Annotated in this window: 222 protein-coding genes, 7 tRNA genes, 3 pseudogenes and 3 riboswitches; of the genes and pseudogenes, 160 read left to right on the forward strand and 72 right to left on the reverse strand. The window is 43.8% G+C overall.

The window, feature by feature from the left end:
- Positions 1–241 (forward strand): annotated as a pseudogene (locus tag BUC05_RS21810) (transposase); the annotation flags it as partial.
- 129 nt (positions 242–370) lie between these two features.
- Here BUC05_RS21810 and BUC05_RS21815 read toward each other — a convergent pair.
- Together BUC05_RS21815 and BUC05_RS18275 are read right to left on the reverse strand one after the other, a co-directional pair.
- On the reverse strand, positions 371–955 hold the full coding sequence (locus BUC05_RS21815) for a non-oxidative hydroxyarylic acid decarboxylases subunit B (protein ID WP_035205166.1): 585 nt from the start codon (positions 953–955) through the stop codon (positions 371–373).
- A 217-nt stretch (positions 956–1,172) separates the two neighbouring features.
- Positions 1,173–1,763: a TetR/AcrR family transcriptional regulator gene (locus BUC05_RS18275; RefSeq protein WP_035205163.1), complete on the reverse strand. Its 591-nt coding sequence runs from the start codon at positions 1,761–1,763 to the stop codon at positions 1,173–1,175.
- A 423-nt stretch (positions 1,764–2,186) separates the two neighbouring features.
- On the opposite strand from BUC05_RS18275, the gene BUC05_RS18280 reads away from it, so the two are divergent.
- Positions 2,187–3,371 (forward strand): MFS transporter, encoded by a 1,185-nt coding sequence (locus BUC05_RS18280; protein WP_073305677.1) that lies wholly within the window; start codon positions 2,187–2,189, stop codon positions 3,369–3,371.
- Between the two features lie 273 nt (positions 3,372–3,644).
- Here BUC05_RS18280 and BUC05_RS18285 read toward each other — a convergent pair whose 3' ends face one another.
- Positions 3,645–4,607, reverse strand: coding sequence for an arsenic resistance protein (locus BUC05_RS18285; protein WP_073305680.1), 963 nt, complete (start codon positions 4,605–4,607; stop codon positions 3,645–3,647).
- A 277-nt stretch (positions 4,608–4,884) separates the two neighbouring features.
- On the opposite strand from BUC05_RS18285, the gene BUC05_RS18290 reads away from it, so the two are divergent.
- Both BUC05_RS18290 and BUC05_RS18295 read left to right on the forward strand, forming a co-directional pair.
- Positions 4,885–5,442, forward strand: a complete 558-nt coding sequence (locus BUC05_RS18290) for an STM3941 family protein (RefSeq protein ID WP_011245492.1) — start codon at positions 4,885–4,887, stop codon at positions 5,440–5,442.
- A gap of 77 nt (positions 5,443–5,519) precedes the next feature.
- The gene (locus BUC05_RS18295; protein ID WP_035205154.1) at positions 5,520–6,233 is read left to right on the forward strand and encodes an NAD-dependent deacylase; all 714 of its coding nucleotides are present in this window, start codon (positions 5,520–5,522) and stop codon (positions 6,231–6,233) included.
- 154 nt (positions 6,234–6,387) lie between these two features.
- Here BUC05_RS18295 and BUC05_RS18300 read toward each other — a convergent pair whose 3' ends face one another.
- The 4 genes from BUC05_RS18300 to BUC05_RS18315 are packed head-to-tail and all read right to left on the reverse strand — an operon-like array spanning position 6,388 to position 9,631.
- Positions 6,388–6,684 carry a PTS sugar transporter subunit IIB gene (locus BUC05_RS18300; protein ID WP_011245495.1) on the reverse strand — a complete coding sequence of 99 codons (297 nt, stop codon included), beginning with the start codon at positions 6,682–6,684 and terminating at the stop codon, positions 6,388–6,390.
- Between the two features lies 1 nt (position 6,685).
- Complete coding sequence (locus BUC05_RS18305) at positions 6,686–7,018, reverse strand: PTS sugar transporter subunit IIA (RefSeq protein ID WP_035205152.1); 333 nt, start codon at positions 7,016–7,018, stop codon at positions 6,686–6,688.
- Positions 6,993–8,306 carry a PTS cellobiose transporter subunit IIC gene (gene celB / locus BUC05_RS18310; protein ID WP_035205149.1) on the reverse strand — a complete coding sequence of 438 codons (1,314 nt, stop codon included), beginning with the start codon at positions 8,304–8,306 and terminating at the stop codon, positions 6,993–6,995. The genes BUC05_RS18305 and celB overlap by 26 nt, the downstream gene beginning before the upstream one ends.
- Positions 8,303–9,631, reverse strand: a complete 1,329-nt coding sequence (locus BUC05_RS18315) for a 6-phospho-beta-glucosidase (RefSeq protein WP_011245498.1) — start codon at positions 9,629–9,631, stop codon at positions 8,303–8,305. The genes celB and BUC05_RS18315 overlap by 4 nt, the downstream gene beginning before the upstream one ends.
- A 177-nt stretch (positions 9,632–9,808) precedes the next feature.
- Here BUC05_RS18315 and chbG point away from each other — a divergent pair, with 177 nt between their 5' ends.
- Entirely contained in the window at positions 9,809–10,540 is a 732-nt protein-coding gene (chbG, locus tag BUC05_RS18320) for a chitin disaccharide deacetylase (RefSeq protein WP_035205147.1), read from the forward strand.
- Here chbG and BUC05_RS18325 read toward each other — a convergent pair.
- Positions 10,537–11,283, reverse strand: a complete 747-nt coding sequence (locus tag BUC05_RS18325; RefSeq protein ID WP_035205556.1) for a GntR family transcriptional regulator — start codon at positions 11,281–11,283, stop codon at positions 10,537–10,539. The two genes, chbG and BUC05_RS18325, sit on opposite strands and share 4 nt — an antisense overlap.
- Before the next feature lie 316 nt (positions 11,284–11,599).
- Here BUC05_RS18325 and BUC05_RS18330 point away from each other — a divergent pair, with 316 nt between their 5' ends.
- From BUC05_RS18330 to BUC05_RS18370, 9 genes are all read left to right on the forward strand, one after another.
- Positions 11,600–13,396: a glycosyl hydrolase family 18 protein gene (locus BUC05_RS18330; RefSeq protein WP_035205145.1), complete on the forward strand. Its 1,797-nt coding sequence runs from the start codon at positions 11,600–11,602 to the stop codon at positions 13,394–13,396.
- Between the two features lie 276 nt (positions 13,397–13,672).
- Positions 13,673–14,065: a DUF5391 family protein gene (locus BUC05_RS18335; RefSeq protein ID WP_011245502.1), complete on the forward strand. Its 393-nt coding sequence runs from the start codon at positions 13,673–13,675 to the stop codon at positions 14,063–14,065.
- Between the two features lie 420 nt (positions 14,066–14,485).
- Positions 14,486–14,833, forward strand: coding sequence for a YxeA family protein (locus BUC05_RS18340; protein WP_035205141.1), 348 nt, complete (start codon positions 14,486–14,488; stop codon positions 14,831–14,833).
- Between the two features lie 458 nt (positions 14,834–15,291).
- Positions 15,292–16,518 (forward strand): MFS transporter, encoded by a 1,227-nt coding sequence (locus tag BUC05_RS18345; RefSeq protein ID WP_011245504.1) that lies wholly within the window; start codon positions 15,292–15,294, stop codon positions 16,516–16,518.
- Between the two features lie 129 nt (positions 16,519–16,647).
- Positions 16,648–17,718, forward strand: coding sequence for a dual-specificity RNA methyltransferase RlmN (gene rlmN, locus BUC05_RS18350; protein ID WP_011245505.1), 1,071 nt, complete (start codon positions 16,648–16,650; stop codon positions 17,716–17,718).
- A 208-nt stretch (positions 17,719–17,926) separates the two neighbouring features.
- On the forward strand, positions 17,927–19,210 hold the full coding sequence (kynU, locus tag BUC05_RS18355) for a kynureninase (protein ID WP_035205138.1): 1,284 nt from the start codon (positions 17,927–17,929) through the stop codon (positions 19,208–19,210).
- On the forward strand, positions 19,210–19,851 hold the full coding sequence (gene kynB, locus BUC05_RS18360) for an arylformamidase (RefSeq protein ID WP_082111874.1): 642 nt from the start codon (positions 19,210–19,212) through the stop codon (positions 19,849–19,851). The genes kynU and kynB overlap by 1 nt, the downstream gene beginning before the upstream one ends.
- Positions 19,852–19,871: 20 nt before the next feature.
- On the forward strand, positions 19,872–20,729 hold the full coding sequence (kynA, locus tag BUC05_RS18365) for a tryptophan 2,3-dioxygenase (protein ID WP_035205554.1): 858 nt from the start codon (positions 19,872–19,874) through the stop codon (positions 20,727–20,729).
- A 281-nt stretch (positions 20,730–21,010) separates the two neighbouring features.
- Positions 21,011–21,592, forward strand: a complete 582-nt coding sequence (locus BUC05_RS18370; protein WP_035205136.1) for a DUF4352 domain-containing protein — start codon at positions 21,011–21,013, stop codon at positions 21,590–21,592.
- Between the two features lie 79 nt (positions 21,593–21,671).
- On the opposite strand, the gene BUC05_RS18375 is transcribed toward BUC05_RS18370, so the two are convergent.
- The 4 genes from BUC05_RS18375 to BUC05_RS18390 are packed head-to-tail and all read right to left on the reverse strand — an operon-like array spanning position 21,672 to position 25,784.
- Positions 21,672–22,823 carry a GerAB/ArcD/ProY family transporter gene (locus BUC05_RS18375; protein WP_011245510.1) on the reverse strand — a complete coding sequence of 384 codons (1,152 nt, stop codon included), beginning with the start codon at positions 22,821–22,823 and terminating at the stop codon, positions 21,672–21,674.
- Positions 22,824–22,853: 30 nt separating this feature from the next.
- Entirely contained in the window at positions 22,854–23,057 is a 204-nt protein-coding gene (locus BUC05_RS18380; protein ID WP_035205133.1) for a hypothetical protein, read from the reverse strand.
- Positions 23,057–24,253, reverse strand: a complete 1,197-nt coding sequence (locus BUC05_RS18385) for a Ger(x)C family spore germination protein (protein ID WP_011245511.1) — start codon at positions 24,251–24,253, stop codon at positions 23,057–23,059. The genes BUC05_RS18380 and BUC05_RS18385 overlap by 1 nt, the downstream gene beginning before the upstream one ends.
- A 19-nt stretch (positions 24,254–24,272) precedes the next feature.
- Complete coding sequence (locus BUC05_RS18390; protein ID WP_050748934.1) at positions 24,273–25,784, reverse strand: spore germination protein; 1,512 nt, start codon at positions 25,782–25,784, stop codon at positions 24,273–24,275.
- A 321-nt stretch (positions 25,785–26,105) separates the two neighbouring features.
- Here BUC05_RS18390 and BUC05_RS18395 point away from each other — a divergent pair, with 321 nt between their 5' ends.
- The 6 genes from BUC05_RS18395 (at position 26,106) to BUC05_RS18420 (ending at position 34,711) form a co-directional block, all read left to right on the forward strand.
- Entirely contained in the window at positions 26,106–26,861 is a 756-nt protein-coding gene (locus tag BUC05_RS18395) for a DeoR/GlpR family DNA-binding transcription regulator (RefSeq protein WP_011245513.1), read from the forward strand.
- 18 nt (positions 26,862–26,879) lie between these two features.
- On the forward strand, positions 26,880–28,166 hold the full coding sequence (locus tag BUC05_RS18400; protein WP_011245514.1) for a four-carbon acid sugar kinase family protein: 1,287 nt from the start codon (positions 26,880–26,882) through the stop codon (positions 28,164–28,166).
- Between the two features lie 18 nt (positions 28,167–28,184).
- On the forward strand, positions 28,185–29,180 hold the full coding sequence (gene pdxA, locus BUC05_RS18405; protein ID WP_035205130.1) for a 4-hydroxythreonine-4-phosphate dehydrogenase PdxA: 996 nt from the start codon (positions 28,185–28,187) through the stop codon (positions 29,178–29,180).
- 72 nt (positions 29,181–29,252) lie between these two features.
- Positions 29,253–30,620, forward strand: a complete 1,368-nt coding sequence (locus tag BUC05_RS18410; protein ID WP_011245516.1) for a GntP family permease — start codon at positions 29,253–29,255, stop codon at positions 30,618–30,620.
- A gap of 801 nt (positions 30,621–31,421) precedes the next feature.
- On the forward strand, positions 31,422–33,731 hold the full coding sequence (locus BUC05_RS18415) for a glycoside hydrolase domain-containing protein (protein WP_073305682.1): 2,310 nt from the start codon (positions 31,422–31,424) through the stop codon (positions 33,729–33,731).
- Positions 33,732–34,324: 593 nt separating this feature from the next.
- Positions 34,325–34,711: a hypothetical protein gene (locus tag BUC05_RS18420; RefSeq protein ID WP_073305685.1), complete on the forward strand. Its 387-nt coding sequence runs from the start codon at positions 34,325–34,327 to the stop codon at positions 34,709–34,711.
- A gap of 256 nt (positions 34,712–34,967) precedes the next feature.
- Here the strand turns inward: BUC05_RS18420 and BUC05_RS18425 are convergent, their stop codons facing one another.
- From BUC05_RS18425 to BUC05_RS18435, 3 genes are read right to left on the reverse strand one after another with little or no spacing between them, the layout of a single operon-like run.
- The gene (locus BUC05_RS18425; RefSeq protein WP_011245517.1) at positions 34,968–35,798 is read right to left on the reverse strand and encodes a carbohydrate ABC transporter permease; all 831 of its coding nucleotides are present in this window, start codon (positions 35,796–35,798) and stop codon (positions 34,968–34,970) included.
- A 12-nt stretch (positions 35,799–35,810) separates the two neighbouring features.
- Positions 35,811–36,707: a carbohydrate ABC transporter permease gene (locus tag BUC05_RS18430; protein ID WP_035205551.1), complete on the reverse strand. Its 897-nt coding sequence runs from the start codon at positions 36,705–36,707 to the stop codon at positions 35,811–35,813.
- A 46-nt stretch (positions 36,708–36,753) separates the two neighbouring features.
- Positions 36,754–38,001 carry an ABC transporter substrate-binding protein gene (locus tag BUC05_RS18435; RefSeq protein ID WP_035205128.1) on the reverse strand — a complete coding sequence of 416 codons (1,248 nt, stop codon included), beginning with the start codon at positions 37,999–38,001 and terminating at the stop codon, positions 36,754–36,756.
- 256 nt (positions 38,002–38,257) lie between these two features.
- Between BUC05_RS18435 and BUC05_RS18440 the strand changes: the two genes are divergently transcribed.
- Entirely contained in the window at positions 38,258–38,461 is a 204-nt protein-coding gene (locus tag BUC05_RS18440) for a hypothetical protein (RefSeq protein WP_035205126.1), read from the forward strand.
- A gap of 167 nt (positions 38,462–38,628) precedes the next feature.
- Here BUC05_RS18440 and BUC05_RS18445 read toward each other — a convergent pair whose 3' ends face one another.
- The 3 genes from BUC05_RS18445 to BUC05_RS18455 all read right to left on the reverse strand — a co-directional run bounded on the left by BUC05_RS18445 (position 38,629) and on the right by BUC05_RS18455 (position 42,484).
- A complete protein-coding gene (locus tag BUC05_RS18445; RefSeq protein WP_011245520.1) occupies positions 38,629–39,954 on the reverse strand; it encodes a CitMHS family transporter in 1,326 nt (441 codons plus the stop codon).
- A gap of 163 nt (positions 39,955–40,117) precedes the next feature.
- The gene (locus tag BUC05_RS18450) at positions 40,118–40,840 is read right to left on the reverse strand and encodes a response regulator (protein WP_011245521.1); all 723 of its coding nucleotides are present in this window, start codon (positions 40,838–40,840) and stop codon (positions 40,118–40,120) included.
- A 51-nt stretch (positions 40,841–40,891) separates the two neighbouring features.
- Positions 40,892–42,484: an ATP-binding protein gene (locus BUC05_RS18455; protein ID WP_073305687.1), complete on the reverse strand. Its 1,593-nt coding sequence runs from the start codon at positions 42,482–42,484 to the stop codon at positions 40,892–40,894.
- 87 nt (positions 42,485–42,571) lie between these two features.
- Positions 42,572–42,680, forward strand: a riboswitch (TPP riboswitch).
- A 65-nt stretch (positions 42,681–42,745) separates the two neighbouring features.
- On the opposite strand from BUC05_RS18455, the gene BUC05_RS18460 reads away from it, so the two are divergent.
- Positions 42,746–44,023 carry an acetylornithine deacetylase gene (locus tag BUC05_RS18460; protein ID WP_035205122.1) on the forward strand — a complete coding sequence of 426 codons (1,278 nt, stop codon included), beginning with the start codon at positions 42,746–42,748 and terminating at the stop codon, positions 44,021–44,023.
- Positions 44,024–44,026: 3 nt separating this feature from the next.
- A complete protein-coding gene (tenA, locus tag BUC05_RS18465; protein ID WP_063608783.1) occupies positions 44,027–44,698 on the forward strand; it encodes a thiaminase II in 672 nt (223 codons plus the stop codon).
- A 200-nt stretch (positions 44,699–44,898) separates the two neighbouring features.
- On the opposite strand, the gene BUC05_RS18470 is transcribed toward tenA (BUC05_RS18465), so the two are convergent.
- On the reverse strand, positions 44,899–45,954 hold the full coding sequence (locus BUC05_RS18470; protein WP_035205119.1) for an acyltransferase family protein: 1,056 nt from the start codon (positions 45,952–45,954) through the stop codon (positions 44,899–44,901).
- Between the two features lie 313 nt (positions 45,955–46,267).
- Here BUC05_RS18470 and yhfZ point away from each other — a divergent pair, with 313 nt between their 5' ends.
- From yhfZ to BUC05_RS18510, 8 genes are read left to right on the forward strand one after another with little or no spacing between them, the layout of a single operon-like run.
- Positions 46,268–47,185: a GntR family transcriptional regulator YhfZ gene (yhfZ, locus tag BUC05_RS18475; RefSeq protein ID WP_063608784.1), complete on the forward strand. Its 918-nt coding sequence runs from the start codon at positions 46,268–46,270 to the stop codon at positions 47,183–47,185.
- A gap of 59 nt (positions 47,186–47,244) precedes the next feature.
- Positions 47,245–47,592: a PRD domain-containing protein gene (locus BUC05_RS18480; protein WP_011245527.1), complete on the forward strand. Its 348-nt coding sequence runs from the start codon at positions 47,245–47,247 to the stop codon at positions 47,590–47,592.
- Between the two features lie 51 nt (positions 47,593–47,643).
- A complete protein-coding gene (locus BUC05_RS18485) occupies positions 47,644–47,997 on the forward strand; it encodes a DUF2620 domain-containing protein (RefSeq protein WP_011245528.1) in 354 nt (117 codons plus the stop codon).
- A 25-nt stretch (positions 47,998–48,022) separates the two neighbouring features.
- On the forward strand, positions 48,023–49,318 hold the full coding sequence (locus BUC05_RS18490; protein ID WP_011245529.1) for a YhfT family protein: 1,296 nt from the start codon (positions 48,023–48,025) through the stop codon (positions 49,316–49,318).
- Between the two features lie 15 nt (positions 49,319–49,333).
- Positions 49,334–50,254, forward strand: coding sequence for a phosphotriesterase family protein (locus BUC05_RS18495; protein ID WP_011245530.1), 921 nt, complete (start codon positions 49,334–49,336; stop codon positions 50,252–50,254).
- Positions 50,251–51,357, forward strand: a complete 1,107-nt coding sequence (locus BUC05_RS18500) for an aminotransferase class V-fold PLP-dependent enzyme (RefSeq protein ID WP_073305691.1) — start codon at positions 50,251–50,253, stop codon at positions 51,355–51,357. Before BUC05_RS18495 ends, BUC05_RS18500 begins: the two co-directional genes overlap by 4 nt.
- Before the next feature lie 9 nt (positions 51,358–51,366).
- Positions 51,367–52,527 (forward strand): YhfX family PLP-dependent enzyme, encoded by a 1,161-nt coding sequence (locus BUC05_RS18505; protein WP_011245532.1) that lies wholly within the window; start codon positions 51,367–51,369, stop codon positions 52,525–52,527.
- 4 nt (positions 52,528–52,531) lie between these two features.
- Positions 52,532–53,725: a phosphopentomutase gene (locus tag BUC05_RS18510; RefSeq protein ID WP_073305693.1), complete on the forward strand. Its 1,194-nt coding sequence runs from the start codon at positions 52,532–52,534 to the stop codon at positions 53,723–53,725.
- Positions 53,726–53,888: 163 nt separating this feature from the next.
- Here the strand turns inward: BUC05_RS18510 and BUC05_RS21160 are convergent, their stop codons facing one another.
- From BUC05_RS21160 to BUC05_RS18525, 3 genes are all read right to left on the reverse strand, one after another.
- Complete coding sequence (locus tag BUC05_RS21160) at positions 53,889–55,835, reverse strand: DUF1266 domain-containing protein (protein WP_084140099.1); 1,947 nt, start codon at positions 55,833–55,835, stop codon at positions 53,889–53,891.
- Positions 55,832–57,535 carry a molecular chaperone HscC gene (locus BUC05_RS18520; protein ID WP_073305695.1) on the reverse strand — a complete coding sequence of 568 codons (1,704 nt, stop codon included), beginning with the start codon at positions 57,533–57,535 and terminating at the stop codon, positions 55,832–55,834. Before BUC05_RS18520 ends, BUC05_RS21160 begins: the two co-directional genes overlap by 4 nt.
- 135 nt (positions 57,536–57,670) lie before the next feature.
- Positions 57,671–58,444 (reverse strand): acetoin reductase, encoded by a 774-nt coding sequence (locus BUC05_RS18525; protein WP_011245536.1) that lies wholly within the window; start codon positions 58,442–58,444, stop codon positions 57,671–57,673.
- A 224-nt stretch (positions 58,445–58,668) separates the two neighbouring features.
- On the opposite strand from BUC05_RS18525, the gene BUC05_RS18530 reads away from it, so the two are divergent.
- Entirely contained in the window at positions 58,669–59,541 is an 873-nt protein-coding gene (locus BUC05_RS18530) for a YitT family protein (RefSeq protein WP_011245537.1), read from the forward strand.
- Positions 59,542–59,894: 353 nt separating this feature from the next.
- On the forward strand, positions 59,895–60,707 hold the full coding sequence (locus tag BUC05_RS18535; RefSeq protein WP_035205104.1) for an ABC transporter ATP-binding protein: 813 nt from the start codon (positions 59,895–59,897) through the stop codon (positions 60,705–60,707).
- A gap of 100 nt (positions 60,708–60,807) precedes the next feature.
- Here BUC05_RS18535 and BUC05_RS18540 read toward each other — a convergent pair whose 3' ends face one another.
- Positions 60,808–61,701 carry an AraC family transcriptional regulator gene (locus BUC05_RS18540; protein WP_011245539.1) on the reverse strand — a complete coding sequence of 298 codons (894 nt, stop codon included), beginning with the start codon at positions 61,699–61,701 and terminating at the stop codon, positions 60,808–60,810.
- Between the two features lie 210 nt (positions 61,702–61,911).
- On the opposite strand from BUC05_RS18540, the gene BUC05_RS18545 reads away from it, so the two are divergent.
- The 20 genes from BUC05_RS18545 to BUC05_RS18645 all read left to right on the forward strand — a co-directional run bounded on the left by BUC05_RS18545 (position 61,912) and on the right by BUC05_RS18645 (position 82,593).
- A complete protein-coding gene (locus tag BUC05_RS18545) occupies positions 61,912–63,189 on the forward strand; it encodes an ABC transporter substrate-binding protein (protein WP_011245540.1) in 1,278 nt (425 codons plus the stop codon).
- A gap of 58 nt (positions 63,190–63,247) precedes the next feature.
- Entirely contained in the window at positions 63,248–64,129 is an 882-nt protein-coding gene (locus tag BUC05_RS18550) for a carbohydrate ABC transporter permease (RefSeq protein ID WP_011245541.1), read from the forward strand.
- Complete coding sequence (locus tag BUC05_RS18555; protein WP_011245542.1) at positions 64,110–64,994, forward strand: carbohydrate ABC transporter permease; 885 nt, start codon at positions 64,110–64,112, stop codon at positions 64,992–64,994. The genes BUC05_RS18550 and BUC05_RS18555 overlap by 20 nt, the downstream gene beginning before the upstream one ends.
- 303 nt (positions 64,995–65,297) lie before the next feature.
- A complete protein-coding gene (locus tag BUC05_RS18560; RefSeq protein WP_011245543.1) occupies positions 65,298–65,591 on the forward strand; it encodes a WXG100 family type VII secretion target in 294 nt (97 codons plus the stop codon).
- Between the two features lie 74 nt (positions 65,592–65,665).
- Entirely contained in the window at positions 65,666–65,905 is a 240-nt protein-coding gene (locus BUC05_RS18565) for an ESX secretion system protein YukD (protein WP_011245544.1), read from the forward strand.
- Positions 65,906–65,931: 26 nt separating this feature from the next.
- Positions 65,932–67,242 carry a type VII secretion protein EssB gene (gene essB, locus BUC05_RS18570; protein WP_073305696.1) on the forward strand — a complete coding sequence of 437 codons (1,311 nt, stop codon included), beginning with the start codon at positions 65,932–65,934 and terminating at the stop codon, positions 67,240–67,242.
- Positions 67,243–67,265: 23 nt separating this feature from the next.
- Entirely contained in the window at positions 67,266–71,690 is a 4,425-nt protein-coding gene (gene essC, locus BUC05_RS18575) for a type VII secretion protein EssC (protein WP_035205101.1), read from the forward strand.
- A gap of 26 nt (positions 71,691–71,716) precedes the next feature.
- On the forward strand, positions 71,717–74,866 hold the full coding sequence (esaA, locus tag BUC05_RS18580) for a type VII secretion protein EsaA (RefSeq protein WP_051881248.1): 3,150 nt from the start codon (positions 71,717–71,719) through the stop codon (positions 74,864–74,866).
- A complete protein-coding gene (locus tag BUC05_RS18585) occupies positions 74,856–75,311 on the forward strand; it encodes a YueC family protein (protein WP_035205100.1) in 456 nt (151 codons plus the stop codon). The genes esaA and BUC05_RS18585 overlap by 11 nt, the downstream gene beginning before the upstream one ends.
- Before the next feature lie 60 nt (positions 75,312–75,371).
- On the forward strand, positions 75,372–75,668 hold the full coding sequence (locus tag BUC05_RS18590; RefSeq protein WP_035205099.1) for a hypothetical protein: 297 nt from the start codon (positions 75,372–75,374) through the stop codon (positions 75,666–75,668).
- Positions 75,669–75,677: 9 nt separating this feature from the next.
- A complete protein-coding gene (locus BUC05_RS18595; RefSeq protein WP_035205098.1) occupies positions 75,678–75,998 on the forward strand; it encodes a WXG100 family type VII secretion target in 321 nt (106 codons plus the stop codon).
- Between the two features lie 18 nt (positions 75,999–76,016).
- Complete coding sequence (locus tag BUC05_RS18600; RefSeq protein ID WP_035205097.1) at positions 76,017–76,529, forward strand: hypothetical protein; 513 nt, start codon at positions 76,017–76,019, stop codon at positions 76,527–76,529.
- A 24-nt stretch (positions 76,530–76,553) separates the two neighbouring features.
- Positions 76,554–78,110, forward strand: a complete 1,557-nt coding sequence (locus tag BUC05_RS18605) for a hypothetical protein (protein ID WP_073305697.1) — start codon at positions 76,554–76,556, stop codon at positions 78,108–78,110.
- A gap of 93 nt (positions 78,111–78,203) precedes the next feature.
- Complete coding sequence (locus BUC05_RS18610) at positions 78,204–78,737, forward strand: hypothetical protein (RefSeq protein WP_063608790.1); 534 nt, start codon at positions 78,204–78,206, stop codon at positions 78,735–78,737.
- Positions 78,738–79,031: 294 nt separating this feature from the next.
- Positions 79,032–79,346, forward strand: coding sequence for a hypothetical protein (locus BUC05_RS18615; protein ID WP_073305698.1), 315 nt, complete (start codon positions 79,032–79,034; stop codon positions 79,344–79,346).
- A gap of 49 nt (positions 79,347–79,395) precedes the next feature.
- Positions 79,396–79,920: an Asp23/Gls24 family envelope stress response protein gene (locus tag BUC05_RS18620; protein WP_073305699.1), complete on the forward strand. Its 525-nt coding sequence runs from the start codon at positions 79,396–79,398 to the stop codon at positions 79,918–79,920.
- Between the two features lie 101 nt (positions 79,921–80,021).
- Positions 80,022–80,336 (forward strand): hypothetical protein, encoded by a 315-nt coding sequence (locus BUC05_RS21655; protein WP_035205081.1) that lies wholly within the window; start codon positions 80,022–80,024, stop codon positions 80,334–80,336.
- A 152-nt stretch (positions 80,337–80,488) separates the two neighbouring features.
- The gene (locus tag BUC05_RS18630) at positions 80,489–80,998 is read left to right on the forward strand and encodes a hypothetical protein (RefSeq protein WP_073305700.1); all 510 of its coding nucleotides are present in this window, start codon (positions 80,489–80,491) and stop codon (positions 80,996–80,998) included.
- Between the two features lie 84 nt (positions 80,999–81,082).
- Positions 81,083–81,601, forward strand: a complete 519-nt coding sequence (locus tag BUC05_RS18635) for a hypothetical protein (RefSeq protein WP_142237592.1) — start codon at positions 81,083–81,085, stop codon at positions 81,599–81,601.
- A 545-nt stretch (positions 81,602–82,146) separates the two neighbouring features.
- Positions 82,147–82,593: a hypothetical protein gene (locus BUC05_RS18645; RefSeq protein WP_179289824.1), complete on the forward strand. Its 447-nt coding sequence runs from the start codon at positions 82,147–82,149 to the stop codon at positions 82,591–82,593.
- A 147-nt stretch (positions 82,594–82,740) separates the two neighbouring features.
- On the opposite strand, the gene BUC05_RS18650 is transcribed toward BUC05_RS18645, so the two are convergent.
- Both BUC05_RS18650 and BUC05_RS18660 read right to left on the reverse strand, forming a co-directional pair.
- A complete protein-coding gene (locus tag BUC05_RS18650; RefSeq protein WP_035205073.1) occupies positions 82,741–83,583 on the reverse strand; it encodes a glycoside hydrolase family 16 protein in 843 nt (280 codons plus the stop codon).
- A gap of 299 nt (positions 83,584–83,882) precedes the next feature.
- Positions 83,883–84,974 (reverse strand): AimR family lysis-lysogeny pheromone receptor, encoded by a 1,092-nt coding sequence (locus tag BUC05_RS18660; protein WP_011245559.1) that lies wholly within the window; start codon positions 84,972–84,974, stop codon positions 83,883–83,885.
- A 502-nt stretch (positions 84,975–85,476) separates the two neighbouring features.
- Between BUC05_RS18660 and BUC05_RS21575 the strand changes: the two genes are divergently transcribed.
- The 8 genes from BUC05_RS21575 (at position 85,477) to BUC05_RS18695 (ending at position 92,855) form a co-directional block, all read left to right on the forward strand.
- Positions 85,477–85,647 carry a hypothetical protein gene (locus BUC05_RS21575; RefSeq protein WP_156323110.1) on the forward strand — a complete coding sequence of 57 codons (171 nt, stop codon included), beginning with the start codon at positions 85,477–85,479 and terminating at the stop codon, positions 85,645–85,647.
- Positions 85,648–86,057: 410 nt separating this feature from the next.
- A complete protein-coding gene (locus BUC05_RS18665; protein WP_011245560.1) occupies positions 86,058–86,552 on the forward strand; it encodes a DUF4367 domain-containing protein in 495 nt (164 codons plus the stop codon).
- Between the two features lie 58 nt (positions 86,553–86,610).
- Positions 86,611–86,913, forward strand: coding sequence for a hypothetical protein (locus BUC05_RS18670; protein ID WP_011245561.1), 303 nt, complete (start codon positions 86,611–86,613; stop codon positions 86,911–86,913).
- 304 nt (positions 86,914–87,217) lie between these two features.
- Positions 87,218–87,937, forward strand: coding sequence for an ABC transporter ATP-binding protein (locus BUC05_RS18675; RefSeq protein WP_011245562.1), 720 nt, complete (start codon positions 87,218–87,220; stop codon positions 87,935–87,937).
- Positions 87,906–90,368, forward strand: coding sequence for an ABC transporter permease (locus tag BUC05_RS18680; protein ID WP_035205069.1), 2,463 nt, complete (start codon positions 87,906–87,908; stop codon positions 90,366–90,368). Before BUC05_RS18675 ends, BUC05_RS18680 begins: the two co-directional genes overlap by 32 nt.
- A 4-nt stretch (positions 90,369–90,372) precedes the next feature.
- Entirely contained in the window at positions 90,373–90,879 is a 507-nt protein-coding gene (locus BUC05_RS18685) for a PadR family transcriptional regulator (RefSeq protein WP_011245564.1), read from the forward strand.
- 550 nt (positions 90,880–91,429) lie between these two features.
- Entirely contained in the window at positions 91,430–91,894 is a 465-nt protein-coding gene (locus tag BUC05_RS18690) for a GNAT family N-acetyltransferase (protein WP_011245565.1), read from the forward strand.
- Positions 91,895–92,048: 154 nt separating this feature from the next.
- The gene (locus tag BUC05_RS18695) at positions 92,049–92,855 is read left to right on the forward strand and encodes a MurR/RpiR family transcriptional regulator (RefSeq protein ID WP_011245566.1); all 807 of its coding nucleotides are present in this window, start codon (positions 92,049–92,051) and stop codon (positions 92,853–92,855) included.
- Between the two features lie 66 nt (positions 92,856–92,921).
- On the opposite strand, the gene BUC05_RS18700 is transcribed toward BUC05_RS18695, so the two are convergent.
- On the reverse strand, positions 92,922–93,605 hold the full coding sequence (locus tag BUC05_RS18700; protein ID WP_011245567.1) for an N-acetylmannosamine-6-phosphate 2-epimerase: 684 nt from the start codon (positions 93,603–93,605) through the stop codon (positions 92,922–92,924).
- A 1-nt stretch (position 93,606) separates the two neighbouring features.
- On the reverse strand, positions 93,607–95,142 hold the full coding sequence (locus BUC05_RS18705) for a PTS transporter subunit EIIC (protein ID WP_035205066.1): 1,536 nt from the start codon (positions 95,140–95,142) through the stop codon (positions 93,607–93,609).
- 316 nt (positions 95,143–95,458) lie between these two features.
- Here BUC05_RS18705 and pepT point away from each other — a divergent pair, with 316 nt between their 5' ends.
- The 16 genes and pseudogenes from pepT to BUC05_RS18780 all read left to right on the forward strand — a co-directional run bounded on the left by pepT (position 95,459) and on the right by BUC05_RS18780 (position 115,077).
- Entirely contained in the window at positions 95,459–96,685 is a 1,227-nt protein-coding gene (pepT, locus tag BUC05_RS18710) for a peptidase T (RefSeq protein ID WP_011245569.1), read from the forward strand.
- 124 nt (positions 96,686–96,809) lie between these two features.
- Positions 96,810–96,928, forward strand: a pseudogene (locus BUC05_RS22110) (iron-sulfur cluster repair di-iron protein ScdA); the annotation flags it as partial.
- 255 nt (positions 96,929–97,183) lie between these two features.
- Positions 97,184–100,858, forward strand: coding sequence for a nitrate reductase subunit alpha (locus BUC05_RS18715; protein WP_011245570.1), 3,675 nt, complete (start codon positions 97,184–97,186; stop codon positions 100,856–100,858).
- Positions 100,848–102,383: a nitrate reductase subunit beta gene (narH, locus tag BUC05_RS18720; protein WP_011245571.1), complete on the forward strand. Its 1,536-nt coding sequence runs from the start codon at positions 100,848–100,850 to the stop codon at positions 102,381–102,383. Before BUC05_RS18715 ends, narH begins: the two co-directional genes overlap by 11 nt.
- Positions 102,376–102,945, forward strand: a complete 570-nt coding sequence (narJ, locus tag BUC05_RS18725) for a nitrate reductase molybdenum cofactor assembly chaperone (RefSeq protein WP_041823610.1) — start codon at positions 102,376–102,378, stop codon at positions 102,943–102,945. The genes narH and narJ overlap by 8 nt, the downstream gene beginning before the upstream one ends.
- A complete protein-coding gene (gene narI, locus BUC05_RS18730; protein ID WP_035205053.1) occupies positions 102,942–103,628 on the forward strand; it encodes a respiratory nitrate reductase subunit gamma in 687 nt (228 codons plus the stop codon). The genes narJ and narI overlap by 4 nt, the downstream gene beginning before the upstream one ends.
- Before the next feature lie 57 nt (positions 103,629–103,685).
- Positions 103,686–104,156: a GAF domain-containing protein gene (locus tag BUC05_RS18735; protein WP_095236874.1), complete on the forward strand. Its 471-nt coding sequence runs from the start codon at positions 103,686–103,688 to the stop codon at positions 104,154–104,156.
- Positions 104,153–105,232: a PAS domain-containing sensor histidine kinase gene (locus BUC05_RS18740; RefSeq protein ID WP_082369102.1), complete on the forward strand. Its 1,080-nt coding sequence runs from the start codon at positions 104,153–104,155 to the stop codon at positions 105,230–105,232. The genes BUC05_RS18735 and BUC05_RS18740 overlap by 4 nt, the downstream gene beginning before the upstream one ends.
- Entirely contained in the window at positions 105,229–105,876 is a 648-nt protein-coding gene (locus BUC05_RS18745; protein ID WP_011245576.1) for a response regulator transcription factor, read from the forward strand. The genes BUC05_RS18740 and BUC05_RS18745 overlap by 4 nt, the downstream gene beginning before the upstream one ends.
- 223 nt (positions 105,877–106,099) lie before the next feature.
- On the forward strand, positions 106,100–107,608 hold the full coding sequence (locus BUC05_RS18750; RefSeq protein ID WP_035205049.1) for a nitrate/nitrite transporter: 1,509 nt from the start codon (positions 106,100–106,102) through the stop codon (positions 107,606–107,608).
- Between the two features lie 63 nt (positions 107,609–107,671).
- Positions 107,672–108,406, forward strand: a complete 735-nt coding sequence (locus BUC05_RS18755; RefSeq protein WP_063608802.1) for a YwiC-like family protein — start codon at positions 107,672–107,674, stop codon at positions 108,404–108,406.
- 153 nt (positions 108,407–108,559) lie between these two features.
- Positions 108,560–110,233, forward strand: coding sequence for an extracellular solute-binding protein (locus tag BUC05_RS18760; RefSeq protein WP_011245579.1), 1,674 nt, complete (start codon positions 108,560–108,562; stop codon positions 110,231–110,233).
- A gap of 66 nt (positions 110,234–110,299) precedes the next feature.
- The gene (locus BUC05_RS18765) at positions 110,300–111,997 is read left to right on the forward strand and encodes a sensor histidine kinase (protein WP_011245580.1); all 1,698 of its coding nucleotides are present in this window, start codon (positions 110,300–110,302) and stop codon (positions 111,995–111,997) included.
- On the forward strand, positions 111,998–113,221 hold the full coding sequence (locus BUC05_RS18770; protein WP_011245581.1) for a response regulator transcription factor: 1,224 nt from the start codon (positions 111,998–112,000) through the stop codon (positions 113,219–113,221).
- A 79-nt stretch (positions 113,222–113,300) separates the two neighbouring features.
- Complete coding sequence (locus BUC05_RS18775; protein ID WP_095236888.1) at positions 113,301–114,185, forward strand: ABC transporter permease; 885 nt, start codon at positions 113,301–113,303, stop codon at positions 114,183–114,185.
- Between the two features lie 10 nt (positions 114,186–114,195).
- Positions 114,196–115,077, forward strand: a complete 882-nt coding sequence (locus tag BUC05_RS18780; protein ID WP_035205038.1) for a carbohydrate ABC transporter permease — start codon at positions 114,196–114,198, stop codon at positions 115,075–115,077.
- A gap of 26 nt (positions 115,078–115,103) precedes the next feature.
- Here BUC05_RS18780 and BUC05_RS18785 read toward each other — a convergent pair whose 3' ends face one another.
- Positions 115,104–115,352 carry a hypothetical protein gene (locus tag BUC05_RS18785; protein ID WP_011245584.1) on the reverse strand — a complete coding sequence of 83 codons (249 nt, stop codon included), beginning with the start codon at positions 115,350–115,352 and terminating at the stop codon, positions 115,104–115,106.
- Entirely contained in the window at positions 115,352–115,930 is a 579-nt protein-coding gene (locus BUC05_RS18790; protein WP_011245585.1) for a sigma-70 family RNA polymerase sigma factor, read from the reverse strand. Before BUC05_RS18790 ends, BUC05_RS18785 begins: the two co-directional genes overlap by 1 nt.
- Positions 115,931–116,156: 226 nt before the next feature.
- Here BUC05_RS18790 and BUC05_RS18795 point away from each other — a divergent pair, with 226 nt between their 5' ends.
- Positions 116,157–116,768: a DedA family protein gene (locus tag BUC05_RS18795; protein WP_011245586.1), complete on the forward strand. Its 612-nt coding sequence runs from the start codon at positions 116,157–116,159 to the stop codon at positions 116,766–116,768.
- Between the two features lie 39 nt (positions 116,769–116,807).
- Here BUC05_RS18795 and BUC05_RS18800 read toward each other — a convergent pair whose 3' ends face one another.
- Positions 116,808–118,109, reverse strand: coding sequence for an alpha-glucosidase/alpha-galactosidase (locus BUC05_RS18800; RefSeq protein ID WP_011245587.1), 1,302 nt, complete (start codon positions 118,107–118,109; stop codon positions 116,808–116,810).
- A 138-nt stretch (positions 118,110–118,247) separates the two neighbouring features.
- Here BUC05_RS18800 and BUC05_RS18805 point away from each other — a divergent pair, with 138 nt between their 5' ends.
- The 4 genes from BUC05_RS18805 (at position 118,248) to BUC05_RS18820 (ending at position 122,197) form a co-directional block, all read left to right on the forward strand.
- A complete protein-coding gene (locus tag BUC05_RS18805; RefSeq protein WP_035205029.1) occupies positions 118,248–119,132 on the forward strand; it encodes an AraC family transcriptional regulator in 885 nt (294 codons plus the stop codon).
- Between the two features lie 201 nt (positions 119,133–119,333).
- Positions 119,334–120,362 (forward strand): Delta(5) desaturase DesA, encoded by a 1,029-nt coding sequence (locus BUC05_RS18810; protein WP_011245589.1) that lies wholly within the window; start codon positions 119,334–119,336, stop codon positions 120,360–120,362.
- Between the two features lie 105 nt (positions 120,363–120,467).
- Positions 120,468–121,601: a sensor histidine kinase gene (locus BUC05_RS18815; protein WP_011245590.1), complete on the forward strand. Its 1,134-nt coding sequence runs from the start codon at positions 120,468–120,470 to the stop codon at positions 121,599–121,601.
- The gene (locus BUC05_RS18820; protein WP_011245591.1) at positions 121,598–122,197 is read left to right on the forward strand and encodes a response regulator transcription factor; all 600 of its coding nucleotides are present in this window, start codon (positions 121,598–121,600) and stop codon (positions 122,195–122,197) included. Before BUC05_RS18815 ends, BUC05_RS18820 begins: the two co-directional genes overlap by 4 nt.
- A 120-nt stretch (positions 122,198–122,317) precedes the next feature.
- Here BUC05_RS18820 and mgtE read toward each other — a convergent pair whose 3' ends face one another.
- Positions 122,318–123,685, reverse strand: coding sequence for a magnesium transporter (mgtE, locus tag BUC05_RS18825; RefSeq protein WP_011245592.1), 1,368 nt, complete (start codon positions 123,683–123,685; stop codon positions 122,318–122,320).
- Positions 123,686–123,897: 212 nt separating this feature from the next.
- A riboswitch (M-box (ykoK) riboswitch) is annotated at positions 123,898–124,062 on the reverse strand.
- 228 nt (positions 124,063–124,290) lie between these two features.
- Positions 124,291–124,755 (reverse strand): MarR family winged helix-turn-helix transcriptional regulator, encoded by a 465-nt coding sequence (locus BUC05_RS18835; RefSeq protein WP_151210669.1) that lies wholly within the window; start codon positions 124,753–124,755, stop codon positions 124,291–124,293.
- A 174-nt stretch (positions 124,756–124,929) separates the two neighbouring features.
- Here BUC05_RS18835 and BUC05_RS18840 point away from each other — a divergent pair, with 174 nt between their 5' ends.
- Positions 124,930–125,277 carry a hypothetical protein gene (locus BUC05_RS18840; protein WP_011245594.1) on the forward strand — a complete coding sequence of 116 codons (348 nt, stop codon included), beginning with the start codon at positions 124,930–124,932 and terminating at the stop codon, positions 125,275–125,277.
- Positions 125,278–125,312: 35 nt separating this feature from the next.
- On the opposite strand, the gene BUC05_RS18845 is transcribed toward BUC05_RS18840, so the two are convergent.
- The gene (locus tag BUC05_RS18845) at positions 125,313–125,819 is read right to left on the reverse strand and encodes a GNAT family N-acetyltransferase (protein WP_035205024.1); all 507 of its coding nucleotides are present in this window, start codon (positions 125,817–125,819) and stop codon (positions 125,313–125,315) included.
- Between the two features lie 337 nt (positions 125,820–126,156).
- Between BUC05_RS18845 and BUC05_RS18850 the strand changes: the two genes are divergently transcribed.
- Together BUC05_RS18850 and BUC05_RS18855 are read left to right on the forward strand one after the other, a co-directional pair.
- Complete coding sequence (locus tag BUC05_RS18850) at positions 126,157–127,437, forward strand: aspartate aminotransferase type Ic (RefSeq protein ID WP_035205022.1); 1,281 nt, start codon at positions 126,157–126,159, stop codon at positions 127,435–127,437.
- Entirely contained in the window at positions 127,434–127,889 is a 456-nt protein-coding gene (locus BUC05_RS18855) for a GNAT family N-acetyltransferase (protein ID WP_011245597.1), read from the forward strand. The genes BUC05_RS18850 and BUC05_RS18855 overlap by 4 nt, the downstream gene beginning before the upstream one ends.
- 67 nt (positions 127,890–127,956) lie before the next feature.
- Here BUC05_RS18855 and map read toward each other — a convergent pair whose 3' ends face one another.
- Positions 127,957–128,721 (reverse strand): type I methionyl aminopeptidase, encoded by a 765-nt coding sequence (gene map / locus BUC05_RS18860; RefSeq protein ID WP_035205020.1) that lies wholly within the window; start codon positions 128,719–128,721, stop codon positions 127,957–127,959.
- 344 nt (positions 128,722–129,065) lie between these two features.
- Here map and BUC05_RS18865 point away from each other — a divergent pair, with 344 nt between their 5' ends.
- On the forward strand, positions 129,066–129,518 hold the full coding sequence (locus BUC05_RS18865) for a flavin reductase family protein (RefSeq protein ID WP_011245599.1): 453 nt from the start codon (positions 129,066–129,068) through the stop codon (positions 129,516–129,518).
- Between the two features lie 155 nt (positions 129,519–129,673).
- Here BUC05_RS18865 and BUC05_RS18870 read toward each other — a convergent pair whose 3' ends face one another.
- From BUC05_RS18870 to BUC05_RS18885, 4 genes are all read right to left on the reverse strand, one after another.
- Positions 129,674–129,940 (reverse strand): hypothetical protein, encoded by a 267-nt coding sequence (locus BUC05_RS18870; protein ID WP_051881246.1) that lies wholly within the window; start codon positions 129,938–129,940, stop codon positions 129,674–129,676.
- 62 nt (positions 129,941–130,002) lie between these two features.
- Positions 130,003–131,157, reverse strand: coding sequence for a glycerate kinase family protein (locus tag BUC05_RS18875; protein WP_035205018.1), 1,155 nt, complete (start codon positions 131,155–131,157; stop codon positions 130,003–130,005).
- Between the two features lie 244 nt (positions 131,158–131,401).
- Complete coding sequence (locus BUC05_RS18880; RefSeq protein WP_051881245.1) at positions 131,402–132,493, reverse strand: CdaR family transcriptional regulator; 1,092 nt, start codon at positions 132,491–132,493, stop codon at positions 131,402–131,404.
- A 12-nt stretch (positions 132,494–132,505) separates the two neighbouring features.
- On the reverse strand, positions 132,506–133,576 hold the full coding sequence (locus BUC05_RS18885; RefSeq protein WP_035205016.1) for a DUF3900 domain-containing protein: 1,071 nt from the start codon (positions 133,574–133,576) through the stop codon (positions 132,506–132,508).
- Positions 133,577–133,777: 201 nt separating this feature from the next.
- Here BUC05_RS18885 and BUC05_RS18890 point away from each other — a divergent pair, with 201 nt between their 5' ends.
- From BUC05_RS18890 to BUC05_RS18920, 7 genes are all read left to right on the forward strand, one after another.
- Entirely contained in the window at positions 133,778–134,563 is a 786-nt protein-coding gene (locus tag BUC05_RS18890; protein WP_011245603.1) for a hypothetical protein, read from the forward strand.
- The gene (locus BUC05_RS18895; protein ID WP_208610219.1) at positions 134,560–135,189 is read left to right on the forward strand and encodes a peptidylprolyl isomerase; all 630 of its coding nucleotides are present in this window, start codon (positions 134,560–134,562) and stop codon (positions 135,187–135,189) included. The genes BUC05_RS18890 and BUC05_RS18895 overlap by 4 nt, the downstream gene beginning before the upstream one ends.
- Before the next feature lie 108 nt (positions 135,190–135,297).
- Positions 135,298–136,305 (forward strand): zinc-binding alcohol dehydrogenase family protein, encoded by a 1,008-nt coding sequence (locus BUC05_RS18900; protein WP_035205013.1) that lies wholly within the window; start codon positions 135,298–135,300, stop codon positions 136,303–136,305.
- A 110-nt stretch (positions 136,306–136,415) separates the two neighbouring features.
- On the forward strand, positions 136,416–137,228 hold the full coding sequence (locus tag BUC05_RS18905) for a histidinol-phosphatase (RefSeq protein WP_011245606.1): 813 nt from the start codon (positions 136,416–136,418) through the stop codon (positions 137,226–137,228).
- A gap of 385 nt (positions 137,229–137,613) precedes the next feature.
- Entirely contained in the window at positions 137,614–140,001 is a 2,388-nt protein-coding gene (locus BUC05_RS18910; RefSeq protein WP_073305719.1) for a S8 family serine peptidase, read from the forward strand.
- Positions 140,002–140,044: 43 nt separating this feature from the next.
- Positions 140,045–140,575 carry a signal peptidase I gene (locus BUC05_RS18915; protein ID WP_011245608.1) on the forward strand — a complete coding sequence of 177 codons (531 nt, stop codon included), beginning with the start codon at positions 140,045–140,047 and terminating at the stop codon, positions 140,573–140,575.
- On the forward strand, positions 140,575–141,276 hold the full coding sequence (locus BUC05_RS18920) for a TasA family protein (RefSeq protein ID WP_011245609.1): 702 nt from the start codon (positions 140,575–140,577) through the stop codon (positions 141,274–141,276). The genes BUC05_RS18915 and BUC05_RS18920 overlap by 1 nt, the downstream gene beginning before the upstream one ends.
- A 221-nt stretch (positions 141,277–141,497) precedes the next feature.
- On the opposite strand, the gene BUC05_RS18925 is transcribed toward BUC05_RS18920, so the two are convergent.
- Both BUC05_RS18925 and tenA (BUC05_RS18930) read right to left on the reverse strand, forming a co-directional pair.
- Complete coding sequence (locus BUC05_RS18925) at positions 141,498–142,028, reverse strand: DNA-3-methyladenine glycosylase I (RefSeq protein WP_035205008.1); 531 nt, start codon at positions 142,026–142,028, stop codon at positions 141,498–141,500.
- Between the two features lie 39 nt (positions 142,029–142,067).
- Positions 142,068–142,742, reverse strand: coding sequence for a thiaminase II (gene tenA / locus BUC05_RS18930; protein WP_011245611.1), 675 nt, complete (start codon positions 142,740–142,742; stop codon positions 142,068–142,070).
- Between the two features lie 73 nt (positions 142,743–142,815).
- Positions 142,816–142,915: riboswitch (TPP riboswitch) on the reverse strand.
- A 149-nt stretch (positions 142,916–143,064) separates the two neighbouring features.
- Here tenA (BUC05_RS18930) and BUC05_RS18935 point away from each other — a divergent pair.
- Entirely contained in the window at positions 143,065–144,090 is a 1,026-nt protein-coding gene (locus tag BUC05_RS18935; protein ID WP_035205005.1) for a PTS sugar transporter subunit IIC, read from the forward strand.
- 112 nt (positions 144,091–144,202) lie between these two features.
- Here BUC05_RS18935 and BUC05_RS18940 read toward each other — a convergent pair whose 3' ends face one another.
- Complete coding sequence (locus tag BUC05_RS18940) at positions 144,203–145,012, reverse strand: TerC family protein (RefSeq protein ID WP_035205003.1); 810 nt, start codon at positions 145,010–145,012, stop codon at positions 144,203–144,205.
- Positions 145,013–145,368: 356 nt separating this feature from the next.
- Here BUC05_RS18940 and BUC05_RS18945 point away from each other — a divergent pair, with 356 nt between their 5' ends.
- The gene (locus BUC05_RS18945) at positions 145,369–146,259 is read left to right on the forward strand and encodes an alpha/beta fold hydrolase (protein WP_073305721.1); all 891 of its coding nucleotides are present in this window, start codon (positions 145,369–145,371) and stop codon (positions 146,257–146,259) included.
- Positions 146,260–146,537: 278 nt separating this feature from the next.
- A complete protein-coding gene (gene hflX / locus BUC05_RS18950; protein ID WP_051881243.1) occupies positions 146,538–147,812 on the forward strand; it encodes a GTPase HflX in 1,275 nt (424 codons plus the stop codon).
- Between the two features lie 98 nt (positions 147,813–147,910).
- On the opposite strand, the gene BUC05_RS21580 is transcribed toward hflX, so the two are convergent.
- Complete coding sequence (locus tag BUC05_RS21580; RefSeq protein WP_156323109.1) at positions 147,911–148,054, reverse strand: hypothetical protein; 144 nt, start codon at positions 148,052–148,054, stop codon at positions 147,911–147,913.
- Positions 148,055–148,237: 183 nt separating this feature from the next.
- Between BUC05_RS21580 and BUC05_RS18955 the strand changes: the two genes are divergently transcribed.
- Positions 148,238–149,380: an alkaline protease gene (locus tag BUC05_RS18955; RefSeq protein WP_011245616.1), complete on the forward strand. Its 1,143-nt coding sequence runs from the start codon at positions 148,238–148,240 to the stop codon at positions 149,378–149,380.
- A gap of 137 nt (positions 149,381–149,517) precedes the next feature.
- Here BUC05_RS18955 and BUC05_RS18960 read toward each other — a convergent pair whose 3' ends face one another.
- From BUC05_RS18960 to BUC05_RS18970, 3 genes are all read right to left on the reverse strand, one after another.
- A complete protein-coding gene (locus tag BUC05_RS18960) occupies positions 149,518–150,777 on the reverse strand; it encodes a helix-turn-helix domain-containing protein (protein WP_053856811.1) in 1,260 nt (419 codons plus the stop codon).
- A gap of 166 nt (positions 150,778–150,943) precedes the next feature.
- On the reverse strand, positions 150,944–151,546 hold the full coding sequence (locus BUC05_RS18965; RefSeq protein ID WP_011245618.1) for a M15 family metallopeptidase: 603 nt from the start codon (positions 151,544–151,546) through the stop codon (positions 150,944–150,946).
- A gap of 117 nt (positions 151,547–151,663) precedes the next feature.
- Positions 151,664–153,004: an APC family permease gene (locus BUC05_RS18970; protein ID WP_035204995.1), complete on the reverse strand. Its 1,341-nt coding sequence runs from the start codon at positions 153,002–153,004 to the stop codon at positions 151,664–151,666.
- 157 nt (positions 153,005–153,161) lie between these two features.
- On the opposite strand from BUC05_RS18970, the gene BUC05_RS18975 reads away from it, so the two are divergent.
- The 3 genes from BUC05_RS18975 to ald all read left to right on the forward strand — a co-directional run bounded on the left by BUC05_RS18975 (position 153,162) and on the right by ald (position 156,551).
- Positions 153,162–153,989 carry a sulfurtransferase gene (locus tag BUC05_RS18975; RefSeq protein WP_084140101.1) on the forward strand — a complete coding sequence of 276 codons (828 nt, stop codon included), beginning with the start codon at positions 153,162–153,164 and terminating at the stop codon, positions 153,987–153,989.
- Positions 153,990–154,146: 157 nt separating this feature from the next.
- Positions 154,147–155,379 carry a PucR family transcriptional regulator gene (locus BUC05_RS18980; protein WP_073305725.1) on the forward strand — a complete coding sequence of 411 codons (1,233 nt, stop codon included), beginning with the start codon at positions 154,147–154,149 and terminating at the stop codon, positions 155,377–155,379.
- A 47-nt stretch (positions 155,380–155,426) separates the two neighbouring features.
- Positions 155,427–156,551, forward strand: coding sequence for an alanine dehydrogenase (gene ald / locus BUC05_RS18985; RefSeq protein ID WP_011245622.1), 1,125 nt, complete (start codon positions 155,427–155,429; stop codon positions 156,549–156,551).
- Positions 156,552–156,606: 55 nt separating this feature from the next.
- Here the strand turns inward: ald and BUC05_RS18990 are convergent, their stop codons facing one another.
- Both BUC05_RS18990 and rarD read right to left on the reverse strand, forming a co-directional pair.
- Entirely contained in the window at positions 156,607–157,671 is a 1,065-nt protein-coding gene (locus BUC05_RS18990) for a lactonase family protein (RefSeq protein WP_084140102.1), read from the reverse strand.
- A gap of 48 nt (positions 157,672–157,719) precedes the next feature.
- On the reverse strand, positions 157,720–158,628 hold the full coding sequence (rarD, locus tag BUC05_RS18995; protein WP_011245624.1) for an EamA family transporter RarD: 909 nt from the start codon (positions 158,626–158,628) through the stop codon (positions 157,720–157,722).
- Positions 158,629–158,783: 155 nt separating this feature from the next.
- On the opposite strand from rarD, the gene BUC05_RS19000 reads away from it, so the two are divergent.
- Genes BUC05_RS19000 through BUC05_RS19015 form a run of 4 tightly spaced genes read left to right on the forward strand, consistent with a single transcriptional unit; the run spans position 158,784 to position 161,736 of the window.
- A complete protein-coding gene (locus BUC05_RS19000; protein ID WP_011245625.1) occupies positions 158,784–159,509 on the forward strand; it encodes an amino acid ABC transporter ATP-binding protein in 726 nt (241 codons plus the stop codon).
- A 55-nt stretch (positions 159,510–159,564) separates the two neighbouring features.
- Positions 159,565–160,386, forward strand: coding sequence for a transporter substrate-binding domain-containing protein (locus tag BUC05_RS19005; RefSeq protein ID WP_011245626.1), 822 nt, complete (start codon positions 159,565–159,567; stop codon positions 160,384–160,386).
- 60 nt (positions 160,387–160,446) lie between these two features.
- Positions 160,447–161,082, forward strand: coding sequence for an amino acid ABC transporter permease (locus BUC05_RS19010; protein ID WP_011245627.1), 636 nt, complete (start codon positions 160,447–160,449; stop codon positions 161,080–161,082).
- Positions 161,083–161,736 (forward strand): amino acid ABC transporter permease, encoded by a 654-nt coding sequence (locus tag BUC05_RS19015; protein WP_011245628.1) that lies wholly within the window; start codon positions 161,083–161,085, stop codon positions 161,734–161,736.
- On the opposite strand, the gene BUC05_RS19020 is transcribed toward BUC05_RS19015, so the two are convergent.
- On the reverse strand, positions 161,733–162,602 hold the full coding sequence (locus BUC05_RS19020; protein WP_011245629.1) for a response regulator: 870 nt from the start codon (positions 162,600–162,602) through the stop codon (positions 161,733–161,735). The genes BUC05_RS19015 and BUC05_RS19020 overlap by 4 nt on opposite strands.
- Complete coding sequence (locus tag BUC05_RS19025; RefSeq protein WP_011245630.1) at positions 162,599–163,867, reverse strand: sensor histidine kinase; 1,269 nt, start codon at positions 163,865–163,867, stop codon at positions 162,599–162,601. The genes BUC05_RS19020 and BUC05_RS19025 overlap by 4 nt, the downstream gene beginning before the upstream one ends.
- Before the next feature lie 323 nt (positions 163,868–164,190).
- Here BUC05_RS19025 and BUC05_RS19030 point away from each other — a divergent pair, with 323 nt between their 5' ends.
- Genes BUC05_RS19030 through BUC05_RS19065 form a run of 8 tightly spaced genes read left to right on the forward strand, consistent with a single transcriptional unit; the run spans position 164,191 to position 172,456 of the window.
- Entirely contained in the window at positions 164,191–165,012 is an 822-nt protein-coding gene (locus BUC05_RS19030) for a M55 family metallopeptidase (RefSeq protein ID WP_011245631.1), read from the forward strand.
- Between the two features lie 15 nt (positions 165,013–165,027).
- Positions 165,028–165,951, forward strand: a complete 924-nt coding sequence (locus tag BUC05_RS19035; RefSeq protein WP_073305729.1) for an ABC transporter permease — start codon at positions 165,028–165,030, stop codon at positions 165,949–165,951.
- On the forward strand, positions 165,951–166,892 hold the full coding sequence (locus BUC05_RS19040; protein WP_011245633.1) for an ABC transporter permease: 942 nt from the start codon (positions 165,951–165,953) through the stop codon (positions 166,890–166,892). The genes BUC05_RS19035 and BUC05_RS19040 overlap by 1 nt, the downstream gene beginning before the upstream one ends.
- A gap of 3 nt (positions 166,893–166,895) precedes the next feature.
- Entirely contained in the window at positions 166,896–167,891 is a 996-nt protein-coding gene (locus BUC05_RS19045) for an ABC transporter ATP-binding protein (protein WP_035204991.1), read from the forward strand.
- Between the two features lie 13 nt (positions 167,892–167,904).
- Entirely contained in the window at positions 167,905–169,551 is a 1,647-nt protein-coding gene (locus tag BUC05_RS19050; protein WP_073305740.1) for a peptide ABC transporter substrate-binding protein, read from the forward strand.
- Positions 169,552–169,611: 60 nt separating this feature from the next.
- A complete protein-coding gene (locus tag BUC05_RS19055; protein WP_011245636.1) occupies positions 169,612–170,550 on the forward strand; it encodes a S66 peptidase family protein in 939 nt (312 codons plus the stop codon).
- The gene (locus BUC05_RS19060) at positions 170,547–171,452 is read left to right on the forward strand and encodes a C40 family peptidase (protein WP_051881242.1); all 906 of its coding nucleotides are present in this window, start codon (positions 170,547–170,549) and stop codon (positions 171,450–171,452) included. Before BUC05_RS19055 ends, BUC05_RS19060 begins: the two co-directional genes overlap by 4 nt.
- The gene (locus tag BUC05_RS19065; protein WP_073305741.1) at positions 171,452–172,456 is read left to right on the forward strand and encodes an ABC transporter ATP-binding protein; all 1,005 of its coding nucleotides are present in this window, start codon (positions 171,452–171,454) and stop codon (positions 172,454–172,456) included. The genes BUC05_RS19060 and BUC05_RS19065 overlap by 1 nt, the downstream gene beginning before the upstream one ends.
- A gap of 69 nt (positions 172,457–172,525) precedes the next feature.
- On the opposite strand, the gene BUC05_RS19070 is transcribed toward BUC05_RS19065, so the two are convergent.
- On the reverse strand, positions 172,526–172,867 hold the full coding sequence (locus BUC05_RS19070; protein ID WP_094978853.1) for a winged helix-turn-helix transcriptional regulator: 342 nt from the start codon (positions 172,865–172,867) through the stop codon (positions 172,526–172,528).
- Between the two features lie 195 nt (positions 172,868–173,062).
- Between BUC05_RS19070 and BUC05_RS19075 the strand changes: the two genes are divergently transcribed.
- Complete coding sequence (locus tag BUC05_RS19075) at positions 173,063–173,659, forward strand: nitroreductase family protein (protein ID WP_011245640.1); 597 nt, start codon at positions 173,063–173,065, stop codon at positions 173,657–173,659.
- A 65-nt stretch (positions 173,660–173,724) separates the two neighbouring features.
- On the opposite strand, the gene BUC05_RS19080 is transcribed toward BUC05_RS19075, so the two are convergent.
- On the reverse strand, positions 173,725–174,411 hold the full coding sequence (locus BUC05_RS19080) for a universal stress protein (RefSeq protein ID WP_011245641.1): 687 nt from the start codon (positions 174,409–174,411) through the stop codon (positions 173,725–173,727).
- A 626-nt stretch (positions 174,412–175,037) separates the two neighbouring features.
- Between BUC05_RS19080 and BUC05_RS19085 the strand changes: the two genes are divergently transcribed.
- The 7 genes from BUC05_RS19085 to BUC05_RS19115 are packed head-to-tail and all read left to right on the forward strand — an operon-like array spanning position 175,038 to position 180,864.
- On the forward strand, positions 175,038–177,455 hold the full coding sequence (locus BUC05_RS19085) for a Na+/H+ antiporter subunit A (RefSeq protein WP_073305743.1): 2,418 nt from the start codon (positions 175,038–175,040) through the stop codon (positions 177,453–177,455).
- On the forward strand, positions 177,442–177,864 hold the full coding sequence (locus tag BUC05_RS19090; RefSeq protein WP_035204980.1) for a Na(+)/H(+) antiporter subunit B: 423 nt from the start codon (positions 177,442–177,444) through the stop codon (positions 177,862–177,864). Before BUC05_RS19085 ends, BUC05_RS19090 begins: the two co-directional genes overlap by 14 nt.
- A 3-nt stretch (positions 177,865–177,867) precedes the next feature.
- The gene (locus tag BUC05_RS19095) at positions 177,868–178,212 is read left to right on the forward strand and encodes a Na(+)/H(+) antiporter subunit C (RefSeq protein ID WP_011245644.1); all 345 of its coding nucleotides are present in this window, start codon (positions 177,868–177,870) and stop codon (positions 178,210–178,212) included.
- Positions 178,205–179,692: a Na+/H+ antiporter subunit D gene (locus tag BUC05_RS19100; protein ID WP_035205533.1), complete on the forward strand. Its 1,488-nt coding sequence runs from the start codon at positions 178,205–178,207 to the stop codon at positions 179,690–179,692. Before BUC05_RS19095 ends, BUC05_RS19100 begins: the two co-directional genes overlap by 8 nt.
- 35 nt (positions 179,693–179,727) lie before the next feature.
- Entirely contained in the window at positions 179,728–180,210 is a 483-nt protein-coding gene (locus BUC05_RS19105) for a Na+/H+ antiporter subunit E (RefSeq protein ID WP_035205531.1), read from the forward strand.
- Positions 180,211–180,218: 8 nt separating this feature from the next.
- Positions 180,219–180,494, forward strand: coding sequence for a Na(+)/H(+) antiporter subunit F1 (locus tag BUC05_RS19110; RefSeq protein WP_372513881.1), 276 nt, complete (start codon positions 180,219–180,221; stop codon positions 180,492–180,494).
- Positions 180,472–180,864: a Na+/H+ antiporter subunit G gene (locus tag BUC05_RS19115; RefSeq protein ID WP_011245648.1), complete on the forward strand. Its 393-nt coding sequence runs from the start codon at positions 180,472–180,474 to the stop codon at positions 180,862–180,864. Before BUC05_RS19110 ends, BUC05_RS19115 begins: the two co-directional genes overlap by 23 nt.
- A gap of 224 nt (positions 180,865–181,088) precedes the next feature.
- Here BUC05_RS19115 and BUC05_RS19120 read toward each other — a convergent pair whose 3' ends face one another.
- On the reverse strand, positions 181,089–181,940 hold the full coding sequence (locus BUC05_RS19120) for a PRC-barrel domain-containing protein (protein WP_051881241.1): 852 nt from the start codon (positions 181,938–181,940) through the stop codon (positions 181,089–181,091).
- 174 nt (positions 181,941–182,114) lie between these two features.
- On the opposite strand from BUC05_RS19120, the gene BUC05_RS19125 reads away from it, so the two are divergent.
- The 3 genes from BUC05_RS19125 to BUC05_RS19135 are packed head-to-tail and all read left to right on the forward strand — an operon-like array spanning position 182,115 to position 184,890.
- Positions 182,115–183,083, forward strand: a complete 969-nt coding sequence (locus tag BUC05_RS19125; RefSeq protein WP_035204977.1) for a sugar phosphate isomerase/epimerase family protein — start codon at positions 182,115–182,117, stop codon at positions 183,081–183,083.
- Positions 183,084–183,097: 14 nt separating this feature from the next.
- Positions 183,098–184,135, forward strand: coding sequence for a Gfo/Idh/MocA family protein (locus BUC05_RS19130; RefSeq protein WP_073305745.1), 1,038 nt, complete (start codon positions 183,098–183,100; stop codon positions 184,133–184,135).
- 11 nt (positions 184,136–184,146) lie between these two features.
- Positions 184,147–184,890, forward strand: coding sequence for a sugar phosphate isomerase/epimerase family protein (locus tag BUC05_RS19135; RefSeq protein ID WP_035204971.1), 744 nt, complete (start codon positions 184,147–184,149; stop codon positions 184,888–184,890).
- A 42-nt stretch (positions 184,891–184,932) separates the two neighbouring features.
- Here BUC05_RS19135 and BUC05_RS19140 read toward each other — a convergent pair whose 3' ends face one another.
- The 3 genes from BUC05_RS19140 to BUC05_RS19150 form a co-directional block, all read right to left on the reverse strand.
- The gene (locus BUC05_RS19140) at positions 184,933–186,084 is read right to left on the reverse strand and encodes a DNA glycosylase AlkZ-like family protein (protein WP_011245653.1); all 1,152 of its coding nucleotides are present in this window, start codon (positions 186,082–186,084) and stop codon (positions 184,933–184,935) included.
- A 120-nt stretch (positions 186,085–186,204) separates the two neighbouring features.
- Positions 186,205–186,837 carry a YesL family protein gene (locus tag BUC05_RS19145; RefSeq protein WP_082111996.1) on the reverse strand — a complete coding sequence of 211 codons (633 nt, stop codon included), beginning with the start codon at positions 186,835–186,837 and terminating at the stop codon, positions 186,205–186,207.
- A gap of 92 nt (positions 186,838–186,929) precedes the next feature.
- A complete protein-coding gene (locus BUC05_RS19150) occupies positions 186,930–187,238 on the reverse strand; it encodes a hypothetical protein (RefSeq protein WP_011245655.1) in 309 nt (102 codons plus the stop codon).
- A 335-nt stretch (positions 187,239–187,573) separates the two neighbouring features.
- Here BUC05_RS19150 and BUC05_RS19155 point away from each other — a divergent pair, with 335 nt between their 5' ends.
- Together BUC05_RS19155 and BUC05_RS19160 are read left to right on the forward strand one after the other, a co-directional pair.
- Positions 187,574–188,326 (forward strand): M15 family metallopeptidase, encoded by a 753-nt coding sequence (locus BUC05_RS19155; RefSeq protein ID WP_011245656.1) that lies wholly within the window; start codon positions 187,574–187,576, stop codon positions 188,324–188,326.
- 192 nt (positions 188,327–188,518) lie between these two features.
- Positions 188,519–190,402: an LTA synthase family protein gene (locus BUC05_RS19160; protein ID WP_011245657.1), complete on the forward strand. Its 1,884-nt coding sequence runs from the start codon at positions 188,519–188,521 to the stop codon at positions 190,400–190,402.
- Positions 190,403–190,428: 26 nt separating this feature from the next.
- Here BUC05_RS19160 and BUC05_RS19165 read toward each other — a convergent pair whose 3' ends face one another.
- Positions 190,429–191,037 (reverse strand): YitT family protein, encoded by a 609-nt coding sequence (locus BUC05_RS19165; RefSeq protein ID WP_035204970.1) that lies wholly within the window; start codon positions 191,035–191,037, stop codon positions 190,429–190,431.
- Positions 191,038–191,143: 106 nt separating this feature from the next.
- Positions 191,144–191,905: a rhomboid family intramembrane serine protease gene (locus tag BUC05_RS19170; protein WP_011245659.1), complete on the reverse strand. Its 762-nt coding sequence runs from the start codon at positions 191,903–191,905 to the stop codon at positions 191,144–191,146.
- Positions 191,906–192,028: 123 nt separating this feature from the next.
- Here BUC05_RS19170 and acpS point away from each other — a divergent pair, with 123 nt between their 5' ends.
- The 14 genes from acpS (at position 192,029) to BUC05_RS19240 (ending at position 203,024) form a co-directional block, all read left to right on the forward strand.
- The gene (gene acpS, locus BUC05_RS19175; protein WP_011245660.1) at positions 192,029–192,382 is read left to right on the forward strand and encodes a holo-ACP synthase; all 354 of its coding nucleotides are present in this window, start codon (positions 192,029–192,031) and stop codon (positions 192,380–192,382) included.
- Between the two features lie 119 nt (positions 192,383–192,501).
- Entirely contained in the window at positions 192,502–193,524 is a 1,023-nt protein-coding gene (locus BUC05_RS19180; protein WP_011245661.1) for a LolA family protein, read from the forward strand.
- 145 nt (positions 193,525–193,669) lie between these two features.
- Complete coding sequence (gene alr / locus BUC05_RS19185) at positions 193,670–194,902, forward strand: alanine racemase (RefSeq protein ID WP_035204969.1); 1,233 nt, start codon at positions 193,670–193,672, stop codon at positions 194,900–194,902.
- A 142-nt stretch (positions 194,903–195,044) separates the two neighbouring features.
- Positions 195,045–195,245, forward strand: a complete 201-nt coding sequence (locus tag BUC05_RS19190; protein WP_050748939.1) for a hypothetical protein — start codon at positions 195,045–195,047, stop codon at positions 195,243–195,245.
- Between the two features lie 4 nt (positions 195,246–195,249).
- Positions 195,250–195,600, forward strand: coding sequence for a type II toxin-antitoxin system PemK/MazF family toxin (locus tag BUC05_RS19195; RefSeq protein WP_011245664.1), 351 nt, complete (start codon positions 195,250–195,252; stop codon positions 195,598–195,600).
- Between the two features lie 269 nt (positions 195,601–195,869).
- Positions 195,870–196,688 (forward strand): RsbT co-antagonist protein RsbRA, encoded by an 819-nt coding sequence (locus tag BUC05_RS19200; RefSeq protein ID WP_011245665.1) that lies wholly within the window; start codon positions 195,870–195,872, stop codon positions 196,686–196,688.
- Between the two features lie 17 nt (positions 196,689–196,705).
- Positions 196,706–197,062 carry an STAS domain-containing protein gene (locus BUC05_RS19205; protein ID WP_011245666.1) on the forward strand — a complete coding sequence of 119 codons (357 nt, stop codon included), beginning with the start codon at positions 196,706–196,708 and terminating at the stop codon, positions 197,060–197,062.
- A 2-nt stretch (positions 197,063–197,064) separates the two neighbouring features.
- Positions 197,065–197,496 carry an anti-sigma regulatory factor gene (locus tag BUC05_RS19210; protein WP_035204968.1) on the forward strand — a complete coding sequence of 144 codons (432 nt, stop codon included), beginning with the start codon at positions 197,065–197,067 and terminating at the stop codon, positions 197,494–197,496.
- Complete coding sequence (locus tag BUC05_RS19215) at positions 197,497–198,513, forward strand: PP2C family protein-serine/threonine phosphatase (RefSeq protein WP_011245668.1); 1,017 nt, start codon at positions 197,497–197,499, stop codon at positions 198,511–198,513.
- 64 nt (positions 198,514–198,577) lie between these two features.
- Complete coding sequence (locus BUC05_RS19220; protein WP_011245669.1) at positions 198,578–198,907, forward strand: STAS domain-containing protein; 330 nt, start codon at positions 198,578–198,580, stop codon at positions 198,905–198,907.
- Positions 198,907–199,389 (forward strand): anti-sigma B factor RsbW, encoded by a 483-nt coding sequence (rsbW, locus tag BUC05_RS19225; RefSeq protein WP_035204967.1) that lies wholly within the window; start codon positions 198,907–198,909, stop codon positions 199,387–199,389. Before BUC05_RS19220 ends, rsbW begins: the two co-directional genes overlap by 1 nt.
- Positions 199,349–200,134 carry an RNA polymerase sigma factor SigB gene (gene sigB, locus BUC05_RS19230; RefSeq protein WP_011245671.1) on the forward strand — a complete coding sequence of 262 codons (786 nt, stop codon included), beginning with the start codon at positions 199,349–199,351 and terminating at the stop codon, positions 200,132–200,134. The genes rsbW and sigB overlap by 41 nt, the downstream gene beginning before the upstream one ends.
- Before the next feature lies 1 nt (position 200,135).
- Positions 200,136–200,762: a SpoIIE family protein phosphatase gene (locus BUC05_RS19235; protein ID WP_011245672.1), complete on the forward strand. Its 627-nt coding sequence runs from the start codon at positions 200,136–200,138 to the stop codon at positions 200,760–200,762.
- 99 nt (positions 200,763–200,861) lie between these two features.
- Positions 200,862–203,024 (forward strand): Tex family protein, encoded by a 2,163-nt coding sequence (locus BUC05_RS19240; RefSeq protein ID WP_051881238.1) that lies wholly within the window; start codon positions 200,862–200,864, stop codon positions 203,022–203,024.
- A 27-nt stretch (positions 203,025–203,051) separates the two neighbouring features.
- Here BUC05_RS19240 and cmpA read toward each other — a convergent pair whose 3' ends face one another.
- Positions 203,052–203,195 carry a cortex morphogenetic protein CmpA gene (cmpA, locus tag BUC05_RS21325; protein ID WP_094423742.1) on the reverse strand — a complete coding sequence of 48 codons (144 nt, stop codon included), beginning with the start codon at positions 203,193–203,195 and terminating at the stop codon, positions 203,052–203,054.
- An 81-nt stretch (positions 203,196–203,276) separates the two neighbouring features.
- Here cmpA and BUC05_RS19245 point away from each other — a divergent pair, with 81 nt between their 5' ends.
- From BUC05_RS19245 to BUC05_RS19280, 8 genes are all read left to right on the forward strand, one after another.
- Positions 203,277–203,741 (forward strand): SprT family protein, encoded by a 465-nt coding sequence (locus BUC05_RS19245; RefSeq protein ID WP_011245675.1) that lies wholly within the window; start codon positions 203,277–203,279, stop codon positions 203,739–203,741.
- Positions 203,742–203,793: 52 nt separating this feature from the next.
- Positions 203,794–203,868: transfer RNA gene (locus tag BUC05_RS19250), tRNA-Asn, on the forward strand.
- A gap of 1 nt (position 203,869) precedes the next feature.
- Positions 203,870–203,957, forward strand: a tRNA-Ser gene (locus BUC05_RS19255).
- 7 nt (positions 203,958–203,964) lie between these two features.
- Positions 203,965–204,036, forward strand: a tRNA-Glu gene (locus BUC05_RS19260).
- 259 nt (positions 204,037–204,295) lie between these two features.
- Positions 204,296–204,371, forward strand: a tRNA-Val gene (locus BUC05_RS19265).
- A gap of 7 nt (positions 204,372–204,378) precedes the next feature.
- Positions 204,379–204,455, forward strand: a tRNA-Asp gene (locus tag BUC05_RS19270).
- A gap of 24 nt (positions 204,456–204,479) precedes the next feature.
- Positions 204,480–204,565: transfer RNA gene (locus tag BUC05_RS19275), tRNA-Leu, on the forward strand.
- 6 nt (positions 204,566–204,571) lie between these two features.
- Positions 204,572–204,656: transfer RNA gene (locus BUC05_RS19280), tRNA-Leu, on the forward strand.
- A gap of 125 nt (positions 204,657–204,781) precedes the next feature.
- On the opposite strand, the gene BUC05_RS19285 is transcribed toward BUC05_RS19280, so the two are convergent.
- A complete protein-coding gene (locus BUC05_RS19285; RefSeq protein ID WP_035204963.1) occupies positions 204,782–205,315 on the reverse strand; it encodes a TetR/AcrR family transcriptional regulator in 534 nt (177 codons plus the stop codon).
- A gap of 137 nt (positions 205,316–205,452) precedes the next feature.
- On the opposite strand from BUC05_RS19285, the gene BUC05_RS19290 reads away from it, so the two are divergent.
- The 3 genes from BUC05_RS19290 (at position 205,453) to BUC05_RS19300 (ending at position 209,835) form a co-directional block, all read left to right on the forward strand.
- Positions 205,453–207,654: an MMPL family transporter gene (locus tag BUC05_RS19290; protein WP_035204962.1), complete on the forward strand. Its 2,202-nt coding sequence runs from the start codon at positions 205,453–205,455 to the stop codon at positions 207,652–207,654.
- A gap of 504 nt (positions 207,655–208,158) precedes the next feature.
- On the forward strand, positions 208,159–208,710 hold the full coding sequence (locus BUC05_RS19295; RefSeq protein WP_035204960.1) for an SMI1/KNR4 family protein: 552 nt from the start codon (positions 208,159–208,161) through the stop codon (positions 208,708–208,710).
- 315 nt (positions 208,711–209,025) lie between these two features.
- A complete protein-coding gene (locus tag BUC05_RS19300) occupies positions 209,026–209,835 on the forward strand; it encodes a class I SAM-dependent methyltransferase (protein ID WP_051881237.1) in 810 nt (269 codons plus the stop codon).
- Positions 209,836–209,999: 164 nt separating this feature from the next.
- Here BUC05_RS19300 and BUC05_RS19305 read toward each other — a convergent pair whose 3' ends face one another.
- The 3 genes from BUC05_RS19305 to BUC05_RS19315 form a co-directional block, all read right to left on the reverse strand.
- Complete coding sequence (locus tag BUC05_RS19305; protein WP_011245680.1) at positions 210,000–210,512, reverse strand: cupin domain-containing protein; 513 nt, start codon at positions 210,510–210,512, stop codon at positions 210,000–210,002.
- A gap of 352 nt (positions 210,513–210,864) precedes the next feature.
- On the reverse strand, positions 210,865–211,656 hold the full coding sequence (locus BUC05_RS19310; RefSeq protein ID WP_035204958.1) for a TraX family protein: 792 nt from the start codon (positions 211,654–211,656) through the stop codon (positions 210,865–210,867).
- A 147-nt stretch (positions 211,657–211,803) separates the two neighbouring features.
- Positions 211,804–212,733 (reverse strand): Gfo/Idh/MocA family protein, encoded by a 930-nt coding sequence (locus BUC05_RS19315; RefSeq protein ID WP_035204956.1) that lies wholly within the window; start codon positions 212,731–212,733, stop codon positions 211,804–211,806.
- Positions 212,734–213,104: 371 nt separating this feature from the next.
- On the opposite strand from BUC05_RS19315, the gene cspC reads away from it, so the two are divergent.
- Positions 213,105–213,305 carry a cold shock protein CspC gene (gene cspC, locus BUC05_RS19320; protein WP_011245685.1) on the forward strand — a complete coding sequence of 67 codons (201 nt, stop codon included), beginning with the start codon at positions 213,105–213,107 and terminating at the stop codon, positions 213,303–213,305.
- Between the two features lie 158 nt (positions 213,306–213,463).
- Here cspC and BUC05_RS19325 read toward each other — a convergent pair whose 3' ends face one another.
- Positions 213,464–213,925: a CarD family transcriptional regulator gene (locus BUC05_RS19325; RefSeq protein ID WP_035204954.1), complete on the reverse strand. Its 462-nt coding sequence runs from the start codon at positions 213,923–213,925 to the stop codon at positions 213,464–213,466.
- A gap of 173 nt (positions 213,926–214,098) precedes the next feature.
- On the opposite strand from BUC05_RS19325, the pseudogene BUC05_RS21820 reads away from it, so the two are divergent.
- The 3 genes and pseudogenes from BUC05_RS21820 to BUC05_RS19340 form a co-directional block, all read left to right on the forward strand.
- A pseudogene (locus tag BUC05_RS21820) lies at positions 214,099–214,428 on the forward strand (ArsI/CadI family heavy metal resistance metalloenzyme); the annotation flags it as partial.
- A 151-nt stretch (positions 214,429–214,579) separates the two neighbouring features.
- On the forward strand, positions 214,580–214,921 hold the full coding sequence (locus BUC05_RS19335) for an ArsR/SmtB family transcription factor (protein ID WP_035204951.1): 342 nt from the start codon (positions 214,580–214,582) through the stop codon (positions 214,919–214,921).
- A gap of 15 nt (positions 214,922–214,936) precedes the next feature.
- Positions 214,937–216,235 (forward strand): arsenic transporter, encoded by a 1,299-nt coding sequence (locus tag BUC05_RS19340; protein WP_035204948.1) that lies wholly within the window; start codon positions 214,937–214,939, stop codon positions 216,233–216,235.
- A 272-nt stretch (positions 216,236–216,507) separates the two neighbouring features.
- On the opposite strand, the gene BUC05_RS19345 is transcribed toward BUC05_RS19340, so the two are convergent.
- Positions 216,508–216,732, reverse strand: coding sequence for a hypothetical protein (locus tag BUC05_RS19345; protein WP_142237595.1), 225 nt, complete (start codon positions 216,730–216,732; stop codon positions 216,508–216,510).
- A gap of 206 nt (positions 216,733–216,938) precedes the next feature.
- Here BUC05_RS19345 and BUC05_RS19350 point away from each other — a divergent pair, with 206 nt between their 5' ends.
- From BUC05_RS19350 to BUC05_RS19365, 4 genes are all read left to right on the forward strand, one after another.
- Positions 216,939–218,123 carry an oxalate decarboxylase family bicupin gene (locus BUC05_RS19350; protein ID WP_011245693.1) on the forward strand — a complete coding sequence of 395 codons (1,185 nt, stop codon included), beginning with the start codon at positions 216,939–216,941 and terminating at the stop codon, positions 218,121–218,123.
- Positions 218,124–218,377: 254 nt separating this feature from the next.
- Positions 218,378–219,238, forward strand: coding sequence for a VOC family protein (locus tag BUC05_RS19355; protein WP_035204946.1), 861 nt, complete (start codon positions 218,378–218,380; stop codon positions 219,236–219,238).
- A gap of 275 nt (positions 219,239–219,513) precedes the next feature.
- Positions 219,514–220,179 carry a GntR family transcriptional regulator gene (locus tag BUC05_RS19360; protein WP_073305749.1) on the forward strand — a complete coding sequence of 222 codons (666 nt, stop codon included), beginning with the start codon at positions 219,514–219,516 and terminating at the stop codon, positions 220,177–220,179.
- A gap of 220 nt (positions 220,180–220,399) precedes the next feature.
- Positions 220,400–221,455: a tartrate dehydrogenase gene (locus BUC05_RS19365; protein ID WP_073305751.1), complete on the forward strand. Its 1,056-nt coding sequence runs from the start codon at positions 220,400–220,402 to the stop codon at positions 221,453–221,455.
- 145 nt (positions 221,456–221,600) lie between these two features.
- Here BUC05_RS19365 and BUC05_RS19370 read toward each other — a convergent pair whose 3' ends face one another.
- On the reverse strand, positions 221,601–221,954 hold the full coding sequence (locus BUC05_RS19370) for a VOC family protein (RefSeq protein WP_073305753.1): 354 nt from the start codon (positions 221,952–221,954) through the stop codon (positions 221,601–221,603).
- 244 nt (positions 221,955–222,198) lie between these two features.
- On the opposite strand from BUC05_RS19370, the gene BUC05_RS19375 reads away from it, so the two are divergent.
- Both BUC05_RS19375 and BUC05_RS19380 read left to right on the forward strand, forming a co-directional pair.
- Complete coding sequence (locus tag BUC05_RS19375; RefSeq protein WP_073305755.1) at positions 222,199–223,242, forward strand: ArsR/SmtB family transcription factor; 1,044 nt, start codon at positions 222,199–222,201, stop codon at positions 223,240–223,242.
- Between the two features lie 15 nt (positions 223,243–223,257).
- The gene (locus BUC05_RS19380) at positions 223,258–224,487 is read left to right on the forward strand and encodes an MFS transporter (protein ID WP_011245699.1); all 1,230 of its coding nucleotides are present in this window, start codon (positions 223,258–223,260) and stop codon (positions 224,485–224,487) included.
- A 295-nt stretch (positions 224,488–224,782) separates the two neighbouring features.
- On the opposite strand, the gene BUC05_RS19385 is transcribed toward BUC05_RS19380, so the two are convergent.
- From BUC05_RS19385 to azlC, 7 genes are all read right to left on the reverse strand, one after another.
- On the reverse strand, positions 224,783–225,490 hold the full coding sequence (locus BUC05_RS19385) for an FAD-dependent oxidoreductase (protein WP_073305756.1): 708 nt from the start codon (positions 225,488–225,490) through the stop codon (positions 224,783–224,785).
- Positions 225,491–225,540: 50 nt separating this feature from the next.
- Positions 225,541–227,796, reverse strand: coding sequence for an ATP-binding cassette domain-containing protein (locus tag BUC05_RS19390; RefSeq protein ID WP_073305757.1), 2,256 nt, complete (start codon positions 227,794–227,796; stop codon positions 225,541–225,543).
- A gap of 112 nt (positions 227,797–227,908) precedes the next feature.
- Positions 227,909–228,307 carry an SRPBCC family protein gene (locus BUC05_RS19395; protein WP_035204938.1) on the reverse strand — a complete coding sequence of 133 codons (399 nt, stop codon included), beginning with the start codon at positions 228,305–228,307 and terminating at the stop codon, positions 227,909–227,911.
- A complete protein-coding gene (locus BUC05_RS19400) occupies positions 228,304–228,633 on the reverse strand; it encodes an ArsR/SmtB family transcription factor (RefSeq protein WP_011245703.1) in 330 nt (109 codons plus the stop codon). The genes BUC05_RS19395 and BUC05_RS19400 overlap by 4 nt, the downstream gene beginning before the upstream one ends.
- Positions 228,634–229,009: 376 nt before the next feature.
- Complete coding sequence (locus BUC05_RS19405; protein WP_035204935.1) at positions 229,010–229,378, reverse strand: iron chaperone; 369 nt, start codon at positions 229,376–229,378, stop codon at positions 229,010–229,012.
- A gap of 116 nt (positions 229,379–229,494) precedes the next feature.
- Positions 229,495–229,821 (reverse strand): branched-chain amino acid transporter permease, encoded by a 327-nt coding sequence (locus tag BUC05_RS19410; RefSeq protein WP_035204933.1) that lies wholly within the window; start codon positions 229,819–229,821, stop codon positions 229,495–229,497.
- Positions 229,818–230,534, reverse strand: a complete 717-nt coding sequence (gene azlC / locus BUC05_RS19415; RefSeq protein WP_035204932.1) for an azaleucine resistance protein AzlC — start codon at positions 230,532–230,534, stop codon at positions 229,818–229,820. Before azlC ends, BUC05_RS19410 begins: the two co-directional genes overlap by 4 nt.
- Positions 230,535–230,686 lie beyond the last annotated feature (152 nt).

The raw sequence follows: 230,686 nt of genomic DNA on the forward strand, positions 1-230,686 counted from the left end.
AAGGGGCCTCGCCAAATTCATTACAACCCTGTCTACGAGGAGCTCAAAGCCAAAGAAGCGGCCAAACTACATAGTGAAAGAGGAGCCACACTCTACGCGCAAAGAAAAACGGACGTCGAGAGTGTATTTGGGCATGCCAAACAAAATCTCGGGTTTCGACGATTCCACCTTCGCGGGTTGGAAAAGGTGACGGTGGAGCTTGGTTGGCTGGGGTTGGCCCTCAATCTGAAGAAAATGGCGGGCCTTGCCCGCCATCATTCACCGAAATACCGATCCATCCAAATAAAGGGGAGTCGAGATCAAGTCAGATCTCGACTCCCCTTCTTCATTTTAAAGGCTTTTGGGACAACCTCTTTTACATGTAGTTCACCTAAAAACCAGGATCGCGGCGCTCTGCTTTTAATCCTTGCCAGCGTTTTGCTTCAGGCAAGTGTATGCCAAATTGGTCAAGAGCGCGGTAAACGATATGGTCAACAAGATCATCAATCGTTTGCGGCTGGTTATAAAAAGCAGGCATTGGCGGGACGATATGAGCCCCCATTCGCGACAAAGCCAGCATGTTTTCTAAATGTATATCATTAAGTGGCGTTTCCCGTGTCATTAATAATAGCGGTTTTCGTTCTTTTAACATCACATCAGCGGCCCGTGTAACCAGGTTGTCTGCGAGGCCTGTCCGAATTGAAGCGAGCGTCTTCATGCTGCACGGGGCGATCATCATGCCATCGACTTGAAAAGAGCCGCTTGAAACCGCTGCGCCTAAATCTTTAGGCGAATACGTATAATCGGCAAGCCGTTCAACATCTTTTACGGTAAAAGACGTCTCGGCTTGGATCGTAGCAGCAGCCCATGGCGACATCACCAAATGGGACTCCACTTCTGTTTTTTGTAGTTGCTGGAGCAAACGTATGCCAAAAATGGCCCCTGTAGCCCCTGTCATTCCTATAATCAGTTTCATTCAGACCACTCCGCTTCATCATTCTCTCATGCAAGTATATGTGTGTTCTTCGTTTCTATTTCAGTATGATCGATTTTAGCTAAACAAGAAAGAGGTAGCAGCCAATCTATCATACTATACCTGTGTTTATAAATCATATGGTGGGCACGATCACTTCGCGTGGGAGTGGGTCTTTTTTGTATGCATCTTGTTTCTTCCACAGCAATAGCGACAGGACCTATTCCAGCAGTGCTTTGGCTCCATTCATTACTAAGGGCATACTTTGTTTAACGAATGATTCCGCACTTATTTGACGCCCCTCCTTGTTCCAAACGTAAGCCAATCCATACATCCCCCAACTTAACATAATAGAAGCTGTATTGATTAAGAATTGCGCGTTTGAACTTGATAGCATCTTGTCTTTGTCTATAAAGGAAAGAAGTATCGTTTGGATTTTTTCCTTTATTTGAGTTTCAAATACAGCTCCGAGCGATGCATTCCTTCTTTTGCACATAGCGCTTAGATCCTTGTGAAAATCGCATACACCCAGAAAGATGCTCTGGATGGTTTCTTCATTTAATACTTCGTGACCGCAAATTCTACGATTTATGATTGTCATAAATGATTCCATTAGTCTAGCCTCAAGAATTTCGAATTTATCTATGAAGTGCGCATAAAACGTTGCTCTGTTAACAGTAGCCCGCTCTGCTATATCTTTAACGGTGATCGATTCAAAATCTTTTTCTTGAATTAATGAAGCAAAAGCGTCTTGAAGAAGTCGCCGTGTACGTATCACACGAGGATCAGCTTCATTCTTTTTAGTTGTCATTGTTAAAATCTCCCCCAATAAAACGACATTATAGAAAGGGTGTTGTTTATACAACGGTTCATGGCTATTGATGATTGCTCACCATCTGGGTGGAATTATAACATATGAATACAACGAATGTTGTTCAAACAACAAATGTTGTATAGATACGAATTCAGAATACTTCTTTTCCAAAAGGAGGAGGGAAACATGTTGGTTTCACAAACAAGAGATTGAGGCTTCGGCTGTCATTGTGGTACTGGAAGATTGGAGAGTCATAACGTGCTAGTATCGGTGCCACTCATGCTTGTTGCCGCGCAAAAGGCGGCGAAGTCCGGTCATCCGACGATGAGGCCGGCAGTCGATGATGCACCTTTCTTTAACAAAATGTTTAAGGGGTAATTTGGAAAAATGGTTATTTAAAATACATCGGGAGAGTGAATGATGAAGAGCGCATGGAAAGTTTACGTTCTAGCCTTGATTAGCTTTTTAGTTGGAACATCCAATTACGTCATTTCTGGGATATTAGACCGGATCGCAGAGACGTTAGGAATAAGCGTTGCGACAGCAGGCCAGCTTATTACGGTTTATTCCCTGGCCTATGCGGTCGTTACACCTATATTGATGGCGCTGACGGCCAAGATGGACCGGCGCAAGCTCCTTCTTTATTCGCTAGGTCTCTTTATTGCCGCAAATTTGCTGACATATATATTTTCCGGCTTCGGTCTTTTCATTGCCGCGAGAATCATTACGGCAATAGGCGCCGGGGTAGTCACCGTTAACGCGCTCAGCATCGCCGCCAAAATCGCTCCGTCCGGCAAGCAGGCCAGCGCCATCGCTAACGTTACTATGGGCATTACCGCATCGCTCATCATCGGCGTCCCGCTCGGCAGAATGGTAGCCTCGGCTTTTGGCTGGAAAGCGATATTTTTGGTCATCGCAATTGTCGGGGCCATCTCCATGCTTGTCATAGCTGCAGTTTTTCCACGTATGAAGGGCGACAAACCTGTTCCACTAATCAACCAATTTGCTTTGTTAAAAAAACCTCAGGTTCTGGTAGCTTTAGCGATTACGTTCTTCTGGTTGGGAGGATATTCCCTCGCCTATACTTACATCACCCCTTTTCTGCTAGAGGTGACTCATATAAATGAATCATTGATAAGTGCAGCTCTGTTTGTGTTCGGCATTGCCAGTTTAATTGGTTCAAAAGTCGGTGGCTACAGTACGGATAAACGTGGCATCAAATTCACGCTTATTTCAGGGATGGTGCTTCACGTCATTTCGTTGCTTTTGCTAGCCTTAGTCGGGCAATCGGTCATCGCCGTATTTGCCATTTTGATCCTCTGGTCTTTTGCCGCCTGGTCATCCGCACCTGCGCAGCAATTTAACCTGGTCTCGCTTGTTCCTGAATCCTCAGGAGTAATGTTGAGCTTGAACAGTTCCATGATGCAGCTTTCCATGGCTGTTGGCGCAGGAATGGGTGGGCTGATCGTTAACCGTATTTCTTTGGCATCCATTACTTGGTTCGGGGTACTCGGCGTACTTATCGCCATCATTGCCGTGTTTGTTTTGTTCAGCACGGGGCTACGGTATTCGGCGGCGCAGTCAGCGGATAAAAAACTGCAGTGATGCATATATGTTTTCCGTTGGACCGATATTTCTTGGCGACATGGGACGGATTGGTATATTGGTCAACGGCACATAGTGTTTTTGGTCGAAAAGGCGCTGCAAACTGGTTAACGCTTGTCGAACTAGAATCAATGCCAACCAAATAAAAAACAAGGCCTATCGATCTCGTAAAAAGTCGGTAGGCTTTGTAACGTGGAAAAAGCAGCAGGCATGAAACGCTGCATGCTAGCAGGGGGACGAACTCATCTTAGAATGCTGCCATAAGAGCTACGCTTAGATGAAAACATGGGTCCGCTTCTTTATATACAACAACGCATAGGCTACGAGCGCAAGGATCGGCAACTCAAGCAAAGGGCCAATGACGAGGGCAAGGGCAATGAAAGGTTCACCAGGAAAAGCGGAAACGACTACAGCTAGAGCAAGTGGCGAATTGCGGGCCAGAACAGTGAGCTGTAGGCTAGCTGTGTCCTTATAAGAGAATGAAAGCCATTTTCCAGTTGCTAGGGCTATGCAAAAGTTAATGATAAAGAAAAGAAAAATCGGCAGCAGCAAGCTTAATAAGTGCGAAGCGTGCTGAAATAGACTCTGGCTTTGAGAAGCAAACAATGCCATAACCGCCAATGCCAGAAAGAGCAGCTGGGCGGAAGAAAAGAACGGAGCAAGTTTTTGTTCTAAAAATCGTTTTCGTTTTTTTAATACTCCCCTTGTCCCATAAGCCAATGCAAACGGAATCACCAAAACGCCCATTGCGCCTTGGGCAGCTGACTGAAGGGAAGGCAGCTCTGTAGTTCCGCCAAAAAGTAGCAAATAGAGCGGCAAAAGCAGCAACTGCAAAAGCAAGTTAACAGGCAATAACGAAGCAGCTAGCGGAACATTTCCTTTGGCCATAGCTGTAAAAACGAGGTACCAGTCCGTGCAAGGTGTGACCAACAATAAAATAAAACCGAGCCATAAAGCTGGATGATCGTTGAGAAAGACGGCTCCAAGCCCCCAAGCGAGAAGTGGCGTCCAGACAAAATTAAGAAGGAGGCTTGCCCAAAAAAAGCGCTTATGTTGGAAGGACTGCTTTATTTGTTTTAACGGAATGTTTAAAAAAAGACCATATAACATTAACAGTAAGAACGGAAGAATAAGCATTTCTGCGCTTTGGGCAATAGGGGCGATCTGGCCGAGGCAGACGCCAACAATGACCGCAATAAACAAAATGCCAGTCTGGTATTTTTCCAATCGATCCACTTAACGTGTGCTCCTTTTATACGCGTTGTTCGCTGTCATCTTATCATCAAACGTTCGCTCAGTCTATGGTGAGGGGGGCGACGAGTCCTATGGGGGAGAAGGAAAGGGAAACATGCCCCTTTCGTTAAAAACTATACAATTGAAGCTCTTCCATGTTGGCAAACAATGGGATAAAATAAAAATGGCCGAATCGCTACCTTGACGGGTCAAGAAATGAAGCGTTGGCCAACATTGCTCGTTCGAGCGATTGATCTTTCAAAAAAGGGAGAAGTGGAGTATGTCTAAGAAAGTAATAGTCGAAGAGAATCAAGTCATTATTTATCCGAATCCGGTTAAATTGGCCTTATTATGTACACTTGCCTTTCTGCTTACGGCATTGACGGCTGTTTTGGCGATGAACCAGGAAAGTTTGGTACAAGGAAGCGCGGGAATCTTTGAGACGCTTTTTCCGATTGTCGCGCCTGTAGCCATTGTCTTTTTTGGTCTTTGCTTTATCTATCTTTTATACCGTGTATTGAAGCCAAAGCCTTCGTTGCACATTAACCAAGAAGGGATTATAGACAATGCATCAGCGGCCGGGGCAGGGCTTATTCGCTGGGAGGAAGTAGATCGGTACTTCATTTACTCTGTATTAGGGCAACATTTTCTCGGTATTGTTCCGAAAGACATAGATCGTGTGTTAGCCAAACAAAAAGGGTTTAAACAAATGGCGATGCGTATGAATCAAGGATTTGAAGCGCCAATCAACATTCCAGCCCAAGGAATTTCGGTTCCTTTAGATCAAGTGATTACATACATGGAGCAATTCATGGAAAAACAAAAAGCCAGTGTTTGACCAACAATCTTTGGTCTGAATAAAAGGGTAGGACAACCTATGGAGACGATGAACATTCTCAGTATGGAGGTGGTCACTTGTTCACAACATCGTTACGCCAAGCGCAGAGAATTGTCGTCTTCACCGGAGCAGGTATGAGTACAGAAAGCGGTGTCCCTGATTTTCGCTCGAGCCGAGGTTTGTGGAAAGGGAACAACCCAGAGGCATTGGCGAGTTTACAAGCAATGAACGATAATCGCGAAGCGTTTGTTGACTTTTATCGGCGGCGCATGGAGCAACTTCAGCATGTACAACCTCATAAAGGCTACGATGTGTTGGCCACATGGGAACAGCAGCTATCGGTCACCGCGATCATTACCCAAAATACAGACGGCCTACACGAACGAGCGGGAAATCAGAGGGTACTCCCACTCCATGGATCGATTCAAAAGCTATACTGCATTCAATGCGGTCAACACTACGACGTTGACCGCTACATGAATAACCAACCAAGCTGTTCCTGCGGTGGGTTTATTCGTCCGTCTGTTGTCTTATTCGGAGAACCGCTCGATTCAAACATACTTGCTTTAGCGGAGCAGCATTCGATAGAGGCAGATGTTTTCATCGTGCTAGGTTCGTCCCTAGTTGTATCACCAGCTAATCTTTTTCCAAGAATAGCGAAAGAACACGGGGCAAAGCTCATCATTGTAAACCACGATTTTACCCCATTAGATACAATCGCCGATTATGTAGTCAATGATAAACCGATTGGTTCCTTTTTAGTAGAAACCAACCGGGCTTTGCAAAAGTAAACGCCAGTTCCTAACGGGGTGAAAATAAAACTTGCCACCTTTATCCGTGGCAAGCCTGACTTTCGCTAAACGTTCCTTTCCCTGTTCGATTTAGACTTTACTCGGTTTGGCGTCGTGGTTAAACAAACGCGCTCGATGATGGTGTCGGCAACGTTCATAAAGCCAATGCTTGTTGCAGCACTTTTTTTCCATCCATCGTCCCATAAGCAATTGAATCGATAACAGCGACTTTAATGCCATGGGGTTCTGCCTTTTTGGTAATTTTGTTTTCCAAATAGCGTACTTGCGGTCCAATTAAAATGACGTTTGTCGTGTCTAGCTCATTAGCCAACCCTGCTTCAGCCGTTGCCGTAATTGTGGCGTGTACTTCTAATTCTTCAGCTGCTTTTTTCATTCTATCAACAAGCATGCTTGTTGACATTCCAGCAGAGCAAACGAGTAAAATATTCATATTAACGACGCTCCTCAGCAAATTTTTCGTGTAGTTCAATGATTTCCAAGCAAAGCTCTTTCGTTGTCATTGATGTCATTAAATGGTCTTGGGCGTGGATTAACAAAAGAGAAGGGGCAACTTGATCGCCTCTAGCCTCGCTTTGCAGCAAATTCGTTTGTGCATGGTGGGCTTGGTAGAATTCGTTGTCTGCTTGTTCGAGACGTTCGTGCGCTGCTGCAAATTCTCCTTTTTTCGCTAGCTGGACTCCCTCCATCGCAAATGAACGGGCGTTTCCTGAATGAAGGATGATTTGAAACGAAATTTCCTCAAGAGGCTTTTGTTGTGCCGTCATCGCCAGTATCTCCTTTGTCATCAAAATTCTTTTGTTCGGCTCTCATTGCTGCTTTTATAAATGGAATATAAAAAATAGTCGCAAGTGTGATGTTAAAAAGCTGGAGCACAACGCCAGCAAATGACCCACCTGTCACCAAATAGCCGCTAATGAATGGCGGCGTCGTCCACGGGACAAGCGCAACAGTCCTTGGCACAAGTCCGCTGGCAATAGCGAGATAGGACGTGAGTGTTAAAAGTACGGGAACCGTTAAAAATGGGATGAGCATCACGGGATTTAGCACGACAGGCAAGCCGAATAGGACGGGCTCATTAATATTAAACACCCCTGCTGGCGCTGATAATTTCCCAATCGTTCGATAATGTTTGGACGCGTTTACAAGAAAGATAGCGGCTATTAAGGCAAGTGTCGTACCTGATCCGCCCATAAACACATAGGCATCTAAAAATGGTTTCGTTACAATGTAAGGGACATCGGATGCACTAGTGCCTTCTGCAAATAGACGAATGTTCTCTTCGAGCAAAGGAAGGTAGATCGAATCGATGATGGGTCCTAAGATGTTCGTGCCGTGCAAACCGAAGAACCAAAGCAGTTGATTCAAAAAGGTAATAATAAATGCGGCAGGTAGCGTATTTCCTAATGCTTGCAATGGTTGTTGAATGACGGCAAAGACGAGTTCGTGAATGCTGCCGTCTGTTAGCGCTGTAATCAACATTTGCAGGCTGGAGACGACAATGAGAGTGACAGCAGCTGGTATAAGGGCCCGGAAGGATTTAACAACGCCAGTCGGGACGCCTTCAGGCATGTTAATGGTGAATTTTGAGTGATACAAAAGCCTGAAAAGTTCCGTTACAAGAACAGCCGTTAATACACCGACAAACAGACCTTGCGCTCCCGTCCAGGCATAGGAAAGGCCCCAATCATCGGTCGTTGGCGTCAGAATGATATAGCAGCCAACAGCAAGAAGTGCAGCAGACAGAGCATCGACATCATAAGACTTAGCTAAATTGTAACTAATTCCTGCGACAACAAGCAATGAAAGGATCGCAAACGACCCATCCCAGATGTTGCCGCCAAGCGTTGTCCAGCTTTCGCCGAACAGATCGGCCATAAAGTTTTGGAAAAACGCAATGGGCAAATTGTTAATCAAGACAGCAAATGAGCCAATAATGATTAACGGCATGATCGCGACAAAACCGTCGCGAATCGCAACTAAGTGACGTTGTGAACCGATCCGTCCCGCGATCGGAATAAAATGTTTCTCCATCCACTGCATCACTGGATTCATTGGCTAACAACTCCTTTACGATAAAATTGTGGTAAGTGGTCTTTATGGGCTTCAAGCAGTTTGTCTAAAATGGCCGTGGCTTTTTTCTCGTCGGCAACGAGTGGGTTCATAACAAGTGCATTGTACGCATCGTCATAATCGCCGGACAATGCAGCTTTAATGACGAGCTGTTCGAACGCTTTCATTTGCGAGATGATTCCTTTGACTTGTAGAGGGATGTTCCCTACAGCAAGAGGCCTAGGGCCTTCTTTCGTAATGACAGCATTGATTTCAACGACTGCATCATCAGGCAAATCTCGGATACTACCGTTATTACGTGTATTCACTGTTTGAATATCTTGTTTATTCGTATAAAGACTTTCTACTAAATTGCACGCCGCTTCGCTGTAATAAGCCCCGCCACGCTGTTCCAGTTCTTTTGGCTTTTCAGCTAATGCTGGATTTTCATAAGTAACAAAAAGTGATTCTTCAACTTGCTTGACGATTTGCGCTCGTGTCCCATGCTCTTTAAACGCTGCAAGATCCCTTTTCAGCACATCCTCCGTTTGGAAATAATACATATGATACGGGTTTGGAAGAAGTTGTAGTGCCCGAACAAACTCCTTAGACCATCCAAGAGAGACAATATTTGCAGGAGAGTAATGGACATTGTCCGCCGTGAGTTTTGCTAATGCTTCGTTGGTGCGGTCTTCGCCGCGAATAAAGACACGCTTTCCAAAGACAAAATGATTCATCCCCATAAACTCGATCTCCACTTGCTCTACAGGGCAGGAGAACATCTCTGCAATTCCAGTTTTCATATTGAATGGAATGTTGCATACGCCGATTACTTTTTTATGGAGGCTATGGTGGAGCAACGCCTCCGTCACGATGCCTGCTGGGTTGGTAAAATTAATCATCCACGCTTGCGGGCAAATCCTATGAATGTCATCGGCAATCTCAAGCAAAACGGGAATCGTGCGAAACGCTTTAAATATGCCACCTGCGCCATTCGTTTCTTGGCCGACTAGCCCATGCTCTAATGGAATTCGTTCGTCCTTTTCTCTTGCCTCCAACCCGCCTACTCGTATTTGCGTTGTAACAAAGTCAGCGTTCTCTAAAGCGTGTTGCCGGTTAAATGAGCTGCGTACGTGGATGGGATAGCCTGATTTTTCGATCATTCGTTTTGATAGCGCTTCAACAATCGCTAATTTTTTTGCGCCAGCCTCAATATCGACAAGAACGATTTCACTAATGGGCACTCGTTCATACCGTTCAATAAATCCTTCAATAATTTCAGGGGTGTAACTCGACCCACCGCCGATGATAACGACTTTAAGTGACATGTTTTCTCCTCCCTTGATTGCAGAGGAAGCGCTTCCTCTAAACCATATATATCACATTTGTAATTACTAATCAACTTAAATTTGTAACTACCTATTTTGGCATTGTTTTTATACGAGATTACAATTTTGTGGTATGATAGAGAAGGAAAAAGCAAGGAGTAAGAGGAGGATCATACCGTGAAGCTGATTGTAAATGCAGATGATTTTGGACTATCCCGCGGTGTCAATTACGGGATCGTGGACGCCCATGAACTAGGTATCGTCACATCAACGACTATGCTTACAAACATGCCTGCAACAGACCATGCCTTTCAATTAATGGATCGTTATCCTGATTTGCAAGTGGGTGTTCATTTAACGTTGACTTGCGGGGCGCCATTAACGTCCGACTGCCCTACATTAATCAACCAACAAGGCGAGTTTCGTCTTACTAGTCAATTTCGGCAAGCAACAGATGAGATCAACGTGGAGGAAGTAGAGAAGGAGTGGAATGCACAAATTCAACAATTTTATACAAGAGGGATCACGCCTTCGCACCTTGACAGCCACCACCACATCCATACGTGGGAGCCTGTCATCCCAATAATCAAGCACCTCGCACAAACGTATGACCTGCCTGTAAGGACCGGATTTAAACAAGCACCTGCTGGCCTGCGCTTCTGGTCTGATCTACTCGATACAAACTTTTATAAAGAAGGCGTAAACGAGGACTATTTTGCTGAACTATCCCAACAATACAAAGGGTATGATGGCACCATTGAAGTGATGTGCCACCCAGCATACATAGATGAAACGTTAAGAACATATTCTTCCTATGTTGACCACCGTGCCCGGGAGCTTAGAGTTTTGACACAAGTAAAACAAACGGTAGGACACATGCTCAAAAAAAACAAACCGACTCAGACTTAACCAGTCTTAGTCGGTTTTTGATAATTTCGTTCAATCGTAAAACTAGCTTTTTCTCCATGGAAATACGCGATTGAATATTCGATTTTAGACTCATCCGCTAAATAAGCGTGTGTTTCAATTTGTATGCAAGGGTCGCCAACTGAAATCCTTAGCTTTGCGGCTACTTCTTCATCTGCGAGGGCGATATGCAAATGTTCTTTTGTCTGGTGAAGCGAGAGGTCCGGCTGGCTTTGCAGTAATTGATAGAGTGAGTGTTCTCCCCCTTCTTTCGTGAGCCAAGTCGTCTTGCGCCAAGGCAAATAAGCGATTTCGTATTGCAAGGGGGCATCATCTGCATAACGAATTCGTTCTAGGCGGTGGATCGGCTCATTTTCCTCGATTTCAAGCATGGCAGACAAAAATTCATCAGAAGGAACGACTTTCAAATCAATCACTTGTATTTTTGGTTTTTTTCCTTGCAATTGCAATTGCTCTCGATAATTCCCTTGCGTTGCAGACAACGTTTGCTTCACCCTTCTGCTGGCGACAAAGGTGCCCCGCCCTTGGATACGTTCTACATACCCATCGATGACAAGTTGTTGTAGTGCATTTCGGATCGTCGTTCGGCTAACATCATACATCTTGCACAGTTCTGCCTCAGTTGGCAGCTGGGATTTAACGGGATAAACTCCTTGTTGAATGGCGGTAACTAACTCTTGTTTAACGAAAGCATGGAGCGACTGGTCAGTGCCTTTTTTATTCACGTTCAATGTTGTTACTCCTTTCAGTTGGTACGACTAAGACGTTTTATGTCAACAGTTATTATAACATTTTCTAATGAATATGTATTTGCGGACGTCTAAAAGGTAGTAACAGCTAAAAATCAGATAATGAAATAGAAAAACGATTGTATGAAACTAGCAAAACCAATGAATTTACAAGTCCAATATAGATAAAAAGAACTATTTTTCGAAAATTATAATAATGACATTGATTGTTATTGTCATTACCTTTATGATCGAATTAGTAGTAACAATTTTGAGTTGATGCTACTTAATAAATGGACTGGGGGGAGTACGAATGGACTGGAAACGATTGAGAAAACTGCTCACACCTCTATTTGTTGTCATCTTGCTATTTGTATCTGATGGAGGCGGACAAGTAAATGCTGCAACAAAGTCAGATGACGACCCTTACAAAATTGTCGCTTATTATCCATCTTGGGGCGCCTATGGACGCGATTTTCAAGTTTGGGAGATCGATGCTTCGAAAGTAAGTCACATTAATTACGCATTTGCCAACATTTGCTGGGATGGCAGGCATGGCAATCCAGACCCTGCGAGTCCAAACCCGCAAACTTGGTCATGTCAAGATGAAAATGGCGTCATCGATGTACCGAACGGGTCAATTGTTATGGGCGATCCTTGGATCGATGCACAAAAGTCGAACCCAGGCGATACATGGGACGAGCCAATACGGGGAAACTTTAAGCAGTTGCAAAAACTGAAAGAAGAGCATCCCCATTTAAAAACGTTGATCTCTGTTGGCGGATGGTCATGGTCGAACCGTTTTTCTGACGTCGCCGCAACAAAGGAAACACGAGAAAACTTTGCAAATTCGGCGGTTGATTTTGTCCGTCAATACGGGTTTGACGGCGTCGATATTGATTGGGAATACCCAGTAAGCGGAGGGCTTCCAGGCAATAGCCGCCGTCCTGAAGATAAGGAGAATCATCTTTTACTCTTGCAAGAAGTACGCAACAAATTAAACGAGGCAGGCCAAGAGGACGGGAAAGAGTACTTAGTGACAATTGCCTCGGGAGCCAGTTCTGAATATGTAGAAAATAACAAGCTAGCCGAAATTGCTGAAGTGGTCGATTGGATCAACATTATGACCTATGATTTTAACGGCGGTTGGCAAAATACGAGCGGCCACAACGCCCCACTCTACTTTGATCCTGCTACAGCTGATTCAGAGCTTCCAACACCTGAGCAATTTAATGTTGAAAGCGCTGTCGAGGGCCATTTACAGGCGGGAGTACCTGGAAATAAACTTGTATTAGGGATGCCTTTTTATGGGAGAGGCTGGATGAACTGCGAAGAAGCAAATTATGGCGAGTATCAACATTGCTCTCCCCCTCAAGAAGGAACGTGGGAAAATGGCATATTTGACTTCTCAGACCTTGAGGACAATTATGTAAACAAAAATGGCTATCAACGCTATTGGAACGATGTTGCGAAAGTTCCTTTCTTGTACAATGCAGCAAACGGTGGCTTTATTACGTACGATGATGTAGAATCCTTCCAGCATAAGACCGATTTTATAAAAGACAACCATCTCGCAGGTTCGATGTTTTGGGAGGTAAGCGGGGACCGAAATGGAACATTGCTTACAGCATTAGCGGAGCAACTGGACTTTAAGCCGGGAAAAGGGCAACATCCTGAAGAACCATCATTGGCGCCTCGCGATATTCGCGCCGTGGACGTTACATCCACATCCATCACCCTTTCGTGGGAACCGTTAAACGAAGCAGCGACACGGTATATCGTTCAATACGGCACAGAGGAACAAGTGACAGACGAAACGTCTCTAACGATTACCAACCTGAAACCAAGCACGGCGTATACATTTACTGTTTCTGCTGAATATGAAGATGGCAGCCGGCACACCGGACAAGCTTTAAGCGTGACGACGAAAGCAGAAAATGGCGGTGAGGCATGTGCTGCTCCTAACTGGGAACAGACGGCCGTCTACACAGGCGGAGACCAAGTCCAGCATAAAGGACATTTATATGAGGCGAAATGGTGGACGACAGGAGAAGAACCAGGAACAACAGGAGAATGGGGCGTATGGAAGTTGCTTGGAGAGTGCCGATAGTCTTTTCGGTGAAACATTGGCGTTCGTTTGTTGAAAAGCGAATCTACTTAGAAACGCACAATCGTCATTAAGTCATCTCTTGAGTTTGGAAACACGTCTACTTGCAATGCAAGGCAAGTTTGAAAATAACATCTCGCTACCAGCTATTATTGCCAACAAGGGTGAAACGCTTTTGTTGGCTTTTTTTGCTTGTTCAAGGAACTCCTTTCTCCGACTGCAGACGGATGAACGAAAGCTGTTTTCGTTGTAAGCTGGAAGAGGAAGAGAGGGGAAGACATGGAAAAGCGTAGTGTGACAAGATGGGCGTTGTTGTCGATGTTGCTGTTTTGTGTGCAAGTGATACTCCTATCGCTCACGCCATTAGCAGAGTATGGGAATGCAGCAAATGAGTTTAACAGTATTGGCATGTGGCTTGCTGTAGCCATGATTGCTGGAATGTACATCGTTCCCCTTGGATTGTATCGAATAGGACTGCCGTTTTCAAAAGCGATCTTGGCGATTCTATCAGGCTTTGGGATATTTATTCATTTCATTATAGTCGTGCTCCTTCTTATCTCGACATTTTTCACGGCGGCTGGAGTCGCAGCAGCAGCTTGTAGCCTGTTGTCGATAATTGTAAATGTGATCTGGTTTTTTGCCGCCTTTCGCAAGCACCGTCTGGTCCATTAAAGCAGCTTTCCTTATTCGAGGAAGGCTTTTTGCTATTTTAAAGGGCTATTGATCTCAGTAAAAAAAATTTTTTCTTATTTTTTGTTTTAGCCAAGAAAAAATTGCTGCTTGTGAAAACAGTATACTCAATCTTGGCTAAAAACTAGACCTCTGATCTTAAGAGTACTTAAAGTCATTCTAAGATGCCACCGTGTTTTGTTAATCATTACAAAAAAACTACAGCGTTTAAAAAGCGTCGTATGCTGCATTTTAAGCGTCTTGCCTCATTTAAAAGAGCTTTCCTATCCTAGGAAGGCTTTTTGCTATTTATATAGATGGTGACAAAATTGTAAGTGAGGTGCCGCGAATTGTAAGGCAGATCAATGGTTCTCTAAAGAGAGAAAAGAGACAATTGAATAAAAAAGAAAGAGAGTGAGTCCATTGAAACGCAAACTAGCTATCGCCTTCAGTATAGGAGCCATTCTAATCATTGCTGGCTGGCTTTTGTTTAAGGACAATGTGGTCGTGTTGAAAGTAAATCCATTTGTAGCAGTAACAGATGTGTACGTAGAAATAGATGAAGACGGCACTAAAAATGAATTGGGTGACTACGTGTATGAAATACAGGGGGTTGACGAACAAGGCCAAGAGAGGACAGTCGAATTTAAAGCAAACAAAAACTTGCGGAAAGGGGCGTTTTTGCGGTTGAAGACAAAAAAAGCGTTTGTCGATAGCTGGGAAGAAGTCCAGCTAGAAGATATTCCTGCCGAAATCCGTACGTCATTTTAAAGAAGTATAAAAATGTTCTTTACAAGCTGTCCCAATAGTTGATTTAATAGAATGATGAAACAATCAGATAGCATTATCGAACATAAATAATTTGTGACATCGTTAAGTGAAAAACCGGTTGCTAGCTGATAGAATAGAAAACGTTTCATGGAAAGCGTAGATGGGACAGGACGTGTATTCATAAACAGATAAGCGAGGCAAACAACAACGTATGTAAATGTTTGTCTTCAGTCTCCGGCCAGCTTGTTTTTGGCCGTCTTTTTTATAAGTAAGCTACTGGATTAACGCCGACTACACATGCAATTTTTGGAGAGCGTATCAGGCTGTTTGCAGCCAGTTGCGTTTTCTTTGCGTGCAATGGCTCAAGGAGAGATAAAGAGGATAGGCAGGCAAAATAGCCAAAATCGTTTGTGCTTTCAAATGAGAGTAGGATGGAATCGGAGGTAGGTGGGGAGAAGATGAACAGAAAGGTTCATTACGCATGGATGATTGTCATCATTATCTTTTTGACATTTCTGGCAGTTCAAGGATTACGCCTTTCATTTGGCGCTTTTGTGGAACCGTGGGAAAAAGACTTTGCCCTTGATCGGGGGACAACATCGCTTATATCGACATTGAGTTTCGTTGTATACGGCGTTTCCCAACCTCTTATTGGGAAGCTAGTAGACAAATGGGGAGCACGCCTTGTTCTCTCATTCAGCACGCTCATTGTCGGCATCAGCATTTGTTTAACCGCTTTTGTTCACCAACCTTGGCAACTGTTTGTCTTGTATTGCTTGTTCGTTTCACTTGGTGTCGGTGGTGCCTCCAATGTTGCGGCAACGGTTGTGATTACGAACTGGTTTAACGAAAAGCGAGGGTTGGCATTTGGGATTATGGAGACAGGCTTTGGCGCCGGGCAAATGGTTCTTGTGCCCGTCTCTTTGTCATTAATCCATTGGTCTGATTGGCGGATGACGGTTGTTATACTTGGCTTGTTTTTAATCGTCGTCGTCTTTCCAATCATCATGTTATTTTTGCGGAACCACCCCCGTGAAAAAGGATTGGCGCCGGTTGGCGGAGAAAGGCAAGAAGAGGCAGAAATTAGCCAAGAAGGCAAAAGAGCAGACATTTCTTTTAAGCAAGTCATCGTTAAGCGTGAATTTTGGCTTGTCTTGCTGCCATTTGCCATTTGTGGCTTTACGACTACGGGGTTAATGGATACACATTTAATTCCTTTTTCCCATAACCATGGGTTTTCCACCCAAGTTGCCGGCACCGCGGTCAGCATTTTAGCAGCATTTAATGTCATTGGCATTTTAGCGTCAGGTGTTGTCGCGGACCGCTTTAGCAGCCGAAAGTTTTTGCTGTTGTTGTATTTGACGAGAGCGGTCGCGTTGTTCATTTTATTAAATAGCCATAACCCTGCCTTATTGTTTCTATTTGCGATGATCTATGGGTTGGTCAGCTTTGCCACGGTCGCGCCTACGCAAATGTTAATCACACAGTATTTTAAACGTTATTCAGTCGGCTTTATTCTTGGATGGCTGTTTTTAAGTCACCAAATTGGTTCTGCTCTAGGAGCGTACTTGCCAGGTTGGCTCTATTCGGAATACGGTCATTATCAGTATGCGATTTATATTTCCATTGCGTTGCTGGTGGCGGCCACCATCTGTAAGTTTCTCCTTCCTGAACCAGAAAAGTGAACCTAAAAACAAATTTTCTTTCTCTCGTGTTCTATGCTATAATTAGGGTTTGAGAATACGACTATCCGTTTGCCGTGTCATGAGGCGAACTTCGAATAAGCATGCAACGAACGAAATGAGGGTAAAAACATGTCAAAGGAATCGATTTACGGCCTTACAATGGCTCAGTTGACTGACTGGCTGATGGAGCGTGGCCATAAAAAGTTCCGTGCCACGCAAGTGTGGGACTGGCTTTATCGCAAACGGGTGACGACGTTTGCAGAAATGACCAACGTCAATAAAGACTGTCTCCAGCTCTTGGAAGACCATTTTGCGATTGAGACAATGAGCGAACATGTACGGCAAGAGTCAAAGGACGGTACGATTAAATTTCTTTTCCGCCTTCAAGATGGCAATTTAATTGAGACGGTGCTCATGCGCCACAAGTATGGCTTTTCCGTTTGCGTCACCACACAGGTCGGCTGCAACATTGGCTGTAGCTTTTGCGCGAGCGGCTTATTGACTAAAAACCGCGATTTGTCCAGCGGTGAAATTGTCGAGCAGATTATGAAAGTCCAGTTCCATTTGGATCAAGTAGGAAAAGAAGAGCGCGTGAGCCACGTTGTCGTAATGGGCATTGGCGAACCATTTGACAACTTCCAGAATACAGTCGATTTTCTTGAGATCATTAAAGATCATAAAGGGTTGGCGATTGGAGCAAGGCATATTACCGTATCAACGAGCGGCCTAGCCCACAAAATTTATGAGTTTGCCGACTTGAAACTGCAAGTCAACTTAGCTGTGTCTTTGCATGCTCCAAACAATGAGCTTAGGTCACGGATTATGAAAATCAACAAAGCGTTTCCGATTGAAAAATTAATGGATTCGATCAACTACTATATAGAAAAAACAAACCGCCGTGTGACCTATGAATACATTTTAATCAAGGATGTCAACGATCATAAAGAAGAGGCATTGCAGTTAGCTGAGCTAATTGGTGATAAACGCCACCTTTCCTATGTGAACTTGATTCCGTACAATCCAGTCGATGAGCATAGCCAATACCAACGCAGCGAACCTGAGGCCATTTCCCAGTTTTTCGACACATTGAAGAAAAAGGGCATCAATTGCGGCGTCCGCTTAGAGCACGGCACAGATATTGATGCGGCTTGCGGCCAACTGAGAAGCAAACAAGAGAAGAAAAAAGTAAAGGTTAACTAAAAAAGACCCCAATCCTGCAACAAAAAGGCAGGATTGGGGTCTTTGTGTGTTAAAGGCCCAATGATGATGGACGAATTGATTTCGCGCGGTGTTTTCTGCCTCAATCGTGTAACTAATTAAAGCCACTGTTACGAATTCCTTAGCATTGACGCGGTCTCAAAAGGAACAGTAAAATGAACGGGAACGATACTTATTAAGGAGGGCTCCTATGCCTTGTTTTGATAGCGTTTACACAAAAGAATATGCGCAACAACTGGATGCAGTTGATCCACTTGCCCGCTTTCGTAATGAGTTTTACATAGATGAAGATAGCATATATCTCGACGGCAATTCACTTGGCTTGCTATCTACACGGGCAGAGCAGTCATTGCTTGACGTATTGGACTCCTGGAAACAGTATGGGATTGATGGCTGGACGAAAGGGAAGCATCCTTGGTTTTATTTATCTGAATCATTGGGAGAGAAAATGGCTTCCCTTGTAGGGGCGAAGGGGGAGGAAGTGATCGTTACTGGGTCAACGACAACAAATCTTCATCAATTAGTTAGCTCCTTTTTTCGGCCTGAAGGAAAGAAAACAAAAATACTGGCAGATGAGCTGAATTTTCCTAGTGATATTTATGCATTAAAAAGCCAGCTCCATCTTCAAGGCTTTGATCCAGAGGAACACCTTATTCAAGTGAAAAGTGATAATGGCCACCTTCTAAATGAAGAGGACATTATCGCGGAAATGAAGGAGGATATTGCTTTAATTGTTTTGCCGAGTGTTTTATATCGAAGCGGGCAAATCCTTGATATGGAACGGTTGACATCAGCCGCTCATCAAAGAAACATTCTGATCGGGTTTGATTTATGTCATTCAATTGGTGCTATTCCTCATCAATTAAGAAAGTGGGATGTGGACTTTGCTTTTTGGTGCACGTATAAACACGTAAACGGCGGGCCAGGCAGCGTAGCAGCGCTATTTGTAAACGAAAAGCACTTTGGCAGGCGTCCTGGCCTGGCCGGATGGTTTAGTTCAAACAAACAAAAACAGTTTGACATGGAGCATACGCTCACGCCCGCTGAACATGCCGGCGCCTTTCAAATTGGTACACCTCATATTTTTAGCATCGCCCCTTTGATTGGGTCTCTTGCCATTTTTGCAGAAGCAGGAATCGAACAAATTCGCAAAAAGTCGTTAAAACTGACTGACTATATGATGACACTAATTGAGCACGAGCTTTCCGATTACCAGTTTACGATCCAAAACCCAAGGGATGAAAGACGAGGCGCCCATCTTTACATTGAACATGATGAAGCCGCTCGTATTTGCAAAGCGCTTAAGGAAGAAAACGTCATTCCTGATTTTCGCAGCCCGAAAGGCATTCGCCTCGCACCGGTTGCCCTTTACAATACGTTTGAAGAAGTATGGAATACCATTCAAGTATTAAAGTTCATTATGAAAGAAGAGCGTTACAAAAAATTTAAAAATGAACGGGATGTGGTTGCTTAATGAATCATACAAATAACATGAACCGCTGGATCGATGTATCACAGCCACTTAATGAAAAACTTGCCCACTGGCCAGGTGATTTGCCATATTCGTACCAGTTGACGTTTTCCAAACAGCAAACAGGTTCTGTCAATATTGGCCAAATGGCGATGAGTGTCCACTCTGGTACTCACGTTGATGCGCCGTTTCATTTTAAAAATGACGGTGCCAAAATAACAGACTTGGATATTCATGTGTTTATAGGAAAAGCGAGAGTCGTTGATTTATCTAAATACGAAAAAATCGACCAAGCTGCCCTTCGTTCTCTCCATTTAGAAGGAGTAAAAAGGTTGTTAATAAAGACAGCTGTCCCTAACCAGGCAACGGCATTTCCTGAAAACATTCCATATGTAACTCCAGACGGTGCTGCCTACATGAAGGAGAAAGGGATTATACTAATTGGCGTCGATGTTCCTTCTGTTGACCCACTCGATAGTAAAGAGCTAGAAGGGCACCATGCTTTAGCAGACAATGGCATCTCTATTTTAGAAAACCTCATGTTAGATAAGGTCAAGGAAGGCGATTATGAGTTGATTGCCTTGCCTTTGCCAATGGAAGAGGCAGATGGTAGTCCAGTACGGGCTGTTATCCGAGCCATTTAAACAGGAAGGCGGGCATGGGTATGACAAACGAACAGAAGCCTTTTCCCCAACAAACGTCACAGGAAGAAGCAGGAATCCATACCGATTTTAAAAACAGGATGACGTATGGGGAATATTTGAAACTTGATCAAATTTTAACGGCGCAAGAACGGTTGTCGAATCATCATGATGAAATGCTCTTTCTTATTATCCACCAAGTAAGCGAGCTTTGGATGAAACTCATCCTCCATGAAACTTACGCGGCTATTGCTTCTATTAAAGAAAACGACTTGCCATCATCGTTTAAGCGCCTAGCACGCGTCTCGAAAACACAATCACAAATCATTCAAGCGTGGGACGTTCTTTCTACGTTGACACCAACTGAATACATGGAATTTCGGGAACAACTCGGCCAGGCATCAGGGTTCCAGTCGTATCAATATCGTCTCATAGAGTTTGCTCTTGGCCATAAAACGGGAGCGATCTTAAAAATCTACGAAAAAGACAAGGAGTTGCATGAAAGGCTGGTTGAAGCCTATCATGCACCGAGTTTGTATGACGTCTCGATTCAAGCCTTGGCAAATGCTGGCCTAGCCGTTGACCAACACGTGATAGAACGGGATTTTTCAAAACCTTATGTGGCAAATGATTCTGTCCGAGAAGCGTGGCTGACCGTCTATCGACATGTAGATCGTTATTGGAACCTCTATCAATTAGGGGAAAAACTGGTCGATATTGAAGACTGGTTACAACAATGGCGTTTTCGCCATATGAAAACAGTTGAGCGAATCATTGGCTTTAAAGTTGGCACAGGTGGCTCATCTGGAGTCAACTACTTAAAGAGTGTCCTTGAGCAACGTTTTTTCCCTGAGCTCTGGGATTTACGGACGGAAATTTAAACGTGTAGCGGGAGTGTCCTTCGATTCATATTTCCTTAGATCCTTTCTGCAAGAATGCTCTTTTTGCTTTGATCGTACTCTGTAAAGGGCAATTTTAGCTATAAGCCTTAAATGAAATGAAATTCCACCGATAATAAAACTAGACGGATTGTCGTCTATCTGTCGAAAAGCATGGAAAATTTACTAAAAATGCAAAATTTCTTGTTTACATTACTAGGTCCATTATGTTATATTTTTGGAGGATTGTTACATATATTTATAGGTTAATAGGGGGGTCTGGCATGAAAAAGTATATGACACTGTCAGCGCTTGTGCTTGCATCGACATTGGCTCTTGCGGCTTGCGGGGACGAAGCTGATATTAGCGCCAGCGATTCAAATACGGATGCTGAGGCGGAAGAGACAAACACCGATAAGGAAAGCGAAGACAACAGTGAAACAGAGGCTGAAGACGGAGCTGAAGTTGACGAAGGGGAAGAAGTTTCAGGTTTTCAAATTGGCGACGAAGTAAACTTTAATGACCTTTCAATCACTGTCAACAGTGTAGATTTTAGTGAAGGCAGCGAGTGGGAGCAGCCTTCTAAGGATAAGTATGCGTACATCGATATAACGGTTGTAAATAATGGTGACGAAGACTATACGCTTTCTTCACTAATGCAATTTGAATTGGTGACAAACGAGGGTCGCTCACAAGATATAACGATTGTAAGCGACCAAGATGGGGAACTCGACGGTACGATAGGCGCTGGTCGGACAATGGCTGGACAAGTGGTGTTTGATGTAAGTGAAGCCGACTATTATGAGCTTATTTTTGAAGAAATTCTCTTGTCAGGCCAAGCAATTTGGGAAATTCCAAACGAATAATAGCCATAGAAAGGGCTGTCCACAAAAGGGCAGCTCTTTTCTCGTTAGAGACTGAATGAGTGGGTGTAACTCCGTTTTGTTAGGAAGTAGGCAGCCCTGTGCTTTCTTTAGCGTGCTTCGGCCAAAGAGGCTGTTTCTTTTTGCGTCGTTTGATTAGGCCGACGGCAACGAGAAACAGAGGCAGGAAAAAACCAGTTAAAATTGATTGAGGAATGCTTACGAATCGAAAAAATTCACGTTCTTCAATAATGCTTGTGAAATAAGTGACGCCAAGAAACAATAACAGCATCGCGATTGGCCACACTAATGGTTTGTTTTTTTTCAAATTGAATAAATGACCAATTCCCGTTAAGATCGCATAGAAATATAGAAGTAAATTGAAGTAAATGGAGATAAACCATATGACTGTGATTGTTGCTTCAATTCGCTGGAAAAATTGGCCGACATCGATGCGCTGTGCAAGTGAAAGGGCTGGGTAAAAATCACGAGATACAACTTGCGGCGTTAAAACCGTGATGCATAGGAATGTAAACACGATTAAAATCAGGCAACCAAGAGAATAACCGAGCCAGAGCGCTTTCTCGGCTGCTTTTTTATCGGTTATATGCTTAGGGAAAATCGAAAGTTGGATGACGACGTTGCAAACGACATTGCCCATATAAATGGCGAACGCTTCGATCGTTGCTGCCATTGGAGAATGGGCAATGGGCATAATATAGCCAATATCAACGTCGTGCAAAGTTAAGCCAATTAGCAGTGTGAGTGGAACGAAAAAGAAAAGCAAACATAGCGATGCTGTCCGGGCTATGGCTTCGATCCCGCAAATGACGCCGAATACAATGATGGACAAGCATAGCAAGTAGCATACGAAAAAAGGCGTCGACGGCAACAAAAAATGGTTAATAAACGTAACGGCATAGCTCATAATCGCTGGGAAATGAATCAGTGGAAACAAAATATAGAAAAAGGAAGCAAGCCAACCGATAACTTTCCCGAAAGTACGCTTGTTCATGTCAAAAATGACATCAGAAGGCATCCACCGGGCAAGCAACGTGTAAAGGAAAATAATCGGAATGCCTACGATGCTGCCGATAATTGGAATAAGCCACGCATCTTGCTGGATAAAAAAGCTCAACGACCCTGGAAGACCGAGCATTGCCGTGCTAACTGTCGCGAAAAGGACCATCGTAGCAAAAGAACGCGATGAAAATGTTTCCACTGTGTTTCTCAATTCTGATCCTCCTTTTCTTGGCGTTGCTTTTTAAAATGACTTAACGAGTGAAGTGAGCCCTCGGGCAATGCTCGGTATCTCTAATCCTATTGTGTATAGTGCGCCGTATGTTGTAGCAATGGCCAAAATCGTATAAAAGACAACCTGCAATTTTCGATTGCCTTTTAAGTCGCGCCAATTTACCCATGTGATTACAAATGCGCTTAACAGGACGCAAACAAAGGATAGCACCATTACTGTTCACCTTCTGAAAAAGAATTGATAATGCTTCCACTATCAGTAATGGTGATAGCAATATTTATTTTTACATCGAGGTCTTGGTAGATCGAGTACCAGTCGTCCTGGATTTGCTCCCAGTAATCAGGGAATTTTCGATACAATTCCTGTCCGATGCCAAGGATGTCCGAACCCGCTTGTTGGGTTGCGACAATCGCTTCATGAATGTTAGCTTCCATCTCGGTTTGCGCCTGTTTTTCGACCTGTTCATAGGAAGAAGGGACGGACAAGTCCAAATCCACGCAATCTACTTCTGAAATAGTGGCTTCAAGTGAGAGATCGTATGTCACTGAAGGCATCCCATCTTTTAGCTCCATTTTTATAGCCGGATTGTTTGAATGGATTTCTAGTGCGATGTTGCCACCGCCAGGGCAAGTGAAGCTTTTGACACTATTTTCAATTCCACTGTTTAAGTATTCAATGTCTTTGCTGTGTGGTTGAGAAAGCCACGTAATCATTTTGCTGCCTTTAAAAATAGCTAAACCATTCGTTTCGACAAAGGCAGCTGCCATGTTTTGCTCGACATTTTTCTTCGTCCTCCCTTGCTGTATATCTCCGGAAACCGTTACGCCCATAATCGAAGGATCAATGCCGACAGCCTTTATTTCATAAAACAGACGATCCATTGTCAGTTTTTTGGTACTGCTATAAGAACGGCCTGAAAACTCGACCGAATCAAAAAGGCTTTGTGCAGACAAATTTTCTAACGGTGTGAGCACATTTAAAATGTTTTCAGCGGCTGTATCTTTGGAAATTAACACGAAAAAATCAGAGCGCATTTCGTGGTCCCGATAAAAGAAATCCAATACATGGTCTAAACCGTCTCTCGCAACATCTTCACTAAGAATCAATACTTTTAATTGGGAAACAAACGATCGCCTTGGTGTTTTTTGGATCATTTTCCGTAACGATTCATGAATCGTTTCCGATTTTTCACGGACATCCATTCCTTGTGCATAGCCTCTGCCGGTTTCCTGGGAAGCGATTTCTGCAGGGTTCATTGCCTGCATCGTCAACACATAATCATCTCCCTCCTTATCAACAGCTATGCCGACAATTAAGGAAAGCTGATTGAGCTCCCAACGGTCCCAGCAACCACTTAAAAGAAAAAAGGAGACGACCATGATCATCGTTTTCTGTATGTTTGCTTTCAAAGCCGTTTCCTCCTTTCACTCAATCTTTAGGGCTAGGCTTTGGCGTGCGTTGCCGCGTTTGATTCGACTTTGTCGTAGCTTCTGGCCGCTCATTCATCAACCACTTAGGCGCGCGGAAAAGTGTATCGGTTTGGTCTTTCCATATAAATGGGGAAAGCCCTTTTAAATAAGGGACGCCAAATGATTTTAAAGTAGATAAATGTAAAAGCACCGCAGTAAAGCCAATGCAAATGCCTAAAAGGCCAAAAGAAGCAGCAAGAGCCATAAACCCAAATCGCAAAATACGGATTGGTACGCCAATGCTGTATGTTGGAAACACAAAACTGGCGATCGCCGTAATCGAGATAACAATGACAACTGCTGCGGAGACAATGCCTGCTTGCACTGCGGCTTGGCCAATGACAATAGCGCCGACAATCGATACGGCTTGGCCGACTGGCTGAGGCATGCGAATCCCAGCTTCGCGGAGAATTTCAAACGTGACTTCCATCATTAATGTTTCAACAAATGTCGGAAATGGCGTCCCCTCCTGTTGCGCGGCTAAATTGCCGAGCAGCCCTGTGGGGATCAGCTCTTGGTGGAATGTGGTGATCGCGATATAAAAAGAGGGGGCCAACATCGCGATAAAAATACACAAGAACCGTAACAGACGAATAAGGGTTCCGATGTCAGCACGCTGTGTATGGTCTTCAGCGTTGTGAAAAAATTGCACGAATAGGGCCGGAACAATAAGAGCCATTGGCGAACCATCACTCAGTATCGCAATTTTGCCTTCTAATAAATGAGCTGCCGTTGTATCAGGGCGCTCAGTTGAGTATACAGTCGGAAAAGGCGTATATACTTGGTCTTCAATTAATTCCTCGATGTTTCCGTCTTCTAAAACCGAATCAGTGTAGATGCGATCTAGTCTTGTATGTAGTTCCCGTAATATGCTTTTGTCGACAATATCATTCATATAGGCGATCATGATTTTCGTTTTGGTGCGGGTGCCGATTGTTTTTGTCTCAACCCATAACTGTTCGTCGCCTATTCGCCTTCGCAATAGGGAGATATTCGTCCGCACATTTTCAACAAATCCTTCTCGTGAGCCGCGGACGACCTTTTCTGTCATCGGTTCTGATACAGGCCTTTCTTTATAAAAGGGAATAGCGACAGCAATAGGTGTAGAAAAACCATCGATTACACAAATGGCATAGCCAATGAAAAGTTTGTCAATGAGGGGGCGGAAACAATTAAGCGTTTCTGTATGGCCTACTTCCTCTAAATACTGTTGTGCGCTTTCAAACACAGGTTCCTTTTCATCAAAAAATTTCGCTCTGCTTATCATTTTTTCAATTGCGTCTTCATTGCAAAGTCCCTCTACATAAATAAAAGTTGCTTTTAATGTTTGGTTTCTCCCAAACGAAAAAGGCCGTACGAGTATATCTTCGCTATGTCCGGTAGTAGTTAAAATAAAGTCAATCGTATCAGCGAGATGAGAGCTAGGCTTCTTGTTTGCTAAGTAGTCATGAGGCGGTGCGGATTGTTTCATCTTAGAGGGACACCTCCTGCCTGAAGTGAGAATAGTTGTAGTATGTAGCATCCAACTCCTTTCTATGCGTTTTATTCTGGCATTAAGTGCAAATCGAAGGCTCAATTGATGATTTCCTCTCTTTCTTTACTCGTTAACTTTTCCAATCTCATTCTTTCACGCTAGTACACTTGTGAAAAACGATCAGGTATAATAAGGATATACCGCTTTTTTGTTTGGTTTGTGCAGAAATATGTCGATTTATGTTTAAAAAGAACATTTTTTAATTGACAACCGCTATTTTTTGTTCTAAATTAACAATGTAGGATGTGAAAAAAGAACATGAATCCTAAAGAAAGACGTTTGTATATTCAAAAGTTGTTGGCGACCGCTGGAAAAGCAGATATTGATGAATTGGCCAAGGCCCTTGATGTTTCTCATATGACAGTAAGGCGCGATTTGGCTTTGCTTGAAGCGGAAAACCAAATTATTCGTACACATGGCGGAGCTGTGCTGCAAAAAGCACTTGTCAAGGAGACGCCTTATGCCCGTAAAGAAACGAAAGAATTGCCAGCGAAAAAGGCAATTGCACGGGAAGCGGCACAACTTGTAGAAAACGGATCAACAGTACTAATAGACTCGGGGACAACAACGCTTGAAATTGTTAAGTTATTGAAAGACCGGAATGATTTAACCATTATTACCAATGATATAAAGATAGCTTCACAACTGATTGAGGCAAAGCCGCGTTGTATTATAACCGGGGGTGAAGTCCAGCCCGAACTCGGGGCGCTGCACGGACCCCATGCCCAAGAGCTATTGCGCAATATTCACGTTGATTTATTTTTGCTTGGCGCCCATGCCGTCCATGCCTCAGCCGGGATCACAGCGCCTACGCTTGAAAAGGCGAAAATCAAAAAGTTGATGATGCAAGCAGCAGCAAAAACATGGCTTGTATGCGATTCCAAAAAATTTGATGAAACGTCATTCGCCCGTGTTTGTGGTTTGAATGAGTTGGAAGGAATTGTGACCGACTCGAGAATCCAAGGGCACGAGATGGAGGCATGCCATGAAAACATGCGGTTGGCGCCGATGTAGGCGAACGGGGGGAGAACAATGAAAATAGGCGTTATTGCTGATGATTTAACAGGGGCGAATGCCTCTGGCGTGAAACTGGTTCGACAAGGGTTTCAAGCGTCAACGATTGTCCATAGTGCTACGTTGCCTGCCAACAGTTTCTACGATGCAGTCATTATGGATACCGATAGCCGTTACATTGAGGAAGGCGTCGCCAAACAGCGTGTTGCCCGAGCGATGGAGCAGTTGCAAAATTGGGGCGCTGCCATTTTTACAAAACGGATTGACAGCACATTAAGAGGCAACATTGGTGCAGAGATCGATGAAATGCTTAAAGGAATGGCGGAAGATGCCATAAGCATCGTCATGCCGTCTTTTCCAGATTCCGGCCGGGCGATGGCAGGGGGCTATTTGTTGCTAGATGGCATTCCCCTTCAAGAAACATATGTGTCAAAAGACCCGATCGCACCAATTAAAAAGTCTTATGTCCCTGATTTAATCGGAGACCAATCCCATCACCAAGTGGGCTATGTCGGGCTTAGCGCTGTCATGGAAGGCCAAGAGTCTTTCTTAAATGAGCTGTCGCTCCAATTGCAAACTGGCGCACGAATCATCGTTGTTGATGCGATGACCAATGAACAGATTGATGAAGTAGCCGAAGCACTTGCGTCCAGTGGGCGAACAGTGTTGTGTGCTGATCCTGGCCCGCTGACGGCTAGTTATGCTCGAGCGATGTCCCGCGACTATGCGAAGAAAGCAAACATTTTAGTGGCGGTCGGCAGTGCAACAAGTCTAACAGGGACGCAACTAGCGTATCTGATTGAAAAAACAGGTTCCACGCCCGTGTATGTGAACCCTGAGCCCCTTGCTAGTTATGGGGGGTCTTGGAAACAGGAAGTGGAGCGAGCAACAAAAGCTGCATTAAAGCAAGCTGAAACAGACCGCGTTCTCATTGTAACAACACACAAGCCTGGCCAAGAACTAGTCGATTTAAAAGCAAAAGCGATAGAAGAAGGAAAGAGCAGTGATGCCCTTGCGAAACGGATTACCGATGGGCTGGCAACGATTAGCCGGAAATTGCTAACAAGCGAGCGTGTCCAGTTTGCTGGTTGTTTTACAAGCGGCGGTGATGTGACAGCATCCGTCTGTGCGCTCGGGCGCGCGAATGGCATTGCTTTAAAAGACGAAGTCATGCCCCTTGCTGCATATGGCACATTTGACGGCGGCTATTTTGACGGTTTGCCAGTTGTGACAAAAGGCGGATTAATTGGCGATAAAAAAGCGATTTACGAATGTGTCAAATTTATTGAGACAAAAGCAATGTAAACAAAGGAGAGGGATAACATGGCAAAACCAATTATTGCAGTAACAATGGGCGATCCAGCAGGAATTGGACCTGAAATTACAGTTGGTTCATTGAATAAGAGCGAAATTTATGATCTTTGCACGCCTGTCGTGATTGGCAATGCAGCAGTGCTAGAAAAACTGTTGCCTGTAGTCAAAGCAGACTTAACGATTAACAAAGTTAACACTCCAGCTGAAGCACAGGGTGAATATGGAACAATTGACGTTATTGATTTTCCAAACCTCGGTGATTATCAGTTTGGGAAAGTTAGCGCCGAATGCGGTGCACAAGCATTTGCTTATATTGAACATGCGGTTGAGCTTTGCAAAACCAACCAAGTACAAGCAATGGCAACAGCACCGATCAATAAAGAATCCCTTAAAGCAGCAAATGTACCATACATTGGGCATACGGAAATGCTTGCTGGCCTAGCTGATGTTGCTGATCCGCTTACGATGTTTGAAGTCCGCAACATGCGCATTTTCTTTTTGACACGCCACTTGTCGTTAAAAGATGCGATTGGACAAATGACGAAGGAACGTGTCCACGATTATTTGCTCCGCTGTGATGCAGCGCTCGCAAAGCTTGGTGTTGAAAAGCGCAAATTCGCTGTAGCTGGCTTAAATCCACATAGTGGAGAAAATGGATTATTTGGATATGAGGAAGTGGATGAAATCAAGCCAGGAATTGAGCTTGCTAAAGCAGACGGGATAGACGCTGTCGGTCCAGTTCCTGCTGACTCGGTCTTTTTCCAAGCGTTAAATGGACGTTACGATGCCGTGCTTTCTCTTTACCATGACCAAGGGCATATTGCTGCGAAAATGACCGATTTCCATCGCACCATTTCCATTACAAATGGACTTCCATTCCTGAGGACGTCTGTCGACCACGGCACAGCATTTGATATTGCCGGCCAAGGAATTGCAAGTTCAGTCAGCATGGAAGAAAGCATTAAGCTTGCCGCTAAATACGCGCCTCATTTTAAACAGGCGTAACCGACTGGGCTGCGACGAGCAGCCCAGCTAATTATCTTATTATAAAGCGCTTACAAGAAGGAGGAAACACTTATGGAAGTATCTGAAACACAAATGATGGTCGGCCTCGTGTTAGCTATCGTTGTGCTCATTTTTCTTGTCGTTAAAACAAAGGTTCATGTCTTTTTGGCTTTAATTATTGCTGCTTCAATTACAGGGCTCGTTGGCGGAATGGCGCCTCCAGACGTGGTGAATGCCATTACAGAAGGATTTGGCAGCACGCTTGGCTCGATTGCAATCGTGATTGGTTTTGGCGTGATGATGGGCCGAATTCTTGAAGTATCAGGTGCAGCTGAACGGCTTGCCTACACGATCGTTAAAGTTCTTGGAAAACGTAAGGAAGAGTGGGCGATGGCCATTACAGGCTATATCGTCGCGATACCGATCTTTGTTGATTCAGCCTTTATTATTTTGAGTCCACTTGCGAAAGCGTTGTCAAAAAAGACAGGAAAATCAATTGTCGCTCTTGCTGTTGCTCTCGCCGGTGGCGCAGTTGTCATTCATAGTGCTGTTCCACCGACACCGGGTCCCCTTGGAGTTGCAGGAATATTCGATATTGACATCGGTTGGATGATTATCTCTGGCATGTTGTTTGCCATTCCAATTGTCATTGCGATGGTCATTTACGCAAAATGGCTTGGCAAGCGGATTTACCAAGTTCCGAGCGAAGACGGAATGGATTGGATTCGTCCCGAAAAACAGCTAGATGTAGAACAATGGTTGGAAGAAAAAGAACAAAAAGAGCTGCCTTCATTGCTCCGCTCGTGCTTGCCAATCGTGGTGCCGATCGTGCTGATCTTTATGAATACTACATTAAATGCAATGGAAGCATCAGGCCCATTTGTCGACTACATGACCTTTTTTGGTTCGCCTGTCATTGCAGTAGGAATCGCTGTACTGCTTGCTATCTACGGCTTGTTCGGCCATATCCAGCGCTCAGAAGCATTGGAGCGGATGGAAGAAGGCATTAAGCAAGCGGGTATCGTATTGCTTGTCACCGGCGCAGGCGGTGCCCTCGGCTTTGTCTTAAGACAGACAGGCGTAGGCGAGCATATTGGAGAAATCGTCGTAAACACAGGAATCCCTGCAATTATGCTTCCTTTCGTCATTGCTACACTCGTTCGCTTTATTCAAGGCAGCGGCACTGTCGCGATGATTACAGCTGCATCCATTTCAGCGCCAATTTTAGCCGATATGGATGTCAATATGGTGCTTGCTGGACAAGCAGCCGCTCTCGGTTCATTATTCTTCTCTTATTTTAATGATAGTTTGTTCTGGGTAGTCAACCGCACAATTGGCATTAAGCAGGCGAAAGAGCAAATCCTTGTCTGGTCAGTGCCGACTACGATTGCCTGGTTTATCTCCCTTATTATGCTACTCATTGCAAATATGTTCGTTTAAGGTGGAAAGCTTCCTATGCGGGAAGCTTTTTCTTTTGGCTACTGGTTGCAGTAACTATGAGACTGGAAAAACGGTTGTCCAACAGGGCCTTGGTGAAAGAAAAAAGGAAGGGGTGATTGTGCGTTACTTCCTTGTTAGGACTGCGCTGCACATACGTAAACAGAATAATGAAGAAGTTGCGCACCGATTGCATTTCCATTGAAAGACTTAGCAGAAAACATTATCGGTAAATCGGTCAAGATTTCTGAGGGAAGCGTGATCCTTAGTATTTTCCAAATATAGAGTTATCCGAAAAAGACCGCCCTTTTTTGTGGATGGACTACCATGTATTCTGGCCTACCTTACATTGTTTAAAATTACGGAATTAGAAAGCATGTGCAAAAGATGTACTTTTTATTAATTTAACAATTTTAAAATGTATTTAAAGAAACATGTTTCTACTAAATAGAAAGGAGAGATTTTTTATGACAGTAATCTACCGTGTATTAATGACTTGGCGGGTATTCTATGAGAGCTGTACTCACTGCTATACTTTACTGCTTGTTCAAGAGGATTTAGATGAAAACTGCTCTATAGCATCTGTTTTTTACCATAGGGGTAATTGCTCTAGCGTGTTTTAAAATATCATCACTGTAGAAATCAATCAACATAACGAGGTTGTTGCTGATCCACACAGTCAGAAGGTCACTTTCTTAGCCGTTATTACTTATTTGGACTATAGTATAAATACCTTTTTATATTTTTTGTCTCACTATCATTAGAAACTAAAAGGATATATTTGCTTATTAAGGAGCTGTTAATATGGATGAAATGGTGTTGCAAGTTCAAAAGTTCGTTAATGTCAATTATGCTCATAGACCTAATTTTGGAAGTCCCGTTGAAGAAAATGGACGTACCAGTTGGGAGATCATGTATGCTTTAACTCGTGCTCTTCAAATCGAATTAGGTATAGAGAATCCAGTCAATTCATTTGGTCCCACGACCTATAGGTTATGTCCAACGCTACGAGAAGGCGATGAACATGAATTTGTATGGATTTTACAAGGAGCTATGTGGTGTAAAGGGTATAGTCCAGGGGGATTTACAGGCAAGTTTGGTCCAGGAACCGCTGCAGGTGTTCGGAAAATGCAGGAAGAAGCTGGAGTACCTGTAAATGGAATTGTAGACCCTGACATTTTTAAAGCCATGTTGAGGATGGATGCTTATCGAGCGGTAGGTCCTTCAGCAGATGAGAATGTCGTAGATATGCAACGTTATTTGAATGGAAAGTATTATAAATATACAGGTATCCTTCCAGCGGATGGAAATTATTCACGAGATACAAATACTGCTTTAATATATGGCTTGCAAATTGAAAGCAACGTGGCAGGTGCCAATGGGCATTTTGGAGAAGGAACAAAAGCTGCTACACCAACAATTAAATTAGGAGATAGTCGTGTAAATCATGTCCGATTAGTACAGTATGCTATGTACGTTAACAATTACCATCCGGGGAATTTCAATGGAACATTTGATGAAGCTATGCAAACAAGGTTAAAAGCATTTCAAGGATTTCATATGCTCCCTCAGAATGGTATAGTCGATCTTAACACATGGATGTCTTTGTTAGTTAGCACAGGAAATCCAGATGTTAAGGGGAAAGGAATAGATACATCAAATACCATTACCCACTCTAGAGCAGAGACTCTAAAAGCAGACGGGCGGGAAATGGTTGGGCGATATTTAACGGGGTCATTTGCGCTTTCATCTGCTGAATTAAACACATTGTTTAGCAATGGATTCCGGGTGTTTCCTATCTATCAGCGTTTTGCGGACAATGTTGAATGGTTTTCTTACAACCAAGGTATTATTGATGCAAGAGATGCAGTAAGAGCTGCTACAGCTTTGAAATTTCCATATGAAACAGTCATTTATTTTGCGGTTGATTTTGACGTGTCTCTTAGTCAAATAAATAGCCATATTATCCCATATTTTGATGGCGTTAATGAGGAAATTCGAAGAAATCGTAATGCAGGTGCATCTTATCGGATTGGTGTTTATGGGCCACGTTATGCTTGTACAGTTTTAATGAATCAAAATTTAACTGTATATAGTTTCGTAAGTGGTATGTCTACAGGATTTTTTGGAAATAAAGGTCATGTCTTACCGTTGAATTGGGCATTCAACCAAGTGAAAGAACATTTTATTGGTTCTGGGTCAGGTAGATTAGCGATCGACAACCTAATTGTTTCAAATAGGGATAGAGGAGTGAATGCTAAAGATCATAGTGTTGAAAGTCCAGAAGTTAATGATTATGTTCAATACAATAAACCGTTCATTGAAAAATTGAGAGAATTATATAATTTTTCTTATGAAAATTCAGACGGGGACAATCGAATAGCCAACATCTTAGTATTAAATTATCTAAGAAGCGAAAATTATAATTCAAGCGTTTGGACTCCTATAGCTGGTGCCATTGATTCTACTTTTGTAGAGACAGCGGAAAGACGTTTTGGCAAGCCGTCAAGTTTCCCTGTTCTCTATGATCCAGTTACAGGGACGGATATGGATTTTATGCATATGGCTGCAACGCTTAATGCAATATTATTCCAAAAAACATTCATTATTGGCGATTTTACGGCATCACTTTCAGATTTTGCAGGTTGGTTAGGGGATTTGATTACCGTAGTAGATAATGCAAAAGATGCTTACAAAAATGGGAATTTCACTTCAGTGTATAGCGCAGCAAGACATTATATTGGTCATACATCGGATGCGGCAGGAACATTCCCATTAGAGGATTTATTGGGAGATATGGATGCAATCAATATTGGTAGGGCCTTAGATATGAATGATAGAACCTCAAATCTATTCGAAGAAATGGATACCTATTATCGTTTAGGCTACAGACGTAGGTTTAAAGCAGCTGCTCGCGCACGATTTGATTATAATAGGGAACAGTTCTATAACGAGGCGAAAAGGTATTTAACAACTTCGCAGCCTGCAATTGCTTTTGCGCGAAGCCAATTTAAATCTGCATTTAATGTATCTGATTGGACAGATAACGAGGCGGACAGTGTTGCGCAAGCATTTAGAGATGTTTGTGCAGAGTGGCTTGATAAAGAGGATTAAAAAACATGGCTTTCGGGCCATGTTTTTTATCTCCAAGTAAAGAACAGAATCAGAAGTAGTAAAACTACCCACAACGTATATAAAAATAATGGTGCCCCTACAATGAGCATAATGATTCTGTGTTTTTTATTGTTATTTAAAAAGATTAAAATCAACAAAAGATAGGGTAAGTAAAAATATAGTGTAGAACGGAGCAATTCGATATACAAAAATGGTGTAATAGATAAAGGAATGACAGTTATTAAAATAATAAGATTTAGCTTTCTTCTTATCTCATTTTGTTTACTTAGATTAGACAAATTATCACTATCCTTCAAAAGGATTTTAACAAAAATTAGTTTGTAAAACCAATGATAGATTCATGGTATTTTTAGGCTATAAACATGATACCGAAAGAATTAAAAGAATTAAATATATTAAAATAGAAAAAGTTCTACCTCTGGTTTCAAGCCATTACATATTACATATATTCTATACCTCCCTAGCGTAAGTAACAACGATAAAGACTTTTATAATAGGTTGATTTTAACGTAAGAGTTATGTATTATAGGAACAGGTGTTCCTATTTAATATACAAAGGAGTTGTTCTAGAAATGAATACTTCGAACATGAAATTAAAGAGTGGGACTATAAAGCATATTGAAAATGAGATTAAGACTATTAAAGAAACTAAAAAAGAGTTAACAAAAATGTATATGGAGTGTGAGGGTGAGGACAGGAACCACATACCAAGAAAAAGTCTAACAGTTGCTTTCTATAATAAAAGGGCCCGTAAAATGCAAGATATTATAGATGCCATTAATGAGACCTATAATGAAGCGACTAAAGATCAACAAAAAGTGATTGAACTTAGGTATTGGAGTCAAAAGAATCTGACTTGGGAAGGAATTGCAATAGAGCTGAATATGCATAGAAATACAGCTCAAAATTATAAAAACGATTTTATAGAGATGGTCGCAGCTAGGTTAGGATGGACGTAAAACGTGTATTCAGGACAAGAAGATCTTCGAAAAATTGGAATATTTTTGGTTGAAGGTAGAGTCGATTAGGCCTTTACTTACGGAAATTTATTGATCTTGAGGTAGTATTCTATTCAAGTTTTCGCAACCTACCCTCTGTACTCAAAAAAACGGCCTTCCCATTGTCTTCAATCTAAAGGAAGGCCGTAAATATTTCCCTTTCGCACGCGTTAAATTCGAGGAATGGTAATTCTCGCATTAGGTACGAAGGTGTACCTTACTCCTTCACAGCTCCTTCCGCGACACCTTTCATAAATTGCTTGCTGAAAATGATGAATAAGACAATGAGTGGCAATGTCGCCATCAATGTGCCTGTCATGATGATCGCGTAATCGGTGTCATACACCCCATTTAGTTGTGCGAGCATGACTTGTAGTGTATAACGGCTTGGTGAGTTAATCGTAACGAGCGGCCATAAATAGTCATTCCAGACACCGATGAATGTAAAGATGCCGAGAAAGGTGAGCGCTGGCCGCAACGAGGGCAGCGCTACATTCCAGTATAGGCGGAACGTGTTGCAGCCATCCAATCTTCCTGCTTCAAGCAATTCGTCAGGAACCGCGTCCTGGCAGAATTGGCGGATCCAAAAGATTCCAAACGCACTGGCGAGGCCAGGAATGATCAACGCTTTGTACGAATCGACCCAGCCAAACTCGGCAATCAGCAGGAAAGACGGGACAAAGCTCATTTGTGAAGGAATCATCATCGTTAACAGCAAAGCAGTGAACAGCATGTTTTTTCCTGGAAAACGAAATTTCGCGAATGTAAATCCGGCAAGGGAACAAAAGAATAACACGCCAATGACCGTGATGGTTGACACAAATAACGTGTTAAAAAAAGCTTGGTAAAAGTCAATCGAAGCCAGCACATTCTTCACATTTGTAAACAGTTCATGGCCGAAAGTCAGTTTTGGAGGAAATCTTAAAATATCGCTTGTTGTATTCGTGGCCATGACGACTAGCCAGTAAAACGGGAAAATCGAGATAATGACGCCAATAAGCAAGACAAAATGGGTTAATGCTTTCGTGAGAAATTTATCGGATGCCATCTGATTTCCTCCTTATGCTTTCTGGACTAGTTTCCAATTAATAAGGGAGAACAAGGCGATGATGATGAACATGGCCCATGAAACTGCCGAAGCATAACCAAATTGGTTATTTAAAAATCCTTCATTATACATATAAAGTGTCATCGTCATGCCAGCTCCGCCAACACCGCCAGAATTGCCTAGTAATATTTGCGGCTCGGTAAAAATTTGCATCGAGCCGATTGTTGTCATGATGACCGTAAACAAAATGATTGGGCGCAGTAAAGGAATGGTAATGCGAAAGAAAATTTGCGTTTTATTGGCTCCATCAATTATGGCAGCTTCATAAAGGGTTTTTGGGATATTTTGCAAGCCAGCTAAATAAATGATCGCATTATAGCCGACAAACCGCCAAACAACCATGGAGGCGATGACGACTTTCACTAAGAAACCTGAGTTCAGCCATTCGAGAGGCGCGATGCCAATGAGTGAGAGCAAGTAGTTCATTAAGCCGTATTGGTTGCTGAAAATCGTTTCGAAGATAATCGCTACGGCAACAATGGAGGTGACATTCGTGATAAAGAACATCGTTTGGTAGGTGCTCCTCCCTTTGAGGGAAGGGAGATTAAGTAAGAAAGCGATAACTAAAGCAAAGAACAACATAGGAATGCTTGAGAGGAACCAAATCGCAAATGTGTTTCCGACAGCTTGCCAGAACTCAGCATCGCCAAGCAAATATTGAAATTGGGACAGGCCGACAAATGTCTTTTCGCCTAATCCAGACCAACTGTGGAAAGACAGATACAAGGAATAGAAGATTGGAAAAATGCCAAAGACCGCAAATAAAAGAAAGAAAGGAGAGATGAACAGATAGAGGGTGCGTTTTTTCCATATTTCAGCCCAAAGAGAAGGCTTATATTGACGGAGCATCTCATCGAGTTCTGTTTGTGGTTTAGTGATCATCGCGTATTCCTCCTTATTGATCGATTCTTGACAGTTCCCGTTGCGCTTTCTTCTGTGCATCCTCCCAAGCCTTCTCTGGATTCTTATTGGCTCGATCGATCAGCACCATCTCATCATTAAAAATCGTGCGAAACTTGCCGTAATGTTCTCCATAGAAAGTAGGAGGGACGTTTTTCGCCGACTCAACAAAAACATCCGCTACTACTTGGTCGCCATAAAAAGGATCAGGTTCACGCAAAAGCTCTGACTCAAGCGTCTCAATCGCAGAAGGAAAAAGATTGACGTCTAAAAAATGGTCGAGCTGGGCATCTGGTGATACAAGCCATTTTGTAATCGCCACTGCCTCATCTTTGTGGGCGGAGCTATCAAGAACGCCAATAAAGGAACCACCGTTATTGCCGTCTCCGCCAGGGGCTCTCGTAACACGCCATTTCCCTGCTGTATCAGGAGCAGCATCCTGTAAAATTTGCGATTCCCAAACTGCTCCTACCCGTGAAGCAACATCGCCCCCGTTTAAAGCGGCATTGACTTCTTGCCCTTCTGTCAGACGTGCAGACAGGCCTTCTTCGTGGATGCGGACTGCTGTATTCCAAGCATATTGAATCGCTTCTCCATCGCCGATGTAAGTGCCGTCTTCAGCAAAGTATTTGTCTGATTGCTGCTCAATCACTTGCAAATAAGGTTTTGTAATCGATTCAAACATATGGACACCTGTTGTTTCTTTCATTTGAATGCCCGCCTCGATATAATCCTCCCATGTCTGCAATTGGGCATGCACTTCATCGGGTTCGGTAGGCAATCCCGCTTCCTCAAATAAGTCTGCTCGGTAATAAAGGGCAGTTGGGCCAGTGTCTATCGGCAGGGCAATGAGCGCACCGGTTTCTGGGTCTTGTACAGCCTGCCATTTCCAATCCAAGTACTCCTGCTCTAATTGATCTGCGCCATAATCCAGCAAATTGACAAACTCTTCGGCGTAAGCGATATACTCATAGGCCCAGTCATTCATGGCGACAATGTCAGGCCCCCTCCCCGCAATGAGTGCCGTATGCAACTTCGTCTTGTATTCATCTCCGCCGATCTTTTGGGCATCAATCGTCACATGAGGAAAGGCTTCTTGCGTCTTCGCAATCACATCATCACTCAGGCTGCGGTTCCAATACCAAAGTGTAATGACCGGTTTAGACTCGCCTGACATAGGGGCAAATTGACAACTAGAACAAACAAGGAGCGACACACTGAAAAACAGGAAAAGACGTTTCATGGTGGAACCTCCTTCTAAGGATCATTGGCATGTATGACAGCGCTTACAAAATAGTTGAAACCAATGAAAATATAAATGTAGATTATACTATACTGTATTTTCAATAAATAATACATGTTTATTTTTGACAATAACAAGTTGGAACAAAACCACTCCTTAAAAGCGCTCGTATAGCAAGGATGGGCCTTCATCTATAAAAACGAATTGGTGGTATGTTAATATTAGGTGTAGAGGAAGCGGAAGGAGTAATGATTGAATGCTTGAGTTGGATAAGATGATTGATAAAGTAAACGGCTTGAAAGAAGAACACGCAAAGGGAATCATGAAGATTATTTGTGGCAAACTGGATATTTTAAAACATGCGGATGGTCAATATACAGAGGAAGAGTTTGTTAAAGATGTTCGATCAATGATTGAGAATTTTCCTGAATTAAAGGAGGAAGAAGAGGATAATAGATAGTGGGAAAATCTCAAGGTAGTTGTGTGCTTTTCCCTTTGTTAATGGTGGTCATGCTATCTGCTTGCCACTTTTAACCCAAACGTGAACGAGCGAATCGTTTCTATGCAAACCATCGGGGCTAATTACACAAAAAATCCGAGTATCAACTCGGATTTTAACATTTTCCCTTAAATAGAAATGACGCCTAACAAGATGGCTGCTAAAACCATAAATAGGGTTGAGCCGAGGCCCCATTTTAGAGCAAAGCGTTGATTTTGCCCATAGTCAATGCCAAGCATCCCAACAAGGAGATAGCCAGCAGCGTACAACGGGCTTAGTACGTGAGTTGGTTGGCTCAAGACAGAAGCCCTGGCAATTTCGGCAATGGGAATTTGGTAATTATTTGCCGTTTCAGCAATAATAGGAACAATGCCGAAATAGTACGGGTCATTGGCCATAAAGTACGTAAATGGGATACTTGTTAAAGCCGTAATGAGCGGCAGTTGCGTACCAAGCTCTTCCGGAATAATGTTAACGAGTGAGGTTGCCATCGCATCGACCATCTCTGTTCCATTCATAATGCCTGTAAAAATGCCTGACGCAAACACGAGAGCGACAACAGAAAGGACATTGCCGGCGTGAGCCACTATACGTTCTTTTTGTTCCGTTAGGTTCGGATAATTAATCATTGTTGCAATAGCAAAGGCGATCATAAACAGTACCGGGAGTGGAAGCACTCCGGCAACTAAAGCAACAAGCAAAGCAACAGTTAAGAAGGCATTTACCCAAATAAGGCGCGGACGTTGCAATGACTTTAGTTCGTTTTCGCTCGCAACAGCAGCGGCGACTTGGCTTTCCGAAGCATGGATATCTACAGCAGTTGGTTCGCCAATTTGCTGGATGCCAAGGCGTTTGCGTTCCTTCAAGCCAAAATAAATAGCAACAAGTAAAGCGAAAACAATCCCGAATGCCATTACTGGGATCAACGGCAAGAAAACTTCTTCTGTCGTTAACTGCAATGAACTGATTACCCGGGTAGTTGGTCCGCCCCAAGGCGTCATATTCATAACGCCAATCGAGAGAAGCGCCAAAGTCGCTAACATATACAAGTTCATTTTAAGCTTTTTGTATAATGGAAGCATCGCCGTTACGGTAATAATAAATGTAGTCGTGCCATCACCGTCCAAAGCAACAAGCGATGCCAAGCAAACCGTGCCAATCGCAATCTTTAGCGGATCGCCTTTGACAACACGCAAAATCAAATTGACAATGGGATCAAACAAACCGGCATCGATCATGATGCCGAAAAAAAGGATGGCGAATACGAGCATGACACCAGTAGGAGCAACTTGTGAAATGCCGTCCAACATCATTTCGCCGATGCCCAAATAAAAGCCGCCAATTAAGGCAAATGCAATTGGAACAATTATTAATGCAAGCAAAGCTGACATTCGTTTCGTCATAATTAAAGCCATAAAAACAACAATCATGCTGTAGCCTAAAACTGCAAGCATAGACATTCTCCCCTTCCTTTTGAAACCGCTTTCTTTTTTTATTAATGTAGCAAGGAAGGTGCGAAAGCGATAGTTTACTTGCGTTTTTTGCATAAGTGGCTATTATTTTCATTTTTTTCATTCTCGGCAGTCGTAGAAAAAATGATCGAAAAAAGCAAGCCGCTTATTTGCGTGCTGCTTGCTTATAGCGCCGTTCTGGCCGGCCCACATGTCCATAAACGACATCCACTTTGACAGCGCCGATCGAAACAAGGTATTCGAGATACCGTCTTGCTGTGGAGTGGCTAGTGCCAATGCGTTTGCCGACTTGCTCAGCGTTTAGGCTTTCACTTTCAGTAATATGTACGAGTGCTTCTTCCACGTTTTTTAACGTATGCTTGTCAATTCCCTTTGGGAGTGGCCCAGACGTACGCAGGCCAACATTGGAAGCCGGTTGGCCCGTTTTATCATGGTGGAACAAACGTTGAATGTCTCTTTCGGCATCGGTACTTTTCGGCTTGCCTTTCGTTCTCGCTGCTTTGTATTCCTCAAGTGTTTGGAAAAAACGATCTACAATAATTGGTTTTAGCATATAGCTAAATGCGCCTCCTCGTTTGGCCTCTCCTACTGTTTGGGCATCGTTAGAGGCAGTAATAAGGATGACGTCGACATGATGGTCAAGTTGCTTAATGTGAAACAGCAAGTCGATGCCGTTAGCGTCGGGCAATTGAACGTCGAGCAACACTAAATCTGGCGTAATGACTTGGAGAAGCTGTTTTGTCGCTTTCGCTGTTTCCGCTTTTCCAACAATCGTAAAATCTAGTTTGCTTTGAATCAATTGTTCGTAAACAGAAGCGGCGACTGGATCATCTTCAACAATCAGCACGCCGATGGAAGGGGTTTGCATAGTTTGATTCGCTCCTCTGATTTGTTTCCTTATAAAGATGCATTGTATGATTTACAGTCTTTTATGTTTAGGTATAGCAATCGTCATACGCATGCCGCCCCCAGGGCGTTCGGCCATGAACCAAGTGCCATGAAGCTGGTGAAGGGCGTGTTGCATGATGGTTAAACCAAGGCCGTGCTGGCCCTCGCTTTTGCTTGTTGCCCCTGTTTCCAAATAGTGCGCTTCTTCTTTAGGGGTCATACCCTTGCCGTTGTCTTCAATATCCATAATCATATCATTCCCAAAATCGGTAAAAGCAATATGGACATGGGCGTTTGCTCCTTGGTGAGCAACAGCCGCCTCTAAGGCATTGTCAATTAAGTTGCCGATGACAGTCACAACATGGTCGCTTTTGATTGTCGCAGGATAATCGAGCCAAGTGCTTCCTTCTGCAAATGTAAGGGCTGCTTTCATTTCTTTGGCACGGTTTACTTTGCCAAGCAAAGCTGCGACAATAAGCGGGTCTTTCACAGAAGCCATGAGGAAGGTGACTGTTTCTTGCAACTCTGTTACTTCCGCTTTCATAAACGCTTTTGCTTCTTCGTATTTCTCAAGCAGCAATAAGCCATTTAATGTATTAAGCTTATTCAAGTATTCATGGGTTTGCGCTCGCATATGTTCGGTATGTTGCTTAATCTCCAACAATTCATTTGCCAGGTCCTCTACTTCTGAAAACGGGCGGATCGTCAACACAAAGCCGATTGCTGCATGTTTAGCTAAAATTGGCGCCGCATCAACAATATAAAGAGTGTTAGCGATTAATAGCCTCTGTTGGGTAATCTTTTCCGGGTTTTCAGCAGCTTGTTTAATAAACGCTTGCAATTGAGGTTCAGTTAATTCGCCATCCACATGGCTCCCTAAAATTACTCGTGCACGTTTATTTGCTGAAAGAATCTGGAGATCGGGGCCAACTGCCAGCGTTGCGTCCCCTACCGATTCGAGAATTGCTTGTTTTTCCGAAAAGGCGCGCGAGATTTCCTCCGGTTCTAACCCGAAGATAAGTTTTTTGACGCGTCTAGCGATATAGAGTGCGCCGGGAATGCCAATCAAGAGGGCTAAACCGCCAAAGCCAGCAACGCGCAGTTGGTAAAAAAGAATGTCATCCTTAATTTCAGTCGTTAGAAAACCAACTGATGAAACGCCGATAATGTTTCCTTCTCTATTGAAAATCGGCGTTTTGGCTTTTACAGCCTCGCCAAGAATTCCATTGCCAATAAAAACGGTTGATTTGCCGGCAAGAGGCGCTTCGTTGCTTGTTTCTGTCTTCTGGCCAATTTGGTTTTCATGAGGATGAGAATACCGAATCCCTTCCGTATTGGCAATAACAACATAATCGGCGCCCGTGCGCTTGCGCAATGTTTCAGCAATTGGCTGAATCCGTGCTGCTGGATTTTGGTCGGCAAACGCATCAATAATGTCCGGGTGTTCAGCGATTAGTTCCGCTGCCGCCAGTGCTTTTTCTCCCGTGGTTCGCTCAATCATCCCGTCGATAATGGATGAAAAGAACACCGTTACAAGCAGCAATGAAACGAGAAGAACAATAGCCATTAATGCAGTCATTTGCCCAAAAAGACCCAAGCGTTTCAATTTACGTGGAAAAGCCATAAAAGCCATCTCCTATCGTGTTCATAAAAGATCAAGCCTTGCCGATTGCGCTTACATATGGTAGCGTTAGTATATCAAAACAATCACTAAAACCGCTAGGGGTGCTTCGAATGATGGAAGCTGAGAGAGGCAAACGCCTTAACCCTTATCACCTGATCTGGTTCGGACCAGCGGAGGGAAGCGGGCACGTTTTCTCGACATGCCACCCGCTTCTTTTTTAAGTAGCGGTTTTTTTGTGTGGAAAAGGAGGACAACAACCAGGTGGAATCGTTGCTTAAGCAAGTGGAAGAACGGGAAGAGGAGCTCATTCGGCTTGTGTCTGATTTGATTTCCTATCCGACCATAGCCCCTCCAGCCCGAAATACGGCCGATATCCAACAGTATATTGAGAGCTATTTGCGTGCTGCGGGGATGGCTGTCGATAAGTGGGAATCGTACCCAGGCGATTGGAATATCGTGGCGAAGAAGGAAGGCACAGATAGAACGAAGTACCATAGCCTCCTTTTAAATGGCCATGTCGATGTCGCTACAGTCGAAGAGGAAGAAAAAAGCCAATGGAAATACGCTCCTTTTTCTCCTAGGGTAGAAGAACGGACGCTGTATGGCCGTGGTGCCGCCGATATGAAAGGCGGGCTTGGTGCTTGTCTGTTTGCGTTGCGTCTTTTGCATGATCATGGCATTGAACTAAAGGGCGACGTCCTGCTTGAAGCAGTTACAGGCGAAGAAGTCGGCGAGGCTGGCACGAAACAATGTTGTGAGCGAGGCTATACGGCAGATTATGCACTTGTAGCCGACACAAGCAACTGCCGTGTCCATGGACAAGGCGGTGTCATTACTGGCTGGATTACCGTAAAAAGTGACTCGACTCACCATGATGGCACGCGGCGGAATATGATCCATGCCGGTGGTGGCTTAAAGGGAGCTAGTGCGATTGAAAAAATGGCTAAACTGATTGCTGCTTTGCAAGAACTGGAGCGCCACTGGGCTGTGACAAAGTCGTATCCAGGTTTTCCGCCTGGAACCAATACGATTAATCCAGCTGTCATTGAAGGCGGGCGCCATCCAGCGTTTATTGCTGATGAATGCAGGTTGTGGGTAACGGTGCATTTTTATCCAAATGAATCTGCCGAAGAAGTGGCCAACGAAATTGAAGCCCATCTTCTTGCTACAGCTAAAGCGGATGTGTGGTTGAAGGACCACCTTCCAACCTTTACTTGGGGCGGCGCCTCTATGATTGAAGACAAAGGGGAAGTATTCCCTGCTTTTTCAATCGATGAAGCTCATCCTGCATTATCTGTTTTAAAGACCGTCCATCAGACTGTTTTCGAGGCTCCATTGGAAATAGAAATGTCAACTAGCGTGAACGATGGTGGCTGGTTGGCCGAATATGGAATGCCGACGATTTGTTATGGGCCTGGGAAATTAGCACACGCCCATGGCGTGAATGAACAGCTTGACATTGATGAACTCGTCCGTTATACGAAAGCGCTTGTCGCCTTCATTTATAAATGGTGCAATACCGAAAAAAGGGGAGAATAACTTATGAAGTTTTCAGAACGTATTCGTAAAAACGCTGATCCGATTTGGCAAGCGAGCCACAATCATCCGTTTGTCCAAGGAATTGGCCACGGCACTCTTGAACTAGAAGCATTTCAATATTATATGTGCCAGGATTATAAATATTTGATCGAGTATGCCCGCGTTATCGCCCTTGGCACGGTACTGGCACCTGATTTGGAAACGATGTCTGGTTTTGCGAAAGCGCTTGATGAAACGCTTAACAGCGAAATGGATCTGCATCGCGCATATGCGAAGCGCCTCGGAATTACACAGGAACAGTTGGAACAGACAGTTCCTGGCCCAGTAACGCTTGCTTATAGCAGCGCGATGATGGCTGAAGCACAAAAAGGATCCCTTGCCGAGCTCATTGCGGCGATTTTGCCGTGTGCTTGGAGCTATTATGAAATTGGCACAGCGCTCGCGAATATTCCAGGCGCCACAGAACATGAGGCATACGGAGAATGGGTGAAAATGTACTCTTCGCCAGAGTTTGGCGCAATTGCGGACTGGCTGATTGCCAAGCTAGACGAGCTTGCCGCAGAAAAGAGCGAGGCCGAACTAGACCGGATTGAAACGATCTTTATGAATACGAGCCGCTATGAATATATGTTCTGGGATATGGCTTATAAACAAGAAAACTGGCCGATCGGTTAAAAAAACGCTGTGCCCTGTTAGCGGGCATAGTGGAGGTTGTCGACAAAGTCGACAAAATCATCAGACTGATAGAAAACGCTTGTCAGACGAGGAGTGCAGGCGAGGGAAGATGCGAATAGAACGGGGGTTCATGAGCATATGACCGAGACAATCGACGAAGTATGCGAGCGTTTGTCTACAGTCTGAAACGCTGTGCCCTGTTAGCGGGGCACAGCGTTTCCTTGTAAGGCGTGTTGCTTCTGCAACCGCCCCTGCCTTTTCAATGGTGCTTTTCCAAGCAGCCATGGGTATTTCTGCAACAAATAGATAAATGGGACGACAAGGACAATCGTAACGACTGTGAAAAACAACGTCCAAGGCAAACTGTTAGCGGTGCTTAAGTCAACTTGAAATCCGTAATAAAGGGCAGCGCGGACAAAGTTTAGCATTGGCAAGTGGATAAGCAAGATCACAATCGAGTTTTGGCCGAGAAACAATAGTGTCTTTGAGTGCTGCAGCTTAGGAATGAGCACAAGAAAGGCGGCGATGCCTGCAATTGCAGCTAAATAAAAGTAGCCGAATTCGCCAAGTACATTTGCCCGCATGTCAACACGCTCTGTATTGAGCGCTTGGACGAAAGACACCAATATAAATAAGGGCATGGCAATAAGCAGTACTCTTGGCCATGGGAGCGTCTTCCATAAATGTTTTGTCAAATGGCCAAGGCCGTAAAATACAATCGCCGTTAAAGCAACGAAAATGTTCCAAGGCAATGCAAACGAAAGCATGGTCGACCCGTAACCGGCGATAGCAGCGACAATGAGAAACGTCGCAATGAATCTTCCTTTAGACAGGCGATAGTAAAGAAAAAAGAGCAATTCGACAACAAATAGGCAAGTGAGAAACCAAATGGCCGGGTTGTACGTAAGTTGATAATTCCCAGGTGTCGACAAAAAGATGCCGACAAACGGATTAATTGGATTGACGTCGTCACCAGCAGTGAAAGGAAAATGTCTTGTCATGCTGTACCAAATGAGATAAGAGGCAGCTGAAAAAACGAAGTATGGCCATAACAGGCTTCGTGCTTTTTTCTTAATAAAGGCCCAAATACTCATGGAATGAGGACGAAATACTGCTCCAGACAAGTAAAAAAACAAAGGCATATGAAAGGCAAACAAAAAGGCTTTAAGCGTTTCGTCGATGGGCGCATGGCTCATGACAACAAGAACAATGCCAAGCCCTTTCGCCGCATCGATCCATTTAATTCGGCTGTCCATCAAAGCAACCCCTTTCTGTATCAACTTCCAGGTGTGGCTCTACAATGCTAGTATACACATCCTCTGTTTTCGAAAAACCTTGTGAGCAAAACTTACATAGGGCTATAGGGTGGTGCAGTCATTTGCTTGTAGTTTGCGGTAATTTTTGAAGAGTGTTACGTAACTTGAAATCGCGATGTGACCGAATTGTAATAGTATGAAAATGACAACTAAGAAAATGTACGTTAGAAATCTTAACAAAAACACTTGTGTAAAAGCGCTTTCTATGATAATGTTTCATTGTACAAAAAACAGTATATTGGTGGAGGTGAACATGAACGAAGCACTTCTGTCAAAAAAAGGGAAAACATTACTAAGAGTTGCGTCCCTGTTACTCACGATTGAGAAAGGCCAACGGATTCCGAAAGTCGAATCTTTAGCACAAGAACTAAATGTAGGACGAGGCACTATACAAAGTTCTTTAAAAATACTGGAAGAAGCGAAGGCGATTGAGCTTTTGTCCCGTGGTCACTTGGGCACATTCCTGTTACAGAAAGATGTCTCGAAATTATTGGAGTTTGCTGGTGTCAACACGATTACGGCGGTTATGCCTTTGCCGTACTCGAAAAAATACGAAGGCTTGGCGACCGCTCTGACGACTGTTTTCCATAACATGGGCATTCGCTTAAACCTTGCCTTCATGAGAGGAAGCAACCCGCGCCTTGAAGGAGTCAAAGAAGGACGCTATGATTTTGCCGTTGTTTCGTTTATGGCTGCCAAAAATGCCGTAGAAAAGGCAAACATCACGATTGAAAAAAGGCTAGGCGCCCAATCTTATGTCAGCAAGCATAAAATCTATTTTGCTGACAGCGACAAAACCGAAATTGAAGATGGCATGAGAATCGGTATTGACTCAAAATCGGCTGACCAAAGAACGTTAGCTGAAGCGGAAGCACAAGGAAAGAAGGTAACATTTGTAGAAACGACGTACATGCACTTGCTGCAAAGTCTAGAAGCTGGATTGATCGATGCGACCGTGTGGAATGCAGATGAAGTGCAGCGCCCGACACTTTATGCAAAAGAACTTACTTCTTCTCTTGCAGTCAGAAACTCGCAGGAGATTAGTGAAACGGCGCTTGTGGCCCATGGAGATAAACAAACGATTTCTTATTTGTTAGGATTAATAGACAAACAAGAACTGTTAACGATCCAGAAGCAAGTCGTTGAAGGGGAGATCATTCCTTCTTATTAGGAACTTTCCTTCACATTCAATATACAAAAAAATGTACATTATATTAAGGAGGGTTGAAGATGGAATTGTATACACGTTTGCAGATTTTAAAAGAAGCAGGAACGATCACGGACAAAGCATACCGTGTCACCACCCAAGTAGTGGACGAGCAAGTTCCTGACCACTTGCATGAGAATTATGCAATGTTAGTGACCCATTTGGCAATGGCGTTGACAAGAATTGAACAGAACGAAGCGTTGACTGGTCCAGGGGATGCCGTTATGGAAGAAGTCCTTGCTTCCCCACATTTGCCTGCTGCTAAGGAGGCCGTCGAAAAAATTGAATCCCTTGTTGGCGAACCGCTCCCTAAAGAAGAACAGCAGTTTCTCTATATGCATTTTGTCAGCACATTTTCGTCTGTTTCATAAGGAAAGCAGTATAGTGAGAAATTAAACCAAAAACTAAAGGAGTGTTTTTCGATGAAAATTGTTATTGGCGGCCAAGTAGAAAAGAAGGAAATAGAGAAATTAATTAAAGAGAAGAATCCTGATATTGAAACCGTTGTCAAGTCTGATCTAGAAGCAGCGATGCTGCTCAAACAAGGCCAAGCAGATTACTATTTTGGCGCATGCCATACTGGGGGCGGCGGTGCTTTGGCGATGGCGATTTCGTTGGTTGGCAAGGCAAGCTGCCACACGATTTCGATGCCTGGGAAACCACCTGTGAAAGAAAAAGTTGAACAAGCCGTGCAGGAAGGCGGCAAGGCATTTGGCTTCACCGGCGATCATAAAGAAAAAGCGGTCGAATATTTACTCGATGCGTTAAAAGCTTAATATAAAGAGCTAACGGAGGGATACCATGGTAGATGTAATTTTGCTCATTGCAATCGGTGCGCTAAGCGCAGTGATGGCCAATTTAGGAATCGCCGTTTTTAATGATGGGTTGCGCCCAATTGTACCAGAGAACTTGGAAGGGCGCATGTCACGGAAGGAATTAGGAGTAACCGCATTTGCAATGAGCTTTGGGCTTGTCATTGGTTTCGGCATTCCTATATCTATTGCTGGCAGCATTATTTTGATCCATAGCATTTTGCTAGGAACGGATATCATTGGTCTGTCAATCGCAAGAGGCAAATTTTCCACAATGGCAGCAGGTGTGTTAGGGGGACTTTACGGAGCAGGCATCTATTATGGGCTTCAAGTCGTTGTTGATTTGTTTGCTCGCTTGCCGCTGAACTTTGTAGATGGCTTCAATTTGGTTGGCGAACCGGTTGTTGTGGCCTTTATGGTCTTCCCAGCGATTGCTGTTGCTTTGCAGTTCTCTGTCAAGAAAGGGGTTGTCACGTTTTTGGTGGCAGCGCTTGCCCGGCAGCTGATTGTATTTTCCAATGAAAAAGGCCTTATTGAAATTGGTGGTTCATCGGTGACCCTTAGTCCGGAAGGGATTGCCCTCGTTGTAGGAATGGTGTTTTTAATGGCGTTTGCCATGCAGGAAAAATCGGATGACACAAGCATGGAACAAATGGCGACATTGTTTGTCGACCGGGTGAACCGGATTAAAAAGTTTGCAGTTGTGCTCATGGCATCAGGTGCGTTGCTTGCTGCAGCTGCAAATTTGTTAATTGTATCTGGAGATCCGATCACACTGAATTTGCTTGCAGATGGCCGGATTAATGAGGGAGGCATTGCCGCACTAGCGAAAGCACTTGGCTTTGTGCCACTCATTGCCAGCACCGCTATTGCTACAGGCGTATATGGTCCAGCCGGGTTTACACTCGTTTTTGCTGTTGGTATCTTTTCGCCAAACCCGTTTATTGCCGCGGCGATTGGTGCGATTGTGATCTTGCTTGAAGTCCTGCTGTTATCAAAGTTAGCGAAGTTTCTTGACCGTTATCCAGGCGTGCGTGCTTCTGGGGAAAATATCCGTACCGCGATGACACGTGTTCTTGAAGTAGCATTGCTCATCGGCGGCGCCAATGCGGCAAATGCGATTGTCCCTGGATTTGGCTTCTTTGCCATCGCCGGATTTTATTTACTAAACGAAGCCGGAGGCCGCCCAATTGTACGGATGGCAGTAGGCCCTGTTGGCGCGATAGCTGTTGGAATTATTGGCAACATCTTAGCCTTATTAGGGATTTTCACGCCACCAGCATAGAGGAGAGGAAAAACGATGATTGAAACGGTGAGGGGACCGATTAAGCCCGAAGAACTTGGCATATGTGCTTGCCATGAGCATGTCCATATTGATTTAAGCCATATTAAAAAGTCTAATGACACCGCATTAACCGATTATGACCGTGTAAAAGAAGACGTAGCCCGTTTTATTAAAGCCGGCGGAAAAGCCTTTATTGAAATGACCAATGTCGGCATGGGGCGGAACATTCAATTTATGCGGCGTTTATCTGAAGAGCTCGATATGCATATTGTGGCCAGTACAGGCTGTTACAAAGACCCGTTTATTCCGGCGGAGGCCCTTTCATGGAACCGGGAGCAATTTGCAGCGTTTATGTTGCAAGAGATTGAGGAAGGCATTGATGGTTCTCCAAGCAAGCCCGGTGTTATTGGAGAAATCGGCAGCAGTTTAAATGAATTCAAACCAGTGGAGACAGAGTTGTTTCATGGGGCAATCATTGCAGCGAAGGAGAGCGGTTTGCCGTTGGCCACACATACCACATTGGGGACAATGGCGCTTGAGCAAGTCGAGCTGTTCGCTAAGGAAGGGTTGCCGCTCGACCAAGTAATTATTGGGCACCAAGATTTAAATGAAAACGATGACGTGGTGCTTGAAGTCCTAGCAGCTGGCTGTTACGTCGCTATGGATACGATTGGCAAAGAAAATTACCGTTCTGATCAGGAACGTCTCACTTCGCTGTTGCGCTTTATCGAAGCAGGCTATGGGGACAAAATTATGTTATCCACTGATATCACAAGAAATTCCCACCTTTTTGCTGCCGGCGGGCAAGGCTTTGATTACACGCTACGGGAGTTTCAACCGAGAATGGAAGCGTCTGGGCTGTCGCAGCAGGAAATACGAAAACTTTTGATTGAAAACCCAGCAAACGCGTTTTCAAAGAGGGAAGGGACATCATGAAATACAGCGAGGCACTGTTGGAAAATCGGTCAATGGAAGAAGCGCAGTCTCTTCAATTTAAAATGGTCGATGAAATAACAAAAGAGTTTACCGACAACGAATTTTATCAACTTGGCGATGTCGGGCTGCATCCTGATTTTGGGCGCCCGCAAACCACAGCTAAAGCAGAGCGTGTGTTAGCTCAAGTATTTGACAGCGAAGCTTGTGCACTTGTCCGTGGTAGCGGCACAGGGGCGATTCGCCTCATTTTAGCGGAATTAGTGGCAGCAGGCGATACATGCCTTGTTCATACAGCGCCAATGTACATGACGACAAAAGAAACATTTCGGCAGCTTGGACTGAAGCAAGAAGCGGTTGACTACAATGATCTTTCTGCTTTTAAAAGCGCCGTGGCTGCTACAGAAGCAAAGCTCGTTTATGTCCAACATGCACGTCAGGCTCCTCATGATACGTATCAGCTTGGTGAAGTCATTGAAGCGGCGAAAACGATACGTCCTGATTTGCCAGTCGTAGTCGATGACAACTATTGCGCCTTCAAGATGCCAAAAATCGGCTGTGAATATGGCGCGGATTATTCGACTTTTTCTGGTTTTAAATTGCTTGGGCCAGAAGGGATTGGCGTTATTGTTGGAAAAGCAGCAGCGATTGAACGCCTCCATGCCCGCAATTATTCAGGAGGGGGCCAAGTACAAGGCCATGAAGCTCATGAGCTGTTACGGAGCTTGACGCTAGCGCCAGTCATGTTGGCGACGCAAAATGAACAAGTCGAAGAACTTTATCAACGTATTAAAAATGGTGCTTTGCCTGGAGTCGAAGATGTTTACATGGTCAATGCCCAGTCTAAAAACGTGATGATTGAGCTTGCTGAACCGATTGCGAGCCAAGTCATTGCCAACGCGGCCCGTCTTGGTGCAGCCACCTATCCAGTCGGCGCGGAGTCCCGTTATGAGTTGGCCCCAATGGTGTACCGTCCATCTGGCAGCTTTAGGGAAGCAGATCCAAAGTTAGAAAAGCATGGCCTGCGTGTTAACCCGATGAAATCAAGTGCAAGCACTGTTCTGCGCATCTTACACTTGGCTGTGAAAGAAGCACAGAAAGGATGAATGCAAGAGATGTTTACTAGCATGATCGCTAAGCGTAACCCGAAGTTGGTGGAAGCAGCCGTCTGCCTTCATCAAAGCGGAGCTCTTGCGCCTAATACCCATTTAATCGATCTCGATGCGCTTGAACGAAATGCCGCCATTCTTGCGAAGACAGCGGAAGAATATGGCATGACGCTGTATTACATGACGAAGCAGATCGGCAGAAGCGGCTTTGTCGGCAAACACATTGAGAAAAGCGGCATTCACAAAGCTGTTGCTGTCGATATCGATGAAGCAATTCAACTAAAGGACGGCGGCTGTGCGATCGGCAACTTAGGGCATTTGGTCCAACCTGGCAAAAACCAATGGCCATTTGTGTTAACAGATATGAAACCGGAAGTCGTCACGCTCTTCTCACTTGAACGGGCTAAACAATTAAATGAAGCCGCTGTGCAAGCAGGAGTAGTACAAGACGTTATTGTCCGTGTTATCAGCAAAGGAGATTGCGTTTTTCCAGGCCAATATGGCGGCTTTTTATTGGAAGAATTGCCTGCAGCAATCAAAGAGTTAACGGCATTAACAGGAATTCGCTTAATCGGTGTGACGAGCTTTCCCGTTTTAGCGTATACCGCTGGAGACAATAGCTACCATTATGCAAGCAATGCGCAAACGATTGTCAAAGCCGTCGGTCTTCTCCAACAAGCTGGAGTGGAAGTGAAGCATGTGAATACGCCAAGCGCCACGAGTGTAAATACAATCCCAATGCTTAAACAACTTGGCGCAACACACGCAGAGCCAGGCCATGCCCTTACTGGTACAACGCCGTTGCATGCCTACCGCGAGGATTTAGCTGAGCTGCCGGCTATGGTGTATGTCTCTGAAATTTCTCACCAGGACCAAACCCATGCTTATACGATTGCTGGGGGATTTTACCCACGCTCAAATATGGCTTATGCGTTTTACGGTGATTCACCTAAGACGATTTTCAATAAAGCGGAAGTCGATCTCGTTTCACCTGGCAATATTGATTATTATGGTGCATTGAAGCGTGAACAGGGAATGCAGACAGGTGATACGGTTGTGTATGCTTACCGTTCACAAGTGTTTGTGACCCGTTCCCACGTTGCCTTTGTCAGAGGTGTGGCAAACGGCAAGCCGGTTATCGTCCATCAGCAAAAAAGGGGGATGTAGCTATATGGGAAAAGCAACGTTGCTCGTGTTGGATGGCTTTGGTGTTGGCGCAATGGCAGATTGCCGTGAAACCAAACCAGAAGACATCCACGCCTCCACATACGCCCATCTACAGGAAACCGTCGGACTAAATTTGCCTACGCTCATGAAAATGGGCTTAGGAAAAATCGTCAACAATGAAGGCGAAGCCATTGCCGCTTATGGCAAAAGCAAACTTGCCCATCACGGAGCGGATACATTTATGGGCCACCAAGAACTAATGGGGTCGAAGCCAGGAAAACCAGCTAAGCGCCTCATGAAAGACGTTGGGCAGCAAATCGCCGACGGTTTAATCGCAAATGGGTACCATGTAGAAGAACTAATCGAAGGCAAGCCGATTTTGCTAGTTGACGGCGCTGTCGTCGTAGGAGACAATTTAGAGTCGGCACTCGGCAATATCATTAATATGACTGCTGATTTAACCCAAATTTCCTTTGAAGCGGCAACAAAGATGGCTGCTGTAGTCAGAAAGCATGTGGATACAAGCCGTGTGATTGTATTTGGAAACGAGTCTGTGCCGCTGACAGACATTGTAGCCGCGGCAGAAGAAGGGAAACCAGGCCAGTGGGGCATTAATGCGCCTAAAACAGGTGTATACGGCGAAGGGTATCAAGTGCTCCATTTAGGTTATGGCGTGACATTTGAAAAGCAATTTGCCTATTTGGCCGAACAAGCAGGAAAGCCAGTTTATCGAATTGGCAAAACAGCGGATGTTATTCAGGCGCAAGGCTTTGCAAACCCTGTCGTCCATACGCCTGAATTGCTTTCAATATACAAAAAAATGTACAATGAAGCGGAAGAAGATGCTGTTTTCCTCGTGAATGTCCAAGAAACTGACTTGGCCGGTCATAAAGAAGATCCGTCATGGTATAAAGAAGTGCTTGAAACGGTCGATCATTTTTTGGCTGAGTTTTTGCCGACACTGGCAGAACACGACCTACTTATCGTTACAGCCGACCATGGAAATGACCCGACTTGCGGCCACTCCCAACATACGAGGGAGCACACCCCTATACTCGTATATGGAAAACAAGTTCAGCCAGTATGTTTAGGTGTTCGAGACACGATGGCCGATATTGCGGCGACACTAAGTGACTTTACAGGCGTACAAACGCCCGAATTTGGTACAAGTTTCTTGCCGGAATTAACGGGGAAGTAGAGGGGAAATCATTTTAGTGAGCCTGTCAACAAAGTTGACAGGCTTGATTGTGTTGATAAAGTCAATAACGAACTTAATGATCTCTCCAAAGTATAGGACCGCGTAAATGATGACAGTGGCACGGTCCCGTACGGCAACGCAAGGCGCTTGCATGTTTCTTCCTTTATTTATGGACAAGCTCCTCATTCTTCCAGTCGAGCTTTAATAACGGAGAATTACCTTGGATAAGTAAGGTAAATATGATGGAAAGGCCATGTTTCGCATATTGATCATGTTCACTATCATCGGCATTGAAATAACTGCCCAAATGAAAGGCTGTGAAATATTCATTCCAATTTAAATAGGCCTGTTGCGATTGTTGGGCAGCCTTTAACATTATCTCATTTGCTTCTGTTTTTGATAACCAGCCTAGACGTCTGCCGACGCGACACAAGTAAATGCTCCAAGCCCAGTCTACTGCTGCAACTCCTGCTTCTGTTAACGTATGAATTCCCCGATTCGCTATAAAGAATTTCGGATAGTCAGGGTCATCCTTCGTTAAGGATTGGACGAACCGGGTCCGTGCTTCTTCTGATAAAGGCGTCAGCTGATCGAGATAGTAATCGAATTCTTGGCGGGTCCCAACGTCCATTAACCATTGAATCCTTTGTTTTAACTCGGCGGCACTGGAAACCTCCCATTTTTCTAACACTTTTTGCAAAAACTTTTTCCCGATCAGGCGATCTCTAACATAGGTAAAGTCGTATACAGTAAAATAATGATTAAGAAAATCACTTTCGATGCAAGCTGCGGAAAGACAGCGGAAATAAAGAGCTTGCCGTCTTTTCTTTGTTTTTTTGAACATCCCTGCCGGCTTAAGGAATACCAATGCCACTCTCCCAAATTCCCAAAGGATCGGGATTAGAAAAAGCGCAGTATAGTGAAAAGGGATGGGCGGGATAAGCATAATAAGAAAAACGAACACGTATATCCATGCTCTCCGTAGAACCATAAATAAATAAAAGAGCATATTATTCAAGCGTCTTTTCTTTTTGGACGTCGGTTCCGGGAGTTCAATTTGCTCATTTCTTGTTTTTTCATTGAGCACTCTTGATCGATATGGAAAAAACTCCGGCCGATCAGGATGTAATTCAATTGCCTTCTCAATCCACTGATGGGCTGTTACTTCATCGTTTAATTCTAAATGGCCTTTAATCTTTAAAAATAATCCCTCAACGTGATGCTCGTGGTAGGCAAGAAGTTGGTCACAGTCGGCAATGACTTTGTGAAAGTCTTTGAAGTGAAAATGCAGCTGAGCGCTATAAAGCAATCCATCTGGGTCTGCTGGAGATAATGCCAGCTTTTCCTGGAACATGTGCAAAGCAGCCCGGTAATCGTTGTTTCGTAAATAGTAGACTCCCTTTAAATGCCATAAGTCAGGGTCACGGGCAAACAATTGGAAGGCCCGGTCAATTGCTGCTTTGGCGGCTTCTAATTGATCATTACGTAAATAAGCTTGTGCATCCGCCCGTAATTGAAGGTAGCGCTCATAATCTATATCGACTTCTTTTTGGAAACAATCATAGCCTACTTGTTGATAATGGGCTATATTTTCGATCAAAAAGGATGTCGTTTCTTCCCCATAGCGTTCTTGCAATTGTTCCTTTTGTTCAGACCAATGGAATGTTTGTTCAAGAAGCTGCCAAACGGAGGAGGGTAAATAAGGATGCTCCTGTAAAAAATCAATTAACTCATCTTGAAGCTGTTCCGAATGTTGCACGTTCCAAATAATGTCTGCCTGCAGTAACGTTTCCCAGTTATCAATCTCAAGACGTGCGAAAAAATCATCATAGAGGTTCTGAACCTTTTTGATAAATTCGTCTACTGGGTGTTCTGGAATCACTGCCTTCTCATCCAATGCCCAGTCTTGTAAAGGTTCAGCCGTCTTTGTCGCTGTATGTACAATCCCTTGCTTAGCCTGTTTCATGGCAAAATCATAGGCTTCCCTAAGCTGCTGATAGCCTTCAGGATCTTCTTCCGGATGATGTTTTTTTAGCCCTTTCGCATAGGCTTTTTTAATAGCTGTTAGATTATCCGTTGGTTCGATTTCTAACGTTTCCCAAGCGGTCATCGAGAGTACATCCACCTTTCAATCGTTTCCAACTGCTCATTGAATATTGTTGCTGCTTTTTTGATTTCTTTTTCATTCTGAGTCAGCAATACCCGTTCAAATTCCCGTAAAAAGAGGGCTACTTTATCTCGTTCCTCTCCAAGCATTTCTTCATATAGCCGTTCTCCTTTAGCGAGCAGCAACCTATTTTCTGTCCGATCTCTCGGATGAATTTTAATATTTTCTAGTTCTTTTAATCTGGCTTCAATCTCTTCCTTAGAAAGGTCTCCAGCATTTTGCTCAATGACGACTCTTTTTTTCGCTCCAGTAGCTTTACTGACCACTTCAACCTCAAGAATGCCGTTGATATCGTATGTATAACGGACATCAATGGCTTGTGTCCCGGCGGGAGCTGGAGGTACTTGGATAGAGAGTTCTCCCAGTTTGATATTATTGGCGACTTTCCTGCTTTCCCCTTGATAAACCTCGACGTTAAGCACTTTTTGATTGTCTTGGACCGTATACAATTGCTCTACCCGGCTAACCGGGATTGGCGTATTGCGTTCAATAATCGGAAAGAAATAGCCACTTTCTGTTTTGCCATTTCCGAAATCTTCCACAACGTGTGTTCCAAGGGTATAGGGGCATACATCCGTTAAAATCACTTCTTCCAACGTTTTATCTCTTTCTTTTAAAGCAACTTGAATAGCGGTTCCTAAAGCAACGGTTTGGTCAGGGTGTATATGTGTATAAGGCATCCGGCCAAACATTTTGGAGACGACTGATTTAATAAGCGGCATGCGTGTTGCCCCTCCAATTAAGATGACAGCGTCCATGTCGCTTGGCAATAAATCAGCGTCACGCAATGCCCGTTCAATCGGGTAGCGCAGCCGCAAGAGCAGTTGATTCGAAAGTTTTTCAAAGTCCTCCTTGCGAAGCGTCGTTTCATATGTCTTGCCATCAATCGTAACGCTCATCGAACTGGAGGATGACTCGCAGAGGGCGAGTTTGCATCGTTCAGCCTGCGTATAGAGAAATGACATCGTTTTTGCATTTAGTGCACTTTTATCTAATTGATGGGTATCGATAAAATACGTGATTAATAGATTGGTAAAGTCCTCGCCACCAAGATAGTTATCACCGGCAATCGATTTAACTTCAATAATCCCTTCGAATAATTCAAGTATCGATACGTCAAATGTTCCACCGCCTAGATCAAACACCAAAAATTTCGTTTCCGGTTTTTCTTGGTTTAGTCCGTAAGCAAGTGCAGCAGCTGTCGGTTCACTGATAAGCCGCTCCACTGTTAGCCCGGCAAGTTCAGCCGCTCGTTTGGTTGCTTTTCGTTGGGCATCATTGAAATAAGCGGGGACGCTGATCACGGCGTTTGTGATTTTCTCCTGGAAATAGGATTCCGCATCTGCTTTTAATACTCGGATGATAAACGATGAAAGTTCTTCAGGGGTGAAAGTGTGAGCGCCTAACGTATACTTTTTATCTGTACCCATGAACCGCTTAAAGATCGAAGCGGTTAAATGCGGGTGGGTTAAGAGGCGTTCCTTTGCAATTTGCCCTATTAAGACCTCGCCATTTTCATCTACACTTACGACAGAAGGAGTAAGGTATTCTCCTAAAACATTAGGTATAAGGCGAGGCTGATCATGATCCCAGTAGGCTACTAAACTATTGGTTGTTCCTAAGTCAATTCCGATTGTTACCATGGAAACTCCTCCTCAACTTTCATAGCTATCTTACTATAAGTGAAAAAAAAGGGGAATAAGAAGAGCGCTTCAAGACAGCTGGATGAAAAACTGAAAGGCCTGGGGGCTCATTTCCGCAGGCCTTTCAGTTGGTTCTTATCTATAAACCAGGCCGCCATCCGTTAGTATTGCTTGGCCTGTAATATAATCAGCTTCATCGGATGCAAGGAAAGAAACTAAGTTTGCTACGTCTTCCGGTGTTTGGTATCGTTTCAAGGCGATTTGTGAGGAGTATTGTTCAAATGCTTCACCTGGTTTTAGATCGTCGCTATACTTCACCATTTCTTCATCAATTCGATCCCACATTTTCGTTTTAGCTATGCCGGGACAATAAGCATTAACAGTAATTTGATGTTTGGCTAATTCCTTAGCAGCTGAATGAGTGAAAGATTTAACCGCATGCTTTGTTGCAGAATAGGTTCCAAGCATTTCAAAAGATTCATGTCCAGCTATGCTACAAGCATTGATGATTTTCCCTTTTGATTTTTGGTTTATAAATTGTTCTGCCGCTGCTTGAGTGCCAAAAACCACACCATTTACATTAATGCTGAATAATTTGTTGAGTTGGTCTTCCGTAATTTCTAAAAATGGAGATACCGCATCAATACCAGCGTTGTTTACAAAGACATCTAAACGACCAAATGTATTTACAGCTTCTTTTACCAAATTGAATTGGTCCTCTCGTTTAGCAACGTCTCCTTTTACGCCAATCACGTTATACCCTTTTTTACCGAACTCTGAGACAGTTTCATTTAATAGTGATTCATTAATATCATGGAGAACAACGCTAAATTCATCTTTACACAATCTTTCCGCAATCCCTTTACCTAAGCCGCCTGCAGAACCAGTTACAATTGCTACTTTTGCCATAGTCTATCCCTCTTTTTTAAATTAAAATAGCTAAGGATTGGTTCCTTGCCGTAATAAAATTATAACAAAAAGTACATATTGCTTTAACTTTTTTGCTTGGTTTGATATAAAAAATACCATAACTTCAATGAAGGGTTCTTTAAGTTTATCCCTTTTTTATAAAACCAGGTCAGAAAACGTCATTTTATCGAAAGTGGAGAAAAAATAGTGGAAAGAGGTTACATATGAGCACGATAAAACATCATAAGTCGAAAAAACTTAAACTGATTTTGCGGGGAATGGCCATCGTGCTTGGTGGGTTTATTGCCGCATACGGGTTAGAAGCGGTCTTAATCCCGAACAACGTTTCTGATGGGGGGGTCACTGGCCTAAGCATCGTAGGTTCACAGTTATTTGGATTGCCGTTAGGTGTTTTAATTGCGGTCATCAATATCCCTTTTATTTGGTTAGGTTATAAACAAATAGGCAAAAGTTTTGCCATTTATTCGATTATCGGGATCGCTTCATTAGCGGTTAGCACCAGTCTTATGCACCATATTCCCACGATTATTGAAGGGGATACGTTGTTGGTTACCGTTGTGGGCGGTATTGTCCTCGGTTTTGGGATGGGACTGGCATTGCGCAATGGTGGGGCATTGGATGGGATTGATATGCTGGCTGTGCTGCTTTCCCGAAAATTACCGTTTGGGACAAGCGATCTAATCCTTTTCTTAAATTTGTTTGTATTTATTTTTGTTTCAACTGTATTTGGTTTGCAAGGCGCCATTCTTTCCGGTATTGCTTATTTTATCGCCTCTAAAGTGATTCACGTCGTTGAGGTTGGTTTAAGTGGGTCTAAAACCTTTAAAATCATTACAACCCAACCTGAATTAATGGGGGAGACGATACGTGACCGCTTAGGCCGAAGTGCCACGTACAATGAAGTATATGGCAGTTATACGAAAGAAAAATTTAGGGAAATCACTTGCGTCATTAACCGCTTGGAAGAAAGTAAAATGAAAGAAATTATTCAAGAAATTGACGAAGATGCGTTTGTGACTGTATATGACGTTGCAGAAGTGAGGGGCGGCAATTTCAGAAAACGTAATATTCATTAGCGACAGGATCTTGGCGATTTTTCACGGTCTCGCAGACCGACCGTACTTAAACTGATTCAAATAAGGATGCGAAGGAGGCCCGTTTTAAATGTGGACTCACTCATAGGCCGAGAGTTATTCTGGTCTCCTTCTCTTCTCCCGCTAGAAAGATGTTTTTCCTTGTTCTGAAACATTTGTCTTTTTTGTTGTATAATCGTGCTAATGGCCACTAGCACGATGATCGTGTCGAACTTTCGGTATGGCCTTAGGGGAAGTCGTGGAATTGCCTGCTGCAAGGTGAGCTGTTGCGGCAAAATCGGCATTTTTGCAAAGTGGTTCCAAAGGGGAAAAGGACAAGAGGTGGGGAGAGAAACATGGTTATCGATTTAGAAAATGTCTCGTTTCAAAAAGCGAAAAAACCTATTTTACAGGACATTTCATGGCAAGTAAGGCCTGGGGAGCAATGGGCGATATTAGGCGCAAATGGATCAGGAAAAACCTCGTTATTAAAGCTGATTACAGGGTATGAATGGGCATCTGCTGGAAGGATATCGGTATTAGGGTCTGTTTTTGGCTCTGTCAATATCCATGAGTTGCGGAAGAGGGTTGGCTGGGTCAGTGCTTCTCTTGACCAGCGTTACCAAATGCATGAAGGGATGCCATGTGCAGATGTGATTGTCAGTGGCGTTCATGCCTCGATTGGTGTTCACGAAGCGATCACAAAAGCAGATGGGGAAAGGGCGTTAGCGCTAGCACGCTCAATGGGGTTAGAACATGTTGCTTTCTCGCCTCTAAGCCAGCTTTCGCAAGGGGAACGCAAGAAAGCTTTTATGGCGAGGGCGTTAATCAATGAGCCAGAATTGCTGATTCTGGATGAAGCAACAAGCGGGCTTGATTTGTCTGCGCGGGAGCAGTTGCTCGCTGAAGTAGAACGGATGTTGACAAGAAAACAAGCGCCAACGTTGCTGTATGTGACTCATTATCCAGAAGAAATTCTTCCGTCCATCAGCCATGTATTGCTCCTGAAAAAGGGGAGAGTCCTTGCTGCGGGCAGGAAAGAAGAAGTATTGACAGCTAGCCTAATAAGTGAGGCGTTGGGGCTGCCTCTTACGGTCGAGTGGGCAAATGGACGGCCATGGGTAAAAGCAACAACCGCATTTGCACATGGGCTGGACAACGGAGACTGAGAGAACGTTGCGATATTTAATGAAGAAAGTCGTTTCATTAGGAGAACTTACAAAGGCTGCCAAAGACGTTATTGTACGATCTTTGGCAGCCTCTGTTTTTTTATTTGACGATTTTTCTTGCATATAACTGCGATAAATCGCCGTTGCGCCGGAATTGGGTTGCACTTGAACCGGTGTAACGTCTGAATACTTTGTGGAAATAATTGTCGTCTGGATAGCCGACATCTGCAGCAATTTGTTTGATTGTCCGGTTTGTATGAAGAAGAAGCGAACAAGCTTTGCGCATGCGCAAGTCTGTCACATAGGATATTGGTGTTGTGTGCAATTGCTTTTTAAATAAACGTGTCAGTGTATAACGGGAAACGCCTACTTCTTCTGCAATGTTATCCAGGCAAATTTGTTCATGATAATGGGCTTCGATATAAGCGAGGGCACGCTGGTAATGATAGGGCTCATTTTGCGGCCGCTCTTCTGCCATGGCCCGAAAACATTCAATTAAAAATTGGTACCCTTGCGTTGCGGCCAAATAAGGATCGCGCAGCCCGTCCGCTTTTGTGTCCGCATAAATCGAATATAGGGAGCGGATAAGCGGCGAATTTGGTGGCAGTGAAACAATCGGCCCTGACTTTTGGATCAGCCGTTGCCAAATGTCTTGCACAGATGCCCCTTGCAAAGAAATGTAAATGAATTCCCACGGTTCTTTCGCATTTTCAGGGTAGTAGTAGCGATGGTCACTTGGTACAGATACAATAAACGCCTGATGTTGGCCAACGGTGTAACGCTCCTTGCCGATTTCCAGCACGCCTGAACCAGCAATTGTATATTGGAAAATAATGCTGTCATTATCTTTAGCGCGTTTGTTCCCGTCCCAATAGTAACTTGTGTCGGTTTGCACTTCCCAACCGACGTTCCATAAATTGAGCAAGCCAGTCTCAGGGAATAAATGGAAAGTAAAAGAATGGGACCCTCTTGTAAATGGTTGTTGTTTATTCATTTGGGAGCCTCCTCATACATCCTTATTATGGTCTATACCGCAAAATATTACCCTCTTTCGCAAAAATGTTACTAGCCAAAAGAAAGCGCTAACATTGTATACTTATTATATACCAACTTTCGTAGATGTATAGAAGAACGCGTCAGAAAATTGGTCGTTCTTAATTATTTATGTAAACGTTTACTCTAAAGTGAAAAAGGAGGCTTTTCAATGAAAAAGGTTATATGCTCATCTCTGTCTGTTGCACTTGCGACTGGTTTGCTCATCGGCTGTAGTGGTAATACTTCAGGCGGGGGAGGCGCTGATGGAAAAGTAGAACTGACATTTTCGGCATGGGGCAATCCGGCTGAGCTAAAAGTGTACAATCGTGCAGTCGATGCCTTTAATGACATGCAAGACGAGATCGAAGTCACGCTCACTGGTATTCCGAATGACAATTACTTTCAAACATTGACAACACGCCTCCAAGGAGGGCAAGCGCCTGATATTTTCTACGTTGGAGCAGAGGATATCTCAACGTTAATTGAGAACGGAACGATTGAACCGCTGTCCGACTTTTTGGAGACAGAAGATTCTTATGTGAAAGCAGATGAGTTTACCGATGACATTTGGGGAGCGTCACGGAAAGACGAAACGATATACGGACTGCCTGTTGATTGTAATCCGTATTTAATGTACTACAATAAAACATTGCTTGAAGAAGCTGGCGCAAAGTCGCCGCAAGAATATTACGAAGAAGGCAATTGGAACTGGGAAGCGTTTGAAGAAGTCACTGCAAAATTGCGTGACCACGGCAAATACGGATTTGTCCAAGAGGGTGGACACCCACACTTGCTAAACTGGATTTGGACAAATGGTGGCGAATTTGCGACAGATGACGAAGTCATAGGCGACGCTGATCCAAAAGTGCTGGAAGCGTTCGAGTTTGTCCATCGTATGGTAGAAGAAGGCAACTTTATTTTTGCAGGGACACTGCCAGAAGGACAGGGCATGGATGCGATGTTTATGTCGAACCAAGTTGGCTTTGTAGGGGCCGGACGCTGGCTGACACCAATGTTTTTGGAAACAAGCATTGATTTTGATTATATTCCATGGCCTTCGAATACAGAAAATACGTTAGAAACGGCGAATATTGCCACTGCGTATATGGCTGCAAACTCAAAAAGTGAGCACGTTGAAGAGGCAATGAAGTTCATCTCGTTTTACACTTCCCAGGAAGGCCAGGAAACACGCCTTGATGGTGAAGGCAACGCTGTCCCTTCCGTTACTGGAATTGATGAAGTGGTATTAAACCAAGATAAACCAGAGCATGGCCAGTACTTACTCGATGCCCGCGAAGCAGGGCGTGTCGTCAGTCTTGAATATACATCGCCGGGGCTCCATAGGGACATAAATGATGTATACGAATTGATGCTACTTGGCGACAAGACGCCTGAAGACGCTCTTAAAGAAGCGACGGAAATTGCGAAAGCTGCGTTAGAAGAGTAACAGCCAAGGGGCCTTGTGCCCCTTGAATTCTTGCGCATCGATTAAGGAGGAGCTGGAGATGTATACAAAACGGGAAAAATGGTGGGGCTATGCGTTCATCGCTCCCCAGCTGCTGGGCATGATTGTGTTTTCATTGCTTCCACTCATATTCGCATTTGCCCTCAGTTTCATGAGTTGGGACGGTTTTGGGGAGCGGACGTTTGTCGGCTTAGATAATTATATTCAACAATTTCAAGACCCTGTTTTTAGGACAGCTATGCGAAATACGACGCTTTATTCGTTGTTCGTCATTCCTGGAGGCATTATTGCCGCCCTAGGCGCTGCGCTTGCATTAAATAAAGTCAAAGGCAAAGATTTTTATCGAATGCTGTTTTTCATGCCTGTTGTAACTAGTTCTGTATCGATCGGGGTTATTTGGATGTGGCTCTTAAATGGGGATATTGGCTTGATCAATCAGCTCCTCGCCATGGCCGGCATTGACGGACCAAACTGGCTGACTGATCAAAAGCTTGTGTTGCCTTCGATTGCTGCCCTTAGCATTTGGTGGGGGCTTGGGACAAACATGGTCATCTTTTTAGCAGGGTTGCAAGGGATTTCCCGCAGTTATTATGAAGCGGCTGACATTGATGGGGCGACACCGTGGCAAAAATTCCGGCATATTACGTTTCCGCTACTATCGCCAACGACTTTTTTCGTGGCGATCATGATTGTGATTGCCTCCTTCCAAGTGTTTGACCAAGCTTATGTCATGACTCAAGGCGGCCCTGGAAAAGCGAGTTATACGCTTGTGTACCATATTTTTGACATGGCGTTTACACGGACGGCATTTGGGCCAAGTACAGCCTCAGCGATGATTTTGTTTGCGATCATCCTCATTTTTACCTTAATCCAATTCTCTGTATCAAGAAAGTGGGTGCATTATGAAGACGGCGGCAGATAATCCAGTTCTTAACCCAGGGCCAGTTAAGCAAAAAAAACGCGGCCGGATCCGCATCTCACAAATCTTGTTGCATGTGACTTTAGTCATCGGCTCGATCGTTATGGCAGGCCCGTTTATTTGGATGGCGCTTAGCAGCTTAAAATCGTTTGAACAAATTTTTGCCGTTCCGCCTGTTTGGATTCCTGATCCGTTTGTCTGGAGCAACTTCACCGATTCCTTGCAAGCGATGCCTTTTGGACGTGCCTATTTTAACAGCTTTTATATCTCAACCATTGTTGTCGTCAGCCAAGTCTTGACTTGTTCAATGGCAGCCTACGCTTTCGCCAAATTGAAATTTCCAGGTTCCAAGGTGTTGTTCATCGCCTTTTTGGCAACGATGATGGTGCCCATGCAAGTAACGCTCATTCCGCTTTACATCATTATGGATAACATCGGCTGGGTCAACACGCATCTGTCAATCATTGTTCCGAATGCACTATTTAATGCGTTTGGCGTGTTTTTGTTAAGGCAATTTATGATGGGAATTCCAAAAGAAATGGAAGAGGCGGCCGTGATGGACGGCGCCAACCCATTGTATATTTATGCGAAAATCATGCTGCCACTCATTAAACCGGCACTAGCAGCATTCGCGATTTTTTCGTTTATCGGCATTTGGAATAACTTTATCCAGCCGCTCGTGTTTTTAAGCGATACGACATTGTTCACTGTTCCGTTGTTGCTAGCAACATTTAAAGGACTTTACGTCACTAACTGGCCGCTCATGATGGCAGGTGCAACCATTTCCGTCGTCCCTGTGCTGATTGTTTACTTTTTTGCTCAACGGCAAATTATTGAGGGGATTGCCCTTACTGGTGTAAAAGGATAAACAGTCGTTTAGGCGGGAGAAGAGGATTTTCCGTGAAACCCAGTTCAAATAGGCTGGGTTTTTTAGTGCGTTTATGCCTGAATAAAAATGATTATTATCTTTTATCATATGATTTTGAAATTAGTATTAGGGAGGCAAAAAACTAGCCAAGTTGTTCTAGGAAGAAGGTCTCGACTTCGGTGTGTGAAAATTGATAATATCAGTACTATATAACTGTTTTCTATAAATTTGTAAGATCATGGTTGACTGGTAAAATCTCCACTGGCTACCATGATAATATAAACCATTAAGGAGGGATTTACTATGTCTGGACTTATTCGCGTTACCCCAGAAGAACTTTACCAAAAAGCTGATGATTACAACCGCTCAAGTGGTGAGATCCATGATCTCGTGAGCAGATTAGATGGTTACAGAGACCAGCTTCAAGGAATGTGGGATGGTCAAGCTTCAGAGGCGTTCATTCAACAGTACGATGAATTGAAGCCATCCTTTGTCCGCATGGGCGATTTGCTTGGTGAAGTATCTGAACAGCTTCGCAACAGCGGACGGACACTTGAAGAAACAGACCAACAAATCGCGGGCAACATTCGCGGTTAATTGGCGGCGAATAGAAACATCTTGGGACGCAATTCCTTACAATTGCGTCCTTCCTTATGAAAGGGTGGCATTTGATGTACATCACTGTAACAGTTGACATGAACCGATACTCAGGGAAACGGTTTGATTTGCGCCTCTCTGATCAATATACAGCAAAAAAAGTCATTGATCTCGTTTGGGGCATTGAGAAGCTGGAAGTTCCACGGCGTGATGGGAGCTGGATCCGTGTCCAAAACAAAGAAACTCATGTCTACGGCAGCCAAATACTTGCTGAACGTGGTGTAACAAATGGAGACCGCTTGGAAATCTTATAGCATTGGTTGAAGGGGTCGGACATGCAATGGAGAAAAAGCGATTTTATTTAGAAGAACAAACGGGTGCAGCTTTTTACAGGGACGCAGAATCGAATACATATACATTAACATTTCAAACCGCAGAAATAAAGCTGTCGAATTCGCTAGAAGCGGAGTTGTTAAAACAACAAGATCCGCTGCTCGAGCGTACAATTGCTGAAGCAGAAGATGAGCTTGTCATTACCGTTCATCCGCAAGAGACAATGCAGCCTTTTAGCAAGTTTCGGAAAAAGGGCGATTACGCAAAACAAATCATCGGCCACTCACTTATTCGCGCGGTTGCCGAGCATCACAGTTCCAGGCTGCATTTAATTGTCTGTCCGGAGAATTTATTAGTAACAGAGGGGCTTGATGTTCACTTTATCCATTATGGCATCAAAGAAAGCCTCCCACCATATGAAAAGAACGAAGAGAAGCTGTTCACTGAGCTTAAGACAACGTTGCTTGTGTTGCTTGATGGCGAGTACCGCTTTGTTGAATATATGAATTTTACGGACACAATGAAATTGTCGGCAAGAGCAAAAAAATTGCTAGAGGCTGATACAATTGAAGCGCTTTTGAGCTGTGTAGAGACATGGATCCAAGAAGAAGAGCGACGTGCTAGCCAAATGCATATGGTGCCAAAGCAAAAATGGCGCTTGCAAAAAAGCTTGTTTTTTGCTGTTACAGGACTGCTTATACCGGCTATTGTTTTTACCGTCTATGCGCTTTTTTTCCTTCATCCGCGTCACGACGCCTTTATTGCCAGCAATGAGGCCTATATTAACAGCAAGCCAAGCGATGTCATTACGGCATTAGAACCATATAACCCGAGCCAAATGCCCCGCGTTGTCCAGTATCAGTTGGCTCAATCGTATGTTGCTAATGAAGACTTGAACATGGATCAGACTGCAAATGTGCAAAATACGTTGACGCTTCAAGCTGAAGAGCTTTATTTCCAATATTGGATTGCGATTGGCCGTGGTGAACATGAGGAAGCCAATGAAATTGCTCGCCAGTTGCAGGACGGGGAATTGGAAATGTATGCGAATTTAAAGTGGCGTGATGCGATTCGCCAGGATCTCAGCTTGTCAGGAGATGAGCGGGAAGAATTGCTTAACGATATTCAAGCGGATATTGACCGTTATATGCGAGAGCAACAAGAACGGGAAGCGGAGGAAGAAGAGGACGCCGCTGCTGATGACAATGCGACTGAAGAAGAGCCAGAGCAAAGCGAAGAGCGTTCGGAAGATGGCGAAGAAAACGAGCAAGAGGACGAGCCTGAGCAAAACGAGGAAGAGGAGAACGCAGATGAGTAAGTGCGCACGTAGGAGATGGGACAATGGATAGACTGTGGGTATTTTATGATTCGTATGTACAGCAACTTGACTTAAGCCAAGCAGAGCGTTTGTTAGGCGCAAGCGAGGACGTTGATTTGCTCGTTCCGCCTCTGCATGCTAAAATCCGCGCGAAAATGGCAAGTGACCAAAAGCAATGTGTGCTTGACATAGAAGGAGCAGGTGAGCAAATTTTAGCGGCTGGTGAATCATTCCAGTATAAAGAAAATGACGCTGCCGTCACATTTGTATATAAAAACGAAGCGGCAAGCGAACGGATGTATTTTATTGGTGAAGAAACGTTCCTTTCCATTGGGCCTGAGGAATCAGCCGACATTGTCCTGCCTAGTGAGAAGCCTTCTGCCTCTTGTACGCTCATAAAGAAAGGCGGCAATTGGTTTGCTTATCCAGAAAAGCACAGCCATGCGTTTGTAAATGGCAAAGCCCTTACAAACAAGCAACGATTAAAGAATGGCGATGTGCTATTGCTTGGCTATACAGCGCTTGTCATTAAAGAAGGCGACTTATTGGCAATTGAATCAAGCGATCCTTTGCAAACGCGACTCGCACGCATAGCGGTTCCTACTTCCGAAAGCAAAAAAAAATACCCTGAGTACAGGCGGACGCCGCGGATCATTTATGAAGAGCCAAAAGACCGGGTGACTTTCTCCATTCCAGGCCAGGAGTTGGACGATAATCATCGTGCCCTCTGGCTCATCGTATTGCCGCCGTTAGCGATGCTCATTGTCATGGGAATTGTCGCATTGCTCATTCCTCGGGGCATTTTTATCATTATTTCGGCCACCATGTTCACCGTAACGCTGATTACTTCGACCGTCAACTATTTTCGCGAGCGGAAAATCCGCAAGCAAAAAGAGGAAAAACGGCAACGTGTTTATACACGCTACTTGAAGGAAAAGCGCGTCGAACTCCAGGAAATGGCTGACAAACAACGGCATGTACTTGATTACCATTTTCCGTCGTTTGAGGAAAATAAATATATGGCAGCGAACTTGAATGGCCGTATCTGGGAGAAAACAGTTGGCGACGATGATTTTATGCATGTCCGTGTTGGGAAATCGTCGATCCCGATAAGTTTTCAGATTGCCGATCCAGGTGGCGATTTAGCGAATCGAGATCGTGACGAGCTGCTAGAAGAAGGCGAAAAGTTAAAAGAGCATTATTCGCATATTAATGATGCGCCCCTTAGCCTTAGCTTAGCGAGCGGTTCCATTGGCTATGTCGGCCAGCTGAAGACGGTACAACGGGAAGTCGCTCAAATGGTTGGGCAACTTGCCTTTTTTCAAAGCTACCATGACCTTCGTTTCGTTGCTGTTTTCAGCGAAGAGCAGTATGCAAATTGGGAATGGATGAAATGGCTCCCTCATTTTCAATTGCCGCACATGTACGCGAAAGGGTTTATTTACAATGAGCGGACACGGGACCAACTATTGACATCGATTTATGAAATGGTGCGGGAGCGGGAGTTGGAACAAAGCCAAGACAAGCCAAAGCGTTTCATCCCTCACTTTGTCTTTTTAGTCGCCAATCGCAGTTTGATAAGCGACCATGCCATCATGGAGTATTTGGAAGGCCCGGATAAAGTGCTTGGCATGTCGGTTATTTTTCTCACCGATGCACAAGAAAATTTAACGGAGTATGTCCATACGATCGTCAAGGTTGTTAACCAAAAAGAAGGCGAGATTGTCATCCGGGAACGGAAAGCGGAGCATAAACGCTTTACCTTTGACCCTCAGGATGCAACAACAAATGAAAAGTATGCCCGCTTGCTGGCATCATTGAACCACCAACGAGGCATGAGCCGTTCTATACCGGAGATGGCGTCTTTTCTCGAAATGTTTGGCGTCCAGCATACAAAAGAACTTGCTATTGAACAACGGTGGCAAACGACAAACAGCGCCGAGTCGCTTGCTGTGCCCGTCGGATTTAAAGCAAAGGATGAACTTCTTGAGCTGAACATCCATGAAAAGGCGCATGGGCCCCATGGTTTGCTTGCAGGGACAACAGGTTCGGGAAAAAGTGAATTTCTGCAAACGTATATTTTATCGTTAGCCGTCCATTACCATCCCCATGAAGTTGCTTTTCTTCTCATTGACTACAAAGGCGGGGGGATGGCACAGCCGTTTAAAAATATTCCCCATTTGCTCGGCACCATTACCAACATCAACGACAGCAAGAACTTTAGTATGCGGGCGTTGGCGTCGATCAAAAGCGAACTGCGCAAGCGGCAGCGGCTGTTTGACCAAAACTTAGTTAACCATATCGATGATTATATGGAGTTGTATAAACAGAAGCAGGTATTGGAACCGATGCCACATCTGTTTATCATATCTGATGAATTTGCGGAATTGAAAAACGAGGAACCTGAATTTATTAAAGAACTCGTAAGTGCAGCGCGGATCGGACGTAGCCTTGGCGTCCACCTCATTCTTGCCACACAAAAGCCAGGCGGAATTATCGACAACCAAATTTGGAGTAACGCCCGCTTCCGAGTCGCATTAAAAGTGCAAGACGCTCTAGATTCTAAAGAAATTCTGAAAAATCCCGATGCCGCCAATTTGACGGTAACAGGGCGCGCCTATTTGCAAGTCGGCAATAATGAACTATATGAATTGTTCCAATCCGCATGGAGCGGTGCGCCGTATTTGCGCGAAACCCATGAAGGCGAGGAAGATGTGGCATTAGTCACTGATGCAGGCTTAGTGCCCATTTCCAACGTCCAAGCTGCTACTGGGAAAAAACAAAAGAGCATCTCTGAAATTGAAGCTGTTGTTAAAGAGATTGAAGCGACAACTGAACGTCTATGCATTCAAAAAGCTTCAAGCCCATGGCTTGACCCTCTTGAAGAATGGCTCCCTCCTGTGCAAACAGATACAGAGGCTGGCATGTTTCCGTTGGCGCTTGCTGATGAGCCAGAGGAACAAAGGCAATTCAATGTTCATTATGAATGGCTAAAAGACGGCAATATTGCTGTATTTGGCTCTGGCGGTTACGGAAAATCGACAACGCTTATGGCGTTGATGCTCCAGTTTGCAAAGGCGTTTAGCCCAGAAGACCTTCACTTTTACATTTTTGATTTTGGGAATGGCGCGTTGTTGCCGTTTAGGCAACTTCCTCATACAGCCGATTATTTTAAAATCGATGAAAAGCGCAAAATCGAAAAGGCCATTGCCTTGCTAAAAGCGGAGATGGACGATCGCCGCGAACGGTTCCTGGCTCAAGAAGTCAATAGTTTGACGATGTATAACCAAACAGCAACAGAGCCATTGCCTGTTCTGTTTATGTTCATTGACAACTTTGATTTAATCAAGGAAGAATACGAGCAGTTGGAATCAACCTTTATCCAATTTGCCCGTGATGGCCAGTCTCTAGGAATTTACGTAAGCCTAACAGCGACGCGGGCAAATGCTTTGCGTCAGCCACTCATGAATACAATGAAAACAAAGATCGTCCACTTTATGAACGACCGAAACGATGTTATCACGCTGCTCGGCCGCAGCAAGTACGAAATCGAACCGATACCTGGCCGCGCCATTTTAGCGAAAGACAGCCATTATTTTGCGCAAATGTATTTGCCAGAAGCCGGTGAAGATGACCAGGAAATGATGGCAGCCACAAGAAATACGATTGCCGATTTAGGCCAGCGTTATCAAGACGCCAAGCTCCCGGAAAAAATTGCGATGCTGCCTACACAGCTATCGCTGGCTTCTTTCCAAACGCGTGTTGGCGATCCAGGCGACAGCATTCCCTTTGCCCTTGACGAAGATACGGTCAAGCCTGTATTCCTGCAAACGAAGTCAGAGCCTCATTTGTTAGTTGTCGGCCAGCCGCGGAAAGGAAAGACAAACGTTGCCAAAGTCCTATTAAACTACTATTTGCAACAGGAAGTTGACGAAATTGGGCTGTTTGACGGCACAGACCGCAAACTGTCTGCTTTTGTCGGACAAAAGCTTATTTCCTATATAGACCAAAAAGAACAGATTAAAGACTGGGTGTCAGCTGTTGAAGAAAAAATGGCTGTGCGGGAACAAGCTTATATGGACGCGTTAAACAATGGAGAAACGGTTCCAGCTTTTGCCCCAGTGCTGTTATTAATCGACAGCCTGATCCGCTTCCAACAAACGGTTGATGCAGCCATTCAAGATAAGTTGGCGAAGCTAATGAAAAATTCGAGCCACTTAGGCTTTCGTCTGATTGTGTGCGGCAATTCCGTAGAATTTACGAAAGGCTTCGATCCTCTTACTGCAGAATTGAAGTTGGTGCGCCACTATATCATCGTCATGAAAAAGTCAGACCAAACCCTTGTCAATCTTTCGTTCACGCGAAATGAAGAAGAGATTGCCCCAGGTTTTGGCTACTATGTCGTCAATGGAATCGAGACGAAAATCAAAATACCGGAAGCTCCATAAATGAAAGAACAAGCGAGGTGGTTTAATTGCAGAAAAAACATATGTTAAAACTATTGGTGCTTGTGGCAATCATCATCGCCGTACCGTTTGCCTTTTTTCAGTACATCGGGAAAGAACCGATGCGTGAAGAAAAAAAAGCGTCTGGCAAGATCGTGATTGTCAATGAGGACAAAGGGTACCAATATGAGGAGAATGATCCCCTTATTTTAGGAAATGATATTGTGCCAACATTGCAAGATGACTCGGAATACGAATGGGTAGTGGCTAGCAGGGCCTCTGCCCAAGCAGGACTAGCGAATCAGGAATATGATGCGATCGTTTATATTGATTCCTCTTTTTCCGAGAACATTATGTCCTTTCAAGATTCAATGCCGAACCGAGCCAGTGTACAATACGAAATTTATAATAACTTAAATGCTGAAAACCAAGAACGGGTGCAAAAAGAGCTAGAGAGTGCCCAACTAAAAATGAACCAGCAAATTAGCACCCAATATTGGCGCTATGTGTCTGAGGAAGTCGACCGAGTTCGAAACAACTTTGATGAAGTGCTACAAAAAGAAGTTGACTTCCTAAATGAAATGTATTCATTTTACTCGCCAAGCTCACAAGAATTGGCAGATGAAATTGAAACGCAGCGAGGTCGTCTTGACCAGTTATTCGCTACTTCTTCGGACACTGTCAATTTGTCGGAAAGCTCTCGTACTAGTTTAGAAGAAGCGCAAGCTGGCTTTGATGAACTTACCAATGCGATTGATACCTACATGGCTTACCATAATGAGCAAACGGAGATGATGGTGCAGGCGAACGCTCAAAATGGGGAGCTTGTCAACCAAGCAGTGGCTGACTACCAACAGGCATTGCAGGCAGGAAGCGGCAACGTCCAGGAAGGCCAGCATGCGTTTGCGCCACAGCTTTCCAATGAAGGCGACAAAGTTTTCTCTTTGTTTGATGATTGGGCAATTGGCGCCTATAAGTTTAATGGCGAAATGAATGGGTTTAATAGCGAAATAAACCAAGTATATGCTGCCCAAGATCTAGCCGTCGATCGGCTGCCAAATGCACAGGCTGAACTGATTGGAAAATATGCAAATGCGACGCAAGGAGAACGGGCAGAAGCGCAGTTCCGGCAAACGTTAAATGTGCGCCGCCATTTGTCAAAGGACGAGCGGCCACCACAGAACATCCCTCGCCCTGAACAACCAGAGGAAACACTAGAGCCGATTGACGAAGACCTACTGAAAGACGCAGAAGAAACGATTGCCGAAATTGAAAAGCTAGTCGGCAAGTTAAACCCTGAAGAAATTGAATTTCCAGAGCCGCCGCCACCAGAACCTGATCCAGGCGATGGGGACGGAGATGGCGATGGCGGTGACGGCGACGATAATGAACAGCCTACGCCACCAGAACCAGGAGATGGCGATGATGATGGGAACGGTGGAGAGGAACCCCCGCCAGATTCAACAGAGCCTCCTGAAGATAGCGACGGAGACGGCAATGGCGGTGGAGATGGCGACGGGGATACTGAGCAAGAGCCACCAGCAGGAGAAGGCGAACAAGAAGAAGATAGAGAAGAAGCGCTCTCCTTTACGCCGTACCATGCCCAACTTGTCACTTTTACGCCTGAAGAACTGCAAATCGTTTGGGAAGAAGCAATGGAGCTTCTTGAAAGTATGGAACCAACGTTAGAAGTGGCACAGTGGAAAATCGATGACCATCGAGAAGTGACCGAGGCGTTCCTCGAATACGTCGAAAAACTGGAACGTTATGCAACGCGTTTGGAAAAGTATGTGGAGAAACTGGAAGCGCAAGTGATTGATCCAGTCATCGAGGAAGTGCACAAGCAAGAACAAGCCGTTTTCAACCGAATAGGCGCATCTCCGTCCGTTATTAACAGTCCGATTCAGTCAACAAATGTACGTGAACTGCTTACCTATTACGGCGAGCTGGCCAAATTGGATTGGGCATACAGTCAGCAAGGCTATTTGAATCAAGACCGGATTAAGCAAATTGTCGATGAAGACAACCGTGTCCGCGAGGTTCAGGAAAAAATTGACGAGGCGCGGCAATCAGTCGATTCGTTTATGGGCAAGCGAACGCAATTGGAAGAAGCCCAACAATCGGTTGAGGAAGCAGAAGCAGAATTTAATCAATTTATCGCCGATGCAAACAACGTGCTGAACGAGTTAGAACAAGCAATTGCTGAAGAACAACAAGCGATTCGCGAAGAAGTGGCGGCGATTGCAGAAACGGGCAACGCTATTGGAGCGAACTTATCTGAAAGCTATGGAGCGATTGAAACAGAACCAGCGCCTGTCGAAGGGTTAAATGGGCAAATGGTCGTGACCAATCAACAAATGTCATTAGGCGAAGTCCAACAATTAGGAGCAGCAGTTGAATCTCTTAGCAACCGCCAAGACGATATTATTGCCCAAACAGAAGACCTACACAACAATGTGACGGCAGTCCAAGCCAAATCCGATGATTTAAACTCGAGATGGTCGGACAATGTCCAAACAACTGAACTTGTTTACGAGGACATTCACACGATTCTTGGCAACGCGCTGTCAGACGGGCACCATAATGACTATGTCTATAACCATCTTTCTAGCCCTGTTGATATAAGCGGCGAGCAAGTAACAGGACCTGCAGAAAGAATGACGCCGCCAATCATTGTTCTTGTGATCGTACTATTGTCGAGCTTGCTGATCGGCTTTTTGACACACCACTATAGCTCTGTGCCAATTGCCGTTAATATCGCGTTGTTTAGCATTTTATCGATCATTGTTGGTTTAGTCATCAGCATTTATGGACTGACGATTTACACAATGAGCGAGAGCCAATCGATTCAATGGACGATCATTACCGTCCTCTTGATTTTGGCGACAGCTGGCCTTATCCGCGTTGCCTTTATGGCGGGCCCGTGGGTCGGATGGCTGCTTAGTGTCGCGTTCATTCTATTCTTTACAAGCCCGCTTCTTGATATGGCGATGCCAAACTTCCGTACCAATAACCCAATTGCGGAGCTATACATTTCCATTCAGGCGAGCCCGCAAAATGCGTTTCTCGCAGGCATGATCCCATTGGCTCTCATTGCAGCAGCAACGATTGCTTTGCCAATCATTCGCCATTTGGTCGTGAACAGCCGAAAAGAAGAGGATGACGATTATGAAATGTAAGGCCATCATTGCCGGGGCAGGAGCATGCGTCACGCTGCTCTTGTCCTTGGCAACTCCAAGCTTTGCCGAAGAAGAACGTGTGGAACCTGGTGTTTACAAAGAGCGGGAAGTGCTGTTAGAGCTCCGCGAGTACAAACCAGAAGCAGAGCAAAGAGAAATTAGAGTGCCTGAAGAACAAAAAATACTCACATTTACTCAGCCATTGGAAGAAACATACGCGGAACTGCAAGATAGCCTGTTTGCGAGTAGTGCTGATGCAAACCGCGAGGAAAACCTCGCCGCAAGCGCCGGGCTGTTTACAGAGGAAAAAGAGTTGGTCCGCCAAGTGGTGCAGGCAGAAGAAAAAGTAAACGTGCTGCCATGGATATTAGCAGCTGTGGCCACCGTGCTCGTTTCTGTTTTATTGATTTATATTATTCCTAAAACCGCGCAAATGAACGAATAACCATGTTTTTGTCAAAACAGAAAATACGGACATGCAAGCGAGAATAGAGGTGAAGAGACGATGTTGGTCGGCCCAGACAAAATTGAAATAAGCGACGAGCAATTAAACAAGTTAAACGACACGTATGCAGAGCTGTTAGAAGAAGTCACCAGCATATTGACTGATTTTTTTACACCTTTTGAACTGATGAAAAGTGAGGGCATCTTTACAGGCGAGTCCGCTGACGCTTTTGCGGAAAGCAGCGCGCTAATCAAAGAATATCTCCTAACCCGCTTTTCCCTGTCGCTAGAAGAATTACAAGCAGCCGCTGCGACATTCCAACAAAAAATCAATGAAGTTGAACCATTTACAGGGTGAGGTGAACACATGTCACTTGAAATCAAAGTCGACCCCGCTGCCGTACAAAGCTTAATCGAGAAAGCGAGACTAATCCCAGGCGAACAGATGGAAGAAGCGATTAGCAAACTAGACGCCTTAATCGACGCTGTGTCCGATTGGAAAGGAGACGCCAAAGCCGAGCACGACCTCGCAAGCGCAGACTTGAGAAAGGCGCTTGTACAAACGCAGGCGTTGATGGAAGCAATGCTAGCAACGCTCGACCAAGCCATCGAGCAGATAAACGAGACAGACGAAGAAATGAGCAGCAAATTTGAAACGAAAGTCGACCATTATCTAGCCGACCAATAAGCCGATAAGGGGGGTACTATGGACAAACAGGCAGAACTGACAAAGCTAAACGCGCACTTGTCAGCGAACCATTCCCAGTTACAATCGCTATACCGGCAAAATGCCGATTACCAGCAACGCTACGACAGCGGCATGATGGCCATCCAAAAACTAGAACAAGAATTAGCAGAACTTCGGCAATACCAACAAAACATCGCATTTGAACAAGCGCGACTCGAGGAATTGACTAGCGGCGAAGCATCTCCCATGGCCACAGTCCAATTCGTCAAAACGGGCCAACTGGAAAGCCGAGCATTAGAAAAGATCCAAGAGCGAATACAATCCCGGCGGATGACCCAACAAACGACAGGACAAAACATCCAAGAAATGATCGAACAACTAGAGCATCAAGCCCGGCAAATCCAACACGAGATTAAACAACAACAGGCAGCGACCCTTCAACTAGAGCGCCTAATCGCCACCAACGAAGCGTCGATCCACTCTGTCAAAGCCAACATCGCCAGTACACAAAGCAAGCTCCGTGCTCTATAAAATCAATAGGAGGAAGGTGATCCTGTGGGCAACCACCGCGCCGACCGCGAGGAACTAAACCGGTTAATTGAGGAATACAAACAGATTATGGCAGATTACATGGATAGCGTATTTCGTGCAAACTCCGTCCGAATAGGCGCGCAAGAACTATTGGCGAAACGAGGCTTTTCCCCTCCACACATTGCAGTCGTAGAAGAAGGCGACATTTACGGAGACCTCCAAGCCATCCACCGCTTTTGGGACGGCATGGTCACAGCCGACTCAACCGCAAAAGCCGACTTTTCCGCCGCACAAACCGGCTTGAGTGCCCTCGACTCCGCCCTGAACGCCTTCACAAACGGACTCGGCCAAAATGGCGAAAACCTCGCCACCTTAAACGTCGAACAGCTAAAACAAGCGATCTTCGAAGACAAGAGCCTGATTACCAGCCTGCTCATCAAAATGGAAAGCGGCGAAGCCCTCAACTATGCTGAGCGAGAGTTGCTGTACCAGTATATACAGAGTGAGGTGTTGGACGGTGACATCCGCAAAGACATGCAAGCACTGACCGGAATGATTGGAGACGGCTCAGATGCTTTACTAAACCGAATAAACCATCAAGTACTCGCAAGCGAGGATGCTCTAGACCGCGAGATCGCCCTCGTAGAAGCGTATTTGTATCGGGGGAATTTAAGACCGGATGAGCATGATGTTGATTCGGAGGATGCAGCAAAGCTGCGGGCTTATTTAGAAGTGCTGTATAACTATAAAAAAGCCATTATCGAAGTAAGAGAAGAAACGGGTGAGGAAATTGGAGGAGTAGGAAAGCCTTTGTTTGCTCGGGTGGAGAATATCAAATATGAGGCAAGTGAAGGGCCTCTCTCTCTTTCTTTTCAAACCAATATAACGATTTTGATGATCGAAAATGAAAAAACAGAATGGACAAGAGGACAGTTTTTAGAGATGGAATCCGTTCCTATGGTCCGCATGAATGAATCAGAAGTCACATACTATACGGGAGAACGAAGTTTTCTTGGGTTACAAATGGCAGAAAACGAAGAACTCAACCAAAAAAAAGCACGTTACAATGCCGACTTCCTTAGCACAGAGGTGGAGCAAATGATCATGAGCGAACTTAGCAAAAAAATCCCTGGGCTGGAAACAATCGATCGAATGTCAAGGTATCAAGCGGGACAAGAGGAAATTAACCAACAAATCACTTTAGGGGAAGCCAAGGTGACCGCTGGAGCTCTCAATATGGAACTGCACATGACGAAGCGCTCCTCTTTAAGCTTAGAGGGAGAGCGAGAGGAACTGAATGTTTCCTTTCAACCTACTAAAAAAACGTTTGACATCCTAAATAGGTGGAAAGAAGTGAACACAATCAATGCAGATGTCCCCTATCCGGCAGAGGCGATTGAGCATCACGATTGGTACACAATTAGCGATGAATTGTTAAAAGCAGAAGTGTTTATTAATGAAATCCACATTGATCTCTATAAATACATTGTTAATGGTGAATTGCCAGAAGGAAAGACCATTAGGGGGATAGCAGGAACTCAAGAAAATCAACGTCTCGATGATAAGACGGAGTCGAATTGATGAAGCTTAAGGCTGACGATTCTATTGGTTATTGTTGATTTGTTAGTCTCTAATTAGGTACTAATTGTAATAGGATAAGGAGGTGTTAGCTTAATGAAAAAGTCTTTTTACTTTCAATTGATCATCTCGATATGGTTCGTGTCTATGATGGCAAGCTGCGATTTTAATCAGGAACAGCAGCAAGAGGTTGAGTTTCCAGAAACTGAATATTTTCAAGAAAAAGAAGCAGCCATCCACCATTACATCTCTACTGAAGGGGTGGAAGGCAATGTGGAGCAGATTGAAACCAGCCAAGGGGATACGTTCCTTTTAATTGAAGACCCAAAAAATTATTTTTTTATTGGACAGGTAGTGAGTTCGGAATTGGGAAAAGGTTATTATGTTGTGCAGTCAGGGGACAAGGTCGATTTGAGTGAGCAAACCGGGATGGCGTGGGTCTTCTATTCACACGATAACCAACATTCTTATACTATGATTGTAAAGGAAGAAGGTAGTGCTGAATTTATTTCCTTGGATGATGAACGTTATTCCTTTACGGTGCTTGAAGGGGGAGAGTCAGAAATGGTGAATGCGAAGACAATTCCAAAGGATAGGATTGTGGTTGAGAAAGCGGAGTCTTTTCAGTGATTTATGTTTGGCCGGGAGAAGGAAGAAGTCAGTGAAAAAATATGTACTAGGATCTAATAGCGTTTATGAAGCCATCTTGACAATTAAGTGCTTCTGTGCGATAGAGAAATCTAATTTATACATAATGCTTATGTGTTAGAAGTTACTGCTGATTAGGACCTGCTATTATTGAGAATTATTCCACGATTTTTCGAAACTTCTACTAAGTGAACTCGATATTAAAATCCCTGGGGTAGAAGCCCTCAAATTGGTCAAGAGGAGATCAACCATCAACTAACAATAGGGGAAGCAAAAGTGACTGCAGGTGCTCTCAAAATGGAGTTGCACGTGACGAAGCGTTCGCCTTTAAGGGTTGTGGGAGAGCGTGAGGAACTGAATGTTTCTGTTCAACCGACTGAAGATACTTTTGATATCCTTGAGAGGTGGGAAGAAGTGAATGCTATTAACGCTGAAATCCCTTATCCAAAAGAGGCAATTGATCATCATGATTGGCCCAAGATTAGTGAAGAACTTTTAAAGGCACAGGGGAAATTAACAAAATCAACGATGATCTATATAAATATATCATCGATGGCAATTTACCAGATGGGAAAACAACTGTTGAATTAGTAGGACCTCAAGCAAAAAAACATTTACCTGACGAAACGGAGCCAAAGTAATGAACCGAAAATGGAAAATTCTAATGGCTTTAGTTGTCTTTATCATCCTATGTGTAGGCATTCCCTTCTATTTTTGGTACAAAGCCCAACAAGAAAAGGACGCGGAAGCAAAGTATGCCTTGCTTGAGGAATATAACTATGCAGGGGGGACTTTGCATATGGAGGCAAACACGAGTGAGTATGATCAAACAGGAGATCCCAATGATATTGAGTTAATGCCAACGGACCTTACCTATGAGCTTTTACAACGTTGGGAATTAATTGCCGAAGTGATTCCAACAATTGATTATCCAGAGGACGCAGTTGAAGAAGGAGACTGGCTCAAGGTTTATAACACATTGGCAAATAATCGATTTGATATGGAAGAAGCGTCTGAAAAACTTGCAGAGGGAGCTACAAATGAAACGCCTGAGTCAATGGTGATCAACAGTTATATTTACAAAGGAATGATACGTAGGAATTACTTCCGCGAATTTCTTGAAGAAAATGGAATTGAGGCGCCAGATCAGAGAAGGTTAGAGTAGTGGGGATTGTTAGTGCTACATGAGGAAAAGATGTTTGTGGAGGGAAGAACGAATTTTAATAAGAAACACAACTTAGGGAGGCTAGATGGCTTCCTTTTTCAATGTTAGAGGTCTATCAGAAAAAGCAAGCAGAAACCATCTACCTGATGAAATGGAGTCAGTTTGACCGAATCTGGATAATTGTAATCGCTATCGCCGTTGTCCTCGCCCTCTGCGTAGGCATTGCCTTCTATTTTTGGAACAAAGACCAACAAGGAAAAACAGAGGCTAATCGAGCTTTGCATAACAAATATAGTTACACAGCGGGGACTTTGTACTTAGATGTAGACACGAGCGAGAATGAATTGATCCAAACATTCAGTATCCAGAAGAAGCGATTCAAAATCAAGACTGGCCAACGGTCAGTCAAAACTTGAGAGGAAGCAGTGATGATTCAACGACGACCATTTATCCAAGTTTGCAAGAGTATATTATAAGTGGAGACATTCGGGAGGATGATACGGTGGAGGATCTAGTAAAAAGAAATAAACAGCGTCATGAAAGTAAGGAATAGAAGCGGAGCGATGAAATGAAAAAAAGAAAATGGAAACTCCTTATTATATTGAGTATCGTCTTTGTAGGGGCCTTATCCCTCTGGTATTGGAATTATCAGGAGAAGGAACGTGTGCAGCTTCGAGATGAGGAAAGGGAGTTAAGACTGTATATACGTACAGCCGACACACTTCGTATGGAAATTGATTACCGTAATTACGAGAAGACTGGAACTGTAAAAGATATAGTATTAACGCCTACCATAGAGACGGAAAGAACCATAGAAAGATGGGAAGCTGTATCTCAAGCGTTCCCATCAATTAAATTTCCACAGGAAGAAGTAGAAGAAGGAGATTGGGTTCAAGTATGTCAAAGGCTTCTTGGGAGTGAAGGAGAAATGAGGGAAGTAGTTGTGTCTCTAGCTTCCGAGTTGCCTGAAGGAGAAACTATGGGTGGTGTAGAGAGTTTAAATATATATGTTCAGAATGGAGTTATACAAGAAGGGAATTTTGAAGAAATGTTAAAGGAGAACGGGGTTATCAAATGAATTTCAGCAACAAAGCCTTTGGGACGTTTGCTACGTAGTATTTTTTGAGATCAAATGACGCTAGCCTTTTAAAGTAATAAGGAAATGAGTGATCAAGTGAGACGAATACGGTTGCCTATTTTATTTGGTATGGTACTTTTATTTACTACAGGTTGTATTTTAAATGCGAAAGCAGCAGAAAAAGAGAGTCTAGAAGTATTAGAAGGATTTTTATCAGCTTTTGAAACGGGTGAAATATTGCTAGAAGAAGGTAATGAAGAACCGATCCAAGGTATGGTCGAAAAAGAATATGAGAGATGGTTCACTAAAGATTATCAAGGCAAAGTGAGTAAAATCATTGAGTCAGGCCAGTCTATTAGCATGAATTTATTTTTTTTAAGAAAAACTGAGGCTGGGTTGTCTGCTAATAATGAGTATTGTGTCCTTTACTCGAAGGTCAAACGCCAAGAGGGAACAGTCAAATACCGATTAGTTCCTCAAAAAGTAAACCCGCTTCATGAAAACCTCAATTTTATCGATATCGAGATGACAAAAGAGGACAGAGAATGGAAAATCAATGATGCAGAAATCGTCGAAGCGATCTATGCGGACTTTTTCTTTTAATGATCTTTCTAGGATTAATAATTATATTTATATAAGGAATCTGTACACAATGACTACTTCCGTGAATTTCTTGAAGTGGAATTGAGGCGCCAGATCAGAGAAGGTTAGAGTAGTGAGGATTGCTGTGTCACATGCGGAAGAGATGTTTGTGGAAATAATCGAGAGAAGAACGAATTTTAATAAGAAACACAACTTAGGGAGGTCAGATGGCTTCCTTTCCTCCTTCATCAGCAATCCAAAACTTGAACGATCGTTTTTCATTCTAGTGCATAAATCAATTGAAAAGCGTGAGCAATTAGAGAATAGCCTTTGCCAGCACGTCTAAACGACAAAGTGCTAGTTTCCAGCGATTCAAAATCAAGACTGGCAAACGGTCAGTGGAAGTTTGAGGGGAAGCGGTGAGGATTCTAATACGGCAATTTATCCTGCTTTACAGGAGTATATCACTCGCAACCAAATTGGGGAAGATGTCACGGTTTCGAAATTAGTTGAACAGAACAAACGATATAATGAGGAAAATTAGTTATGGGGACGGAGCGTTAAGAATGACAAAATGGAAATGGAGAGTTCTCGTGACAATAATGGTTGTCGGTGTAGGAGTCTTAGTTTTTTGGTATTTACAATATCAAGAAAAAGAACGACAGCAAATGCATGCAGAGGAAAGTGAATTGAAAATGTATGCTACTACTGCAGACATCCTTCGCATGGAAATTGATTATAGTGGCTATAAACAGAGAGGAAACGTGAAAGATATTGTGCTGACGCCTACAGAAGAGACAGAACATACGATGGAAAGGTGGAAAGCTGTTTCTAAAGCGTTTCCTTCAATCGAATTTCCTTGGGATGAAGTCGATAAAGGAGATTGGATTAAGGTGTATCGAAAGCTCATTGGAAGTCAAAAGACCATGCAGGATACAGTAGTCGCTCTATCTAAAGAATTACCAGAAGGGGAAGATTTAGGGGGAACAGAAAGTATATATATATGTTCGTGACGGGGTGATACGAGAAGGAAATTTTGAAACGTTATTAAAGGAAAAGGGGATCATTGAATAAAATAAATTGAAATCAATGGACATCTAATATTAGCCATAAACAAAAGTGAAAGCCAGGCAACTCATTTAAGCCACCTAGCTTTAATACTATCGCTGATACACGCGAACATAATCAACGGCCATGGTGGAAGGGAATGGGGTAGAGCCATCTGGGTTGCCGCCATACCAACCGCCAACAGCAAGGTTGAGAATCAAATAGAACTCTTGGTCAAAGGGTGCGGGGTAAGGGCCTCCAACTGTGTACCAATCGTTTAGTGTCAGGTACAAGTTCCCATCGACGTACCAGCGAATTTCACCTGGCTCCCACTCGACCGCGTACTCATGGTAGTCAGTAGCGTTTGTCCCATTTGGGAAATAGTAATCACCCGCAGAAAATCGATTGTCGGGCCAAGGGCCGCCGTAATGAATCGCTCCTCCGACTTTATGTGGCGTAGCGCCTGCGTTTTCCATAATATCAATTTCGCCTGATGCGGCCCAACCGCCATAACGGTCATGTTGTGGCATCATCCAAAAGGCGGGCCAAAACCCTTGTCCGGCAGGCAAACGCATTCTTGCCTCGAACCGCCCGTATGTTTGGCTAAAGCGGCCATCTGTTAACACTTTTCCTGATGTATAGCCATAGGTACCATATTGGTCGGAAACAGTTTCTTGATGAGCTTCAATAATTAACTCGCCATTCTCCACCCGTACATTTTTCGGGTGATCGCTGTAGTATTGCAATTCTTCGTTTCCCCAGCCAGGCAAATTTGGATAGCCATTTCCAATGTCGTATCGCCACTTGCTCTGGTCAAGAGTATTGCCGTCAAATTCATCGCTCCAGACGAGTCTCCACCCTTCCTGTTCGGCGGAATTTTCTGATGCAGCGACTTTAGATGAAACCCCCATTGCCATCATAGTCACCACAATCAACGTACCAATAGTCTTTTTCATTAGCCATCCTCCTAAAAAGAAAAATGGTGTTAGACTTGGCTGTTATTAAGCTTCTAAGCCCATTATAAAAAAGAACACAATAGAAATCAGTTGGGAAAAAGTAGCTTTTGTTTGCAATGAGAAAAACACGAGTACACGCCCATAGAGGTTTGTTTTTTCTTGGCAAATCTCAATGGTGAAGAGAGACAACTTCCCGCATGAAGAAAAACAGAAAATATAGCAGGCTGTCGCAAACGCCAACAAAGACAACAACCTTATCTGTTAGTCTTCCTGCTCGTCATCAACATATCCACTACTGCCTATAAAGCAGCAATATCTTCTTTAATAAAAGGGACAACGTCTGCTCTCCCGTTTGTGGAGAAACTCATTATTGCTTCCATTAATAGGTTTGCGTCTTTAGTAGCTTTGCCTTTGTAATAAAGCATGAAAGGGCTTTGTTTTCCCTCGTTTTCAAGTTTGTGAATAAGGTTTAATGCTGTTTCGTTGTTATTTCGGATAACATATTGATGAATATGTTCTTCTATTGGAATCGTATTATTTAATTCGAACATTTCGCCGTGCAAATTTTTTATAAATGGAACTTTGTGATATTCCAAGGCTTTAATATAATCCCGTAACTCTGCTTGTTTAGCATGGATAATCGATTTTTTTCTGTAGGCCCAACAGTGCTCTTTATTTTTTTTTGAATACAAGATTGACAATGCATGGTAGCTAGATGCGCGTACAGGTTCTGGTGCAACTTTAATTGAGTGAACTGCTTGTAAATACTCCTCTGCAGTTGATGCATTTCCTTCACCGTATAGTTTTCCCAGCCCCATTAATAAAAGAAGCCTTGAGGCCGTTACGCTTTTTGTGTAGCACGGATTCAATTTCATAAGATCACGTTGCAGTTGGTCGGCAAAAAGTAGGGCATTTCTAACATTGCCTAATTTAAAGTTTGTGGTTAGTTCGATTAATTGTAGGCGCATTCGCGTTATTGGATGTTGCAAACGGCTATATTGATATTTAACTTGTTCCAATGCTTGTTTCAAAGACATCGAACCAGAGAGTACCTGAAAAGTAATTTCATAAACAACAATCCATTCTCGTAAAGACTCTCTTTCTTTATGGAGTGCAAGAAGTTTCTCTAAAAGGTCAAGTTTTTCATAAATAGTCGCATATTCAAAAGCATCACGTATATCATCAACTTGGTTCACGTTAGGGGCATAAACATTCATAATTGAAATTGTGTCTTGGGGACATATATATTTGATCAATAACATCCACTCTTCAAAACGGAAGTAAGATTGTTGTGCTATTTCTTTAATCATGCTTTCTGAACTAAATAGTTCGTGGAGCTTTATATTTTTCTGTGTAAGAAGCAATTCCACCATTTTTCTTGAATAGTTCACCCTACCACCCCTTTAAGCTCTTTAAAGTTGGACTTTTCTACCAATTGATCTTTTTATCAAACTGCGAATTGACCTTTGTCTTATGTTTTCTTGCCCTTTCCTATTTTTCCTGTCTTAATATTAAAAATAGGAGAGAAAACAATATCGATGTTAGGAATTAGCAAGTTTAGGTTAATGCTCGTAGAGACAAAGCGGATGATCATTCTCGATTTATTTAATCAATTTAAAAAAAGCCTCGCCTTTTTGAAAGATACGGTTTGCTCTGTTTGTATATCGCCTAGATGTTGATATAAGCCCGTTTCCTCAAGTGGCTCAACAAGATCTGTTTCATACACAGTTAAGGCATACAGCAAATCGATTTTTTTCAAAAAAGTGAGTCCGTTTAGGGTTTTTAATTGTTTTTACCATTGGATTTTGATAATTGTGTTGAACTGTCTTTTTAGTTTATACGGGATAGAGTTTTTGAGTGATCCTAAGAATAAGGAAGAAAGGAGAGAAACTGATGAATAGAGAAGATGCTCTTATAAAGTGTTTACTTTCTGTGCATAAAACATTGTCAATTTGTTCGAAATGTTTAAATTGCTGTAATGGGAAGGAAAAAGAGCTTTATGCTGAACTTGCTGAGACTTCGGCAGTGATGATAAATAAACTTAGAGATGCAATAAAAAAATAATTGCTATTTTGTTTTTTCGTTTATTTACTCTCTTTTTGAAGTGAAAGGAGGGAGGTAAATGAAAGTTAAAGTTATTTGACTAAAGTGATATGTATTTTGGTTTTATCGGTTAAGTAAAAGAGCACGGTCATTCGGATAAAAATAACTAAATTTATATTTGGAGGTAAAAAATGAGTAGTTGTGGAATTTTTGCTTGCGTTAGTAGGGATCGTTTTTGTAAATGTAATGAACGATGTAATGGTATGTCTCAGTGCTACACATATCAATGTCGCCCATGTGGGAATATACAGCAATGTCGGTATGTAATTAGTCCTACTTGCTATACGAGTAATTGTCGAAATTGTAGTGCTCATACAGGTAGTTGTGGATCTTGTTACATTTAAACTGTTATCAAAAGGAGGAACTCTAAAATGAATAAAAAAGCAAAGGTACAAATTATAGAGACAAAACGAAGGATTTTTAAAACTGTTGAAGAGGCAAATACAGCATCTAATTTTAACATCCTAAATCCTACTTTTATACCTAATGGATATAACCTTTTGCACGTACAACACTTTATCCCGGATAGTAAGGATGAACAATTTAATAAGAATGAGACGGTTATTTTGACTTATATTAACGGGAAAAATACTTTTTTATTTAGACAGGGTCATTTTTCAGGTGCTCAGGTACTTGCTGAAAATGTGCTAAATATATCCGAAAAAAACGAACTAACAGAGCAAAACGTTTTTTGGACTTATGGAAGAGTCTTGATTAAAGACAATCAGAGTTTTGAAGATGCTGAAAAGGGGTGGGATGGATCGGTTCAACAACTAGGTTGGGATAAAGGTGGTCTAGGGTATAGACTTGAGTCCTCAGATTTAAACCTAGACCAATTAATTAAGGTTGCACGATCAGTATTGTAAAGCAATTGTTATATTTTACCCTTGTATATGGTACAATTTGTATAGGAGGGTGATATAGATGCTGAAAAAAAAGAACATTTTGATCTTTGGATCAGCGATTGCTTTTGTTAGTACGTTGCTTGTATTCTCAGCCTCTATTAGTATGTACGGGCAAAGCGAAAACGAGCATCGACTAAGCAAGGGAGAACTTAAGCCAACGACAGGATCTACGCCAAGATTGTTTGAGTTTGAGGAAGACCAGCATGAAAACAAAGTGAACCCTAATGCCGCCGCGGAAAAAGAAGATTTGAGCCCGCAAAAACTTCCCGTCCCTGACCCGAATGAGACAGTGAAACTGTCGCGTTTAGAAAACGACATGTAAGTATGGTTATGAGTCCCTTGAAAAGCGAAAAATGCTTTTCAAGGGGCTCTTTTTTATGAGAAATGGCCGATGTTTAAAAATAACGTCGGAGGATAACCGTGTCACCTTTTAACCAATTGGCTGACTAGCGAACTTCTTGTTTACACCAATCCCGCTCTACTACTCTGGGTAGTTACTTAGTATATAACAATTTGGACATCTTATTGTGGTTTATTACGCAAAAAAAATGAATTCCACATTTTTTTCTTCTTTTTTATATATACTTAGTATATAATGAGTTAGATTGTTAATAGGAGGGGACAGAATGATTAAAGTGAGCAACCTGACGAAAGAATTTATGCAAGGGCAAGAGGCCACACAAGTGTTAAAAGGGGTTGATTTTACTATAAAGGAAGGCGAATTCGTGGCCATCATGGGGCCGAGTGGTTCTGGGAAAAGCACGTTGCTTCAACTGCTAGGTGGACTGGATGTGCCTACTGCTGGGGAAATAGAGATAGACGGAAAACCGTTGCATCAGATGAAGGAAAAAGAGAGAACGATCTTTCGGCGACAAAAGTTAGGGTTTGTGTTCCAAAATTATCAATTGTTGCCTACGTTAACGGTAGAAGAGAATGTCGCATTTCCCCTCCATGCGGACGGTAAGTGGACGAGTGAACATAGCCAAGCGGTCAATGACTTGATTGATTCAGTAGGATTAAAGGGGTTGAACCGCAAACGGGTGAACTTGCTCAGTGGGGGTCAACAGCAACGCGTAGCGATAGCGAGAGCACTTGTTCATAATCCGACTGTTTTGTTGGCAGATGAACCGACTGGAAATTTAGACCGAGCAAAAGCAGAAGAGATACTTGCTTTGTTGTCAACGTTCCACCGAAAGGACAAGCAAACGGTCGTGATGGTAACACATGACATTTTTGCTGCTGGTTTTGCAGACCGCATCATTCTGTTTAGGGATGGGGTCATCGACCAAGTTATTTCAAGGGAGGATCGTGACTATGCTAAATACCTGGCGAATTTCTTGGCGTAATATTACCGACAACAAAAAAAGGTTTTGCTTGACGTTGCTCGCTATTATACTAGGGACGTCTTTTGTAACAGCTATGCTAGTAGCTGATAAAACAACAAATGACGTCTTTGATTACTACGAGCAAATGTATGTCGGCAATGCTGATTATTGGGTATTAAGCGATGAACATACGTATCCTGAAGAAATGATTGCGCCCATCCAAAATGATCCGATTGTCACCCATACATTAGAAGCCCTCGACAAGCACGCTTTTTTTGAGCTTGAGGGCGACCGCTCTTTAAATGAACGGGCTGTAAGAATTACAGGAGTCAGTGACCAAAACAGTCCTTTGCTAAAATTGCCTGTGATAGAAGGGGAACTAGACAATCAAGGATTGGTCGTACCCAAAAGCGTCGCCAATCTTTTAGGGGTAGGGGTTGGCGATACGGTTCGCCTAGCTAATATGGGCGAGGCGCGAGTCTCTGCGATCGTTGAGTATACGCAACTGCTAGCAAGTCCTAATAATTGGGAAATCGCAGAGTCGTCTAGTTTTCGGATTATGGCGCCACTTGATTTATTAAGAGAGTGGACAGGAAACGACCATGCCATTTCCTATATGCGTTTTCAAGTGCAAGGCGACGGCACGGATTTGTTTCAGTCATTGCAACAACAATTTCGAGATACTCAAGTATTTATTCAACCTGTAGTGGCTGATGACTTGCAAAGCAACGATATTGGCGGGCTTTATACATTCTTTTATTTAGTCGCAGGCTTGTCGATGTTTATTAGTGGCTTTATTGTATTTAATGTGATTTATACGAGCGTCATTGAAAGAAGAAAAGAATTTGCGATTATGAAAAGCTTAGGGTACACACAGCGTGCTGTTTCTAAGCTCGTGCTTATGGAAATATTGCTTTTGTCGTTGTTAGGCACGGCAATAGGCGTCCCCCTCGGGGTATGGCTCGGGGATGTATTCATGGAAGTTCTTCTTAGTGTTTTTGAATTTGATATGGTCTATACGCTAAACTGGCAGCTGCCGGCATTGATGGCCATCATCATTGGTGTGCTGTTTCCGATTGCTTTTTCTCTTTTCCCGATTTACCATGCTGGCAAGACGTCGATTTTACTGACGTTAAAAATGGAAACTGAAACGAAACATTCGTCGAGACGGTTGTGGCAACGGGCCGTAGTTGGCGCTGGGCTTCTTTGTTTAGGATTTTTCGACCATCCTGCCGCTTACGCTGCTATTGTAGCTGGTGTGATTCTGTTGTTTCCTTTGCTGTTATTAGGGTTAAACAAACTCCTTAGACCGCTATTGAAACAGCTTTTTCAGTATCCAGGGATCATGGCTACCAACCATATAAGCCAGCAGTTAAATCGCAATGCCAATACAGCGGCGATTCTTGCCATCGGCATGTCGGTTATATTATTGCTTGGCGCAGTCATAAAGTCTGCTCCAGAAGGATTTGAGAACGACATTCGAAACTCGTATGGTGGAGATTTGAAACTAACGTCTGAGGCGCCATGGACAGAGGAAGATCGTGCCAAACTCCTTTCTTATGAAGAGATTACAGCGGTTGAGCCGTTTACAGAAGCAACGCCGATAACGTGGGAAACGATGAGTGGAGAAAGCAGGCAATTTTCTGTTCTTGCTGCTAGCGAAGAGGGCCCTTCCTTATTTGCCGATCCTGATGAGAAGGAGCTCCTTAAACAGTTAAACCAGAACCCATCTATTTTGCTTGGGGAGCGCGCTTTTAAAGAATGGGGAGGACAGATAGGCAAGCATATACAAATGAACACGCCAAACGGCCGACAATCTTTTGAAGTAGTTGGGGTCGTGCAGACGTCCCACTATTCAGGTTATGTCGCTTTTATGGACGAGAGCCACCTTCAGCACGAATTTGGCTGGACCAATAGCTTTGATTTGTTGCTTACTGCCGAGCAGGAAGCGTATAATACGATTCGCGAACAGATATGGTCTGAGTTTGGTGGGCAGCTTTCAAAAGTGGAAACGGTAGAAGATGAAATTCGCTCAACGACGTCAGCGGTGTCCGGCATGAATGAACTGATTTCTGTTATGTTGTTTATGATGATCGGATTAGCGAGTATTGGCACTGCAAATACGTTGGTAATGAATACAATGGAACGGATAACGGAGATTGGGACGATGCGTGCACTTGGCTTCACCAAGCAACAAGTTCGAAAAATGATCATGGCTGAAGGATTCTTGATTGGTTTAGCAGGCGTGGTGATAGGGATGGCTATTGGTGTATTATTAATTTTTGTCACCAGTCAATCTGAAATAATGGAAGGCTTTATGTCTTTTCAGTTGCCTGTTGGCAATATGGTCTTAGCTCTAATTGCCGGAATTGGGTTAAGCCTTGGTGCAGCCTGGATATCTAGCCACAGTGCAAGTAAAATGGATATACAGTCATCTCTTAAAGAAGGGTGATCGTTTGTCAGTTAAATATGGGATTTTAACATTATTGTTCCAGCAACATCGCCATGGATACGAATTGAAAATAGAACTCGATTCGCTATTGGGGATTAAAGGAAAGATCAATCCGGGCCAAATTTATACGACCCTTGATCGCTTAATTCGGGATCAACTCGTTTCCTCTCCCGGGTCGGATGAGCAGGAACGGAAGTTATTCGCGTTGGAGCCTGCCGGTGAAAAAGAGCTACAAAAATGGTTGCTGGAACCAGTAACGTACGATTCAACAAAAGATGATTTTTTCTTTAAATGGAGTTGTGCACGGAAAATCGAATTTGCCCAAGAAAAGAACATGTTGGAACAACAAAAAGCATTAGTGATTAAAGAAGTCATGGAGTTAACGAAATTAAAAACAACGTTTTTGCTTGAAGGCGACGAAAACAAGTACTTATTAATTACAGGCATGTTGCTGCATTTAGAAGCAGACTTGAACTGGATTAACCAAGTCGCGAATCGAAGTTTTTCGTAAAAAGTGGGTGGATGGTCTTCCGATCAACCTCTTTCTTAGGGGGAGAGTCTAAAACGGCAAATGCCGCTACAATGCCTTTTTGATAAGCTCCGTTTGCGTTTAGGCCAAATCGCCGGTATAATAAGGATACAAAGACATAGGATAAAAAAGGCCTGGTGCGCGAACACCGAGGCCAGCGGCAATTGAATGCCCTAAAGGGGCGTTCGCCTAAGTGATTCCAATAACCACTCTAGCTTCCCGGGCTTAGGAGTGGTTATTTGTCTTTCTTATACGACAGTATGGCAACGAGTAGGTTTGCTGCTGCAAACGTGACAACTAGCGTTTCAAATACTGTCAAGGCCTCACCCCCTTTCGTTAGCAAAAACATGCAAGGGGGCGAACGACCACTCCAAAGCCTTATTCAATTGCCTTGTTTTATTATACCATATTTAAAGATATGAGAACATAAGTTCGCGTAAGTAGGTATTGATTAAGAGATTTGACTTTAAAATAACTTCAAAAATTGGATAGTAGGAGATGGTTTATAATTGAAGATAGGAGTGAGGAAACGATGGTTATTAGGGAGATGAAGGAAAATGATAAAGCTCAAATTGTCCCATTAGCCGTCCGTTTGAACAGGACGGATGTGGTTGGCGTCAATGATTTCACATCATTCAGACGAAAACAAGAAACGTTGCTAAATGAAACATTAACCGATCCATCGTTTACGATCTATGTCGCCAAAGAAGAAGAGGCGGTTGTCGGGTATATTGCTCTTCGCGAACACATGCATTATTTTACAGAGGAAAAGCAAGGGTATGTGGCTGCTCTTGTGGTTGCTAGTGAGCATGAGGGAAAGAATGTTGGCAAAAGGTTATTAGCAAAAGGGGAGCAATGGGCCAAGGATCATGGCTATACATACTTGAAATTAGATGTTTTTGGAGCAAATAAGCGTGCTATTTCTCTTTATCAAAAGGCCGGCTATCAAGTAGAAACATGCTCGATGATCAAGGAACTTAACAGGGATGGCGTGTAATGGTTTCATAGTGATTCATGTTGCGAATGCCCTCAAGAATGTACGCTATTTTGAGCCTTGTCTTAATTTGTTAGTTAAAGTCGGATATCGCTTAAAGGGTAAAACGACGAAAAATCGTGTATGATAGAGAAAGAACGGCAGGGAGGTTTCGCTCATGTTGCCAATGCTGCAACAAATCCAAGTGAATTATCATGCGCTCAGCGCTGCGGAGAAACGTATTGCTGATTATGTGATGAGCGCGCCAGAAGAACTTGCCAATATCCATATTAAAGACTTGGCGGCAAAATGCAGTGTTTCTGTAGCGACAATCACCCGTTTTTGCCGAAAAGTCGGAGCCGCCAATTTTGTTGAATTTAAAATGTCGGTGAGAGACAGCATTCGAACAGAAGAAGAGGGCGGAGAACTAATCGCTGAAATGGAGTCGATTTACAAAGCGATTATTGGCGGAAGTCGGGAACTGATAAATCAGGACGACATTGTCCAAGCGGCTACATTGCTTGAGAACGCGAACCGGATTGAAATTTATGGAATCGGTAGTTCAGGCTTGTCTGGTCAGGAAATGAAGTTTCGGCTAATGCGGATGGGGATGCGCGTTGACTGCCATATCGATTCCCATACAATGGTGATGAACGCCTCGCTTTTGACAGCGGCTGATGTGGTTCTCGCCATTTCAAATTCTGGCCATACCGTTGATATTCAGGAAGCGGTAGCGTTAGCCAAAGAAAATGGGGCAACGGTCATTTTGTTGACGAACCATGAACATACGCCATTAAGCGAAATGGCAGACTTGCTGCTATTAAGTTTCAGCCCTAAACCTTTTTACGCCCGTGGCTTTCTCAACGCCCAGCTCTCCATCGTCCACGTGCTTGATTTAATCAGCCTTGTACTCGCCCAAAATGAAGAACGAGCAAAAGCGCGCCGAAAAACACTTCACGCGCTCAGCCAATTAAAAAAGATCTAGTAGCCGCTGCTATAAACAAAACGCCTTTGAGATCATTCCCAAAGGCGTTTTGTCTATAACTGAATTTTACTGCAAGGCTTCCACAAACGTCTTTGTGATTTGCTGAGGGCGGGTAATCGCTCCACCGACAACAACGCTGTGGGCGCCTGCTTTAAGAGCACATTTGGCAAGGGCAGGAGTGTTCATTTTTCCTTCTGCGATGACTGGCGCTTTCACCGCTTGGACCATCTCTTTTAAAAGAGCAAAATCATTGTCTGACGCCGACGCGCCAGCGGTATAAGCGGTATAGCCGACTAATGTCGTCGAGATGCAGTCAAAGCCAAGGCGGTCTGCTTCGATTGCTTCTTCCAACGTAGAAACGTCCGCCATAAGGGCAACGGACGGATACTGGTTGCGGATTGCTGCTACCATTTCCGCCAGCGATTGCTTAGGGCGTTTTTGTTTGGTCGCATCCATGGCAATCATGTCCACGTTGGCTTCCATTAATTCGTCCACTTCCGTCATTGTCGCCGTAATATAAACGTCGCTTCCTGGATAATGGCGCTTCACAATTCCGATGACAGGCAAGTCGACCGTTGATTTGATTTCAAGTATGTCTTCTTTCGAATTGGCGCGAATTCCTGAAGCGCCGCCTTGTTTAGCGGCGAGAGCCATGCGCCCCATAATAAAGGAAGAATGAAGCGGTTCTTCTTCTAATGCTTGGCAGGAAACGACCAGTTTGTTTTTCATTTTTTTTAACACAGCATGCATGTCATTTATCTCCTAACAGTTCATCAACTTCATTACGAATGACCGTCACTTCCGGTCCGTAGATCACTTGTACGCCATTGCCGTTAACAATAACACCTTTGGCGCCTGTTGCTTTGAATTGATCTTTATCGACTTTCTCACCATCTTGGACACTAACGCGAAGGCGGGTAGCGCAGGCATCAACATCTTTAATGTTTGCCGCAGCCCCGAGAGCAGCGACGATGGCGGTGGCTCTCTCTGTGCCAGATACAGTTTGTGCAGTGATTTCCTCGTCTTCTCGGCCTGGCGTCTTGTAATTGAATTTCCTAATCATAAAGCGGAACGTGAAATAGTAAAGGAAAAACCAGACAATGCCAATAAGCGGGACAAACACCCAATTGGTTTTATCGTTGCCTTGAAGCACGCCGAACAACATAAAATCGATGAAGCCGCCAGAAAATGTCTGCCCGATTGTAATCGAAAAGATGTGGGCGAGCATAAAGGCGAGACCATCAAAAAAGGCATGGACGACATAAAGAGCAGGAGCAATGAACAGGAATGAGAACTCAATTGGCTCAGTAATGCCTGTCAAAAAGGAAGTGAGCCCTGCTGAGAGTAAAAGGCCAGCAACGATCTTTTTGTTTTTAGGTTTTGCTGTGTGGTAAATGGCTAAGCATGCACCGAGCAAACCGAACATCATCGTAATAAAACGCCCGGACATAAAGCGAGACGTGCCTTCGTAGAATTGAGTCACGCTTGGATCAGCGAGCTGTGCGAAGAAAATTCGCTGTGTGCCTTCGACAAGTGTGCCATCGACAATCATCGAGCCGCCAAGGCTTGTTGTCCAAAATGGCATGTAAAAAATATGGTGCAAGCCAAATGGCCCTAACAAACGTAGAATAAAGCCGTATAAAAATGTTCCAATATAGCCGGTCATTTCTACTAAAGAACCGAGCGAGAAAATGCCTTGTTGAATAAAGGGCCATACATAAAACAATAGGACACCAAGAACCATCGCAACGACAGAGGTAATAATCGGAATAAAACGGGAGCCGCCAAAGAAACCAAGAAAACGAGGGAGCTCAATTTTATAGTAACGTTTATGGAGAACATACGCCATAATTCCGACGAGTACACCGCCAAAAACGCCTGTTTCCAGTGTTTGAATGCCTACGCTCATTCCTTGGCCGACATCAGCAAGAGAGTCCTCCGCGAGCGTGCCGGTAATCGTTAGCATGGCATTAATCGTCGCATTCATAACAAAGTAGCCGATAACGGCGGCAAGGCCGACGGTGCCTTTATCGGCCCGTGCTAGTCCGACCGCAAGGCCGATCGCAAATAAAAGCGGAAGATTAGCAAAGACAATGTTTCCTGCTGAGCTCATGATCGTAAACAAGCCTTGCAAAAACGGCTGGTCCAAAAACGGATAAGCAACCAGCGTATTCGGGTTGCTTAAAGCGCCGCCAATGCCTAATAGTAAACCAGCGGCAGGTAACACGGCGATGGGAAGCATAAACGATTTACCGAACCGTTGTGCCTTTTCAAAGAAAACACTCATCATTTTCACTCCTTATAGGTAAATTATTTACAAAGATTATATAGTTGTTTTCCTAATTTGGCAATGGAAATAAATGAAAGCGGTTTGACTCTTTCATAGATGAATGAGAAGAGAGGTATTTGCTAAATTCATTTTTCCTCAGCTTTAAACGATTTATCCCTCACTTCTAACATCTGTACGTTGAATACATGAGTAGAGGTCACTGCGACTGTTTCCAGTTAGCGAGAAAATAATATAGAGTGCATTTTTCTGTTTCTTCTGCGGTTTTTGCTATAATGGAAAGAAATAAACCAAATCGGTGAAGGGATTGCAAAATATGAAACAAGAGATCATTGACCGCTTTACTCGCTATGCCAAAGTGGACACACAATCAACAGAGGCGAGCAATACTGTTCCGACAACAGAAGGACAATTGGAACTAGGCCGCATCCTTGTAGAAGAGTTGAAAGCGCTTGGCTTAACAGAAGTGACGATGGACGATAATGGCTATGTGATGGCGACATTGGAAAGCAATACGAATAAGGAAGTCCCGACTATTGGCTTTCTTGCTCATCTTGATACGGCAACGGAATTTACAGGCAAAAACGTTAATCCGCAAGTGCACGAGTACAATGGCGGTGACATTGAGCTTGGCCATGGCTACGTGCTCTCGCCTAAGCAATTCCCAGAATTAGCAGGGTACGAAGGCCATACGTTGATTACCACAGACGGAACCACGCTGCTTGGCGCTGACGACAAAGCCGGGATTGCCGAGATAATGACAGCAATGGATTATTTGATTAAGCATCCAGAAATAGAGCATGGGAAGATTCGTGTTGCCTTTACGCCAGATGAGGAAATTGGACGGGGACCGGCTCATTTTGATGTTGATGCTTTTGGCGCTGCCTTTGCTTATACGCTTGATGGCGGACCTTTAGGTCAATTCCAATATGAGAGTTTCAACGCGGCGGCAGCAAAAGTTAGCTTTTATGGCGTTAGCACTCATCCGGGAACGGCCAAAAATAAAATGGTGAATGCGATCAAGCGGGCGATCGAATTCCATTCACAGCTTCCAGCGAACGAAGCGCCAGAATTCACGGAAGGCTATGAAGGCTTTTACCACTTGCTTTCAATGGAAGGCAATGCTGATTTTGCTGAACTCCACTATATTATTCGTGATTTTGACCGTCAGCAATTTGCAAATAGGAAAGCAAAAATGGAGGCCATTGCCTGGGAAATGCAAGAAAAGCATGGAAAGGGAAAAGTATCCATTGAGCTTCGTGACCAATATTACAATATGCGTGAAAAAATCGAGCCACAGAAGGAGATAGTCGAGGTTGCGTTGGAGGCGATGGAGAAGCTTGGCATTGACCCGAAAGTAGGGCCGATTCGTGGCGGCACCGATGGCTCGCAACTTTCTTATAAAGGGTTGCCTACACCGAACATTTTTACTGGAGGAGAAAACTACCACGGCCGCTATGAATATGTGTCAGTAGACAATATGGAAAAAGCAGTCCATGTGATTGTCAATATCGCCAATCTTGTTGCTCAGCGGGCAAAATAAGTGATGCCGCCTGATGACGGGGAAGTACTTCTATAAGCAAAATCGCTGTTTGAGGCGAAGGCTGTGTGGAGAAAGGCCGTTAGAAAACAAGACAAGCACTGCGGAGCAATGGAACCGTGCGGCTGATGCTTGCGGTACTTATCGTCTTGTATATCAGGCCTTGCCTACCTTGAACAAGATACGTATGATCATATTCATCTAGAAAACAACATATTATTCCGGAATGTCTGTACAGTGATGTGATGGAAACCAAAGCTTAAAAACCAATCAAATATAGAATCGTTGAAAAATGCCGTTCGGATCGATAAGATCCGAGCGGCGTTTTTTGTTGGGTTAGAACGGTTCATACCGCAAAACAAGGGAGTTCACGAAGCAATATAGGCGTTTCCCTAATAGGAGCAGCCGCGGTGGATTCTTCATAATAAAGGTATACGAATGGACGACGCATTGATTCCCCGCCAATCATCGTCATTCAAGCACAAGGAGTTGAAGCGTCCTATGAAACGAAACAAGGGATTGACATTCTTTAAAAAAGTAGAAAGCTATTCGGACAATTGGTCCATTCTCGAGGAGAAGAGCCGGGAATGGGAGGATATGTACCGAAACCGGTGGTCCCATGACAAGGTGGTCAGAACCACCCATGGGGTTAACTGTACCGGCTCCTGCAGCTGGAAGGTGTTTGTGAAGAGTGGCATCATTACGTGGGAAAACCAGCAGATTGATTATCCTTCCTGCGGGCCGGATATGCCTGAATTTGAACCGCGAGGCTGTCCAAGGGGAGCCTCATTCTCCTGGTATGAGTACAGTCCGTTGCGCGTGAAATATCCTTATATGCGTGGACGGCTATGGCGGCTCTGGAAAGAGGCCCTTAAGCAGCACGATGATCCAGTCGCCGCTTGGGCAAGCATTGTGGAGGATCCCGAGAAGGCTAACTCATACAAGCAGGCACGAGGAAAGGGCGGCCATGTCCGCGTATCCTGGCAGGATGCGACACAGCTAATCTCCGCCCAGTTAATCTATACGATACGCAAATACGGTCCAGACCGGATAGCCGGATTCACGCCGATTCCGGCAATGTCGATGATCAGCTATGCCTCAGGCTCTCGCTTTATTTCTCTGCTGGGAGGCGAGATGCTTAGCTTTTATGATTGGTATGCCGATCTTCCGCCTGCTTCTCCGCAAATTTGGGGAGAGCAAACCGATGTGCCAGAATCGAGCGACTGGTATAACGCCGGCTACCTTATTATGTGGGGGTCGAATGTACCGCTGACACGCACGCCAGATGCCCATTTCATGACCGAGGTACGCTATAAAGGAACCAAGGTAGTTTCTGTTGCTCCAGATTACGCCGAAAACGTTAAATTTGCTGATAACTGGCTGGCGCCGAATCCTGGAACTGATGCAGCGATTGCTCAGGCAATGACTCATGTTATTTTGAACGAATATTATCATAAACGCCAGGAGCCGATGTTCCTGGATTATGCGAAGCAGTATACAGATATGCCTTTTCTAATTTTGTTAGAGGAGTTTGAGGACGGCTATAAAGCAGGGCGCTTCCTCCGGGCAAGTGATCTCGGGGAAACGTCCCCTCATGCGGAATGGAAGCCAGTTCTTATTGATGAAACAACAGAAGAAGTTTTGGTGCCTAACGGGACGATGGGACAGCGCTGGGAAGAGGGGAAACAGTGGAACCTCATTTTGGAGCGCGAGGACGGTTCGGTGATATCGCCTGCACTCTCGGTGGAACCCCATGGAGAGGCGTTTCAAACGATTTATTTTCCGTTCTTTGATAACGCAGGCAGCGGCACATTTAAACGGGTGATTCCCGTCCGAACGATCCAGTTGGCCGATGGAACGAAACGTCTGGCAGCAACTGTGTACGACTTAATGCTGAGCCAGTACGGCATCCAGCGTATCGGAAGCGAGTGGGAGGCTGATGGCTATGAGGATGAAACCTCGAAGTACACGCCTGCTTGGCAGGAGAGCATCACTGGTGTGAAAGCCTCCGTTGTCGTACAAATTGCCCGGGAATTTGCCCAGAATTCTTTGGATACAGGTGGACGCTCCATGATCATTATGGGAGCTGGGATCAATCACTGGTTCAACAGCGACACAATCTACAGAGCCATTCTGAATTTGGTTATCCTTACCGCATCTCAAGGCGTCAATGGAGGCGGGTGGGCCCATTATGTCGGTCAAGAAAAATGCCGCCCAATCGAAGGCTGGTCAACTGTAGCGTTTGCGAAAGATTGGCAGGGGCCACCGCGGCAACAAAACGCGACTTCCTTCTTCTACTTTGCCACCGATCAATGGAAGTATGAGGAGATGGACACCGAATCGTTGAAATCGCCTACTGGTGGCGAAACTCGGTACACCCATCCTGCCGATTACAACGTTCTGGCTGCAAGGCTTGGCTGGCTCCCGTCCTATCCTCAGTTCAACAAGAGCAGTCTAGCGTTTGCAGAGGAGGCGAAGCAGCAAGGAAAAACAAACAACGAGGACATCGTCAAGCATGCTTATGAGCAAATCGTCTCTGGCAAAACCACATTTGCGGCCGAGGATCCCGATGCACCGGAAAATTTTCCGCGCACGATGTTTGTATGGCGGTCTAACCTAATTTCCAGCTCGGCTAAGGGGCAGGAATATTTTATGAAACATCTGCTAGGCACGTCGGATAATTTGCTCTCTTCTCCGAACGAGGAGCAAAAGCCAGAGGAGATGGTCTGGCGGGAAGAAGCAGTCGGCAAGCTAGACCTGCTAGTTGCGCTTGATTTTCGCATGACTGCAACGCCGATTTATGCCGATATCGTCCTGCCTGCAGCAACTTGGTACGAGAAGACGGATCTCTCTTCAACCGATATGCATCCGTTCGTCCATCCGTTTAATCCGGCCGTTGATCCTCTGTGGGAATCGCGCTCAGACTGGGATATTTACAGAACCCTTGCCAAGACCTTTTCAGAAATGGCCAAAGACCACCTCCCCGGCGTACACAAAGATTTGGTCGCTACGCCGCTCGCCCATGATTCTGCGAGTGAAATTGCCCAGCCTTATGGCGTCGTCAAGGATTGGCGCAAGGGCGAGATTGAAGCGGTGCCTGGCAAAACGATGCCGAATTTGACGATTGTGGAACGGGACTATACACAAATTTATAACAAATATATTTCGCTTGGCCCAGGACTGGCCAACGGCAAGGTAGGGGCGCACGGCGTCAGCTTCCCGGTGGCCGAGGAATACGAGGAACTGAAGCGGATCAACGGCATCTATGAGGACGACACGATTAAGCAGGGACTGCCGAAATTGTATACGGCACGTCATGCGGCTGAAACCATATTGACGCTATCATCAGCCACCAACGGCCGTGTATCCCAGCGTGCCTGGGAGGCGCTCGAACAGGATACCGGCGTCCAACTTGCAGATATTTCAGCGGATCGGTCAGCGGAGCGGATTACGTTCCAAAGCATCACGGCCCAGCCACGGGAGGTTATCCCAACACCGGTGTTTACCGGATCCAATAAGATGGGAAGAAGGTATTCCCCATTTACGACCAATATTGAACGCTTGGTACCTTTTAGGACATTGACTGGCAGACAACATTTTTATATCGATCATGAGATTTTTCTGCAATTCGGCGAAGCGCTGCCAGTGTACAAACCGACGTTGCCGCCGATGGTATTCGGGCCTCGCGACAGGCAGGTGGATGGCAGCGACGAAACGCTCGTGCTGCGTTATTTAACACCACATGGGAAGTGGAATATCCACAGCACGTATCAGGATAATCTGCACATGCTGACACTATTCCGGGGCGGGCCGACAGTATGGCTGAACAATGAAGACGCTGCTGCTCATCACATTCAGGACAACGACTGGCTCGAGGTATACAACCGAAATGGAGTGGTCACAGCCAGAGCTGTCGTTAGCCATCGGATGCCAAAAGGGACGATGTTTATGTACCATGCCCAAGACAAACATATTTACGTCCCAGGCTCCGAAATTACGAAAAACCGCGGCGGTAGTCACAATGCCCCGACTCGGATCCACGTGAAGCCGACACAAGTAGTCGGGGGCTATGCCCAACTGAGCTATGGATTTAATTACTACGGACCGATCGGAAACCAACGGGATGTGTACGTGGCTGTTCGCAAAATGAAAGAGGTGGATTGGCTTGAAGATTAAAGCGCAAGTGGCCATGGTGATGAATTTAGATAAATGCATTGGTTGTCATACTTGCAGCGTGACTTGCAAGAGTACGTGGACCAACCGACCAGGGGCCGAGTATATATGGTTCAACAATGTCGAGACAAAACCGGGCATCGGATACCCGGTTCGCTGGGAGGATCAGGAACAATACAAAGGGGGCTGGACACTTAAGAACGGCAAGTTGGAACTGAAATCTGGCAGCAAGTTGTCCAAAATCGCCCTTGGCAGCATTTTTCACAATCCTGATATGCCGGAAATGAAGGATTACTATGAACCGTGGACTTACAACTATGAACATTTGACAAACGCTGGGGAGAAGAAGCATCAGCCAGTAGCCCGTCCGAAATCGGCAGTGACCGGGGACACGATGGATCTAGAGTGGGGACCCAATTGGGAGGATGATCTTGCGGGAGGCCACGTAACAGGCCCCCGCGATCCGAATATCGAAAAGATCGAAGAAGAAATCAAGTTCAACTTTGAGCAAACGTTTATGATGTATTTGCCACGGTTGTGCGAACACTGCCTCAATCCGAGCTGTGTCGCTTCCTGCCCGTCAGGGGCGATGTATAAGCGCGATGAGGATGGAATTGTACTAGTTGACCAGGAAGCTTGCCGGGGCTGGCGGTACTGTATGACAGGCTGTCCTTACAAAAAAGTGTATTTCAACTGGAAAACGAATAAAGCGGAGAAATGTACATTTTGCTTTCCAAGAATCGAAGCCGGTTTGCCGACTGTCTGCTCCGAAACGTGTACTGGACGGATCCGCTATCTCGGCGTGCTGCTCTACGACGCCGATCGTGTACAAGAAGCGGCTTCCGTAGCGAATGAGCAGGATTTGTACCAGTCTCAGTGTGATTTGTTTCTTGACCCGAACGATCCGGCCATTATTGCCCAGGCCCGGGCAGATGGGCTTCCTGAGGAATGGATCGAAGCGGCACAGCAGTCGCCTGTGTATAAGCTGGCAATTGAATACAAGCTGGCATTTCCACTTCATCCAGAGTACCGGACGCTGCCGATGGTCTGGTATGTACCGCCGCTCAGCCCGATCATGAATCTATTTGAAGGCAAGGATTCGATCGGGAACCCAGATTTAATATTCCCTGCGATCGAGGAGATGCGCACGCCGATTCAGTATTTAGCGAACTTGCTTACGGCCGGGGATACCGAGACGGTAAAGGGAGCGCTTCAGAAAATGGCCATGATGAGATCGATGATGCGGGCCGTCTCCTCTGGCGCTGACTTTGACGAACGTCGCTTAACACGGGTGGGGCTCACTTCAACTCAGGTGAAAGAAATGTATCGTTTGCTGGCAATTGCCAAATATGAAGATCGGTTTGTCATCCCTACTTCGCATAAGGAGGCGTACATGGATGTGTATCGCTCCCAAGGGGATGAAGGCTTTGGGCTCGGTTGCACGGGCTGCGGCCCAGAGGGCTTTGGTGGCAAAAGCGGCAAAGAGATGTATGAAGAAAATTTCTACGGGGGGATTTGGCGTGATTGATCTTGAGAAGCTACATGAGCAGAAGTCACGATTCGCCTTTTTTGCCCGCCAGCTTATGTACCCAGAGAAGTTGGATTTTCATCCTGATGTGTGGACGGAAGCGCTGACTGCCGGACACCCGGCCCATCCTTCACTCCAGAAATACTGGCATCTCATGCAAAATTACAGCTTCGAGCAGATCGAAGAGATGTATGTGCAGACGTTTGATTTTCAAAAAGACACAACCTTGTACATGACCTTTTACAAATATGAGGACAGCCGGGAGCGGGGAGCGCTCCTCGTACGGCTCAAACAAGCATATGAGCTGTTTGGCCTTGCGATCGAAGGCACCGAACTCTCAGATTACTTGCCGCTCATGTGTGAATTTCTGTACGCCGCCCCTTGGCAGGGCCATGAGCAGCAAGCTGCAAGCAGCCTGGATTTGATGCTGGCGGTAATGGAGGATGGAACTTATCATTTGCTAAATGCTTTAGAAAAAGCAGACAGCCCTTATTTTCATCTCATTAAGGGACTGCGGGAAACGTTTAAGGTATGCGTTATACAGGAGGCTCCAGGCAAATGAGTATAATGGATCCGTTTTTGTGGGTGATTTACCCTTATATATGTTTCTCTGTTTTTGTGGTCGGACATATCTACCGGTATCGAACAGACCAGTTTAACTGGACGGCGAAGTCGAGCGAGTTTGTTGAGAAAAAAAGACTAAGGGCAGGCAGCCTGATGTTTCACTTAGGCATCATCCCGGTCATTATGGGCCATGTGGCAGGACTGGGCATACCCCAGTCCTGGATGGAGGCAGTCGGTGTGAATGAACATCTATACCATATCGGAGCCGTATATATAGGCAGCGCGTTCGGATTTTTAACTCTTGCTGGCATGGTCCTGCTTACTTTTCGACGATTTACGATGAAAAATGTGCGCCAGCTCAGCTCCGCCTCGGATATGATCGTAAATGTCCTGCTGCTGTTTATTGTAGCGGTAGGCATGTACAGCACCCTTGTCACCAATGCTCTGCAGCCGGACTTCAATTACCGGGAGACGGTGTCGGTCTGGTTTCGCCAGCTTTTTCTCTTCCGGCCGGACGCGGGCTTAATGATAGACGTGCCGCTGTCATTTAAAATTCATATTACTGCTGGCTTGCTCATTTTTGCGTTGTGGCCGTTTACTAGACTTGTCCATGTATGGAGTGTGCCGTTGAATTATATCGGCAGACGATATATCCTTTATAGAAAGCACCGTAAAATATGAACGTAGCTAAGAGAAGGCTAAAGCAGCCTTCTTTTCTACGCCAGAGGAGTTATAGTTATGACAATGGCGGATCTCCCTTCAATCAATTATCAACAGGAGATTGACGACATCCGGAAGAGATGGAAGTTTGACTTTGTATCTCTAGCTCTCGTCCAGCCGGCCGAAGATCGGTTTGTATTAACGTGGCAGTATGTGTCCGGGAACATGAATGACCGGTACAAGCGGATTGTGCTCCATTCAGGCAAAGGCGTTGCCGGGATCGTTTTTAAAACAGGAAAAGCAATACTGCTCCAAAATGTGAACAGCGATATCGGCACAAGGGACTTGTTCAATTATCCTATTATTGTGTCAGAACAGTTGAAAAGCCTCGGGGCGTTGCCGCTATGGGAAGGGGCGCGTGTCGTTGGCGTGCTGTTAGTCGGCTTTCGCAAGGAGAATGTTTTAAATCAACCATCGTTTGCGAGCTTCCAAGAAAGCTTAGGCTCGACGTTTGGAGCTTTTCAGATCAGGGAGGTGTCACAGCCTTGAAAACGATGACCGGGGAACACTTGAGCGAATTGATGAACAAGCTGTACCGGAATAGCATGGAGGCTATGATCTTCATCGATGAAGAAGGCAACGTGATTGATATGAATCCCGCGGCGGAGCAGATTATTGACCCGCAAGTCATTAGGCGAATTCGCGCCGGAACTGACGAATCGTTCTGTCAAACTTGCAAAGGCTACACGGATGAACAAGAACTGATCTCTTGTGCCAATTGCTACCTCGATTATCCCCAAGGAGAGTTTTCCTCCTTTCAATTGTTTCTTAAGACAAAGGATGGGGCTGTCGTTCCGTTTGCCGCGAGCTACCATACGATTGACGAGGAAGCTGGCGTGCGGGTGCTCATGTTGCTGGATCTGACGAAGCAGCAGAAAACGCAGGAGATGCTACAGCGCAATCATATGCTTAAATATGTCATTAAAGCACAGGAGGACGAGCGTAAGCGGATTTCTCGGGAGCTTCATGACAGCGTAGCCCAGGAACTGTTAAGCTCACTCGTCGACCTGCGTGTTGTCAAATATATGGATGTCGGGGAAGATGTGCTGAAGAAGCTCCAGCATACCGAGCAATCTTTGACACGGCTGCTCGATGACATCCGCCATTTAGCGGTGGAGCTGCGCCCCTCTTCGCTAGATGATCTCGGGCTGGAAGCAGCCTTTCGCTCCCATTTTAAGTGGATGGAGAAAAATTACGGACTGCTGGTGAAGTTTTCCGCAGAGCTTGCCGCAGCTCGCTATGGAAGCGAAATTGAGACGGTCGTTTATCGTGTATGTCAAGAGGCCGTGCTTAACGCCTTGAAGTATGCAGAAACTGATGAGGTCTACGTGCGGCTGTGCGAGGAGCACGGTCAGCTTCAACTGGTGGTTAGAGATGAGGGCGTGGGATTTGATATGGTCATTAACGAAGCAAAGGGAACTGGACTCGGTTTGTATGGAATGCGTGAGCGGACCGAGCTGGTGGGCGGTCAGTTTACGATCCACTCCGCCGTGGGCGAAGGGACTACTGTTCAGCTAAGCATCCCGCTGCCGAAGATAAAGGAGAAACGGGAGGTGGAGGCATGAAAATTGTCATTGCAGACGATCATGCTGTTGTTCGAAGCGGGTTTTCTATGATTTTGAACTATCAGCCGGATATGGAGGTGGTAGCCACCGCAGCCGATGGCCTGGAAGCCTACGCAATGGTGGCAAGGCATCGTCCAGATGTGCTGCTAATGGATTTAAGCATGCCCCCCGGGGAAAGTGGGCTCATTGCCACAGGCAAAATCAGCAGCGAGTTTCCAGATACGAAAATTATTATTTTGACCATGTATGATGACGAGGATTACTTGTTTCATGTCCTGAAGAATGGAGCAGCAGGGTATGTGCTCAAAAACGCGCCTGATGACGAACTTCTATCGGCCATACGAACGGTTCATTCTGGTGGCACTTATATTCATCCTCAAATGGCTACTTCTTTGGTCCGGGAATTCATAAAAAAAGACAGCGAAAGGGCCGAGCAAGATCTGTTCAACGGCTTGTCCCAGCGAGAGGTTGAAATATTGCCGTTGATTGCAAAAGGCTTTGGGAACAAGGAGATTGCCGAGAAGCTGTATGTATCCGTCAAGACCGTCGAGGCGCATAAGGCTAAAATCATGGAGAAGCTTAACCTGAAGAGCCGGCCGGAGTTGGTTGAATATGCGTTGAAGAAAAAACTGCTAGATTTTTAGAGCCGTGTGCTACACGGCCATTTATTATGTTAGGGATTAGCAGAATCTTCGTTTATCTACTTCTTTTTAAAGGGCTTTAGGGAGTCTGTTGATAAGATCATAGGGAAGTTCCTTGGTAAGAATCAGGGAACTTCCCTATTATGTTTGTGAATAAATTCACTTAAAATAAGAGACGGGGATCAAGCGCAAGAGCCATTCATTATGCACAGAAAAGGTGATGAGAATGATCAATAAGCTGCAGCTACCGCTGCAAACGATGAATCTAGTACTAGGGTTTATGGTGTGGGTAATCATCTCGGCGCTGTTGCCCTTTATACAGGAAGATATTGCAATTCCCGCCGATCGGGTTGCTATCTTAACCGCAATCCCTGTTGTTCTTGGATCGGTTCTACGGATTCCTCTCGGCTATTACGCCAACGTCGTGGGCGCGCGAATGGTGTTTATCACTAGTTTTATTCTGCTATTGTTTCCGGTTTACTTTATCAGCATCGCGACAAGTTTTACCCATCTCGTGGTCGGGGGATTGTTTCTTGGTATCGGAGGAGCGGTGTTTTCGGTGGGGGTCACTTCGTTACCTAAATACCATCCGAAGGAAAAGCTAGGTCTAGTAAACGGCATATATGGAATGGGCAATTTGGGGACGGCGATCACGACATTTGCAGCGCCAGTCATTGCTACGCAGATCGGCTGGTCAGCTACCGTCCAACTATACTTAATTTTGCTGCTGGTATTTGTTGCCCTAAACGCCGTCTTCGGCGACCGCAAAGAAACGAAAGTCAAAACCCCGATTATGGAACAGGTCAAGGGTGTATATAAAAACGACAAATTATGGTATTTCTCACTCTTTTATTTCATTACGTTTGGCTCTTTTGTGGCCTTCACTGTCTATTTGCCGAATTTTTTGGTCAGTCACTTCGAGCTGCCGAAAGTGGATGCAGGGCTGCGGACCGCAGGCTTTATCTTGATTGCAACGTTTCTCCGTCCCGTTGGAGGGTGGCTTGCCGATAAATTCAAGCCTTTGTTTTTGCTAATGGGGGTATTTATCGGTATGACATTGGCGGCGGTGGTGCTGGCGTTTTCCCCATCACTCGCTTTGTATACGGTTGGATGTCTGACGATAGCCGTTTGTGCAGGTCTTGGCAACGGCATTATTTTTAAGTTGGTGCCGTTTTATTTTAATAAACAAGCAGGCATTGTCAATGGAATCGTATCGATGATGGGCGGTTTGGGTGGATTTTTCCCGCCGTTGATGCTCTCGTTCATCCATTCAGTGACAGGTCAATACTCGATTGGATTCATGGCTTTATCGCAGGTTGCGCTCGCCAGCTTTGTGCTAGTCGTATGGATGTATTATCAGGACAAATTGACTGTTGCTTCCCAAGTGTTCAACTCGACTGGTCAAGGCATTTTGGTGACTGATGCTAAAAAGCGCATACATGCTGTGAATCCCGCCTTTACGAGATTGACGGGTTACGAAGAAGAGGAAGTATTGGGCAGGAATCCAAACTTGCTTAAATCAGGGCGGCAATCATCGGCATTTTATCAGATCATGTGGACGGAAATTATGGAGAAGGGCAGCTGGCAGGGTGAAATTTGGAACCGCAGAAAGAATGGGGAAGAGTATCTCGAACTGTTAACCATCAATGCTGTAAAGGACGAAACCGGGGACATCGTTCATTATGTCGGCACCTTCAGCGATATTACAGATCACCCCCCAAGGAAGCACGCCTGAGTCAAATGAGCAAGCTAGGGGCGACAAGCACGCTCCACTCGGCTGAAAAAGGGGGGCGAAGAGATGAAAAAAACAAAAGTGGTCCTTCCACGAGAGCATGGCGGCTGGGCGATGATCAGCGTGCCCTATATCATCGGCATGATGGCCGCACAGCCCGTGTTGCTCCATCTGCCGCTCTTCCTTGCCTGGCTGTTGCTGTATTTAGCTTCCTATCCATTGTTGCAAGCGTTAAGGAGGGGGAGCAAGAAAAGAAGCTGGTTAAAATGGGGGTTCGGCTATGCTGCCAGCGCTGCTGCGTTTCTCATTCCAGTCGTGCTGCTGGAACCTTTGTTGCTAGGAATCGCGCCTGTACTGCTTGCATTCATGATGGTCCATATCTGGCACGTTCGCCGAAAAGCGGAGCGCGCGCTATTCAATGATATTTGTGCGATTCTGCTATTCTGCACTGGAGGTGCAGCCGCTTATTTTCTAGGTGGAGGCAGGTTCGATAACGGGCTTACGGCTGTGGTTCTGTTTAATTTCCTCTATTTTACCGGGACGGTGTTTTTCGTGAAATCCGTATTTCGTGAGCGGAAGAACAGGCCATATACATACTACTCGAAGATCTATCATGTTGTCATTTTAGTGGTGCCACTGTTGTTCGGCAATCCATGGCTGAGCCTGGCGTATTTATTTCCACTGCTGCGCGCCCTAAAGTTTTCCGGTACAACCATGAAACCAATGAAAGTGGGCATTCTGGAAATTGTCGGCGCCGTTCAGTTTCTTATTGTGGCAGTGGTGATTTTTCTATCAGTCTGAAAGCCCTCTTAAGGGCTTTTTTCTGTTTACTCAAGGGAGCCCGATCATTCACAAAGAAATACCGTAAAGCTTAAAAAACTCCTATTTATCCGAACGAGAAAAGCGCGTACACTCATTTATGAAAGGGTTTTCATTAATGAGGGGGGAGCAAGCATGAAGACGAAAATCACCTATTTATGTTTTGGCATGCTCACGCTGGTGCTTGCTGGGTGTAGCGAAGAGTCAAACCAAAAGGAAAGCTCAGTCGAACCAGTCGCATCTGCAAATGAGTTGCCACAAACGTTTGAAGAGCCGGTGACGCTTAATGTCATCAAGCATGTGTCGGGCGATATTTTCTTTCGCGACGGGGAAACGATAGAAGACAATGTCCACACAGATTGGGTCAAAGAACAATTTAATATTGACTTGAATTATTTATGGACAACGAGTGGGCCAGGGGAAACCTTTGACACAAAGCTACAGCTAAGCATGTCAGCTAATGAAGAATTGCCGTCGATTTTAGCATTGCGCAGCGATATTACACAAGATCTCATTGATTCTGGCCGTGTGATGGAAGTCGGTGAACTGTTTGACAAGTATGCCTCAGACACATGGAAAGAAGCAATGGCCGCTGATCCACACGCTTGGGATCCCTATATCCGTGAGGAAGGGCGGATGGCTATCCCTATTTTGGATTACGAGATGAATGGCGATTCGGTCTTGTTTATCCGCCAAGACTGGATGGACGCCCTTGGGCTCGAACCTCCGGAAACGATGGATGATATCGAAGAAATTATGGATGCTTTTGTCAATGAAGATCCGACTGGCACTGGCGAGAAAACGTATGGGCTAGCTGTTGGGTTTGCCAATGCTTTAAACACATGGATGTCTGAAGTTGATTGGGTGTTTGGCGCCTATGGCGGCATGCCTGACCAGTGGAATTTAGCTGACGATGGCACTTTAGAACATGGCTCGGTTCAACCAGAAATAAAAGAAGGACTGGAAACGATGAGGCGGTGGATGGAGAAAGGCTATATCCATCCAGAGTCAGGCCTTTGGGACGAGGGCAAAGCGGCGGAACTGTTCACATCTGGGCGAGCCGGCATCATTGCTGGTCCTCATTGGATGCCTGACTGGCCTTTAAGCGAGCTAAAGCAAAATGTAGAGGGCGCTGAGTACCAGGCTTACGACATTCCAAGTGGTCCAGACGGGCAAAAAGGGCGTTCTACTGGAATTTCATCTCACAATGGGGCAGTGATGATCAATGCGAACGCGACAGAAGAAGAAATCCAAGCATTCTTTGTTTACCAAAATTATTTGTTTGATCATTTTGCCAACCCAACTGAAGGTAGCGAATTTGAATATGGATTTGCAGAAGGCTACGACTACGTCATTGAAGATGGGGAAGTGAAGTACAGCGATGACGACATTCCTGGCGGCCGCATTGATCCTGTAAAATATACGCTTACATTTGACGGAGCGCGGATGCCATCGCTTTATATTAAAACACTTGCTGATTTTGCCCGAGGACAGGAGCCAGAAACGCCGTTCCAAAAGAAAATGTACTTACAATACCCAGAACTAGCCTGGGAGGGAGCACGGATTGTCGTAGATGGGGAGGATGCTCAAATTCCAAGCATGTTTACGGGAGCCCCGACTGACACCATGCTCCAAAAAGGCGATACGCTTGATAGTTTGCTAAAGGAGAATTTTAGCAAAATGATTTATGGAGAAAAACCAATTGATGATTTTGAGTCTCTTGTTGACCAATGGAAAGCTTCAGGTGGCGATGATATGACAGCGGAAGTGAATGAATGGTTTAAATCGGTTCAAGAAAACAAAGAGTAAAAAAACAGCTCTCCTCTGCAAGCTGAATAGGTTGTATCCTAAAAGCGAAGGAGGAGAGCCAATAAAATGAAGCAATTATCTTTGTTTCAAAAAATGGTCGCTAGTATCGTTTTATTGCTGTTACTGGTTATGGCCCTTTATACGTACTTTTATTATGTTAGCGAACAAGTTGTCCGTGAGGAAGTGCACTCCCGTAATTTAAGCCGCCTTGAAGTGACAATGAACAGGTTGGAGGCAGACATCTGGCAGCTTTCGCAGTTTTTGATCGCGCTTAGCATTGATTCAGATGTAGACAAGCTTCGTAATATCGAACTGATGAGCCCCTATGAGGCGGTTGTGAATAAAGATGCAGTCCAGCAAAAACTCCTTCTTTATCAGCAACTTAGCAACATGCTTGTCGATGTAAGTGTCTATTTGCCTGATGGCGAACGTACGATTTCGACAATGCCGCAAGTGCCAGAACAGCCTCGGGCGCTATCACCTTCGTGGACGTATGTGGATGCTGGACCACATAATGACCACGCTAAACCGTATTTTATCCAACATTTTCAGTACCCAAGCCAAGGGAAACCTGTCGGCAACAATGTTGTCATTGAGGCAAGGCTTTATGCGGAAAGCATACGAGCCCATTTGCTCTCACTAGAGTCTTCTGGGGAAGAAACCGCTTTGTTTTACAACAAAGACCATCATGCGATTGTTTCGGCCGGCAATCACGAGGCCGTGATTGAAAAATTTAACCAACATGGCGACAATCAAAGGGAGGGGATGTTCACGTATGAAGAAGATGACAATGAATACGTTGTCACCTACGTACAATCTCCTTCACTCGGCTGGGCATTAATTGACGTTGTCCCTATGGAAAAGGTATTAGAGCCGATTAAAACGACGCGCCTGTGGTTTTATGTGACTGTAGCGATGCTCTTGCTTTTTGGCGTTGCTGCTGCATGGCTTTTATACACGCAAATTCATCGGCCAATCGACAGGTTAAAAGATGGGATTTTGGCGTTTAAAGGAGCCGACTATAGCGTGCGGATGAAAGTGCCTAAGCAAAAAGAGTTCGCCATTGCAATGAATGGATTTAATGAAATGGCTGAACAAATACAAACATTGATTGAACAGGTGCTTGCTGAAAAGATCCGCTCTCAAGAGGCATCGTTGAAGCTGTTGCAAGCACAAATTGATCCTCATTTTTTATACAATTGCCTGTTTTACATTAAAAATATGGCAAAAGTGAATAACACCAATGCTGTGGAAGCAATGGCCCTGCATTTAGGTGATTATTTCCGCTATCGTGTAAAAGTGGAGGAAGAAAAAACAACGATAGCAGAAGAAATTAACCTTGTTGAAAATTTTTTAGCGATCCATGCGCTGCGAAAAAGGCGTTTGCACTATGACATTGCAGTTCCGGATGAAATGAAGACGATTACGATTCCCCGGCTCATAATACAACCGATTGTTGAAAATGCGATTGTCCATGCAATTGAAAACATCGAAGGCGATGGATACATCCAAATTACCGGTGAAATAAGCGGGGATAATATCTGCCGCCTGACAGTAGAAAACAATGGCCCGAAACTTGGCGTAGGCAAAATCAATCAATTACAACGAATGCTTGAAGAGGACGTACTTTCTGAAAGTTACGGCATGCGCAACGTCCATCAACGTTTAAGACAGACATTTGCTGGCCGCTCTGGCCTCGTGCTATCGGAATCAGAGCTCGGCGGTTTAAAAGTCGAAATTTTATTCGAACAGGAGGTCGTCTGAATGGATGATACAGGGAAATCGTTCGAATTGCTACTTGTTGATGATGAGGAAGCAACGGTGCTTGGTTTATCGGCTTTGCCATGGGAAACGCTTGGCATCAACCGTGTACATTGCGCATGTTCAGCAAGTGAAGCGCTAGCCTCTTTGGAAAAAGGAAATGTAGATGTTGTTGTGACCGATATTAGAATGCCAGGGAAGTCAGGCATTGATTTGCTCGCAGAAGTGGAAAAGAGTCCACATGCACCAAAATGTTTATTGCTATCTGGTTACGCAGAATTTGCCTATGCGCAAGCAGCTATTCAAGCCCAAGCAGTTGATTATTTACTAAAGCCAGTCAGCGACGAGGAACTAATGCAAGCGGTTGGTCGCGCTTTGTCGATACGGAAAAGCGAATTGGAGAAGTTGCAGTTGCAAAAGCGTTCAATGGAAGCGATTCGCAACAACATTGGCGATTATTTTGAACAGGTCATAGCACCGTGGCTGTCCAGTAAAAAGAGCACTTTTGAAACCAAACAAGAGCTAAAAAGCTACGGCTTGCCAACGGATACAAACATAAAAGCACTATGGTTATTCGTTCATATTCATAAGGAGCCGTCAACGGACGATGTTGATGGAATGAAATCGGTGCTGGCCAGCAATCTAACGAAAATAACGGCAACAGCAACATTCAATCTGTACAAAAACCTCTATGCCATATTGCTTTATCCTCTCCGCACGCAGGGGGATGAATCGCTTTTAAACGCAGTGAAACCGCAAATATTGTTGCTGAAAACGCAATTACGAAAACAATGCCAGGCACCTATCACATTGACTACCTCGCTGCCATTTTTGTTCTGGGAAGAAGGGCCTAAGATTTACCAAAGCTTCCTTTCAGGGACATCGCCATTGGTTCAGGAAGTTCGCCATAAAAAAGAACAGCTGGCCGTTCGCGTTTATGAATATGTAGAAGCGCATTTTTTTGAACAGCCTAGCTTGCAGGAGGTAGCAGATCACCTCTTTTTAAACGCGGCCTACTTATCGAAGCGGTTTAAAGAAGAGACAGGCGAGAAGTTTAGCGATTACATCCATCGTCTACGCATGGATCGTGCGGTGGAGCTCCTTGCAGAGACAAATATGAAAGTTTCGCAAATCGCAAAAAAACTTGGCTACAAAGATGCATCTTATTTTATCAAAGTATTCAAGAGAGAGTTTCATATGACCCCACAAGAGTTTAGAAGCAGGTAAAGGAGTGAATTGCGTGAAGTCAGCTCAGACAGAAGGGCAACCGCTGCCGACTTTGTTGAAGAAAAAACAATCATGGGACATGAAACGGAATTGGCCGTTGCATGTCCTCGTCATGCCTGCCATTTTATTAGCCATCGTTTTTAACTACATCCCATTGGGCGGCATCATTATGGCTTTCCAAGAATACAAACCTTGGTTTGGCTTTGCCGGCTCAGAATGGGTTGGATTTGAACATTTTCAGCGAATTTTTGCATTTAGTGAAGGCAGGCAAGTGATTTGGAATACGCTTGTTATTTCTAGTTTTAAAATTGTCTTTCAACTGGTGATTCCGATCATGTTTGCCTTGCTGTTAAATGAAGTAAGGGTTATGGCGTTAAAACGATCGATCCAAACACTCGTGTATTTGCCTCATTTTCTTTCATGGGTGATTTTAGGCGGCATTTTGCTAGATTTGTTGTCGGTCGATGGCGGTTTAGTGAACCAAATCCTTGCTAGCATTGGCATTAATCCAATCTTCTTTTTAGGCGATGGCGACTGGTTTCGCGTAACCGTCATTGCCAGTGATGTCTGGAAAGACTTCGGTTTTTCGGCGATCGTCTTTTTAGCTGCCCTTGCAGGGGTTAACCCGAGTCTGTATGAAGCAGCAGTGGTTGACGGTGCCAATCGTTTTCAGCAAGTGCTTTATATTACGTTGCCTGCGCTTTTGCCTATTACAATTGTAGTAGCGACTTTGGCGCTCGGTAATATTTTAAATGCAGGGTTTGACCAAATCTTTAACTTATATAATCCGCTGGTATATGACAAAGGCGATATTATTGATACGTATGTGTATCGGCAAGGGTTAATTGGCGGTAATTTTAGCTATGCAACTGCCGTTGGCTTGTTTAAATCAGTCATTGCGTTCATCTTGATTGTAATTGGGTATCGCCTTGCCTACAAATACGCAAACTACCGGATTTTTTAGGAGGGGTGGCATGCATTACCGCAGCCGGACATACCGAATTTTTTCTGTGTTTAATATTGTCTTTTTACTGGTGCTTAGCGCCATTTGCATCATGCCGCTTATCCATATACTCGCCGTCTCCTTTAGTGCGCCCGCTCCCGCCAATGCCAATCTTGTCCGTTTTTGGCCAGTCGACTTTACGGTGTCTGCTTGGGAGCAGACGTTTGGCAACCAAAACTTTTTGCGTGCGTTATGGAATGGCGTCTTTCGGACAGTCCTTGGCACCATAATCAGCCTCGTCACGATTACACTTGCCGCTTATGCACTTTCAAAAGAAGACCGGGAATTTAAAGGCAGAAAAATGTACATGTATGCACTTGTGTTTGTCATGCTTTTTAATGGCGGCCTCATTCCCACGTATATCCTCGTCCAAAATCTTGGCTTGATCAATACGATTTGGGCCCTTGTCTTACCTGGAGCTGTAAATGTATTTAATCTGATTTTGTTGTTAAATTTTTTCCGAACAGGCGTGCCAAAGTCACTGGAAGAGGCCGCTTTTATTGATGGGGCGGGCCACTTCCAAATATTATTTAAAATTTATTTGCCTATCTCTTTGCCAGCATTGGCGACAGTTGGCCTGTTTACCATGGTAGGCCAATGGAATTCATGGTTTGACGGGCTCATTTATTTGACTGACTCCACCAAGTATCCGTTATCGACATTTTTGCAAACAATTATTGTTCAAAATGATTTTTCACAGCTCAATGTCAATCCTGATGAAGTGAAAGCATTGTCTGAGAGGACAGTCCGTTCTGCTCAAATTTTCATTGGCGCACTGCCGATTATCATTGTATATCCATTTTTGCAAAAGTACTTTGTCAAAGGGATTGTGCTTGGTTCGGTAAAAGAGTAGAGTTTGTCTACAGTCTGAGACGGGCGCTAGCGGCGCCCGTCTTTTTTTAGTGCATACAGCGCCTTTGTTTCCGCTGCCATATTAGCGCCATGGACGAATTCGTAAAAGCCAGGGGCGTTCATATTTTCGATCACAGGCATTTTTTCAAAGATTTTGAGCTTGATTTCCTGTTCTAAATCTTCGCGGTTAGCCGGGTCTGTTGAATAGAGGCTTTTTTTTATTTTTAAATCAAAGGCTGCCAAAATTGTTTCATAGTCCTGGTATTCTTTCGCCATTAGGGCATGCCTCCTTGTTTTTTCGTTTGCCCTGCAACTTTTTGTTTCAGCAGTTCGAGGCCTCGTTTTTTGTTGTAAGAAACACGCTGTTCCGATATAGCAAGCCGCTTGGCAATGTCTTTATTCCGGTATCCATAAAAGAACGAGTAAACGAGCACTTCACGTTGCAAAGGTTTTAGTTCCTGGAAGGCCTGTTGCAGCACCTCGTTTTCAAATAGCTCCTCATAGTGCCCGTCCTCTTCTTGAACGAGTTCTGCATCTTTAATGACATCGCCAGCTGCCAACATATCAAGCAATGTCGTTTGTCCATTGTGGAAGAGGGCATCTAAGGAAAGCAGCTGTTGTTCGTTTTTACGGATACGCTTGTCAAAATCGACAGAATAGCCAGCTATTAAGCGGCTAATATAATGGATCACTTTAACACGGACGAAAAAATGTTTAAAAGCCTCGTCAAGGATTTGCTTGTTTTTAGATGTTGGTTCGTTTACTGCCTGGGTGTAAAGCCGTTTGTTTTCCGGATCTTCTAAAAACCTAGAAATGATCGGGTTCCGGCAAAGTTCTTCTTCATACGATTCCATGAGAGTGCCTCCTTGTCAGTCTTTTTTGTATAAAGAGAAAGCTATCCAGAAAAAATCAAAGAAAAAATAAAAAAGGCGAACATGCTTTCGTATAATCGAGTATAACGAACATACGTTCCTAATGCAATTCGTTTTCGATTGGGAAATCTGTACCACAATTTTTTACAAAGAATCAGAAAAGGGCATGCTATACTTTTTTAGGAAGGAACGAGATGGAGGAGATGAAGTGGAAGAGTGGCTGCTTCAACTAATGGAACAATTCGGTTATTTGGGAATTTTCGCGTTGATTGCATTGGAAAATGTGTTTCCGCCGATTCCGTCAGAAGTGATTTTGACATTTGGCGGGTTTATGACGCAGCAAACGGAACTTAGTAAAACAGGGGTCGTCCTTGCTGCCACAGGCGGCTCGCTGTGCGGAGCGCTCATTTTGTTTGCCGTTGGCAGATGGCTTGATGTGAAGCGGATGGAAGTGCTGATTGATCGGTACGGGCATGTATTACGATTGACGAAAGAGGATGTACGGAAGGCTGATCGTTGGTTTGATCGCTATGGTCCGTGGACGGTGTTGTTCTGTCGCCTGATTCCCCTTATCCGTAGTTTAATATCGATTCCAGCTGGCATGTCAGGAATGAACATTTGGCTATTTATTTGCTTAACGACACTTGGCACAGCTGTTTGGAATACCATTCTTGTTCATTTAGGGGCTTCTGTTGGTGAGAACTGGCATGATATTGTTGAGGCGATGAGTGTCTTTTCAGACGTCGTTTATGTAGGAATAGCGATTGCTGTGATAGCGATCCTACTATGGTATATTCGCTTGCGCAGGAAAAGGAAATAAAAGACGCGATTTTGCATGTTGCAAATCGCGTCTTTTGCCTTATCGGTATTCAGGCAAATAATTGCCATGTGCTTCGATTAAATCGTCACATAAGCTAACAATGTCATCGAGGGACAGTTCGGAAGACGTATGGGGGTCGAGCATAGCAGCATGGTAAATATGTTCCCGTTTTTTTGTTATTGCCGCTTCAATCGTTAATAACTGTGTATTAATGTTCGTCCTGTTTAGAGCAGCCAGTTGCTCTGGAAGCTCGCCAACATAGGTAGGCGTAATGCCAGAACGATTGGCAACGCATGGTACTTCTACACACGCTTTATCAGGAAGATTGGCGATTAAGCCACCTATATTGAGAACATTTCCACCGAACATAAATGTTTCACCTGTCTCCATCGCTTCGATGATTCGAGATCCATATTCGATCGAACGTTCATGGGTAATTTGAGCATTGTCGACAAGATCTTGCTTCATTTGCTCCCATCGTTCAATTTGGCTGACGCAGCGCCGTGGGTATTCATCCAAAGGAATATTGAGGTCGTCGATCAGCTCGGGATAGGTTGATTTAATGAAATACGGATGGTATTCAGCATTGTGCTCGGAAGACTCGGTTACATAGTAGCCAAACCGTTCCATTAGCTCAAATCGTACCATATCGTGGTGTTTTTCTTTATTTTTCTCTTTGGCGCGCCGTTTGATTTCAGGATATAAGTCTTGGCCGTCTTTTTTCACTTCAAGGAGCCAAGCGACATGGTTAATGCCAGCAATTTTTTCCTCAATCCCTGTATGGTCCATCTCAAGATGTTTAAATAAGTCACGTGTACACACTTGAACGCTATGGCAAAGGCCAACATTTTGCACGTTTGTGTAGCGTGAAAGCGTGCCAGTTAAGACAGCCATTGGGTTCGTATAGTTTAAAAACCAAGCGTTTGGCGCCACTTCTTCAATGTCTTGGGCAATATCAAGCAAAACTGGAATGGTACGCAATGACCGGAACAAGCCGCCAATTCCGATGGTGTCGCCGATTGTTTGGCGCAGGCCATACTTTTTAGGGATTTCAAAGTCAATGACTGTGCTTGGTTTATAGCCGCCAACTTGAATGGCGTTAATGACATAGGAGGCGCCGCGTAGCGCTTCTTTGCGGTTGTCATAGGCTTTTATTGTGATCGTTGAGTTTAAATTATTTTTTAAGTGTGTAAGCAATGTCTGTGATTCCGAAAGCCGCTCCTTGTCAATGTCATAAAGCGCAAATTCAAATTGTTGCAGCGCCGGCACGTGCATGCAATCACCGAGTACATTTTTCGCAAAAATGGTGCTGCCTGCGCCGATAAACGTAATCTTTTTCATGGCGTTTCCCCCTTTGTTCCATTTATCCATAGTATAGAGAGGCGGCTGTGAAAACAGTAGAAAATTGCTGTTTGATTTATGGATAATATTGCGCTTTCATAACGGTTGTCTTTATACTGGGAGAAAGGGGGGAGCGCAATGTCGAAAACAAGTGAAAACGTTTCCTATGGCTTTCGTTTTCAGGAACAGCCTTATCCGTTTGTCATGAATTTATGGAATGTGGGTTGGGAAACACAAACCGATCAAGCTTATCGTTGGGATGGCACAAAACGGATGGAACGAGAAAAAATTGTGTTTCAATACACGCTTTCAGGCTACGGGGAATTGGTCCATGAAGGGACACTTTATAAAGTGGAAGCGGGCCAAGCTTTTTTCGTTTCGTTGCCAAGTGCCCATTGTTATTACTATCCAGAAGAAGAGACAGAGCCGTGGGAATTTCTTTATGTCACGATTGAAGGAAAAGAAGCGTTGCGTATGCAAAAACATATGGAGAACAAGTACGGGCCCGTTTTTTCCTTACAAAAAGACAGCGAACCAATTCGTCGTTTGTTTAAATTGTATGCCGAAACGGCAGCTGGAGAAATCCAAGACTCCTATACAGGCTCACAAAAAGCATATGAATTTATATTGTCGTGTTTCCGCTTTCTAGAAGTTCCTCCGAAACAAGTAGTAAAAGAACCCCTTGCAAGAGCAATCCGTTATATTGAAGCGAACTATGCAAGACCACTGACATTAGAGGAAATCGCACAAGAAGCAGGCTGGTCGAAATATTATTTTATAAAGCAGTTTAAGACAGAATTAAACATTACGCCAATGAACTATGTGACGATTATTCGCATTAAAAAAGCGGCCTCTTTGCTGGCGCAAACCGATGACACCATTGCGGAAGTGGCTTACCAAGTCGGAATGGATGACCCCAATTATTTTACAAAAGTATTTAAAAAGACTGTAGGCGTATCTGCTAGCAAATTTCGTAAAAACGAAGACAACCATTTAATTGATTACATTGTCACAGAGTGGTAAGAGAGGCCACATCGATAGAAACCGTGATTAACTATTTCGATCTTGTTCTTTTGTTTGGCGTTTAAATGGAGGAGTGGGCTTTTGGCAAGCCTTCCCACCCTACATGACATTTGTCATGTAACGCTCCTGACAGATGTGACTGTAAATGGCTGATTGATTTTCGTATCATGAATCCATACAGAATGACTGGAGGAGTGAGCCATGAAGAGCCAAACAAAACAAATGAACCTTAAACGTAAAGCGGCGACATTCGCGCAAGCAGATACAAGAGCAGGTCTTCTGCAACTTTGTAACACGGTGTTACCACTAGCATTTCTATGGGTGGCTGCTTATCAAAGCCTGTCTCTGTCTATTTGGCTGTCGCTGCTTTTCTCGGTAATAGGCGGTGGATTTGTTGTCAGGTTGTTTATTATTTTCCACGACTGTACACACGGTTCTTTTTTTAAACACGCCAAGGCCAATCGGGTGCTAGGGACATTTTTGGGCATCATTACTCATTTCCCTTTTGAAAAGTGGAAGCGGAGCCACGCGATGCACCATGCGACTAGCGGAAATCTGGATAAGAGAGGCACAGGCGATATTTGGTTGTTAACGATTGAGGAGTATGAACAAGCCTCCATCTGGAAAAAAGCAGCGTACAGGTTATACCGCAACCCGCTTATCATGTTTGGGCTTGGGCCACTCTATTTGTTTTTAATTGAAAATCGGTTGAATAAAAGAGGGGCGAAACGTAAGGAGCGTTTCAATACACATGTTACCAATGTGGCAATAGTGGCGCTATATGCAGCCGGCATTTGGTTGCTTGGCTGGCAAGCGTTTCTTTTGGTGCAAGGGCCGCTTATGTTTATTGCGGGTGCAGCCGGTATTTGGCTTTTCTACGTTCAGCATCAGTTTGAAGATTCCTATTTTGAAAATGAAGCCGAATGGGATTTTGTGAAGGCGGCTGTGGAGGGCAGCTCTTATTACAAGTTGCCGAAGCCATTGCAGTGGATAACGGGTAACATTGGCTTCCACCATGTCCATCATTTAAGCCCTAAAGTGCCTAATTACAATCTGGAAAAGACACACCAACAAGTGGTGCCATTACAAAAAGCCACTACCATCACCCTTGCGACAAGCTTAGCGTCACTAAAATTTCGCTTGTTTGATGAGAAGAATAAGACGTTCGTTAGTTTTGGAGACTTTAAAAAGATGAGAAAGATGAAGCTGGCGGCCCATCGCTCCTTATAATGAATCCGTGTAGGCTATCTAATGTTCGATTAGAATAGCCTTTTTTGTTTGCGGGGAAGGCTATTCAACGCGCTACTTGGTATACTAGAGCAAGGAGGGAATACAGTGCAAAATTGGTTTCATATTTTTCCTAAGAATACGGGCTTAAGCCTCTATGTTTGGATTATCTTTTGTGTCTTGCCCTTTTATTTTGTGATTTCATCGGCAACGTTTATTGAGATTACAATCGGCAGCATTATGATTATGCTGTTTTTTACAACATACCGACTGTCTTTCATTAAAAAAGGCTGGACGATGTATATGTCAGTGGCAATTGAAATGGCCATTAACATTGGGATGACGGTTTATTTTGGGTATATTTATTTCGCTTTGTTTCTCGCCTTTTTCATCGGGAATGTACAAAACAGAAAAGGGTTCTTTGCTATATATGCTGCACATGTAACGACTACGGCTGCTGCCACAACGATTGGCTTTTACATTCAGAATGAGACGTTTATGGTTCAGCTCCCATTTATAGCCATTGCGTTAATTGGCGTTCTCTTATTGCCGTTTACCATTTCGAACCGCCATAAACGGGAGCGACTTGAAAGTCAGCTTGAGACAGCGAATGAAAAAATAGCACAACTGTTATTAGCGGAAGAACGGCAGCGGATTGCCCGTGATCTCCATGATACGCTTGGCCAAAAGCTTTCGTTGATCGGTATAAAAAGTGACTTGGCGAGAAAGTGGCTACCGATCGATCAAGAAAAAACCAATATAGAGTTACAGGAAATTCAAAAGATCGCCCGAACCACTCTTAATGAGGTGAGAGAGATTGTATCTGATATAAAACGTAGCCGTTTAAGTGATGAAATAGCACGGATAAAAGAAATTCTTACGGCGGCGGAAGTGGAGTTGAAGATAAAAGGGGAAGATGATGCATTGTTGAAAAAACCACCTCTTCTTGAGAATGTTCTATGTATGTGCCTTAAAGAAGCGGTGACCAACATCGTGAAACATAGCGGAGCGGATAGGTGTACGATTACATTTGCCCAGACACCGACAGAGTTTTGCATGGAGATAAAAGACAATGGAAACGGCCTCACTGGCAAGACAGATGAGAAACAGGGCGGGCTCCAAGGAATGAAAGAAAGGCTAGAATTTATTAATGGGGACTTGCATTACGAGTCGCAAGACGGATTCTTGGTGGCTATGCGTGTTCCAGTTACCGGTGAAAAAGACGGAGGAAGTGTACAATGATTGAAATTGTCATAGCTGAAGACCAACAAATGATGTTAGGGGCTCTGGGAGCGCTTCTTGATTTTGAAGCTGATATGAAAGTGGTTGGCAAAGCGCACAACGGCGAAGAAGCGATTAAATTGGTTAAAGCGTTAAACCCGAATATATGTATTATGGATATTGAAATGCCTGTCATGGATGGGTTAGATGCTGCTTATGAACTGAAAGACCACTCCTGTCGAGTCATGGTGTTGACCACCTTTGCACAGCCAGGCTACTTTGAACGGGCTCGGCGAGCAGGTGTTGAGGGATACTTGCTAAAAGATAGTCCAAGTGAGGATTTGGCTGCTGCGATACGCACGATTATGGATGGGCGTAGAGTTTACGCACCTGAATTGGTTGATATGGTCTACCACAATGAAACGCCACTTACGGAGCGAGAAGAGCAAGTTCTTAAGCTTATTGCCGAAGGACGCACGACCCAGCAAATTGCTGATGAGCTGAAGATAACAAACGGAACGGTGCGCAATTACGTGTCGGTTATTCTCGATAAACTCGAAGTCGGCAACCGGATTGAAGCGATTTCGTACTATCAGAAAAAAGGCTGGTTAAGATAGCAGAACAGGAGCCGCATTAGGGGCGAAAAGGATAAAAAGAACCGCCCTGGATCAGGACGGTAAGTTGTTGTCACGCTCATTTCCACTCGACATTTGAAAAAGCAGAAACCTAGATTGTTTTTACAGTTTGTCAATCAATGTCGTTGCGACTGTAAAATAAATCAGCAAACTGACGATGTCGTTCATTGTAGTAATGAACGGGCCAGAAGCAACGGCAGGGTCGATTTTCAGCTTGTTGATAATGATAGGGACGGTAGCGCCAATGACGGCCGCGACGCTTAAGGCAAAGAAAAGGGAGATGCCGACAATAAAAGCAAGCAAGAAATTCCCTTTGTAAAACAAACTAATAATGCCCATAAGGACAATCATGCATGTAATGCCAAGCATAATGCCTGTACCAAGTTCCCGCTTCACTGTTTTCATAACGCCGCCCCGCTCAAACGAGCCGGTGGCAATCCCGCGGACGGCTACAGCGAGTGACTGTGTGCCGGTGTTGCCGGCCGTTCCCATTAACATCGGCATAAACGCTGCCAGTAAGACGACTTGCTCGAGTGTTTGTTCAAACTGGCCAATAATATTAGCCGTAATCAAACCAAAAAACATGAGGAGGATCAGCCAAGGCGCCCGTTTTTTCGCGGCGGTAAAGGCGGTCAACGACAAGTCGGTGGCGCCCCGGGAAGCAGTAAACTCGCCAAAGTCTTCCGTAATTTCTTCCTCAAGGACGTCCATCACGTCATCGACGGTAATAATGCCGACGAGGCGCTTGTCTGGCGTCACGACTGGAACGGCGAGAAAGTCGTATTCTTGGATCAGGCGGGCAACGTCTTCTTGGTCTTCATTTTCGTTGACCGATACGACTTGTGTGCTCATAATCTCGTCAACCGTCATTTCTGGGACGGCGATAATGAGGTCACGTAATGAGACAACGCCAGCAAGACGTTGGTCTTTGTCAACCACGTATAAATAATAGATCGTTTCCGCATCCGGTGCTGATTCACGAAGTTCCTCAATGACTTCCTTGGCGGTTGATTCGACGGACAAGCGCACAAATTCTTTAGTCATAATCGCGCCAGCTGTTTTTGGCGCATAGGCCATCAGTTCTTCGACTCGTTTTGCCTCTTCCATATCCATGGAACTTAAAATGTCTTTAGCTCGTTCCGGTTCAATTTCAGCGAGAAAGTCGGCAACATCGTCGGCAGACATGTTATTGAACATCGAAACAGCGTATTGATAGCTGAGGCCTTGGAATACCGTGAGCTGGTCTTCAAGCTCAAGTCCTTCAAACAAATCGGCGAATTCCGCTGGGCTTAAAAATAGCAGCACTTGCTTTTGTTGTGCCACTTCAATTTCATGGAACAACTCGACTTGGTCTGCGGGATGAAGCTCTAGAAAGGTTTCCCGAAAAGCGCGGAGATTCCGGGAGACGAGGTGTTTGACGATTTGTTTTTTATATTCATTTCGTTTCCGATCGGTTTTTAATTGATCCATGTGTATCCCCCCTAAACGAGAGGGCTGCTTCCACGTGGCGCAGGAGGAACCCTCTCCATTATTTTATTTATGATCATTCGATAACAGCCTAACCTCGGATTGGGCAAACTATCCATCCCACACCACCACCTTTTATAAGAAAATGAAAAAACACCTCTATGGAGGTGTTCGAACACATGATAAATAAACGCGAATAAACGCGCATGCGTAAAAATAGCCTCCATTCGTAGAGCTTTAGCACTGTGCGGCATAGGCTATTGCCAGCTACATTAAAAACCACCTTATGTCGATGGTTTCTGTTGACCCATTGGCGTCTTTGGACATTTTTGGGTAGCAGCGTATCTCCTGCACAGGAGCCTCACCTAACGAGGAATATATCGTTTTCTTGCATGCTTCACTTTACAACTGTTAAGCGGCAATGTCAATCGTTTCTTTGTTGAAAATCGGAAAAGCCGATGAAAATGGAATGAAAGAGAAAGCGAGAAAAGGAAAAGAAAGCAGAGGCCATTCTTGCGCAAACGAACGCAGTAGAAAGACGAGTCTTGACGAGGAACGGGCTGTTGCTGCGAGCTGTTTGGAAAAGCGGCTTTTGTGCCGCCCCCCCATCAAGGAAGTTGAGCGGCATAGTAACCGATTTTCTTTAATTGATCAATGAGCTGGCGTTTTTCTGCCTCGTCAAGAGAAGCAAAGATGGTGTCAATTGCTTCAGCATGGCGGGGAAAGATGTCAGCCATCCAATCATGCCCTTTTTCTGTAAGGGAAACAAACGTCACACGCCGATCCGTTGGGCATGGCTTGCGGACAATCATCCCTTTTTTTTCAAGCTTATCAACGACATAGGTAATGCTGCTGCTAGCAATCAACACTTTTTCGCCAATTTTTTGGACTGGCTGTTCGCCTTTTGAATAAAGCAACTCTAGCACGGCAAACTCGGTTGGATTAAAACCGTGTTTTTTAATATCGGCAATCGCTTTTATGCGCACAGACTGAAGCGCTTTCGTCATCACCGTAAACAGCTTCAGCGAATCTGTTTGGCTTTGGTTCAATGGATTCACCTCGAAATTAATCATCTCGAATTAGAAATTATAATAACGCAGCTCTTGGTAGCTGTCAATTACGGATTTTGTAAATCTATGAGGAAATGTCTGCAATGAGCTGATATTTTTGAATAAAACATTTATACTGTAGTAAATGCACTATGGGCTTTCCCAAAAAACTAATGGCATTCTGAAAGGATGACAGAAATGAGAAGCGTACTAACCGTAAAAGAACAACGCAATATTTTAAGAGAAGAATTGGGCAAGTGTATTAATAAGGTTAAAGAAATGAAAGTCGACGAACAAAGTTTTAAAAACATGAGCCAACATGACCAGCAAGTTTACATTTACCTAGACCGGACGATGCAACGTTTGCGCACGCAAATCAATGCATTGGAATTCGTGTTGAATGAAGATACGGAGTTGATCGACCCTTACGCTGACCGTGCAGCAGAAAAGTTGAACATTAACCGCGACAGCATCTTTAACGCTAAACCAGCTAAAGCAGCAGAGGGCGATTACGAGCTAGATATGAGTAAATTGGAAAAGCATTAAAAGAAGGGGTACCCTTCTTTTTTGTTTTGCTAGATTCATGTTAATGCTTTTTCATAAGCAAAAAACGGGTCTTTTTTATTCGGATAGTAAAATGTTCCGACTGGTTTATACCCGAGTTTGGCAAACAGCTTTTGCGCTTTCTTGTTTTTCGAGTATGTATCCATTTTCAAAGAAGCCAAGCCTTGCTCGCGGCAATACGATTCGGCGAACTGAACCAATTTTACAGCAACGCCGCTTTGTTGGGCAGCTGGGTCAACAACTAAACGATGAAACGTTCCGGCTGTTTCGTGTTTCGTTTTCCAGCTTAATTGGGACTCGTTAAATTCAACTGGAAGGTTTTGATCAATTGAAATGGAACCAACAATCCTCATGTTTTCTAGATAAACATAAAGAGTGCCTTGTTCGATGTCTTCCTGAAAATGGGCAGCTGTAGGATAGGCGCTCGTCCATTGATCGCTGCCTTCTAAGTTCATTTGCTTGGTTGCATCGATGGCGATTTGCTCGATTTGTGGCAAATCGTTCAGCGTGCCTTGGCGAATCATTGCATCTCACTCCACTCTATTAGGAAATACGTCGAGCCTAATTTAATAGGAACAGTATGGAAAAAGCGCTCTAAAAATACCATAGGTGTGTTGGAAAAGCAAGGCATCTAGTAGCGCTTGCCAAGCTCTATTTTAATGTCATAGCTGCTCGTAATGGAAACGCTGTGCACGTTAATGCAATCATCGCCGACCTTTGCCTAGTCTCCCCCAATTAAAATGTCCCAATCGCTCTTTCATTTTTCGATTTTTTTAAAAGTGTTATCATGCAGTTGAACATTTGAATAAAGCTGGTCTACAATGAAATAGATAGAAGCTAAAACGAGGAGAGTTGCACAGCATGAGCGATTTGAAAAATTTGTCGACGGCGGAACTGGAGTTAAGAAAAGAAGAATTGGAAAAGCAATACAACATGTACAAAATGGAAAACATACAGCTTGATATGTCAAGGGGAAAACCTGGACCAGAACAGCTTGACCTTTCACATGGCCTCCTCCGTGCTTTATCGGAAGAAGATGTGAAAGCAACCCACAATGGCGATATTCGTAATTATGGCCAGCTGGATGGAATTCCTGAAGCAAAGGCGCTCTTTGGCGAGTTGCTCGGCGTACAAGCAAGCAACGTATTTGTCGGCGGCAATTCGAGCTTGTCCCTCATGCATGACGCGGTCGCCCGCGCGGTGTTGTTTGGGACAGGTGAGGGACAGACGCCGTGGGGAAAGCTGCCGAAAGTGAAATTTTTATGCCCATCCCCTGGGTATGATCGCCATTTTGCCATTTGTGAATTATTTAATATCGATATGATTGTTGTTAATATGACCGCTGAAGGGCCGGATATGGACCAAGTAGAGGCGCTTGTGGCCAACGATGAAACGATTAAGGGCATTTGGTGCGTGCCTAAATATAGCAACCCTAGTGGAGTCACTTATTCAAATGAAACCGTTCAACGTCTAGCTGCATTGAAAACCAAGGCTGAAGATTTCCGCATTTTTTGGGACAATGCCTACGCGTTTCACCATTTGACAGACACACCAGATGAACTAGCCGATATTTTTGCTGCTTGTGCACAGGCTGGCTACCCTGATCGCGTTTACATGTTTGCATCCACATCGAAAGTGACGTTTCCTGGAGCAGGCATTTCTGCCTTCGTTAGCTCAGAAGCCAACCTTGCTTACGCTAAAAAGCAGCTGTCAGTGCAAACGATCGGATACGATAAAATCAACCAGCTTCGCCATGTGCGCTTCTTTGAGCAAATTGGCGGCGTTGGCGAACTTATGAAACAACATGCCCAACTGATCAAACCAAAATTTGATCAAGTCAACCGCACACTAACAGAGGAGTTAGGCGGAAAAGGCATTGCCGAGTGGTCCGAACCGCAAGGAGGCTATTTTATTAGCCTTGACACGCTAGATGGCTGTGCAAAGCGCGTTGTCTCTTTGGCGAGAGAAGCTGGTGTTATTTTGACAGGTGCTGGAGCCACATTCCCTTATGGAAAAGACCCGCGTGACCGCAACATTCGGATTGCACCAACATTCCCGTCTGTTGAAGAGTTGAAAAAAGCAATGGAAGTCGTGTCTGTCTGTGTCGAACTGGCTTCTGTGGAAAAGTTGTTAGCTGCATGAACATTAGAAGGCTAGAAGCGGGCGAACCGTTGCCATGGACACTCTTGCTATTGGCAGATCCGTCTGAAAAACTTGTCCAAGACTATTGCCAGCGGGGCACATGCTATGTAGCAGAGGATGAAGAAGGCACGATTATTGGCGAATATGTGTTAGTGCCGACCCGACCAGATACGGTTGAACTCGTCAACGTCGCTGTGGAAGAGGCACACCAAGGCAAAAAAATCGGGAAACAGCTTGTGTCGCATGCGGTAGCAACAGCAAAAAAACAGGGTTATAAAACGATTGAAGTAGGGACAGGGAACTCAGGAGCGAGCCAATTAATGCTTTATCAAAAATGTGGGTTTCGCATCACTCATGTGGACCGTGATTTCTTTGTGCGTCATTACGAAGAGCCTATTGAAGAGAACGGTTTGCCATGTGTCGATATGATCCGCTTGTCGCAAGACTTATAGATGTAAAAAAGGCAGCGAATTTAGCTGCCTTTTTTGTGTTATCGACAAAGTCAATCGTATTATCAGACTAAAACGGGCGTTCTTCTTGTTGGTCGGTCAATAGCAATGGGCCGTCTTTTGTGATTGCGACCGTGTGCTCGTATTGGGCAGACAATGTGCCGTCAACTGTCCGCGCTGTCCAACCGTTAGCATCAAGCGTGCTGTTGTACTTGCCGATGTTTACCATCGGTTCGATCGTAATGACCATTCCTTCTCGTAAGCGCAGTCCTTTGCCTTGAGCACCAAAATGGAGCACTTGTGGCGGCTCATGCAACGTTGGTCCGATTCCATGGCCAGTGAAGTCGCGGACAACGGAATAGCCTGCTTGCTCCACATGAGATTGGATCGCGTAACCGATGTCGCCTAGGCGGTTGCCTACGTGTGCTTGTTCAATCCCTTTGTAAAGGGCTTCATGGGTAATTTTCATCAAATCTGAAGCTTGTTTGGATACATTCCCCACCGCGTAAGTCCAAGCTGAATCGGCAAGGGCGCCATTAAGGTTAAAAACAGAGTCAATCGTGACAATATCCCCTTCATTTAAAGGCTGTTTTCGTGGGAACCCATGGCAAATTTCATCATTGATTGACGCGCACGTGGCGTATTTATAGCCGTTATAGCCTTTTTGTTCCGGGGTTGCGCCATGTTTTTTTAAGTAGGATTCAACGAAGTGGTCAATTTCTTCTGTTGTCACTCCAGGTTTGATCCGTTCCGCAATTTCTTTATGGCAATCGGCTAGCAATTTCCCCGCTTCATGCATTAGCGCAATTTCACGCTTCGATTTAAGTGTTATCATCGTATCGCCTACTTTCTTTCTTAACATATGTGCTTATGGTTGGGCACGTTCACAATAGTGATGCATTCTTCATTAGTGTAACGCATTTTTGCAAAAGTAGGTAGCAGAGAGGGTGCTTTTTCCAATTTCGTGGGAACGAAAACAATGTTTGTAAAGGTTAAACGAACGTCCACGCCGGAAACGAGTTGTAAATGGCCTGTATGTTGCATAAACGTAAGTGTAGGCAAAGCAATTGGTGTATTCCATGCAGAAGACCTTATCCTTGCAAAGTTTAAATCTTTCTGGCTATTATGGACTGGAAAGAAATGCGTATACAGCAATTGGCGCTAGAGGAGGTTATATCGATGGATGATCGTTTGTTTAAAGCGGCGATGGGAAAGTTCGCCACAGGCGTCACTGTTGTATTGACGAAGTGGGAAAATGACAACCATGGCATGACAGCAAATGCATTTATGTCTGTTTCCCTAGAGCCGAAGTTGATTGTCGTTTCAATTGCTAATAAAGCGAGAATGAAACCGATTATCGAACAATCCGGAAATTATTCGGTCAATATATTGGCCACAGGCCATGAAGAATTGTCTATGCATTTTGCCGGGCAAAAAGAGTTGGCCCATGTCGACTTTAGCGAGTTTGCAGGCATTCCCGCGATAAAAGGGGCAATTGCGACAATTGCCTGTGATGTTCACGATACTGTCGTGCAAGGTGACCACACGTTGTTTTTCGGCAAAGTGAGGGATGTGCTCGTTACAGACCGAGAGCCGCTTGTTTATTACGAAGGAAAATATAAAAAAATCTAACGTACAAGCGGTAGTCTGGGGCTCGAAGTGGAGAATAAAAGGGAAACGGCTCTCTTTTTAGCAGACTGGATGCACAGGATAAATGAAAAAACGGGAAAGGGTTTTGATGAAACAGTCAGAACCCTTTTTGCTATTATGTTGCCTGCTTCTTATCGTTAAAAAAGCCCGCCTCGTTCAATATGAAAGAAAAAGGAAAACAACAAAAAAAACAGTGGGACGAGCGTAATCGCAATGCCGGTAAGACGTGTAGATGGACGAAATTGGAGGGAGAAGCCGCATACCCATACAACAAATAACAACAAGTAGGCAGGAGCGAATTGCCTGGTGCCTTCCACGTTTTCATTATGGGAGCTTAAATAAAGGGACGCGAGAAAAACTAAGATGCCGGCTACAGCGTTAAATGAGTGCCTCAAAATGGCCATAGAAACAGACAACCCCTTTCCTTACAACGTATGCAAACAGAAAGGGGAGAATGCCATGTAAATTAGTCGTTTCGGTTGTTTTCCAAACCCAGTGCGTACGTTCGAGCGATTTGCTCTGCAACGGCTTCTAAGTAGGCGGCCCCATTGGCAATTGCCTCGTCCAATGGGATCGCGCCTGGGACAAGAGAAAAGGCTGCGTCAATCCCATGGTCGAAGATCGCTTCATAACCATCGCCTAATTGCCCAGCTACGGCGATGACAGGGATTTGTTGTGCTTTGGCTGCTTTCGCCACGCCTATTGGTGTTTTGCCGTAAGGGGTTTGCGAATCGAGCCGTCCTTCTCCTGTCACAACCAGCTCTGAACCAGCAATTCGCTTATGAAAACCGGTTGCTTCTAAAACGAGCGTAACGCCAGACTCGATTCTTGGTTGAAAGAAGGCGAGCAATCCTGCTCCTAAACCGCCTGCCGCGCCAGCGCCAGCAATGTGCTGAACAGATTTGCCGAGCTGTTGTTTAATGACGGCTGCATAATGAGTGAGCGCCCTTTCCATTTCTGCGATCATTTCTTGGGTAGCGCCTTTTTGCGGGCCATAAATGGCTGAAGCCCCTTTTGGACCAAGCAGCGTATTATCGACATCACAGGCAATTTCAAGCGAAGCATCCGCAAGCAAGGGATGCTTTGTTTCTGTACGAATACGAGCAAGCTTAATAAGGGGGCTACAGCCTTGTTGAAGCTCTTTCCCTTCGGCATCTTCGAGGCGGATGCCAAGTGCTTGTGCACAACCTGCGCCGCCATCATTCGTAGCGCTGCCGCCTAGACCGAGAATAATCCGTTTAGCGCCCTGTTCCAGCGCGTCTTTTATTAACTCGCCTGTTCCAAACGTTGTTGTTTTCCGCGGGTCGCGCTTATCTTTTGGCACGAGATGCAAGCCAGACGCAGCTGCCATTTCAATAACTGCTATCTGTTCTTTTTTGGCGAAGGCGTAGGCTGCTTCGACTTGGTTGCCGAGAGGTCCTGTTACAGTAGCTGTACGAATTGTAGCGCCAAGTGCATCGGCGAGTGATTGAACTGTTCCTTCTCCTCCGTCGGCCATAGGGATGCATTCGTAAATGGCATGGGGGAAAACTCGTTTAAATCCTGCTTTAATCGCTTGTGCTGCTTGGAGGGCTGTCAAGCTTTCTTTAAACGAATCAGGAGCAATTGAAATTTTTTGCATCGTTTTCTCCTTTCGTGCATGGAATCGTGGATAGCATCCGTCGCTATTGAGGAGCGGGTGCCGAGTTTTAAATGCGATTGCGCTAAGTAAACCATGTGAAGGGACTCGCACTGTCAGCAACGTTCCACTTCACAGTTACGCTAGGCGCCGTTGCATTTAATTCAATATTTGAAATCGGTTACAATAACAATTATAAAGCAACGCTAGCCTGTAAGCACTGTGGCGAAGCACAAAGAAAACGAATCTACAAGAGTTTTCCTTGTGCTTGTATACCATTTAATTGGTACAGCAAACAGGCGATAAACAAATCAGTTAACTCACGAATCACTTTTGGGTTTTTTCCAGTCAGCGCCTTGATCTTATTTAAACGGTGGTGGACTGTATTGCTGTGTACAAATTGGTGATTGGCGATTTTCTTAATATCGCCATTATGAATAAAGTACTGTTTGATGGTCTCTATCAGTTCAGCAGATTGATTAGATGCGAGCAGTGGAGAGAGTAGCGCCAAAAAAGGTTGAATCGTTCCTGATTGTTGCCACTCGAATGCAAGTCCTTCAAGCATTGTTTCCTCAAAGTAGAGCAGACGCTTTTCAGTGGTGGGTACGTCTTCTTCATAAAGAGACAGTGCTGCCCTGGCTATGTTGCATGAGGAAGCAACGGTGCCAAAGGAATGGGCGACTGGCCCTGACGTGGCGATTAGCAAGCAGTTGTTTTTTTGCAAGAACGATTCGAACCGTTTTTCTTCAGGACGTGTTTCAAAAAAGAATAATTCTCCACGCTCTTCGTATTGGAAAAAATGGCCGAGTTCTTTCGGGAATGTTTGCTCGTGCGCCTTTGACAACGCCCAGGCGCGCAGCGGCAGGAAAAGGGAGTCAAGACCAGTTGCTTGGAGCCTTTCCATAAAAGTACGCTCGTTTTCGACTTCGCCAACGACTAAGGCACGCAGTAATTGGTAGGCAATTCGTTCGTTTTGCCGAAGCTGCTCACTTAAATAAGCTTGGTTGACTAACAATTCGGCTGCCATTTGCACGAGCTCGGCATATGGCGCCACCTCCACGGGATTCCCCGTTATGCCGATGACGCCGACTGATTTCCCTTGAAAACGGATCGGCAAATTGATCCCAGGTTTTGTCCCTGAGGGGCAGTCGCCAGTTGGGTTGATAGAGATCGATTTCCCTGTTCGCAAAACGTCGACTGCAATCGAATGAATGTTAAAAAGCCGCTTTTTTTCACCGCTTGCAATCACGGCCCCTTCTGCATTCATGATGTTCACATTACTAGGAACGATGTCCATTGTCCGTGTGACAATTTCATTTGCCAGTTCATGCGTCAACATCTAGACACCCCCTTATTGCTGGACAGACAAGGACTTTGCTTTAATGCGCTCAAACACGGTTTGAACATCTTCTGGCTTTAAAAACTCAATTGGCGATACATGCTTGTCAAACTGGACTTGATCTGCCTCGACAAGCAGCATATAACGGTCGCCGAGTTTTGCTAAATGGACGGTTTCGCCAAATTCAGCAATGGGCACTTTAATGTCTGTGTCGCCGAGCTTCATTCGTGTCGAAGCATCAGGCGCATGTTCGGCGATTTGTGCAGACGCTTCCATCACTTCATGGGTAGAAAATTGTTCTTGCAGCTCTCTCGTTTCGCTTGAAGCCCAAAGCTCGATTTTTTCGGTGAAAGCGTTGCGTTCTTCTACAGAGTGGGCAAATGCTTCCTCTGCATGTTCTTCCATAATCGTTTGTACCTGTGTCCGCAAAATTTGCGGCATTGAATCGCCATATTCGACGTAAGGAAGAAAATCTTCGAAGTATCGGGCGTGGGAAGACTGGTGGATTTTGACTTCCGCTTGTTCCACCATGCCTTCCTCAATCATATGTGGGTATTGAATTGATTTCATATTTTTCGTTGTAATAGCCCGTTCGACTTTTTTAATCAGTGTTTTGGAATCGGCAAGCGTGGCGACGTTTTCCTGAAAATCGCATTTGAGCACGAATAAAAATAAGTCACTGTAATACTTTTTGGGCACAGCTTTGCAAACTAAAAAGACGCCTCCGCGTACTGCGCTTGTCTGTAGATAGGTTTTCACAAAGGCTTCGCTTTCTTTTTGGAAAGCAGCAACTGAGTCGGCCGTTAAGGCGCGTTGAAAGAGGTTATAATTTGGATTAGAACTTAAAGGATGGCCAGGTTCTGCGACAAAGCGGCCGATTTTAGTCGGCGCTGCGTCTGAATTTGGATGGTGCTGGGCTTTTCGTTTGACGATTTTTTTTAGCTCCCCTTCTAAAAAGGCAGAAAGGGGGCTTTTTTCAAAAGCATCGGTGTCTAAAGTTTGGTAATGGCTATATTGTTTTGTATCCGTCTCATGGTCGACTTGAACGGCATAAAAAGATAAATATTGAACGGTAAATTCCATATCGTACTCCTATTAAATCATCGTGATTGCTTTTGTTTAACAAACAGTATAGCATGGTGACTGTCAACGACCAAAAGAAAGCAAACTATGGGCTTTTGTCAAATTGGTTGTGTGATATTAATGAAATCTGCTTGAATCCCCTACATCAAATATAGAATCGGTTATACTAGGTAAAAAGGAGCAAGAGGGGTGTGAAATGCGTTGAAGCAAGTCCTGTTTGCTGTAGGTGCGCTATGGTGTTTGGCAGGCTGCGGACAAAATGACGGCATCTCTTTGACAGAAGATGATGTTGTTCAAACGGAAGGGACGATTGTAGACGTCGAATTTGAGGGCGATTACCAAGCGAATGCAGACGCCAAAAGCGTGGGCGTTTCTGGGGAAAGCAGCGAACCTGCACCAACGATCACTTCGTTTGATGTAGACGCAAATCCGCAAATGAATGTCCTTATAAATAGAAGAACGGAAATATATGTCAAACACTTAAATGATTATTTACGTGTCGACCAGTCCTTTCTAAAGCCCGAGCTAGAAGTAGAAGTGTATGGAGAACCAACAACGTCTCAACAGCCAGAAGAAACGAAAGCGACAAAAATTGTCATTTTAACAAAAGAATATTCCATTAAAGGAATTGTATCGAATGTCAATGAAGAGCAAAACACATTCTTTGTTTTAGGGGAAGATGGCCATTATGAATCTGGCACGCGTTTTCATTACGACGTAGCAACCGAAGTACTAGAGCTTGTCGATGAGGACGAATATGAACCATTAAAATCACAAGACTTAGAGAGTGGCCTCGTTGTAGAAGTGGTGCCAAGAGGGAATGTAGAGGAAACTATACCACAGGAAGCAGATGCTGCCCGTGTCGTCGTTGTGGATGAGGATAAAGAAGAGTTAGAGAGCCTTGAGCAGGAAGCAGAAGAAGACGAAGATGAGCAAACGGAAGAGCAGGAGTCGGGCTCTGCTGATACAGGGGATGAAGATGAGTGATAAATAAGAAACAGATCGGCATGTTCATTGTGGCTTGCTTTTTGTTGACGCTTGCAGCGTGCGGAGGAACCGACAGCAAGCAAGGGCAAAATGAAGAAGGCGCACCGGACGTAGCTGTGGGAGAGACACCCATTGTCTCAATGGAAATGGAAAATGGCGGCATTGTGAAATTAGAACTTTATCCAGAGATTGCTCCTAAAACAGTCAATAATTTTGTCGCGCTTGTGGAAGATGGTTTTTATGACGGCCTGACATTTCACCGGATAATACCAGGGTTTATGATTCAAGGTGGCGATCCAAATGGAGATGGCACAGGTGGTCCAGGTTATGAAATTAAAGGTGAGTTTTCAAATAATGGTATTGATAACCCCCTCTCCCATGAGCGTGGCGTCATTTCGATGGCAAGAACGCAAGAACCGGATTCAGCCGGCTCCCAGTTTTTTATTTTGCATGAAGATGCTTTAGACCTTGATGGCGACTATGCTGCCTTCGGAAAGGTGATTGAAGGCATGGACGTAGTCGATGAGATCGCCGAACAAACAGAGACAGAAACAGGTGGTGCCCAAGAGGGCAGGCCAGTTGCTGGGCACGAGCAAGTGATTAAAAAAATGACAGTTGAGCGCTAGAGAGTTCGACTGTCATTTCTGTGCATTCTCCCATAAGTTAGCCAAATGTTTGCTTCTCGCTTTTCTGGGAATGGTTTTATAAAACTCAAAAAAAGGGAGCTGGTTCACATGAAAGCAATTGGGTTGTACCGCTATTTGCCGATTGATGACAAGGAGAGTTTAGTAGAAGAACAAGTACCAGATCCTGTGCCAAGCGGTCGGGATTTACTGATCGAAGTAAAGGCTGTGTCTGTCAATCCCGTTGATACGAAAGTAAGAGCTCCTAAAGACAAAACGGAGGAGGCGCTTCGTATTCTCGGTTTTGATGCGAGCGGGGTTGTAAAGGCTGTAGGCGAAGAATGTGTGCTATTTGATGTAGGCGATGAAGTTTATTATGCTGGCAATATTGCGAGGCAAGGATCGAATGCCGAATTTCAACTGGTGGATGAACGAATTGTAGGACCAAAGCCAAAATCGTTATCTTTTGCAGAAGCAGCCGCGATGCCGTTAACTTCTATAACCGCTTGGGAAGCATTGTTTGACCGTCTGCGGATTAGCGAAGGGGATGCAGGGAAATCGATTTTGCTGATTGGCGGAGCTGGAGGCGTTGGCTCCATTGCGATCCAATTAGCCGCTAAAGCGAACTTGAATGTCATTGCGACTGCTTCAAGACAGGAAACGGCAGCATGGTGCAAAAGCATGGGCGCCCATCATACGATTAACCACAAACAGGAATTGCTTCCTCAACTTCAAGAGCTTGGCTATAAAGACGTTGATTATATTTTCTGCATGGCTGACACGAATGAGCATTGGGATGGGATGGCTGCTTGCATCAAGCCTCAAGGCGCCATTTGTGCGATCGTTGAAAATAAACGGCCTCTTGATATGGGCAAAATACGTTCGAAAAGCGTTACTTTTTCTTGGGAACTGATGTTTACCCGTCCTGTCTTCCAAACAGAAGATCAAATTGAACAGCATCGCTTGTTAGTCGATATAGCTGCTATGTTTGATCGTGGTGAATTAAAACAGACAATGACAAAAACGCTTTCACCGATGAATGCCGAAACGCTTAAAGAAGGGCATCGGCTGTTAGAACAAGGAAACATGATTGGCAAGCTTGTGATCATAAACGATTGACCATACACTGGCTGTTTTCCGTCCTTTGCCAAGAAGGGCGGTCTTTTTCGCTAAACCGTCCGAAAGGAAAGTTGTATAATAAGGCTGCACAATAAGAAAGGAGCGATTTGATGACTGTTGTATTTGATTTGCATACCCACCACCATCGCTGTGGCCACGCCCTTGGGGAGATAGAAGATTACATACAGGCGGCGATTGAAAAAGGGATGGACTATATTGGCATTGCTGACCACTCGCCGTATTTTTACAGCGATGAAGACCAACTGTATCCGGGCATTGCGATGGGGAAAAGCGAATTAGCTAACTACGTCGAAGAAGTGCTGGCGTTAAAGAAAAAGTATAAGCAGCAAATCCATGTCCTACTAGGAATGGAAAGCGACTTTTTTCCAGACCACCAAGATCTGTACAAACGTATGTATGAGAAATACCCTTTTGATTACGTTATTGGCTCCGTCCATTATGTAAATGAGGTCAACATTTTTCGAAAAGGGCGTTGGGAAGGGTTAAATCAGGCAGAGCGTGTCGAAGTGAAAGAGGCCTATTATCGACTGATTCAACAATCTGCAAAAAGTGGAATGTTTCAAGTGCTTGGCCATATTGATGCCATGAAAGGATTTTATCCAGCGTTCTCAGCTATTGAAACACCCATTATTGAAGAAACGCTTAAAGTGATTGCCGATGAACAGGTCGCAATCGAAGTCAATACGTCTGGAAAAACAAAAGATTGTGGTGGTTGGTATCCTTCCCATGAAATATTAGAGCGAGCCCACCATTATGGTGTGTCTGTGTCGTTTGGGTCCGACGCCCACACGCCTGAGCGCGTTGCTGATGATTATCATGAAGTTCAACGTATGCTAAAGGAGATTGGATTTAAAGAGATGGTTTTCTTTGTTGGGAAAGAGCGGAAATCCGTGATGTTATAAGCGAAAAGAGCCTGCCTTGCAGGCTCTTTTTTAACGGGTATATAGTGAGCAGTGGAAAGAGTAGAGGAGAAACCCGGAAATGAGTGTAAAGTTTTATCCATTTGGATAATAAAGCCATTAATCTATGCAATTGACCATGTTTTAAAAATAGGGAGAAGGGCTGGTTTTTTTCTTTCAGTTAAAAATTGAAGATGAGTTGGGAAAATAGAAAAAGGTATTGGCACAGTCTTTTCTGGAGCCTAAAAATGAAAAAATAGTTCTATTTTCTCGGGGAAATGACGATTTCTTGAATAGACAAAAGCCCTATGAATTTTGTTGTTGTTTTCTGCATTTTCGATATAATTCGGTTATGCATGACAAAAAGATTCAGAAAGGGTGTTTTTATTTGAAAAAAGCGCGTGCATTAAGCGGACGTAAAACGATGTATATGAGTGCGCTGTCTCTTTGTATGGTGGCAAGCTCTGTACCGGTTGTGCCCCAGTTGGCAATCGCTGAAAGGGGCGAGGCGCAATCGCTCTTTTTAGCTGATGAGATTGATTTGGCCAGTAAAGAAGACGTTTCGGTTATTGTCGAGTTTGATGAACTTCCAGAACAAGTGGCCCTTGCTGTTTCGAAAGAGCTTGAAGACGATTTGACAGAGGAAGAAGCACGGGAAAATGTAGAAGAATCGCATGAGCAATTTAAAGAAACATTGGCCGATGTGCTAGATACGTCCGAGAACGCTTCTTCTTATGTAGAACGGGAATATACGACCATTTTTAATGGAGTTTCTGTAAACTTGCCAGCAAACAAAGTGGAAGAATTGCTTGAACGTGAAGGCGTAAAAGCGATTTATAGCAATGATGTCATTGAGTTAATCAAGCCTGTTGAGGAAAAGGCCGTTGATGAGCCTGTGGAAGCAATGATGGTCGACAGCATTCCTTTCCTCGGTGTTCATGAGCTCCATGAACAAGGACTGAAAGGAGCAGGTGTAAAAGTCGGTGTTATTGATACAGGCATTGACTACGAACATCCAGATTTAAAAGCTGTATACAAAGGCGGTTATGACTTTGTCGACGATGATGACGACCCAATGGAAGCGACTTATGAGGACTGGAAAAACTCGGGAATGCCAGAATTTAATGCAAATGGAAGCTCCTATTATACGAGCCATGGCACACATGTCTCCGGTACCGTGGCAGGAACAGGAGAAAATGATTCAGAATATGCTGTCACTGGCGTCGCCCCTGAAGTCGATTTGTATGCCTATCGTGTCCTCGGCCCGTATGGCTCCGGAACAACGGCTGATGTCATTGCTGGCATTGAGCAATCCGTAATGGATGGCATGGATGTGATCAATCTATCACTCGGAAACAATGCCAACGATCCAATAGCACCGACGAGCATAGCAACAAACAATGCTACCTTGGCTGGAGTGACGGTTGTGACATCAGCTGGAAACAATGGCCGTAATGGGCTCGGCACAGTAGGCGCTCCTGGGGCAGCAGCATTGCCTATTTCTGTAGGGGCAAGCAATGTTTCTCTTACGATCCCTGAATTTTCGAGTACGTATCAATTAGGAGAGGAAGAGCTGACAGGCGACCTCCGTGTCATTGCCGAATCGTTTACAGGCAACCTAGAGGATTTCAGCAACCAAACGCTTGAGCTAGTTGATGCCGGGCTTGGTACCGTTGCAGAATTTGAACAAGTAGACGTAAGCGGAAAAGTCGCTTTTGTGATTCGTGGCGAACTTGCATTTGTTGATAAAATTGCAAACGCTAAAGCAGCAGGAGCAGAGGCAATCATTATTTATAACAATCTTCCAGGGGATGGCCATAATCCGATCTATGCTGGTGCGGGCCACAACTATGTCCCTAGTTTTTCTTTAACTTATGAGGACGGAGAGGCGATCGCTTCATTATTGGAAGATGGGGCAACAGTAACATTTGGCGAAATGAGTGGAAGCGTGACGACCGGTGATTTGCTAGCCGATTTTAGTTCACGGGGGCCGGTCAACTACACAGCGGCAATTAAACCGGAAGTTGTTGCCCCTGGGGTCGATGTCCATTCTACCGTACCAAGCTATATGGCAGGACCGGAGTTCACTGGCGATTATGAGTTTGCTTATCGACGCTCGTCCGGTACGTCGATGGCTTCCCCTCACGTGGCCGGGGTTGCGGCACTCATGATTCAAGCCAATCCAGAACAGACACCTGCGGACATCAAGACCAAATTAATGAATACGGCTGTGCCAATGACAGAGGAATACAATGTGTTTGAAATAGGGGCAGGCCGGATCAACCCAGTGGCTGCGATTGAATCAACGGTCATGATTCAGGCATCGATTGACAGTTACCACGTCGAGGACGACCTTTTAGCCTTGATTCAAGACAAAACAGGCGGGTTAAGCTTTGGTTTCGTTAGTACGGATGCAGGCAATATCCGGGAACGTCACAGCCTACGCTTGACAAATAGCGGTACTGAAGCAAAGACATTCAATGTACATGCATCCTTCCACACTGCCAATGGAACGCTTCCTGCCGGAGAGAATGGCCTTACTCTGCAAACCAATTCAACGATTACGGTGCCAGCAGGCGAGACAGTCGAGAACAATGCCTTTCTCATTGCACCGAAAACGGCAGCAGAAGGGTTGTACGGAGGGTATATGACGTTGACAAACGTCGCTGACCAAAGTGAAGTATATCGAATTCCGTTTGGCACGTATGTTTCAGAAGAAGCATTGGTTGCGCAACCAATTGGCACGCCTGTCTATGCTTTCGATTTTGCATCTTAATAAAGAAGGGGGGTCCCCTTTTTTTGAGGAAGCTGGTTTATTTATGGTCAACATGTGGATAACAATCGGAAAATTGGCGATTACCGGGATTGCATCGTTTTTGTTCTTCCTCGTTCTCTTTTTTGTCCTTCAAGGAAAGGGCAGTGACGGCAGAGGACCTGAGCTGTTTGGCTGGACAAGCTATACCATCTTGTCCAACAGCATGGAGCCGACATTTTCCGCCGGAGATGTGGTCATCATGAAAAAGAATGAGGAGCCTAGCATTGGCGATGTTGTAACGTTTATGGCTCCTGAACGGCGCTTGTTCACACACCGGATTGTTGAGAAGTTTGAAAGCAATGGAAAGACGTATTATAAGACGCAAGGCGATAACAACAACGTTGTAGACGAAGACCCAATCGTAAAAGAACAAATTGTCGGCACCCATATGTTCACCATTCCTAAAGTTGGTTTAGTTGCTGAAAAAATCAATCAACCAATTGGTTATGGTTTGTTGATTGTCGTGCCGATTGCTGGGTATTTGCTGTTATCGTTCTACGAAACCATCCAAAAAAAACGCAAGGAGGCTTCTTGATGAAAAAGGTAAAATCATTGAAATTAGCCATGATCGCTACAGCTTTTGTAGGAGCGTTAGTTATTGTTCTCGGCTCAGGAGGGTCGTTTTCATGGTTTACAGGGGAAACGTCTGCTACTGGGGAAATTAAAAATGGAACGCTGGAAATTAACCATGGCGAGGACATTGACGGCAACATCGTTCAAGCGGAAAGTTTTGCTCCTTCACAGCTAATCTTTGGCGATTGGCTCTCAATTGAAAATACAGGCACCCTTGACACTCATTTGCAAGCAACCTATGACCACTCTGTCGACTTGAATGTACCCATCGATGCGTATAAAGTTGGCTACATTGCGATTAAGTATACAACAACGCCAGGCAGGGATGTGTATGAAGATGCACAATATAAGTTAGACCAATTGTTTAATGGCATTACTAATGAAGTTCAGTCTTTTTCACATACGGCCGAGGCAAATGGCGTTGAAGTTGTAGCTGCCTTAATTGATGAACAAGCTTATGACGAAAATGCTGATCAGTTTGTGCTTGGCGATGGCAGCTTGCAAGGACCTGACAACGAATTTTGGCAATTGGATGAAGGCCAATACATTGATCTTAATTTTGGCGTGAAATTAGACGAGAATGCAGGCAATGAATACCAAGGAGCTGTTTATACTGCTTCACTTGAAGTATTAGCCAAGCAAACAGACCAAGGCGCGAAATAATTTAGTCAGTGGAGGTTGTCGGCATTTGCCGACAACCTCAGACTGTAGACAAACGCTCGCATACTTCGTCGTTTGCCTCACTCATATGCTCATGAACCCCCGTTCTATTCGCATCTTCCCTCGGCTGCACTCCTCGTCTGACAAGCGTTTTCTATCAGTCTGATTGCGGTTAGCGACTTTGCCGACAACCTATTTTTTGTTGTCTACTAAAACAGAAATTCCTATTTTGCTGGTTGATAAAGGTAGCAGCCTTGTTCATGGCTGTTGACTAAGCCAGCAGCTTCCATAAAAGACTGGCAAGTGGTTGGCCCAACAAAGGCCATACCAGCAGATTTTAACGCTTTGCTTAGCGCTATAGCTTGTTCGGAAAGGTTGTCCTGTTTATTTGGAGCAAAGGACCAGATAAAACGGGCAAAGGAGCCATGCTCGTTTGCAAGTTTACGAGCTACAGCCGCATTTGTAAGAATGGCACGGATTTTTCCTTCATGGCGAATGATCGCTTTCATTTCTTTTAAGCGCGCCACATCTTCTTCTGTAAAACGGGCCAATGACTCCCAGTTAAAGCTAGCGAATGCTGTTCGGAGCGCATCTCGTTTTTTTAAGACAGTTAGCCAGCTTAATCCTGATTGCATAAGCTCTAACATAAGCATTTCAAATAGCTGTTGGTCGTCATAAGTAGGGCGCCCCCATTCGCTATCATGGTAGTGCTCGTAGAGGGGGCTGTTACTTACCCAACTACAACGCTTTGGCATAGGAACCTCCTCATATTTGAACGATAAGCCGGAGCACTGTTAATAAGCAACCGGCCATTTTTCTTTTACATAAGCCATTTCCCAAAAACTATACTCTAGTTGACAGCTTTTTAAAAAATGGTCTTGCATCCGTTCTTTTTCTTGTTCGGTAGCATGTGCCGCAAGCTCGTCGAGGCGTTTACAAAATTGTTTCGTTACCCCCATTTCTCCGTTTGAGCGGTAAAAGGAAATCCAGTCGAAAAATGGATGGTTCGCTTTTGGCTGGAACGTTTCGTACAAATAGTCGCCGATCGCTTGGTATGTCCACGGACAAGGCAGAAGCACAGCCAATATTTCGGCGAGAGAACCACGGTGGGCGACATCAAGCATGTGGCGTGTATAGTGGTGGGCAGTTGGGGCGAGAGGCTCATATTGCAAATCTTCATAGCGGACGCCTGCCACCTTGCAAAAATTATGGTGAGGGTGTGTTTCACTGTGCAAAATAAAGCCAATTTGTTCCGCGAACATCGCCATGTCTTCGCGGTTTTCGCACCGGCTAATAGCAATGCCGTATATTTGCATAAACGTATTTAAGTATTCAAAATCTTGTTTGACGTAGTGAATAAGGGAATCTGCGGGCAACGAGCCTTTGCCAATACCTTGTACAAACGGATGGCTAAATATGGCTTTGTAAATCGGGTCGGCGGTTTTGCGAAGTTCGGCAGTAAAACTCATAAAAATCGTCTCCTCCTTTTTTTCCACAAAGGGATGCCTGACGCAAAGAAAGGAGAGTTGCTTTACATGAATAAGCAATTGTTCTCCACTTCCCTACGCTGGTACAAGCCAGATCAGGTTCAAAGGGTCAAAGCAGCGCTTTTCTCAGCCAGATGGCTCCCCTAGTGGTTCTTCTTAAAGTGAACCATATCTTCAGACAAAGTGCAATGAATAGCTGTTAACGGTACGTTGCCCACTGGCAAAAAACATTTGCAAGGCACGCTAGAAGGTGTTATGATGCTTCGGAGACTAAAAATAGACAGATAAATGAAATATTGTAAGGATGGGAGACAGCATGAAATCATACGTAATTGATCGGATGTATAAAGCATCTGCAGGGGTCGCCAATGCAGTGCTTGTTACGTTAGGTATTGGACTTTTGTTTGAATCTTTCGGCAATATTTTTGGTTGGAGTGCGTTTGTCACAATTGGCTCCATTACTAAAATTCTACTCGCTCCAGCAATTGGCGCCGGGATCGCTTACCAGCTAGGAGGAAACACGCTCGTCATTTATGCAGCTATGGCTTCGAGTACGGTGGGCGGCAATGCGATTAGTTTTGTCGAAGGGCTGCCAGTTCTCGCACCAGGACAACCTGTGAGCGCTGTTATTGCAGCAGTCGCTGCGACTTATGTCGGCAAACGAATAACTGGAAAGACGAAACTGGATATGATGGCAATTCCTTTTTCCGGTATTTTTGTTGGCGGGCTTGTAGGACTTGTTATGGCAGCTGTTACGACACCGATGCTAGAATGGATAAGCGCGCAATTGGCTACGTCTGTACAAGGATCGCCTATTATCGCTCCAATGGCCATCGCTCTCACATGGAGCATTTTGCTTATGACACCAGCTTCATCGGCTGCACTTGCGATTGCCTTGCAAATGGACCCGATCTCAAGTGGTGCAGCATTAATTGGTTGCACAGCTCAGTTTGTCGGTTTCACCCTTATGTCTTGGAAACAAAACGATGCTGGGGCGTTACTTGCCCAAGGGCTTGTCACGCCAAAAGTACAGTTTCCCAATTTAATTAAAAACCCGCGCCTCTGTTTGCCTCCGTTTGCCGCAGCAATTATTTGCGCTCCGATTGCTTCACTAGCCTTTCAGTTCCAAGTTTCGTATGAGCTTGCCGGTTTAGGCTTGAATTCTTTGATTGCGCCTATTACGATTTTTTCCACACAAGGAATAACAGGCTTGTTCATTTTTATAGGCACAGGCATCATTTTGCCAGGGATCATTTCATTGGCGTTATATGAGTTAATCAAACGGATTGGCTGGGCGAAAACAGGCGATTTGCATATTAAACTGCAATAATGGAGAAGAAGGTACTTTCAGGCTTACGCCAAACATAGACGTAATGATGGCCAGCCGAGGCTGTCGTTGGAATAGAAGACAAAGCTCAGCGGAAGCTGAGCTTTGTTTTTTCTTATCCTTCGATTTTTCGTTCAGCTCGTTTTTCTGACTGCGCTTCTTGTTCGCCATCTTGTGGTTTGCTTGATAAGAACCATCCGGCAATGACAATAAGAACTAAAACGCCGTAGAAAAAGAGCTTCCAGCCCGTTGAGTGTGGGAATTCGTGTGGGATCCATGCAATCGCATCATGGGCAAGCACTTGCACCGTCAACTTGACGCCAACCCAGCCAACAATAATAAATGCGGCCGTTTCAAGGCCAGGCCGTTTTTCGAGCAGTGCAACAAATTTTGTAGCTGCAAAGCGCATGATTAAGAGGCCGATGAAACCGCCAAGAAAGACGACAATAAATTGGCCGATGTCCATACTGCCGACCGTGCCGAGGTTAGTTGGCGTTAAAGCGGTGGCCAAGGCAACGGCAGCTAAAATCGAGTCAACAGCAAAGGCGATGTCGGCGACTTCGACTTTTAACACAGTCGTCCAGAAGCCGCTTCCTTTTTTAGCTTTTGCAATGCCGGCCTTTTCCTCGCTTTTCTTGACAATATGCTTTCGGTATAAATGGTTTAGCGCAATGAATAATAGGTATGCGGCACCAATCGCTTGAACTTGCCAAATGTCGACAAGAAAAGAAATGATAAACAACGAACCTAACCGAAAAACAAACGCGCCAGCCAAACCGTAAAAGAGCGCTTTTTTACGTTCTGTCTCAGGCAAATGTTTGACCATAATCGCTAGAACTAGCGCATTATCAGCCGCCAATACACCTTCCAATGCAATAAGCACAACAAGCACCCAGCTGTACTCTAAAAGTAATGATACATCCATCGCTCCACTCGCCTCTCTTTAGTTAATGTCCACTCCAGCTCGTTTTCACCAAAGAGAGGAAAAAATACACAAAAAAGACCTCTGCCTTGGTTTTAAAAACGAGGCAAAGGTCTTGCTAGACATTTATGTATCATGCCAACAACAAAGCCGGTGGAAAATCCACGTAATGACGACTTTGGTTCAAGTTATGTCAATAACTTGCAGCTACTCCCCTTTGAAGGAATGTTATGCAATTAACGATAGTATACGTGAAGATTAATAGAAACGTCAAGCCTTTTTAAAAAATAGAATGGACAGGGCATGAATAAGCCTGCTCTTGGGTAAACATGAACTATAAGAGAAAGGTGTGATTCAGGTTGGAAAAATACAAACATCACATCGTCGAAACAGGAGGCCACACGTTTCACATCGTGTCCGCTGGACAAGAAGATGGAGAACTGGTCCTTTTGCTGCATGGTTTTCCTGAGTTTTGGTACGGATTTCGCCATCAAATCAATGCATTGGCAAGAGCAGGATACCGCGTCATTGTGCCAGACCAACGTGGCTATAACCAGTCTGATAAGCCTAAAGACATTAAAGCTTACACGCTCGATGTCCTTCGTGATGACTGTGTGGCGTTTATTAAAGCGTTTGGGCGGAAACAGGCTTATTTAATCGGTCATGATTGGGGAGGAGCAGTTGCTTGGCATCTAGCTGCCTCAAAGCCAGAAGTTGTGAAAAAGCTTGTCGCCATTAATATTCCCCATCCAGCCGATATGCGTGTTGCTTTAAAGAAGCACCCTTTGCAGCTGTTCCGCAGCGCATATATGCTGTTTTTCCAAGTGCCCCATGCCCCAGAAAAGCTGCTTGCCGCCAGGGATTTTGCCTACTTGGAAGCTGGAATGACGAAAACAGCCAATGAGCGGGCTTTTACAAAGGCGGAATTGCGTCACTATAAACTGGCTTGGCGGCAGCCAGGAGCGCTGAAAGGAATGCTTAATTGGTATCGTGCCATCCGTTTCCAAGGGGTAGACAGGAAGACCGAGATTGATCTGCCAGTCTCTGTGCCGACAAGGATCATTTGGGGAGCCAATGACCTGTTTTTAAGAAAAGCACTCGCACAAGCCAGTTTGAAAAGGTGTAGCAATGGCGATGCCGTGTTAGTAGATGGAGCTACCCATTGGCTCCACCATGAGCATCCTGAAATTGTGAATCATCTTATGCTTGAGCATTTACAAAAACAAAAAAAGCGGCTTTGGCCTGTGTGAAGCTGTGCCGCGCCGTTGCGTTTTGGCAATCAGTCTGGTACGATACATGTGTTATCTTAAGGGAGGTTTTTATCATGATCATTACAAAGACGATTGCCAAGGCCGCTAACTGAATACTGTCTACTGTGTACCAGTGTAAACGGGAAAGGTGCGTCTAAGTAATGAAGGCCGAACCTTAAATTAAATACCCTCGTTTGCCCACACAGGCTTTTTAGGCGTGTGTATTTTGTTATGCCTAGTAAAATCAAAATAGACATAACAACTGGAGGACTTATTATATGCATGAACAATTGAGACAAACGACACAACCAACAATTATTGTGGGTGTGGAGTTGCAAAAAGACACAGATTTCCACTATTCGATGGAAGAGTTAAACAATTTGGCCGATGCTCTTGATTTACAGGTTGCGGGACAGCTCACGCAAAAGCTGCCTGTACCAAATCAAGCGACGTATATTGGTGCTGGCAAAGCGTCTGAACTTTCCATGATGTGTGAATCCCTTGGGGCTACGCTCGTTGTGTTTAATGATGAGCTATCGCCTTCACAAATCCGCAATCTTGAGAAATTGCTGGAAGTAACCGTATATGATCGGACCATGTTGATTTTAGATATTTTTGGAGAAAGGGCGAAGACGAAAGAAGCTCAACTTCAAGTAGAAATGGCGCGGCTCCGCTATTTGCTGCCACGGCTCGTCGGCATGCGCGCTTCATTAAGCAGGCAAGGCGGTAGCGGCACTGGCTTGGCCAACCGCGGCGCCGGGGAAACAAAGTTGGAGCTCGACCGCCGTAAAATTGAAGCACGTATTCATGCGTTGGAAAAAGATCTCGAAGAAATTGTCAAACGACGCGAGTTACAGCGCAAACGCCGGAAAAAACAAGCGCTGCCGGTCGTTGCCTTAGTTGGCTATACAAATGCAGGGAAATCATCGCTGATGAATGCGATGCTGGACAATGCCGAGGAAAAGCGAGTGTTTGAAAAAGATATGTTGTTTGCCACTCTCGATACGTCTGTGCGTAAAGTGGAACTTGACAAAAACCATTCTGTTTTATTGGCGGATACGGTTGGCTTTGTTTCTAAATTGCCAACACACCTCGTTAAAGCATTCCGCTCAACATTGGAAGAAGCACGGGAAGCCGATTTGCTCCTCCATGTCGTCGATTATTCAAATGAACGCCATCGCGAAATGGCAAAGACGACAAATGAAACACTCCAGGCGATGGAAATTGATCGCCCGATGATTTATGTTTATAACAAAATGGATCGATTGAAAGAGGCATTTCCTCAAGCGCATGGCGATGAGCTGTTTATATCAGCTAAGACTAAACAAGGGCTTGATTTATTAGCACAGAAAATAGCAAGCTATGTTTTTCAAGATTTGGAAAAACATCTGTTCATCGTTCCTTATCGTGACGGGGAGGCGGCTGCTTATTTAAACAACCATGCCCATGTTCACACACAACGTGCTGAAGAAGACGGCTGGCATATCGTTGCCGATTTGCATGAACGAGACTTGAAGCGGGTTGAAAGCTACTGTGTGTCAAAAGAACAATAATGAAAAAAGCCATTTGAATGCTTCTCGTTCAAATGGCTTTTTGGCGTAGACAGATGAACACTTGTTTCGTTGTTTTATGACAAAGACAAATCTGGCTGTTACGCGTTTTTTAAATCCGTTTTCGCACGTTCAATTGTCGCCGAGTCGTACCAGTCGCTGTAAGTGAGAATATGTTTAGAAAGCCGCGTATTGAAGCGCAGTCTTTTTCGTTCTGTACTGGCTGGTTTGTGGACAGATTCCAAACCCATCAACCTCCTTTTATTGGTAGCTTTCCCCACTTGAAACCGTTTTAATCAAAAAACAAAGTGGGAAAATTCTGTTAACTTAATGTTAATAATTGTTTCCCAATAGGCAAATCTTTCTAACTTTGATACGTTTAAACTACCAGCTTGGACGAGTTGGGATAAAAGTGAGGAGGGAACCGAATGAAGAAACCGTTGGGGAAAATTGTCGCAAGCACCGCACTACTCATTTCTGTTGCTTTTAGTTCATCGATCGCATCGGCTGCTGAGGAAGCAAAAGAAAAATATTTAATTGGCTTTAATGAGCAGGAAGCAGTTAGTGAGTTTGTAGAGCAAATAGAGGCAAATGACGATGTCGCGATTCTCTCTGAGGAAGAGGAAGTCGAAATTGAATTGCTTCATGAGTTTGAAACGATTCCTGTTTTATCTGTTGAGTTAAGTCCAGAAGATGTGGACGCGCTTGAGCTCGATCCAACGATTTCGTATATTGAAGAGGATGCAGAAGTAACGACAATGGCGCAATCAGTGCCATGGGGAATTAGCCGTGTACAAGCCCCAGCTGCCCATAACCGTGGATTGACAGGTTCTGGTGTAAAAGTTGCTGTCCTCGATACGGGTATTTCCACCCATCCAGACTTAAATATTCGCGGTGGTGCTAGCTTTGTGCCAGGAGAACCATCCACTCAAGATGGAAATGGACATGGCACGCATGTGGCAGGGACGATTGCTGCTTTAAACAATTCGATTGGCGTTCTGGGCGTAGCACCGAGCGCGGAACTATACGCTGTAAAAGTATTAGGCGCGAGCGGTTCAGGTTCGGTCAGCTCGATTGCCCAAGGATTGGAATGGGCAGGGAACAATGGCATGCACGTTGCGAATTTGAGTTTAGGAAGCCCGTCGCCGAGTGCAACACTTGAGCAAGCTGTTAATAGCGCTACTTCTAGAGGCGTTCTTGTCGTAGCAGCATCTGGTAATTCAGGTGCAGGCTCAATCAGCTATCCGGCCCGTTATGCGAACGCAATGGCAGTCGGGGCCACTGACCAAAACAACAACCGCGCTAGCTTTTCACAGTATGGAGCTGGGCTTGACATTGTCGCGCCAGGTGTCAATGTGCAGAGCACATACCCAGGTTCAACATATGCCAGCTTAAACGGTACATCGATGGCTACTCCTCATGTTGCAGGTGTAGCAGCCCTTGTTAAACAAAAGAATCCATCTTGGTCCAATGTACAAATCCGCAATCATCTAAAGAATACGGCAACGGGTTTAGGAAACACGAACTTGTATGGAAGCGGGCTTGTCAATGCAGAAGCGGCAACACGCTAATCAATAATAATAACGCTGTGTGCTTTAAGCACACAGCGTTTTTTAGTGTGTATGAATCGAAAAAGAGCATAGATCGCCGATTTCAAAAAGCGAGCGTAAAGGGCTATTGAAGCTCTTTACGCTCGCAGGATTTGCCGCTACACGATGGAAAATTCACGTCTTTTGACTTTCATGGCGTATTTATTTAAGTATTCGTTTGCTTTTTCGTACTCTCCGTTTTTTTGATACCATTGTGCCAGCTCAATTGCATAGTGGACTGGCTCTTCTTTATTATCAAGCTTATCGAGATGAGGGAGCAGTTCCTGTTCGATAAAGTTGTACATCGCATCGTCGGCTTTTAAGCGGTGCGCATAGTAGCGGGCTTGAAGCTCAGAACGTTTGTATCCACGTTTTGCACTAATTTCAATAATTTCATTTAATTTTGATTCAATTTGTTTTTTGTCCGTTTTCAATTGGAAGAGAACTTCTATGTCTGCGAGAAGGCTGAATACGTAATTTTGGCTGTCTTTATCGTAGTAAGCACTGCATTTTGTAAAACATTCATGGCTTTGTTCATAGTTGCCGATTTTTTTAAGCAAGACGCCGTAATTGTACATGGCTTGGTAATAAAGCGTGTCGCGGCTAAACAAGCGTGTGTTTCGCAAAAGGATTTTATAGAGGCGAAGGGATTCCTCTGTCATATTCATTTGTGTATAATTGACCCCTAGTAACATTTGCGTGTGAAAAGCGCGAATGTAATTGTCCTCTTGCTTAAAAATTTGAAGCGCCTCTTTTGCATAAATGATGGCTTTTTCTGGCTCATTTAGCTGTGTAAAACACTGTGCTAGCACAAAAGCGACTTCACGGACAAAAATGTACTTGGAAGAATAGTCTTCACTTTGCAAGTCAAGCAAAATTTCTTTTGCTTCCTTTAAGCGGTTACGGTTTACTAGGAGGATGCCGTTGAACAGACGATAAGACAGTTCTTCGATCGCGGACAAATTCGTGCGGTTTTTATCTAAGATGGCTCGCTGCTCTTGGGCAAGGTGGTTTGCTCCGTTCATCAAATGGTAGCGCATCATGTATAAATGGTACGTATTAATGTAATCCGTTCGGGCAATGATAAATTCCTTCTCGACTAATAATTTTTGAATCCGTTTTGCTTCCTGTACATCCACAAATTGTATCGCTTCAATAAAGGCTTCCAGCGACTGCTTAATCTCGTTGTGTTGGGCATATTCATCTTCTATATTGACGCCAAGCCGGTCAAGCAAAAGGGAAGCTGTAGCATGGTTGGCCTTATAGATGTTGTTTTCAATTTTGCTAAGGTGTGGAATGGAGCAAATACCATCAGCGAGTTCTGCCTGTGTCATATTATGCTTAATTCGGTAGTATTTGATTGTTTTGCCTAACTCCACGTTTCATCAACCCACTTTGTATAAGTATCGTTAACCTATTTATAAGAAGCAAAATGTTTAATTTTATATATACTTTATTCGCCAATAATATTTAAATTCCTGCAAATTGAGTGAAAATAATCGGCCTAACAAAGAGTTTGTTCAAAAAAAGCGAGATCCCTTTACGTTAAGGAAGCTCGCTTTTTTCAAACTCAGTGTGGGCATGTTGCAATTCTTCGATTGAATAGCCGAATGTCATTTGCAAGTGTGGATAATCGGTGAAATTTGCCCAATCTCCTCCCCATTCGAAACCAAGTTCTTTCGCCAATTCTGCGACTTCAAACCAATCGGGTTCGCCGTTTTCGTTGCCGTCATAAGCGATGTCCCATAAAGGTTCGCCGCCCTCATCTAAAAGGGCAAAGTCAATAGCAAGGCCAAAATTGTGGTAAGACTGACCGCCTTTTGCATTTGTGACAATACGCCCATGTTGGTCGCGTCCTTTTTGATAGAGACGGTCTTGTTCTTCAGGGGTGCGGTAACCGTCTGTAATGAGGATCGAGATACCGATTGCTTCTGCTTCTTCAATCAATTTTTCCGTATAGTCAGCTACCACTGGGTGAAGCCCATCCGCTGGGACAATCTCTTCTATTTCGACTTCTGTATTGTTTATCGCTGTAAGAGAAGGTTGGACCAAACCGTTGAACCAACCTGTTCTAGAGATAAATCCTGCAATGAACACAAGGCCGACGCAGATCACCAAAAACAGCAGCAATCGTAAAAATGGCCGCACAAAATGCCCCCCTTCCAGACGCTAGCTCTTTTTGTTTATGGTACAAACCAGACTGGCAGAAAGGCAAGCGAGGCAATTGCCTTATAGAACTCAGCAGGCTAGGGGAAATTCCCCCGTTCATTCCTTATGGCGGTTGGCAGCGTCTGCTGTAAAATGTGGACTGTTTTTTCGACGTACAAGAAAATAAATAAGCCCAAGGATGGTCCAGATAACGCCAATCGTTAACGCATGTCTATCAATGGAATAAAGCAACCAAATGCAAAAGGCCGCTCCTAGTGCTGGCAACAGCAAATTTGCCACTGTTCCTTTAAGGGAACGGCGTTTTTCGCGAATATAGTAATGGAACACGACCGATGCATTTACGCTAATAAAACCAATAAGCGCTCCAAAACTAATGAATGAGTATATGATTTCCAATTCGCCAAAAATGGCGGTTAAAGAAAGGAGGCCAATTAGGACAATGTTAAACGTTGGCGTTTTAAAACGCGGATGAACATAGCCAAAAAAGCGCTTAGGCAATGTATTGTCGCGTCCCATCGCGAATAGCAGCCTTGAAGCACTTGCATGGGAAGACATGGAGGATGAGACCACAGCAACCATTGTTCCAGCAAGGAAGAAGGCGTGCATAAATGCGCCCCCGACGTACTGGGCGATTTCCAAAGATGCCGCTTCGGCAGAAATGAACGCATCATAATTAGGATAAACAAGCTGCAGCAAGTAAGAAACAGCTACAAACAAGGCGCCCCCGATTAAAACAACTAGTACAATCGCCAGTGGGACTGTTTTTTTCGGATTCTTCGTTTCCTCTGACAAAGTCGAGATCGCATCAAACCCTAAAAAGGAAAAGCAAAGAATGGACGCACCTGTAAAAGCGGTTTGGAATGCGAATGTGTCACTAAAAAAGGGCACAGGCGATAATAGCTCGCCAGTGCCTAAGCCATTCATCAAACCACGAATCATAAAAACAACAAATACGGCAGCAACTAGAACTTGGAACGCGACGAATAACCCAGTTATATTTGCAGTTAACTGTATGCCGAGAATATTGACGGTCGTAATCGCCGCTGCTAAAATAACGACCCAAATAAACGCGGGCACTTCTGGAAAAGCGGCGTTTAAATAAGCCATGCCAATTGCAAAATTGACCATTGGCAAAAACAAGTAATCAAGAAGCAAAGACCAACCAGCGGCAAAACCAACATTTGGATGGATGCTTTGTTGCGCATACGTATACGCTGAGCCCGCTTTTGGAAAGGCTTGGACCATTCGTCCATAGCTATAAGCGGTTAAAAGTAGTGCTGCGATTGTAAACAAGTATGATGTTGCTACATGGCCTTGAGTGAGTTGCGCGACCACGCCGTACGTATCAAAGACGACTAGCGGGTCCATATAGGCAAGGCCAATGACGAGCAGCGGTACCAGCGTAAGCGTACGCTTTAACTGCTGTTCTTTCTCCAAAGGAACCACCCCCAAAAAAATGTACACTTCATTGTACGGCTTAGAAAACAAGAGTGCAATAGTCCATTTCCCCAGAACGGCATTCTGCTATTTACGTTCACATTTTTCATTTTGGGATTGTTCTTTGGTATGATGGATAGAAAAGGGAGGAGTGCACATGATTGTAACGCCTAAATGGCTTTATGACAGGCTTGGTGAAGTCATCGTCCTTGATGCTCGTTTTGATTTATTTGATGAAAAGAAGGGAAAACAGGCTTATCATGCAGAACATTTGCCAGGCGCTCTATTTATCGATATGGCCGAAGAAATGGCGGACAAACGCATCCAAGGGGCAGGGCGCCATCCGCTGCCATCTCCAAAGGACATGGCCCAGATGTTTGCCAAAAAAGGCATATCAAAAGACAGCAAAGTCGTTATTTACGATGACCAAAATGGTGGAATAGCGGCAGCACGAGCATGGTGGATGCTTGAATTTCTAGGCAACAACAACGCCGCTATTCTTGACGGTGGGATTCAGGCTTGGAAGAACAGTGGCTACCCGACGACGGATGAGGTGAAGCCCCCAGATGAGGCGCGATTTGATCCGCATGTGAAGGAAGATTGGCTAGTTACCGCCGAACAAGTGAAAAATAAGTTGGGAAGCGCTGTTTTGGTTGACTCTCGCTCTAGAGAACGTTATCAAGGGGAACAGGAACCACTTGACCCAAAAGCCGGGCATATTCCAGGCGCACTCAATTTTCCGTGGGGCGGCGTGCTGCGCCAGGACGGAAACTGGAAGACTGCTGAGGAACTCGTGCAGCATTTTGCCGCTCTCCCGCGTGATCGGGAAGTGATTGTCTACTGCGGCTCAGGCATTTCCGCATGTCCAAATGTACTTGCATTAAAGCGGGCAGGCTTTAAACAGGTCACACTATATGCAGGAAGTTGGAGCGATTGGTCTTCACGCAGCGGTTATCCAGTAGAGACAGGCCACCCAAGCCAATAAATGAAATAGACTCGCGAGACGGGGTCGGTGCTGTTAGCGCCCACGTCAGCGAGTTTTTTTGTGGAGAGATGCTAGGCAGAAAAATGTTCCAGTTGCTATACTAGTAAAAAACAATCGCTCCCGCAAATGAGCGATTGAATGAGAAAAAGTGGTGATCATGTTGGCTTTTGCATACGATCAATTTTTGCGCCATTCGTTTTCCACCCTTGATCAATTTGTGGAAGAATTAGGCGACTTGCTGAAATGTCCTGTTACAGTAGAAAACAGTCACCATCATTTACTGGCCTATTCAGAGCATGGAGAAGGAACAGACCAAGCACGAGTATCCACCATTATCGGCCGTAAAGTGCCAGCGCCGTTAATTCACCGTTTTTGGAAAGACGGGATTATGGCTTCGTTAAATCAATCGTCTGAACCGATTTCAATTGCTGAGATTCCTGACATGGGACTTGGGCCAAGAGTTGCTTTATCCGTTCGGGACCAGGAAGGTCGTGTGCTTGGTTATATTTGGGTGTCGGAAACCAATCGAACCCTTACGGCATATGAACAGCAATGGTTGAAAAAGGCGGCTCGAAAAGCAGCACGGCTTATGCAAAAAGCGAATCGATATAAACGTGGGGAAGCTTCAAATGAGGAGCGACTTTGGAAACTATTGACGAATACCCACGAACTGGGCGACATACCAGAAGAAGTGCGGCAGGAGGAGCGGCAAAGCAGCATCCTTTTAATCGATTTGGCAAACCAGCTTGAACATATGGAGACTGTACAAACACTATTTGAAAACAGCAACGCTGTGCTTTTTATGTTTGATGGTGAATTTTTTATTGCCTTTATTTATGGAAAAGACTTAAGGAAACAAGTTGGCGCCTTTGCTGAGAAACTGCCAGACGGTGTCCACATAGCCGCGGGGAATCCTTCGTTTGCCGTTGATGGATGCGCCCGGGCTTATGAACAGGCGAAAGCATTGTTGGAATTGAAAAAGAGGTTTGGCAGCGAGCTCGCGGATTGCTTGTTCTATTATGAAGCAGGGGCGTACAAATATATACAACCTTATGAAGACACAGCGATGATCGCTGGTGACCATCCAGCAATTGAGCAGTTGCGTGAATATGATGCAGAAAATCAAACAAGTCTGTTGGAAACATTGGCCATGTATATCGAAAAAGACGGGCACCTTACCGCCGCAGCGAAAGCGCTTCATGTTCATCCTAATTCTCTCCAATACCGATTAAAGCGAATTGCCGAATTGACGGGCTTGCATTTGCGTAACCCAGCTGAACGAATCGGCTTATATTTAGATTTACAGCGCAAAAAAGCGCAACTTTCGGTGAATTCCACAAATGGCATAGGAAATTTTAGGGTGGATGCCCCAAAGAAAAAAAGACCGTAACTCGGGTATACTAAGAAAATAAACGTTAACGAGGGAGGTCTTGGCATATGATTATCGGAATACCGAAAGAGATTAAAAGCTATGAAAATCGGGTAGCGATTACGCCAGCTGGAGTGGATGCACTTGTTGGCAGCGGCCACCGTATCGTAGTGGAGGCAGCCGCAGGTATTGGCAGCGGCTTTACAGATGAGGAGTATGAGAAGGCAGGCGCAATCATTGAAAAAAACGCGAAAGATGTGTGGGCGGCAGCAGACATGATCATTAAAGTCAAAGAGCCGCTTTCTGAAGAGTATCGGTATTTCCGCAAAGGGTTAATTTTGTTTACGTACTTGCATTTGGCGGCAGAACCTGAGTTAACAAAGGCACTAGTCGACTCAGGCGTGACGGCGATTGCTTATGAGACGGTAGAGATAAACCGGACATTGCCATTGTTAACGCCGATGAGTGAAGTGGCTGGAAGGATGGCAACGCAAGTGGGCGCCCAGTTTTTGGAGAAGACGCGAGGAGGGAAGGGAATCCTCCTTTCCGGTGTGCCTGGGGTTAAACGGGGCAAAGTAACGATCATTGGCGGCGGCGTTGTTGGCACAAACGCGGCAAAAATGGCTGTTGGCCTTGGCGCTGATGTCACTCTGCTTGATGTGAGTGCAGAAAGGCTGCGCCAACTGGACGATCAATTTGGAAATGACATTCAGACGATCATGTCGAACCCTTTAAATATTGCCAGTGCTGTGGCCGAGGCCGATCTTGTTATTGGCGCCGTGCTCATTCCAGGAGCAAGAGCGCCTAAACTCGTAACGGCAGAAATGATTCAAAAAATGGGGGCAGGGAGTGTCGTTGTCGACGTGGCTGTAGACCAAGGTGGCATTGTTGAAACAGCTGATAAAGTAACAACACATGATGCCCCGACTTATACGAAGTATGATGTCATCCATTATGCTGTCGCTAATATGCCAGGAGCGGTGCCGCGGACATCGACGATTGCGTTGACAAACGTCACCATTCCTTTCGCTGTACAAATTGCCAATAAAGGCGCTAAAGAGGCATTACGGACGAATTTAGCACTTGCCAAAGGCTTAAATGTAGCGAATGGCTTTATTACGTATGAAGCAGTTGCACGTGATCTAAACTATCCTTATAAGCAAGCAGAAGAAGTTTTAGCTGAGTTGCCTTAAACAAAAAGAACGCTTGACCACATGTGGGGCAAGCGTTCTTTTTATTTGGCTGCGTTTAAAGCGGCGTGCTTAAAAATGCTACACAAACAGGATATGGCACAGAAATATTGGCTTTATGAAGGCTTAGTTTGCCTGTATCTTTGTTTCGGGAGTAGACGGTTAAATCCCCTGATTCTTGGTTAGAAGCAACGACAATGGACTCGGTTGGATCGAGGCGAAAGTCCCGCGGCCAATTGCCTTCAGTCGAAACAAATTCGACTAGGCTCAGTTCGCCAGAATGTTCATTAACACGGAAGCTTGTAATTGAATTGTGCCCGCGATTGCCAACATAAACAAACTTGCCGTCGCGGGAAACATGGATCGCACTGCCTTGGCTAAGATCTTCATAGCCTTCAGGCAAAGTTGGCACGACTTGAATTTCCTTTAATGTTCCAGGAATCGCATCGAAAGCACACACAATGACTTCATTGGATAACTCAGTCATAATATAGGCATATGGTTCCGTCGGATGGAAAGCAATATGACGGGGCCCAGAGCCGGGAGTGGCGTTGAACGTAAAATGTTTTGCCACGTTTTCGCCATCAAGTGTATACAACACGACTTCGTCTGTACCTAGATCGACCGCTACAATGTATCGTTCATCAGGCGTAAAACCGGCAAAATGGGCATGGGCTTTTTCTTGCCTCTCTGCATTTGGGCCGCTGCCTTTATGTTGAACACTTGCTACTGTTTTTGCGATTGAGCCATCATTGTTCAAGGCAAAAGCATGAATCATACCGCTATGGTAGTTGGCGGACAACGCCCGTTTTCCTGCTTTGTCTACACTAATATGGCAAGGTCCACCATCTGCTGTTATTTCCTTATTGATCGGTTCGAGGGCCCCGGTTTGCGCATTGATGGAAAAGGATTGAATGCCGCCAGCGTCGCCTTCTTTCATAACTGCATAAAGGAATTGATTGTCATCGGAGATCGTCACATAAGTTGCATCTTTCAACTCAGTCGCTAGCTTAAGATCGGTTATTTCCTTTGTATTCGTATCTAGTGTAAACGTATAAACACCTTTGCTATCTCCTTTGGAATAAGTGCCAATGTATCCTCGGTAAATCGCCAAACCAAACACTCCTCTCGTACAATGTCTCCAACAGTATAACCGATTTGCAGAAATCATTCATGTTTTAGCGTTTATTCTTTGCTGACGATGGCCAAGGAGCCGTGAAGAAGTAAAGACAACTAAGCCAACCCAAATGAAGAAAAACGCGAAAAACTGAACAATGGAAAAGGGCTCGCCAAATACAAAGATTCCTAGCAACAGCATTAATGTTGGCGCGACATACTGTAGAAAACCAATCAATGAAAAGGAAATCCGCTTTGCCCCATAAGAAAAAAGAAGCAAAGGCACTGCCGTCACCACCCCTGCACCAAAAAGAAGGGCGATCATCAGAGGCGTAAAGCTAGTTAGTGGATAGGCTGTGAAAAAAGCGAAATAGCAAAGCGCAACAGGGACAACAAGGAGCGTTTCAATGAATAAGCCCCCTGTGGCACTTAATGGAGCAGCACGTTTAATGAATCCATACAAGCAAAAAGTGAGCGCCATGCCGAAAGAGGCCCACGGAATGTGGCCATCAATGATAATTAACAGCAATACGCCTATTGTCGCTGAGGCAACTGCTGCGACTTCCGCTTTGCTCAGTTTTTCTTTTAGGAACAAAGTGGCAAGGACAACATTTAAAAGGGGGTTGATGTAATAGCCAAGGCTTGCATCAACCACTTTTTCGCCGCTGACGGCAAAGATGAATATAAACCAGTTTAAACTTATTAAAATAGACGCTGCGAAGATGCTCATAAAAACGCGTCCGTTCGTAAATACCCATTTCAACTCTGTACGATAATGGGCTTTTTGCTTCGAAAACAAGAGCAGCATAGCGATGAAAACAAAAGCAAACGCGATCCGGTACATTAAAATATCTAGTGATGGCAAATGTTTTAGCAATGCCCAATAGAGCGGCAACAATCCCCAAATGAAATAAGAACTAGAAGCCGCGACAATGCCAAATGTATCTCCTCTGTGCGTATTCAATTGTCTCTCCCCAATTCACTTTTTTTTTAGTTTACCTTATTTTTGTTTCGCAGGGCGAATAAATAAGTTTCTATAAGTTTTTGTAGGTTTTTATAGGCAGGCCTTTACCATTCGTATAAGCCCAAGAATGGACAAAATCGAGAGGGGGGACAGCAATGATCACATTTGAGTCGGTAAATAAACATTATGGCGATTTCCATGTTCTGAAAAATATAACAACGACAATTGACCGTGGAGAAGTGGTCGTTGTACTTGGGCCATCCGGGTCTGGAAAATCAACAATGCTTCGCTGCATTAACAGGCTTGAAACCATCACTGATGGGAAACTGTTAGTCAATGATTTTGCTTTACATGATAAAAAAGTAAATATCAATAAATTGCGCCGTGACATTAGCATGGTTTTTCAACACTTTAATTTATATCCCCATATGAATGTATTGGACAATATTACATTAGCCCCACGCCAAGTATTGAAAGTTTCTAAAGAAGAAGCGGAAGAAACGGCAATGCAGTACTTAACGAAAGTAGGCATACCCGAAAAAGCAAAATCTTATCCATCCCAGCTTTCAGGCGGACAACAACAACGAGTGGCGATTGCCAGAGGGTTGGCGATGAAGCCGAAAATTATGCTTTTTGACGAGCCTACATCGGCACTTGACCCAGAAATGATAGGCGAAGTGCTAGACGTAATGAAAACGTTAGCGAAAGAAGGGATGACGATGGTATGCGTCACCCACGAAATGGGATTTGCTAAAGAAGTAGCTGACCGAGTGATATTTATGGATGAAGGCCAAATTGTAGAAGAGGCGAGGCCTATCGATTTCTTTGAAAACCCGAGAGAAGAAAGGTCACAGCATTTCTTAAGCCGTTTGCTTCATTAGGCTTTAAAAGGCGTATTTGCTGTGGTCATCACATACTTTAAAGGGGGAAAAAGTAATGAAAAAATGGATGAATGGATTGCTTGCAGGAGCGGCTGTGTTGGCTCTCTCTGCATGCGGTGGTGGCGATGAAACGGTAGACGGAAGCACAGAAAATAGCAATGAAGAAAGCACGCTTGCAAAAATTGAGGAAGCGGACAAATTTGTGGTCGGAGTCAAATTTGACACAAGGTTGTTTGGCTTAAAGGATCCTGGGACTGGCGAAGTGGAAGGGTTTGACATCGATATTGCCAAGGAAATTGCAAAAGAGCTGCTAGGCGATGAAAACAAAATCGAATTAAAAGAAGTGACGTCTAAAACACGAATTCCACTATTAGACAATGGGCAAATCGATGCCATTATTGCGACGATGACCATTACGGAAGAACGCAAAAAGGAAGTCAACTTCTCTGATGTGTATTTTGAAGCAGGACAGTCGTTATTGGTGGAAAAAGGCAGCGACATTCAAGGAATTGACGATATCGGGGCTGGAACAAAAGTGCTTGCAGTTAAGGGCGCAACTTCAGGCCAAAACTTGCTAGAACAAGCGCCTGATGCCGAAGTGATTGAGCTCGAAAATTACCAAGAGGCATTCTTGGCTCTTCAGTCCGGTCAAGGAGATGCGCTAACTACGGATAACTCCATTCTTTATGGTATGGCTGAGGAAAATAGCGATTATGAAGTCGTTGGCGGTACATTTACCGACGAGCCATATGGGATTGCTGTCCGCAAAGGCGACGACGAATTCACGGAAAAAATCAATGAAATTCTTGCAGACTTAAAAGCTTCTGGCCGGTATGATGAAATTTATGAAAAATGGATCGGCGAGTCTCCAGAATAAGACTGCTTAGGGGAAAGCGCAAACTTGCGCTTTTGCCCTTTTTAAAAAGGGGGCGAAACGATGATTACAATCTTAATTGACTATTGGGATGCGTTTTTGTCTGGCTTTTTGCAGACGTTAAAAGCAAGCACCTATGCCCTTGTAGGCAGCTTCGTCGTCGGCACGCTAATTGCAGTCATGCGCATTTCCACGATCCGTGTACTTAATTGGCTAGGAACTGCTTACGTTGAGTTTTTCCGTAACATCCCGCTGTTGCTCACTGTCTTTATTTTTTGGCTTGGATTTCGCCTAGGCGGCTTTGAAGCAGGGACGCTAGGTTTATTGATTTATACAAGCGCCTTTATTGCTGAAGCTATACGAGCAGGCATTCAGGCAATCCCAACCGGCCAGATGGAGGCGGCGCGCTCCTCAGGTTTAACTTATACACAAGCATTGCGCTTCGTCATTTTGCCGCAAGCGATCAAAACAGTCATTCCCCCACTTGGGAACCAAACATTGAACTTGGTGAAAAACTCCTCGATTCTTGCAGTAGTGGGAGGGGCTGACTTAATGTACCAAGGCGATATCATTAACAGCATGACGTTTAGTCCGTATGCCGTATATGGCATTGTTGCGTTATTTTATTTACTTTTAACGATTCCGCTTAGCTGGGGAATCGGCTATTATGAGAAACGCCTTGCTAAAGGGGGCGCCTAAATGGACTTTCTATCGGCATATACGCCATCCAACCTCCTTTATTTATGGGAAGGATTTCAAGTTACATTATTATTGGCATTAATCGCCATCATTTGCAGTTATGTAGTCGGCATTGTACTCGGCATTCTTCGCTATGCAAAGATTCCGGTTTTTTCGAGAGTATTAGGCGCGGCCGTTGATATTATCCGCTGTTTGCCTTTGCTGTTAATTTTATTTTTTACCCATTTTGTTTTGCTACCGGAACTAGGGTTTCAAGTAAGCCCGTTTGTAGCAGCTATTGTCGCTTTGACCGTATTTGAAGGTGCGATGATTTCTGAAATTATCCGCAGTGGTTTAAATTCGATTCCGAAAGGGCAAATTGAGGCCGCGCGTTCATCTGGATTGACGTACACACAGACGTTGCGGGCGATTTTGATTCCTCAGGCAGCACGAAAAATGATGCCACCGACGGTTTCTCAATTCATTGCCCTTTTAAAGGATACTTCGCTTGCGGTCATTATTACATTGCCAGAAGTCATGCACCATGCACGCATTCTAAGTGCCCATAACTCCAATTCGGTCTTCGCGATTCTATTCTTTGTCGCGGTCATGTACTTTGTCGTCAATTTTGCATTGTCCAAAATTGCAAAGAAACTTGAAGCGAAGCACGTTTAAGCACCTTTTCTACTTTCGTTTGCTTCATCAAAAAGTGCAAATAAAAATTTTTTAATATGAATGCGTACGACACTATGAGCCATGTCTAAATCGATTTCTTTCATCCGCTGCCTCACTTCACGAAAATCGAAGAAAAGCGGCGCATAATACTCAAATTTTGGATGAGCGTAATCAGTTAGACCAAGGGAAGCAATGTTTGTCAGTGCTTTTCCTACTGCTCGGCGCATCCGTTGTTCAATGGCCTTTGCCTCTTTTTCTTGATCGATAGGTTTGGAAAAGCGGGCTAAGGCCATTTTTTTATATAAAGTACGCAATGAAAGGGGCTCGCTCCCTGTCTCGGCCAAATAATCCATCGCATGGATAAAGTCTTTGGCGCCTGCTTCGTTTGAAATCCCTAGCTCTGCAAGTGTCCGCCGCGCTGCTCGTTGCAGGGCAACATGCGGATGAGTCGCATGGCTCACATGAGCTAATGCGAGTTGCATTTCTGGAAGGGAAGGTTGAAGCTGGCGTTTTACATAGGATAAAACAGACTCTACTTCGATCGCATGGATTGGTTTATGAATGAAAAACTCCACTCCGAGCTGATAGGCTTCACCTACTAATTCTTTATTGTCATTTTGCGAGATCATAACAAAACGCCCACGATAACCAGCAGTTTTCAACTGCTCAATCATATCAAGACCATCGATTTTCGGCATGAGCAGATCGATTAAGACGATATCCGGTTGGCGAGCAATAATGGCATGAATCGAAGCAGCGTTCCCTTCATCACTTAAAACAATCTCTCCAAGTCCGGTTTTCTTAATAATGGACGCTAACATACGCCGACAACCAGGCTCATCGTCAATAATTGCGAACGTTATCATTGTTGATTTCCCTCCAATCGCTTCGTTGGAATAACTAGACAAACTTTTGTGACATGGCTGCGCTCAAATTGCAGGAATCCACCTAAGTCAGTGACAATATGCTGCACGTGAGTCAGTCCGATTCCGGTTGAGGGACTTCCGTCCTCACGATACTTGGTTGTAAAACCCGGTTCGCATAAATGATGCATATCTTCTTCTGCAATGCCAGCGCCATTGTCAGTCACCTCAAAATAAGTCATCTCATTTTTTTCATAAATAGAAAGTAAAATCGTGCCTTCCTTGTCAATAGATTCGATTGCATTTGCTAACAAGTTATTTAAGCAACTTAAAAGTTCGACATGTTTATTTGTTAAATAAGTAGATGTTATTTCTTGGCGAAAACGAATACGTTTGTTTAGAAAAAAGCTATAGCTTTCATTTCCTTTGATGGCAAAATCGCCTAATTGTTTGAGGTTTAACTGCTCAAATGTGTGGTCATGGTTGTTTAGTTTCGCTAATCCTGCTTGGATGCGCTGTGCGTCTTTTTTTATTTCGTGAATCTCCTGTGAAATTTGCAATGCTTCTTGGTGGTACGCTGACTGTTCTTGTTTTAGTTTCCGATAGAGATAGAATGCTCTGTTCGTCATGTTTTCCACTGTTTCAATCACTTTGCTTAAGTAATAGCTTTCGCCGAAAAGGCTTGCACTTACGTTTAATAACGTTTCATAGCGTTTTTTTTGTTCTTTTAAGATCGTCTGCTGTTTATGCTGGGCGATGCTGGCGTAAACGCCAAGGACAAAATAAACCCGAATAACGGTAACCACCAATAATGCCAACCAATCTGTCCACGACAGAGTCGTAATGTCTTGTAAGACCGAACGGGCAAAGAGCTCAGTTAAATTAGAGGCAATATCAATAACGACAACAAATAATCCAAACCAGAGCATGTTCTTTTGGACAAGCTTGGTCGGTAAAAGGGTGATTCCTAAGCCGAAAGCCCAGTAATAAAACATAGCTGAAAGATGGACAAATAGAACTTCTACAAAAGAGTAGGGATCTTCTAAAAATAAGGTACTTGTTAATACCCGAAACAGTACGACAACCGCTCCTGTCAAAATCCCCGTTAGAAAAGGGGGGGCTTGCCTAAAAGCAAGGAGCAGAAAAAAGAATGTGCTACTACCCATGCCAAACCGGAATTCCCAACCAAATGGGGCGAAACGGAGCTCACCCATTAGAGCAGTCGCCACGCCAATGAAGACGACAGTAAGCCATTTTTTCGAACGCATAAGTCCACCTGTTTCATTGAAAAATTGCAAATGGAACAAAAATTGAGCCCCAAAGCGGGCAATGCAGCACTAGCCGATATCTAGGAGAAATAACGCTATGTCCATATATTATACACAAGGAGTAAAATAAATCAGCACTTTTATTGTCGTAATGAGAAGTTTTTTAGTTCATTCAGCGTAAGTCTAATGTGCTAAAGTCATGGCTTTGCCAGAAAAGTTGACACGATTCTTTTTTATTTTCTGCAAGAAGAGCAGGAAAACGATCTTTTTCTTAGAATACTAACTATCATACTGGACAGATAAGGCTGAAGAGAGGGAAATAAATGAACATTTATTCGTCAGTTGACATGGAAGGGATCACAGGGCTTGTTGACCGCCAGTTTGTAACGCCCGGCGAACGGTTTTATGAACGGGGCCAACAGTTAATGACAGACGAGGTAAACCATGTAGCAGAAGCTGCGTTTGCCTTTGGTTGCAAACGATTTGTCGTCAATGACTCACATGGGAAAATGAATAATTTGCTTGTGGAGCGGCTTCTTGCAGAAATTGAATTGGTTTCTGGCGAGGTTAAACCGTATTCAATGGTACAAGGGCTCGACGATTCGTTCGACGGCGCTTTCTTTATAGGCTACCACTCCAGGGCTTCTATGCCAGGAGTCATGAGCCATACGATGATTTTTGGCGTCCGTTCGATGTGGCTTGATGGCCATGAAATCGGGGAAATGGGGTTAAATGCTTATTTAGCCGGCTATTACGGCGTTCCGGTATTGCTTGTAGCAGGAGATGACCAGGCCGCAAAAGAAGCGGAAGCGCTCATTCCTAATGTGACAACTGCTATAGTAAAAACAGCACAATCCCGTTCGTCTGCTCTCTGTTTAACGCCTGCAAAAAGCAAAGCGTTGTTGCAAACAAAAACAAAGGAAGCTTTAATGAAAAGCGGCAAAGTGGAACCGCTCATTGCAAACAAGCAGCCTATTTTACATATTGAATTTGCCAATTACGGGCAAGCGGAATGGGCAGCGTTAATGCCTGGCGCTGAATTAGAGACAGGCACAACTGTTAAATTTGCAGCAAAAGACGTTAAGGAAGCGTACCAGGCGATGCTTGTCATGACTGAGCTTGCCATGCAAACGACGTTTTGCTAGAAAGAGGCGATCCACATGCTTAAATATGTGAGCAGACGTTTTTTAGCAATGTTACTCACGTTATGGGTCATTATTACGGCTACCTTCACGCTTATGCATGCAGTGCCAGGTTCGCCGCTCAATAGTGAACAGACGACAAATGAAACAGTACGTGCCAATTTAGAAGCTTACTTTGGGCTTGACCAGCCAGTGATCGACCAGTACTTCTCGTATTTGCAATCACTCATGCAGTTTGAATTCGGGCCTTCGATTGCACAACCAGGCGTATCCGTCAATGATTTAATCGCAAGAGGCTTTCCTGTTTCTTTGGAACTTGGAGTGTATGCCATTGCCATTGCCCTTGTTTCAGGCGTTATTTTAGGGGTCCTGTCGGCGCTAAAGCGCAATGGCCTAATCGATTATACGCTAATGACTTTTGCTGTGCTTGGCCTTTCAGTTCCTAATTTCATTTTGGCTGCTTTACTTATACACTCATTTAAAGATTATTTGCCAATTGCGACATGGCAGAGCTGGCAGCATATGATCTTGCCCGTTTTTGCCCTTGCTACGTCGCCAATGGCGATTATAGCTAGATTAACAAGGTCAACGATGGTTGATGTACTGACACAAGATTATATCCGGACGGCACAGGCAAAAGGGCTATCCCCTGTGACAATTGTCGTCAAACATGCGTTGCGAAATGGCCTCATGCCTGTTGCGACCATACTGGGCACACTAATCGCCGGCGTTTTAACTGGCAGTTTTGTGATTGAAAAGATTTTTGCCATACCAGGTATTGGTCGTTATTTTGTCGAAGGGATCAATAACCGCGACTATCCAGTGATTATGGGTACAACGATTTTTTATAGCGCCATTCTGCTGGTTATGCTGTTCCTTGTTGACATTGTTTACGGTTTTCTTGACCCAAGAATTAAACTGCATCGGAAGGAGGGCCACTAATGGCGCTTCTTGATTCGAACCAGCAGCCAGTTGATGACGCTTTATTTAAAAAAGCGGTACAGACTGACAGTGCCGAAAAAGTCGTTCGTCCCTCTTTGTCTTATTGGCATTCAGCGTGGGTCCGCTTGCGAGAAAACAAATTGGCGATGTTTGGACTTGCGACGATGGTCGCTCTTGGCGTCATGGCGGTGATCGGCCCATGGATTACTCCTCATAGCGTCACTGCCGGCGATTTAACGAAAGTCAACATGCCCCCTTCGTCTGAACATTGGTTTGGTACAGACGAGCTTGGCCGTGATATGTTTGCCAGAACTTGGTACGGTGCCCGAATTTCACTATTTGTTGGCCTTGCTGCAGCCGCGATCGATTGCCTAATTGGGATTGTTTATGGAGGAATCTCTGGTTACAAAGGTGGGCGCGTCGATTCGACCATGATGCGGATTGTTGAAATTTTGTACGGCTTGCCTTACTTGCTAGTTGTCATACTGCTTATGGTTATTATGGGGCCAGGTTTGCTTACGATTATTATCGCGTTGACTGTAACCGGGTGGGTCGGAATGGCCCGAATTGTCCGCGGTCAAGTGCTGTCATTAAAACAAAATGAATATGTGCTTGCTTCAAAAGTATTTGGCGGGAGCACTTCGCATATTATTCGAAAGAGCCTTTTACCGAATACAATGGGGCCGATCATCATCCAAATGACGTTGACCATCCCCTCAGCGATTTTCGCGGAAGCATTTTTAAGTTTTTTAGGGCTTGGCATTCAAGCGCCTTTTGCTTCCTGGGGATCGCTCGCCAATAACGGTTTGTCCTCTATATTGACAGGCCATTGGTGGCGTCTGTTTTTCCCTGCCTTTTTCATCTCGCTCACCATGTTTGCCTTTAACGTCTTTGGCGACGGTTTGCAAGATGCACTCGACCCAAAAACAAGGAGGCGGTAGCATTTGGCTTTATTGCAATTAAAACAGCTGCATATAGCGTTTAAAACATATGGCGGTGAAGTTCAAGCAGTCCGAGGAGTCAATCTGAGTCTGGAAAAAGGAGAAACACTTGCTGTTGTTGGCGAGAGCGGCTGCGGCAAGAGTGTAACAGCACAAAGCATCATGGGCCTGTTGCCAAAAGGGAGCGCCGCGATCAAACAGGGAGAAATTTTATTTAAAGGCCAAGATTTGACGAAGCTGTCCGCTAAAAAAATGCGCCGTATCCAAGGGAACGAAATTTCGATGATTTTCCAAGACCCGATGACCTCGCTCAATCCATCATTAACAGTCGGCACACAATTGACTGAAGGCATCCGCAAGCATACGTCAATTTCTGCGAGCGAGGCTAATCATAAAGCGTTGGAAATGCTTGAAGTCGTGGGCATTGCCAACGGGAAAGAACGGCTAAAGCAGTACCCTCATGAGTTTAGTGGCGGGATGAGGCAGCGTCTCATGATTGCGATGGCGCTTATTTGCAAACCGGACATTCTTATTGCTGATGAACCAACAACGGCGCTTGATGTTACGATCCAAGCACAAATTTTAAAGCTTTTTAAAGACATTCAACGGCAGACAGGAGTCGCGATCATGTTAATTACCCATGATTTGGGCGTTGTCGCTCAGCTTGCTGACCGTGTGCATGTCATGTATGCCGGAAAAATCGTTGAAACAAGCAATCGCAGAGAGTTGTTTTATAACCCTCAGCACCCTTATACAAAAGGATTGTTACATTCAGTTCCCCGCCTAGACGGCAGTGAAGCTGAGCTTGAACCAATTGGCGGCACGCCGCCTGATTTATTTGCACCGCCGGCAGGATGTCCATTTGCGCCACGCTGCGCGTACGCCATGGATGTTTGCCGTTCCCATATGCCAGCGGAAACGAAGATAACAGGAACGCATGCTGTTTCGTGCTGGCTCCAAGATCCACGCGCCAAACAAGTTTTTAAAGAGTTAGCTTAAAGGGGGAAGCACGATGAAAAAGAAATGGTATTATGCTCCACTAGCGGCAAGCTTTGTATGGACGCTCGCGGCTTGTACAACCGGGACGTCAACTGACGAAAATCCACCAGAAACAACAGAGGGGGAAACAGGAACAGAAGAAAAAGCAGAGGAAAAAATCTTGATTTTGAACAATGGCAATGAGCCTGTCTCTTTGAATCCACAAATTGCGTTCGAAGCAGTTTCGAATGCGCCGCTGAATAACATAATGGAAGGGCTTACACGGCTTGGTTCTGACCATACGCCAGAGGAAGCTACAGCTGAGAGTTGGGAAATCTCTGATGACGGTTTGACGTATACGTTCCATATCCGCGATGATGCCAATTGGTCCAATGGGGAGCCTGTGACAGCAGAAGACTTTGAATATGCCTGGAAAGAACTTGTCAATCCAGAGACCGCTTCCTCAGCAGCTTTTTTAGCTGAATTGATTGAAGGGGCTGCTGAATACAATGCAGGAGAAGGCTCAGCCGAGGATATGGCCGTGACGGCTATCGATGACAAAACACTTGAGGTTGTATTGACTAGCCCGCAACAATATTTCCTTAGCATCATTGCCAATCCATCGTTTTTCCCAGTTCATAAAGCAACAGCAGAAGAAAACCCTGATTGGCATACAGAAGCAGACACGTATGTAAGCAACGGTCCATTTGTCCTCGTTGGTTGGGACCATAACTCGGAATTGCGGATGGAGAGAAACGACCAGTATTGGGATGCGGAAAATGTCGCTCTTGACGGTGTCAAATGGCTCATGCTTGAAGATGCAATGACTGCCTACCAAATGTATGAACAAGGAAACCTTCATGCAGCCGCACCGCCGGCAGACATGGCCGAACAGCTGATTGCAGAGGGAGAGGTTGACCTATTAGAACAAGCAGGCACATACTTTTACCGGTTTTTAGTGACTGAAGAGCCGTTCCAAAATCAAAAAATCCGCCAAGCATTTGCCAAAGCAGTTGACCGCCAGGCGATAGTTGATAGCGTCATTCGCCAAAACCAGGAACCTGCAGGAGCATTTGTTTCCTACGGATTTACCGAACCTGGCGGCGGTGACTTCCGTGAATCAGGCGGCGATTTGCTTGAGTATGACCCAGACGAAGCAAAAGCATTGCTTGAAGAAGGGATGGCGGAAGAAGGCTATTCAGAATTGCCTCCTGTCACGCTTTCATATAGCTCAGGAGTGGATGAGCATCAGCGCATTGCTGAAACACTCCAACAAATGTATCAAGAAAACTTAGGCGTTTCCGTTGAGCTGGCAGTCGTTGAATCAAGTGTTTTCCTAGATCAGCAACGCAATTTAGAACTGCAAATGTCCCGGTCTTCATTTATCGCCGACTACGCTGATCCAGTCAACTTCCTTGAAAGTTTTGTCGCAGGCAGCTCTATGAACCGGACTGGTTGGGAGAACGAAGAGTATGATCGGTTGATTGCCGAGTCTAAGGAGGAAGGCGAGGAAGAGCGGCGGTTTGCGTTGCTCCATGAGGCAGAAGCACTGTTAATGGAAGAAATGCCGATTTTCCCTCTTTACTTTTATAACCAGCCAATCTTAGAAAACGACTCCGTGACAGGCGTTGTCCGCCATCCTGTTGGCTATATTGAGCTGAAATGGGCTGACATTAATTAAAAGGCATGAGGGGAGAGGGCGCTCTTCCCTCATGCCCGTTTTGCAAAGGGGGAATGGCTTGTGGAGGCTATCTTACCAAAAGCGTTAAAAAAGGGTGATGTCATTGGCGTGGTCGCTCCGGCAAGTCCACCAGATCTCGCCCGTATTGAAAAAGCAAAATCTTTGTATGAAGAGATGGGGCTTCAGGTGTTGCTTGCTCCCTCGGTAGGCAAACGCCACGGTTACTTAGGGGGCACGGATGCCGAGCGTGTGGCTGATTTGGAAGCGATGTTTGCCAATGAAGACGTGCGTGGCGTGTTTTGTGCTTGCGGAGGATATGGAACACCAAGAATTGTAGACCGCCTGAATTACAAATTAATCGCCGAACATCCGAAAGTATTTTGGGGTTATAGCGACATTACGTGCTTGCATGTTGCGATCCATCAGCAAACAGGGTTAGTGACGTTTCATGGGCCCATGCTTAGTTCTGACCTTGGCAATAGCGAATTGGAAGGGGCAACATTAGCCGGATTATCACAGATCATGGCGCCTCGCCAGCAAGTGTTTGAGCAAACACGTCAGCCGTTGCGCGTTTTAGCACAAGGCATGGCTACAGGGAAATTGGTTGGTGGGAATTTGACGTTGCTTGCTAGCATGATCGGAACGCCCTATGAAATCGATACAAAAGACGCTCTTTTGTTTATTGAAGAAATTGAGGAAGAACCCTATCGAATTGACCGAATGCTAAACCAGCTTAGGCTTGCCGGAAAGCTTGATGATGCTGCAGGTTTTGTTATCGGCAACTTTAACGGCTGTGAGCCGAAAAAGCGCCAACATTCGTTTACACTGCAAGAAGTATTGGATGAATATTTTTCTGCATCTGGCAAGCCGTGCATAAGCGGTTTTCAAATTGGCCATTGCTCGCCTGCATTGTCTGTTCCATATGGAGCCATGGCCGTTTTAGATACGGAGCGCAAACGTTTTGTCGTTGAAGCTGGTGTGAGGGGGGAAGGGCAATGAAGGAAGCACAGGCAGCTGAGCCAGTTGTGACACTTTGGACATCAAAGGATTCGCCAAGAGCGATTGACGAAAAAATAATCTGTGCAACCAGTTGCTATGAAGAGTGGCTTGAACAACTTTCCTATAACGAGCGCTTAGCACTTTGTACGGAAAACCGCGTCCAAAGCCAGGTTTTGTTTGGCGAGGCTGTGCTGATCATACAGGAAGTAGGCAAGTGGGCTGAAGTGCTATTACCAAACCAGCCAACTACGAAACATAAGGAAGGGTACCCAGGATGGATCCCCCTTTGCCAGCTCCAGGAAAAAAGCCCTCCTGCTATGAAAACAGTCCGGATTTCAAGCACGGTCGCGCCGTTGTTTACTGAAAAACATCAAAAATGGCTGACGCTTAGTTTTGGTACAGAACTAGCAGTCGTGGAAGTTGAAGAGTATGTCATCCATGTCGACACGCCTCTTGGAACAGGGATTGTTAAACGGACTGATATAGAAGAGGGGCCGAGGGAACGGACAGGGGAGGCATTGTTAAAAAGCGCTCGCCAGTTTATTGGTCTTCCCTATCTATGGGGAGGAATGAGTGGATTTGGTTTTGACTGCTCCGGGTTTGTTTATGCGATCCATCGTGCCAGCGGCATTCTTATTCCGAGGGATGCCTCCAATCAAGTCTTGACCGGGGAAATCGTTGATACAAGCAGGCCGGCTATCGGCGATTTGCTCTATTTTGGTCATGACAATGGAACAGGAGCGATTCACCATGTAGCCATGTACGCTGGCAATGGAGAAATGATTCATGCTCCAAAAACAGGGAAAACAGTCGAGCAAATTCCCCTTGCTGGAACTATATATGAAAAAGAACTTTGCGCAGTGCGCCGTTTTTTAAGCGCGCCTAGTTGGAGGGACATTTAGTGAGTGAGCCGCTTTTGGAAGTGACGGATTTAAAAAAACATTTTGCTATACGCAAAAACCAAACGCTTAAAGCGGTCGACGGCGTTTCTTTTGCCATTAAGAAAGGAGAAATGCTAGGACTTGTTGGCGAATCAGGCTGTGGAAAGTCAACGCTTGGCCGCACAATCCTTCGTTTGTATGAACGAACGTCTGGGTCGGTGAAGTTTAAAGGCACCGATGTCCATAAAACTGGACAAAAGCAAGCAAAAGCACTGAATCGAAGCATGCAAATGATTTTCCAAGATCCATACGCTTCATTAAATCCTCGTTCTGTCGTAATGGACATTATTGCCGAAGGAATCGACATCCATCAGCTCTATACAGGGAGCCGCCGTAAGGAAAAGGTTTATGAGCTGTTGCAAACAGTTGGTTTAGGCGCTGAGCATGCCAATCGCTATCCACATGAATTTAGTGGCGGCCAACGGCAAAGAATTGGCATTGCTCGCGCTCTTGCCGTCGATCCAGAGTTTATTGTTGCTGATGAGCCCATTTCGGCTTTAGACGTCTCCATCCAAGCACAAATAGTCAATTTGCTACGTAAACTCCAACGTGAAAAGGGATTAACCTTTTTGTTTATTGCCCACGACTTATCGATGGTCCGCCATATAAGCGATCGCATTGGCGTGATGTATTTGGGCAAACTAGTCGAGCTGACAACAAGCGAGGCGCTTTATAAGAATCCACTTCACCCATACACAGAAGCATTGCTTTCAGCGATTCCGATTCCAGACCCAGATTTAGAAGACAAGCGTGAGCAAATTTTGCTAAAGGGAGAGATTCCAAGCCCGCTTTCGCCGCCAAGTGGCTGTGTTTTTCGGACACGTTGCCCGAAAGCAATGGAGCGATGCGCGCTCATTGAACCGCAAATGCTGGAATACCAGCCCGGCCATTTTGCAGCTTGTCATCTATACGAAGGCACCACGCCGAAACATGGAGAAGCCGCTGCGGCTGCGACTCACGGTTAACTAGCCCGTTTGGAGCAAGTGCTAAAATACGTTTACCCCCTGCCTTCATTTGGCGAGGGGGGTCTTTGATTAAGATTGTTCGTTTGTTTCAGCGTATGTCCTGTTGAGGTGGTCCGTATGGTTCTTTCCCCACTCGTGCATGGCGTCTAAAACAGGCTGTAAGCTTTTCCCATATTCAGAAATGGAGTATTCCACTTTGGGCGGGATTTGTGGATAAACTTTTCTCTCTACAATATCATGAGATTCTAACTCTCGAAGTTGTGATGTTAACATTTTTTGGGTTATGCCCGGAATAGCACGTTTCAATTCATTAAACCGCATAACGTCATGTGTCATTAACTGAAATAAAATTTTATGTTTCCATTTTCCGACCAGAATTTCTAACGCTGTATCTACTTCGCAGGATTCCATCGTTTCCACTCCTTTTAACAGTTTCTTTTTATATACTATATGACAAACAAAGGGATATAGACAATCTTTTTGCCTGGCCTTTTTAGCCTCTATAGTTTCTTTTATTATACTAACGTACTTTAAAGTGCGTACTGTTTTATTCATTGGGGATTGGATAGACTAAAAAAGAAAAACCATACAAAGGAGAGAATTTCAATGGCTACTTTTTTTGAAGCAATTGAGAAACGGCGTTCCTATTACGCAATTAGCAAAGACCCTGTCGCATCAGATGAACGCATTAAAGAAGTCGTCGAGCATGCTGTAAAACATGTTCCGTCTGCGTTTAATTCCCAATCAGCACGCGTGATCATTCTGCTTGGAAAAGAACATGACAAGTTTTGGGATTTAACGACAGATGCTTTAAAAGCAGTAGTTGGAGACGGAGACTTCTCAGGCACACAACAGAAAATGGATGGATTCAAAGCAGGGTACGGCACTGTATTGTTTTTTGAAGACCAGGAGCCAATTCTGAAGCTACAAGAGTCTTACCCGCTTTATGCAGAAAACTTTCCGATTTGGTCAGAGCAATCCTCAGGCATGCATCAACTTGCTGTATGGACTGGTTTAGAAAACGAAGGATTTGGTGCTTCGTTGCAACATTATAACCCGATTGTTGACGAATTGGTGATAAAAGAATGGAATGTACCAGAAACGTGGAAACTTCGTGCGCAAATGCCTTTTGGCAAACCTGTGCAAGAGCCAGGAGAGAAAGAATTTCTGCCGCTTGAAGATCGTGTTAAATTATATAAGTAATACGAAAAGCCAGTTGAGTTTATGTCCTCAACTGGCTTTTTGATTGCCGCGACAAGGCAACAATCTTATTTTCGCAACGCTTCTTCTTTTAATTGTGGATAAATTTTGGTCGGCTCTGTCACACGGTCATCAGTAATGTGGACTTGGCACATTTTGTTATGGCGCATAAACTTGAAAATGCCGTTATTGAAGTCCGTTCCCGTTTCTTTGAAGAATATGCCTTCATATTTAGCATCTTTCGTATGGCTGAACATAAGACGATACCCTTCTTCGTCTTCTACAAGATAGGCACGCACGCCTTTTTCAAAGTGGCCTTCGAGTCCTTTGATCGCCCGGTCACAGGAAACGACGTGGAAATCGACGAAAGGAATCTCGCGGAGAAGCACGTTCATAAAGGAACCTTTCGTAATTTCTTCCCATCGGCTTTTAGCTGTTTGGCCGATAATGATTTGCGTAATATGATGTTCTCTCGCCACTTCAGCGATTACTTTTACCGCCGGTTTCTTTTCATTATCACGAATAATAAATTCTTCAACATCATACTCTTCCGCCAGCTCTTTCCACCTATCAATATAGGCCGATTTTTCGGCATCTAACTCATCATAAGGGAGTGGGTCAACCGTTAATATATATAAAGGGCAGTCAAGCATGTTAGCAATTTTAGCACCGCGTTTAATTAACCGTTCGCCGTTTGGCCCGTAATAAACGCATACGAGGATGCTTTCATCCATGCGTCCTTTAGCTTTTTTCATAAAAGATCACCTCAGTTAATTATGTTATCGAACCAACAATGAAAATGACGTTTAGGTCTGAATATGGCTTCTGCCCTCAGTCAGCTCATTGCCACCGAGGCATATTGAAAACTTTGTTATTATATAACGGCGATGGACGAATTTCAATTGTTTCTACAAAAAAGATTAAATTTCTTTCTCCTCTTTATTGAATGCCAATTACGTTCGTTTGCTTGGGCCGACATACTGCCTGTGACATTTTTGTGTGGCCCAAGGCGTATTGTGTGCATTGCCTTTAAAAATAGTATATACTTTTAATCGACAAGTAAATCACCAACGGTTCATTTTTTACAAACAACCCTCATGCTTTTTTGGCCTTCCCTCGTGCTCTGGAAAAGTATATAAAAGGCCTAGCGTCCAAAGCAGGCGAATTGGCTTTTCCGTGCAGCATCCACTCCGTTGCGCGATTTCGAGCTGGCATAAAGCAGACATTCCAATATTTTGCTTTCATCATACACTTTCTCTCTAGGAAGCACAAGCTTTGATTGGCTTGGTTTTTTTAGGGTACACTTGGAAGGACATAAGCGAAAGGAATGAATACGTACATAGATTTACGCAGTTTAACTTGAGAAAAAGGAGGTCGCGTTTTGTACACTGTAAACATTGCTATTTTAACACCTTTTATAGTCGCTCTTTTCATCCCCTTCCTATATAAAAGGTTATCTGCCATTCATACGGGTTGGTTTGTACTGGCTGTACCAGTCGCCCTTTTCGCGATATTGGCTAGTTATATTCCAGCTGTTGCTAATGGAGAAACATTCTATTCCTCAATCCCTTGGCTGCCGTCACTTGGCATTAATTTTACAGCGTATTTAGACGGGTTAGGTTTAATCTTTGCGTTGCTTATCACAGGCGTTGGAAGCTTGGTGATCCTCTATTCGATTTATTACCTTTCGAAAGAACGGGAATCATTGCATCATTTTTATATTTATTTACTCATGTTTATGGGAGCTATGCTCGGCGTTGTGTTTTCAGATAATTTGCTAGTGCTTTATGTATTTTGGGAATTAACGAGCATTTCATCGTTTTTGCTTATTGCTTACTGGCACCATCGCCGCCAATCTCGATACGGCGCCCAAAAATCGATGTTGATTACGGTGATGGGCGGAATTGGCATGCTTGCTGGATTTTTAATGCTTAGTTCGTTTGCAGGCACATTCAGCGTAAGAGAAATTATTGGCGGGATGGGCGACTATGCTAGCCATGCCCTCTTTGTGCCAGCGATGCTACTCATTCTATTAGGTGCATTTACGAAATCAGCCCAATTTCCGTTTCATATTTGGTTGCCTGACGCCATGGAGGCGCCAACGCCTGTTAGTGCGTATCTCCACTCAGCTACAATGGTCAAGGCGGGCATTTACTTAGTTGCCCGGTTTACGCCTGTTTTTGGCGGAGAGGCCGTTTGGTTTTGGGTTGTCAGTATCGTAGGAATTGTGACGCTATTCTGGGGCTCATTTACAGCAATTCGCCAAACCGATTTAAAAGCCCTTCTTGCTTACTCGACGATCAGCCAATTAGGATTGATTATGACATTGCTCGGGCTCGGTTCGGCAGCGCTGCATTTTGAGGTTATAGACAATCAATCTTTTTATTATTCACTCGCGATTTTTGCAGCTTTGTTCCACCTCGTAAACCATTCGACGTTTAAAGGGGCACTGTTTATGGTTGTAGGTATTGTCGACCATGAAACAGGGACGCGGGACATTCGCAAGTTAGGCGGATTGATGACAGTCATGCCAGTCACGTTTACAGTAGCGGTGATTGGCAGCTTTTCGATGGCAGGTTTGCCTCCGTTTAATGGCTTTCTAAGCAAAGAAATGTTTTTTACGGCCGTTTTGCGCATAATAGAGCTGCCATTTTTCTCAGTTGAGACATGGGGGCTGCTATTTCCGATCATTGCATGGCTGGCGAGCGTGCTCACCTTTGTCTATTGTTTGATTCTCATATTCAAAACGTTTTTTGGTGAACATCAGCCAGAAAAACTGGAAAAGTCAGCGCATGAAGCACCGTTTGGCATGCTTGTCTCGCCTGTTATTTTAGCGAGCCTGGTTGTCGCGTTCTTCTTCTTCCCGAATGTATTAGGCGAATTTTTGCTTAAACCAGCATACGGGGCCGTTATGCCTGCGTTTATAGATGCAGGAGTATTCGACTATCAGATCAAGGCGTGGCACGGGATCAATACAGAATTGCTCATGACGCTAGGGATTGTTGGTTTAGGTCTAGTTCTATACCGGTCGTTGCCACGTTGGGTTGGTGTGTATTCTCTCTTTCCGGCAATGCTATCGCTTGATCGCCTATACAATGGAGCGCTGATTTCGGTTGAAAGACGCTCGAATGAAATAACAAACCGCTATATGACAGGGAATATGTACCACTATTTGCTCTATATATTCCTTGTGATATTGGGGCTTGTATATACGGTTGCCTTAACGACAGGCGCGTTGTCTTTTAATGTCTCGAATGATGCTCCTATTAGTATTTATGAAGGAATTCTCGCCGCTGTAATGGCGATTACAGCGATTTCAATCCTATTTGCTAAATCCAGAATGACTGGCATTCTTTTAAACGGCGTTCTTGGTTATTTAGTAGCATTGTTTTTTGTCTTTTTCCGTGCCCCTGATTTAGCGCTGACACAGCTTGTCATCGAAACGGTAACAGCTGCATTGTTCTTGCTTTGTTTTTATTTCCTGCCTGATTGGGACAAACAAAAGCACAAGACGAAGCCAAAGCTACTCAACGGGCTTATTGCAGTGGCAACAGGAGCCATGGTGACTGTTCTGGCGCTGTCAGTCAACAGCAATCGCTTGTTTGACTCCATTTCCGCTTTTTATGAAAATGCCTATGAACTTGCAGGCGCAAAGAATATTGTTAACGCCATTCTCGGCGACTTCCGTGCATTCGATACGATGCTTGAAGTCGTAGTGTTGCTTATAGCTGGTCTTGGCGTGTATGTGCTTATCAAGCTGAAGGCGAGTAAGGGGGGACGTGACCTTGAAGGCAAATGATGTCATTTTACGGACAGTGACGAAAGTGGCCGTTTTCATCATTTTAACGTACGGCGTTCATTTATTTTTAGCCGGGCATTACGAACCTGGCGGCGGCTTTGTCGGGGGACTCGTCCTCTCTTCGGCATTTGTGCTGATGTACTTGGCATTTGATATCGAAACCGTGCAAGGAGGCATGCCGATCGATTTTAAAATGGTTGCAGGGGCAGGGGCTTTCCTCTCTGTGGCCACGGGGACGGCGTCGATTGCCTTTGGTGTTCCTTTTCTTACTCAAGAAGAAGTCCATCTACCTTTGCCGATTTTAGGTGATGTGGCGTTTGCGTCTGTCATCTTGTTTGAAGCAGGTGTCGCACTCGCCGTTATTGGCACTGTCATTACTATTATTCTGAGTATAAGTGAGGATGTTTAGCTTATGGAAACTATGATGTCTCTATTGGTCGGCGTGCTTGTTACGGTCGCCACTTATTTAATCCTTTCCAAAAGCTTGCTCCGTGTGATTTTGGGCACTGCCATTATGTCCCACGCTGTTCACTTGCTCATTATGATTATGGGCGGCTTTTCGGGAGACTCAAGCGCCCCGTTGCTTGGGGAGGAAGCAACTTCTTACACAGACGCACTCCCACAGGCGCTCATTTTAACTGCAATTGTGATTAGCTTTGGCGTAACGGCGCTTTTCTTAGTATTGGCCTATCGGACGTACCGAGACTTAGGCACGGATGATCTTACAAAGTTAAGGGGACTCGATGATGATGAATAATTTACTTGTACTGCCGATGGTTCTCCCGCTGCTTGTAGGCATCCTTCTCATTTTTTTGCGGCCTTTTGTCAAATGGCAGCGAGTCATTAGTTTTGCGACGTTGCTCTTTACTTTTGGTCTTAGTATTTATTTGTTGCTTCATGTTCAGCAAGAAGGCATTATAACGCTTGATTTTGGTGGTTGGTCTCCTCCATTTGGTATTTCTTTTGTCGGCGATTCGTTTTCATTGTTGCTAACGGCCACGACCTATTTCATTGCCACCATTTGTTCGCTTTACTCGTTCTCAACCATGGGCAAAGACAAAGAAAACATGTTTGTTTATCCTCTTGTCCACTTGCTGTTGGCGGGCGTTTCTGGCTCGTTTTTAACAGGCGATTTGTTTAACTTGTATGTCTGTTTTGAAGTCATGCTTCTTGCTTCGTACGCCTTGATCGTGCTTGGCGGAGAACGTGTCCAGTTGCGGGAAGCAATTAAGTATGTGCTTGTCAATGTCCTATCTTCTTTTATTTTCTTAATTGCCATCGCTTATTTATACGGTGTGACGGGGACGTTAAACTTGGCCCATTTGTCGGTGCGGATTGCTGAAGCTGGTCAACCACCAATCCTAACGACAATTGCGATTGTTTTCTTACTCGTCTTTAGTTTAAAAGCTGGCTTGCTCCTTTATTTTTGGTTGCCTGGCGCATACGGGGCGCCGCCTATGGCCATAGCAGCGTTGTTTGGGGCATTGCTTACCAAAGTAGGGATATATGCATTGTTCCGCTTCTTCACGATGTTGTTTTACCACGAACCAGAACTAACCCATACGATCATAGCGGTTATGGCGATTGTGACAATGGTTGGTGGCAGCATTGGAGCGGTCGCTTACAATGATTTGCGGAAAATTGTTTCTTATAATGTTGTCATCGCAGTAGGCTTTATTTTGAGCGGACTTGCGATCTTCAACGAAGCGGCGATTGAAGGTTCGATCTATTACCTTGTGCATGACATGATCGTCAAAGCGTATTTGTTTTTATTAGTAGGTGTAACGATTTATTTATCAGGAACACAACGACTTGAACGGATGAGTGGCATGATTCGCAACTATCCGTTACTAGGCTGGCTGTTTTTCCTGGCAACCATTTCACTAGCTGGTATTCCGCCATTAAGTGGGTTTGTCGGCAAAGTGTTTGTCGCACAGGGTGCCATTGACGGCCAAGCGTTTGTTCTATTGGCCGTTACGCTCATTTCAAGTATATTTGTCCTTTATTCGCTGTTGCGGATTTTCCGCACTGTGTTTTGGGGCGAAACGATTATTGGCACTGACGAGATGGTTCCACTGAGAACAGGCATGATCCTCCCTTGCGCTCTTCTTGGTGCAGCAACACTGGCATTAGGTCTCGGCGCTGAAAGTATTTCTGGCATTGTCCAAGATGCAGTAAATACGTTGCTAAACCCACAAGTCTATATTGATGCTGTGTTAAATCGAGGAGGCGCTTAAGTATGGAAGGATCGACAACAAAGGGGGGTGGTTCGATGTTCGGACAGCTTTTGCTAAACATTTTGATTGCCTTTCTGTGGGTATTATTGCAAGATGAGGACCAGTTTTACTTTTCAACGTTTTTTGCCGGCTATTTAGTGGGGATCGGCATTCTTTATGTGATGCGCCGTTTCTTTTTTAACGAATTTTATTTGCATAGGCTGTTTGCGGTAGTGAAACTGTTGTTCATTTTCATCCGTGAGCTCTTTTACTCGAGCGTCGTGCTCATCAAGCAAATTTTAAGCCCAAAACTAAAAATCACCCCGGGAATTTTTACGTATCGAACAGAGTTAAAAAGTGATGTAGAGATAACGGCCTTAGCACTTTTGCTTACGTTGACGCCTGGTTCTGTCGTGATTGAAATTTCCCCATCGAATGATGTTTTTTACATCCATGCGATGGACATCCCCGAATCTAAAAATTCGGTTCTCCGGGCAATGACTACATTTGAGAAAGCGATTATGGAGGTGACGCGATAATGTTTGGAATGGCGATGGTCGCATCTCTTGTGCTTTTCGCAGTAGCTATTGGCATTTGTGCGTTCAGGATTATAAAAGGGCCGACGATGCCAGATCGTGTCGTTGCCTTGGATACGATTGGCGTCAATTTAATTTCGATTGCTGCGATCGTGTCGATTATCCTTGATACAAAAGCGTTTTTGGAAGTTATTTTAATTATAGGCATTCTCGCGTTTATTAGCACCATTGCTTTCTCGAAGTTTATAGAGAGGGGTGTCATTATTGAACGCAAGCGTAACCGGTGAACTGCTGGCTTCTATTTTGATTATTGTTGGTGCGATAATGAGTGTGATTAGCGCGATTGGCATTATCCGCCTTCCTGATGTGTATACAAGGTCCCATGCCGGCACAAAAAGTGCAACGCTTGCCGTTTTGTTGACGTTGACAGGTTGCTTTATCTATTTTTGGCTTGCAGACGCTTATATTAGCATTCGCCTCATACTCGGCATTGTATTTGTGTTCTTAACAGCGCCGGTGGCGGGACATTTGATTACGCGTGCAGCATATCGGTCTAAAGTACCACTTACGGAAGAAAGCGTAGAAGATGAACTGAAGGAAGTTTTAAACAAAGAAAATTACAACGAACCAGTTGAGCACACGGATGCAAATAAATAATGGGGCGTGTGCACGCCCCTTTAGACTGTAGACAAACGCCCCGATCCACTAGCGTTTGTCTCGGTCAGCTGCTTTGAACTGAACAATCGTTTCCTATGCAAGGTGACCCCTGTTCTATTCGCCTCTTTTCTCGCCTTCACTTATCGGCTGACAAGTGTTTAAATGAATCTAGCGTTCGGGCTGCTGTTTTGACAGACGGCTCTTTTTTGTGGAAGTGCAAAGGGTTAATGGCTGTTGCCTAGACTCCCCTCCTGTTTCCAATGTGGCGTTTTGCCATAATGCTCATAAACGGTTTTTTCATCCTCTTTTGTCAGCTCTTTTTCTTGTGAATGGGCAGGTGCCGACTCAATTTGGGCTTTACTCGTCTTGACAAGAATCGCATGGTCATGCCAAGCAACTTCTTCGACGTCTTCCACGAGGACGAGCACAAGCTCCCGCTGCAAAAAACCTCCTGTATCAACGACAAAATAACGGACAAGCCAGTCATCTGCTTTTTCAATGATGAAATCTACGACTTTGCCGACTTTGCCGCCCTTGGCATGAATGGTATACCCGGTTAGTTCTTCCAGGCTAAATAGGCGAGTTTGTTCTTGGTATTGTGCTTCTGTTTGAGCTTCGTTTGCACCTGTCCGTATTGCATCGGCTGTGCCTTCCGGGTTTTTGCGCTCTGGGATATGAACAGGCGGGATTAGCGGCGCACTTGCTGGAGAACCGGCTCCATATGTTTGATTGAGGGGGGCTGCGGGCCCAAACCAATAAAGTGGCCAGCCATAATGCTCGTTCAGTTCCTTTTCATATTTCCGGTTAATGGGTGCATGTTCTTCTGGCTTCGGGCTATCTTTAATTTGAGCTTTCGTCGCATCAACGTCGATGGCCATGTTTTCTTTATCCACGTTCGAAAATGCATGGGGACTTAAGAGGACTTTACCGCCAAAAAACCAAGTGCGTGTATCTCCAACAAAGTAGCGAAGGTGCAACGTGTCTGCATCCACATAAAAATCAGCAAGTGAACCAAGTTCCCCATCGGTGGCGCGCATCGTGTACTTTTCGAGCGTTTTTGCATGGATCAGCATCATTTTCTCCCTCCAGAATTCGTATTAATGTTCGTATAGCCGTTTTCGACGTAGACCAAACGCAAATCTTTTTTAGGAAAATCAAAAAAAGGGGTTAAAATCGAACAGCAAAAGAAGTACAATAATCTAGAAAGCGTTATCATTTAATATGAGATCGATCTCAGAGGAGGGGTAAAAGTGAAATTAGGCGTGTTTACTGTCCTATTTTCGGAAAAGCCGTTTGAAGAAATGCTAGACCACGTAAAAGCGCTTGGCCTAGAAACAATCGAGATTGGTACAGGAGGGTATCCTGGGAACGCGCACTGCAATCCAGGCGAACTACTCGAAAATGAGACGAAATTGAAAGCGTTTAAAAAGGCAGTAGAGGATCGCGGTTTGACGATTTCTAGCTTAAGCTGCCATGGCAATGCCCTAACGCCAGATGCCGATTTTGCTAATCAGTCGCATGATGCCTTTGTGAAAACAGTCCAATTGGCAGAAAAGCTAGAAGTGCCAACCGTTACTACTTTTTCAGGAACGCCAGGCGCGTATGAAGGCGCAAAGCAGCCTAGTTGGCCTGTCGCCCCGTGGCCGAACGAGTATGGAGATATATTGAAATGGCAATGGCAAGAAAAACTGATCCCTTACTGGAGCGAATGGGGCCAATATGCAGCTGATCACAATGTCAAGGTCGCCCTTGAACTGCATGGTGGTTTTTTAGTGCATTCGCCAGCGACGTTGTTAAAACTTCGTGAAGCGTGTGGCGAAGCGATTGGCGCAAATGTAGACCCGAGCCATTTATGGTGGCAAGGAATCGATCCAGTTGCAGCCATTAAAATTCTAGGCAAGCATAACGCCATCCACTTTTTCCATGCAAAAGATACGTACATCGATCAAGAAAATGTCAATATGCACGGTTTACTTGATATGCAATCTTACGCAAATATGCAAGATCGGGCTTGGTACTTCCGCTCAGTTGGCTATGGGCACGACCTGAAAACGTGGGCGGATATTATTAGTGCTCTGCGCCTTGTAGGTTATGACGGGGCAGTCAGCATTGAACATGAAGATGGGCTAATGTCCATTGACGAAGGTTTCCAAAAAGCCGTTGCCAATTTGCAGCAAGTTTTAATGAAAGAGCCAGCTCCAGACATGTGGTGGCTGTAAGGAGGAAAAAGACAATGTCGAAATTGAAAGTAGCAGTAGTTGGCTGTGGGTCGATTGCCATCCACCGCCATGTACCTGAATATGCGGCCAATCCAAATGTAGAACTGGTCGCTTTTTGTGACCTAAACATCGAAGTCGCCCAAAAACTCGCTGATCAATATGGAGTCAAGCAGGTATACGACTCCCACGAAGCGATGCTTAAAGAGGCAAAAATGGATGCAGTTAGTGTATGTACACAAAATGTGGACCATGCACGAGTGTCGATTGATGCAGCAAACGCAGGTTGCCATGTATTGTGCGAAAAACCAATGGCTACTTCGATTGAAGAAGCGCAACAAATGATTGACGCCGCTAAAGCCAACAATGTCAAGTTGATGATAGGGCACAATCAAAGGCTTATGCCGCCCCATGTAAAAGCGAAAGAAATCTTGCAATCTGGAAAAATCGGCAAGCCGTTAACATTTAAAACGACATTTGGCCATGGTGGCCCTGATTCCTGGAGCATTCAAGGCAAAGACACATGGTTCTTTCAAAAAGACAAGGCTTTTGTTGGGGCAATGGGTGATTTAGGCGTCCATAAGATTGACTTAATGCGCTGGCTTTTTGACGAAGAAGTGGCTGAAGTGGCTGCATTTGTTGAGACGCTCGATAAGGATGCCGATGTAGACGATAATGCGACAACGTTACTGCGCATGGAAAACGGAGCCATTGGCACAATGGCGGCAAGTTGGACGTACTACAAAGGTGAAGACAACACGACATCGATTTACGGCGAAAAAGGTGTGTTGGAAATCCACGATGATCCTAATGTCCAAGTTGTTGTAAAGCTAGCCGATGGCACCATTGAAAGGTATTCAGTGGGGGCAATTGCCACCAATGAAGCTGGAGGCCAAGTTGCAAGTGGTGTGATTGACGAGTTTGTTGATGCGATTGCCAATGACCGCATGCCTTCCATTACAGGAGAATCGGCAATGGAATCACTACGCACTGTCCTTGCAGCGCTGGAGTCAACGAAGTCCAAAACGTTTGTGTCTGTAGCAACGATCAAATAAGGGGGAAAAGCATGGATAAATGGGGAATTGCCTTATTTACACTGCGTGACGAGCTGGCAAAAGACTTTAAAGGCACATTAGCAAAAGTAAAAGAAATTGGGTATGCGGGTGTCGAATTTGCAGGTTTTGGCGGCCACTCTGCTTCAGAGATAAAAGCAATGTTAGAGGAAGTTGGTCTAGAAGCATGGTCCAGTCATGTGCCTCTTGCTCAGCTTCGTGAGTCTCTTGACGATGTACTTGCCTACCATAAAGAAGTCGGCGTTCAATATATTGTCTGTCCATACTTAACGCCAGAAGAGCGGCAGGCAAAAGACGATTACCTCGAATTGGCGAAAGATCTTGAAACGATTGGAAATGCCTGCAAAGAAGCTGGCATTGGATTTTGCTACCATAACCACGATTTCGAATTGCAAACATTCGATGGCGAGTATGCCCTTGATTTGTTGTTAAGCCAGACAACAGAGGAACATGTGCAATTAGAATGTGATACGTACTGGGTCGAGTTTGCCGGTGTGGATGCCAAACGTTACATGAACCAATACACTGGACGTGTGCCAATGGTTCATTTGAAAGACATGAAAGCAACCGATAAGTCGTTTGCCGAAGTTGGAGAGGGAACATTGGATATAAAAGACATTATCCAGGCAGGGAAAGAAGCAGGGGCTCGCTACTTTTTTGTCGAACAGGACATTTGTGAGCGTTCCCCTCTAGAAAGCATTTCAATTAGCTTTAACAACATACAACGCTTGTCTTAAAAAATGAAACGCCCAAGCCATGTGGGCGTTTCATTTTTTTACCTATAATAAACAATCATAGGCAACTTGTTTTGCGCCGACACGCTTGGCTAATTGTTCCAAAGCGTGGGCAAACGCTTTTTTTCTCGTTGGAGTCCATTTGAATGACGGCTCAACCACAATGTTCTCAATATGTAAAGTAGCCGTTTCCCGATTCATTAATGGCGAAATTTGGCCAATTAGTTTTCCATGCCAGAGAATCGGCATTCCATAGGAGCCCACTTTCCGGGCTGCTTTTGGCGTGTAAATTTCCCAGCGGTAGTGGAAGTCGTAAATATCTTGCAAACGTTCTCTCCGCCATAAAAGAGGGTCTAGCGGCGATAGGAAGGCAATGCCTTTAGGTTGGTTGTCGCTATGTGAAAGCAGCTCGTCCACATCTGTTGAAAGCACGGCATAAGGCCGTTTTACGCCCTCAATCGCCACTTCAGTCAAGACGCCCTCCTCAACAAGCTGTGCGTGCCATTTTTTTCGCATTGCAGCTCGGTGCTTCTGCCATCCATAACGGGGATCGTCAGCGCTAAATAACCGGTACGCGCGGGCATATTTAAGGAGTAACGCCCTTGTCCGTTCTTGTGTCGACAAAGGCGATTTCAAGTAATGGTTTGGAATCGCGTCTTCCGTTAATGCAAAAAACCGTTTCGCCCCCTGGCGTTTTACAACTTGGATTTGCCCTGTTAGGAAAAGCAATTGCAAGGCATGAGACGTTTCTTTAGTGGAGGCGCTGTTTGTATCCCAACCACCAATCACTTTTCGTTCGCTTTGAAAGGCGTTTGAAGCGAGAGGACCTTCGGTTGCCAGCCGGTTGAATATGACGCGAATGGCATCCTTGTGGGCGGATAAATCGGAAGCGCAAGCTGTTAAGAGCCGCTGCCGAACATCTTCAAACAAGGGAAAGTCGGCGATCGGCAATAAGCAGGCAGCTTGGGCGTAGTATTCGAATGCTTGCTGCTTTTCAAGCAGCTGCTCTAATTCAGCTGGGTCATACCGTTTCATTCGCAAACTTGCAGTCAAATGGTGGTTACGCTCAATAACCGCAACAGGATCAAGTTGAATCGCTTCCAAGCCATTAAGAAGGTCGGGCATGCTTGAATAGCGTGTGGCAATAAATGTTTTATGCAAAAAGGCCCGTGCCGTTTTTTTCGATATAAGAAGCAATGGACGATCTGTCCTTTCTATAGAAAATGCAAGGCGACAAAAAACAAAAATAGAGGAGGAGCGTTAGCTGGCAATATAGGCTTTTCCCAGTGAGAATGGCACATCAAAATCAGCGCCAAGCTATGCCGCTTGGCTCCGTTGTTTTTCTTCGTTGCGGACAAATCCCGTATGGGAAAACCACATGAGTAAAAAGACGGGGACTGACACACCGAAAAAAGGAAGAACGCCTGGAAAACGAAGCATGAGTATAGAGATACCAAATGATGTAATTAGCATGCCTATGCTCAGAAAAGGACGAACAAGCACATGAAGGACTGCATGTTTTAATAGGCGAAAAATGGGCATCTCGTAATGGACAAATAACGTAAACGCGTAAACGGCTGTTAATATATACAAAAGGCAAAGAAGAAGAATCGGCATGGCGAGCATCGTCACATAAGGGTTGGTATGGTTGTAAATAAACATGACATCAACGACTAGGACAAAACCAATTAGGGCGAGTATCCAGCCGAGGCGCTGTACTTTCCAATAGTCTTTTTTAAAGTACGAAAGGAATGTTTTAAACAAAGGAATATCTGTTTCTCCACGAATCCACTGGCGGCAAATGGCAAAGGCAGCCTGTGTTGCTGGGAACAAACCGCCAACAATCAGTCCAGCAAATGTAAACCCAAGCCAAAGCAAGTTGACGATGGCAAGCCGCATGATCCACTCGGCAGCTTTGTAAATCCCTCCCATGAATCCATTCATTTCCATTGCACTAACCACCTTTTGAAAGCGTTATCCTAATTGTACCACAAAAAAAGGAAGACGGCTTATTAAATTGCCGCTCCCTTTACATCGCTCACTTATTTTAAATCTTTCACGACTTCTTTTGTTTCAATTGTCCCTAAATCATAAATGATTTGATACAACTCTTGAAGTTCATTTTGTGTGGCTTCTTTTTCTTGGTCGGCTTTCTTTTCTTGGAACGGGTGTTGAAAAACTTGCTCCTCACGAAAGTCTTCAGATCGGATTTGCTCCAGCAGCGCTTTAATTTTGTCTGCTTCCTCATCAGTTGCATAGATCTCATATTGGATCGAGTTGTCAGGCGTTTTTGTGGTCGAGAGGCGCATCATTGCCATATCAATTGTAACAAAATAACGTTTTCGGCCCATTGCAATCGTCCCTCCAATTTTTTCTGTTCCCTCTTGATACCCGATTCTTCCTTTTTTACACCTACACGGTTTAAAAAAGGAAGAACGTGTTTCGTTTTCAGAATTTTGGGTATCAAAACAGAAAGCGACACACTAAGACATAGAACCTGTATCTCTAACATACAATAATGGATATGCCAAGCTTACAACTAGCGGAACAATTAACCAAGCCATACCCTGTCTATGCTTATGGCAAACCGTTGAATGATCGTCAATAAATCCTACCTGAAGGGGATTTTCTATCGGGACGAGCTGTGCTATAGTGAAGAAATTAAACCTTTGAGGAAGGTAGGACTATGCTCAAACTTGTTATCCCTTTTGTTTGCGCACTCGTGGTTATGACAGCTTGTGGAGGCGATTCTCATCCGCAACTACATGAAAAGGAAATGAAAAAAGGCGGCGATTCTGCACCTGTTTTTTTCTTAGAAGAGCGTTATTTTAACGAAACCGAGGTCGTAAATGGGCAAATGACCATTATGAATCCGGACAATATTGTGGTCAACGTCAATAAAGACTACCGTCTTCCCGAAGATTATCGACCTGGCGACTTAACCATACCGAATGTTCCTTTTCCTTTTGATGAGGAAGATGACAGGCGTTATCTCAGGGTGGAAGCTGCCGAAGCTTTGGAAGCATTGTTTGCTGCCGCAGCAGAGGAAGGCTATGACCTGTTTGCCATATCAGGTTTTAGATCATATGAACGGCAAGAGCTTTTATATGAAGAAGCGCTGGAAAATCAAGGAGAAGACCAAGATTTAGTGGCCATGCCAGGGCACAGTGAACATCAAACGGGATTAGCGATGGATATTAGCAGCGCTTCTGTCGATTATGGCTTGATTGAGGCATTTGGTTTAACGGCAGAAGGGCAGTGGGTTGCGGAACACGCCCACCAGTTCGGCTTTATTATACGCTATCCGGCCGAAAAAGAAGGAATTACAGGGTACGGCTATGAACCATGGCACTTGCGCTATGTGGGCGATGTGGCCAACGACATTTACAACCACTTTATTACCCTTGAAGAATATCTAGAAAATGTCAAGAAGTTGTAAAAACGATGTGAAAGTTCGGTATGTCAAAGGAACTATGTTCAAGGAGCAGAAATTTTGATAAACTGATTGCTTGAATGGCAAATGACTGTTTTTGCTTGATGATAGATAAAACCGTTTTCTGGCCCGCCAAATAGATAACAGTTAGGCGGAAGTAGTTTTAAACGCAAAGTTCATGAGAGGAGAGTAAAATTCATGACAAAAATTAAAGCCGGCTTCAGGCGACTGACATTTTATTGGCTGGCTGTCGCGTTGCTAACCATTACAACGTACGTGCTTTACAAAGTCGCGTTTGCGATCCCTGCCGATAACATGATGCAAGAATTTTTACTGCTCATTAATCCGATCAGTTCGTCTGTCCTGCTTTTAGGGATTGCCCTGTTATTCAAAAACAGAATGCGCAACATCATGGTTGTCGTCCTATCGTTTGTCGGTTCACTCATTTTGTACGTCAATTTGTTGTTTTATCGGTTCTATACTGACTTCTTGACCCTTCCTGTACTGCTGCAAACTAACAATATGCAAGATTTATCGGGCAGCGTATTTGAACTGATGAGCTTTTGGGATGTTTTCTTATTTACAAATGTTGCTGTACTTTGGATTTTGGTCGCACGTAAAAAAGTGCCTGTAGTGGGACGCTTAAAAAGAGAACCTAGCTTGATCTTTGCTTTGGCGATCTTGCTATTCTTAGGGAATCTATCCCTAGCGCAAACAGAACGTCCACAACTGCTTACGCGCTCTTTTGACAGGGATATGATCGTTAAAAACATCGGCGTTTTTAACTTCCATATTTACGACGTCTTTTTGCAATCACAATCGAGAGCACAGCGTGTATTAGCCGATAGTTCCGACATTGTCGAAGTGAAAAACTATACACAGGCAAACCATAAAGAGCCAAACCCAGATTTATTTGGCGTGGCTGAAGGCAAAAATGTGTTTATGATTTCTCTTGAGTCGCTGCAAAGTTTTGTCATTGACAACGATGTTTATGGACAAGAAATCACGCCGTTTTTAAACCAATTAAAAGAAGAAAGTTATTATTTCGAGAATTTTTACCACCAAACGGAACAAGGCAAAACATCGGACTCTGAGTTTATTGTTGCCAATTCGCTGTTTGGCCGAAGCAGTGGAGCCGTGTTCTTTACCCATGCCCAAAATGACTACAATGCGTTGCCGGAAATTTTAGGGGAGAATGGCTACTACTCGTCTGTCATGCATGCCAATAACCGAACGTTTTGGAACCGTGATGTCGTTTATAACACACTCGGCTATGACCGCTTTTTTGACGTGGATTCTTATGAAGTAACGGAAGAAAATTCGGTCGGTTGGGGCTTAAAAGACAAGGAGTTTTTTGAACAGTCGATTGACTTGCTCAAGGAACAGCCGCAGCCATTTTATACAAAGTTTATTACGCTGACAAACCATTTTCCATTTGAACTGGGCGAGGAAGACAAAATGATCGAGGAATACGATTCGAACAGCGGCACGTTAAACCGTTACTTTCCGACTGTCCGTTATATGGATTATGCAGTGGAGCAGTTTTTTGAGGATATAAAAGAAGCCGGCCTATATGAAGACAGCATCTTTATCCTTTATGGAGACCATTACGGAATTTCTGACAACCATAACAGGGCAATGGCGATGTACCTCGACAAAGAGGAGATTACCCCATTCGATTCTGTCCAGCTTCAACGTGTCCCACTGATCATTCATATTCCGGGCCATGAAGGGGAAACGTTTGACACAGTCGGCGGGCAAATTGACATTAAGCCAACGCTCATGCATTTGCTCGGTCTGTCGACAAAAGAGGACATCCAGTTTGGCAGCGACTTGTTTTCGCCAGAACATGAGTCTTATGCGGTTTTACGTAACGGCAACTTTATCACGGATGATCTTGTGTATGCCAGCAACACGTGTTATGACAAACATACAGGAGAAGAGATGGAAGATCCATCAAGCTGTGAAGAGTTTATCCCACGTGCGCAATCAGACTTAGAGTACTCCGATAAAATTATTTATGGTGATTTACTTCGCTTTTTCGAGCCAGACAACGATATGTTTGATCGCTCTGAAGAATAAAAAACCGTCGCGTATGCGACGGTTTTTTATTTCGCTGACATGCTGCCATGGCCATTCACGCCGCCGGCGGCTGTAATCACAGTGGTAGCAAAGCCAGTACCAATGACGGCAATTGCGGATAAGATGATCTCATCGTGTGTCACAATGGGAATGCCAGCTACGACTGCTCCTAAATCAAAACCGACAATTAAAACACCAACATTCCATTTTGTTTTAGCAGCAATCATCTGCGCCAGCAAGTCAAAACCCCCAGTGCTAATTTCTAGGAGAAACATAATACCAGCGCCTATGCCGAGCATCAGGCCACCGATGATGGCGCTAGGAAGTGGAGGCAAAAGGGGAGTAGCCGGTATGTAAGCGGCAAAGTAATCGATCATTAAGGAAGAAACGATGACGCCTACCAGTGAGTTGTAAAAAAACGGCCTATAGTATATCCAAGCAAGAATGTAAATGGGAATGCTGACGACGATTATGGTCATACCGACTGGAAAATCCCAGATGTAATGGGCGATCAATCCGACGCCAATAATGCCGCCGTCTAGCAAATGGTAGGAAACAAAAAATAAGTTAATCCCAAGGCTAATTAGCAAACAGCCTACAAACAACACTATTACGTAACGAAGTCCTTTTATCACCCTATCACCCTCACCCACTCAGTAGCCAAGCTTTCTTTCATTCTATGCGGACAAACGTATCGCTATGACGGGTGATGTGTATGAGCCTTTAAGGGCACAAAGCCCCTTATAACTGAATCGTTCCCAATAGGATAATGGCAATAATCGCTGCAAGCACCCACAACACTTTTTTCAGTTTCCGATTGCTATTCGCACGTTTCCAGCGCTGAGGGTTAAACTGGATTTCATCGTCGTCAAAATAAGCGCGGCGAACACGACTGGTCGTTTGCTGGCTATAAAAAGGACGAGCTCCTTTTAGAAAGGAAGGTGCTAGCAAGAAGCCAAATAACAGCCCGAATAAGTGGGCAAAAATGTTAATATGGGAGCCGACAAACGTCATGATCACAGAAATGACAATGATCGGAAGAATCGTTTGCCCTGACTGGCTATCCATTAAATCTTTACGATAAAGGTACATAAACAAAAAGACGCCAAATAAGCCAAAGATGGAGCCTGATGCACCGACGTGGGTATAGCTTGGCGATTCCAAAAACAAAGTGGCCACATTTGCCAATACGCCTGAAATGAGATAAATGGTGACAAATTTTCGTTTTCCAAGCATCACTTCAAGTGCAGGAGCGAAAATGAGCAAAGCGAACATGTTTGAAAACAAATGGAACAGCCCGCCATGCAAAAAGATCGGCGTCACGAGGCGCCAGTACTCGCCTGCGAGAATCGCTGCATTCCATCCCATCCCAGAATAGTGAAGCCAGCCCCCGTAAGGTATAATGAGGAAGAGGAAATAAATGATCACATTGGTTGCTATAATGGCGGTGATCACAGGGTAGTTGCGAATATAGCTCGAAAAGGTTTCGTTGCGGTGAAACATGGGATTCCCCCTTTTTGGTGATTAGCCGTGTAAGGTGTCATGACCATCATGAACTAGTCTCATTATAGCAGCTTGCGCCTTGTGCCGCATAACCGGACAGAATGATAAACAGGTGGTGTGCAAATGATTGTTGGCATTGGCATTGATTTAATTGAACTAAAGCGAATTGAGGCTGCTTTTGCGAGACAGCCTCGATTCCCAGGCCGGGTATTGACTTCTTATGAACAAGACCAAATGGCACAGCTAGCGCCGAACCGCCAAATTGAATATTTGGCAGGCCGTTTTGCTGCAAAGGAAGCATTTGCGAAAGCGAAAGGGACTGGAATTGGCGCCGGCCTTTCCTGGCATGATATTGAAATCCGCACTGAAGGCAGTGGAAAACCGTATATTGTGGTAAACGACGACAGCGCCCGTGTCCATCTTTCCATTACACATTCAAAAGAATACGCTGCTGCACAAGTCGTGATTGAAACATAAAAATGCTACTTGTCAATACTCGTCTGCATATTGCCGTCATTCGGCTCATATAGTTTACAGCAACAGGGCAATGGACTCGCCGTCCATGCCTAAAGTGAGCCGAAGGGGTGAAGGTAGGCATGAAGAAGACGAAATCATGGCTGGCCATGGTTGCTGTCCTAATGGTAGTCGTATTGGCAGCGTGTGGAGAAAAGTCGCAAGAGGATGTTTTAAACGACGTAGAAGAGGCCCTAGAAAACACGGAGAGCTACAAGTCAAAGGCGACGATGGTGCTGGAAACGGGCCAAGAACCACAGACGTATGATGTAGAAGTGTGGCAAAAAGATAACGCTTATTACAAAGTTGATTTAAAAAATGCGAAAAACGAACAAAGTCAAATCATCTTAAAAAATGACGACGGCGTTTTCGTTTTGACCCCAGCGCTAAACAAAACATTCCGTTTCCAAAGCGATTGGCCCAAAACGAGCAGCCAAGCTTATCTGTATGAATCGCTTTTAAAGGATATTAGCCTTGACGCTGATGTCATGTTTTCACAAGACGAAAACCATTATGTCTTTAAAACAGCGACAACGTATCAAAACAAAAACTTAAACAGCCAAGAAATCCGGCTGAATAAAAAAGATTTAGCGCCAGTTTCCGTTAAGATTATGGATGCGGATAACAATGTTTTAGTCGACTTGACGTTTACTGAATTCGAGAGAAATCCAGAGCTGTCGAATGAAGACTTTAATACAGAAAAAACAATGGATGGCGCACAAATGTCCGAACCGACAATGGCTACTCCTGAAGAAGAGGAAGAAATTTCGATTCGCTACCCGATGTTTATCCCAGATGGAGTCGATAGTGAGCCTAAATTGGAGACCGTCGAAACAGGCGAGCGTACAGCTTATGTGCAACAATATTCTGGCGATAAGCCTTTTACACTGATTCAAGAGAAGAGCTCGATCGTCCCAGCGACAACAGCGCCCTTAAATTTAGTAAAGGGAGAACCCGTTGACCTCGGTTTCACGATTGGAATCCAATCGGCTGACCGTATTATGTGGTCCCATGAAGGCATCGACTACTCCCTGATTTCAGAGAGCTTGTCAGAAGAAGAGATGGCCGATGTGGCGCGCTCTGTTTACGCCACGACCGAAAAGTAACCACTGTCTACAGTCTGAAGCCACGAGCGAACTCGTGGCTTTTTTATATATAAACAAAGGCACGTTGTTGCCAAACACCGTTCGACAATTTTCCATTAAGCTTTTATACTAGGGTGAGAATGTGAACTGTCCTGGAGGTAATTAGATGGATCGAACGGCACTCCCTTTCTTTAGGGATACATGGGTTGAGGTTGATTTGAATGCAATTTCGAGCAATGTTTCGTCGCTAGCGCGCTTTTATAAAAGCCAAGGCCACAATGTCGCCATTATGGCAGTTGTGAAAGCGAACGCCTATGGCCATGGGGCTATAGCCGTTGCTAAGGAGGCGCTTGCCGCTGGAGCGACCTTTCTTGGTGTTGCTTTATTAGACGAGGCATTGGAACTAAGAAAGGCAGGCATTCAGGCGCCGATCCTTGTCCTTGGTAAAACACGCCCAGAAAATGCAGAGCTTGCCCGGTCTGAGGGGATTTCGGTAACTGTATTTGAGCAAGAATGGCTAGAAGAGGCTACACGGTTTCTGGCAAAATCACCGAACGATCCACTCCGTATCCATGTCAAAATGGACACGGGCATGGGCCGCCTAGGCCAACAAACGGTTGAAAACACGATGGCGGTTGTCTGTGCTGCGCAAAAAATCGGTGTTGTTGAAGGGCTGTTTACCCATTTTGCCACTGCTGACGAGCTCGATCATACGTATTACCGAAAACAGCAAGAACGGTTTGCAGCATGTGTTGACAAATTGGAAGAAGCAAACGTTTCGATTCCGTTCATCCACACTGGCAATAGTGCAGCAAGCATGCGCTATCCAGGCGATATGTACAATATGGTACGTTTCGGCATTTCCATGTATGGGCTCACCCCTTCAGTAGAAATAAAACAAGCACTGCCATTTAAGCTTATTCCAGCCTTATCGCTAAAAACAAAAACAGTTTTCACGAAGCTTATTCAAAAAGGGGACGCTGTCAGTTACGGAGCTACTTATCAAGCAGAAGCACCGACATGGATTGCGACGTTGCCAATTGGCTATGCTGATGGCTGGGCAAGGCAAAACAGCACGAAAGGCGGGTATGCACTCGTCAATGGGCAAACAGCGCGCTTTGCAGGGAGAATCTGTATGGACCAATGCATGATTGAACTTTCTGAGCCAGTGCCAAATGGTACAACAGTTACTCTTGTTGGCAAAGACGGCCAAGAGCAGATTGAGCTTGATGACGTCGCGAAGCGGCTTGATACGATTAATTATGAAGCTGCCTGTATGCTCAATCCTCGCTTGCCCCGTATTTACGTAAAAAACGGCAAATATCAATCTGTGCAAATAGAATCAAGGGTTATGCATAAAATAGAAGAGCAAGGGAAAAATGACCAACAGAATGGATAATGGCTAAATAGCAAAGCAAGATTTTGAAAAAGAGCTTTGCAAAGACCTATTGGCAATGCTATGATAAATGATGTATAACTTGCGGCGAAATGTCGGACGTAGAAACGAATTGCCTAAATAGGCCTTACACTGATTAAATGAGGTGGATGCTGTGCTTGAGCAGGAAAAGTGGGACAACGAAGAAAACAGCAATAAGCGTGCAAAACTAAAAGCTGAAATTCGTGAGTCAATGCAACAAGGCTATATGGAGATGGCGAAAATCAATCTTACAATTGCATCAGAAGCCTTTCTTGCTGAGGAGGAAGCGAATCATACGCTGACGCGTCTCGTTAGTGGGGTGTAGCGATGTGATAGTCAAACGCGGCGATGTGTATTTTGCAGATCTCTCCCCCGTTGTCGGCTCAGAACAAGGTGGGGTCAGGCCTGTACTCATCATACAAAATAATATCGGTAACCGATTTAGCCCGACAGTGATCGTAGCAGCTATTACAGCCCAAATCCAAAAAGCAAAACTCCCAACACATGTGGAAATCAATGCGAGCAAATATGGGTTCGACCGGGATTCGGTCATTCTTCTTGAGCAAGTACGCACGATTGACAAACAACGACTGACAGATAAAATTACCCATCTTGACGACAAAATGATGAGGTCTGTTGACAAGGCACTCACAATCAGTTTGGGATTAATTGATTTTTAGACATTTGAGGATAAAAGAAAGCGTGGCAACCATTTATTTGGTGTGCATCACGAATCTTTTTTCAGGCAATTCCCTGTACATCGTAGTGACCCTAACTGGGGACAGCACTCGTACAGGGTTTTTTATTTGCCATTTATAAGAACGATTCCTTAAAATGTGGAATTGTCAAACACTGAGAAAAACGATCGCTGGAAACGATTAATCTTTGCATGGGATCTCGACTCATGAAATAATAGCAGTAGAGAAATACAGGGTGAAAGGGGAAGGCTATGCAATCGTTTATTGCTTCTTATCTTTTAAAAAACCGGACAAGACTTATTGAGGAATGGGGAAAAGAATGGGCGAAGCTTCGTTCAGAGAGTGATTTGCAAACGCAGCCTAACGATGCGTTTGAACATACGAACAAAAAACTAATGGAATTGGTGCTGTCTACGGCTGAAGGGCATAAAGACAGTTATTATGCGGAATTAAAAGAGCATGTCGACCGTTTTATTCAAAATGGCGGTTCACTAATCTTATTTTCAAAATCGATGCATTTGTTTAGGAAGGTATGCCAAAGGTTCGTAATTGCGTCTGATGTAAAAGAAAGTCAGGCTGTGGAAATGTTAGCGGAATTAAATGAATGGATTGATGAACGGACGGATCGAATTGTAAACGATTATGCAGGGAATTGGGAATATACGATCGAAATGCAAAAGCTTTCGCTGTTAGAGTTATCCGCTCCGCTGATTCCTGTTTTTGAAGAGATTACGGTGATGCCGTTAATCGGGACGATTGACACAGCGAGAGCGAAACTGATCATGGAAAATTTGCTTGAAGGCGTGATCGAACACCGCTCAAAAGTCGTTTTAATTGATATTACAGGTGTCCCGGTCGTCGATACAATGGTTGCCCAACATATCATTGAAGCTTCCGAAGCTGTCCGTTTAATTGGAGCGAAGGCTGTATTAGTGGGGATTCGTCCTGAAATTGCCCAGACCATTGTCAACTTGGGCATTGACTTGGCTAGATTTCCAACGCAGAGCACACTACGCAAAGGGGTTGTGTTGGCCTTAGAAATGACAGGAAAGAAAGTGGTCGATTTATGATGGAAGGTGGAAATGCAATGAGGATTCCAATTCTTAAGCTCAAACAATATTTATTAATCAGCATCCAAATTGAGTTAGATGATCAAACTGCCCTCCAATTTCAGGAAGATTTGCTTAGAAAAATCCACGAAGAAGGTTCAAAAGGAGTCGTTATTGATTTAACGAGTGTCGATATGATTGACTCGTTCATTGCCAAAGTACTTGGCGATGTTGTCGACATGTCCAATTTGATGGGGGCTCGTGTCGTACTGACCGGCATTCGTCCTGCTGTTGCTATTACATTAATTGATATGGGAATCAAATTAGAAGGTGTTTCAACCGCGTTAGATCTTGAACAAGGACTCGCAAGCTTGCAACAGGAATTGGAGGGTTAGAGATGGACATCCAATCCTGTGTGGAAGTGAAAAATGAATGGGGAATCGTCGCTGCTAGGCAGGCAGGGCGCGACCTTTCACGCCAAATCGGCTTTGGCAGTGTTGATCAAGCTCGGATCACGACAGCCATTTCTGAACTAGCAAGAAACATTTACTTGTATGCGAAGCGGGGAGAAATTCGCCTTGAATTGGTGGAGAAACCCTCCAACCTCGGGATCATCAAAGGCATCCGTGTGATTGCTAAAGATGATGGTCCTGGCATTCAAGATATACGGCAAGTAATGGTAGATGGATTTACGACTTCCAGCGGCCTAGGGGCAGGTTTGCCTGGCGTGAAAAGGCTTATGGATGAATTCACAATTGATTCAGAAATAGGCGTAGGAACAACGATCACGGCAACAAAATGGGCCCAAATGAGGGGGCATGTGAGATAGATGTCTGTTGTAGACTATAAGTTACAGCTTTCCTATAAGCGCATCTTGAAAGACTTTTTAGAGAACAAATCGGAACAAAGTCTGTACGAGGCGCAAAAAGTAAGCAAGTTTTTGTTGGAGCAAAAAATTTCGCCTGAAGAATTTGTCAGCATCCATTTTAAAGTGTTGACAGAAATGCTCCCTCAATTGGACGAGCAAGTTCAAGATTCGTTTGTTCTCCTATTGGAAGTCATGATGGGATATGGGCTTGCTTATCAAGAACATCAAGTATTGAGGAACCGACAGCAAGAACTTGAATCAGAAATTGATGTCGCAGCTAGTATGCAGCAGACTCTGCTCCCGCAAGAAAAGCCAGAAACAGAATTTCTTGATGTCGGTGTTGTTTGTAAACCAGCAAAGAAAATGAGCGGCGATTATTACCATTATGTACATGAAGATGACAAAGGGCTGGGTATGGCTATTGCCGATATTATTGGCAAAGGCGTGCCTGCGGCTCTTTGCATGTCTATGATCAAATATGCGATGGACAGTTTGCCGTCAGAGCAGCAACTCCAACCTTCGCTTTTACTTGAAAATTTAAACCGTGTTGTTGCCCAAAACGTTGGAGACAGCATGTTTATTACGATGATGTACGGGTATTATAACAGAACAACTGGTGATTTCCACTATTCAGGTGCAGGCCACGAACCAGGTTTTTTTTACAGCGTGGCCAACGATGCATTTGAAGAATTGCACGCCAAAGGGCTCGTATTAGGCGTGTCCCGGCAAACCAAATATAAAGAATATACCCGCCATTTGGATGTAGGCGATTTTATTGTGCTTTTGTCTGATGGTGTAACAGAATGCCGCATAGGCGACGAATTTATTGAGCGGGAAGAAATCACGAAATTAATTCGTAAATATATGCATTTACCTGCCCAAGAAACGGTCAACCGCGTTTATGAGGAACTTGTAAAAATCCAAGATTTTGTATTACGTGATGATTTTACGCTTATTCTTTTGCGGAGGACCGTTTAAAAATAGGAGTGGCCGGGTATGAAAGAGAAATGGAACTTAATTGCTTGAGGAGGACGGTTTACATATGAACCTTACAATACGATCAGAACAAACAGACAACGCCTATCATATTTACCTTGCTGGCGAGATTGATGCTTATACAGCTCCTCAACTACGTGAATCTCTCATTCCTCTAGCAAAGGAAAAAGGTATTGAGATGACGATTCATTTTAATGAGGTGGAATATATTGATAGCACTGGACTTGGTGTTTTTGTTGGTGTGTTGAAAACAACGGATGCAAATGGCAGCAACTTAAAGCTTTGTGGCATGTCTAGTCGAGTTAGACGGCTATTTTCAATAACGGGACTGGATGAAGTGATTACGATTGAAGAAGTGAAGGAGGGGCAGAGTTAATGGAACAACATGACCGTATCCACGTGGAAATCCCTGCCAAGCCCGAATACGTCAGCATTGCGCGTTTAACCGTTTCTGGCGTCGCGAACCGTCTTGGTTTTTCTTACGACGATATTGAAGACATTAAGATCGCAGTTGCCGAGGCATGTACGAATGTCGTAGAACATGCCTATTCTGAAGGTGGATCGATTTATTTAGCTTGTTATATTTATGATGATCGAATTCAAGTAGTCGTTGCTGATCAAGGCAAGAGTTTTGACATTAAAGATGTGGAAAGTCGACTAGGTCCAGTTGATGCGAAAAAGCCAGTTGGAGATTTAAAGGAAGGAGGGCTTGGTTTATTCCTCATCAGCAGTTTAATGGATAAAGTTGAAATCAATGAAGATAACGGCGTGATGCTCGTCATGACAAAGTATCTTTACGAGAGTGGGGTGGAGGAAAGTGTCGACGGAATCTCTTCCTTACAGTCAGAACAAGGATGATATCTATCTTTGGATTGAACAATACCAAAAAACTGGAAGTGAAGAAGCCCAAATCAAATTGGTAAACCATTTTGAAGCGCTTGTCCGCTCCCTTTCTAGGAAGTTTTCAAAAGGGCGAGAATACGATGAAGACTTGTATCAAGTCGGCATGGTTGGTCTGCTCGCCGCAATGAAACGTTATAACGAAGACTATGGCAGAAGCTTTGAATCGTTCGCAGTTCCTACAGTTGTAGGAGAGATCAAGCGCTTTATTCGCGACAAAACATGGAGTGTCCATGTGCCGCGCCGCATCAAAGAACTGGGGCCAAAAATTAAGAAAGCAGCGGATACGCTAACCATTGAGTTGCAACGTTCCCCTTATGTTCATGAAATTGCCGAGTACCTTCAAGTGACAGAGGAAGAAGTGCTTGAGACAATGGAAATGAGCAAAAGTTACCAAGCACTATCCGTCAATCGCCCTCTTGAGGCAGACCAAGAAGGCGGAGAAGTGACGCTCCTTGATCTTGTTGGCAATGAAGAGGCTGGCTATGAGCAAGCTGACCAAAAGTTATTGCTTGAAAAAGCGTTCGAGGTGCTAAACGAACGGGAAAAGGACATTCTTCAATGCACCTATTATGAGAATTTAAGCCAAAAAGAGACAGGCGAAAAATTGGGCATTTCACAAATGCATGTATCCCGTTTGCAACGCCGTGCACTTCAAAAACTGCGCGACTCCATACGTGTGGAGCCTACGGAGATTTTCTGAAATGCTAACGTATTTTAAAGACCAATATACGGATATTGCGACTGTCCAGCAAATCAAACCAGGTAATGCTGTTTGCGGCGACGGGCACATGGTGATCCAAAAAGGCACATACACAGTATGTGCCGTTGTCGATGGTTTAGGGAGCGGCCAAGGGGCATACCATTCTACTATGACGGCACTAGAAGCGGTGCAAACGTATCATGCTGAGTCTGCCGATGTGATTCTTGAACATTGCAATAGGGCTTTGATCCATCAACGGGGGGCTGTTATGACAGTCATTAAAATTGATTACGAAAGCAACATCCTCCATTACGCAAACTTCGGAAACATTGGCTTTGTCTTATTCCATCCTGATGGCTCGTTTATTCAGCCAATGCCGACGCGAGGCTATTTGTGTGGCCGCAAAAGCAAAATCAAAAGCGACAAGTTCTTATATTCTCCTGGTAGCGCCTTTATGATCTATACAGATGGCGTCGACCGGCTTCCGCCAAAACAAGCGCTAATTGACCAGAGTGGCTTATACAACGTAAGTGAGAACGTGGTGGCAGCCAAACGGTTTAATCAAAAAGATGACGCGACGTTAATGGTCGGCAAATTTAGAGTGCCTGCAGCGGTACATAGGGGATAGGGCGATAAGCGAAAAGAAACACCTTACAGGGCGAGGTGTTTCTTTTTTGTTTATTTGCTTTTGTGCTATGATAAACGGAGATTGGAGGACGGTAAGGCAATGGAGGAATTGGTAAACGAAACGGTAACGGAAACAGGCTTAGCCCCGAAACAAGTTAGGCAAGTTGTCGAGTTGTTAAAGGAAGGCAATACGGTCCCTTTTATTGCTCGATACCGGAAAGAACAAACGGGCGGTCTTGATGAATTGCAAATCAAAGCAATCGCAGATGCGCACGAATATGCTGAAAGCGTCATGCAGCGGCGAGAAGAAGTGCTTCGCCTCATTGATGAACAAGGCAAATTGACAGCCGAATTAAAGGCGCAAATTAAAGCGGCTCGAAAGCTGCAAACATTAGAAGACTTATACCGGCCATATAAACAAAAGCGGCGCACTCGGGCAACCGCAGCCAAAGAAAAAGGGCTTGAGCCATTGGCGCAAGAAATAGTATCTTTCCCGAGAGAATTTTCGCTAGAAACAGCGACAACGCCCTTTATCAATCAAGAATTAGGAGTGCCAGACAGTGAAACGGCAATCGCTGGCGCGAAAGATATACTAGCAGAGATGTTTGCCGAAGACCCAGAAATACGGTCGACGCTCCGTGAACGGGCGTTAAAGCAATCAACCATTGAAACAAGCCGAAAAAATGGCGGCGCAGAAGATGAAAAAGGCGTCTACGCCCTATATTATGATTTCCAAGAGCCTATTAAAAAAATGGTGCCCCACCGGACACTCGCCGTTAACCGCGGTGAGCGAGAAGAGGTATTGCGCGTGCACGTACGCTTCCCAAGCGATGCCTTTATCGACCAAATTAAACGCCTCATTATCAAAAAGCATGGTTCACCGGTCGTTCCCATTATGGAAGAGGCGATTGAAGATGCATACAAGCGTTTGGTCGAGCCTTCGCTAGAAAGGGAAGTACGGGCATTTTTGACTGAAAAAGCCGAAGAGCAGGCGATCGCGATTTTCGCAGAAAATGTAAAGCAACTGCTCTTGCAGCCGCCAATGAAAGGCAAAGTCGTGTTAGGCATCGATCCAGCTTTTCGGACAGGCTGCAAATGGGCGGTTGTAGATGCTACAGGCAAAGCGCTTGAAGTAGGGGTCATGTACCCAACAGCGCCACACCATAAAACGGAAGAAGCAGCAGCGATCATACGGAATGTGACGACAAAATACGGCGTTAAAATGGTTGCCATCGGCAATGGAACAGCTTCCCGTGAAACCGAGCAATTTGTCGCAAATACGATTAAAGAGATCGATGATACGCTTTACTATTGTATCGTCAACGAAGCGGGGGCGAGCGTCTACTCTGCTTCTGAAATTGCCCGCACAGAATTCCCTGATCTCCAAGTCGAGCAGCGGAGCGCGATCTCGATTGCCCGTCGCCTGCAAGACCCGTTGGCAGAGCTAGTCAAAATTGATCCAAAATCAGTTGGCGTCGGCCAATACCAGCATGATGTGTCACAAAAAAAGCTAAATGAGTCGCTTGCTTTTGTTGTCGAAACCGCCGTCAACCGTGTCGGCGTCAATGTCAATACCGCTTCAGCAGCATTGCTTTCTTATGTGGCTGGGCTTAATAAAACGCAAGCGACCAACATTGTTGCCTATCGAGACGAACACGGGCCATTTCCAACAAGAACAGCGTTAAAGAGCGTTCCCCGTTTAGGTGCCAAAACATATGAGCAATGCATTGGCTTTTTACGTGTCCCAGACGGCAAAAATCGATTGGATGCGACGGCCATTCACCCAGAAAGCTACAACGAGGCGAAAAAACTCCTTCAGTATGTAGAGGCAGAGCCAAAAGACATTGGCACAGACAAACTGAAACAAAGACTAAACAGCCTCAATCAAGGCGAATTAGCAGAAAAACTTGAAATTGGCACGTTAACATTAGCCGATATTATCGACGCACTTGCCCGTCCGAACCGAGACCCACGGGATGAATTAGCGGCGCCACAGTTAAAACAAGATGTTCTTAAGATGGAGGACTTGGAGAAAGGCATGGAACTTCAAGGAACCGTGCGCAATATCGTCGATTTTGGCGCCTTTGTCGATATTGGCGTCAAACAGGACGGTCTCGTGCATGTGTCCAAATTGTCGGACCGCTACATTAAACACCCTATGGAAGTCGTATCCATTGGCGATGTTGTTACTGTTTGGGTAGAGGACGTTGACGAGAAAAAAGGACGCATCAGCCTGACAATGAAGGCGCCAATTGTTGTCTAACTGCATGAAGGGAGCGTCTCAAGCTCCCTACATCGGTTCTTTATGTTGAGAAAGCGTGTTTTCTCCATGAGTTGCTTTATAATAAAACCAACATTGATTTAAAAGCTTCAATTGATGGCGATTTTTTTCAGCATACGCTTTACGAAGCTGTTTCTTTAACCAAATAGGCATATCGAACGCTCCTCTCATGTTTCAAGTAGTATATGTTGGGCTGTTTGTCAGAGTTGAATAGTTTTTAATGGAGGACAAAGAATGACAAACAAAGAATTGCAACAGCTAACAGAAACGATTTCTCTTGCTTTTTTTAAGCGCCCTTTTACACACACAGCCCGCTTCAATAACCGCCTTCGCACGACGGGGGGAAGGTATTTGCTAAAAAGCCATGATATCGAGCTAAACCCAAAGCAATATGAGCGCTACGGCAAAGAAGAACTGATCGGCATCATTAAACATGAACTTTGCCATTACCACCTTCATCTCGAAGGGAAAGGCTACAAACATGGCGATAAAGATTTTCAGGAATGGCTTGCCAAAACAGGAGCACCTCGCTACTGCAAAACAGCGCAAGACGAACAGACCGTTCTTGTGTATACATGTACATCTTGTAGCCGAACATACCACCGGCGGCGAAAAATCAATACGCAAAAATATGTTTGTGGTACCTGCCACGGGAAACTAAAATTTTTATCGAAAAAAGTATTGCATCAAAGGAAGTGACTATGCTATATTATAAGAGTCGCCAAGGAGAGGCGGAAAAAAGCGTACATATTCCACAGTAGCTCAGTGGTAGAGCTATCGGCTGTTAACCGATCGGTCGCAGGTTCGAATCCTGCCTGTGGAGCCATGGAGAAGTACCCAAGTGGCTGAAGGGGCTCCCCTGCTAAGGGAGTAGGTCGTGTAAGCGGCGCGAGGGTTCAAATCCCTCCTTCTCCGCTCTTCTGGCCCGTTGGTCAAGTGGTTAAGACACCGCCCTTTCACGGCGGTAACACGGGTTCGAATCCCGTACGGGTCATTTGCAAAACGAGGCGCTGAAAGGAAAATGGACATGTTCTGTTCCATTGTTCCTTTCCAGCACCAGTTCGTTTCAATCGCTGTTAGAGAATGAACAACGAGACGAAAAGATTTGCAGCTTATCAGCATCATTGTTTGACAAAGAGAAGCAAGAAGTTCGAGGACAAGAAGTGCTTGAGGGAAGGAGCGTACAAACGTACGTGACTGACTGAGAGGCACGAATTGGACGAAGAAATTCGCCGCTTATCTGCAGTCAGAATGGAGGATTAGCTCAGCTGGGAGAGCATCTGCCTTACAAGCAGAGGGTCGGCGGTTCGATCCCGTCATCCTCCACCATCAACAAGGTCCGGTAGTTCAGTTGGTTAGAATGCCTGCCTGTCACGCAGGAGGTCGCGGGTTCGAGTCCCGTCCGGACCGCCATCTATATTTTAAATTAATTTGCCAGCGGGTGTGGCGGAATTGGCAGACGCGCTAGACTTAGGATCTAGTGTCTTTATGACGTGGGGGTTCAAGTCCCTTCACCCGCACCAGAATACGCGGTTGTGGCGGAATGGCAGACGCGCTAGGTTGAGGGCCTAGTGGGAGTTAAATCCCGTGGAGGTTCGAGTCCTCTCAACCGCATACAGAAGAAATGTAGGAGTACCAAGGCTTTTAAAGCTTTGGTCTTTTTTTATTTTAGGGATTGCAAGTATGAAATTAAAATAATCGATTCAAGTTAAAAACGAATAAGAACTATTTATTAGTCCTTATTCATTACTAAGTACACGCATATATTCAAATATCTCGATTAATTGACCTCTTAGTTCATCCTCGAGTGATAAATCATCCCTTACCCATTCAGAGATTACATTGAATATACCACCAGCAAAAAAATTAAGCTTTGTTCTTGTTACCTTTAAGTTACTTTTCTCTAAGTAAACTTTGGTTGCATAAATGAAATGTACTAATAAAATATGAGACATATTAAGGTCTAACATATTTTTAATACTACTCTTACTCCTTGAAATTCTTAAAGTTAATCCATTAATAAAGTCATCTAAATCTTCAATTGTATTATTACTAAATTGCATGAATAACTCACTTACTTTCAAGTGAGCTGTAGCTTCAATGACGTCATTAATGGTGTCGTAATATTTATAAAAAGTAATTCTTGCAACACCTGCTTCTTTGCAAACCTTGGTGATTGTAAGGTTTTTTAATTGTTCTTTTTCTAATAGGGTAGCTACTGCCTGCATAATTGATTTTTGAGATTGAGATAAACCGCTTGTTAATTTTTCCAATAGTATACCTCCTTAATTTAAACTACTTCTTAAAATTGTAACATTAAATGCTTGCGAATATAATATCTAGTTGTTATGATAACAAATGTACTTACATTTGTTAGTTTTAAATTTGGGATAGAGGGAGATATATAGAAATGGCAAATAAACTTTTCAATATTGCTAAGTGGTCAATTACTCATAGCAAGAAAGTAATTTTTTCAACGGTTGCAATACTAGTATTGCTTGCAATTGTTGGTTTAAACCTTGGTTTAAATTTCGAAGAGGATATGACTATACCAGGTACACCGGCAGATGAGGCGGCAACATTCATTACCGAAAATTTTAGTGATGGTATGGAAGATGATGAAACCAGTACTATTGAAATTGTATTTAAAGCTCCTGAGGGAGAAGATTTAAATTCAGATTCGGTGCAAGGAAATATAGGTGAACTTATATCTGAGTTGATGGATATTGCTCATGTGGAAGGAGTTATTCCACCTTGGGATTTAGGAAATATTAGTGAGGATAATATGATTGGATATGCTGAACTGTATCTCGATCTAGCTGGGGCAGAAGTTTCAGAAGAAACTAAAGATGATATTGTAAGTGCCTTGGATATTACAAGAGATAATGATATTCAGTCAGAACTAATTAGTGATTCAGTAGTATTTAGTGCGAATGGCTTTTCTCATATGACAGAGGCAGTGGGAGTCGTAATCGCATTTCTAATTTTGTCTATCATGTTTGCATCGTTTGTTACAGCTGGATTGCCAATTGTTTCAGCTATTCTAGGGTTAGGTATTAGTTTATTAACGATCGTTATAGGAACACATATTTTTGAAATTCAATCTGTCTCTATCGTGTTAGCTGCCATGCTAGGTTTGGCTTTAGGGATCGATTATGCACTATTTATTATTAATCGATTTAAGATACAAAGGGCAAAAGGGAATAGCATTGTTGATTCAATTGCGATTGCAAATGGTACAGCTGGAACAGCCGTTGTTTTTGCTGGTATCACTGTTATTATTGGTGTATTAGGATTAGCCGTTACAGGTATTCCTTTCTTAACGGTAATGGGTGTAACATCAGCCATTAGCATATTCTTATCAGTAGTTGTATCTATACTTGTACTCCCAGCAATTATGTCATTACTGGGTAACAAAATTAGTCCGGACAATGAAAATAAATTATTAAGAAGATTATCTAAAAAAGGGAATAAAAACGGAAGTTCATCAAATAAATGGGGAGAGTTTATAGTAAGACGCCCCAAAAGTGTAGTACTGGTTTCATTAGGATTACTTATATTGATTAGTATTCCAGTAGTTAATTTGCAATTAGGCTTACCATCAACTGAGATGACCAATCATGAAGATACCACTGAAAGAAAAGCTTATGATTTACAAACGGAGGCTTATGGTGAAGGTATTCATTCTGCATTAATTGTTGGAGCCGAGGTTCCTACTAACATTGAGAATACAGAAGAATCTTTAGGTCAAATTTTAACAGACATTGAAGGAATAGATGGGGTAAGTTCAGTAGTCGGGCCAATACCTAATGAATCACAAGACTTCTTTCTTTTTAACGTAACACCTAATACTGGACCAGACGATCAAGAAACTAAAGATGTTATAGATGATATTAGAGAATATGCAGTTGACGTTGAAAACGAAGATAACATTAATCTTATGGTTAGTGGAACTACGGCTATGAATTTTGATATTTCGACCAAGTTATTTGAAGCATTGCCAATCTTCGGTGGTTTAATTATCGTATTAGCTTATGTAATACTTGTAGCTGTATTTAGATCATTAATTGTACCATTAAAAGCCGTGTTAGGATTTGTTTTATCAATAGGTGCTACTTTAGGTTTTATGGTTTTTGTCATACAAGATGGTAACCTAATTGAACTATTCGGATTTCCATCATCCGGTCCGATCTTATCATTTTTACCTGTTGTAACTATTGGAATTCTTTTTGGATTAGCTATGGACTATGAGTTATTCTTAGTTAGTAAAATGAGAGAAGTTTTTAGTGAAACTGGAAATGCAAAAGAAGCTGTTTTACAAGGGATTAAGGATTCGGGCAAAGTAGTCGTAACAGCTGCATTGATTATGATGACTGTATTTTTTGCATTCATGGCGACTCCTGACACAATGATAAAATCCGTCGGTATGGCATTAGCTTTTGGAGTGTTGTTTGACGCATTTATTGTAAGGTTAACTATAGTACCGGCGGTAATGACTCTTTTAGGTAAACATGCTTGGTATTTACCTAAGTGGGTAAACAGAATCATGCCTAACATTGATGTAGAAGGTGAAAAATTATTACATGAGATTAAAAAAGAAGAAAAAGAATAAGGTGACAATCCAAAAACTTCGGTGGAGTTAAATTCCGTGGAGGTTCGATTCCTCTCAACCGCATACTAGTAGTACCAAGGCTTTTAGAGCTTTGGTGCTTTTTTAATTTTTACCAGTTACATGGTCTTCTTATTGATTTATTAATAATGCTAGCAGCGTGGACAGGGCTAGCTCCCATTACAAGCAACATTCTACTGGGCATTTTTGACAAACGGCAAAGCAGTGTTATAATCCTTAACACTATAATTTACATAATAAAAGGTATATGCTAGCTCCTGCGCAAGCAGATATGAAGGTTGTACGTGCTGATCAAAGAGACGCTAATATATTGGTCAGTATGCTGCTCCAAAAATAAGTTGGAAAGCTTATGATCTTCACCACGTCATTCCTTTAGAGTACGGTGGGACGAATGCAATGAACAACCTTTTTCATCTACCTAGAGACTTTCATTACAAAAAAGCAACACCTTGGTGGAACGCTTACTAGATAATAGGAGGCAAGAAAATGTCGAGCACTTTGAAGGAAATCTTAGATAGTCTTAAAGAAGCATTAAATGAGGAGGGGAAAATTAAATCACTTCTCACATCACAGGAATGCTTTTGTTCATTCAATGAGCCAGTTACTGAAAATCATCTTTCACAATTCGAAAAAGATCAAGGCATAAACATCCCTTCAGATTTTAAAGAGTTCCTGTCTCTCCATAATGGAGCAAGGATTTATGGGAATTTGCTTTTTGGTGAGCCTGCGGGTGGTGGCTTAAGGCTGTTTAATCTTGATCAAATGAAAGAAGCTCAGAAGTATCTTGACACTAAAGACATCCCTATTGCATTTCTACTTGAAGAGTGTCATTTAATTATCAATAAGAAAAAGGTTAAAAAAAGAAACCCGAACTATCTTTATATTTTAGAAGATGTGGATGAGCCTAGACCTTTGAATTCAAGTTTTGAAATGTTTCTGGAGAGATACATTCTTTCACAAGGATCAGTATTTTGGGATTGGAATGCCAGTGCGGAAGTGTATTATCGTTCTTATCCAAGAAAAGATAGCCTTTTTTAATATGAATAATGTATTCTATCTGTCAATCTTTTCAATGATAGGGGCTTGGGATTAGAAAAAGGAGATGTGAAGACATAAAAGACCGAACGATATGTTTTCGGCTAATTTCCTGTGTACAACATTACAATAGCTTCCGTGCTTAAAATTGAGCCGCTATATACGGAACCGTGCGTATTGTGGTGACAGAGGTCGGAGGCTAGTCACCTTCTCTTACGATTATTTATTGCAGGTTAAAGGAATTATTTAGTGAATGTATACATAGACAACTCTATCCAAGTTAAAATCATATTTTAAAATAGCAGAGAGGTGAATCTTATGCGAACTAACTCTAATCAATTCTTAAACCAACAGTACGTAAATTCATCAAAACTTGATGCTCGAATAAGATTACATAAAGAATATAGCACCAATCGAATAGATTGGCATGAATGGGTGTTTGACAATATTCAATTTGATGATGAGAGTAACATTATAGAATTTGGTTGCGGATCAGGATACTTATGGACGGAAAATTTAATGAAAATTAGAGAAAACTGGAGTATTATACTAACTGATTTTTCTAAAGGGATGGTTAGTCAAGCGCAACGAAATATTCCTGAAAAACAAAATATAACTTTTGGAGAAATGGATATTCAAGCTACGCATTTGGAGGATTCCCTATTTGATATTGTTATAGCGAATCATATGTTATATCACGTTCCAAACATAGAAGCAGCTTTAAAAGAGGTTCAAAGAATATTGAAACCTAATGGTCTTTTTTATGCTGCGACTAATGGTAATAGTCATATGAAAGAGATTTATCATTTTGTTAAAGAGTTTGATTCCTCATTACCGTTCATTAAACCGGTCCATTCAACGTATTTTGGTCTTGAGAATGGGGAAAAAGCATTACGCAGCTCTTTTAATCGTGTTCAGTTATTGAAGTACGAATCTAACTTACGAGTTACGAATGTTCACGATTTGGCTGATTATATCTTTTCGATAGATACAGGACTTGAAGATGCTTTAAACAAGCAAGGCAGATATGATCAATTTATTAGTTTCTTAGAAAGTAAGAAAAATACACAAGGATATATCCATATTAGTAAAGACTCAGGAATGTATGTTGTAAGTGAACCTTATTAAGAAAAGAACTTGCTGAATACCAGGTTTCTTCTTTTGTCGTAATCTAATAGGACCCCCCTTGATTTAAGATTGGTTACGATGGTGCTTTCTTAAAAAACACAAACCCAAAAAAAGGAACGTAAACGAGAAAAAATAACCCTGCCGAAGCAAGGTCTTCTTTTTTCTCACGATTCCATAGCATCTGCCTTTGTTGGTTGGATTGTTCCATAAGGATGATGTGGAGGCGCATAGATGGAATAAAGTTTTAAAGGGACAGGGCCAGTATTGGTAACATTATGCCATGTGCCAGCAGGAACCATAATCGCGCTATCTTCGGAAACATTTGCTCGATACGTTAAATGATTGGGGCTGCTACCCATTTGTACCAAGCCTTGACCTTGTTCTATCCTTAAAAATTGATCCGTTTGAGGGTGTATTTCTAACCCGATATCGTCACCGACATTAATGCTCATTAAGGTTACTTGTAGATGTTCACCAGTCCAAATGACAGTGCGGTAGGTATTATTATTTTTGGAAGCCTGTGAGATGTTTAATGTAAAGGGCTCTTTCCCAAAATCCGTTTTGGGTTGTTGGTATGGCACTGTTCTGTACATGTTATGTGTTTGGTAATAGGGAATACCTCTCCATTCAGGCAGGTTTTGGGGACTGTTGTAAAATGAATTATAGTAGTAATTCACAGCAAATCTCTCCTTAGGCTTTTTTACAGTATATGCAACTGCCTAGTAAGAGTGCTTGCATTTAACGAGCATATATTTGGTTTTGTAACTTGAATTACAACGTATAATAGCTAAGCAATAAGCACCCGGGTATGACAACGCTGTTGCATAAGACACCTTTAAAGCCATTAAAATTTAGTGTGAATCAAGAAGGGTTTTCCCTAACCAACACGAACTCAGCCGCATTCATCGTAAGATCACAAGAATACCAAGGGTTAGAAGCGACCTTGGTATTTTTTATATGCTGATTTTCAAAAGAAGTCGTTTAAGCGATGATTTTGTTTAACTAGTAGGAAGTTGTAGATTTAATCTACTACAATCGAGACACAGCTAATAAATACAGAATAACTAAGTGTAATGGATAAAAAATATAGAAGGTATACTTTAAGCCAATCCCTCTGTTGCCGTTATAGAGCAATAAAAATGGAAGGGCGAAAACCATCATCCATTGATAGTCTGCAAACGGGAACAAATATGTGTGAATGACTGGGTTTCCGTAATTGCTTACCTTTAAATGAAGCATATAAAAACACAAGGAGAAGGAGCTATATAGAATAATTAAATTAATTCGGTTCGATAAAGTAAGATAAAATATAGCTCCAAGTACAACCCCTAAAAAAGTGCCCTCCACAAAGAGGATATTACCAAATACTGAACCTAAAAAGTAATATGTACCTGATGGGTCACTTAGTCTTAATACCTCATATTTTTCAACTAAAACGAAACATAAAATAAGGGTGGATAGTTGCCAAATGATGAAGAAAAACAAGTTTTTTGCTTTAAAGTTGTCTAGTAAAAGTATCACTACCGCAACAACAAATAAAGAACTAAAAAAATTATTCCAAATATAGAAATGGGTATAATCAAATAGTTGATTCAGTACCATATTTATAATCGCCATACTTAATGAAAATAAGTATAACCGAATCAGGTATTTCTTTTTATTCATAGTGTGTTTAATTCCTAAAACAACACAATAAATAAAAATAGGGGCGGATATTCTTCCAATCCAATTAAACCATTCCGGTGTCTCAGGAAAAAATTGCCCGATGTGATCAATGAACATAGCGCATAAGGCGATTATTTTCAATGTAGTCGTCGACATAAATTTCCTCTCCTAGTATACTCATTATTTTATATTACATCGATTATAAGAAATTAGACACATATAAAAATCGTATAAACGAAAAAATAACATGAGGAGGAAAAGACTTACACGACTATAAATGATTTAATTTCTGTTGGCGATCTTTTAAAGACGCTTGGACTGTTGAATGAGTTCTTGCAACAATACTTGCGACTCTAAACCTTCTCTTGCTGGTACACTCGGCTCAATATTTTGTTGGATACACTGAATGAAATGGTTCACAGCATGCTCAAATCCTTTTTGTTTGAGAAGTGATTCCCAGGAGCCAGAATAAAAAGTGGAAAGGTGATTATCTGTTTCACATTCAAAGATGTTCATGTTTTTCACACGAAAGATTCCCCCAGTTGTTACCATCTCTAGTTGTTCTAAATTAGTGCCTGCACTCCTATGCATGGAACTGTTAAAGATGATATTGTCATCAGACTGGAATTGTTGCTGTGTAAAGGCTAACTTAGAATCAATCGTTTTTAAGAAGCCATTTTCAAAACGTATGTTTCCATCCGAAAGCCATCTAACTGTATCTACTAGGTGGAGATAGTCATCCAACAGGATGTGCTCGTAAGAAAGCGTATCATTGTTTGAGACGATTCTATGTTTTTCAAGGTTTATCCAAGCAGTGTCTTTTTCTTTCAGTAACTTTTTTAATTTCACATACATTGGTGAGAAGCGTCGATTAAATCCAACCATGAGCTTCCTGCCAAGCGTCTCACTTAAATGAACCAATTCCTCAGCCTGTTGAATAGTAGCTGCTAATGGTTTATCGACATAAACATCGATTCCATCGCGAAGTAGTTGAGATACAATTTCATAATGTGTTTCTGTTGAGCTATGAACAAAGATGGCATCACATGATTCACTTAATGTAGGTAGGTCTTCAAATGCTTTGATGCGATAGTGGTTGCAAATTTGTTCTCTTTTCTGTTTGTTCGGCGAATATGCTCCGACAAAGGTCCAATCTACTTCCTTTGATAAAATAGGTAAATACGCTTTTTGAGCAATCCCACCTAATCCAATCATACCAATTCTAGGTTTCATCTAACGTATCCTCCAATTAGCCTTTACTTATATAACTTCTTCCAAGGCATTTACTTAATAACATACAAATCTTCACTGTTTAAATATAGTCATCATATACATACGTGAAGCAATCTCGCCAGCTGAAAAGTAAAATTTTTTAGGGGAGATGATGACATGCTCGATGCCGTTCTTACCCTGACATCTACACGTTATACGGCTATGGAAAAAAAACTAAAATTAATTTGCTATTACTTCCGTTTCCTGTTATAATAAAGAGAATTATTTTTGTTCGGTGTAAAGGATAGTATGAATATTGACTTTTCGTCTTGATGATACTTTGGACAAGAGTAGTAATATAATGTGTGGCAACACACTAGGAGGCAACAAAAATGGAACAAGGTACAGTGAAATGGTTTAATGCAGAAAAAGGTTTTGGTTTTATCGAACGCGAAGATGGAGACGATGTTTTCGTACACTTCTCTGCTATCCAAAGTGAAGGATTTAAATCTTTAGACGAAGGTCAAAAAGTATCGTTTGACATTGAGCAAGGTGCTCGTGGAGCTCAAGCTGCTAACGTTCAAAAAAATTAATTTTCATAAAAACAGGCTCCTTAAATAGGGCCTGTTTTTTTATGTTCTCTGTATCATGCTCACTAAAAAACCTACTTGAACGTCTTTGAAATGATGACTTTTAATTATAATATTACCAAAAAATTTAGTGAATTTCTGATGTGCAATGATGTTTATTTTTAACAGAAACTTTTTATTTGCCTATCGGTGATTCCTTTAACGACTTCCAGTTCACTAAGCAAAAATTCATAGGCATTATCCAACAGTTCTTTTTCGCTTGTATTAAGTGTTTTTTCTTTCTTAATGCGCCTTAAATCGCGTACCACTTCAGCGCCTTCTTGCATTTCACCCATTTTTATTTTGTCCGCGTTTACTTTATACCTTTGTTTCCACGGCAGTAACGTATCTGATTCTCCGTGCTGAAATATGTGTATAATGTGGTTTATCGCAAGTATATCAGTAACTGGCCGTATTCTTGAACTCACAATTTTGCTTGTTGGGATCATAACTTTCATATTGTTGATTGACATTTTTATGATATAATACTGTTGTTTTTCCTCTAAAAGATCTATTTCTTCTATCGCCTCAATTACACCTGCTCCGTGCATCGGATAAACAATGTTATCGCCAATTTGAAACATATAATCCACCTCCATATACGGGACTGTCTTAAGGTTACCATACATTTGTTTATTTAACAAATTTTTAATTATAACACGATGATTTTTTTAATGTCAACAAACAGATTTTTTCGGATATCAGTCTCAAGCAAAAGAAGACATTACCGCGTCGTCGGTCACGGTGAATGTAAAAAAACTTAAGTGAAAGTCAAACCTTTTATGAACGATTCTTAGGTGTTAAACCGGTAAAAGTATAAGACGATTATGTCAAATTTCTGACCCAAGAACCTAATTTAAATTTGACGTTAACACAAAGAAATAAAGTGGCAGGAAATCATTTAGGTATACAGGTTGAGACCAAAGAAGATGTACTTAAACATAAAGAAAGGCTCGAACGTGAAGGTTTCTTTGCCCGTGAAGAATTGAATACTACTTGCTGCTATGCTGTCTAAGATAAATTTGGGGTAACGGATCCCGATCGAAACGGATGGGAATATTTCTACACAAAACAAGACAGTGAGTAGAAAGGCAATACTCCAATATCTTGAACGATAAAAAAACGAGTGCTCAGGTGCTCGTTTTTTTATGGAACACATAAATTATTGTCATATATATTAGCGTTTACTTATATAATGGCTGCATTTATAATGGTGTCTGGAAGGGGGAAGATCATGAATGGTATTCAGTTTAAGTTCCGAAGAAATTGCGACATGCATGAAAGTGCTTAGTGACCCTACTCGGTTGCTTATGTTGAAACTTGTTTCAAAGAAAAAATATTGCGTTTGTCAATTTGTCGATATGTTTAATGCGAGTCAACCTTCAATTAGTCAGCATTTAAAGAAACTTAAGGAAGCTGGCCTAGTAGTGGAAACGCGAAAAGGCCAATGGCGTTTTTATTCTTTGAACCAGTCCTCTCCGAAAGCTGAACTTATTCAAGTCGTCTTGAAGCAAATTTCAGATCAAGATGAACGTTACCGCAGTCTTATAGAGAAGGAAACACCTGTAGACTGTGGGTAAAGGGGGGATTAAGCGTTGTTATCGGTTCTTTTCGCTTCATTGATTTTTATTACGACGCTCGCGTTGGTTATTTGGCAGCCACGTAACTTGAATATTGGTTGGTCAGCGTGTGGGGGAGCTATTCTCGCTTTATTATTTGGCGTTGTTTCATTTGCCGATGTGGTGGAAGTGACGGGGATCGTGTGGAACGCCACGTTGACGTTTATTGCAATTATTATTATTTCTTTAATCCTTGATGAGATTGGTTTCTTTGAATGGGCCGCCTTACATATGACCAAGGCAGCGAAGGGGAACGCCAAGCTGATGTTTGTATATGTGTGCATTCTTGGTTCCGTAGTTGCGGCGTTTTTTGCCAATGATGGCGCTGCCTTGATTTTAACGCCAATCGTTTTAGCGATGGTGCGTGCTTTACACTTTAATGAAAACATGGTGTTCCCTTTTATCATGGCCAGTGGGTTTATTGCGGACTCAACGTCGCTGCCGCTCATTGTAAGTAACTTAGTGAACATTGTTTCGGCTGATTTTTTTGGGATTGGCTTCATTGAATATGCAACACGGATGATTGTTCCGAATGTCTTCTCTTTAATCGCTAGTATCCTTGTGCTGTATCTCTACTTCCGAACAAGCATCCCGAACAACTATGATTACGAGACGTTGCAACCACCTGCATCGGCAATTAAAGATAATAACATGTTCCGCTTGTCTTGGTGGGTGCTTGTTCTATTGTTAATGGGTTACTTAGTCAGTGAGTTTTTGCATATTCCCGTTTCTATGATTGCAGGACTGATTGCGTTGCTCTTTATAGTGATAGCTAGAAAAAGCCCTGCTGTTCAAACCCGATCTATATTGAAAGGCGCGCCATGGAACATAGTTTTTTTCTCGATTGGGATGTATGTTGTCGTGTTCGGTTTACAAAATGTCGGTTTAACTGATTTGCTCGCTTTGGGACTTGAGAGAATCGCGGAACAAGGTGTCTTTGCTGCTATGATGGCGATGGGGTTTGTTGCCGCTGTTTTAAGTTCGATGATGAACAACATGCCAACAGTAATGATTAATGCGATTGCCATTGATACGACGAGCGCAACTGGATTAATGAAGGAAGCGATGGTTTACGCAAATGTGATTGGTTCTGATTTAGGGCCAAAAATAACACCTATTGGTTCGCTTGCCACATTATTGTGGCTCCATGTGTTGACACAAAAAGGTGTAAGAATCTCATGGGGCGCTTATTTTAAGACTGGTATAGTCATTACGCTGCCTGTGTTGTTTATAACGTTATTAAGTCTATACTTCTGGTTAAGGATCATCCATTAGGAGTGGAAAGTATATGGAAAAGAAAACCATTAACTTTTATGTACAGGAAACAGCCAAATGCCCGTTAACGCCAGCACACCACAGAAGAGAAATGGATGGTTTTCAAGAGTCCGAGATGAGATAGGAACATGTAAATTCGTAGATGACATGGAGAAGGCGCACTTTCACTAGATATTGCGCCTTTTTTCATATTAATTAATGTGGAAATGGTACTAAGCCAACAGTCTTTCACGCTGGCTTAACATCCATCTTCTAATGGATTGGTTTCTGGACTAGCCTACATTTGCCTTCGGTTTTAACTGATAGGCCAATACGAATACGAGCGCAGTTATAGCGCCGAGAACGCCATATCTAGCTATGTTAAAAAAAATCTCCATTCCAGTATAAGCAATGATCACGCCACCATAATAATATTCCTGAAAAACTTTCGGGTCAAACAGGCTTATTGATACACCGGCAATAAAACCAACTAAACCAAAAATTATGAATGGTTTCAATTTCATAGCGTTCACCTCGTCGGTTGATAAATCTTTTAAAACACGAATGATTTATTTATACCAATTAAAAGTTATTTTATTCAAGTAGACGATTGAGGATAAAAAATATAGAGGATAACTATATTCAAAATAAGACAAGTTCTTAAGTTGACGAACTACTAAGAATAAAGCGGCTTCTTGTTTAATATGATGGGAGGGATTAAAAAATGAAACGGGGAGATAACGTGAAGCCGCTAAAAGGGAATCCAAATATTCCGCAGCCTATTCGAGCTGATGGCGCTGGAGGCGTTGATCGTGGTCCGCGGAATTTGATGCGTGATCTTCAGAATCCTAATATACTTGTTCCACCGGAAACCGATCGTGGGTTGATTCCTAATTTGCGTTTTTCTTTTTCCGATGCCCATATGCAATTAAATCATGGCGGTTGGTCAAGAGAAATTACGCAAAGGGATTTGCCGATTGCGACAACACTTGCCGGAGTGAATATGAGTTTAACACCAGGAGGCGTACGTGAGCTTCATTGGCACAAGCAAGCAGAATGGTCTTATATGTTACTTGGCCATGCCCGGATTACGGCTGTTGACCAAAATGGCAGGAACTTTATAGCAGATGTCGGCCCAGGAGACTTATGGTATTTTCCCCCTGGGATTCCCCACTCGATTCAAGGTTTGGATGACGGTTGTGAATTTTTGCTTGTTTTTGATGATGGGATGTTCTCTGATTTAAGTACATTGTCGTTGTCCGATTGGATGGCCCACACGCCGAAAGACGTTCTTTCGGCAAATTTTGGTGTACCTGAATCTGTATTTGCAACCATTCCAACTGAACAAGTGTATATTTACCAGGATGAAGTTCCAGGACCGTTGCAGTCGCAACAAATAAACTCCCCTTATGGCGCTGTGCCACAAACGTTTAAGCATGAATTATTAAAACAGCCCCCATTGGTCACACCTGGAGGCAGTGTACGTATTGTCGATTCAAGGAATTTCCCTGTTTCCAAAACAATTGCTGCTGCTTTGGTTGAAGTTGAACCAGGAGCTATGAGGGAAATGCACTGGCACCCGAATAATGATGAATGGCAGTATTACTTAACTGGCCAGGCAAGAATGACTGTGTTTACTGGGAATGGCGTAGCGCGTACATTTGATTATCGGGCTGGCGATGTTGGGTATGTTCCTTTTGCCACAGGGCACTATATTCAAAATACAGGCAACGAATCAGTGTGGTTTCTTGAAATGTTCAAAAGTGATCGGTTTGAAGATGTATCTTTAAATCAATGGTTGGCTCTTACTCCAACGGAACTTGTCCAACATAATATACATGTCGATTCCAAGTTTACTAATAAGTTAAGGAAAGAAAAATGGCCTGTTGTGAAGTACCCTACAATATAAATGGTGTTTATAATAGTTTGAAAGTGAGGAGTACCAAGTCTTTTAGGCTTCGGTGCTTTTTTATTTTTAAAAAAGAGAGCTATTTTATTATCCTTTGGTATCTTTTTGTATACTATAGAACGTTAATGTGCCTACTTCCTTTTATTATTCTAAGGGGTTATTATGACCTTAATCGTTAAACAATAACATTGGGACCCACTATACGCTCTGCCTGATATGAACCTTTGTTTGTAGAATCTATTAGGAGGTAAAAAATGAATGTCTATCATAGAAAACCAAATACATTTGTGAATCACGTTCATTTAAAAGTTGAACATTTAAGTCGTTCGCTTGAGTTTTACGAAGGCTTAATGGGATTTCAAGTATTAAATCAATCAGGAAAAAAAGCAGTATTGACAGCAAACGGAACCACTCCTTTGCTTACGATTGAACAACCTGACACTATTATTCCTAGGCAAGAGCGGACAACCGGTTTGTATCATTATGCTTTACTTTTTCCGACTCGCAAAGATTTAGGGAAATTGATCATTCATCTGTTGAATAAAAAGTATCCATTACAAGGTGCTACCTATCATGGAACCCATGACGCTTTATACTTTCAAGACCCTGATGGTCATGGTATCGAAGTAGCTGTAGACACTGATCCATCGACGTGGAGAAATACAGCAGGAGAATTAGACTTTTCGAAGCAAGCTCCAATGGATGTCGAGGGCGTTATTGCTGAAACAAACGGAGAACCATGGAATCGGATTCCAAATGAAACACTGATTGGTCATATTCATCTACATGTATCTGATTTAGAAAAAACGAAGGACTTTTACCATAAAGGTTTAGGGTTTGACATTACTATGGATATACCAAATCAAATGGCCTTTTTCTCTAGTGGTGGGTATCACCATCATATTGGAACCAATATGTGGTTTGGAAAAAATGCCCCAAAACCTGTGTCCAATAGTGTGAGGATGCTTTTTTATACGGTTGTTATTCCAAGCGAGGAAAAAAGAAAATCAATCGTTGTAAAATTACAGGCTATGGGTTATCGAGTCATTGAAGAGAATGGGGAGTTTATCACCGAAGATCCCTCTGGAAACCAAATTCATTTGTATGTGAACTAATTGTTGTTGGGTAATCGATTTAATCAATATAAATTTGGTGTCGTACCAGCTATAAATTTCATGAGATTATTTGAAACCGACTATTTTGTGCTTACAAAGCCAGTCGGTTTTTTTATGCTACCGAATATTAGATAAAGTAAACGGTTTTTGGATTTCTCTTTGCACAATTATAAGGATGACGTAAAATAGGACTTGTAAAGAAGCCTTCTGAATGCTAGCTAACCAAGATTCATTCCGGAAATTCGTGAAATATAGAGGAAGAATAAGGTGATTAAATGAAAGAGTTTGTCGTTGAAAGACCTATTCCGTATTACGAACAATTTTATCATTCAATCAAGAAAATGATATTTACTGGACACTTTAAACCTGGTGACAGAATAGTTGAAACTCAACTAGCAAAAGAGTTTAATGTTAGTAAGAGTCCAATTAGAGAGGCTATTAGAATTCTAGAAAAAGAAGGTTTAGTGATTGTAGATGAAAAATCAAGGGTTATCGTATACAAACCAACCCAAAAAGATGTTGAAGAGGTTTATTTCTGTCGAATGGCACTTGAATCATTTGCAGTAAGTGAGGCTACTAAGATTGCATCAGATGAAGACATTCATGAATTAGAGAAGCTATTAATAAGGACCGACCAAGCTATTTCTTCAAAAAAGGAAGAGGATCGCATCATTTCATTAAACGAATTGTTTCACAGTACCATTATAGATTATACAAAGAACTTAAGACTAAAAAAGCAAATCAATGATTTAAAAGCGTTGATTTATTATTTTCGTATATTAAATTTCCAAGGGGATAATCGCGCGAACGTTATCCTTGAGCAACATTACCGGATTTTTGAATTTATAAAAAAGCGAGATCCGGAAAAAGCTGCTAAAGCGATGATTTCACACCTTGAGTTAGATTTAGCCCATCTCATAAAAGTACTTCCCAATAGATGATGAGTTAATATAAATCAGCAGAGTGATAGGAGATCATTACTGCTGATTTTTATTTAGAAGATATAAACCCCCTCATTCTGTACATATCCCTACAAATTTTTAAATTGATATATAAAACACTAAGTCGGGTATTGTTTTTCAGATTCTCTAATAGTATAATCCAGAAAAGAACGACGGTCGTTAGTCGACTGTCGCTTTTAGGAGAATAGGAGGATGTCCAATGAAGATAGTAAACATTGCAAGTATTCCTGGCGATGGAGTTGGAAGAGAGGTTGTCCCTGAAGCAGAACGTGTTTTGAAAGCGATTGCAGAATTGCATGGAGGATTGACATTCGAATTTACATCGTTCCCTTGGAGTTGCGAATACTACTTAGAAAATGGAAGTATGATGCCTGAAGATGGATTGGAGCAAATAAAGGAGTTTGATTCGATTTTCTTAGGAGCTGTGGGAAATCAACGTTTAGTTCCTGATCATATATCTTTATGGGGGCTTTTAATTAAAATACGCAGAGAATTTGAACAAGTTATTAACGTAAGACCAGCGAAATTAATTAAAGGTATTAACTCCCCGTTATCCAACCCGAAAGATTTTGATTTGCTTGTTGTTAGGGAGAATAGTGAAGGGGAGTATAGTTCGATTGGTGGCAGAATTTATAATGAAGATGAAGAGCTTGCGATTCAAAACGCTGTATTTTCAAGACGGGGAACTGAAAGAGCAATGCGTTACGCCTTTGAATTAGCAAAAACGAGACGTGGACATGTGACGAGTGCTACAAAATCAAACGGTATCGTGTATTCCATGCCTTTTTGGGATGATGTGTTTAAAGAGATTAGTAAAGATTATCCGTCAGTTGAAGTTGATTCGCAACACATCGATGCACTAGCAGCATTTTTTGTTACCCAACCTGAACGTTTTGATGTTATTGTTGCTTCAAACTTATTTGGTGATATTTTAACCGATATTGGTGCTGCGATTATGGGGAGTATTGGCATTGCCCCTGCAGCTAATATTAACATCAATGGTAAATATCCATCTATGTTTGAACCAGTTCATGGATCAGCACCTGATATTATAGGGAAGGGAATCGCTAATCCTATTGGTCAGATCTGGACTGCTAAGATGATGTTAGATCATCATGGGGAAACTGAATTAGGAGATCATCTTCTTGATTCTATAGAAGAAGTAACTAGCAGAGGTATTCGAACTCCAGATATTGGTGGAACTAGTTCCACTACTGAAGTGACATCGGAGATCATCAAAACTCTTTTACGCTAACGGTTATAACAGAGAGGTTACTAACAGAACCTTTCGTAATAGGTTATAAAAAATCTAAAAACACCTCTTCAGTTGTATCGGACTATCGCCTGGGGAGGTGTTATCTGCCTAATAGGCTTAATCCAATGATGATCGATGGAATTAATTAACACTTGCAAACCATTAACCTATTTCCGTCTAAGTCTTCAAAATTAAAGTAATGGTTGTTTTCTATTCCTGTAAGAAGTTTCACGCCTTTACTCTGCATATATTGATAAGCTTCTTCAATATTAGTGGTATTGAAGTGAAAAGCTGGTGTTTGAAACGTTTTTTCTGGCGAATATATTTTGCTATCTAGTACAATCCCCGTTCCTTCTAGTTGAATGACATAAAGGTGACCAAACAGAATCTCCCCATCTCCATTAAATCCAAAAATATCACAGTACCAATCTTTAGCTTTTTCTATGTCACTGACAGGAATGAATACAGTGCCAATTTGTTTTAATATTGGATTGCCCATGAGCCCACCCCCTCCTAAAATTATTTCCCAACGCCCATCAGAGTTAACTCTCTTTCAACTCCTTTAAACCTTGATAGGTAGCTATTCTGCGTTTAACTTAAAACTCCTGCTTATTGTGTCGCCCTGAGTGGATGTGGAAGACAGAACAAATCGTTCGGTTGTTTTAGAATTATTCATTCGGAAAATATTGAACGGTGTTCTTTCTTAGTGTACTCTGTATATAAACAAATGTAGGAGGGTGCCAGTGGACATATTACATATAACAAGTAGAAAAAGAGACACATACCAGGTCGAATTAACCCATTCCCCATTATGGGAATGTGCTTTAGGGATTGCGGCTATTACTAATAAACAATTAATCGACACACTAGAAAAACCAAACTCCTATTGGCCAACGTTAAAAGAAAATTTCCCAGATGAACTATTGAGGGGATTACTATATGTCGAGGAAAATAATACATGGAAGGCATTATTACAATTGCTTCATTACTATAAAGGAACTAGCCTTTCTGATTTCTGTCAGTATATTAATGAGCTAGACGCTTATGAACTCAAATTTATTTGCTTGCCTTATATTGGGGAACCTTATCAAGAGGTAAGAAAAAGTGCTGCCCAAGGTGATTCTGCTGCCAATTTAAAGTTAATTAAAGCTACTGAGGATAATCCATTTTTTCCACAATATGTAGATTTTCTATTCAAGGTAGAAACGGCACGATTGAAGCAACATCTCATTTATGTCATGACAAGTTGGTTTAATACTGTTATCAAACCTAAATTGGAGCGTATTGAGCAGATACTTGAGTTTGATTATAAATCCAAGCTAAATAGGAAACAAAAATTAAACCCGGAAGAGTTGGTTCATTGGGCCACGGGAGGCGTTCATTATGTGCCGGAGCCTAGTGTTTACAAAGTATTATTAATACCACAATTTATTTATCGTCCTTGGAATATTGAAGCAGACATTGAGGGGACAAAAGTATTTTATTATCCAGTTGCTAATGAAAGCTTGTCGCCAGACGATAAATACATGCCATCAAACTTCTTAGTTCAAAAGTATAAAGCGCTTGGAGATGATGTAAGACTCAGAATTGTTAAGTTGCTATGTGAAAAGGATCGCTCGCTTCAAGACATTACTAACATGCTGGACATGGGAAAATCTACTGTTCACCATCACTTAAAAATCTTAAGGGCGTCAAAAATTGTAGGTATGAAAGAAACGAAATACGCTTTAAAAGAAAATGCGTTAAATATGCTAGCAGAAGAATTAAGCGAGTATCTAAATCGCTGATCAAGGGGTTCTCTAATGAAAACACAACTCTTCAAAAATCGTTCGTTTATTTCTACTTGGGCAGGAAATGGAATTTCAGAAATGGGAGGGGCGTTTGGCACATTTTGCAACTCGATCTTAGTATACCAATTAACCGAGTCAACTTTTGCGTTAGGGAGTATGTGGTTGTTGTATTTTATTCCCTCCCTTATCTTGCAATTGGTTATTGGTCCATATATCGATCGTTGGAGTAGAAAGTGGATTATGGTCTTGTCTCAATGGACAAGAGGGATGATCTTTTTCATTCCTTTAATAGCGTTATATACTGGAAACCTTGAGGTATGGCAAATATACACTGTACAAATTGTAGTCGGTTTCATTTCGCCTCTCTACGTGCCCGCTAACCATGCATTGACGCCTATGATCGTACCGAAAGAACAATTAAAGTCGGCTAATGCTTATATTGATGGAACGGTTCGTATCATGTCTTTTTTAGCGCCAATACTGGCAGGCATTGTCATACAATATTTAGGTTTGGACGTGACACTTTTATTGGTTAGTATTCTGCTCTTAATGAGTGGCTGTACCTTATTACTTATAAACGAAGGAAAAAAAGCAGATCAAACAGTACGAAGTACGTGGTTGTTGGAATTTAAAGAAGGCATTTATTTCTTTTTTAAACAACGTATTGTCGTTTGGTTAGGGTTTTTTTTAGCTTTTGTTCAATTTGGAGTAGGTGTAACGATGGTCACAACGCTTCCTTATATAACAGAGGTTCTGAATGGCTCATATGCGCAATATGGTTATTTTATGGCAGGTTTCCCTATAGGTTATTTTATAGGAGCGATATTAGTACCGAAAATTGTATTTAAAAGTCGAAGATTAATCATGTTGGGTTCCTTGTTTATCGGTGGAATCACATTTCTCGTTCTAGCCTTTAATCATAGTATATCCTTCGCAATAACAACAGAAATAATAGGCGGTATAGTGATGGCGATTTTTAGTATACACAATACTACGATTTGTCAGCAAGTGATTCCAAACGACTTAATGGGTAAAGTTTTTTCTGTTCGATTATTTATCATTAGAGGGACAATGCCTCTTGGTATATTGCTAGGAGGGTTATTAAGTGAAGCATTTGGTGTTAGACCACTTTATTTATTGATTGGATTGATTATTAGCACAGCGGCTTTCGTCGGCCTTACTTTGCCTTTTTTTAAGTTCATTGATAATGAAGTAGAAACAATAAAGGAAACGGCCGCTTAATTAACAATAAAAAATTAATGATTCGCTTATTGGTTTTTAGATGACAGTTTCCATCCCTGACATAGTGTTATTAGGATACTCCTGTATATTGGTCTTTAGATTATAGTACTTTACAGGGGTGATGCAAAAGAATTATACAAAGACCACAAGTGACAAACGCAGCTAGCGTTTCGTTTTTATCATCTAGGGCGCCGATTCCTATGGTCACTGAGACTAAGGCTCTGGTCTGCCGGCACGTGCCTGTATCAATTAGGAAGGTAGAACGGTCTCCATACCTGCTCTACCTTCTTTCCCTTTAATAACCGAAAAAAGTATCTTTCTTAATATTCCGTTTTGAAATGTGTTTGTTTTTCAAGTAAGTGGAAATGGACTCGACCATGGATTTTGGTCCTGCAATAAAGTAAACGCCATTGTTTTGATGTGAAGCAGCAAACTGGTCAATCTCTTGATGCAAGCTGTCTTGTGAATCAAGGTAAGTCACGTGAATAGATGCGCGGTTGGCAATCGCATCAAGTTCATCTTTAAATAGGTATGACTTTTTGCTATCGAGGTAGAGGAGATGAATGTGTTTGTCGTCTCCATTCTTTTCTGCCTCTAGTTGTGTGAGGATCGATCGAAATGGGGTGATGCCAATTCCTCCTGCGATCAGGAGTGAGGGCTTTTGTTCTTGAAGAGTAAAAGCTCCTACTGGCCCGCTCATTTTTACTTTCATACCTGGTTTTAATTCGAGCATTGCTTTTTTAAAATCACTGGGGTTATTGCTAATGCGCGTTGTTATTTTTATGACATTCTCTGTGGGGGCAGAGGCTATGCTGAACGGTTTTGTAGGATTTTTCACTTTTTTATGCGTAATACTGAACAATCCATATTGTCCTGCTTTCCATGTTACATCGTGCTCTTTTTCAAAAAGAAAAGAATAGATGTCATCGGATTCTTTGTAGCTTTGTTGAAAAACCAATTCTCTCTTTTTGAATACCGAGAATACGTCTTGAAAAAATGTCATGTTTCAGCTCCTTTTCCCGAATAGCGGGCTTTTCTAAACGATTTCCTGCTTTATGTCAAATATTTTCCTGTGATCGACTGCTCTGCGTGGATAATCTGTGAAGGCGTGCCTTCGAACACGACCTCGCCGCCGTTGCTGCCTCCGTCTGGTCCCATATCAATAATCCAATCCGCTTGGCTAATGACATCGAGGTTATGCTCAATGACGATTACTGTATTGCCGGCATCGACAAGGCGGTTCATGATCGTTAAAAGCAGGCCGATATCTGACATATGCAGGCCAGTTGTCGGCTCGTCCATCACGTAGATGCTGCCCTGCTTGTGAAGTTCGCTTGCCAACTTGATACGCTGGCACTCCCCGCCTGAAAGGGTGCTAAGTGGCTGGCCAAGTGTAATATAATCCAACCCTACGTCACTCATTGCCTGAAGCTTGCGGACAATCTCTTTTTGTTCGAAAAATTCCAATGCCCGCTCTACAGTCATCTCAAGAACTTCTGCAATAGACTTGCCATTTAACTTGTAGGCAAGGACTTCTTCCTTAAACCGTCTGCCTCTGCATACTTCACATGGCAGTTTCACGCTTTCAAGAAAGGCAAGATCTGTATACACGACGCCGAGCCCTTGGCAGTTTTCGCAAGCTCCCTTGGAGTTGAAACTGAACAATCCTTTGTTAACTTTGTTAGCAGAAGCAAACGCTTTGCGCACATCATCCATTATGCCCGTGTAGGTTGCGGGATTTGAACGTGTAGACACGCCTACTGCCGACTGGTCGATGACAATGGCATCTGGATTCTGGCTGAGGAATACGTCGTTAATGAGCGTACTTTTGCCTGAGCCAGCCACACCTGTAACAACGGTCAGCACTCCTGTTGGAATTGTGACATTTACGTCCTTTAAGTTATGCAATGTCGCATTCTTGATGGACAGCTTGCCGGAGGGCTGCCTTGTGTCATGTTTCAGCTCAAGTGGCCGCTTCATATGGGTACCGGTCAAAGTACCTGACTCCAACAGGCCTTGAAAACTTCCTTCGTATACGATCGTACCTCCATGGCTGCCAGCGTGAGGCCCGACGTCAACAATATGATCGGCGACCTTGATTACATCCGGATCATGCTCGACAACAATTACCGTATTGCCTTTGTCGCGCAGCTTTTGCAGCAGTTCGTTTAAGCGGTGTACGTCGCGGGGATGCAAGCCTACGCTCGGCTCATCGAAGATGTACGTGACATCTACTAGGCTACCGCTCAGGTGCTTGACCATCTTGACGCGCTGCGATTCGCCGCCGGACAATGTATCTGTTTCCCGATCTAATGTTAGGTAATCAAGACCAATATCGACAAGATGTTGTAGCCTCTCTGACAACGACTTTATGATCGGCGCAGCAACAGCGATGTCGACCTCATGAATGATGCGAATGAGCTGTCCGACCTCCATGGAAGACATTTCTGCAATGTTAAAGCCATTTATTTTGCAGCTGAGTGTAGCCTGACTAAGTCTCGAGCCGTGGCAAGTGGAGCACGTGCCCTCGGTGATAAATGGCGCAACTGCTTTTTGTGTACGCTCAGACTTCGTCTTCAAATCTTGCTTGATGTATTTGTTGGTGAATTTCTCAATGACGCCTTCTACTGTGACATTTGTTGCTTTTCCTGCAAAGTCCATCTTTACTTTTTTCGCTTTGCTGTAAAGCAGTTTTTCTAGCTCTTCGTCCGAATAGTGGCTCAGTTTTTTATCAGGGTCAAAGGGTCCTGCCTGTACAACCAATGACCAGTCCCAACCGTCGACTTTATAATCAGGTAGTTTAATGGCCCCTTCGTTCAACGATTTTGACAGATCAACTGCTTTGTCCATGTCGACGTTCAGTTTGCGGCCAATACCGTTACATTCGGGACACATACCTTGGGGGTCGTTAAAGGAGAACATGTTTGATTCTCCAACGTAGGGTTGGCCTGCTCTGGAGAAAAGAAGACGGAGAATCGGTGAGATATCAGTAATCGTGCCCATTGTGGAATGAGAGCCGCCGCCTAGCCGCTTCTGGTCTACGATTACTGCCATGCTTAGGTTCTCAATCGCGTCTGTATCTGGCTGAGGAACGCGGGGGAGGAAGCTGCGCACGAACATGCTGAAGTTCTCATTCAGCAAACGGGTCGATTCTGCGGCGATGGTATCAAAGACAATCGATGACTTGCCTGATCCAGAAACGCCTGTGAAAATGGTGATCTTTCGCTTAGGGATGCGCAATGAGACGTTTTGAAGATTGTTTTCCCTTGCACCCGAGATGACGATGTATTCTCGATTCGATTCGCTCATACGTAACATCCTTCCAATAGAAATCGTTTTCTTGTATGGTTCGCTTAGTCATTACGAAACCGGCTGCAAACAGCATGCAGCCGATTTGCAACGATTAACAACCGAGTGCAAGTTATTGTTCCAACACTTGTGGAAGTTCGTTGGCCCAAGCACTCCAACCATGCTTCGCGCCTTCGAGGCCATGAACATTCGAAAATCCAGTTTGTTCGAGATGAAGGTTCACCTTTCCGTCCCCTAAATCCTGAAGCGTCAAAGTGACGGTATGCCTTTCGTCTCCGGTTGCCCAAGTATAAGACAAGCGATTCGGTTCATCGACAACAAGCACTTCGCCTTCGACAATACCATCCCACCATTCGGATGGCTCATGGCGAAATTGAAAGCGATGACCTACAATAGGCTTAAAATCATTTTCCGTAATCCATTGGGCAAGCTTGTTTGAGTCAGTGATAGCTGACCAAAGTTTTTCGATCGACGTCTTGTATTGGAAATCCAATTCTAATTTTAAACTCATTCTTCGTCCTCCTCTAATAGTTGGCCTAAGCGCAACATGTTCGTATTCCAGTACTTGCTGTAGAAAGCGACCCAATCTTGAACTTCTCTCAGAGGAGCAGCGTTTAGCCGAAATCGCGTTTCTCTGCCGACTTTTCGGTCACGAACTAAATCGGCTTCTTTCAAGACAGTCAAATGCTTTGATACGGCTGTTCGGCCCATATGAAACTGTGCCGTCAATTCATAAAGTGGCATTTCATCTGCTTCTGCCAAAAGATGAATTAAATGGCGCCGAGTTGGATCGGCAATCGCGTCAAACACGTCCCGCGATGGGCTATACTCGTTCACAACACCCTCTCCTAATAATGATTGCCAAAAGTCAGCCCGTCTAGTGGCTGTTTGACAACTTATAATTGGACACCATTTAGTGACGCTTTGATTATAGGACACCGTTTGGTTGCGTGTCAATCTTTTTTATAAGACGAGTCCAGGCGTGAATAAAAAAATCTTAAGTGATGGTAGCAGTGTGGAGGGAGGGGGATGGTTGTTATGAACTTGAAATGTCCCTCTAGCGAGAGCGGTTCACTAGTATTGCGGCTTGCCTTAGGACATATTTTGAAAAAGGGCATGTTCAGTAGTCGGATTCAGCCAGAGTGTATGTAAAAAGGGGGGGCATCGTACCACAATGCCTCCCCCTAAAATTTGTTCCATCAACTGTCTCTCGTTACCGCCAAAAAGTTGTGCAGTCTGCTTTATCCCGTATATTAAACTCGATCATCTTTTCTAATAATGAAAAATCAACTGGACGATCCCACTTGATACGTACCAGTTCCTTAGTGTGATCATAGCCAGCTTGTTCAATCTCATCAACGAAGTGATGAATCCCCGCTTGTTCAGGGGCAACAGCCAAATGATGCTTAGCGACGCTGAAGCCGATAATAAATGTATCGTGATCGGTAAACATAGGCTGATTCCATGCGATTTTCGGGACTAAATGTGGAAATGTTTTCGTTACCCAGGCCAAAACCTCTTCCGTTCGAGCACGGTGTTGCGGGTTATCAATACGATCTAAAAATTCTTTAAAAGCGTCCATATGATTCACCTCTAAAATAAAAAAATTTTTATTTAACGTCGGTAAACTTATTTGTAAGCATTTAGTAGTCTTTCTTCTTTTGTTTCAAACCATTCTTCACAATCTATGAAATCCGTTTAAAATACGATTTGCACGAGGAACATATACAAAATGGTCCCACTTGCGATAGACAGCAACATATTTCTTTTCCAGGAATGCAAAACGATGATGACAAGGACAGAAACGAGTTCTGGGATGCCGTAATTTCCTTCAAAGACGTTCACTTTTCTTAACGAATAAATGACAAGTAAGCCAAATACTGCTGGTGGAAGAACTTTTCCCAAATATTTGATATATGAAGGTGTTGGTTTATCAGCTGAGAAAATTAAAAAGGGCAAAAAACGAGTCATCATTGTTCCAAAAACAACGATGAGAATGATGATAACTTGTTGCGGCACGGTCATTGTCTAGCTGTTCCCTCTACTTTCTTTAAAGGTTTTCTCATGAAGGTTAGAATGGCTAACATCAGTGCCATTGCAGGGATAATAAAGTTTTCTCCACCAAATACGATTAACGTCAAAATGGAAACGCCTAACCCTATTAATGAGCTTTGATGCGTTTTCTCTTTTGACCACTGTTCAAGAAAAATCACGACAAATAAAGCAGTCATCACAAACTCTAAACCAGTCGTGTTAAACGTAACAATAGAGCCGAAGAGGCTTCCTATCGTGGCGCCCACAACCCAATAAATGTGGTTGAGCAAAGTGACAAAAAACATGAACCAGCCCTTATCGACATGGGGTGGTATTTGAACGGTATTGTTTATGGCAAACGATTCATCACAAAGACCAAAGATTAAATAAAACTTCTTTTTCCCCGTCCCTTTGTATTTTTCCAACATCGATATGCCATAAAATAAATGCCTTGCGTTTAACATGAGTGTAAGCAATAACGCGTTAAGCGGGTTAAAGGCAACGAGCAACAAATGCGCTGCGACGAATTCCATCGACCCTGCAAAGATCGTTAAGCTCATTAAAATAGCATAAATGGGCGCGAATCCTAAAGCGTTCATGTAAATTCCATAAGCGATTCCTAAAAATAAAAAACCAGCTAGAATCGGTATGGTATACGGAAACGCTGCATTTAAAGCCGGTAGTAGTTTATTTTTGTCTGACATTGGCTCACTTCCTTGATCAAGCAACTTCATTAGTTATAACATACAAAGGCGATTCAAAGAACCTTTTTGTTCCCGTAAGGCACTGCCAAAATAAGAATTTAACAGGTTTAATGGAATAAAGAAACGGGCTATATTAAATTTCTTAAGCAGCT

The sequence above is a fragment of the Shouchella rhizosphaerae genome (assembly GCF_900142675.1).
In the GTDB taxonomy this organism is placed as follows: domain Bacteria; phylum Bacillota; class Bacilli; order Bacillales; family Bacillaceae_D; genus Shouchella; species Shouchella rhizosphaerae.

Coding starts and splice junctions, on each gene's coding strand:
- BUC05_RS19245 (WP_011245675.1), top strand. CDS start 203,277: ATGACAAACAAAGAATTGCAACAGCTAACAGAAACGATTTCTCTTGCT.
- BUC05_RS19000 (WP_011245625.1), top strand. CDS start 158,784: ATGATCACATTTGAGTCGGTAAATAAACATTATGGCGATTTCCATGTT.
- BUC05_RS19135 (WP_035204971.1), top strand. CDS start 184,147: ATGGATAAATGGGGAATTGCCTTATTTACACTGCGTGACGAGCTGGCA.
- BUC05_RS19130 (WP_073305745.1), top strand. CDS start 183,098: ATGTCGAAATTGAAAGTAGCAGTAGTTGGCTGTGGGTCGATTGCCATC.
- BUC05_RS18630 (WP_073305700.1), top strand. CDS start 80,489: ATGAAAAAAAGAAAATGGAAACTCCTTATTATATTGAGTATCGTCTTT.
- BUC05_RS18750 (WP_035205049.1), top strand. CDS start 106,100: ATGATCAATAAGCTGCAGCTACCGCTGCAAACGATGAATCTAGTACTA.
- BUC05_RS18715 (WP_011245570.1), top strand. CDS start 97,184: ATGAAACGAAACAAGGGATTGACATTCTTTAAAAAAGTAGAAAGCTAT.
- BUC05_RS18390 (WP_050748934.1), bottom strand. CDS start 25,784: ATGAAACAATCCGCACCGCCTCATGACTACTTAGCAAACAAGAAGCCT.
- BUC05_RS19100 (WP_035205533.1), top strand. CDS start 178,205: ATGAATAATTTACTTGTACTGCCGATGGTTCTCCCGCTGCTTGTAGGC.
- pepT (WP_011245569.1), top strand. CDS start 95,459: ATGAAACAAGAGATCATTGACCGCTTTACTCGCTATGCCAAAGTGGAC.
- kynA (WP_035205554.1), top strand. CDS start 19,872: ATGACAAACGAACAGAAGCCTTTTCCCCAACAAACGTCACAGGAAGAA.
- ald (WP_011245622.1), top strand. CDS start 155,427: ATGATTATCGGAATACCGAAAGAGATTAAAAGCTATGAAAATCGGGTA.
- BUC05_RS21655 (WP_035205081.1), top strand. CDS start 80,022: ATGTTAGAGGTCTATCAGAAAAAGCAAGCAGAAACCATCTACCTGATG.
- BUC05_RS18735 (WP_095236874.1), top strand. CDS start 103,686: ATGACAATGGCGGATCTCCCTTCAATCAATTATCAACAGGAGATTGAC.
- celB (WP_035205149.1), bottom strand. CDS start 8,306: ATGAATCCAGTGATGCAGTGGATGGAGAAACATTTTATTCCGATCGCG.
- BUC05_RS18435 (WP_035205128.1), bottom strand. CDS start 38,001: ATGAAACGTCTTTTCCTGTTTTTCAGTGTGTCGCTCCTTGTTTGTTCT.
- BUC05_RS19105 (WP_035205531.1), top strand. CDS start 179,728: ATGTTCGGACAGCTTTTGCTAAACATTTTGATTGCCTTTCTGTGGGTA.
- BUC05_RS18510 (WP_073305693.1), top strand. CDS start 52,532: ATGGGAAAAGCAACGTTGCTCGTGTTGGATGGCTTTGGTGTTGGCGCA.
- BUC05_RS19310 (WP_035204958.1), bottom strand. CDS start 211,656: ATGTCGACGACTACATTGAAAATAATCGCCTTATGCGCTATGTTCATT.
- pdxA (WP_035205130.1), top strand. CDS start 28,185: ATGGCAAAACCAATTATTGCAGTAACAATGGGCGATCCAGCAGGAATT.
- BUC05_RS18535 (WP_035205104.1), top strand. CDS start 59,895: ATGGTTATCGATTTAGAAAATGTCTCGTTTCAAAAAGCGAAAAAACCT.
- BUC05_RS18955 (WP_011245616.1), top strand. CDS start 148,238: ATGAAGAAACCGTTGGGGAAAATTGTCGCAAGCACCGCACTACTCATT.
- BUC05_RS18900 (WP_035205013.1), top strand. CDS start 135,298: ATGAAAGCAATTGGGTTGTACCGCTATTTGCCGATTGATGACAAGGAG.
- narI (WP_035205053.1), top strand. CDS start 102,942: ATGAGTATAATGGATCCGTTTTTGTGGGTGATTTACCCTTATATATGT.
- BUC05_RS19010 (WP_011245627.1), top strand. CDS start 160,447: ATGATTACAATCTTAATTGACTATTGGGATGCGTTTTTGTCTGGCTTT.
- BUC05_RS19005 (WP_011245626.1), top strand. CDS start 159,565: ATGAAAAAATGGATGAATGGATTGCTTGCAGGAGCGGCTGTGTTGGCT.
- BUC05_RS19410 (WP_035204933.1), bottom strand. CDS start 229,821: ATGACCGTGCCGCAACAAGTTATCATCATTCTCATCGTTGTTTTTGGA.
- BUC05_RS19200 (WP_011245665.1), top strand. CDS start 195,870: ATGCAATCGTTTATTGCTTCTTATCTTTTAAAAAACCGGACAAGACTT.
- BUC05_RS18760 (WP_011245579.1), top strand. CDS start 108,560: ATGAAGACGAAAATCACCTATTTATGTTTTGGCATGCTCACGCTGGTG.
- BUC05_RS18500 (WP_073305691.1), top strand. CDS start 50,251: ATGAAATACAGCGAGGCACTGTTGGAAAATCGGTCAATGGAAGAAGCG.
- BUC05_RS21160 (WP_084140099.1), bottom strand. CDS start 55,835: ATGACCGCTTGGGAAACGTTAGAAATCGAACCAACGGATAATCTAACA.
- tenA (WP_063608783.1), top strand. CDS start 44,027: ATGAAGTTTTCAGAACGTATTCGTAAAAACGCTGATCCGATTTGGCAA.
- BUC05_RS19380 (WP_011245699.1), top strand. CDS start 223,258: ATGAAAACACAACTCTTCAAAAATCGTTCGTTTATTTCTACTTGGGCA.
- BUC05_RS18940 (WP_035205003.1), bottom strand. CDS start 145,012: ATGGATGTATCATTACTTTTAGAGTACAGCTGGGTGCTTGTTGTGCTT.
- BUC05_RS19290 (WP_035204962.1), top strand. CDS start 205,453: ATGGCAAATAAACTTTTCAATATTGCTAAGTGGTCAATTACTCATAGC.
- BUC05_RS18480 (WP_011245527.1), top strand. CDS start 47,245: ATGGAATTGTATACACGTTTGCAGATTTTAAAAGAAGCAGGAACGATC.
- BUC05_RS18315 (WP_011245498.1), bottom strand. CDS start 9,631: ATGTCACTTAAAGTCGTTATCATCGGCGGTGGGTCGAGTTACACCCCT.
- BUC05_RS18805 (WP_035205029.1), top strand. CDS start 118,248: ATGTCGAAAACAAGTGAAAACGTTTCCTATGGCTTTCGTTTTCAGGAA.
- BUC05_RS21815 (WP_035205166.1), bottom strand. CDS start 955: ATGAAACTGATTATAGGAATGACAGGGGCTACAGGGGCCATTTTTGGC.
- BUC05_RS18700 (WP_011245567.1), bottom strand. CDS start 93,605: ATGCATGCTGTGTTAAAAAAAATGAAAAACAAACTGGTCGTTTCCTGC.
- azlC (WP_035204932.1), bottom strand. CDS start 230,534: ATGTCAGACAAAAATAAACTACTACCGGCTTTAAATGCAGCGTTTCCG.
- BUC05_RS19110 (WP_372513881.1), top strand. CDS start 180,219: ATGGCGATGGTCGCATCTCTTGTGCTTTTCGCAGTAGCTATTGGCATT.
- rsbW (WP_035204967.1), top strand. CDS start 198,907: ATGGAACAACATGACCGTATCCACGTGGAAATCCCTGCCAAGCCCGAA.
- BUC05_RS18610 (WP_063608790.1), top strand. CDS start 78,204: ATGAAAAAGTCTTTTTACTTTCAATTGATCATCTCGATATGGTTCGTG.
- BUC05_RS18765 (WP_011245580.1), top strand. CDS start 110,300: ATGAAGCAATTATCTTTGTTTCAAAAAATGGTCGCTAGTATCGTTTTA.
- BUC05_RS18330 (WP_035205145.1), top strand. CDS start 11,600: ATGGACTGGAAACGATTGAGAAAACTGCTCACACCTCTATTTGTTGTC.
- BUC05_RS18410 (WP_011245516.1), top strand. CDS start 29,253: ATGGAAGTATCTGAAACACAAATGATGGTCGGCCTCGTGTTAGCTATC.
- BUC05_RS18885 (WP_035205016.1), bottom strand. CDS start 133,576: ATGGAATTTACCGTTCAATATTTATCTTTTTATGCCGTTCAAGTCGAC.
- BUC05_RS19155 (WP_011245656.1), top strand. CDS start 187,574: ATGCTCAAACTTGTTATCCCTTTTGTTTGCGCACTCGTGGTTATGACA.
- BUC05_RS18590 (WP_035205099.1), top strand. CDS start 75,372: ATGTTGGTCGGCCCAGACAAAATTGAAATAAGCGACGAGCAATTAAAC.
- BUC05_RS19020 (WP_011245629.1), bottom strand. CDS start 162,602: ATGATAACGTTCGCAATTATTGACGATGAGCCTGGTTGTCGGCGTATG.
- BUC05_RS18300 (WP_011245495.1), bottom strand. CDS start 6,684: ATGAATATTTTACTCGTTTGCTCTGCTGGAATGTCAACAAGCATGCTT.
- BUC05_RS18780 (WP_035205038.1), top strand. CDS start 114,196: ATGCATTACCGCAGCCGGACATACCGAATTTTTTCTGTGTTTAATATT.
- cspC (WP_011245685.1), top strand. CDS start 213,105: ATGGAACAAGGTACAGTGAAATGGTTTAATGCAGAAAAAGGTTTTGGT.
- BUC05_RS19095 (WP_011245644.1), top strand. CDS start 177,868: ATGGAAACTATGATGTCTCTATTGGTCGGCGTGCTTGTTACGGTCGCC.
- BUC05_RS18915 (WP_011245608.1), top strand. CDS start 140,045: ATGGTCAACATGTGGATAACAATCGGAAAATTGGCGATTACCGGGATT.
- BUC05_RS18545 (WP_011245540.1), top strand. CDS start 61,912: ATGAAAAAGGTTATATGCTCATCTCTGTCTGTTGCACTTGCGACTGGT.
- BUC05_RS19210 (WP_035204968.1), top strand. CDS start 197,065: ATGGACATCCAATCCTGTGTGGAAGTGAAAAATGAATGGGGAATCGTC.
- BUC05_RS18925 (WP_035205008.1), bottom strand. CDS start 142,028: ATGCCAAAGCGTTGTAGTTGGGTAAGTAACAGCCCCCTCTACGAGCAC.
- BUC05_RS18540 (WP_011245539.1), bottom strand. CDS start 61,701: ATGAATAAACAACAACCATTTACAAGAGGGTCCCATTCTTTTACTTTC.
- BUC05_RS18870 (WP_051881246.1), bottom strand. CDS start 129,940: ATGGCCATTTTGAGGCACTCATTTAACGCTGTAGCCGGCATCTTAGTT.
- BUC05_RS19180 (WP_011245661.1), top strand. CDS start 192,502: ATGAAGAAGACGAAATCATGGCTGGCCATGGTTGCTGTCCTAATGGTA.
- BUC05_RS19325 (WP_035204954.1), bottom strand. CDS start 213,925: ATGTTTCAAATTGGCGATAACATTGTTTATCCGATGCACGGAGCAGGT.
- yhfZ (WP_063608784.1), top strand. CDS start 46,268: ATGAACGAAGCACTTCTGTCAAAAAAAGGGAAAACATTACTAAGAGTT.
- BUC05_RS19355 (WP_035204946.1), top strand. CDS start 218,378: ATGAATGTCTATCATAGAAAACCAAATACATTTGTGAATCACGTTCAT.
- BUC05_RS19150 (WP_011245655.1), bottom strand. CDS start 187,238: ATGGGCCGAAAACGTTATTTTGTTACAATTGATATGGCAATGATGCGC.
- BUC05_RS18440 (WP_035205126.1), top strand. CDS start 38,258: ATGCTTGAGTTGGATAAGATGATTGATAAAGTAAACGGCTTGAAAGAA.
- BUC05_RS19120 (WP_051881241.1), bottom strand. CDS start 181,940: ATGATGCTGATCCATGCAAAAACGCTCGAAAAGTACACGATGCGCGCC.
- BUC05_RS19035 (WP_073305729.1), top strand. CDS start 165,028: ATGCTTAAATATGTGAGCAGACGTTTTTTAGCAATGTTACTCACGTTA.
- BUC05_RS18420 (WP_073305685.1), top strand. CDS start 34,325: ATGAATACTTCGAACATGAAATTAAAGAGTGGGACTATAAAGCATATT.
- BUC05_RS19215 (WP_011245668.1), top strand. CDS start 197,497: ATGTCTGTTGTAGACTATAAGTTACAGCTTTCCTATAAGCGCATCTTG.
- alr (WP_035204969.1), top strand. CDS start 193,670: ATGGATCGAACGGCACTCCCTTTCTTTAGGGATACATGGGTTGAGGTT.
- BUC05_RS18560 (WP_011245543.1), top strand. CDS start 65,298: ATGTCTGGACTTATTCGCGTTACCCCAGAAGAACTTTACCAAAAAGCT.
- BUC05_RS18845 (WP_035205024.1), bottom strand. CDS start 125,819: ATGATTCGCCAAGGCACGCTGAACGATTTGCCACAAATCGAGCAAATC.
- BUC05_RS18490 (WP_011245529.1), top strand. CDS start 48,023: ATGGTAGATGTAATTTTGCTCATTGCAATCGGTGCGCTAAGCGCAGTG.
- BUC05_RS21575 (WP_156323110.1), top strand. CDS start 85,477: ATGAATAGAGAAGATGCTCTTATAAAGTGTTTACTTTCTGTGCATAAA.
- BUC05_RS18400 (WP_011245514.1), top strand. CDS start 26,880: ATGAAAATAGGCGTTATTGCTGATGATTTAACAGGGGCGAATGCCTCT.
- BUC05_RS18935 (WP_035205005.1), top strand. CDS start 143,065: ATGGGAGACAGCATGAAATCATACGTAATTGATCGGATGTATAAAGCA.
- BUC05_RS18585 (WP_035205100.1), top strand. CDS start 74,856: ATGAAATGTAAGGCCATCATTGCCGGGGCAGGAGCATGCGTCACGCTG.
- BUC05_RS19315 (WP_035204956.1), bottom strand. CDS start 212,733: ATGAAACCTAGAATTGGTATGATTGGATTAGGTGGGATTGCTCAAAAA.
- kynU (WP_035205138.1), top strand. CDS start 17,927: ATGCCTTGTTTTGATAGCGTTTACACAAAAGAATATGCGCAACAACTG.
- BUC05_RS18600 (WP_035205097.1), top strand. CDS start 76,017: ATGGACAAACAGGCAGAACTGACAAAGCTAAACGCGCACTTGTCAGCG.
- BUC05_RS19370 (WP_073305753.1), bottom strand. CDS start 221,954: ATGGGCAATCCAATATTAAAACAAATTGGCACTGTATTCATTCCTGTC.
- BUC05_RS19075 (WP_011245640.1), top strand. CDS start 173,063: ATGGCTACTTTTTTTGAAGCAATTGAGAAACGGCGTTCCTATTACGCA.
- BUC05_RS18455 (WP_073305687.1), bottom strand. CDS start 42,484: ATGGCTTTTCCACGTAAATTGAAACGCTTGGGTCTTTTTGGGCAAATG.
- BUC05_RS19030 (WP_011245631.1), top strand. CDS start 164,191: ATGAACATTTATTCGTCAGTTGACATGGAAGGGATCACAGGGCTTGTT.
- BUC05_RS19405 (WP_035204935.1), bottom strand. CDS start 229,378: ATGGACGCTTTTAAAGAATTTTTAGATCGTATTGATAACCCGCAACAC.
- BUC05_RS18855 (WP_011245597.1), top strand. CDS start 127,434: ATGAACATTAGAAGGCTAGAAGCGGGCGAACCGTTGCCATGGACACTC.
- BUC05_RS19070 (WP_094978853.1), bottom strand. CDS start 172,867: ATGGAATCCTGCGAAGTAGATACAGCGTTAGAAATTCTGGTCGGAAAA.
- BUC05_RS19350 (WP_011245693.1), top strand. CDS start 216,939: ATGAAACGGGGAGATAACGTGAAGCCGCTAAAAGGGAATCCAAATATT.
- BUC05_RS18555 (WP_011245542.1), top strand. CDS start 64,110: ATGAAGACGGCGGCAGATAATCCAGTTCTTAACCCAGGGCCAGTTAAG.
- BUC05_RS19360 (WP_073305749.1), top strand. CDS start 219,514: ATGAAAGAGTTTGTCGTTGAAAGACCTATTCCGTATTACGAACAATTT.
- BUC05_RS18565 (WP_011245544.1), top strand. CDS start 65,666: ATGTACATCACTGTAACAGTTGACATGAACCGATACTCAGGGAAACGG.
- BUC05_RS18775 (WP_095236888.1), top strand. CDS start 113,301: ATGAAACGGAATTGGCCGTTGCATGTCCTCGTCATGCCTGCCATTTTA.
- BUC05_RS19080 (WP_011245641.1), bottom strand. CDS start 174,411: ATGAAAAAAGCTAAAGGACGCATGGATGAAAGCATCCTCGTATGCGTT.
- BUC05_RS18525 (WP_011245536.1), bottom strand. CDS start 58,444: ATGGCAAAAGTAGCAATTGTAACTGGTTCTGCAGGCGGCTTAGGTAAA.
- BUC05_RS18665 (WP_011245560.1), top strand. CDS start 86,058: ATGAATAAAAAAGCAAAGGTACAAATTATAGAGACAAAACGAAGGATT.
- BUC05_RS18305 (WP_035205152.1), bottom strand. CDS start 7,018: ATGACGGCACAACAAAAGCCTCTTGAGGAAATTTCGTTTCAAATCATC.
- BUC05_RS18445 (WP_011245520.1), bottom strand. CDS start 39,954: ATGCTTGCAGTTTTAGGCTACAGCATGATTGTTGTTTTTATGGCTTTA.
- BUC05_RS18800 (WP_011245587.1), bottom strand. CDS start 118,109: ATGAAAAAGATTACGTTTATCGGCGCAGGCAGCACCATTTTTGCGAAA.
- BUC05_RS18820 (WP_011245591.1), top strand. CDS start 121,598: ATGATTGAAATTGTCATAGCTGAAGACCAACAAATGATGTTAGGGGCT.
- BUC05_RS18675 (WP_011245562.1), top strand. CDS start 87,218: ATGATTAAAGTGAGCAACCTGACGAAAGAATTTATGCAAGGGCAAGAG.
- BUC05_RS19390 (WP_073305757.1), bottom strand. CDS start 227,796: ATGAGCGAATCGAATCGAGAATACATCGTCATCTCGGGTGCAAGGGAA.
- kynB (WP_082111874.1), top strand. CDS start 19,210: ATGAATCATACAAATAACATGAACCGCTGGATCGATGTATCACAGCCA.
- BUC05_RS18415 (WP_073305682.1), top strand. CDS start 31,422: ATGGATGAAATGGTGTTGCAAGTTCAAAAGTTCGTTAATGTCAATTAT.
- BUC05_RS19145 (WP_082111996.1), bottom strand. CDS start 186,837: ATGGAAATGAATGGATTCATGGGAGGGATTTACAAAGCTGCCGAGTGG.
- BUC05_RS18520 (WP_073305695.1), bottom strand. CDS start 57,535: ATGGTAACAATCGGAATTGACTTAGGAACAACCAATAGTTTAGTAGCC.
- BUC05_RS18835 (WP_151210669.1), bottom strand. CDS start 124,755: ATGATTAATTTCGAGGTGAATCCATTGAACCAAAGCCAAACAGATTCG.
- BUC05_RS19300 (WP_051881237.1), top strand. CDS start 209,026: ATGCGAACTAACTCTAATCAATTCTTAAACCAACAGTACGTAAATTCA.
- BUC05_RS18635 (WP_142237592.1), top strand. CDS start 81,083: ATGAGTGATCAAGTGAGACGAATACGGTTGCCTATTTTATTTGGTATG.
- BUC05_RS19220 (WP_011245669.1), top strand. CDS start 198,578: ATGAACCTTACAATACGATCAGAACAAACAGACAACGCCTATCATATT.
- BUC05_RS19240 (WP_051881238.1), top strand. CDS start 200,862: ATGGAGGAATTGGTAAACGAAACGGTAACGGAAACAGGCTTAGCCCCG.
- BUC05_RS19015 (WP_011245628.1), top strand. CDS start 161,083: ATGGACTTTCTATCGGCATATACGCCATCCAACCTCCTTTATTTATGG.
- BUC05_RS18975 (WP_084140101.1), top strand. CDS start 153,162: ATGATTGTAACGCCTAAATGGCTTTATGACAGGCTTGGTGAAGTCATC.
- BUC05_RS19385 (WP_073305756.1), bottom strand. CDS start 225,490: ATGACATTTTTTCAAGACGTATTCTCGGTATTCAAAAAGAGAGAATTG.
- cmpA (WP_094423742.1), bottom strand. CDS start 203,195: ATGCCTATTTGGTTAAAGAAACAGCTTCGTAAAGCGTATGCTGAAAAA.
- BUC05_RS18850 (WP_035205022.1), top strand. CDS start 126,157: ATGAGCGATTTGAAAAATTTGTCGACGGCGGAACTGGAGTTAAGAAAA.
- BUC05_RS19205 (WP_011245666.1), top strand. CDS start 196,706: ATGAGGATTCCAATTCTTAAGCTCAAACAATATTTATTAATCAGCATC.
- essB (WP_073305696.1), top strand. CDS start 65,932: ATGGAGAAAAAGCGATTTTATTTAGAAGAACAAACGGGTGCAGCTTTT.
- hflX (WP_051881243.1), top strand. CDS start 146,538: ATGCATGAACAATTGAGACAAACGACACAACCAACAATTATTGTGGGT.
- BUC05_RS18425 (WP_011245517.1), bottom strand. CDS start 35,798: ATGGCATCCGATAAATTTCTCACGAAAGCATTAACCCATTTTGTCTTG.
- BUC05_RS18495 (WP_011245530.1), top strand. CDS start 49,334: ATGATTGAAACGGTGAGGGGACCGATTAAGCCCGAAGAACTTGGCATA.
- BUC05_RS19160 (WP_011245657.1), top strand. CDS start 188,519: ATGACAAAAATTAAAGCCGGCTTCAGGCGACTGACATTTTATTGGCTG.
- BUC05_RS19295 (WP_035204960.1), top strand. CDS start 208,159: ATGTCGAGCACTTTGAAGGAAATCTTAGATAGTCTTAAAGAAGCATTA.
- BUC05_RS18650 (WP_035205073.1), bottom strand. CDS start 83,583: ATGAAAAAGACTATTGGTACGTTGATTGTGGTGACTATGATGGCAATG.
- BUC05_RS18920 (WP_011245609.1), top strand. CDS start 140,575: ATGAAAAAGGTAAAATCATTGAAATTAGCCATGATCGCTACAGCTTTT.
- BUC05_RS18550 (WP_011245541.1), top strand. CDS start 63,248: ATGTATACAAAACGGGAAAAATGGTGGGGCTATGCGTTCATCGCTCCC.
- BUC05_RS19235 (WP_011245672.1), top strand. CDS start 200,136: ATGCTAACGTATTTTAAAGACCAATATACGGATATTGCGACTGTCCAG.
- BUC05_RS18865 (WP_011245599.1), top strand. CDS start 129,066: ATGGATGATCGTTTGTTTAAAGCGGCGATGGGAAAGTTCGCCACAGGC.
- BUC05_RS18370 (WP_035205136.1), top strand. CDS start 21,011: ATGAAAAAGTATATGACACTGTCAGCGCTTGTGCTTGCATCGACATTG.
- BUC05_RS18595 (WP_035205098.1), top strand. CDS start 75,678: ATGTCACTTGAAATCAAAGTCGACCCCGCTGCCGTACAAAGCTTAATC.
- BUC05_RS18790 (WP_011245585.1), bottom strand. CDS start 115,930: ATGGAATCGTATGAAGAAGAACTTTGCCGGAACCCGATCATTTCTAGG.
- BUC05_RS18770 (WP_011245581.1), top strand. CDS start 111,998: ATGGATGATACAGGGAAATCGTTCGAATTGCTACTTGTTGATGATGAG.
- BUC05_RS18290 (WP_011245492.1), top strand. CDS start 4,885: ATGTCTAAGAAAGTAATAGTCGAAGAGAATCAAGTCATTATTTATCCG.
- BUC05_RS18645 (WP_179289824.1), top strand. CDS start 82,147: ATGACAAAATGGAAATGGAGAGTTCTCGTGACAATAATGGTTGTCGGT.
- BUC05_RS18875 (WP_035205018.1), bottom strand. CDS start 131,157: ATGCAAAAAATTTCAATTGCTCCTGATTCGTTTAAAGAAAGCTTGACA.
- BUC05_RS18485 (WP_011245528.1), top strand. CDS start 47,644: ATGAAAATTGTTATTGGCGGCCAAGTAGAAAAGAAGGAAATAGAGAAA.
- BUC05_RS19050 (WP_073305740.1), top strand. CDS start 167,905: ATGAAAAAGAAATGGTATTATGCTCCACTAGCGGCAAGCTTTGTATGG.
- BUC05_RS18785 (WP_011245584.1), bottom strand. CDS start 115,352: ATGGCGAAAGAATACCAGGACTATGAAACAATTTTGGCAGCCTTTGAT.
- BUC05_RS18380 (WP_035205133.1), bottom strand. CDS start 23,057: ATGGTGCTATCCTTTGTTTGCGTCCTGTTAAGCGCATTTGTAATCACA.
- BUC05_RS19170 (WP_011245659.1), bottom strand. CDS start 191,905: ATGTTTCACCGCAACGAAACCTTTTCGAGCTATATTCGCAACTACCCT.
- BUC05_RS19395 (WP_035204938.1), bottom strand. CDS start 228,307: ATGAGTTTAAAATTAGAATTGGATTTCCAATACAAGACGTCGATCGAA.
- BUC05_RS19060 (WP_051881242.1), top strand. CDS start 170,547: ATGAAGGAAGCACAGGCAGCTGAGCCAGTTGTGACACTTTGGACATCA.
- BUC05_RS18980 (WP_073305725.1), top strand. CDS start 154,147: ATGTTGGCTTTTGCATACGATCAATTTTTGCGCCATTCGTTTTCCACC.
- BUC05_RS18695 (WP_011245566.1), top strand. CDS start 92,049: ATGTTGCCAATGCTGCAACAAATCCAAGTGAATTATCATGCGCTCAGC.
- BUC05_RS18335 (WP_011245502.1), top strand. CDS start 13,673: ATGGAAAAGCGTAGTGTGACAAGATGGGCGTTGTTGTCGATGTTGCTG.
- BUC05_RS19335 (WP_035204951.1), top strand. CDS start 214,580: ATGGTATTCAGTTTAAGTTCCGAAGAAATTGCGACATGCATGAAAGTG.
- BUC05_RS18705 (WP_035205066.1), bottom strand. CDS start 95,142: ATGAGTGTTTTCTTTGAAAAGGCACAACGGTTCGGTAAATCGTTTATG.
- BUC05_RS18470 (WP_035205119.1), bottom strand. CDS start 45,954: ATGGACAGCCGAATTAAATGGATCGATGCGGCGAAAGGGCTTGGCATT.
- BUC05_RS18680 (WP_035205069.1), top strand. CDS start 87,906: ATGCTAAATACCTGGCGAATTTCTTGGCGTAATATTACCGACAACAAA.
- rlmN (WP_011245505.1), top strand. CDS start 16,648: ATGTCAAAGGAATCGATTTACGGCCTTACAATGGCTCAGTTGACTGAC.
- BUC05_RS18745 (WP_011245576.1), top strand. CDS start 105,229: ATGAAAATTGTCATTGCAGACGATCATGCTGTTGTTCGAAGCGGGTTT.
- BUC05_RS18530 (WP_011245537.1), top strand. CDS start 58,669: ATGAGCACGATAAAACATCATAAGTCGAAAAAACTTAAACTGATTTTG.
- BUC05_RS18450 (WP_011245521.1), bottom strand. CDS start 40,840: ATGCAAACCCCTTCCATCGGCGTGCTGATTGTTGAAGATGATCCAGTC.
- BUC05_RS19025 (WP_011245630.1), bottom strand. CDS start 163,867: ATGCGTTCGAAAAAATGGCTTACTGTCGTCTTCATTGGCGTGGCGACT.
- BUC05_RS18840 (WP_011245594.1), top strand. CDS start 124,930: ATGAGAAGCGTACTAACCGTAAAAGAACAACGCAATATTTTAAGAGAA.
- BUC05_RS18505 (WP_011245532.1), top strand. CDS start 51,367: ATGTTTACTAGCATGATCGCTAAGCGTAACCCGAAGTTGGTGGAAGCA.
- BUC05_RS18275 (WP_035205163.1), bottom strand. CDS start 1,763: ATGACAACTAAAAAGAATGAAGCTGATCCTCGTGTGATACGTACACGG.
- BUC05_RS18345 (WP_011245504.1), top strand. CDS start 15,292: ATGAACAGAAAGGTTCATTACGCATGGATGATTGTCATCATTATCTTT.
- BUC05_RS18690 (WP_011245565.1), top strand. CDS start 91,430: ATGGTTATTAGGGAGATGAAGGAAAATGATAAAGCTCAAATTGTCCCA.
- mgtE (WP_011245592.1), bottom strand. CDS start 123,685: ATGGATCAATTAAAAACCGATCGGAAACGAAATGAATATAAAAAACAA.
- BUC05_RS19040 (WP_011245633.1), top strand. CDS start 165,951: ATGGCGCTTCTTGATTCGAACCAGCAGCCAGTTGATGACGCTTTATTT.
- acpS (WP_011245660.1), top strand. CDS start 192,029: ATGATTGTTGGCATTGGCATTGATTTAATTGAACTAAAGCGAATTGAG.
- BUC05_RS18755 (WP_063608802.1), top strand. CDS start 107,672: ATGAAAAAAACAAAAGTGGTCCTTCCACGAGAGCATGGCGGCTGGGCG.
- BUC05_RS18880 (WP_051881245.1), bottom strand. CDS start 132,493: ATGTTGACGCATGAACTGGCAAATGAAATTGTCACACGGACAATGGAC.
- essC (WP_035205101.1), top strand. CDS start 67,266: ATGGATAGACTGTGGGTATTTTATGATTCGTATGTACAGCAACTTGAC.
- BUC05_RS19365 (WP_073305751.1), top strand. CDS start 220,400: ATGAAGATAGTAAACATTGCAAGTATTCCTGGCGATGGAGTTGGAAGA.
- BUC05_RS18395 (WP_011245513.1), top strand. CDS start 26,106: ATGAATCCTAAAGAAAGACGTTTGTATATTCAAAAGTTGTTGGCGACC.
- BUC05_RS18620 (WP_073305699.1), top strand. CDS start 79,396: ATGAACCGAAAATGGAAAATTCTAATGGCTTTAGTTGTCTTTATCATC.
- BUC05_RS18280 (WP_073305677.1), top strand. CDS start 2,187: ATGAAGAGCGCATGGAAAGTTTACGTTCTAGCCTTGATTAGCTTTTTA.
- BUC05_RS18810 (WP_011245589.1), top strand. CDS start 119,334: ATGAAGAGCCAAACAAAACAAATGAACCTTAAACGTAAAGCGGCGACA.
- BUC05_RS18905 (WP_011245606.1), top strand. CDS start 136,416: ATGACTGTTGTATTTGATTTGCATACCCACCACCATCGCTGTGGCCAC.
- map (WP_035205020.1), bottom strand. CDS start 128,721: ATGATAACACTTAAATCGAAGCGTGAAATTGCGCTAATGCATGAAGCG.
- tenA (WP_011245611.1), bottom strand. CDS start 142,742: ATGAGTTTTACTGCCGAACTTCGCAAAACCGCCGACCCGATTTACAAA.
- BUC05_RS18430 (WP_035205551.1), bottom strand. CDS start 36,707: ATGCTCCGTCAATATAAGCCTTCTCTTTGGGCTGAAATATGGAAAAAA.
- BUC05_RS18670 (WP_011245561.1), top strand. CDS start 86,611: ATGCTGAAAAAAAAGAACATTTTGATCTTTGGATCAGCGATTGCTTTT.